Raw genomic sequence first — 224,294 nt, forward strand, 5'->3', positions numbered from 1 at the left:
GGATCGCGCGCCTCGGCGATGGCAGTGTTCATCAGCACGCCGTCGCAGCCCAGTTCCATCGCCACGGCGGCTTCGGAGGCCGTGCCGACGCCCGCGTCAACCAGCACGGGAACCTTGGCCCCTTCCACGATCAGGCGGACCGTGACCTTGTTCTGGATGCCGAGGCCCGAGCCGATCGGCGCGCCAAGCGGCATGACCGCCACGGCACCGGCTTCCTCAAGCTGCTTCGCGGCGATCGGATCGTCCACGCAGTAGACCATCGGCAGGAAGCCCTCGTTCGCGAGGATTTCCGTGGCCTTCAGCGTCTCGCGCATGTCGGGATAGAGCGTGCGCGCCTCGCCCAGCACTTCCAGCTTCACGAGATCCCAGCCGCCCGCCTCGCGCGCCAGACGCAAGGTGCGGATCGCGTCGTCGGCGGTGAAGCAGCCTGCGGTGTTGGGCAGGTAGGTGATCTTCTTCGGATCGATGTAGTCGGTCAGCATCGGCGCCTTGGGGTCCGAGACATTGACCCGGCGTACCGCGACAGTGACGATTTCCGCGCCCGAAGCCGCGACCGCAGCCGCGTTCTGCTCGAAATCCTTGTACTTGCCGGTGCCCACGATCAGGCGCGAGCGGAAGGTTCGGCCAGCAACGGTCCAGGTATCAGCGGTATCGGTCAAGGTTCGCATCCTTTCGGGGAACGGGCATTTCAGGAAAGTGGGCGCGCGCGAACAGCGCAGAAAAACTTAGCCGCCGCCGACGAAGTGAACGATCTCCAGCACATCGCCATCGGACAGCGGGACATCGGCCAGGGTCGAGCGCGGGGCGATCTCGCCGTTGTGCTCGACGGCGACCTTCTTGGGATCGAGGCCGATCCCGGCAACGAGGTCGGCGATCGACGAGCCGGGTGCCACGCGGCGCGGTTCGCCGTTCACGGTGAGGGAGAGTTCAGCAGCCATGGGCCGCAGATAGCGCAGAGAATCGATTTGGAAAGCGCCAAAACGGCACTTTTCAATGCGCGCGGTGCAGGTTCCGGATATGCGCGAAGGCGACGAGCGCAACGCCGATAATCGTCAGGATCGATTCCGCCAGCCCGTGACCGACCGCGATTGCCGTCGCCATCAGAGCCAGACCGAGGCCGCCGATCACCAGCGGCGCGACGCGGCCATGGCGCATGACGCCGAAGCCCAGCGAGACCACGCCGACCACCAGCGCCAGCACCAGACCAACGCGGTGAACTTCCGGCGAAAGCAAGACTTCACCGCCAAGGCCCAGGAAGCCGACGAAGAACACACCAAGCACGCAATGGATCGCGCAAAGACCGCTGAGCAGGATACCTGCCCGGTCCAGCCGGTTTCGAATCGCGATGATGGCGGTACGCATGGATGTCCATGTATGTGACGTTGTAACATTCATCAAGCCCTGACCGTATGACGAAACATTCGATCGACGCGCCTCTTGCGCATTTCGTCGCAAGCTCGCAGGGATTTGCGCCATGAGAGTTTCTGACGGTCGTCCCATCCTCGGCACAGCCGACGATATCGCCCCCATGGTTCGCTGGCTGCTGTTCGTGGCTGCGCTGGTCGTCCTCATCGTCGCGGTCGGGGGGATTACCCGGCTGACCGAGTCCGGGCTATCGATCACCCAGTGGAAGCCGCTGACCGGCGCGATCCCGCCGCTGACCGATGCCCAGTGGCAGGCCGAGTTCGCCCGCTACAAGCAGATTCCCCAGTACATCGACGTCAACGGCCCGGCAGGCATGACCCTGGCGCAATACAAGTTCATCTACTTCTGGGAATGGGTCCACCGCCTGCTGGCCCGTGTGATCGGTCTGGCTTTCGCGCTGCCGCTGGCGTGGTTCTGGTACAAGCGCACGATCCCGCTGGGCTACAAGCCGCGCCTGATCGCGCTGCTGGCGCTGGGCGGGCTTCAGGGCGTGGTGGGCTGGTGGATGGTTTCATCGGGCCTGACCCCGGAGGCCGCCGACCGGGTGAATCACTTCCGCCTCGCCGCGCACTTGCTGGTGGCGCTGACGACGCTGGGTGGTCTTGTCTGGACGGCGCTCGACCTTCGCGAGTTGCGACGCGGTCAGGCCCCGGCCCGTCTGACCCGATTCAGCGCCATCGCGCTGGGCATGCTGTTCTTCCAGCTCTTCATGGGCGCCATGGTCGCGGGCCTGCGCGCGGGCTATGTCGCAGGCATGGGCTGGTTCAGCATGGACGCCTGGCCGTTGATGCAGGGCACGTTCTTCCCCGAAGGCGTGGAATGGGCGGGCGGTGCGCTCCATGCGCTCGTCAACGATCCCTTCCTGACGCACTTCGTCCATCGCTGGTGGGCCTGGGCCGTGGTCGCAGTGCTGGTGGTCATGGGCCGCCGCCTCAAGGCCCGCCATGCCCGCCTTGCCTCGATCGCGGTGCATTCGGCTTTCGGCACTCAGGTGTTGCTCGGCATCTTCGCCGTGTGGTCGGGCGTGGCGCTCTGGCTGGCCGTGGCGCACCAGCTCTGCGGCGCGCTGCTGGTCGCCGCGACGGTCTGGGGCGCGCATTGCCTCGGCCGCCGCGATCAGGTCGGTCTCGGCATGTGAGCGGGATTGAGGTATTATTTTACCTCTCTGGAAACCCGCAGTCTGCTTGACTTGAAGGCCGGTTTCGACGATTTGGCCGCCTTCCCGCGGTGCCGGAGATTCGTGAAAGCGATCGATTCGGCCTCGCGACCTGAACATTAGGGATAGACCAGCCATGAAGGCGCTTACGAAGGTCACCCGGTCGATCAAGCCGGCCGAGGTGGAAAAGAAGTGGCATCTGATCGATGCCGAAGGTCTGGTGGTTGGCCGTCTCGCGGTCGTCATCGCAGACCTCCTGCGCGGCAAGCACAAGCCGAGCTTCACCCCGCACGTCGATTGCGGCGACCACGTCGTCGTGATCAACGCCGAGAAGGTGAAGTTCACCGGCAAGAAGCTTGGCGACAAGACCTACTACAAGCACACCGGCTATGCCGGCGGCATCAAGGAAGTCACCGCGGACAAGGTCCTCGGTGGTCGCTTCCCCGAGCGCGTGCTTGAAAAGGCTGTCGAGCGCATGATCCCCCGTGGCCCGCTCGGCCGCGACCAGATGCGCGCCCTGCACCTCTATGCAGGCACCGAGCACCCGCACGGTGGCACCCAGCCCGAAGCACTCGACGTCGCTTCCATGAACCGCAAGAACAAGGTTGGCGCGTAATGTCCGATACCGAAACCGTACAGAGCCTGTCCGACCTGAAGGACCTGGGCGAAGTCGCCGCCGTTGAAACCTCGGAAGAGGCTTTCACGCCCGTCGTTTCGAACGCGCCCCTGCGCGAGCAGCAGCTCGACGCCTACGGCCGCGCTTACGCCACCGGCCGCCGCAAGGACGCCGTGGCCCGCGTTTGGGTTAAGCCCGGCACCGGCAAGTTCATCATCAACGGCCGTGACCAGGAAGTGTACTTCGCACGTCCGACCCTGCGTCTCGTCATCAACCAGCCCTTCCAGGTTGCTGGCCGCGACGGCGCCTACGACGTGATCGCCACCGTCAAGGGCGGCGGTCTCTCGGGCCAGGCCGGTGCCGTGAAGCACGGTATCGCCCAGGCGCTCTCGAAGTACGAGCCTGCCCTGCGCGCGTCGGTCAAGGCCGCCGGCTTCCTTACCCGCGACCCGCGCGTCGTCGAGCGTAAGAAGTACGGCCGTGCCAAGGCACGTCGTAGCTTCCAGTTCTCGAAGCGCTAATCCGCTTACCGAGAGCTTCGGCTTTACGAAAAGGGGTCGCGGGAAACCGCGGCCCTTTTTTGTTGCAGCTTGGGAAGCGACTTCAGCGACGGCGGCGGAAGGGTTCGCAGGCCACGCCGTCTCCATCGCCATCCATTTCCCGGCGGTAGCCCGGTTGGCCGACATGAAGCGGCGCCCGTCCGGCCGCCCATGCCTCGCGGCAATTGCGGAAGTAGACTCCGCTGCTCGGTGTGGCCGCACGCGGACCTGGCGCCGGGCGGCGGACCGATTGTACATTATCGCGAGGCTGGGCCGCATACGCATGGTCGAGGGGGTGCGCCGCCCGATAGTCGCCGGGCTTGTCGAACGTCCATCCCCAGATACCGGCCTTTTGGGCCCGTGCACCGGCTTCTGTGTTCACATAGGCCTGCGTGAAATGCGGCAGAGCGATGGCATAGCCCATGCGCACCATCGTCTCGCCCAGATCGACATCGCCGACCCGGCAAACCGCCACGACCCGGCCATAGTCGTCGGTGTCCTGCTGGGTGCAGAGCACGGCCCGGTCCGCTACCAGCCGGGAAAGCGCCTGTCCGGCATCCACGCCGCAAGCCCAATTGATGCCGCCGCGAGCGCAAGTCTGCGCCTTTTCCACCGCATCGATGCCGAACAGACGAATTCGCGCGCCGGTCATATCCAGCGTGTCGCCGTCGACGGCGACGACGTTCCCTGAATAGACCTGCGCCTGAGAGGGCAGGGCCACCAGGCCGGATGCAAACAGTGTTGCCGCTATGAGAGCACTTCGCATTCGGAGGGTCCGCTTTGTCGCCCGCTTGCGGGCCATACAGGGCCATCCATAACCACGATTTCTTGCCAATTGCTTCCGGCGCCGACAGCCGTCGATGCGATGCCCTCTCATGCCAGATACCTCGCTATAGCAGGTATCTTTCCATGCCCTGTATCAATTTTCACAAGGTATCTTGCGTTACACAGTAGCTGTCTATATACACTCCTCATCCGCAGGAGATGATTCGATGTCCGAAATCGAAGTACAGCTGAAGAAGGGGGTGCTCGGTCTTTGCGTGCTCGCCCTGCTGTCGCGGGGGGACAGTTACGCCTACGAGATCGCCAGCCGCATGGCCGCGGCGGTCGATATGGGCGAAGGGACGATCTACCCGCTCATGCGCCGCATGCAGTCGGACGGCCTCGTCGCGACTTACCTGGAGGAATCGCCCTCCGGCCCGCCGCGCAAGTACTACCGCATTACCGAGACCGGCCGCAGCCGCCTTGCCGAACAGGTCGAGGAATGGCGCGGGTTCACCGCCGCCGTTGACGGTCTGCTCGACGATGCCGCTGCCGTACCCACAGACGCCGCACCCAAGACAGAGGAGCCGAGCCATGACGCGTAACGAGTTCATCCGTCGCCTGAAGGCCGGCCTCAAAGGCATGCCGCAGGACATCGTCGCCGAAATCGTCGCCGACTACGAAGAGCACTTCGAAGCCGGTAGCGCCGAAGGCCGCAGCGAACAGGAAGTGGCCGCCGCGCTCGGCGATCCCGGCCGCCTCGCCCGCGAACTGCGCTTCGAGGCAGGCTTCCGTAACTGGGAAAGCGGCCGCTCGCCGTCTTCGGCCTGGAGCGCGATCCTGGCCTTCATGGGCCTGGCCACCATCGACATCCTGATCCTGCTGCCCATCGTGCTGCCGGTTCTGGGCGTGATGTTCGGCCTCTACGTCGCCACCCTGATCGCCTTCCTGGCAGGCGGCTTCATCCTGATCGCCGGGCCGTTCAGCGGCTTTCCGGGCGGGGTGCTAGTCGCCATCCTCGGCGGGCTGGGCACGATGAGCGCCGCCGTGGCGATCGCCGCGCTGCTGACTCTGGTCAGCATCTGGATCATCAACGCCATCATGTGGTTCGGCCGCCTGCACTACCGCGTGCTCGAACCCGCCATGCATTCGCAAGACTGAAAAGCACGAGAGAAAGGAACCAAGTGATGTTCAGGAAACTGCTCATCGTATTCGCCAGCGGCGTGATCCTGACGATCGTCGCCTTCAGCGCAGCCTGGGTCGTCGGCGGGGACAAGTTCCGCCGCAACGTGAACGAAGGCGACATCAACTGGACCTTCGGCAGCGATGACGATGCCGCCGACAGCCCCCAGATCACCCGCAACTTCGCGATCCAGCCCGGCGCCCGCCTGGCCATGGACGTCCCGGTGCAGCTCGTCTTCACCAAGGGCGACAAGGCCGAGATGGTCGTCAGCGGCCCGCAGAAGCTGGTCGACCGCCTGACCTGGGAAGACGGCCGTCTGGCCGTTAAGGGCAGCTGGCACGGCCGCAAGGGCCTGAAGGTCCGGATCACGGCGCCCGAGATCGAAGGCCTGGATTTCGACGCCCCCGGTGACGTCACCCTGACCGGCCTCGATCAGGACAGCCTGACGGTGAACGGCAACGGCGCACTCAGCCTGGCCGCCACCGGCAAGGTCCGCAAGCTGGCCGTCACCACCGACGGCGCAGGCAGCCTCGATTTCGGCAAGGTCGATGTTCAGGACGCCACGGTCGAAGTGAACGGCGCCGGAGACCTGACGCTGGGCGCGAGCGGCAATGTCCGTGTCGAGATCAACGGCATTGGCAATGTCACGCTGGTCCGCAAGCCCGCCAGCCTCAAGACCGAGATCAACGGTATCGGCAACGTCAGCCACGACTACAAGTAAACCGAAGGAAACCGAGGCGCCGCCGCGATCCTTTCGCAGGCGGCCAAAATGACAGCCCAAACAAAAAAGGGCCGCACCGTCGAAACGGTGCGGCCCTTTTTTGTTGTTCCGAGTGGATTTCGGTCAATGCACCGGCGGATCGACCGGCGGTACCGCGCCAACGGGCGCGACCGGCTCACCAAGTTCGCGCGGGGGCAGGGCGTTTTCGGGGACCTGGTCGATCTGCATCGCCGCAGTCGGCACATGTTCGAGATTGCGGGCGACCACCCGGATCTCGTCACCGTCGATGGTGATCTCGTTGAAGCTGGGCGGCGTCGAGCGGATCCGCTTCGACAGCGTACCCGCACCGATCATCCGCAGCGGCCCGGTCAGCGTCTGGGCGGTGAGATCGAAAGCGTCGTGAATGTGCCCCGAGAGCACGGCCATGACCTTGCGCCCGGCCAGGACTTCCATCGCATGCGTGCCGTTGATCGTCAGCAGCTTGCCATCCTTGGCGCGCCGCTCGATCAACGGATGGTGCGCGGCGACCAGTACGCGGGTACCGGCGGGCAAGGCATCGATGGCGGCAAGCGTTTCGGCCAGCGCCTTTTCCGTCACCCAGCCGTTCGACCAGGGAAAGCGCTGCCACTGTGCGCGGGTCGTGGTCTTGAGCGGGACAATCGCCACGCCCGGCAGGTGGAGTTCGGCCTCCACCAGATTCTCGATCGCGTGGAAGCGCTTGTAAGGCGCGAAAAACCGCTCGTAGAGATTGAAATAGGGAATGTCGTGATTGCCGACTTCGACGGTGACCGGGATGTCCAGCCCCTTGATCCAGCGCGCCGCCGCATCGAATTCGGGATGGCGCGCGCGCATCGTCAGGTCGCCGGTGATCGCCACGGCATGGGGCTTCTCCCGCTCGATGCAGGATTTCGCCCAGTCCAGCGCGCGCTGATCCTCCAGTCCGAAATGGATGTCGCTCAAATGGAACAGGCGGATCGGGCCGCCCGCAGGGAAGGAATTTTCAGGAACCATCACGCGTCGTTACCAGATCGACTTCGCAAGTCGCGAGGTAAAACACCTCTTCGGCCGCTCCGTCGAACGGTTCGCCGTCGATCAGCAGGCCCATCGGCTCGCCGGACGGGCAGACCAGCCTGATTTGGCGATGATTCCCGAGCGAATCGTGCGGTCCATCGCGAAAATCGCGGTTGAGCAGGGCGATGCCCTGTCCGGCATAGTCGGCCAGCGATTCCGCGTAATAGCCGTTGGCCTCCAGCCCGTCGTCGCCCGGCGTCACGGTGATCGCGGCATAGCCTTCCTCACGGCCGCAATCCGCTTCGGCGCAGACGACCTTGGGACCGTTCGCCGACCAGGAGATCGCCTGGGCCGCGGTATTGACGAATTCGATCACGTTCAGCGCCCGCATCGCCTCGCGCACTTCGTTCCAGACCGTACCGGGACCGGCGAGAATGCCGGTCAGGCCCACGCCGTGCCGACTGGAAATCACTGTGGGCCGGATCGTTTCCAGCACGCCCGCGCCGAGCCTGGCGATGATCTCCGTAGCCGGGACATCGCCGTGCAGCCGCTTGGGCAGCATGTTCATCGTACCGCCCGGCAATACCAGCACCGATCCGCTCCAGCCCGCAGCCTCGGCCACCACCGAATGCGTGGTACCGTCACCGCCGAACGTCACCAGCATGTCCACTTGCGCGGCATCGAGCACGGCGGGGGTAGGGGCCTCCTCGTCCGGAAACCGCAGAGTCCGCGCGACCGGGAATCCGGCCTCGGCCAGGGCCTGCTCGACAGCGGCGACGGAAGCATCGTCGTTGCTGCCGCTGGCTGCATTGCACACGAGCCAGACTTGCGGGCTCGGAACGGGAGGGGTTTCCGTTTGCGTCATCCCGCCAGAAACCGACCCCGCCTGATCCGGTTCCCGATCACAGCCTTCCGCTCGAAATCAGCCAGGCGGAAAGGCCGTTGAGCGCGGAGTAGAGAACGTAGACCCAGGCCCAGCCCGCCGATCCCCCGGCAACGGCGATCATCGCGCCCAGCAGCATCGCGAATTCCACGACAAGACTGAAGCGTCCGCCCAGCGGCTTGAAGAACCAGGGGACCTGCGAAAGCATCCGATGGCCGCTCTCCAGCACCGCCTTGTGAGCGGCAAAGTTGAAGATCCCAAGGAAGAAGACGATCGCAAGTCCCATAAGTCCAGACAAATGGTACTGCGAAACCGGATGCGGCGCCAGTCTTCGTAATGGTTGTGAATTGACCGATCCCGATTCGCGACGGTTTCTTGGAAAGCCATGAAACGCGGTGACGTCGTTCGTCGATGCCGGATGTCGTTCGTCTCCCCGCCCCGGTCTTCGTCGAACTTGGACGGGCCATGGTCGAGCCTCGCGTGAAGCATCCGCGATTCGGAGGCAAACAGGATTCACCGAGCCGGACGCGACACATTCTCGACCAACGGCTCACCCCGAGGAGGAAGAGACGATGTTCAAGACCAACCTGTTCGCCGCTGTTGCCGCTGCCGGATTTACCTTCGGCGCCATTGCCGCCGCAACTGCCCCCGCTCCCGCTTTCGCCAAGGACATCCAGGTGCGCTATGCAGACCTGAACCTGGCCACCGCGGAAGGCCAGCAGAAGCTGGACCGCCGCATCGAGACCGCCGCCCGCGAAATCTGCGACTACAACCGCACCGTGGCCCGCTGGAGCATCCACCGCGCCGAAGGCACCGAATGCTACGCCAAGACCCGCGAAAACGTGCGTGGTCAGGTAGCCCTCGTCGTCGACAAGGCCAATCACCAGCGCCTCGCAACCAGCCAGTAAGGCTGCCGGTCAGGACCGGCGCGAGGCGCTCATCCGAGGTCCCATAAAAATAACCGGATACGAGACTGGCGGGCCCTAGCGGCCCGCCATTTTCTTTACCGTCGGCAGATAAGTCCGGCCGATCCGCAGGGCATCGCCGCTGGCGGTCTCGACCGACCAGACTCCCAATCCCTCGTGCCGCAGGCCCGTCACATGATCGCGGCGCAGGATACAGCTGCGATGGATGCGGATGAAGCGCTCGGGGTCGAGGCGCTCTTCCAGGCTGGTGATGGTCTGGAGCAGGAGGTAGCTCTGCCCGCGCACATGCAGGCGCACATAGTCGCGCTCGGCATCGATGCGCTCGACGTCGGCGGCAGGCACGCGCACCAGTTCGGAGCGGTGCGGCACCCAGAATTCCTCCAGCCACTCGCTGGTCGGTGCTGCGCGCTGATCCCCGCGGCGGGACATGACGCGGCCCACGGCCCGCTCCAGCCGGTCCGGCGCCACGGGCTTCAGCACATAGTCGATGGCGTCGAGGTCGAAGGCCTCCACCGCGAATTCGTCATGCGCGGTCACGAAGATCACTGCCGGAGCATCGGGCTTGCCCGAAAGCCGCCGGGCGACGGTAAGGCCGTCCGTCTCGGGCATCGTCAAGTCGAGCAGGACGAGGTCGGGGGTGAGGGCATCGATCAGGCGCAGCGCGGCCTGTCCGTCGCTGGCGGTGCCGATCACGGAAACGCCGTCGATCCGCGAGCAGATCACCTGCATGCGCTCTACCGCCAGCGGCTCGTCGTCGACGATCAGCGCGCGCAGCGGTGCGGCCCCGCTCAATTCAGGGGTTATTTCAGGCAAGTCCGGACTCCAGGGGCATTCTCAGAACCGTGGCGAAACCGCCTTCGGGGCGCTTGCCGAATTCGATCCTGGCCGCCTCCCCGTAACGCGCCCGCAGCCGGTCCCGCACATTGCTGAGACCGATCCCGAAACCGCCGCTGTTCTCCGGGCAGCCCGGTCCATCGTCGGTGACGCTCACTTCCAGCATGTCACCATCGCGACGAGCATGCACGGCGATCGTCACCGGCTTCTGGGTAGCCGCGACGGCATACTTCACCGAGTTCTCGACGAGCGGTTGCAGGATCATGCCCGGTACCATTGCACCAAGAACGGAATCGTCAACATCAATCGTCGTCAACAAGCGGTTTGGAAAGCGCACCGCTTCTATGGCGAAATAGAGTTTCTGCAGTTCGATCTCGTCGACCAGCGCAAGATCGCTGGTGGGATCACCGGAAAGTGTTCGGCGATAGAACGTCGAAAGGTTCTGGATCATCTTCTCCGCATCGTCCTGCTTGCCGATCATGACCAGCGCCGACAGCGAATTGAGCGTGTTGAACAGGAAGTGGGGATTGACCTGATAGCGCAGCGAACGCAGTTCCGCCGCCGCTGCCGCCCGGCGATATTCGCCTTCGCGCCATTCCGCCGCACGGGCTTCCTCCGCCTTCACCAGCGCGAAGTAGAGCGCTGCCCAGGCAAGAACCAGGAAATAGCGGCCGAATGCGGTATCGGCCTTGCTCGCCCAGTCGCCGTAGCTCTTGCCGAACAGTTTCTCGGTGCTGATCGTGATCGCAGAATCGGACTCTTCGGTCGAGGCGACTGCCGTTGTCGGCTGCTCGGCCGGTTCCTCCGACGGTGCTGCCTCGCTGGGATCGGCCCGCCGGGTCACCGACTGCGGCAGGTCGACCAGAATGTTGCCCGCCTCGTCCCGGCTGATCCGCACCTTGCCGGCCTTTACCGCCTCCGCCTCGTCCTCGTTACCGTAAGCCTTGGTAGTGCTCATGTCGGCGAAGATCGCGTCGTTGATGAGCATCAACGCGACCGACAGCGGCAGGGCGCCGACCAGAACCACTGCGAAGCGTACGCCCGCCGACCTGCGGTCCAGCAATTGCAGCAGCGGCCAGACGGCCGCCATCAGCAGCATCGAGAGAATGCAGATCGTCAGCCGACGCGAGACCATCGGCCAGAACATGTCGTAGCCCAGCACCGCACCGCGCAGCGTCGCAACGATGAAGTAGCAGGCCCAGAGCGCGGCAAGAGACAGCAGGACAAGCCGCGCGGGCACGCGCGGCCGATGGGAACCGATCGTGGTGGAGGTCGTCATCCTCAGGGGATAGCGCGAAAAAACCCCGCAGCGCCAGTTCCCTGATCGGGCCGGGACCGACATTCGTCGAACCGGCCCGCAGGAAAGCGCCGATCCGGCGGAAGCGCCCGCCGGATCGGCCCGATATTACGCCGGAAGCAGATGCTCCCTGGCGATCTTTTCCTTCCACACGAGCGGGGCGAGCTGGTGGACGTTCTTGCCTTCGGAATCGACCGCCACGGTCACCGGCATATCCTTGACGGTGAATTCATAGATCGCCTCCATGCCGAGGTCCGCAAAGCCGACGACCTTGGCTTCCTTGATCGCGCGGGCGACGAGGTAGGCGGCGCCGCCGACGGCCATCAGATAGGCCGACTTGTGCTTGGCGATGGACTCGGTTGCGGCGGGGCCGCGCTCCGACTTGCCGATGCTGGCCAGCAGGCCGAGATCGAGCATGGTGTCGGAGAACTTGTCCATGCGGGTCGCGGTGGTCGGGCCAGCGGGGCCGACGACTTCCTCGCGCACCGGATCGACCGGGCCGACATAGTAGATCACGCGGCCCTTGAAATCGACCGGCAGTTCCTCGCCCTTGGCGAGCATGTCGGCAATGCGCTTGTGCGCGGCATCGCGGCCGGTCAGCATCTTGCCGTTCAGCAGCAGGCGGTCACCCTGCTTCCAGCTCTGGACGATTTCGGGGGTGAGGGTGTCGAGATCGACGCGGATGGCACCGGCATCGGGCGCCCATTCCACCTGCGGCCACTCGTCGAGGTTCGGCGTTTCAAGGAAGCTCGGGCCGGAACCGTCCAGCGTGAAGTGCGCGTGGCGGGTGGCGGCGCAGTTCGGGATCATGGCGACGGGCTTGCCAGCGGCGTGGCACGGCCAGTCCATGATCTTTACGTCGAGGATGGTGGCCAGGCCGCCAAGACCCTGCGCGCCGATGCCGAGGGCGTTCACCTTGTCGAAGATCTCGATGCGCAGCGCCTCGATATCGTTCTGGGGGCCGCGCTGCTTGAGCTGGGCCATGTCGATCGGCTCCATCAGGCTCTGCTTGGCGAGCTTGACGCAGTGTTCGGCGGTGCCGCCGATGCCGATGCCCAGCATGCCCGGCGGGCACCAGCCGGCACCCATCTGGGGCAGCATCTCGATCACCCAGTCGACGATGGAATCGCTGGGATTCATCATCTTGAACTTCGACTTGTTTTCGGAGCCGCCGCCCTTGGCCGCAACGTCCACCGAAACCTTCGAGCCCGGGACCATGTTGACCGAGAGCACCGAAGGCGTGTTGTCCTTGGTGTTGCGGCGGGTGAAAGCGGGGTCCGCCAGCACCGAGGCGCGCAGCTTGTTCTCGGCATTGTTGTAGGCGCGGCGCACGCCTTCATCGACCACTTCCTGCAGCGACTTCTCGGATTCGAGACGGCAGTTCTGGCCCCATTCGATGAAGACGTTGACGATGCCGGTGTCCTGGCAGATCGGGCGATGCCCTTCCGCGCACATGCGGCTGTTGGTCAGAATCTGGGCGATGGCATCCTTGGCCGCCGGGCCTTGCTCCGCCTCGTAAGCATCGCCGAGAGCACGGATATAGTCCATCGGGTGGAAGTAGCTGATATACTGGAGGGCGTCGGCGACACTCTCGATGAGGTCGTCTTCGCGGATCGTAACCATCTGCGTCATGGAATTGTGCTCCCGTTTTTCGGATCGCCTAGTTTGTGGCGCTCCTTAGACGCGCTTTGGCATTTGCGCAAAAGCGCATTTTCCGCCGCGATTCTTGTGTTCGACGCGCCGCCGGTTGCAAGTTCGGGAACGCTATCGTCAAAGCGTAACGATTGATCGACCAAGGACTTTCAAACCGCTTGGCCTCCATCGTCGCATCGCCTAGAAGGCCCCCATAAAGTCCGTATTTTGCGGGGGTACAGGCGTTCAGCCGTCCTTTCCCGCGCCAGCATGAGGAATAGGCCGCAATGACTCTGACCGAGGATCGGTCCGCCACCGAAGCACGTACCGCGATGATCGTCAGCCAGCTGCGCACCAGCGGCGTCAACGAGCATTGGGTGCTCAATGCCATGGCCGCCGTCGCCCGCGAGGATTTCGTTCCCGCCGCGATGCGCGATGCCGCCTATATCGACCGTGCGATTCCGCTCGAAAACGGCCGCTTCCTGGCCGCACCGCTGTTCCACGGCAAGCTGCTGGCCGAAGCCGCCCCGACCCAGGACGACAAGGTCCTGCTGGTGGGCGAGGCCAATGGCTATCTCGCCGCGCTGCTGCGTCCGCTGGCCGGTTCGCTGACCGTGGTCGATCCCGCCGAGCTGGCAGATCTGGCCGGTGAGGGCGGTTATTCGCTCGTCGTGATCGACGGCGCCGTCGAGGAACTGCCTGCCGCCGTTGCCGCCCAGCTGGCCGATGGCGGCCGCGTGGTAACCGGTGTCGTCGTGCGCGGCGTCACCCGTCTGGCTTCGGGCCTGAAGGCTGCCGGCGCGGTTTCGCTGCTGCCGCTGATCGAAATGGGAATTCCGGCTCTGCCCGAATTCGCCGCTCCCAAAAACTGGAGCTTCTGAGCATGGCCCGGTTCGCATTGCGTGCCGGGCTGCTCGCGGGGGGATGTCTGACACTGGCACTGGCCGGCGCTTCGGCGCGGGCCGATACCCTGCGCGATGCGCTCATAGCCGCCTACCAGACCAACCCCACCCTTGAATCGGCGCGCGCCCAGCAGCGCGCGACCGATGAGGGCGTACCGATCGCACGGGCAGCGGGCCTGCCCAGCGTCAGCACGACGGAAACCTACGTCCGGAACCTGAAGCAGAGCGAAAACTCGCTGACTGCACCGTCGAAGATATTCACCGCCGATGGGCAACTGGGCGTGCCGATCTATTCGGGCGGCGCAGTCAAGAACCGCATCAAGGCCGCGAAGATCCGCGTCGAAGCCGGACAGGCGGACTTGCGCGCGACCGAAGCCTCGGTGTTCTCGCAGGTCGTCGCCGCCTATATGGACGTGATCCGGACCGAGGCGATCGTCGGCCTCAACCGCAAGAACGTCAGTGTGCTGGAGACAAACCTCCAGGCCACCAGCGACCGTTTCCAGATCGGCGATCTTACCCGCACTGACGTTGCCCAGTCGCAATCGCGTCTGGCCGTCGCCCAGAGCGACTTGCGCACCGCCGAAGCGAACCTCGCCTCCGCGCGGGAGACCTACATCCGCTTCGTCGGCCGGGCACCCGAAGCGCTGGACGCCCCGCCACCGCTGCCCAACCTGCCCGCCACGGCCGACGATGCCGCCGCGATCGCGCTCGATTCCAACCCCGACCTGATCGGCGCCCGCCAGCGCACCAAAGCGGCGGACAAGGACATCGACGTGGCCGGGGCAGGGCGCCTGCCCACCCTGCGCCTCTTCGGGCAGGGCACCTACAACAACTACTTCAACACGCTGGCCCGCGGCGCTGTAGCCGCGAACGTTTCGCAGAGCGATTCATCCGCACAGGCCGGTGCGCAGCTGTCGATCCCGATCTTCCAGGGCGGCCTTCCCGCCGCGCAGCGCCGCCAGGCCCAGGCCACCGCCTCGGCCACGCTGGAGCAGGAGATCGCCACCGAGCGCGACGTGATCGCCCAGGTGCGTTCGGCCTATACCTCGTGGAACGCCTCGAACGACCTGATCCGCTCCTCGCAAGTGGCAGTGGATGCCGCAGCTCTCAGTCTTGAAGGCGTCCGGGCCGAGAACTCGGTGGGCAACCGCACGATCCTCGACATCCTCAATGCCGAGCAGGAGCTGCTCAACGCGCAGGTCACGCTGGTGACCGCACGGCGCAATGCCTATGTCGCAGGCTTCACGCTGCTGGCGGCGATGGGCAAGGCCGAGGCGCGCGATCTCAATCTGGACGGCGGCACCCTTTACGATCCGCAGCTCAACTACGACCGCGTGAAGGGCAAGTTCATGGACTGGGGCAATGATCCCGCGCCGGTGGCCAAGTCCACCCGCACCGTTGACACGCCGGTGCAGGACGGGAACATTCCGCAGCAGTGATCGACTGCTCTGATTCGGAGCGGATTTTTCGTTGTGTCAGGCCCGGTACAGCATCGGCGCCGGACAGCGAGCAGGGGCAAAGTGGCATGCGTCAAAGCGGTGAACCTTCGGTCGAGGAGATTCTCCAGTCGATCAAGCAGGTGATCGCGCGCGACAGCCGCGTCGATTCCCGTGGCCCGCGCCGTCCAGCCGACGCAATCTTCGACGAGGAAGACGACGTGCTCGACCTCGCGGAGACGACCCAGCTCGCGCCCGAGGGTACGGCCAGCGAGGAACCTGCCCTGCTGCACGACGAAGCCCGCAATTCCATGCGGGAATCGCTGGCAGCCCTGGCGATGCTGTCCGAACCCGGCGCGCCGCCGCAGATCGTCCGCTCGGGCGAGACCTCGCTGGAAGGCCTGACCCGCGAACTGCTGCGCCCGGCGCTGGCCGAGTGGCTCGACAAGAACCTGCCGCCGATGGTCGAACGCCTCGTCGCCGCCGAAATCGCCAGGATCGTCGGCAAGAAGGGCTGAGAGTCTGTTTGAATAATGCCCGTGAGGCATTTTCTTGCGGCACCGGCCCCAAAGGTTTTTCGGCGCCCCCACCCGACCTCCCATCAGGATACACTCGTGGGAGGTCGGGTAGGGGCGTGGGCCGGTGCCGCAAAATTCGCCTTCAGCGAATTTTCAAACGAAACTGGACCTGAACGTCTCAGGTTCCTAACTCAGGCGCATGGCAAGACCCGACCCTGCGCTGCTCGATCCCGCGCGCTACCCGTTTTCCTGTGCAATCGAACCGCGCTTCAGCGACCTCGATCTCAATCGCCACATCAACAACGTCGCCATGGCGGGGATGCTCGAAGACGGGCGCGTACGGTTCTACCGCGCCGCTGCCGGAGAAGGCGAGTTCGAAGGGCTGGCGACGATGGTGGCCAGCATTTCCATCGAATACCTCGACGAGACCCACTATCCGGAAACGCTGACCGTCCACGGCGCCATCGAACGGCTTGGCCGTACCAGCCAGCAGGTGGTGCAGATCGTGACTCAGGGCGGCAGGCCGGTGGTCTTCGCCCGCACGGTGATCGTCATGGTCGGACCGCAAGGCCCCGCAGCCTTGCCCGACGATTACCGCGCCCGCGCCGCCGAATGGTCGCTGCGCGCATGACTGCCTCGCACCACGAAATCGAGAAGGCCGAGGAAGCCCTCGCCAAAGCAGGCGGGGATGCGATCCAGCGCCACATCTTCATCTGCGCGGAGCCGCAGAAGGGCGAGTGCTGCTCGCCGGAGAAAGGTGCCGCCGCGTGGAAATACCTGAAGAAGCGCCTCAAGCAGCTCGGTCTCGACGGAAACGGCGGGGTCGCCCGCACCAAGGCCGATTGCCTGCGCATCTGCTTCGCCGGGCCGGTCGCGGTCGTCTGGCCGGACGGGGTCTGGTATCACTCCTGCACCGACGAGGTGCTGGAGAAGATCATCCAGCAGCACCTGATCGGCGGCGAGCCGGTCGAGGAATTCCGCCTGCGTCCTGCGGAAAATTGAAGACTCAGAACTCGTGATCGTCGTCGAGCGGATCGACAACCGACTCGTCGTGCCCGGTTCCGCTGGAGAGGAACACCAGCCCCATCAGCGCCGAAGCCAGCAGCATCGTGAAACCGATGCCCAGCGCGGCAGCGATATAGAAGTGCACCGAGACCATCCCGTTCGACCGATAGAGCAGGATCACCGAAGCGATCACCAGCGCCACCGTCACCGTCATCATGTAGCGCATGATCCGGCGATAGCGCGCCCAGGCATGGGCAGCCTTTTCGGGATCTTCCAGGGGCGAACGGGGTATCATCGCGCCCATTTGCGCCTTCGCGCGGGCGCCCGCAAGGGACTCGTGCAGTCCCCCCGCAGCTATGATACTCTCCCTGAAACAAGCTCCGGAAGAGAGCGAGCGAGGAGCGGGTCGGAGACCCGATAAGGGAGACTGCAAAGATGACAATCGAACGGATCATCGCCGGCCGGGAGGCCGTGATCACCTGCCAGGCAGACTGCACCGTCAGCGAAGCCGCATCGCTTCTGGCCGAGCGCCGGATCGGTGCCCTGCCGATCTTCGAGGGCGACAACCTCGTCGGGATATTCTCCGAACGCGACCTGATCTACCGGTTGCGCGAATTCGGCCCCAGCGTGCTGGGCATGCAGGTCAGCGAGGTCATGACCACGCCGCCATTGACCGTGGACCCTTCGGCCACGGCGCTTGCCGCGCTGGCGCTGATGACTCGGCGCCGCGTCCGCCACCTGCCGGTCACCGTGGACGGCCGCATGGTCGCCTTCGTTTCCATCGGCGACATCGTGAAATACCGGCTGGAAAAGGTGGAATCGGAAGCCGCGGCGATGCGCGACTATATCCAGATGGCCTGACCGCACCGCGAGACCTTGCCGCCCTCCTTGCGCCCCACCTTGCCGGACCGGGCGGGGAGGCCTACATCGCGGGCATGGACCAGCAAACCGTCACACTCAGCCCCTCGGCTGCCTCGCGCGTGGCCGCGATTGCCGAAAAGCAAGGAAAGCCGGCGATTCTTCGCCTCTCGGTCGAAGGCGGCGGCTGTTCGGGCTTCCAGTACAAGTTCGGCCTCGCCGAAGCCCCGGAATCCGACGATACCGTGACGGAGACCGATGGTGTGCGCCTGGTGGTGGACTCGGTCAGCCTCGACCTCGTGAGCGGCTGCGTGGTGGACTACGTGGAATCGCTCGGCGGCGCCGCCTTCCGGGTCGAGAATCCCCAGGCTGCGGCCGGATGCGGATGCGGATCGAGCTTCTCCATATGAAGAAGATCGCCACGTTCAACATCAACGGCATCAAGGCCCGTCTGCCCCGCCTGCTCGAATGGCTGGAGGAAACCCGCCCCGCGGTCGCCTGCCTGCAGGAGATCAAGACCCAAGACGAAGGCTTCCCGATCGCCGAATTCGAGAAGATCGGCTACAAGGGCATCTGGCACGGCCAGAAGGGCTTCAACGGTGTGGCCATCCTGGCGGACGGCGAAATACCGGTGGAAGTCCAGCGCGGCCTTGAAGGCGAGCCTGAGGACGAGCATTCGCGCTATCTGGAAGCGGACGTCTTCGGCATGCGCGTGGTCTGCATCTACCTGCCCAACGGCAATCCGCTGCCCGGCCCCAAATTCGACTACAAGCTACGCTGGATGGAGCGCCTGCGCCGGCGCATGGACGCGATCAAGGCCGAGGAAGTTCCGGCCATCGTCACCGGCGACTTCAACGTGATCCCCACGGACCGCGACGTCTGGTCGCCGCCCGCCATGGCTGCCGACGCCCTGATGCAGCCGGAATCGCGGGATTCCTATTTCCGTCTCCTGGGCGATGGCTGGACCGACGCAATCGCCACCCACAACCCGCGCGGCGGCATCTGGACGTTCTGGGACTATCAGGCCGGTGCCTGGCAGCGCGATCACGGCTTCCGCATCGACCATGCATTGCTCTCGCCGGAACTGGCCGACCGCCTCGTTTCCTGCGGCGTCGACAAGAGCTATCGTGGGCGCGAGAAGTCCAGCGATCATACCCCGGTCTGGGTGCAGCTCAGGGATTGATCCGTACAGAGGCACGAAAAAGGGGCGCGAAACGGTGTGTTTCGCGCCCCTTTTTCGTGCCTGTCGTTGAGACTGTAATCTCAGCGATAGAAGATATGGTTGTCCACCTGGGCAAGGCGGGTCAGACGCCAGTTGGGTGCCACGCGCGCGGCGTGGAAGAAGAGGGCGCCCTTCACCGGGCTCTTCCAGCTCTTCTCGACAGCGATCTTGGCGATCGCCTTGGCTTCGCGCCAACCGCTCGACTGCTCGCGAATCTTGGGCATCTTCTTGCCCTGGATGAACGAGAACTGCGAAGGCTGGTACACCACGCCGCAATAGCTCGCCGGGAAGCGACCGGATTCTGCGCGGTTGATGATGACGCGGCCGACGGCCAGCTGGCCTTCCAGAGTCTCGCCGCGCGCTTCAAAGTAGATCGCACTGGCCAGGCAGCGCATTTCGCTGCTCAGGCGACCGGGCACGGCCTGCTGCGCAACAAGCTGCGCAAGCGTGTCGGCGTCGACCTGGTTGTCCTGAGTGCCCTCTTCGTCGGTGGTACCGGTGTCGGCACCCGCGTCCGTCGCATCTGCCCCGTCTTCCGAGGGGAGGGACTGGACGACCGGCTGCGATACGAAGATCGGGTCGAGGGTCGATTTAGCCTGCACCAGAACCGGTGCCAAAGCCGCGGCGCCCGAACCCTGTGCGCCGAATAGGGTGGTCAAAACCGTAGCGGCCAGCGCCACCGCGCTAGCCCACTGAAACTTGGTTCGCATTAAATCATGGTCAAAGGCGGTGAACCAGTCCGACGCAGGTGGGAACGGAATGCCTTCCTGAGGCGTTCACCTTCCAAACGATCCTGCCGACGATTCCCCGTCTGCGTGCTAGCCGGGCTGGCCGAAGTGCTGCCCGAGCCGCTTCCGCGTCTGTGCAGTGGCCTTTAACTTGCATCGCCTGCAAGTCAACCTTGTTGTTAACCAACCCCGATGAAGCGTTCGGGCTTCGCGATGTCCAGTTCGACGATCCACAAGTCCAGGTCCTGTTGCCCGCGCCGCTCCAGATAGTCGGCAAAGGCGAGTCGCTGCTCCGGATCGCCGCCGGATTCGTAGCGTTTTGTGCAAGTCCAGGCGCGGGTACCGTCGAGTTGCGGCATGCGCTCATAGAGACGCGGATTATCTCCATTCTCGATCAGAACGAGCATGATCGTCCCGGCGTCGCGTTCACCTTTGCTGAGAACCGCGCCAAAGCCGCCTTCCGCCTGTACCGCGCGGAGGAGTCCGGAAACTTCGAGATGGGCGGGTAGACGAGCGTCCAAGATTAGGAACCGGCGTAGCCCGGCAGGCCGGAGAGGGCGATGCGCGAGCGCATGAAAGTGCCGGTGCCGCGCCCGACTTCCTCGCCGTCCTCGTCCACCAGCCGCGATTCCGCCACCAGCACGCGGCGGCGGCCGCTGACCCAGCGCCCTTCCGCCACGATCGTACCGCCCTTGATCGGCTTGCTCAGCAGGAGGTTGAACGAGGTGGTGAGCAGGAACCGGTCGGTGACGAGGGTGTTCGCGGCGTAGAAAGCCGCGTCGTCCAGCATCTTGAAATAGATCGTGCCATGCGCGGCACCGGCGGCATGGAAGCAGTCCGGCTCGACATCGAAGGTGATGCGCGAGACGCCCTCGCCGGGTATCTCCAGGCGGGAGCGGAACATCTGGTTGATCGGCGCCGAGGCATAGAGGCCTTCCAGCGCCCGCCAGTGCAGACCGGCGCCGGACACGTCCGGAGCGCCGGCTTCCAATGATTCAGGCGGCATCGCGATCGATGACGTTGCTGAGCAGGCTGTAAAGCGCTTCCGGGCCGGGTGCTTCGATCAGCGCCTCGTGCATGCGCTCATCGCGCATCATCCGCGAGATTGCCGCCAGCGCGTGAAGGTGCGTGGCCCCCGCATTTTCGGGCGAGAGCAGGCCAAAGACGAGATCGATCGGCACGCCATCGGCGGAATCGAAATCGACCGGGCTATCGAGCCGCATGACGATCGCTACCGGGCGACCGAGGCCTGCCATGCGGGCATGGGGAATCGCGATGCGGCGACCGAAACCGGTGCTGCCCATTTCTTCACGTTCGACGATGCGCGCCAGAACCTGTTCGCGATCGAGGTGGTAAACCTCGGCGAAAAGGTCGGCGAGTCGGCCGAGAATCACATGCTTGCTGTCTGCGCTGGTAGTCACGACGGCGTCAGGCAACAGGGTAAAAAGACTGCTCATCTGCGTTTCTGGTTCTGGCCCAAACGGAATGTCCGGGGTTTAAACGTCCATAACCCCCGGGAAACCGGGGGTTATGTTTTCTTCTTCGAGAAGAAATGCAGGCGCCTGATCGGCGCCAGGGTCTGCGTCAGTGCGGCTCGACCCAGCCAATCGAACCGTCGCCACGGCGGTAAACCATATTATGGCGTCCCGTTCCAGCGTTTTTGAACAGCAGCGCCGTGGTGTTGCGCAGGTCCAGCATCATCACCGCGTCGGAAACCGTGGCCTCGGGAACGTCCACGCGGGTTTCCGCGATCACCACCGGCGCATCGACCTCCAGCTCTTCCTCATGCTCGGTCTCCGGCTCTTCGAAGATCGTGTAGGCGGCTTCTTCCACGGCGACGGCATAGGCGGTCTGTTCGTGGCGGTCCTTGATCCGGCGCTTGTAGCGGCGCAGCTGCTTGTCGATCTTCTCGGCGGCCTGGTCACAGGCGATATGCGCGTCCTGCGCCATGCCGGTGCCCTTGAGCACAAGGTTCTGCATCACGTGCACCACGATATCGCAGCGGAAAGCCGCTGCCGGGGCGCGGCCGAAAGTGACCTGGGACGACAGCGCGCGGCTGAAGTACTTGTCTACGATCGCCGTCAACCGCTCGTTGGCGTGGGTCTGGAGGGCTTCACCGGTGTCGACCTGATGGCCGGAAACGCGGATGTCCATGAGCGATTACTCCTCTGCTGTGATTCAGGCGCCCCAGAGCGGGGCATCGACCGACTTGAGAAACTCCGCATGAATGAGGAGTTCCTCCTCGGTTGCCGCGTGGGGACGCGGCTGACGGAAAGGACGGTCCTTACGAATGAGGACCTTCGATTCCGCGGTGATCTCGGCGGTTTCGGCGAGAAGTTCGAGACCGATCTGGCGACCGCCCCGAAGCTCCACGTAGACCTGCGCGAGCAGTTCGGCGTCTAGCAAGGCGCCGTGCTTGGTACGATGACTTCGATCAATTCCGTAGCGCGAGCAGAGCGCGTCGAGCGTCAGCTTGGCGCCGGGATGGCGCACTTTGGCCAGCTCCATCGTATCGACCATGCGGCCGAGATCGACGGCGGCGTGGCCGCAGCGCTCCAGCTCGAAATTGATGAAGTTGAAGTCGAACTTGGCATTGTGGGCGATCATCGGCGCGTCACCGATGAAGTCCAGAAAGTCCTGCGCACTCTGGGCGAACAGTGGCTTGTCGGCCAGGAAGGCATCGGACAGGCCGTGCACCGCTTCCGCTTCGGCGGGCATCGTGCGCTCTGGGTTGAAATAGGCGTGGTAGGCCTTCCCGGTCAGCACCCGGTTGACCATTTCGATGCAGCCGATCTCCACCATCCGGTCCCCGTTCCTGGGGTCGAAACCTGTGGTTTCGGTATCGAAGATGATCTCTCTCATCCCTCTCCATATCTGCCTGCCAGACCCACTTCGCAAGGGCCTGACCGCGATTATTCTGACTCGGTCAACGCAGCCACGATACGATTCACCTGCGCGCGGGTTTCCGCCAGCGACGTACCGGTATCGATGACGAAATCGGCCCGCGCGCGCTTTTCCGCGTCGGGGACCTGCAAGCCCAGAATCTGCTCGAATTTCTCGGACGTCATGTCCGGTCGGGCCAGCACGCGGGCGCGCTGCGCTTCTGCCGGAGCGGACACCACCGCCACTCCGTCCAGCCCCCGGTCGCCGACTTTCTCGTAGAGCAGGGGGATATCGAAGACGACCAACGACGCGCCATTGTGCTCGGCGAGGAATCGGGTCCGCGACTCTGCGACGGCAGGGTGAACGATTCCCTCGAGTCGGGCGAGCGCTTCCCGATTCCCGAAAACCGCCGCGCCCAGTTTGGCGCGGATGACGCCCTCCGGCCCGGTAGTGCCGGGGAAGGCTGCCTCGATTTCGGCAACCAGTTCGCCGCCCGGTCCCTGAAGTTCGTGAACCACGGCATCGGCATCGAAGACCGGCACGCCCAGTTCGCGAAACATCCCGGCCACCGTAGACTTGCCCATGCCGATGGAGCCGGTGAGGCCGAGAATGCGAGTCATGCCAGCAGGCGCTCGCGCAGTTCCGCATCGAAATCGCGCGGCGGCTTCACGCCGAAGAAGTGCGCGAAAGCGACATCGGCCTGGCCGATCAGCATCGACAGCCCGTCCACCGTCTCGAATCCGGCCCGGCGCGCTTCCTGGAGGAACGGCGTTTCGAGCGGGCTGGTGACGATATCGTAGACCACGCTGCGCGGCGGGGCATGGGTGAAATCGAAGGCGAGGGGGGGCTGGCCGGTCATGCCGAGCGGACTCGCATTGACGATCACGTCGAGGCACTGCTCGCGGTCGTCGAAGGCGAAGTCGGTCGGCTCGGCAAAATGGGCGAGGTCGATGGCGTGATGATCGTCCTGCGTGGTCACGTCATCCAGCATCGCCTGCGCCTTGGCGGGATTGCGCCCGGCCAGGACGACGACGAATCCGCGCTCCGCCAGCGCGGCAACGATCGCGCGCGAAGCTCCGCCGGTGCCCAGCACGCGGGCCATGCGGAACAAGTGAGTCTGTTCAAGCAGCGGTTGCAGGGGTTCGAGGAAGCCCGGGGCATCGGTGTTGTAGCCCGTCAGCGTGCCGTCCGCCTCGCGCACCACCGTGTTGACCGCGCCGATCTTCGCGGCGAGCGGATCGAGGCGATCGAGCAAGGGAACGATGGCCTGCTTGTGCGGCATCGTGACGTTGCAGCCGCGCCAGTCCGGATCGGCGCGGCGCTCGGCCAGATAGTAGGCGAGTCCTTCGGCCGGAACCCGGTGACGGTCATAGCGGCCGGGAAGGCCCAGCTTCTCCAGCCAGAATCCGTGAATCACCGGGGACTTGGACTGTTCGATCGGATCGCCGATGACTTCGGCATAGGGCTGATTCATGACGCGATCGCTCCCAGACGGCGCAGCGCCGCCTGCACCTTGAGCAGCGGCATGCCGAGAATGGTGAAATAGTCGCCCTCGATCTTCTCGAAAAGCTGCACGCCGCGCGCCTCGATGCGAAACACGCCGACGCAGCCCGCCACTTCCGGCCATTCCGCATCCAGATATTCGGCGATGAAGGCGTCCGAAAGCGCGGTGACATGGAGCGCCGCCACCGCGTCCTCGGCCCAGAGCACTTCGCCGTCCCGCACGAGGGCAGCGGCGCTGTGGAGGTGCATCACCTTCCCGGAGAAGAAGCGCAGATGCTCGGTCGCAGCCTCGCGGCTCGCGGGCTTGTCGAAGCGGCGGCCACCGCATTCGACGAGGGAATCGCTGCCGAGGACGAGTTCGCCCGACTCTTCGGCGGAAACCGCCAGCGCCTTGGCCCGCGCCAGTTCCAGTGCGATTTCGGCGGGCGGCTTGCCGGAGAGTCCGGCCTCGATGGCGCGCTCATCGACATGGGCAGGGCGGGCGCGAAACGGAATCGCGGCGGCTTCGAGCATGGCGCGCCGCGAGGCGCTTTGCGAGGCGAGGACGATCATGGTGCTTGGTTCCGGAAGAATCAGATCGGCTTCGGACCGACCGGACCCTGAGTCCCCTCGGCCTTGCGCTCGTTGTAGAGATTGATGATCGCCGCCGCGGTTTCCTCGATCGAGCGGCGCGTCACGTCGATCACCGGCCAGGAATTGTCCGCGAACATGCGGCGGGCATATTTCAGCTCGTCCTCGACCCGGTCGCTTTTCACATAGTCGGTGTCGGGCGACTGACTCAGCGAGAGCAGGCGGTTGCGCCGGATCTGGATCAGGCGCTCGGGCGCGGTGGTCAGGCCGACGACCAGCGGGCGCTTCAGCCCATAGAGCAGGGTCGGCGGCGGACTCTCCACCACGATCGGAATGTTCGCGACCTTGTAGCCGCGATTGGCGAGATAGATCGAGGTCGGCGTCTTGCTGGTGCGCGAGACTCCCGCCAGCACGATATCCGCTTCCTCCCAGTCCTCCCAGGCGATGCCGTCATCGTGGGCGATGGTGAACTGAATCGCATCGACGCGGGCGAAATAGGCATCGTCCAGGCGATGCTGGCGACCGGGACGGCCCTTGGCTTCCTGCCCGAGCAGCGCTTCCAGCGCATCGGTGACGCCGTCGAGCACCGCGATCGCCGGCAGGCCGAGTTGCTGGCAGCGCTCTTCCAGACGGCCGCGGGTTTCCTCGTTCACCAGGGTGAAGAAGACGAGTCCGGGATTGGCGGCGATCTCGCCCATGATCCGGTCGAGGTGCTGCTGCGAGCGGACCATCGGCCAGAAATGCCGCAAAACGTCGGAATCATCGAACTGGGCGAGGGCCGCCTTGGCGATCATTTCCAGCGTTTCGCCGGTGGAATCCGAGAGCAGGTGAAGGTGAAAACGCGCCATTCGAGGCTTTTCCGAGAGTCTTTCGCGTGAAGAACCCCCGAGACAACCCGGCGGCCTGTGGATATGTGGCGGCATAAACCACGGGACAGTGCTGGTGACAACTCGCTTCCCGGTTTTGCTCCACATTGAACCGATTTCGTCGCGAGAGTCGTAAACATGATTCAAATCCGCCCCACACCCTGTGGGTAACAGGGATAAAGAGTCTTTGACTCAGAGTCTCCGGAGAGTCGCTGCGCGAATTTGAACCTGTTCGCCGTGGAATGAATCGGGCAAGATTCAAAAGTCCCCGATATCCACAGGACCAACAGACTCCATCATCCTTCTAAGAATCTTTTATTTTTTGATCGGACCTGAATCTCGATGCCTGGCCTTCTTCTCGAAAACCTGCTCGGAACGAACACGAGCAAGCGTCCAGTCTGGCTGATGCGCCAGGCCGGAAGATACCTTCCCGAATATCGTGCCCTGCGCGCCGAAAAGGGCGGATTCCTGGCGCTCGTCTACGACACCGACGCCGCTGCGGAGATCACCCTGCAGCCGATCCGCCGGTTCGGATTCGACGGCGCGATCCTGTTTTCCGACATTCTGATCGTACCTTATGCGATGGGTCAGAATCTCGAATTCCTCGCCGGTGAGGGTCCGAAACTGACTCCGCGTCTGGTCGATTCCGCGCTGGAGAATCTGAGCGCGGTTCCCGAACGGCTGACTCCGATCTACGAAACCGTGCGCAAGGTTTGCGCCGGACTCGATTCCGAAAAGACGATGCTCGGCTTCGCCGGAAGTCCCTGGACGGTCGCTACGTACATGTGTGCAGGCGAGGGCAGCCGGGACCAGCATGAGACTCGGGCAATGGCCTATCGCGACCCTTCGGCGTTTGCGGAAATCATCCAGGCTATCGTGGGGGTGACAGTCGAATATCTCAGTGGCCAGATTCAGGCCGGAGCTGAGGCCGTACAGTTGTTCGATTCATGGGCGGGGTCGCTCTCTCCGGCACAGTTCGAGAAATGGGTCATCACGCCCAATGCAGCCATCGTATCGGCGGTGAAGGCGCGCCATCCCGAGACTCCGATCATCGGCTTCCCCAAGGGGTCCGGCGAGAAACTTCCCGCTTACGCCCGCGAGACCGGGGTGGACGCGGTCGGAATCGATGAGACGATCGATCCCCTATGGGCCGCGCGCGAATTGCCCGAAGGACTCCCGGTGCAGGGGAATCTCGATCCGCTGCTGCTGCTGTCGGGCGGCGAGGATCTGGAGAGTCAGGCCCTGCGCGTGCTCGATGCCTTTGCCGACCGTCCGCATGTCTTCAATCTCGGCCACGGAATCGGCCAGTTCACCCCGATCGAGAACGTGGAGAGGCTGCTCGGAATCGTCCGCAACTGGTCGCGCTGATCGTTTCCGAAACGGGGAGGGGGACCATCGGCAGGGTGGTGGAGGCAGACAGGCGAATCACGCAGGCCCGTCTGCCAAACACTACCACCCCGCTGATTCAGCGCCGGAATCGTCTTGCCCCGCGTCTGCCAAGGGTGCAGGAGGACGGCCCCTGAACCGTCAGCCTAACCATCGAGACTCGTGGGACCCATGCAGGAAGTGCTTTCCATGCTCTATCTCTGGCTCAAGGCCGGACATGTCATCTTCGTGATCTTCTGGATGGCCGGGTTGTTCATGCTCCCGCGCTATTTCGTCTATCACCAGGAAGCGGAAGCCGGTTCGGCAGAGGAAGCGCGCTGGATCGACCGCGAGGCGAAGCTGCGCAAGATCATCCTGACGCCCTCACTGATCCTCACCTGGGTCCTCGGCATTGCCACGGCCACCGCGATGGGCGCCTGGAGCGAAGGCTGGCTGCACACCAAGCTGCTCTTCGTGCTGGCGCTCTCGGGCTACCATGGCTGGCTGATCGGCTACGGCAAGAAGCTGGCGCGCGGCGAGCGTCCGCTGACCGGCAAGAAACTGCGCCTGCTGAACGAGATTCCGGGCCTTGCCGCCGTGGTGATCGTGATCCTGGTGGTCGTGAAGCCCTTCTGATTCCTGCCCGATTCATCGCCTCGGTCCGATCCGGAGCGATGAATCCCGTTTCCGTTCAACCCGCAGGCATGCCGCCTTGCGGATTGACTCGTTGACCGAAAGTCGCGGAACGCTTATCTGGGCCTTGTTCCGGCACAGGGCGGCGAGCCCATTCTCCTGCCCGGATCCGCTTTCCCCAAGCCCTTAGATCCCGCCGGTCGACACGCAATTTCCATCCGGAATCCAGACAAATGCATCTCAAAGAACTCAAGAAGAAAACGTCGGCCGAACTGGTCGAAATGGCAGAGGAACTGGGCGTAGAAGGCGCATCGACGCTCCGCCGACAGGACCTGATGTTCGCCATTCTCAAGGAAGTGGCCGAAGACGGCGAGGAAATCATCGGGCAGGGCACCATCGAAGTGCTCACCGACGGTTTCGGCTTCCTGCGCAGCCCCGAGGCGAACTACCTCGCCGGTCCCGACGACATCTACGTCTCGCCCAACCAGGTCCGCAAATGGGGCCTGCGCACCGGCGATACCGTCGAAGGCGAAATCCGCGCCCCGCGCGACGGCGAGCGCTACTTCGCCATCACCAAGCTCATCAGCGTCAACTTCGACGATCCCGACGTGGTGCGCCACCGCGTCAACTTCGACAACCTGACGCCGCTCTATCCCGATCAGCGCCTGAAGCTCGATTGCCTCGACCCCACGGTCAAGGACAAGTCGGCCCGCGTGATCGATCTCATCTCGCCCCAGGGCAAGGGCCAGCGCGCCCTGATCGTGGCACCGCCGCGCACCGGTAAGACCGTGCTGCTGCAGAACATGGCCAAGGCCATCACCGACAACCATCCGGAAGTCTTCCTCCTCGTGCTGCTCGTCGACGAGCGCCCGGAAGAAGTCACCGACATGCAGCGCTCGGTGAAGGGCGAGGTCATCTCCTCCACCTTCGACGAACCCGCCCAGCGCCACGTCCAGGTCGCCGAAATGGTGATCGAGAAGGCCAAGCGCCTCGTCGAGCACAAGCGCGATGTCGTGATCCTGCTGGACTCGATCACCCGCCTCGGCCGCGCCTACAACACCGTCGTCCCCTCGTCGGGCAAGGTGCTGACCGGCGGTGTCGACGCCAACGCCCTGCAGCGCCCCAAGCGCTTCTTCGGCGCCGCGCGCAACATCGAGGAGGGCGGTTCGCTCTCGATCATCGCCACCGCGCTGATCGATACCGGCAGCCGCATGGACGAAGTCATCTTCGAAGAGTTCAAGGGCACCGGTAACTCGGAAATCGTCCTCGACCGCAAGGTGGCCGACAAGCGCATCTTCCCGGCGCTGGACGTCGGCAAGTCCGGCACCCGCAAGGAAGAGCTGCTCGTCCCGAAGGACCAGCTCACCAAGATGTGGGTCCTGCGCCGTATCCTCATGCAGATGGGCACCGTCGATGCGATGGAGTTCCTGCTCGACAAGATGAAGGACTCGAAGACCAACGAGGACTTCTTCTCGACCATGAATCAGTAAGCGGAGATCGGGGGCTTGAGCATTCTTCAGACTCTGGTGGCCACCTCCTCACTGGGTGGCCCCGCCGAGATCTGGCAGCACATCGTCAACGATTTTTCGAACCTTGGGACGCCGGCAGCAATGTCGGCGTTCTTGCAGGTGCTGATGATCGACGTGGTGCTGGCAGGCGACAACGCCATCGTCGTCGGTGCTCTCGCCGCCGGACTCCCGGCCGACCAGCGCAAGAAGGTCATCGCCATCGGCGTGATCGCGGCGCTCGTGCTGCGCATCGGCTTCGCGCTGATGGTGACCTGGCTGCTCGGTATCGTCGGCCTGATCTTCGCGGGCGGACTCCTGCTGCTGTGGGTCGCCTGGAAGATGTACCGCGAGATTCGCGGCGGCGAACACTCCCCCGGCTCGCCCGAGATCGAAGGCGACGAACATTCCGGCGTGAAACCCGCCAAGAGCTTTGCCGGAGCGGCGATCTCGGTGGCGGTGGCGGATATCTCGATGTCGATCGACAACGTGCTCGGCGTGGCGGGCGCGGCGCGCGAGCATCCGGGAATCCTGATCGTCGGGTTGGTCTTTGCCGTGGCGCTCATGGGCGTGGCGGCGAACTTCATCGCCCGGTACATCGAACGCTATCGCTGGATTGCCTGGGTCGGCCTCGCGGTGATCCTCTACGTGGCGGTGAAGATGATCTACGAAGGGTGGATCGATCCGCAACTGGGGATCGTCACACTGATCTGATGGAAGAGGGCTCGGGTTTCCGGGCCCTTTTCTTTTAGGACTGGTTGGCCTTACCTACTCCACTCGTCGTCCCCGCGAAGGCGGGGACCCCGCTTGTTCTTTGGAGGTAGGGTGAAGGTATCGTGACAGGAGTAGAGTGAAGTCCTGGGGGATGATCCCCCAGACCCTCGGAATGTCTACGTTGCGCGCCACCTATCTGTAATGCGCTCCCTGCGGCGCAGCCATTCAGTCTCCCGACGCAGCCATGGGCGCTGAACGGATAGGTGGCGCGCGACGCTGACAGTATCGGGGTGCAGGGGTAATAACCCCTGCTCTTCCCCTTCAATTCATCAGGGAATCAGCACCGTAGACCCGGTGGTAGCCCGAGCCTCCAACGCCCGATGCGCCTCGGCGGCCTGCTCCAGCTTGAAAGTCTGCCCGATGCGCGGCGTGAGAATCCCGGAGGCGATCCGGTCGAACAGCTTCTTCGCACTGATCGCGAGCTGGTCCGGTGTGGCGACATAATCCGCGAGCGTCGGGCGGGTGAGGTAGAGCGACCCGGCCTTCATCAGATCGAGCGGCGGCAGTGGGGGCACGGGGCCGGAGGCATTGCCGTAAGTCACCATGAATCCGCGCCTGCGCAGCGAGGCGAGCGAGGCCGACCACGAGGCTGCGCCGACTCCGTCGTAGACGACGTGGCACATTTCGCCGCCGGTGATCTCTCGCACGGCTTCGGGAAGGTCGCTGAAGTCGCAGTGGAGCGAATGCTCGCCGGGGACTTGTGCAGCCTTCTCCGCGCTGCCGGAGTGGGCGATGACGGTCACGCCCTTGTCGAGCAGCCAGGGCACCAGCAGCGAGCCTACGCCGCCCGCTGCCGAGTGCACGAGTGCGACGTGGCCCTGCGCGGCAGGGAAGGTGTCTTCGGCGAGATAGCAGGCGGTCAGGCCCTTGAGCATGACGGCGGCGGCGATTTCCGGCGCGATTGCTTCGGGAATTCGCATGACCTTGGCAGCGGCAATCAGGCGGTGGGTGGCATAGGCGCCTCCGGCGTGAGTCGTGCCGACCCGTTCACCGATTGCAAATCCACTCACGCCTTCGCCGAGCGCGACGATCCGGCCGACGCTTTCGGAGCCGAGGCTGATCGGCAGGGGATCGGCGTAGAGTCCCTTGCGGTAGTAGGTATCGATGAAGTTGAGTCCGACCGCTTCGGTTTCGATCAGCACTTCGCCGGGACCGGGAGAGGGGACTGCGAAGTCCTCGCGCTCGATCACTTCGGGGCCGCCGTGGGTCCGGGCGATCATTCGGTATCCGGTGGTCATTGTCGGAACGTCCTTGATTTTGCGGTCATGCCAATAGGCCCGGCCGCGCCGGGAAAGCGCGGACCGGGCTATCGTTATTCAGCCGATATGTTCGGCGAAGAAATCGTCGGTGCGTTTGTCGGCGAGTTCGGCACCGGCTTCATCGCGGCGGGCGCCGATCTCGGCGGCGAAGCCGTGGTCGAGGCCTTCGTAGTCCCAGAGGGTGACGCGCGGGTGGTCGTCGAGGCCTTCGTGGATAGCCTTCTGCGCGGCGGCGTCGACGAAGTGGTCGGCGGTGGGAATGTGCAGCATGAGCGGGCGGGCGATCGCGTGCTTTTCGTTCAGCATCTGGTCGATCATCACGCCGTAGTAGCCGACCGAGGCATCGATGTCGGTGCGCGCGGCGACCATGTAGGCGATCTTGCCGCCCATGCAGAAGCCGACGAGGCCGACCTTGGCGACGCCCTGTTCGCGGCGAATCCAGTGAATCACGGCTTCGAGATCGCGCATGCCGAGATCGAAATCATGGGCCATCATGTGATCGAGGGCCTGCTGCATTTCCGCTTCGACATAGGGGCTGAGTTCGATGCCGGGTTTCTGGCGCCAGAAGCTGTCCGGTGCGACGGCGAGGTAGCCCTGGGCGGCCCAGCTGTCCGCCTTGCGGCGAATGCCGGGATCGACGCCGAAGATTTCCTGCTGGACGATGATCGCGCCGCGCGGAGTGCCTTCGGGGCGGGCGACGTAGGCGGGGATCAGGCCGTCGCCGTCGAGCGTCGGGATTTCGGTGTTGGTCATGGAAGTCTCCTGCGGGATCGACCTGGAGCCTTCCGGCCCTGTCAGGCGTTGATGAAGGGTAGGCACGGGCGATGGACTTTGCCACCGCCATGTGCCACCCAAGACACAGAAATTCCAAACCGGGAGGCCGCCATGAAGGTCAATGTCGAGGTCGAATGCTCGCCTGAAGAAGCACGACGGTTCCTCGGTCTGCCCGACGTCACCAAGGCCAACGACGTCTATGTCGATGCATTGGCCAAGGCGATGCAGGGCGTGGGCAGTTTCGACCAGCTTCAGGAACTGAGCAAGCAGGTCGCACCGATGGGTCAGTTCGGACTCAAGCTGTTCCAGCAGTTCCTCGAAAGCGGCGCCGCGATGGCGATGAGCGGGGCGATGAGTCCCAAGAAGGACTCCTGAGACCCCCGCTATAGGGGTTCACGCGAGGGCGGCTCTGGAGTAGCGGCCGATCATGCCTGACACGATCTTCGCGCTTTCCAGCGGTTCTCCTCCTGCGGCCATCGGTGTCGTCCGCGTCAGCGGGCCTGCTGCCGGTGCTGCGCTCACCGCGCTTTCGGGAACGCTGCCGCAGCCGCGCCGGGCTAGCTATCGTGCCTTGCGGGATGCGGACGGCGCGGTTCTCGATCGGGCGCTGGTACTGTGGTTTCCGGGACCCAATACGGCCACTGGGGAAGATCTCGCCGAACTGCACTTGCACGGGGGTAGGGCGGTCGTAACGGCGGTTGAGACCGCGTTGCTAGGTATCGCGGGTTTGCGTCGGGCCGAGCCGGGCGAGTTCACCCGCCGGTCCTTCGCCAATGGCCGGATCGACCTAGCCGAGGCAGAAGGCCTTGCCGACCTGCTTTCCGCCGAAACCGAACTCCAGCGCCGCAGCGCGCTCGCCATGGCGGGCGGTGCCTTTTCGCGGCAGGTCGAGCAGTGGCGGGACCGGGTGCTTGTCGCATCGGCAGCGGTGGAGGCTGTGCTCGATTTCGGGGACGAGGATGACGTGTCCGACCTGCCGCCGGATTTCCTCACGCGGCTGACCGACCTTCGCGGCGAGCTTCAGGCATGGCTGTCACGTCCGCGTGCCGAAGCATTGCGCGAGGGCTTCCGCGTGGTCCTTGCCGGGCCGCCGAATGCGGGCAAGAGCACCTTGTTCAATGCCCTTGTCGAGGACGAGGCGGCGATCACTTCTCCGCTCGCCGGGACCACGCGGGACGTTCTCACGCGGGCGGTGTCGATCGGCGGCGTGCCGTTCCTGTTCGGTGACACCGCAGGCCTGCGCGACGAGACGGGCGACGAGATCGAAGCCATCGGCATCTCGCGCGCACTGGCCGAACTGGGCAAGGCCGATCTCGTGCTCTGGCTTGGGCCGGAAGGCGAGGGGCCGGACGGCGCTTGGGAAGTGTCTCCGCAGGCGGACGTGTTTCACGTGGAACACAAGACGTCGCCCCGGCACCGGATTTCCGCCGTCACCGGAACGGGCCTCGACGCCTTGAGGAAGGACCTGATCGAGACGGCTGCGGCCTCCATGCCCAAGCCGGGCGAGGCGGCGCTCAATCGCAGGCAATATGCATTGGTGGCGGAAGCCGAACGCGCACTCGGCAGTGCCGCGCAGGAACGGGACCCTCTGCTGGTTGCCGAAGCCCTGCGTCTGGCGCGTGTCGCCTTCGATGCGCTGATCGGACGGGCGACGACGGAGGATATGCTCGATGCCCTGTTCGGCCGGTTCTGCATCGGCAAATAAGCACTGTTCCACGTGAAACATTTCGGACGACTTTGACGCGAGTCGCCGCTTCGGGTAAGCGCGTCGTCCATGCATTACTTTGATGTGATCGTGATCGGCGGCGGTCATGCCGGCTGCGAGGCGGCGGCGGTTGCCGCCCGCATGGGCGCGCGCGTCGCGCTGGTCAGCTTCGATCTCGACGCCGTCGGCGCGATGAGCTGCAATCCGGCCATCGGCGGCCTCGGCAAGGGCCACCTCGTACGCGAGGTCGACGCCTTCGACGGCCTTATTGCCCGCGCGGCGGACGCGGCGGCGATTCACTATCGCATGCTAAATCGCTCGAAGGGCAGCGCCGTGCAGGGGCCGCGCGTTCAGGCGGACCGCAAGCTGTTCAAGGCGGCAATTCATCGCCTGCTCCAGCAGCAGGGCGACCTGACTCTGGTCGGCGGCGAAGCGGCGGCTCTGGTGATCGAGCAGGGCAGAATGGTCGGCATCGATCTGGCCGATGGCACCCGCCTCAATGCCCGCGCCGTCGTCCTGTGCACCGGCACGTTCCTGGGCGGGACTCTGTTCCGGGGCGAGGAGCGCCTGACCGGCGGCCGCATCGGCGAGGCTTCGGCGCAGCGGCTCGCGAGTCAGATGCGCGAGGCGGCCTTGCCGATGGCGCGACTCAAGACGGGCACGCCGCCGCGTCTCGACGGTCGCACCATCGATTGGGCGCGGCTCGACGAGCAGCCCTCCGATGGCGAGGACTGGACGATGTCGGCGATGGTGGAGGGGCATTACGGTCGCCGCCGCGTAGTGCCGCAGGTCTTCTGCGCGATCACCCGCACCAATCCGCGCACCCATGATGTCATCCGCGAGAACCTCCATCGCTCGCCGCTGTTCACCGGCGCGATCGGGGCTTCCGGCCCGCGCTATTGCCCCTCGATCGAGGACAAGATTCATCGCTTCGCCGATCGCGATGGGCACCAGATCTTCCTGGAACCGGAAGGCCTCGACAACCCGCTGGTCTATCCGAACGGGGTAAGCACCTCGCTTCCTGCCGATGTGCAGCTGGCGATGCTGCGCACGATGGAAGGGCTGGAGCAGGTGGAGATGTTCGTGCCCGGCTATGCCGTCGAGTACGACCATATCGACCCCCGCGCGCTGCGTACGAGTCTGGAACTGCGCGACATGCCCGGCCTCTATTGCGCCGGCCAGATCAACGGCACCACCGGCTACGAGGAAGCTGCTGCACAGGGACTCGTCGCGGGCATGCATGCGGCGGCTGAGGTCCTTGGCCGCGCGGCACCGGCGCTCGACCGGGCCAACAGCTACATGGCGGTGATGATCGACGATCTCACCTTGCACGGTGTGAGCGAACCCTATCGCATGCTGACCGCGCGAGCGGAGTATCGCCTGCGTTTGCGCGCGAACAATGCCTCGACCCGGCTCACCCCGCTCGCCATCGAGATCGGCGCGGCGGGAGCCGAGCGTCGCGCCTGGTTCGAACGGCGGCTTGCCGCGCGGGTCGAAATCGATTCCGCCTTCGATATCTCGCTTTCAGGTCATGAACTGGCGCAGGCCGGTCTGCCGGTTCGCGCCGATGTCGGGCGCTTGCCTGTCCGCGAGTGGCTGCGCTTCGGCGGAGTCGATATCGCCGGGCTGTCGCCCTGGATCGATGCCGCCTTGCTGACCGATGCCGCGCTGGTCGAGGAGATGGTCGAGGACGCGGCCTATGCGCCCTATCTGGAGCGGCAGGAGCGCGAGCTGCGCGACTTGCGCGCCAGCGAGGCGCTGCCGCTACCGGATGATTTTCCTTATGCCGAGATTCCCGGCCTCTCGCGCGAGATGGTCGAGCGGCTGAGCAAGGCGCGCCCCGCGAACCTCGCGGCGGCGGGACGAATTCCCGGAATTACCCCGGCAGCGCTAGCGGCGCTGCTGGTCCATGCCCGCAGGGAGGCGGCGTGATCACTACCGAAGACCAAGCACGCGAATGGCTGCGAGCGCTGCCCGAATGCGATGAAGCCGCCTGGGTTCGGCTCGAGACGCTGATCGCCATGCTGGTGGAAGAGAACCGGCAGCAGAATCTGGTTTCGGCGGCCAGCCTCGATCAGGTCTGGCTGCGGCATATCGTCGATAGTGCGCAGCTTCTGCCCTATGTTCCACGTGAAACATCGACGCCGTGGCTCGACCTCGGGACGGGGGCGGGCTTCCCCGGTCTCGTCATCGCAGCGCTGCGGCCCGAGTGCGAAGTGGTCATGGTGGAGTCTCGGACCCGGCGGATCGAGTGGCTCGATCGTGCCCGTATCGCCATGGGCCTCGACAACGCCCGCGTCGCCGGTCAGCGCCTCGAACTGGTCGAGAGCTTCCCGGTCAGCGTGATTTCCGCGCGCGCTTTTGCGCCGCTTGAAAAACTTCTGACAATTTCTTCGCGTTTTTCCACAAGCGACACGGTCTGGCTGTTGCCCAAAGGGCGTTCGGCAAAGCAAGAACTGGAAGACCTTCGCAAGTGGCGGCACATGTTCCACGTGGAACAGTCCCTGACGGACCCGCAGGCAGGCATCATTGTCGGCAAGCTGGCCGACAGGAAGGGTATGACCAAGTGATCCGTATCGCTATCGCCAACCAGAAGGGCGGAGTAGGGAAGACCACGAGCGCGATCAACATCGCGACGGCCCTTGCCGCCACGGGTTGGAACACCCTGCTGATCGATATCGACCCCCAGGGCAATGCCTCGACGGGTATCGGCATTTCGGCGTCCGAGCGTGACCGCACGTCCTACGACGTGCTGGTGGACCGGGCGCCTATCGCCGATTGCGTGATGCCGACCCGGATTCCCAACCTCGACCTGCTGGCGGCGACCGTCGACCTGTCCGGTGCGGAAGTGGAGCTGGTCAATGCCGACGACCGCGCCAATCGTCTGCGCACTGCGCTGCGCGGCGATCTCGGCTACGATGTCTGCCTGATCGACTGCCCGCCCTCTCTGGGCCTGCTGACGCTCAATGCGCTTGTTGCTGCGGATACCCTGCTGGTGCCGCTGCAATGCGAGTTCTTCGCGCTGGAGGGGCTGAGTCAGCTGCTCCAGACGGTCGAGCGGGTGCAGCAGCGCTTCAATCCCGATCTCGGGATCATCGGCATCGCGCTCACCATGTTCGATCGCCGCAACCGCCTGACCGATCAGGTCTCCGAAGACGTGCGCTCGGTCCTTGGCCAGCTCGTGTTCGAAACCACCATTCCGCGCAATGTGCGCCTGTCCGAAGCGCCCAGCCACGGCGTGCCCGCGCTGATTTACGATCATGCCTGCGCCGGCAGCCGGGCCTACATGGCTCTGGCGCGCGAACTTATCACCCGACTGCCCGAGAAGAGGAAAGCGGCATGAACGACGAATCGATCGTCCGCATCAGCGTACCCCCCGCCCTGAATGTGACCGGCGCTGCGACTGCGGTGTCCAAACAGAAGTCGAAGGGCCTCGGTCGCGGGCTAGGGGCTTTGCTGGGCGAGACTCGCCGCGAGGAACCGCTCGGCACGCCGGGAAGCTCCGAGGGCCGTGGTCCGGCGACGCGGGCAGGGGGGCTTGCTGTCCTCGCCATCGCGGACATCACCCCGCACCCGGATCAGCCGCGCCGTATCTTCGACGAGGAAGCGCTGGAAGAACTGGCCGCCTCGATCGCCCATCGCGGCGTCATTCAGCCGATCATCGTGCGGCCGATGGACGGTGGTCGCTATCAGCTGGTTGCCGGTGAACGTCGCTGGCGCGCCGCGCAGAAGGCGCAGCTTCACGAGATTCCGGCGCTCGTTCGCGAACTCACCGAGCGCGAAGTCATGGCGCTGGCGCTGATCGAGAACCTTCAGCGCGAGGATCTCAATCCCATCGAGGAAGCACGGGCCTACAACCGTCTTTCCGAATTCGAGGGCATGACTCAGGCCGAGATCGCCCGCATGGTCGACAAGAGCCGCAGCCATGTCGCCAACTTCCAGCGCCTGCTCGCGCTGCCGGACGAGGTGATCTCGATGGTCGAGAAGGGCAGCCTGTCGATGGGCCATGCCCGCGCCCTGATCGGCTGCGACGGTGCCGAGGAGATCGCCGAAGCCGCGATCGCCAAGCAGATGTCGGTTCGCGAAATCGAGAAGCTGGTGCGCAAGAAAGCGCGCGGCGATGTCGCGCCGCGTCGTGCCCGCACTGCCCGCAGCGCCCATGAGGATGCCGATATCGTTGCCGTGCAGAGCCACCTGGAGGAGTTCCTCGGGCTGCCGGTGAAGATCAATGCCGATGCCGATCCGAAGTCGGGCACGGTGACGATTCGCTATGCCACGCTCGATCAGCTTGATCTGATCTGCCAGCGCCTGACCGGCGGGGCGATCTGAATCGTTTCGAATTTCAGGAATTCATGCGGCGCTCGGACTTCGGTTCGGGCGCCGTTTTTGTTGCTGCTATTGCGCGCTCTCGGTTTCGGTCGAGATATCGGCAGCTGCGGTCTGACGGCGGGGGATCGAACGGCGGGCAGGGCGGACGCCTGAATCTTCTGCATAGGCGATAGGCTCGCCCGCGCTGTCGATGGCCTGGACGACCGGAATCGAAACCATGCGCTGTGACTGGGCCGGATAGACATAGGCATAGCCGGGTGCGGCATAGCCATGGATCGGCACTACGACCTGACCCTGCCGGTAGCGCGCTAGGTAGTCGTCGAGATAAGTCTCACACTCGCCGTGGTTGCCCTGGCCCTCGCGGACGGTTCCCGACTTCGGCCTGCTGGCGGCGACCTTCTGGTGGCAATCCGCAAGCCAGGCGTCTCGTTGTGCCGGATCGAATTCGTAGCGGATCGGCGCGGCAGCGACGGGAGTCGGGGCGTTGCTGCCCTGCAAGTAGTCTGCACCAGCCTCGCTTTCGGTGGCGGAAACGATGGAAGCGCCGGAAAGAAGGGCTAGGGCGAGACTCGCGGTGCAGAGGGTCGAACGCATTCGCAGGGCCTTTTCACGGATTCATGGGCATTAGCCGCGTCTGTTAACAAGACGTTTAGCATCATAACCCGCGAAAGGCCAAGCATCCGGGACCGATTGTCGGTCCCGGAGAGAGACGGTCAGATCGATGCTGCGACGATGGCCGCGAGAGCCTCGATACCGGCAGCGTCTTCGGCATCGAAACGGTCGGCGATGGGGCTGTCTAGATCGATCACTGCCACGACCTTGCCGTCACGCAGCACCGGCACCACCAGCTCGGAGCGGCTGTCGGCATCGCAGGCGATATGGCCGGGGAAGGCGTGGACGTCCGGCACGACCTGAGTCTCGCCGCTGGCAGCCGCCGTGCCGCAGACGCCGCGGCCCAAGGAAATGCGGATGCAGGCAGGCTTGCCGACGAACGGACCGAGCACCAGTTCGTCCGCGACGTTGCGGTAGAATCCCGCCCAGTTGAGGTTCGGCAGGAACTGCCAGATCAGCGCGGCCACGTTGGCCATGTTGGCCACGCCATCGGGTTCGCCCTCGACGAGCGCCTTGGCGGCTGAGGCGAGGTCCGAGTAGAGTTCGGGCTTGGGCTGGTCGCCCTTGGGAGCAAAGTCGTACATAGCGGCTGCGATACTCCAACTCCTTGTTGCCGCATAGGCGGTAGCGTCTTATCTCAGGCGCATGCGCTCCATTCTCATCAAATCCGGCCTGGCTCTCGGTGCCGTCGTTCTCATCGGTGCCGGTACGATCGCCTGGTCCCAGTATTCCAACACCTCCGACCTGCCGTTCGACGATACGGTGGGCAAGGACCCCAAGCTGGTCGATCCGGACCCGCAGTGGATTCCCAGCGTCAAGCTGGTGGAGACCGTGGGCTGGGCTGCCAATGAAGCGCCCAAAGCCGGGGAAGGGCTGGCCGTCGCCCGCTTCGCCGAAGGCCTCGATCATCCCCGCACCATGCTGTCTCTACCCAACGGCGACGTGCTGGTGGCGGAAACCAATGCGCCCGCCGGGAACAAGCCCAAGGGCCTGACCGGCATGGTGATGGGCTGGATGTTCAACAGAGTCGGCGCAGGCGAGGCCTCGCCTGACAAGATCGTCCTGCTGCGCGATGCCGACGGCGACGGCAAGGCGGAGCAGCGCTTCGATTTCCGCACCGCCGACATGCATTCGCCCTCGGGCATGGCTTACCGCGACGGCAAGCTCTACATCGCCAACCACGACAAGGTTCTCGAATTCGCTTTCCAGCCCGGCGCGACCAAGCTGGACGGCAAGCCGCTGCGCACGATGATGGACCTGCCGCCCGCCGGTAACCACTGGATGCGCAACCTGCTGCTGAGCGAGGACGGCAAGCAGCTCTACGTCGCGGTCGGCTCTGCCACCAATATCGCCGACGAGGGCATGGAAGCCGAGACCGGCCGCGCCGCGATCTGGGAGATTGACGTCGACACCGCCCGTCGCCGCCAGTTCGCTGCGGGCATGCGCAATCCCAACGGTCTTGGCTGGAATCCCTCGACCGGCGAGATGTGGGCGACGGTGCAGGAGCGCGACATGCTCGGCCCCGATCTCGTGCCCGACTACCTGACCAACGTGCCGGTCGGCGCGCAGTACGGTTGGCCCTGGATCTACTGGAAGACGACGTTCGATGAACGCGTGCAGTGGCCGATGCAAACTTACATGCTCGAATATACCCGCAAGCCCGAATACGCGATGGGCGCCCACGCCAGCACGCTCGGCATGGTCTTCGCGAACGGTGGCAACCGCATGGGCGCGAAGTTCGCCAACGGAGCGTTCGTGGCCCGCCACGGCTCCTGGAACCGCCGCCCGGCGGTGGGCTACGACGTGGTCTTCGTACCCTTCGACGCCAACGGCAATCCGCAGAAGGGCAAGCCGGTTCCGGTGCTCTCGGGCTTCCTGAAAGACGGCTCGCATACCCATGGCCGCCCGACCTGGCTGGCCTGGGACAAGAGCGGCAGCCTGCTCGTCAGCGACGATACCGCAGGCGTGGTCTGGCGCGTGCAGGCGCCCGGCGCTGCGCCTTCCGCCGCGATCAAGCCGGTGGAGACGGAGCACATGAAGCCGCTGAAGGAGATCAAGGACCCGACGATTCCGGGGGCTACCGGCAATCTGGAGGCCGGGTTCACCAAGGGGCCGGACAAGTTGCTGCCTACCGGGCATTGAGCGGGAGAGGGGACCTTCGGGTCCCCTTTTTTGTAGAACAAGGGAATGATTCTGGGGCCATCGCCCCAGACCCCGTTACTGTCGATGTTTTGCGCGCAGAGGCGTGGTGCGCTCCTTGCGGCGCAGCGATTATGTCTCCCGACGCTGCCATGAGCGCACAACGGCGTTGGCCCGCGTGACTTATACGGTAATGGGGGTGCAGGGGGGCTTTGCTCCCCTGCGTTTCCTTTTCTTAGATTATCTTTCCGGCCCGTCCCGCAACTTCGGTAACGTATTGCCACGCCACACGGCCCGAGCGCGCCCCGCGACGGCGAGACCATTCCAGCGCGTCGTGCTCGTCGAAGGTCAGGCCGAACTGCTGCGTATAGCCCTCGATGATCGCGAGGTAGGAGGGCTGGTCGCAGTTGTGGAAGCCGATCGAAAGGCCGAAGCGGTCGGCCAGCGCTAGTCGGTCGTCCACCACGTCGCGGGCGTTGATCGGATCGTCCTGTTCCGACATCGAGCGGGAGACGATAGCACGGCGGTTGGCGGTGACGGCGAGGCGGACGTTGTTCGGGCGGGCCTCGACGCCGCCTTCCAGCCAGGAGCGCAGCAGGCGCGGCCCGGCACCGTCGTTTTCCTCGAAGCCGAGATCGTCGATAAAGACCAGGAACTGGCGATCTACCTTGCCGAGCAGGGCGAAGAGCGCGGTCACGCCGTGGAGGGCTTCCTGGGCCACCTGAACGAGGGCAATGCGGCCGGGGTGGGCGGTCTGGGCGGCGCGGATCGAGGCGCGCATCAGGGCGGACTTGCCCATGCCGCGCGAACCCCAGAGCAGCATGTCGTGCGCGGCATAGCCGGCGGCGAGGCGCTCGACATTGGCGACCACGCGCTCCTTCTGGGATTCGATGCCGCGCAGCAGGTCGAGCGGCGGGGCGAGGAGTTCGGGCACGCCGCGCGCTTCGCTGCCGGTCCAGACATAGGCGGGGTGAGCCAGCCAATCGACTTGCGGCGCGGGCGCGGGCGCAAGGCGTTCGAGGGCTTCGGCAATGCGGCTGAGGACTTTGGTCTGGTCGGTCATGCTCTGGGTTCTTCGCCTGTCGGTTCGTGGGTGGCCATGGCTTCGCGCACCAAATGCGCGATTAAGCGCCGCGCGGCCATCTTTTTTCGCCGGTGGTCAGGCATTGTTCCACGTGGAACGTTTGGGAGTGGCGGAGGCTGTCTCCGTAAGCCCGCGCGCGGTTTCTCTTGGCTTTCGGGTCCTTGGGCTATAGCGGCGGAGTATGGAGCGCAACCTTGGACCTGAACTGCTGGCACCCGATCCGGACGGCGTGGCACGCGCCGCTGCACTGCTGGGCGAGGCCAGGCTGGTGGCGGTGCCGACGGAGACTGTCTACGGCCTCATGGCGCGCGCGGACCGCGATGAATCGGTCGCGGCGATCTACCGGGCCAAGGGGAGGCCCAGCTTCAATCCATTGATAGTCCATGTCGCCGATCTGGCCGCCGCGCAGGAACTGGCGGTGCTGGATGAGCGTGCGCTGAGTCTGGCGGCTGCATTCTGGCCCGGCGCTCTGACCATGGTGCTGCCCTTGCGCGAAGGCGCGGCAGTGGCTCCGGCGGTGACGGCAGGGCTGCCCACGGTGGCGCTGCGCTGCCCGGCTCATCCGCTGATGCGTGCGGTGATCGCGAAGTCCGGACTGGCCTTGGCGGGGCCTTCCGCCAACCGGAGCGGGGGCGTGAGTCCGACGCGGGCCGAGCACGTCGTTGCCTCGCTCGGGGCGAATGTCGATGCGGTCGTGGACGGCGGTGCTTGCGAGGCGGGTCTCGAGTCTACCATCGTCGCCTTGCGCGAGGACGGGCGCTGGCAGGTCCTGCGGCCGGGGCCGATTCCGCGTGAGGCGATCCGCGAAGTGCTCGGCAGGGATAACGACGCCGTGACGTCGCAGGCTATCGAGGCACCGGGGCAGCTCGCCAGCCACTATGCGCCGGGCAAGCCGGTCAGGCTGAATGCGGGGAGCGCGGAGGCGGACGAATTCCACATCGGCTTCGGTGCAATTGCCGGGGACGCGAATCTTTCCGAGAGGGGTGATCTCGTCGAGGCGGCCTCGCGGCTATACGCGCTGCTGCATGAAGGCGCGGCGGCGAGTCAGCCGCGCATTGCCGTTGCACCGATTCCGGGTGAGGGCGTGGGTGCGGCGATCAATGACAGGTTGAGTCGGGCGGCGGCCTGAGTTCTGCCTCAGCGCCGCTGCTGAACCGCTCCCGGCATCAGATACTGCATCTGGGCATAATCGTCGCGGGCCTTGTTGCAGGCCTCACGATCGCCCCGATCGCATTCGCGCAAGTGCTTCTGATACTGGCGCTGCATCTTGCCCAGCTTCTCTTCCTGCTTGCGCATCTGGCGGCCGCGCTTTTCGTCGGCTTCGGACTGGCTGGTGGTCACGGCATCTACGGCCGATCCGGCGACGCGCACCGGGGCGGTCACGATCTTGCCGGCAGTGCTGAGGCAGCCGGAGAGCAGCAAGGCTGCAGCAGGGGCGAGAAAGGGCAGGGTGCGCTGAATCATCGCGCGGACCCTCTCACGAAGCGACTGTCACCACAATGAATATCCCGGGAACATCCCGCAAAACGAAAGGGGCCGCTTCCGGTGTGGAAGCGGCCCCCTTGCGTGCGAGATCACGCTGCGTCTTATCAGACTGCTTCAGCGCTCTCGTAGTACTTCGGCGCGTACTCGTTGAGGATCGAGAGGATCTTCTTCAGAGCCGCCGGTTCGTCGGTCTTTTCCATGGCCGCGAGTTCGCGGGCCAGACGCGAGGAAGCCGCTTCGAAGATCTGGCGTTCGGAGTAGCTCTGCTCCGGCTGATCGTCGGCGCGGAACAGGTCGCGGGTCACTTCGGCGATCGACACGAGGTCGCCCGAGTTGATTTTCGCTTCGTATTCCTGGGCGCGGCGCGACCACATGGTGCGCTTCACCTTCGGCTTGCCCTTGAGCGTATCGAGCGCTTCGCGCAGGGTCTTGTCCGACGACAGCTTGCGCATGCCGATCGATTCGACCTTGTTCACGGGAACGCGAAGAGTCATGCGCTCTTTTTCGAAGCGCAGCACGTAGAGGTCGAGCTGCATCCCGGCAATTTCCTGCTTCTGGAGCTCGATCACACGGCCTACGCCGTGCTTGGGATAAACGACGTAATCTCCAACATCGAAGGCATCGGCCCTGGTTGCCATGTATCGTCCTTTCACCTGCAGGATTCGCTGCCATACCTACGGTGAGAGACAACCGGGTGGTGCGACTTGAAAACGCAAAAGCGCTTTCGCCGCCCGGTCAGATACCTCTCCCAGCCGTTTGCTTTCGAACCCTGCCTCGCAATGCAAATGCTGCCGAACGGGCAGAAGGCCCGGGCAGTTGCTGGATTATATAGCATCGATGTGACAAAATTACCAGAGGCGAGCGGACGGTTAACCGTCGCTCGCCTCAAGGTCTGTCGGAGCAGGGCGAAAAGGCCCGCCAAGTCCCTCATTCACTGGGGAAAGCAGGTTCCCCAGGTGAGGTTGCAGTGCAGCAATCAGTCGCCTTCGCCGGGCTCGGGCGAGAAATATTTTTCTAGCTTGCCTTCTTCGCCGCGCATCGCGTCCGCGTCTTCCGGCGCGTCCTTCTTGGTGGTGAGGTTGGGCCATTCCGCCGAATACTTGGCGTTCAGCTCCAGCCACTGCTCCAGGCCGCTCTCGGTGTCGGGCAGGATCGCCTCGGCCGGGCATTCCGGTTCGCAGACGCCGCAATCGATGCACTCGCTGGGGTTGATGACGAGCATGTTCTCGCCCTCGTAGAAGCAGTCCACCGGACAGACTTCGACGCAATCCATGTACTTGCACCGGATGCAATTGTCGGTGACGACATAGGTCATGGCTGCGTATTCCTCTTAGAAGGCCTCGTTTCGGTTGGCCGCTGCTATGGGAACATCTGCCCCCGCGTCAAGCACTCTATAGCAGGACTGGGCTTCGGGGGCCGGTCCGCGGCGCTCGGGAAGGGATAGGATTTCTATCACCCGGACGCCTCCAGCTGTTGGCACGGTCAGGATATCGCCGATGACGACCTTCTGATGCGCCCGTTCCACCCGGCGGCCATTGAGCCGCATATGGCCTTCTTCGGCCATGGTCTGGGAGAGGGGCCGCGTTTTGACGAGGCGCAGGAACCAGAGAAGCTTGTCGATCCTCATGCCTGTCCTGCTCCTCCCATGCTATCTGCCGAGCAATTCGCCGAGTGCGGCGAAAGCGCCGTCGCTGTGCTTCGGCGCGGGGCGTGCCACTTCTGCTTCGCGTTCGCGCTGCGGCGGGCGCCAGCGCCAGCGCACCGGGGCCGGGGCGCCATGCGCGCCTTCGGGGAGCGAGCGCGGCATCATGGCCTGGAAGCCGCCGAAGCGCAGCAGGCGGGCGTAGCTGGCGGTGGTCAGGCCCATCGACACGGCGCGGGCCGGATCGAGCGAGAACGAGCGCGAGGGGCCCCTGTTACCGTTGGCATGGCCGCTGGCGGCGGAGCGCGCCTCGTGCGCCTCGCGCAGCAGCTTCTCGGCCATGTCGAGACGGAGGAGCTGCTTGCCGAGATTGCGGTAGCCGGGGGCCTTGTGGCGCTTCGTGGCGCCCATTGTCGGCGGCATGGCGGCATCGGGGGCGCCGCCGGGAATCTCCTTGCCCGCGATCTTCGCAAGCTGGCGCCAGAGGGCGATCGGGCCGGGGCGCAGCATGGTGGGCAGGAACAGGTCGAGCGCGCCCACGCGCACGCCCAGCTTCGCCAGCATCGTGCGGCGGGCCTTGTCGATCCGGTCCACGCCGGAGCCGTCGCGGGCGATCATGCCGCCGCGCTCGACCAGGGTGATGAGCAGGGCGCGCAAGTCCGGCCCGGCGTCCTCGGCGCGGCTTGCCTCATCCAGCTTCGCCAGCGGGGCGAGCGGTTCCAGCGCCGTGACCAGCCAGGCTTCGAGCGCGGCGACCAGAGCCTTGCGGGCAGGGGCGGGAATCGCATCGAGCACGCGGTCGGGAACCAGCACCGGCGCCAGCAGCGAGCGGCCGGGGGAGAGCGCGGCGATCTTGCCGCCGTCCCAGCTGAGCTTGCCGTTCTCCAGCGTGAGCGGTGCAGCGCCTTCGTGCACGGCGGCGGTCAGGGCTTCGGCGCGCGACTGGAGCAGACCGGGCAAGTGGCGCTCGGCGGCGGACAGCAGCAGCTTGCGGTCGGAAAGGCGGGCGGCAGGATCGACCTGGAAGGCGAAGCCGTGCAGCGAGCCGATGTGCTCGCCTTCCACCAAGACTTCCGCGTCTTCGAGGCGGACCGAAAGCAGTCCAGCATCGGGGCCGAGTTTTTTCATGAGCACGGCGGTCCTGCGGTTGATGAATCGTTCGGTGAGTTTGCCATGAAGGGCATCGGAAAGGCGAGCCTCCACGGCCCGGGCGCGGGCGGCCATTTCCTCGCGGGCCAGCACCCAGTCCGGGCGCTGGGCGATATAGGCCCAGGAGCGGATCGCGGCGATGCGGCCCTGCAGGGTGTCGATGTCGCCGCCGGTCAGGTCGAGCCGGGCGATCTGCTGCGCCATGTAGTCGGCGCCGAGTTCGCCGTGGCGAAGGTCCTGCCAGAGCCGGGCGACGAAGCGCGAATGAGTCTCCACGCCCTGCTGGCGGAAATCGGGCAGGCGGCAGACTTCCCAGAAGCGGCGCACCATGGCGTGGCCGCGCAGGCTGTCCATCACCGTGCCGTCTTCGGAAAGGCGCTTGAGTACCGCAAGGTCGATTGCCTCCGGGCCGAGGACGAGGCCGTCGCGGTCCGGCGGCGTTTCGAGGTCGGAGATCAGCGTGGCCACGCTGTCGAAGCGCGGTTCGGGATCGCGCCAGAACAGTTTGGTCAGCGGCGGGAAGCGGTGTTCCTCGATCGCGTAGACTTCGTCGGGCTCGAATTCGGAATCGTGCCCGCCGGAGCCGGTGAGGGTGCCGAAAGTGCCGTCCTTCTGGTGGCGCCCGGCGCGTCCGGCGATCTGGGCCATTTCCGAGGTGGTGAGTCGGCGGTGGCGCTGGCCGTCGAACTTGGAGAGTCCGGCGAAGGCGACATGCTCGACATCGAGGTTGAGGCCCATGCCGATGGCGTCGGTGGCGACGAGGTAATCCACTTCGCCCGACTGATAGAGCGCGACCTGGGCATTGCGCGTCTGCGGGCTGAGCGCGCCCATGACCACGGCAGCGCCGCCCCGGAAGCGGCGCAGCATTTCGGCGATGGCGTAGACCTGCTCGGCCGAGAAGGCGACGATCGCGCTGCGGGGCGGTATGCGCGAGAGCTTCTTCGCCCCGGCATGGCTGAGGGTGGAGAAGCGCGGCCGCGTGACCACTTCGACATTGGGAACGAGGGACTTCACCATCGGCTCCAGCGTCGCCGAGCCGAGAATCATTGTCTCCTCGCGCCCGCGGGCGTGCAGCAGGCGGTCGGTGAAGACATGGCCGCGCTCGCGGTCGGCGCCGAGCTGGGCTTCGTCGATGGCGACGAAGGCGAGGCTGCGCTCGGTGACGGGCATCGCTTCCACTGTGCAGAGCAGGTAGAGCGCTTCCTTCGGCTCGATGCGTTCCTCGCCGGTGATCAGGGCGACGCTTTTCTCGCCCTTGATCTTGCAGACGCGGTCGTAGACCTCGCGCGCGAGCAGGCGGAGCGGGAAGCCGATGGCCCCGCTGGAATGGGCGCAAAGACGCTCTATGGCGAGGTGAGTCTTGCCGGTATTCGTGGGACCGAGCACCGCCTTCACCCCGCTGGGGGCGTCCTTTCGCGACGAGGCATGCCGGTCGTGAACCATTATGGAGCCGAATGTGGCACCGCCTCCAGCCCCCCGCAAGTCTCGGCTCGTCGAAAGGAGGGTGAAAATCCCCGGAATTAGCGGGAGGTTAACCTTGAAGGGGCAGAAGCGGCCTCTCGAAGTCGGGCTTTTCCGCGGGATCGGATGAGCCTGCGCCGCGTGGGGCGGCAGCTTTCGTACGGTGGGAAACGGGCATCTTGTTCAAGGCGCTGGAGCAGAGTGGGGAAGGGACCGCGCATGTCGCGGCGCTTTCGCACGACCAGGTGCTGGAGGATGTCCGCTCGCCTACCGAGAAGCTTTCGCGACTGGCCCGCTGGAAGCGCGGTATCGAGCGCTGGTGTCACGAGGTGGAGATCGCGCCGGACCTCGCCTGCGATATTGGCAGCCGCCGCTGGTTCCGCGGCCTTGCGACGATGCTCGGGCTGGGGGTTGCCGCTTTCGCGATGGGGCCGGACTTCTCGGCGGTCGAGGCCGCGACGCCGCTCGCAAGCCGCAGCCGCGACGAATTTCGCAGCCAGACCATCTCGCCGCTTGCGCTCGGGGCCGACAGTGGCCGTCACATGGGCGCGAGTCCGCTGGTGCGTCCGCTTGCCAATGTGCCGGATCGGCCTTCGATCCAGCTGGTCTCGAATCTGGGGCAGGGCGACAGTTTCGCGCGCATGTTGGAGCGCGTCGGCGTGGGCGGGGCGGATCTGGCGCAGATCACCCAGTTGGTGAGTCAGGCGGTGCCGGTGGACGATCTCGCCTCGGGAACGCGCTTCGATATCACCATGGGCCGGCGTTCTGCGCCGGGAGCGCCGCGTGCGCTCGATTCGATGGATTTCCGCGCGCGTTTCGATCTCGATCTTTCGGTGGAGCGCGGCCCCGGCGGACTCGCGCTCGTGCGCCACCCGATCCGCGTGGACGAGACGCCGCTGCGCATTCGCGGCACGGTCGGCTCCAGTCTCTATCGTTCGGCGCGCAATGCCGGGGCGCCGGTGGGCGCGATCCAGTCCTATCTGCGCGCGATCGACAAGTATCTCAGCCTGGAAAGCGACATTGCCGCGCAGGACCAGTTCGATATCGTCGTGGCCTACAAGCGCTCGGCCAAGGGCGAGCGCGAGGTGGGCGACCTGCTCTATGCCGGGCTCGATCACGGCGGCAAGCCGAGGGTCCAGCTGCTGCGCTGGGGCAAGCAGGGCGAGATGATCGCGTCCTCGGCGCTGACTCAGGCGCAGGGCGCGCCGGGCGGCATGCCGGTGGCGGGGCACATGACCTCGCCCTACGGCAAGCGCCGCCATCCGATCCTCGGTTTCGTGCGCATGCATGCGGGGATCGACTATGGCGCGCGTTACGGTTCGCCGATCTACGCGGTGGCGGACGGCGTGGTGAATTTCGCCGGGCGGCATGGCGGGCACGGCAACTATGTGCGCCTCAGCCATGGCGGCGGACTCGATACCGGCTATGGCCATATGAGCCGCATTGCCGTTTCACGTGGAACACGGGTCAGGGCGGGGCAGGTGATCGGCTATGTCGGCTCGACCGGGCTTTCCACCGGGCCGCACCTTCACTTCGAGGCCTATCGCGGCGGGCAGACGATTAACCCGGCGGGGCTGCGCTTCATTGCGCGTCCGCAAATCGACGGCAAGGAGAAGGACGCCTTCCGTGCCAGACTGAACGCAATGCTCGGGGTGCAGCCGGGTGAGGCACTCGGCACGATCGCCGCGCCTGTCGAGGCTACGGTGGATGCCGGGCGCGAGATCGACCGACTGGCGCCGGGGGCCGAGCGGGGCCCGCAAGCCAACTGATCTGAATCGACGCCCCGATCAACAAGCGCCGTCGCCCCCGCGAAGGTGGGGCCCCGCTTTCTTTCTCGACCCCTCGTAATACGCAAGGAAGCGGGATTCCCGCCTTCGCGGGGATGACGGGAGTGGGGAGGCGAACCAAGAGCTGACGGGGGCTTCGACAGGCTCAGCCTGAGCGGTTCTTAAAGAGACCCCTTGGACAGTCCGTCACATTGAACCCGCCGGATTTTTCCGGCAATCACACCGGCCATGACCGGAGCATATCCCCACACCCGCCTGCGCCGCGCGCGCGCCACGGCCTGGAGCCGCGCCATGCACCGCGAAACGGTGCTCACCCCCGCCGACCTCATCTGGCCGGTCTTCGTGACCGAGGGCGAGTGCGTCGAGCAGCCGATCGCCTCGCTGCCCGGCGTCTCGCGCTGGTCGGTGGACCTGCTGGTGGAGCGCGCGAAGGAAGCCGCCGATCTCGGCATTCCCTGCCTCGCCCTGTTCCCGGACACCCAGCCCGAGCGCCGCAGCGATGACGGCGCCGAAGCGCTCAATCCCGACAACCTGATGTGCCGCGCCCTGCGTGCCATCCGCGCGGAACTCGGCGACCGGATCGGCCTGCTCACCGACGTGGCGCTCGACCCCTATACCAATCATGGCCAGGACGGGCTGCTAGGGCCGGACGGCTACGTTCTCAATGACGAGACGATCGAAGTGCTGGTCGGCCAGTCGCTGAATCAGGCGCGCGCCGGGGCAGACATTATCGCTCCGTCGGACATGATGGACGGCCGTATCGGCGCGATCCGCGATGCGCTGGAGGACGAGGGCTTCGTCAACGTCCAGATCATGAGCTATGCCGCCAAGTATGCCTCGGCGTTCTATGGCCCGTTCCGCGACGCAGTGAACACGCGCGGGCTGCTCAAGGGCGACAAGAAGACCTACCAGATGGACCCGGCCAATACCGAGGAAGCGCTGCGCGAGGTCGAACTGGACCTCGGCGAAGGCGCCGACAGCGTGATGGTGAAGCCGGGCTTGCCCTATCTCGACATCGTGCGCCGGGTGAAGGAGACCTTCGAGGTTCCCGTCTTCGCTTATCAGGTCTCCGGCGAATACGCGATGATCGAGGCGGCGGTGGCGGCAGGGGCGGCGGACCGCGATGCGATGGTGCTGGAGACCCTGCTGGCCTTCAAGCGCGCGGGTTGCTCGGGTGTGTTGACCTATCACGCAGTCCACGCCGCGCGCCTGCTCCGACAGTGACGCCGTGAGCGACTTCAGGCTGGAGACCGATCGCCTCGTGCTGCGCAACTGGCGGCCGGGCGACATCGTGCGCTTCGCGGAAGTTACCAATACGCCCGAGGTCATGCGCTGGCTGGGCGGCGTGATGGACGCGGAGCGGCTCGCGGCTTCGGAAGCGCGCATGCTGGGCTTTCATGAAAGCTACGGCCACACCTTCTGGATCGCCGAGCGCAAGGCCGATGGCGGCGATCTTTCCGGCGAGATGCTGGGCTTCTGCGGTCTCAAGACAATCGACGCGCCGGGGGCTTCGTTCCTCGGCGCGGTCGAGATCGGCTGGCGCCTGCGCAGCGATTCGCATGGCAAGGGCTATGCACGGGAAGCGGCCACGGCGTCGCTCGATGCCGGATTCGACCGGTTCGGTGCGGAGGAAATTTTCGCCATCACCGTGATCGAAAACGCGCCGAGCTGGGGCCTGATGTGCCGTCTCGGCATGCGGCGGCGCGAGGAACTCGATTACGACGACTTGCGTTTCGAGCCGCCACTGCGCCACACCATCGTCTATTCGATCACGCGCGAGGAATGGGCCGTGCAGCCGCGTTGAACCGGCGCGCGACCGGGAGAGAGATAATGAGTCAGCACCGAACCGACATCACCGTGGCGGCGATTCACGGCAAGGCGCCGCGGATTCACTCCAGCGCTTTCATCGCGCCCGGCTGCCGGATCACCGGCGATGTCGAGATCGGGCCGGACGTCAGCATCTGGTACAACTGCGTGATCCGCGCCGATGTGAACCGCGTGGTTATCGGCGCGCGGACCAATGTGCAGGACGGCACCGTGATTCATTGCGACAGCCCCAAGCCCGTGCGGCCTGAAGGCTACCCGACCCTGATCGGTGAGGACGTACTGATCGGGCACATGGCCATGGTGCATGGCTGTACTCTGGAAGACCGGGCCTTCGTCGGCCTCGGGGCGATCGTTATGGACGGTAGTCACATCGAGTCCGACGGCATGTTGGCGGCGGGCGCGCAACTGACCGGCAAGCGCATCGGCGCGCGGCAGCTCTGGATGGGGCGCCCGGCGAAGTACTTGCGCGATCTCGACGAGGCGACGCTGGCTGGAAACCGGGCCGGAATCGAGGCCTATGTTGAACGCGGACGTCACCATGCCGAGGCGCTGGGCCTGACCGACTGATGGCCAAGCCGAAAATCGCATTGCCGCCGGTGGAGGCGATGTATGCCTTGATTGATGGTGAAGGGAGGCTGACGGTTCGCGTGACGCCCGGTGCGAAAGTAGAAGCGCTGGAGATCGTTGACGACCGTCTGGCCGTGAAGGTCAGGGCCAAGCCGGAGGACGGCAAGGCGAACGAGGCGGTCCGGAACCTGCTGGCAGTAGCCCTCGACGTGGCGCCTTCGCGCGTCGAATTGCTGCGCGGGGCCACTTCGCGAGAGAAACAGTTCCACGTGGAACTTCCTCGCCCGTAATCAGCGGGCCATGCCTCGGGCCATGCGGGTCAGCACGTCGATCATGGCCTGGGCGATATGCGCCGGTTCGGGCGCGACATCCGCGATGGCGCGGGCCATGGCTTCGGCCCATTGCGCGGCGGTCGTGCGGTCGATGGCGAAATCCTTGTGCAGGCTCATCATGCATTTGCCCGGATTGGCCTCGAACCAGTCACGCGGGCCGCCCGCCCAACCCGCCAGAAAGCGCGGCAGCGAGCGGCGCATGGGTTCGAGATTCGCGGCATGCATCGCGCGCAGCTCTGCATAAGCCGGGTCCTGTTCCATCAGATCGTAGAAGCGATTGGCGATCGCCGCGAACGTGGGCGCACCGCCGAGTTGGTCGTGCGGGGTAGCGGGGGCTGCGGTCTGTGTGGTCACGTTCGGGGTTCTTTCAGGCACGGGAAGGGGAGCCTGTTCTTCCTAGCCGCTCTGTTCCACGTGGAACTTGATCGCGGTCAATCCCGAACCATGGCTTTGAGTGTTTCGATCCGGTCGGCCTCGTGCGCGGGCTTGTCCATGCGGATACGGTGGATGCGCGGAAAGCGCATGGCGAGGCCGGACTTGTGCCGTTTGCTCAGGTGGACCGAATCGAAGGCGACTTCCAGCACCAGCGACTTATCCGTCTCGCGCACCGGGCCGAAGCGGTTGACCGTGTGATTGCGGACATAGCGGTCGAGCCATTTCAGCTCCTCGTCGGTGAAGCCGAAATAGGCCTTGCCGACCGGGAGAAGTTCGGCGCCGGAATCGGGATCGCCGTCCCAGCAGCCGAAAGTGTAGTCGGAATAGAACGAGGAGCGCTTGCCGCTGCCGCGCTGGGCATACATCAGCACGCAGTCGATCAGCAGCGGATCACGCTTCCACTTGTACCAGAGGCCGGTCTTGCGCCCAGCGACATAGGGGCTGTCGCGGCGCTTTAGCATCACGCCTTCGATGGCATTGTCCCGCGCACCCTCGCGGATCGCGGCGAGCTGCGCGAAATCGCTGGCCGCGATCACTGTGCTCAGGTCGAAATGCTCGGGATCGAGGCGGGCGACGAGCGCCTCCAGCCTCGCCCGTCGCTCGCGCCAGGGGAGGGGGCGCAAGTCCTCGCCCTCGACGATCAGCGCATCGTAAAGGCGGACGAAGGCAGGGTATTCGGCCAGCATCTTCTTCGATACCAGCTTGCGGCCGAGCCTCTGCTGAAGCGCATTGAAGCTGGCCGCGCCGCCTTCCTCGCCGCCCTGGTGAACACCGCGCACCAAGAGTTCGCCATCGAGCACCGCATTCACCTGAAGCGCGGCGGCGATCTCGGGGAAAGTGCCGGAAATGTCGTCGCCCGAGCGCGAATAGACCCGCGTGTTCCCGGCGACGCGGACCACCTGTACGCGAATGCCGTCCCACTTCCACTCGGCGGCATAGTCGGCAAGGTCGAGCTGCGCGTCCTCCAGCGGATGGGCGAGCATGAAGGGGCGGAACAGCGGCAGGTCTTCGGAAGAGGGCGCCGCCGCGCCGTGTGCGGCCCAGTCGAACAGCGCGAGGTAGGGCGGCTGCTGGCCGTGCCAGTGCTCCTCCACGTCCTCTACCGGGACCTCGAAGGCCTGCGCGAAGGCGGTCTTGGCGAGGCGGGCGGAAATGCCAATCCGCATGGCGCCCGTCGCCAGCTTGAGCAGGGCATAGCGGCCCTCCGCATCGAGACGGTCGAGCAGGTGCGGCAGTTCGGTCATGACATTGGCGCGAGTCATGCGGGCAAGGGCGTCCACCGCTTCGCTGACGGTGGGTGATTCGGGTGGAGAATCCGGGCCGGGCCAGAGCAGGCTGGCGGTCTCCGCCGAATCGCCCACATAGTCGCGGCTCAGTGTCCAGAGGATCGGGTCGATCCGCTCGCCCATCAGGTTGCGGATCGTCGAACTCTTCACGGCGGGGAAGTCGAGGCCGTCGGTCAGCGCGGCCAAGGCCCATCCGCGATCCGGATCGGGAGTCTCGCGCAAGTAGTCGGCCAGGAGCTTGAGCTTGGCATTGCGGCTGCGGGTGTAGACCAGCGCGTCGATGAGGGCGGCGAAGCGTTCCATTAGAGCAAAAGGAAAGTCCTGGAGGATGATCCCCCAGACCCTCGGAATGTCGACCTTGCGCTTGCCGATCCGTGGTGCGCGCATTTCGGGGGAGGGGGGCTAGTCATCTTCGTCTTCGTATCCCACCAGCGCCAGCGCCCGTGCTTTGCGCTGATTCAATTCGCACCAGCGCAGCATCGCTTCCTCGCGGCCGTGGGTGATCCAGGTCTCGGCCGGATTCACATCGATCACCGTTTGAGTCAGCTCGTCCCAATCCGCATGGTCGGAGATCACCAGCGGCAGTTCGACCATGCGCTGCCGCGCGCGCTGGCGCACGCGCATCCAGCCCGAGGCCATGGCCGTGACCGGATCGGGCAGGCGGCGGCTCCAGCGGTCGTTGAGGGTCGAGGGCGGCGCGATGACCACCCTTCCTGCAAGGTCCGCCTTCGGAGTGTCGCTTACGAGGCGCAGATCGCCAAGATCGACGCCGAGGTCCTCGTAGAGCCGGCACATGCGCTCCATCGCACCGTGGAGGTAGATCGGGTCATGATGACCCGCGCGGCGCAGTTCCGCGATCAGGCGCTGGGCCTTGCCGAGCGCATAGGCGCCCACCAGCACGCAGCGCTCCGGATTGGGGGCAAGAGCGGCGAGCAGCTTGGCGATCTCGTGCTCGACCGGCGGGTGTCGGAAAACCGGGAGTCCGAAGGTCGCCTCGGTGATGAGGACATCGCAGGGCGTCACTTCGAAGGGCGGGCAGGTGGGATCTGCGCGGCGCTTGAAGTCGCCGGTGACGACGATCCGCTCGCCCGCATGTTCCAGCAGGATTTGCGCGGAGCCGAGGACGTGCCCGGCAGGAACGAAAGTGGCAGAGACGCCGCCGCGCAGAGTCAGGGTCTCGTTATAGGCGACCGGCACCGCGCCTTCGGAGGTGGCATAGCGCAGCTTCATGATCGCCAGCGTTTCCGGCGTCGCTACGGTCTCGCCATGGCCGCCGCGGGCGTGGTCGGCATGGCCGTGAGTCACCAATGCGCGGCCTACGGGGCGGGAAGGATCGATCCAGCAGTCGGCGGGGACGACATGAATTCCCCAGGGTTCGGGTCTGATCCAGGAGAAATCGCGGGCCATGGATGAAAAATGGGGCAGGAACCGCGTGGTTCCCACCCCATTTTCGTACTTTGCGCCTGGGCTTCGACAAGCTCAGCCTGAGCGGACTGAAGGTCCAATTCTCTGTCATCTCCTCCCGCTCAGGCTGAGCCTGTCGAAGCCCCCTGAGGCAGGAAGATTATGGCCTCAGTCGTCGGCGTTGGCCTCGGACTGCGGACCCGGCTTTTTAGCCGACTTCTTGGCAGCCGGAGCCTTCTTGCCCTTGACCACCTTCGGCGCGGCGGGAGTCAGTTCGAAGTTCAGACCGTCGTCCTTCACCGAGACATGGACTTCGCCGCCATGGTTCAACTTGCCGAACAGCAGTTCCTCGGCCAGCGGCTGCTTGACCTTCTCCTGGATCACGCGGCCCATCGGGCGCGCACCGTAGAGCTTGTCGTAGCCGCGATCGCCCAGCCAGGTGCGCGCGTCGGAGTCGAACTGGATGTGGACGTTCTGGTCGGCCAGCTGGAGTTCCAGCTGGAGGATGAACTTGTCCACCACCCGGCTGATCGTGTCCTTGGCGAGGTAGGCGAAGGGCACGATGGCATCGAGACGGTTGCGAAATTCCGGCGTGAACATCTGCTTCACCGCTTCGTCCCCGGCATCCGCCTTGGACGTGTCGCCGAAGCCGATGCCCTGGCGGGCCATGTCGGACGCGCCCGCATTGGTGGTCATGATCAGGACCACGTTGCGGAAGTCCACGGTCTTGCCGTGGTGGTCGGTCAGGCGGCCGTTGTCCATCACCTGGAGCAGGATGTTGAACAGGTCGGGGTGGGCCTTCTCGATTTCGTCCAGCAGCAGCACGCAGTGCGGATTCTGGTCGATCGCGTCGGTCAGCAGACCGCCCTGGTCGAAGCCGACATAGCCCGGAGGCGCGCCGATCAGGCGGCTGACCGAGTGACGCTCCATGTATTCCGACATGTCGAAGCGCTTCAGCTCGATGCCCATGATCGAGGCGAGCTGGCGGGCGACTTCGGTCTTGCCGACGCCGGTGGGGCCGGAGAACAGGAACGAGCCAATCGGTTTGTCCGGATCGCGCAGGCCCGCGCGGCTGAGCTTCATCGCGGTGGAGAGGACGCCGATGGCCTTGTCCTGACCGAAGACCACGCGCTTCAGATCGCGTTCGAGGTTTTCGAGCGCCTTCTTGTCGTCCGAGCTGACCGACTTGGGCGGGATGCGCGCCATCGTCGCGATCACCTGCTCGATCTCGCGCGCGGTGATCGTCTTCTTGCGGCGGCTGGGGGGCACCAGCATCTGCATCGCGCCCACTTCGTCGATCACGTCGATCGCCTTGTCGGGTAGCTTGCGGTCATTGATATAGCGGGCCGAAAGCTCGACCGCGGTCTTGATCGCGTCCGGCGTGTACTTGACCTTGTGGTGTTCCTCGAAGGCCGAGCGCAGGCCCCTCAGGATCTTGATGGTGTCTTCCACCGTGGGTTCGTTCACGTCGATCTTCTGGAACCGGCGCAGCAGGGCGCGGTCCTTCTCGAAGTGGTTGCGGAACTCCTTGTAGGTGGTCGAGCCGATGCAGCGGATCGTGCCGCCCGACAGCGCGGGCTTCAGCAGGTTCGAGGCATCCATCGCGCCGCCGCTGGTGGCGCCGGCGCCGATTACAGTGTGAATCTCGTCGATGAAGAGGATTGCGTGCGGCATCTTCTCCAGTTCGGAGACGACCTGCTTCAACCGTTCCTCGAAGTCGCCGCGATAGCGGGTGCCGGCCAGCAGGCTGCCCATGTCGAGCGAGTAGATCACCGCTTCGGCCAGCACTTCGGGCACTTCGCCCTCGACGATCTTGCGGGCGAGACCTTCGGCGATGGCGGTCTTGCCGACGCCGGGATCGCCCACGTAGAGCGGGTTGTTCTTCGAACGGCGGCAGAGAATCTGGATCGTGCGGTCCACTTCGGGGCCGCGACCGATCAGCGGGTCGACCTTGCCGTTCAGCGCCTTCTCGTTGAGATTGACGGTGAACTGGTCGAGCGCCGAATCCTTCTTGCTGGCATTCTTGGCCTCCGCCTTTTCCTCGGGCGTGGGGGCGTGTTCCTCGGCACCCTTGGCGCTCTTGTCCTCCACGCGCTTGCCGCCCTTGCCGATGCCGTGGCTGATGTAGCTGACGGCGTCGAGGCGGCTCATGTCCTGCTGCTGCAGGAAGTAGACGGCGTAGGAATCCCGCTCGGAGAACAGCGCGACCAGCACGTTGGCGCCGGTGACGGTGTCCTTGCCCGAGGACTGGACGTGGAGAATGGCGCGCTGGATCACGCGCTGGAAGCCGGCGGTGGGGGCGGGATCGCCCTTTTCCTCGGTCTTGAGCGACTGGTATTCCTGGTCGAGATACTGACGGACCACGTCACCGAGGTCGCCAAGCTCCACGCCGCATGCCTGCATGACCTGTGCCGCATCCGGATCGTCGATCAGGGCGAGCAGCAGGTGCTCCAGCGTGGCATACTCGTGGCTGCGCTCGGAAGCGTGCGACAGGGCCGAGTGCAGTGTCTTTTCCAGGCTTTGCGCGAAACTTGGCATCTAGAAAACTTTCATCTGGAAGGGGGACTCTCCTTGCCCGAAGCTGGCCTAGCCAGAGTCTGGGCGGATGAGTGTTGGGAGGGCTGGGGTTCATTTCATATATAGGGACGCTCCGGAGGGTTGCGAGGGTGGTGTGAAAGGGTTGGGTTCAGAATGGCGCCGATCATGATTGATCCGGCCTTAATGGGGGCCTGAACAGCGCCTCAGCCGCAAGCATATGCGCCGAGGCCTTCTGGCGGTGCGCCTTGATCCGTTCGATTTCAGATTCGAGAAGCGCGACGCGTGCATCGAGTTCGTCCAGCGAAAAGCGATCCAGGCTTTCGCTGGCGAGAAGGCTGGCAGCTCCGAAGTCTCCTTCGGCTGACCGCCGCCGCGGTCGATCGTCCTCGTCCATTGCAATGCAGCATCGGACTGTACTTTGGCCCTGTCAATGGCCAGAAAATATGTTCCACTTCAAAGTGGGACTGTGGCAACAGGATAGGTATGTTAGCTAACTCACCCAAGGTCATGACTGCGATCGGCTTCGATGCGCCCGGCGGTCCCGAGGTTCTCCAGCCCGTCATCGTGCCGGTTCCCGCGCCGGGGCCGGGTGAGGTGCTGGTGAAAGTGGCCTTCGCCGGGGTCAACCGGCCTGACGTGGTGCAAAGGCAGGGAAAATACCCGCCGCCGCCTGGTGCCTCGCCGCTGCCGGGATTGGAGATTTCCGGGCAGGTCGTGGCGTTGGGTGAAGGCGTTACCGAACTGGAGCCGGGGCAGAACGTCTGTGCGCTGGTGGCCGGTGGCGGTTATGCGGAATATTGCCTCGCCAAAGTTGGCGCCTGCCTGCCGGTGCCCGAATCGCTACCCTTGGACGAGGCGGCGGCGCTGCCGGAAACGCTCTTCACCGTCTGGCACAACGTGTTCGAACGGGGCTGGGCGCGGGAAGGGGAGACCATTCTGATTCATGGCGGCACCAGCGGCATCGGCACGATGGCGACGATGCTCTGCCGCCAGTTTGGCCTGACCGTGATCGTTACCTGCGGCTCGCCCGAAAAGTGCGCTCGCGCGCTGGAGATCGGCGCCGATCATGCGATCGACTACCGGGCGAGCGACTTCGTGGCGGAAGTGGCGCGGATCACCGAAGGCCGGGGCGTCGATCTCGTGCTGGACATGATCGCGGGCGACTATGTCATGCGCAATCTCAAGTGCCTGGCGCCGGACGGCCGCCATGTCACCATCGCCGTGCAGGGCGGGGTGAAGGCGGAAGTGAACATGGCGGTGGTCATGACCCGGCGCTACACCCTGACCGGATCGACTCTCCGGCCGCGCACGGATTCGTTCAAGGCGCTCTTGGCCCAGGAGATTCGCGCCAACGCCTGGCCGCTGTTCGAGGACGGCGTGCTGCGCCCGGTCATGGACGCGCGATTCCCGCTGGCAGAGGCCGCCGCCGCCCATGCCCGGATGGAAGCGGGCGACCATGTCGGCAAGATCGTTCTGGAAGTCTGAGCCGCGTTCAGGTCGAATCGTGGCGGCGCTGCGTAGAACAGAGTTGCCGAAAGCAAGGCTTTTGCTTGCCGAATGGACAAAGTTTCCCTAAATCGGCTCTGTACGGCCGCTCCGCGAAGGGGCGGCCCTTATTGTTTCCGCCGGAGATAGAGACATGAGCCAGCCCACTCCGCTGATGCCGCACGCGACCGCCTCGTGGCTGGTCGACAGCACCGCGTTGACCTTCGAGCAGATCGCAGAGTTCTGCGGCCTGCACATGCTCGAAGTGCAGGCGATGGCCGACGATCTGGCATCCAGCAAGTATACCGGACGCGATCCCGTGCGTTCGGGCGAACTGACCATGGAAGAGATCGAGAAGGGCCAGGCAAACCCGGAGTACAAGCTCCGCATGCACAAGGTTCCGGTCACTTCCAACCGCACCAAGGGCCCGCGCTACACGCCGGTCTCGAAGCGTCAGGACAAGCCCGACGGCATCGCCTGGATACTGCGCAACCACCCCGAGGTGTCGGACGCGCAGATCGGCAAGCTGATCGGCACGACCCGCAACACGATCGCCGCGATCCGCGACCGTTCGCACTGGAACATCGCCAACATCACGCCGAAGGACCCGGTCACGCTGGGCCTGTGCTCGCAGCGTGAGCTGGACTTCATCGTCTTCAAGGCCGCCAAGAAGGCCGGTATCCAGGACGAAGGCCAGAACGACGAACGTCTGACCGACGACCGTCAGGCGCTGATCGACGAACTGCGCGCCGAGCGTGAGGCCGCCTCGCGCGCGGCCAGCGAAGCTGCGCAGGAAGCCGAAGTCGCCGCCTGGCTCGAAGCCAAGCGCGCCGCAGAGGCCGCCGAAGCCGCCGGGGAAAAGGGCGAGTAATCGCTCTTCCGGCAGCCTCTCCGGGGCAGCTTGACCGAACACAAAAAGGCCCGCGACAGGTGACTGTCGCGGGCCTTTTTGCTGGAAGCCGGGGCTGGCTTACTCGGCGGCGATGACGACTTCCGCCTCGCTGGCCGAACCCGCGTGGGGCAGGCGGGCGAGGGCCGGGGGCATCTGGCCGCCGTTGGGGCTGAGGCGGCCTTCGAGGCGCGCGCCCTGCTCGATGGTCAGCGCGTCGTAGGCGACGTCGCCGATGATCTGCGCGCTCTTGAGGATCACCACTTCGCGGGCGGCGATCGTGCCGCGCACGATTCCGGCGATTCGAACCGATTCGGCGGAGATTCCCCCGGCGATCTCGCTGTCCTCGCCCTGAACCAGGGCCTTGCAGGTGATGTCGCCGATGACGCGGCCGTCGATGTGGAGATCGGCCGAGGCTTCGACATTGCCGGTGAGCGTGATGTCGTTGCCGAGCATCGAGAAGCCCGAGGTCGGGCCGGTGCGGTGGCTGGAGAAGTTCTTGACCATGGTGTTATCGGGCTTCTTGCTGAACATTGCGGGCGGCCTCGAGGAAGGGGCGCGGATTCATCGGGCGATTGTTGACGCGCACTTCGAAGTGGAGGTGCGGGCCGGTGGAGCGGCCGGTGCTGCCCATCGCGGCGATGCGGGTGCCCCCGTCCACGTCCTGACCGACGCGAACGCCGAATCCGGACAGGTGGCCGTAGCGGGTCATCAGGCCATTGCCATGGCTGATCTCGATGCAATTGCCATAGCCCTGGCGCTGGCCCACGAACGTGACCTTGCCCTTGGCGGCTGCGTAGATCGGCGAGCCCATCGGGCCGGGGAAGTCGAGACCGGCATGGAACGCGGCGCCCCCGGTGAAGGGGTCGGAGCGATAGCCGTAGCTCGATGAAACATAGGCGACGTGCGCGGGCTGGACCTGCGGGATCGAGGCGAGGCCGCTTTCCAGCGCGTCCATGCGGGCAAGGCTGAGGCCGAGGCGCTTGAAGCTGGGGTCCAGCGAACCGTCGGCAGCGGTGGCGAGGCTTTCGAGCGGACCACCTTCGGCGACCTTGGAGCGGGCGCGGGCCAGCATCGGGCCGGGGTTCAGGCCAAGCTTGCGAATGGCGTCGGAGGCCTGGGCGGCGCGGTGGTCGGCGTAGCGGGTCAGGCGTTCGACGAAGGCGCTCTGGTCGGCTTCGATCCGCGCGAGCTTGTCCGCTTCGGGCAGGAGGGCGCTGATCTTCTTGGATTCGGGTGCGGCGGTCTGGGCGTCGGCAGCGGCGGGGGCGCCGTTCTGGGCCTCCTCGGGCAGTTCGCCGATATGGGCGTCGAAGACTTTCTCTATGAACTGCTGGCGACGGGCGAGATTGGCGACGGTATCGTCGAGATTCTCGCGGTAGCGGCGGACCTGCCCGGCGGCGTCGGCCACGCGGGCCTCGCGGCTGGCGAGTGCGGCCTGTTCGCTGGTCGCGGAAAACTGCGAGACGGCCATCGCGCCCATCGATACGCACCAGGCGCCGAGCAGCGACACGGCGACGCCTGCAGCGGCCTTCTGCATGCGCGACGAAATGCGGATAAAGCGGACCTGCCCGTGAGATCGCATGATGAACTCGCGATCCGGGAACGCCGCCTTGAGACGCTTGCTGAGCGTCCCGGCAGATGTGAGTTTCAAAACGACCCCGCGTAAATTTCCATAGGCCCGCAAATAATGCGTTGGCCTGACCCGGACTGGCGAGCTAGCAGGAGGCTTGCGTCAAGGCGAATCGACTGGCCGTGCCTCCCTGCGGAATCCGGCTGAGTCGAACCTTGTATACGATGAACCGAGGAACTTGTGCCGATTGTCGGCTGAGCCGTTCATCTCCCGTTTCGGGTAATTCGCCGAAAAAACACGGTTTTCAAGTGGCTTGGCGACTGCGTTCAAAACCGCGCACTACGCCCGGCGGTGATCGGTGACAGTGCCGTGCAAGGGTGCTAGGCCGAATCCATGACCGTGCAGACCACCCCTGTCGCAGAGGCTTCCGCAGAGACTCTCACCGAGACTCCCGAAGCGCTCGTCGCCCGTCTGGCCGCCGATGGCCGCGCTGCCCAGCGCGTATTGGCCCGCCTGAGCGATGCGCAGAAGGCGGAGGCGCTGCGCGCCGCCGCCGCCGCGCTGCGGGTGGCGGAACCAGCGATCCTCGCCGCCAATGCGCAGGATGTCACGGCGGGCGAGGCCAAGGGGCTGACTGGGGCGATGCTCGACCGTCTCCGGCTCGATTCCGCGCGTCTGGCCGGGATCGCCGATGCGGTGGAGCAGGTCGCGGGCCTGCCCGACCCGGTCGGCGAAGTGATTTCCGAAAGCGAGCGGCCCAACGGCCTCAAGCTCTCGCGCGTGCGCATTCCGATCGGGCTGATCGGCATCATCTACGAGAGCCGTCCGAACGTCACCGCCGATGCGGCGGCGCTCTGCCTGCGCTCGGGCAATGCGGTGCTGCTGCGCGGCGGCAGCGAGGCGCTCCATTCCAACCGGGCGATCCTGGCGGCTATGGTGTCCGGCCTCGAACAGGCAGGCGTTCCCGGCGCGGCGGTCCAGCTGGTGCCGACGCAGGACCGCGCGGTGGTCGGCGCGATGCTGACGGCGGCGGGCCTGATCGACATGATCGTGCCGCGCGGCGGCAAGAGCCTCGTCGCCCGCGTTCAGGCCGATGCCCGCGTGCCGGTGCTCGCCCACCTCGACGGCATCTGCCACACTTACGTCCACGCCTCGGCGGACCCGGAGATGGCGCGCGGCATCGCGCTCAACGCCAAGCTGCGTCGCACCGGCATCTGCGGGTCGATGGAGACCTTGCTGCTCGACACCCAGTTCCCGGCCTCGGCGGAGGTGGTGAAGGCGCTGGCCGATGCGGGCTGCGAACTGCGCGGCGATGCGCGAGCGCGTGCGCTCGACCCGCGCGTCCTGCCTGCCGGGGATGAGGACTGGGATACCGAATATCTCGACGCGGTGCTCTCGGTAGCGGTTGTCGATGGTCTGGATGCGGCGATGGACCATGTCGCGGCGCATTCCTCGCACCACACCGACGCCATCGTCGCTGCCGATCCGGCTGCGGCGGAGCGCTTCCTGGCCGAAGTGGACAGCGCGATCGTCATGGTCAATGCCTCCAGCCAGTTCGCCGACGGCGGCGAATTCGGCCTCGGGGCGGAGATCGGCATTGCCACTGGCCGCCTCCACGCGCGCGGCCCGGTCGCGCTCGAAGGGCTGACGACCTACAAGTGGCTGGTGCGCGGCACCGGGCAGGAACGACCCTGAGCGCGATTCTTCCGAGCAAGAATCCCCCTGGCAAGATCGGCGCGAATCGCCCCGATCCGATTACCGGGCCGATCGTCGGCCTGCTCGGCGGTAGCTTCAATCCGGCCCATGGCGGGCACCGGCGCATCAGTCTCTTCGCGGCCGAGGCGCTGGGACTCGACGAGGTCTGGTGGCTGGTCTCGCCGGGCAATCCGCTGAAGCCGAAAACCGGAATGGCGCCGCTTGCCGCGCGGGTGCTTTCGGCGCGGCGGCAGGCCCGCCGGGCGCCGATCCGCGTCACCGCGATCGAGCGCGAACTGGGCACGCGCTATACCGTGGACACGCTCAAGAAGCTGGTCCGGCGCTATCCGAAACGGCGCTTCGTCTGGCTCATGGGGGCGGACAATCTGGCCCAGTTCCACCAGTGGAAAGCGTGGCGCGACATCGCCCGACTCATGCCGATTGCGGTAATCGCCCGTCCGGGGTATGATGGTGCTGCCCTCGCGAGCCCCGCGATGGTCTGGTTGGGGAGGTTCCGGAGGCCCCGTCCCAGTCTTCGTGGTCCGGAAAGGTGGAGCGCACCCGCGCTGGTGACATTGCGATTCGACCCCGATACGCGGTCGGCCACGGCGATACGCCAGGCCGATCCGGAGTGGGCCCGGAAGCTGATGAACAGGCTTTCGCAGGCTGGCTCGGAACGTGTCGAATACCGGGATTCCGGATCGCTGAGAGATAACGTCACCCACCGCCCGATACCCGGAGATTGTGCGTGAGCAGGCTGCCAGCCTCTCGTTCGCATGCCCGGAAATCCAACGATCAGATCGCGCGCGGCAAGGCTTTTCAAGCCTGGCTGTGTCGGTCGCTGAAAGGAGCAGACCCTACTTAAGATGCCACAGGCACAGATACAGCCGGCCGAAACCGGCGCAACGCCCCTCGCCACGGTGGAGTCCGACGACCCGCAATTGGCGCTCGTCCTGCAGTCCCTGGATGATGACCAGGCGCAGGACATCGTGACCATCGACCTCGCCGGCAAATCGACGATCGCCGAATTCATGGTGATCGCTTCCGGCCGCTCGACCCGCCAGGTGGCGGCGATGGCCCAGAAACTCGGCGAACGCCTCAAGCACGGCGGCTTCGGCCATGCCCGTATCGAAGGGCTTCCCGCAGCCGACTGGGTGCTGGTGGATGCAGGCGGCGTGATCGTCCACCTCTTCCGTCCGGAAGTGCGCAGCTTCTACAACCTCGAGAGGATGTGGGGCTTCGACGGACCGTCCGGCGCGGCCTGAGCCGCGCCCGGAAGGCGGAAAAGAGAGGACTACCCGGCTGCCTGCGCAGCCGGGCTCCGAACGGATATCGCGGCGCGGCGTTGAAGCTGCGCCCGAAATTCCCGTGCTTTTCGCGCCGTGAACCCGCGCTTTTCCCATGCTTCTTCACATCATCGCCCGCGGCAAGATCGCGCGCTCGCCCGAGGGGGAGCTGCTCGATCGCTATGCCAAGCGCCTGACCTGGCCGTTCCGGCATAGCGAACTGCCGGACGTGGGCGGCAAAGTGCCGCCGCCGGTGCAGACTCCGTTTCGCGAAGTGCTGCTCGACGAGCGCGGCAAGGCGATGAGTTCCGAGGAATTCGCTGCCCTGCTCGGTCGCTGGCGCGACGAGGGCGTGCGCGAGTGCCGTTTCCTGATCGGCGCCGCCGACGGCCACGGCGACGAGGCCCGTGCGCGGGCCGACCACTTGCTCTGCTTCGGCAAGATGACCTGGCCGCACCTGATGGCGCGCGCGATGCTGGCCGAACAGCTCTGGCGCGCGACGGCGATTCTGGCAGGGCATCCGTATCATCGTTCGGGGTGAGTGAGGGGCGGGATGGATTGGGGCACGACCTTTGTGGTCTCTCACCCGTCATCCTGAACTTGTTTCAGGATCCATCTTGCCGAACAAGCCGCCGCTGATGGTCAGAAATGGATCCTGAAACGAGTTCAGGATGACGTGGTTTTGCTGTGCGGTGTCGGATGGTCCTCTTGACCCAGCTATGTTTCCGAACAGTGCGCTTTCCTCTTCCCGCCGGACTCACGCTGTCCTAATCATCCCGGCGTGAAGCCTGCATCCCGCAATGCCCTGATAGCCGCCACCGCCGCGCTCGCGGTGGGCTTCGTCGCGTTGGCGGGGCAGGGGCTGACTCAGGCCGGGGCGCTGGCGATCCTCGATCCGGCGGTAGATGCCACTGAGGCGCAGCGCGACATGATCGCCTCCCGGCGCGAGAGCGACGCGGCCCGCCGCCGCGCCGAGAAGCTGGAAGCCAAGGCGCGCAACGTCACCGAACAGGCCGAAAGGACCGCGCGCGAAACCGCTGCCGTCGCCGCGCGCATCCAGGAGACCGAGGCCGCGATCGCCGCACAGCGTGCGCAAGTCCGGCTCATCGGCCTGGAGCGCGTGGAACTGCGCGAACGGCTGGCGGAGAAGCAGGCGCCCCTGGCCCGCCTCACCGGCTCTCTTCAACGTCTGTCGCGCCGCCCGCCCTTGCTGGCTGTGCTGCGGCCGGGTTCGGTGCGCGATGCGGTCTATTTGCGGGCCTTGCTCGATACGATGATGCCGCAGGTCGAACGCCGCACCCGCGGTCTGCGTGCCGAGATCGAGCGGGGCCGCGCGCTGGAGCAGCAGGCCGTGGCCTCCGGGCACCAGCTGACCGAGATGGAAGGCGAGATGCGCGAGCGGCGCAAGGCGCTGGCGATCCTCGAATCGCGCCAGCGCCTTGCCGGGCGCGAGGCCAGCGGCATTGCCGCGCGCGAGGGCGAACGCGCGCTGGCGCTGGCGGAAAAGGCGCGCGACCTCGGCGATCTGGTCGACCGGATGGGCGAGCAGGGCGCCCTGCGCGAACGGCTGGCAGCGCTGCCGGGGCCGACGATGCGCCCGCCGCGCCCGGAAGAGACGCGGGTGATCGAGGCCTCGCAATTCGTGCCGGTTCCCGAAGGGCTGGCCAGCTACATGCTGCCCGTCACCGGCCGTCTGGTCACGGGCTTCGGCGAAGTCCTGCCCGGACAGGCGCCGTCGCGCGGGCTGTCGCTGGCGACGCGGGCGAGCGCGCAAGTGGTGGCCCCGGCGGCAGGCCGGATCGCCTTCGCCGGTCCCTACCGGGGCTATGGCCGGATCGTCATCATCGAGCACAAGGGCGGCTGGACCTCGCTAGTGACGGGGCTGACCCGGCTCGACGTCGAGGTCGGCAGGCAGGTCGTGGCCGGAGCGCCGATCGGCACGACCGGGCCGGGCGATCCCCGCATCATGGTGGAACTGCGGCGGCAGGGCGAGGCGGTGAATCCTCTACAATATATCCGTTCGCTGTAGGGATCGCCGCCGCTTCATTCCCGCCCCGTTCATCACCGATCCTATAACCGCGACGGAATCTCTGCGTTCTTGGCAATTGTGCAGGCCGTCCTGTAGGATTACAGTCAGGAATTCTCCCGGTCTCCGGCCGGAGCGACTTACGAAAAAGGCCCTTAAGCCCGATGAAATTCGCCCCCCTGATGCGCGCTGCCCTGCTGGTGTCGGCCGTTGCCGTCCTTCCCGCGGCGACGTCCGGTCTTGCCGCGGTGGACAGCCGCGTGAATCCCGAATTCAGCAAGCTTTTCACGATCTACGAACTGGTCAAGGCCAACTACGTCGACCAGGTCGACGACGACAAGCTCATCAAGGGCGCGATCGACGGCATGCTGGCCAGTCTCGATCCCCACTCCAACTATCTGGACGGCCCTTCGCTCCAGCGGCTGGAGACGATGATCGACGGCAACTACACCGGCCTCGGCCTCTCGGTGGTCGAGGATGACGGGGCGGTGAAGATCGTCTCGCCGTTCAAGGGCAGTCCGGCGGAAAAGGCCGGACTCAAGGCGGGCGACTACATCACCCACCTTGACGGCGTGCTCTATTACGAGCGCGACCTCGATGAGGCGGTGTCGAAGATGCGTGGGCAAGCGGGCACCTCGATCCGCCTGACGATCTATCGCCCCGGCCGCGACAAGCCCTTCGACGTCACCGTGACGCGCGGCGTGATCGAGCTGGAGCCGGTGACCTGGGAACTGAAGGACGACGTGGGCGTGATCTCGGTGAACGAGTTCTCTCGTGATGTCGGCAACTTCGTGAACAAGGGCATTGCCGACCTCAAGAAGCAGGCCGCGACCAAGGGCACCAAGCTCGACGGTCTGGTGCTGGACTTGCGCTCCAACCCCGGCGGTTCGCTGGACGAGGCGGTGGCGCTTTCGGACCTGTTCCTCGACAAGGGCGTGATCGTGTCGCAGCGCGGCCGGATCGCCAGCGAGAACCAGTATTACCGCGCCGAATCGATGTTCAAGGGCGATGTCGTGAAGGGCATGCCGATCGTCGTGCTGGTCGATGCCGGTTCGGCCTCGGCCTCGGAGATCGTCGCCGGGGCGCTACAGGACCAGCACCGCGCGGTCGTCATGGGCGAGCGGACGTTCGGCAAGGGTTCGGTGCAGTCGTTCATCCAGCTCGACAAGAACAGCGCCGTGAAGCTGACCACCGCGCGCTACTTCACGCCCTCCGGCCACTCGGTGCAGGAAGGCGGCATCCTGCCGGACATCAAGGTTCCGCAGCTTTCCGACCCGGATGCCCGTGCGCGGGCCGAGCGCGCCGTGCGCGAATCCGATCTTCGCGGCCACCTCATCAACGAGGCCTCGCTGGACGACAAGGAACTGGAGACCGACAAGGCGGACGATCCGCGTTTCAAGGCCTCGGCGGAGGACCTCAAGAAGCAGGGCATCACCGACTTCCAGCTGACTTACGCGGTCGATACGCTGCGCCGCACCGTCGGCAAGCCGGCGCTGGCCCGCTACACCGCGCCGCCCGCGACGGTGCCCGCAGCCCCCAAGACCGCGCAGAAGGACTGAGGCCGCCCGCGATGACCGTTGCCGTAGCCGCTTCCGTGCGCGCCGCCCGAGTGCTGGCGCTCGCCGTTCCCGTGGTCCTGCTTGGCGGGGCCTATGTCAGCCAGTATGTCTTCGGGCTGCACCCTTGCGAGATGTGCTGGTGGCAGCGCTATCCGCACATGTTCGCGATCGTCTTTGCGGCGCTGGCCTTCTTCTGGCGGCCGGTGCGCCCGCTGGTTGCGGTGGCCGCGCTCGCTATCCTCACCTCGGGCCTGATCGGCGGCTATCACGCCGGGGTCGAGTACGGCTGGTGGCAGGGCATGACCGCCTGCACCTCCACGCCCTTCGCGGCGGGCGTCGATCCGATGGACGCGATCCTGAACGCGCCGGTGATCCGCTGCGACGTCGCCCCCTGGACGCTCGGCGGCATTTCGCTGGCGGGCTTCAACTTCCTGATCTCCACTCTGGGTGGCCTTGCCGTGTTCGGTCTGGTCGCCCGCAGCCGCAAGGTTCCGTCATGACGTCATCGAAGGCCGCGCGGATGATTCGGGTCGATCAGGCCGGGGAATTCGGCGCCACGCGAATCTACGCAGGCCAGTTGGCGGTGATGGGCGCGCGCGCGCCGCATTCGACCGAGATCGCCGGGATGGCCGAGCAGGAGGCCGAGCACCAGGCCCGCTTCGACGCCATGATCGCCGAGCGCGGGGTGCGGCCGACGCTGCTCCAGCCGGTATGGTCGGCAGCGGGCTATGCGCTGGGCGCGGCGACGGCGCTGATCGGGCCGGAAGCGGCCATGGCCTGCACTGCTGCGATCGAGACCGAGATCGACCGCCACTACACCGAGCAGATCGAGGACCTCGGCGACGAGGACCCGGAACTCGGCGCGGTGATCCGCAAGTTCCGCGACGAGGAGCGCGAGCACCGCGATGCGGCGCTGGCGGCGGGCGCGGAAAAGGCGCCGGCCTATCCGCTGCTGTTCAACGCGATCCGGCTCGGCTGCCGGGTGGCGATCAAGCTCTCGGAAAGAATCTGAAATCCGGACGTTATATTGTCGCCCAAGAAGGGCGGCATGATACCTTGAGATACTGTTCGGAGCGGCGAGACCCTATATCGGTCCTGCCAAGACCACGACCAAGCTGGAGCAATCCCATGACGCGCCCCCTGACCATTGCCGCCGTTCTCGCTTTCGGGATGGGGCTGACCATGGGCGCGCTGCCCGCTTCTGCCCAAGCTCCCCAGGCGTCTTCTGTCGCGGACGATCTCGGAGACGGGGACAAGGTGAACCAGCTCATCGTCTATGGCGACGATCCCTGCCCGGCATCCAGCGGCGGCGAGATCACAGTCTGCGCGCGCAAGGCGGAATCGGAGCGGTTCCGCATTCCCGAACCGCTGCGCGGCATCGACCGTCCGCAGTCGGAAGCCTGGACCAACAAGGTGCAGGCCTATGAGACCGTGGGAGCCTTCGGCAACATGAGCTGCTCGCCGGTCGGTGCGGGCGGGGCTTCGGGCTGCACCCAGAAGCTGATCCAGCGCGCCGCGGCCGAGCGCAAGAACGGCTCCGAGGTCCGCTTCAGCGAACTGATCCAGGCCGAGCGCGAGAAGCGCCTCTCCACCATCGATGCCGATGCCGCCGAGCAGCAGAAGCGCGTCGAGGAAGCCGAGAAGGCCTATTTCGAGCAGCAGAAGCGCCAGCAGGCAGAGGCCGACGCCAAGGCCGATGCCACCGACGCGGCCCTTCCGCAGCCCCAGGCCCAGACCAAGTCGAAGAAGTAAGCTCAGTCGGCGGCAGGCATCTCGCCCAGCAGGGCGAGAACCTCTGCGACCGTCTTCACGTCCGCGAAGTTCAGCCGAAGGTTGAGCAGCGCGGCGTCCTGTTCGGCGTCGGTCACCGCGGCGCAGGCATCGGCGACCACGATCACCTTCCAGCCGCGCATGTTGGCCTCGCGCGCGGTCGATTCGACGCAGACATTGGTGAGCGTGCCGACCAGTACGAGCCATTCCGTGCCTTCCGCCCGCAGCAGCCTTTCCAGCGCACCGGCGGGGCAGGACATGGCACCGTAGCGATACTTGTCGAGAACCGGATCGCCATGCTCGCAGGCCATCTGCGGATGGAGCGCGTGCGAGGCCGTGCCTGCACGCATGCTTGCGACCGCGCGGGCGACGGCAGGGTTCGACATGTCGTATTGCCAGGGAGGCATGGCCAGATGCGGTTCGTCGCTCACCGTCTGGCGTGTCCAGATCACCCGGCCGCCCGCAGCGCGCATGGCTGCGGCGAGGCGGTTGATCGGCGCAATCGCGGCGCGGGCGTTCTCGTTGCCGAAGATCTCGTCCTCGGCCACGAAAACGGTTTGCATGTCGATCACGACGAGGGCGCTGCGTGCCGGATCGATCCTATCGAAGCCGTTGTAGCCGCGCCCCCTGGCAACGGCCCAATCGGGGAGGCGCAGCGGATGCATCAGGCCGGTTCGAACGCGGTGGAAAGCGACAGCGCCTCCCATTCGTCCATCTGCTTGCCTACGAAGGCGATCTGGTCGCGGGCATAGTGCAGCGCGTCCTCGCCGAGGAACAGGTGCAGCGGCGGCTCGGCGGAATCGAGCGCGGCGAGGATTGCTTCGGCGCCGCGCGCCGGATCGCCCTTTTCGGCACCGGCGCCCTCGGTCAGGCTGCGGCGGGCGAAATGGGCGCCGTCCTCGTAGTCCGCGATATCCCTTGCGGCGACCTTGAGGCCCGAGGCGGCAAAGCCGGTGCGGAAGCCGCCGGGGGCCACATTGGTCACGCGGATGCCCATCGGGGCGACTTCCTGCGCCAGGGTCTGCCCCACGCATTCGAGCGCATACTTGGTCGCGCCGTAGATGCCGGTGCCCGACCATGGTGCGTGGCCCGAAACCGAAGTCACGTTGACGATATGCCCGCTGCGCCTTGCGCGCATGGCGGGGAGCACGGCCTGAATCATCCTGACCGCGCCGAACAGGTTGATATCGAACAGCGCCTTCGCTTCGTCGATGGAGACTTCCTCGACGGCGCCGACCAGCCCGTAACCGGCATTGTTGAGCAGGCGGTCGATCCCGCCGGTCAGGTCCTCGGCTGCGGCGACGGCGGCCTGAACCGATGCCTCGTCGGTAAGGTCCACGGTCAGGACATGGGCGCGGCCCGGTGCGAGCGCCGTAAAGGCGGCGTCTCCGGCGCTGCGGGTGGTGCCTACCACGGTGTCTCCGCGCGCCAGCGCCGCCTGTGCCACGGCGCGGCCCAGGCCGCCGCCGATGCCGGTGATGAGCCAATTCGTCATGCTTCTTATCCCTTCGGATTGGGCGTATGATTTCCGGGGCCGGTGCGGTTCCGGTCAAGCTCCAGACTAGGGGGAGGGCCGAGGGGCGCTCTTTGCGCTGGCAACCGCAATTGTTGCGGCAGCGCGCACGCGGGCGGGTCGTGCTTGACCTGTCCGGGAGTGCCATGCAGCCCCTGAAAAACAGAAGGGCGCGAAACCAGTTGGCGCCAGATTAGGGTGACGGCTTTGGCAGTTCACATCGTTGGCTCGATAAATCTCGATATCATCACTTCGCTGGAGCATCTCCCCCGGCCGGGCGAAACGGTACTGGCTTCGGCCACGGCCCGGCTGCCCGGCGGCAAGGGCGCGAATCAGGCGGTCGCGGCGGCGCGCATGGGGGCCGAGACCCATATGGTCGGTGCGGTGGGAGAAGGCGATGCGGGAAGCTGGATGCTCTCGCGGCTCAAGGCCGACGGGATCGATGTCGGCGGTGTCGCCACGCTGCCCGGCGTCGATACGGGCACCGCCTATATCGCGGTGGATTCGCAGGGCGAGAACCAGATCATCGTCGTGCCCGGCGCCAATGCCCGCCTGCGCGATGCCCGGCCGGTCGGCGAGGGGGTGCTGCTGGCCCAGCTCGAAGTGCCGGTTGCGGCGCTGCTGCCGGTCTTCGCGAAGTCGAAGGCGATCCGCATCCTCAACGGCGCTCCGGCGGTGATCGAGGGCAAGGCGCTGTTCGAGCATGTCGACCTGCTGATCGTGAACCAGCACGAGATGGCGGCCTTCCTCGGCCTCGATGCGGTGCAGGGGAACGACGACATGGCCGCCATTGCCGCAGCCGCGCGGGGCCTCCTGTGCCGCGAGGGGCAGGCGGCCATCGTCACGCTCGGCGCGGCGGGCGCGCTGGCGGTATGGGCCGACCGGCACCTTCATGTGCCCTCGCTGCCGGTGATCCCGGTCGATACCATCGGTGCCGGAGACTGCTTCTGCGGCGCGCTGGCGGCCTTGCTCGACGAAGGGCGCTGCCTGGAGGAAGCCTTGCCCTATGCCACCGCCGCCGCCGCGCTCTGCACGCTGGGGCAGGGGGCCGCGCCCGCCATGCCGACGCGCGAGGCGGTGGAGGACCTCGTCGGCCGCCCCTCGGCGGAAAGGCCCTCTTCAGAAAGGCTGGCAACAGAACATGCGCTGCCGATCAAGAAGCCCTCGGCCGCTTCCCTAAGCTGATTTCCAAGCAATGCCGCAAAAGTCCGGCCACAAGAGGATACGATGAACCAGTTTCCCATGACGCCCTTCGGACTGCCCTCGGACAATGGCGGCAAGGATCTCGGCCTGTTCCTGCCGGTGGCCAACGGCGGCTGGATTCTGTCGCGCAACAAGCCCGAGCTGGACGGTTCCTATGCCTACAACCGCCAGTGCGCGGTGCTGGCGGAAGCGGCGGGGCTGGACTTCATCATGTCGATGTCGAAGTTCCGCGGCTACGGCGGCGATACCAAGCACTGGGATTCCTCGCTCGATCCGATCGTGCTGATGGCGGCGCTCAGCGAAGTGACGCAGAAGACCCGCATCGTCACCACCTTGCACACCCTGCTCCAAAATCCGGCGGTGGCGGCCAAGATGATGGCGACGCTCCAGCAGGTGAGCGGAGGCCGCGCCGGTCTCAACGTCGTCACCGGCTCCTACAAGGGCGAGTTCGCGCAGATGGGCGCCTGGCCCGAGGACGTGAATCACGACCAGCGCTACGACCTCGCCTACGAATGGGTCCGCGCGGTGAAGGCGCTGTGGAGCGAGGATTCTGTCACCCTGAAGGGGGACTACTTCACCCTCGAAGACTGCGAATCCTGGCCCAAGCCGGAGCAGCGCCCGTTCCTCGTCTGCGCCGGGTCTTCCGAGATCGGCATGCGGCTGACGTCGGAAGAGATGGACGCGATCTTCCTCTCCGGCGGCACGGGCGCGGAACTTGCGAAGAACAGCGACCGCGCCAAGTCCATCGCCGCCGAATATGGCCGCAATATCCGCACTTACTCGATGATGACGCTGGTGATCGACGAGAGCGACGCGGCGGCGAAAAGCCGCGCGGAGCTCTACGCGGCGGGTCTCGACGAAGGGGCGCTGGCAGGCATGATGCGCGCCTACGGCTTCCTTGATGCCGAGATCGGCAAGGAGAACGACTTTACCCGCAAGGCGCGCAGCTCGTTCATGTCGGCGCAGATCGTCGGCAGCGCGACGAGCGTGACCGAGCAGCTCGGCGAACTGCTGGAGGCTTCGGGCACCGACGGGCTGATGCTGATCTTCGACGACTACCTGAAGGGCCTGCCGGTGTTCGGCGCGGAAATCCTGCCGGTCCTGCGCGAGCGGTTCCCCGGCAGGATCGCGGCGTCGGTGGCGCACTGATGCCGCTGCGCACCGAGGACCTTCCCCACGTCGATCCGGCAGGGCTGGCGGCGATGATCGATCCGGCGACGACGGCACTGGTCGTCGTCGATATCCAGGTCGATTTCGCCGCACCGCACGGGTTGCTGGGCCTCTACGGCGTCGATCTCTCGCCTGCCGAGGTGGCGATCGACAACTGCGAGAAGCTGGTGGCGGCGGCGCGCGGCGCCGGGGCCACGGTTGCGCTGATGCGCGTCGTCACCAGCCCCGAAACGGATTCGCGCGCGCTGAAAACGCTGATGGCGCGGCGCGGCCAGCCGGGCGGCGAGGCGATCTGCCGCATCGAGGGCGGCGGGGCGGATTACTACCGCATTTTGCCGGAGGACGGCGATATCGAGATCGCCAAGCTGCTCTACGACAGCTTCCACGGCACCGATTTCGATGCCCGGCTGCGGGAGCGGGGAATCGAGACGCTGGTGATCTGCGGCCTCTCGACCGATTGCTGCGTGGACCAGACCGCGCGCTCGGCCTTCCATCACGATTACGACGTGTTCCTCGTCTCCGATGCCAGCGCCGCCTACGAACCCGGGCTTCACGAAAGCTCGCTCTCGGCGATGGAAAAGAACTGCGTGCTGCTGACCACCACCCAGGCTGTCGAACAGGCCTGGGGCGAGAGCGCAGACGCCTGAACTGAACGACCTGAATCCAGTAAGGAGTTGCCGTCGATGTCCGTGAACCTGTCTCCGCGCGGATCGAAGGGCGGCGTGCTGTTCGCCTGCACGCTCGGCAATTCGGTGAGCGTGACGCCCGCCGTCCATGCCGTCTTCGGGCTGTTCCTGGTGCCGCTGACCGAGGCCTTCGGCTGGAGCCGGGCGAGCGTGTCGGGCGTGCTGGGCATTCTCGCGCTGGTCGGCGCGGTGACTTATCCGCTGATCGGGCGCCATATCGACAAGGCGGGCGCGCGCACGACGCTGCTGGTCGGCACTTTCGGCCTCGCGCTCTCGATCGCCGCGCTGGCGCTGACGAGCGGCAGCCTCGTGCAGTTCTATGCGACTTTCACCGTGCTCGCGGTGTTCGGGGCGATGGCGGGAACGCCGATCTTCCAGAAAGTGATCGCCGACTGGTTCGATGAGAATCGCGGGACCGCACTTGGCATCAGCGCGGGCGGTGGCTGCGGAATCGGCTCGGTGGTATTGCCGGTGCTCGCCGCCGTGCTGGTGCAGACCTGGGGCTGGCGCGCGGGCTATCTCGGCATTGCCGGTTTCATGCTGGTGGTCGCGCTGCCGCTGCTCTTCGTGCTGCTGCGCGACCGCGCCAGCGCGGGCGGCACCGATGCCGGGACCGCGCGCGAAGGCATGACTCTGGGCGAGGCGGCGCAAACGCCGATGTTCTGGCTGATCCTGATCGCGCTGGCGGCAGGGGCAGGCGGCACCACGGCGGTGTTCAGCCATGTCGTGCCGATTCTCTCCGACCGGGGCTTCTCGGTGGCGACGGGCACGGCGGTGGTCAGCGTCTTCGCGCTCGTCACGTCGGGCTGGCAGATCGCCACCGGGCGCATCATGGACAAGATTCCAACCCCGCGCGTGGCAGTGCCGATGTACCTCATGGCGGTTCTGGGGCTGGTCCTGCTGGAAACCGCGCAGGGGATGCCACTGCTGATCCTCGGCGGCGCCTTGCTGGGCGTGGGGCTGGGCGGCCAGTTCGGGGCGCTGCCCTATTTCATCGCCCGCTATTTCGGCACGAAGCATTTCGGCTCGGTGATCGGCGCGATGTATTCCGCCGTGATCGCCGCGCAGGGGACGACGCCGATCCTGCTCGACCTCGTGTTCGATGCGCGCCATTCCTATCGCCCGGCGCTGGTCGGCGTCGGCGCGGCGCTGGTGGCAGGCGCGCTGCTGCTCACGCTGCTGCCGCGTTACGGCCGCGAGACCGAGAGCGAAGCGCTCTTCGCGGTCGGCCACTGATTCCAACGGAGCCTGAGACTTTGGCCGACATGCCCGATCCTGTCCCTGCTTTCGCCGATCCCGCGAAGGCGCCCTATGCCGTCAGCGAGGAAGAGCGCGAGGCCATCGCCGCGGCCATCGACACCGACGAACTGGTCGAACTGGCGCTGACTCTGGGCAACATTCCCAGCCGCTCTCGTGAGGAACTGGCGGCGGCGGAGTTCGTCCATGACTGGATGGCGAAGGAGGGCTTCAAGCCGCGCAAGGTCGGCGCCACACCCGAACGGCCCAATGTGATCGGCGAATATGGCGGAGGTGGGCGCGGCGCGAACCTGCTGTTCACCGCGCACCTCGACACCGAATCTCCGAGCGGAATGCCGGAGCACGACAAGTTCCGCTACCGCGATTCCACCCTGGCCGATCCCGAATGGACCCGGTGCTGGCTGGACGAGGAGGGGCGCCTGCGCGGCTATCCGGTCAGCAACGATCGCGGGCCGATGTCCTGTTTCCTGATTGCCGCCAAGGCGCTGCGCAAGGCAGGCATCGGCCTTGCCGGCAAGACCTGGCTCACCGCCTGTCCCGGTGAGATCGGCCCCGAACCGATCGAGGAATTTGCCGGCATCGGCTGGAACGGCAAGGATATCGGCGCGCATTACCTGTTCCACCACGGCGGCGTCGCGCCCGACTATGCGATCGCCGCCGAGGGCACTGACTTCGGCCTGACCTGGCAGGGCTGCGGCTATGCGCTCTACCGGGTGCGGATCTTCGGGCAGGGGGTGTTCTCGCCGATCCTCGACGCGCCCACCGATCCGCGCCGTCATCCCAATCCGATCTACCGGCTCGGGCCGGTGATCGACGCACTCCACGCCTGGGGCCTGAAGTTCGAGCGCGAGTCCATCATGGAGACTGCCAGCGGAGCGATCCATCCCAAGGTCCAGATCGCATCGGTGCGCGGCGGCATGCCGATAGATTTCGGCGCGGGCACCGAGGTCTGCGCGCTCTACATCGACGTCTCGCTGAACCCGCGCCAGAAGGCCGCCGATGCCTATCACGGCATCATGGAGGCCATGCGCGGCGTCGACGTGGAGGCCTTCGACGTGGAGCCGATGGTCGTGCGCCACGGCTTCGAGGCGCGGCCTTCCGAAGTGGCGCCGCTGGTCGGCGCCGTCGATGCCGCCACCCGGCTGGCGCGCGGCGCGGCGGTGGAGCCTGCCCACCCGGTCTATTCCAGCATGTGGCGCGACCACAACGTGTTCAACATGCACCGCGTGCCCGCCGTGACCACCGGCATGCCGCGCTGGCGCCCGACGGGCGCGGACATGGCCTCCAGCGCGCTGGTCTATGCGCTCACCATGCTCGCCGTCTGCGGCCGGGGCGCGGCGCCCACGGTGGAGACCGGGACCAGCGTGTACGGTAACGAGACGCCTTTCGAATAGGTCTTTTGCGCACCCTTGCCCGGCGCCGGTCCGGCCGATAGACCTTCGCCATAAAGGTCGCCAAGGTCAGAACAATTGGTCGCCCGTCCGGGAAGGGTGCCGCCCGTCTCTAGGTGGTTCTCGCTTGCGTATAACGACGAACGTCTATCCCAAGGAACAGCGGCGCGACGCCTGGCGTTTTGCGCTCAAGCGGCTGTCGCTGACGCTCGACGAGGCGGACGACGCCGCGCTCTATGGCGAACTCATCCAGTTCCGCGCCAGCACCGGGATCGACTTCATCCGCGTCACCGGCACGCCGCAGTCCTGGACCATCGATTTCCGTGACCAGCCCGCCACTTACTGGCTGGCCATGGTGCTCGATGGCAGCGCCACGGTGCGCGATGCCGGGCAGGAGCTGCGCCTTGCCGATGGCGAGATGATCTGCGGGCGCGGCGATACCCCGGTCCACCTTGCCTTCACCGGCGACAACCGCAGCCTGATCGTCCAGGTGCCGCACAGCGAACTCAGCGCCCGCCTCAAGACTCCGATCAGCGGCCCGCCGCGCAAGATCGCCACCGACAGCGGTGCGGCGCGGGTATTCTCGGGCATGCTGCGCTCGCTGGCGGACACGATCTCGGACATCACCACCGACCAGGCGCGCCCGGTGGAACTGGCCTTTCCCGAATTTCTCGTCACCAGCCTGCTCGACAATGCCCCCGCCAAGGCCATGGGCGGCGCGGCGGGCATGCGCGCGGCGCTGCTGGAGCGCATTTTCCAGACCATCGAGATTCGCCTTTCTGACCCGGACCTCAGCTACCAGCAGGTCGCGGCCGAGCACGGCATCTCGCCGCGCTATCTCCAGAAGCTGTTCGAATCGATCAACGACAGCTTCGGGCACTATGTGAAAGTGCGCAGGCTCGAACGCTGCCGACTGGACCTCCGCAGTCCGCTCCATGTCCAGAAGTCGATCTCCGACATCCTGTTCGAATGGGGCTTCAACGACAGCGCCTCGTTCAGCCGGGCCTTCCGCGAGCAATACGGCATATCCCCCCGCGAATACCGCAAGGCGCCGCCGCAGGAGCAGGAAGCTGTCGAACTGCTGCGCCGGGGCCGCCCCGCGCGCAAGGACCGCGGGAAGCCCGAAACGGTTGAGGCGGAGAACAAGCCGGAACTGGCAGCCGATGCCGAAGAGGTGGCGGAACGGTCCGACCAGCCGATGGGACCGGCGGTGCTCGGCGATACCGGCATTTCGCGCCATCACCATCTTCCCGCCACCCCGGAGACGATCCACTGGGGCTATCTCAGCAAGGACCTGAAGCCCGCGCTCCATGTCCGTTCGGGCGACTTCGTGACGATCGAGGCGCTGACTCACCATGCCAACGACGACCACGAGCGCATGGTCGAGGGCGATCCCGGCGTGGAGAGCGTCTATCGCTGGGACGAGACCGGCAAGGCGGTGGACCGGCGCGGGGCGGGGCCGATGGATGCCAGCGCGCTGGGGCGGGGTCCGGGCGAGGGCTTCGGCGTCCACATCTGCACTGGCCCGATCCACATCGAAGGTGCGATGCCGGGCGACCTCGTGGAGGTCCGAATTCTCGATCTCAAGCCCCGGCCCAGCGGCAATCCGCGCTTTGCGGGCAAGTGCTTCGGCTCGAATGCGGCGACTTACTGGGGCTTCCACTATAACGACCTCCTCACCGAGCCGAAGCAGCGCGAGGTGGTGACGATCTACGAGGTGGAGGCGGCGGGCGGGCGCCTGCCCACGGCGCATGCGGTCTATTCCTATCGCTGGACGCCGCAGGTCGATCCCTCGGGCGTGACCCATGCGCGCTACGACTATCCCGGCGTGCCGGTCGATCCCGAGACCATCGAGCGCAATTACGATATCCTGCGCAATGTCGAGATTCCGATCCGGCCGCACTTCGGGGTGATCGCGGTCGCGCCGGCTTACAACGGCCTCGTCGATTCGGTGCCGCCCGCCAGCTTCGGCGGCAATCTCGACAACTGGCGGACCGGGCCGGGCGCGCGGGTGTTCCTGCCGGTGCAGGTTCCCGGCGCGCTGCTCTCGCTGGGCGATCCCCATGCCTCGCAGGGCGACAGCGAGCTGTGCGGCACCGCCATCGAATGCTCGATGACCGGGCTGGTCCAGGTGGTCCACCACAAGGCGGCGGGGCTGATGGAGCAGCTTCGCGATGTCGACTATCCGCTGATCGAGACCGAGACCGAATGGGTCGTCATGGGCTTCAGCCACCCGGATTATCTCAAGGAACTGGGCGAGGATGCGCAGAGCGAGGTCTACAAGCAGTCCTCGATCGATGCCGCCATGCGCGATGCCTTCCGCAAGGCTCGCCGCTTCCTGATGACCGCCAAGCAACTCACCGAGGACGAGGCGATCTCGTTGCTTTCGGTAGGCGTGGACTTCGGCGTCTCGCAGATCGTCAACGGCAATTACGGCGTTCACGCGGTCATCAGGAAGGCGCTGTTCACGAGCTAATCTGAAAATCCGCTGCAGGCGGATTTTGCGGCACCGGCCCATGCCCCCACCCGACCTCCCATCCAGGATACACTGTTGTGGGAGGTCGGGTGGGGGCGTGGGCTGGTGCCGCACAAAAACGGGCGTACGCCCGTTTTTGCCCGACCGTCAGGTCGGACAAGGACTCCACACGCAATTATCTTGCGTTTTTCCGCAGTGCACACTAAATGCCTCCTGACAACCGGCGCGTAGGGTTCTTCCCTGCCGCAATCCGTGAGCAGCGTGAGGTCCCGATGCGGACCGGCCCGGATGAGCGGTTGTCCTTTTGAACCAGCTTCCTTCTTCACGCAGGGTCGCCCGTAACGACACCTTGCTGTGTGCGCGGGCCAAGAACCTTCCGCGTGCCCCGCACCTTGTGAAAGTGACACATGTCCTATTTCTCCGAACTTGGTCTGGCCGAGCCGATTCTCCGTGCGCTCGCGGCCAAGGGCTACACCGATCCCTCGCCGATTCAGCGTCAGTCGATTCCGGCGCTGCTTGAGGGCCGTGACATTCTCGGCATCGCGCAGACCGGCACCGGCAAGACCGCCGCGTTCTCGCTGCCTTCGCTGCACCGCCTTGCCAGCGATCCCAAGCCGCGCCAGAACGCCGGTTGCCGCATGCTCGTGCTCTCGCCGACCCGCGAACTCGCGGCCCAGATCGCTGAGAACATGCGCGGCTATGCCAAGTTCCTGAACCTCTCGGTCCAGTGCATCTTCGGCGGCGTGCCCGCCGGCAAGCAGGCCCGCGCGCTGGAGCGCGGCACCGACATCCTCGTGGCCACCCCCGGCCGCCTGCTCGACTTGATCGACAGCCGCGCGCTGACTCTGCGCCACGTCGAGATCTTCGTGCTCGACGAAGCCGACCAGATGATGGACCTCGGCTTCATCGTCCCGCTGAAGCGCGTCGCCGCGCTCCTGCCCAAGCAGCGCCAGAGCCTGTTCTTCTCGGCGACCATGCCGCAGGCGATCGCCGAACTGGGCAAGCAGTTCATCAACAACCCGGTGAAGGTCGAAGTCGCTCCGCAGTCGACCACTGCCGAGCGCGTCGAACAGTACGCCACCTTCATCAACCAGGCCGAGAAGCAGGCGCTGCTCACGCTGAGCCTGCGTGACGGTCTGGCCGAAGACGCTGCCGAGAAGGCCGAGCACGGCGCCATCGACCGCGCGCTCGTCTTCACTCGCACCAAGCACGGTGCCGACCGCGTGGTTCGCCACCTCGTCGCCGCCGGTATCCCGGCTGCCGCGATTCACGGCAACAAGAGTCAGGCCCAGCGCACCGCCGCGCTCGGCGGCTTCCGCCAGGGCACGATCCGCATTCTCGTCGCCACCGACATCGCCGCGCGCGGCATCGACGTTTCGGGCGTCAGCCACGTCTACAACTTCGAAATCCCGAACGTGGCTGAACAGTACGTCCACCGCATCGGCCGCACCGCGCGTGCGGGCGCTGACGGCGTGGCGATCAGCTACGTCGCGCCGGACGAGAAGCCCTACATCCGCGACATCGAGAAGCTGACCCGCGTGAAGCTGGCCACGCTCGGTCTGCCGGAAGACTTCCAGAAGCAGGCCGCGCGCCTGCCTGCGCCTTCGCGTCAGGCTCCGGCTGCACCGCAGGGCAACGGTCGTTCGCGCGACGGCCAGCGTCAGGGCGAAGGCCGCCGCGACGGTCGTGGCGGCGGCAACCGCAGCCAGCAGCCGCGCGGCGATCGTCGTGATCGTCCTCAGGGCGAGCGTTCGGGCGAAGGTCGTGGTGACGAGCGTCGCCGGGACGACCGTCCGCGCAGCGATGCGCCGCGTGGCGATCGCCGCGAGCACGGCGGTGAAGAGGGCGAGCGCAAGCGTCGCTTCCGCCCGCGCGGCGGCAAGACCGTCGGCACCCACAAGGGCGCCGTCCGCCGCGCAGGCTGATTGAAACAGGAAGGCCGGTTTTAGAACCGGCCTTTACAGCGCAACGATCAGAACGGCCCCCATGCCACTGGCATGGGGGCCGTTCCTTTATGCCTCTCCGGCAACTCCATCATCTCCGGTATCTTCATTAATGCGGGAGACGAGAATCTTGTCGATCTTGAGGCCATCCATGTCGACGACCTCGAAACGCCAGCCACGGTCGGTGAAGTACTCGCCCTCGCGCGGGACTTTCCGGAGCGCGGCGAGAATGTAGCCTGCGACGGTCGCATATTCGCGGTCGTCGGGTAGAGTCATGCCGAGGCGGTCGGCCAGCGCGTCTGCGGGCATCGCGCCCGAGACCAGCAGCGAGCCATCCTCGCGCTCCACCACCATCGGTTCGTCGCCCTCGTCCTGATGGCCGACGAACGTACCGGCCAGCGCCGCCAGCATGTCCGAAGTGGTGACGAGGCCTTCGAGGTGGCCGTATTCGTCATGGACCATCGCCATCGTCACTTCCGCCTGCTGAAGCTTGCGCAGGGCGTCCATGGCATCGAGCTGGTCGGGAATGACTTCGGCCTTCTTCATCATCGCGGCGATCTCCACCGGACGCCCGGCGACGAGCGCGGCGAGAACCTCGCGGACCTTGAGAATGCCGACGATATTGTCGGGCGAACCTTCCTCGGCGACAGGCAGCATCGAATGCGGCGAGGACTCGATCTTGGCGCGCAGGGCTTCCTCGTCGGCGCTGACGTCGATCCAGTCGATCTGGTTGCGCGGCGTCATCAGTTCGCGCACCGGCCGTTCGGCCAGACGCATGACGCCGGTCATCATCGCGCGCTCTTCTTCCTCGATCACGCCGGAGCGGGTCGCTTCGGCGAAGATCATCTGCAGTTCCTCGGAGGTCAGCTGTTCCTGCCCGCCGCCGCGAATCGAGAAGAGGCGTAGGATCAGCGCCGAGGACTTGTCGAGCAGCCAGACGAAAGGCGCCATGATCCGCGCCAGCCAGGCCATCGGCCGGGCCATGACGATCGCCACCGGCTCGGCCATGCGCAGGGCAAGCTGCTTGGGGACGAGTTCGCCGACGACGAGGCTGGCGAAAGTGGTGGCGATGATGACCAGCGTGAAGCCTGCCTCTCCGGCAAAGCGTGCAGGCACGCCCAGCGCCGCCAGCCGGTCACCCACCGGCTGGCCGAGGCTGGCGCCCGAATAGGCACCGGCTATGATGCCGATCAGGGTGATGCCGATCTGCACGGTGCTGAGGAACTTGCCGGGATCGGCCGCCAGCTCCAGCGCGGTGCGGGCACCGCCGCTGCCTTTTTCGGCGGAGACCCGGAGCCGGGCCGCGCGCGCGGACACGATGGCCAGCTCGGACATGGAGAACAGGCCGTTGATCAGGATCAGGCCGGCGATGATGAAGAGGTCGATCCAGGGGAATGGTGTCACAGTAACCTGGCGGTAGCAGAATTTCCCGCAAGTGCGAAGGGAACCTGCGAACACGGTTTGGACAGAAACGACGTAAGAGTCTGTTTGAAAATTCGCTGAAGGCGAATTTTGCGGCACCGGCCCGCGCCCCCACCCTACCACCCAACGGTAGTATCCTGCGGGTGGTAGGGTGGGGGCGCGGGCCGGTGCCGCTCTGAAAATGCCCCTGAGGGCATTTTCCAAACACTCCACTAACCGACCGCTCCGGGAACAGATGGGGGCAGCAATCGTTTCGCCGGGATCAGCCATCTGCTATTCATGTCCACTACCACACAGACACCGTGGAAGTATTTCTGAACAGGAGGGAAGACCATGAAGAAATCACGCCTGATGACCTCCGCCCTTGCCGCGCTCTCGCTTGTCGCGGTCTCTGCCTGCGTCACCGATCCGAACACCGGTGAGCGCAAGGTTTCGCGCACCGCCATCGGCGGCGGCGCCGGTGCGGGTCTCGGCTACCTTCTGGGCAGCGTGATCGGCGGCAAGACCGCCCGTATCGTCGGCGCCGGTATCGGCGGCGTGGCGGGCGGCGTCGTCGGCTACCAGATGGACAAGCAGATCAAGGAACTGAAGGAAGACACCGCCGGTTCGGGCATCGACGTCACCCAGGAAGGCGACGGCATCCTGCTGAACCTGCCGGACGTGACGTTTGCCGTCGATTCGACCGAGATCAGCCCCTCGTTCCAAGCCGCGCTCGACAATGTCGCGCAGAGCATGACCAAGTATCCGGACAGCCTGATCGACGTCTACGGCCACACCGATTCGACCGGATCGGATGCCTACAACCTCGACTTGTCCAAGCGTCGCGCCGATTCGGTGGCCCGCTACCTCATCATGCGCGGCGTTTCCTCGGCGCGCATCCAGACGCAGGGCATGGGCAAGAACTATCCGGTGGCGGACAACACCACCGCCGAAGGCCGCGCCAAGAATCGCCGTGTCGAAATCAAGATCACGCCGGTCACAAAGGACGAGGCTGCCGCCGCGCACTGATTGTAAAAAAGTGTTTCCGCTGGGAAGCGGGATCGGGAAAGGGGTCGGCCTTCGGGTCCGGCCCCTTTTTTTTATATCACGCCGAATAGCGCTCTGCCCGATCCGCCAGACGCGCGACCGCCGCATCGTGGATCGCAGGCGAACTTACCAGCACGCCGAAAGCGCGCGGGTCGTGCTTGTTGTAGTTGAGCGGCATGCCGAAAGCGTCGGTCACGGCAGCCCCGGCCTCGCGGGCGATCAGCCCGGCGGCGGCGATGTCCCATTCGTAGCCCCAGCGCAGGGTCGCCAGGAGGTCCGCCTCGTCCGTCGCGACCATCGCCATGCGCAGCGCTATCGAATTCGGCTGCTCCACCAGCACAAGATCGGCATCTTCCGGGGCCAGTTTCTTCGCCGGAACCCGCGCACCTGCCAGATTCTCGCGGAGACTCGCCCGCAGCGGTTGACCGTTGCGCCAGCTTCCCTTGCCCGCCTCGCCGTACCAGAACTCGCCCCCGGCCTCGCGTGCCCGCGCCGGAGCGTGGAGCAGGCCGATCAGCGGCCGCCGCGTATTGACCAGCGCGACCGAGACGGCCCAGCCGGTGCGTCCGGCGATGAAATCGCGCGTGCCGTCGATCGGATCGACCAGCCAGACCAGTTCGTGATCCTGACGCGCCGGGGAATCCGCAGTTTCTTCCGAAAGCCATCCGGCCGAGGGCAGAAGGCTGGAGAGTTCCTGCTTGAGGAAGGAGTCGACCGCGATATCGGCGGCGCTCACCGGGCTGCCGGGGATTTTTTCCCAGTGTTCACAGGGGTTCCCATCCCCCGGCCAGTCGGCCATGGCGATCCGTCCGGCCTCGCGGACGATATGTTCCAGTCTGTCGCGATCGATCATGCGCGAGTCGTTCTCATTATTCCGGCGATCCGATGGACCGCGCGATCCCATTGCGCAGGGAACGGGACTTTTCAAGCGGGCAGGGATGTGCTTATGCGGCCGGGATCAAGTTCGGGGCTACCCACGCCTTTCCACGGACACTCCAGCAGAAAGCGATTTCAGCGATGAACATTCACGAATACCAGGCGAAGGAACTGCTTGCGAAGTTCGGCGTCGGCATCCCTGCCGGCATTGCAGCCCTCACCGTCGAGGAAGCGGTTGCCGCCGCCAAGCAGCTCCCCGGACCGCTCTATGTCGTGAAGGCCCAGATCCACGCCGGCGGGCGCGGCAAGGGCAAGTTCAAGGAACTCCCCGCTGACGCCAAGGGCGGCGTGCGCCTCGCCAAGTCGGTTGAGGAAGTCGAAGCTTTCGCCAAGGAAATGCTCGGCAACACCCTCGTCACCGTGCAGACCGGTGAAGCCGGCAAGCAGGTGAACCGCCTCTACGTGACCGACGGCGTCGACATCGCTGAGGAATACTACCTGTCGATGGTCGTCGATCGCGCTTCGAGCCGCGTCGCCATGATCGTGTCGACCGAAGGCGGCATGGACATCGAGGATGTTGCCCACAACACCCCCGAGAAGATCACCACCGTCACCATCGACACCGCCGCAGGCTTCCAGGCCCACCACGGCCGCGCCGTTGCTTTCGCCCTCAAGCTGACCGGCGAACTCAACAAGCAGGCGCAGAAGATCGCCAAGCAGCTCTACGAAGCCTTCGTGGCGCTTGACTGCGACATGCTCGAAATCAACCCGCTCGTCGAAACCAAGGACGGCAACCTGCTCGTCCTCGACACCAAGATGAGCTTCGATTCGAACGCTCTGTATCGTCACCCCGACGTGCAGGCCCTGCGCGACGAAACCGAAGAAGATCCGGCGGAAGTCGAAGCGTCGAAGTACGACCTGGCCTACATCAAGCTCGATGGCGACATCGGCTGCATGGTCAACGGTGCCGGTCTTGCCATGGCGACGATGGACATCATCAAGCTGAACGGTTCGTTCCCGGCCAACTTCCTTGACGTTGGCGGCGGCGCCACCAAGGAAAAGGTGACCGCGGCGTTTAAGATCATCCTGCGCGATCCCAACGTGAAGGGCATCCTCGTCAACATCTTCGGCGGTATCATGAAGTGCGACGTCATCGCTGACGGCATCGTTGCCGCCGCGAAGGAAGTGAACCTCTCGGTTCCGCTCGTCGTTCGCCTCGAAGGCACCAACGTCCAGCAGGGCAAGGACATCCTGGCCAATTCCGGCCTGCCGATCGTCCCCGCCAACGACCTGGGCGATGCCGCCAAGAAGATCGTGGCAGAGGTCAAGAGCGTCGCCGCCTGATAGGCGCCGTTTCTTGGGTCTCACGCGATCCCGTATCGGATAATGCAACGGCGGGGGTCTTCCGGACCCCCGCCGTTCGCATTTGGAGAACGGGTGAAGTGGGCCTTTGCGGCGTCATAGTAATTCTCGGCCCCAGCTGCTGCCGGAGCGATGCGCATGTCCGCGAATTCGCGATATGGCACGCGCTGTGATCCCACTCCGGGCTCATCTCGCCGCCGGCAGGTCTTGACGTATACGTCAATTGCCTATTAGGCGGGCCTTGAGTGGATTTAATCGAGCGGCTAAACAGGCCGCGCCTGAAACTGAAGAGGACCCGATCCAATGAAGATCCTCGTGCCCGTGAAGCGGGTGATCGACTACAACGTAAAGCCGCGCGTGAAGGCGGATGGCACGGGTGTTGACCTGGCCAACGTCAAGATGAGCATGAACCCGTTCGACGAGATCGCAGTCGAAGAAGCCATCCGCATCAAGGAAGCGGGCAAGGCTGAAGAGATCGTCGCCGTCTCGGTCGGCCCGGCCAAGGCGCAGGACACGCTGCGCACCGCACTCGCCATGGGCGCCGACCGCGCGATCCTGATCGAGACCGACGCCGAGGTTGAACCGCTGGCCGTCGCCAAGATCCTCAAGGCGATCGTCGCCGAAGAGAATCCCGGCCTCGTGATCCTTGGCAAGCAGGCCATCGACGACGACTCGAACCAGACCGGCCAGATGCTCGCCGCGCTGCTCGGCCGCCCGCAGGGCACGTTCGCCAGCAAGGTCGAGATCGACGGTGATCACGTTGCCGTGACCCGTGAAGTCGATGGCGGTCTGGAGACCGTGAAGCTGGCACTGCCCGCGATCGTCACCACCGACCTGCGCCTCAACGAACCGCGCTACGCTTCGCTGCCGAACATCATGAAGGCGAAGAAGAAGCAGCTCGATGTGAAGACCGCCGCCGATTACGGCGTCGACATCGCCCCGCGCCTCAAGACCCTCAAGGTCTCGGAGCCGCCGGTGCGTGTCGCAGGCGTCAAGGTTGCCGACGTCGATGCGCTGGTAGCCAAGCTCAAGGAACTGGGAGTCGCCTGATGAAGACGCTTGTTTGGGTCGAACACGACAACGCGTCGGTCAAGGACGCGACGCTCCACACGGTTACCGCTGCCGCCAAGCTGGGTGAAGTTCACCTGCTTGTCGCAGGGTCTGGCTGCCGCGCCGCTGCCGAAGCCGCTGCGAAGATCGCCGGCGTCGCCAAGGTCCACCTGGCCGACAACGCCGCCTACGAACACGCGCTGGCCGAAAACGTCGCGCCGCTGATCGTGGAGCTGATGGGCCACCACGACGCGTTCCTGGCGCCTGCCACGACCACCGGCAAGAACGTCGCCCCGCGCGTCGCCGCGCTGCTCGACGTGATGCAGCTGTCGGACATCCTCTCGGTCGAGGGCGAGAAGACCTTCACGCGTCCGATCTACGCCGGCAACGCCATCGCCACCGTCGAATCGAGCGATGCCAAGCTGGTCATCACCGTGCGCGGCACCGCCTTCGAGAAGGCCGCTGCCGAGGGCGGTTCGGCGGCGATCGAAGACGTCGCCGGAGCCGGTGACGCGGGCCTCTCCAGCTTCGTGGGCGCCGAAATCGCCAAGTCGGAACGCCCGGAACTGACGAGCGCCAAGGTGATCGTCTCGGGTGGCCGCGCGCTGAAGGATGCCGAAACGTTCGAAGCCACCATCCTCCCGCTCGCCGACAAGCTCGGCGCCGCCGTCGGCGCCTCGCGCGCGGCTGTGGACGCAGGTTATGTGCCGAACGACTATCAGGTCGGCCAGACCGGCAAGATCGTCGCTCCGGAAGTCTACATCGCGGTCGGTATCTCGGGCGCGATCCAGCACCTTGCGGGCATGAAGGATTCGAAGACCATCATCGCCATCAACAAGGACGAGGACGCCCCGATCTTCCAGGTGGCGGACGTCGGCCTGGTCGCGGACCTGTTCACGGCTGTGCCGGAGCTTACCGGCAAGCTCTGAGCGGTTAAGAAGTTGAAAATCATGGGAACCCCGGTCAGAGATGGCCGGGGTTTCTTGTAATTGCTTCGCGCATTTCGGGGGTACAGAGAATGATCGTTCGGTGTGTCGTGGGAGCAGCGGCGGGCGTGGTTGCCATCTTGCAACCGATCGAGGCTGCCGCGATTCAACAGATGACGCTCAAGCCGATGTCGCCATGGAGCATCGAACAATCCGAGAATACCTGCCGTCTGGTCCGGACATTCGGAACCGCCGAAGATCCTTACCTGCTTCGTATGCGGGCTGATGCTCCTGGATATCAATTCGACATCACTTTGGCCGGTTCGCAGGTTTCGGCATTCCAGAATGCCAGGGAGAGGTCGATCAGCTACGGAGCGGGGGCCGCGCTCCCTTTCGCTCCCATGATAAGGGGGACGTTCAAGACATATGGAGCCGTCATCGTCTTTTCGAACGAGATGGCTGAAAAGCGGCGCGCGTTCGACGATGAAACCGAGCAGCCTTATCCGAACACGCCGCTGGAAGCGGGCATAGATCGTATCAATCTCACGGCGTCCAACAAGAATCTGGTGCTGGAAACCGGCTCTATCGCTCCTGCCATGGAAGCGATGCGCAAGTGTATGGACGGAGTCGTGCAAGGCTGGGGCCTGGACCCGGCAATTCAGTCAACGCTGTCCCGCCGTGTGCAGCCCCTGAATAGGGATGCCGTTTACTCTCTGATCGCCGCCGATGATCCGCCACCCGCAGTCCGCGCCTTGGGGGGAATAGCGCGTGTCCATATGCGGGTGATGGTGGATGCGGCAGGCAATCCTGTCGACTGCAGGACTTGGCCGACCGATCAGGTGCCCGATTTCAAGGTAGGCGCTTGCGAGATCATGCTCAAGAACGCTCGTTACGCACCGGCTCTCGATGCAAACGGTGTTGCTGTGCCCTCCTATTTCGTCACTACGGTCGTCTACAGGGTGTTCTGACCCAATTCCAAACCCGGCTGGAAATGGGGGCTATCGATATTTGGCAGGCGTCAGGTCGCGCCGCGTTCGAACAGGTTTACGATTGCCGGATTGTCGACTTCGCCAAGGTCGTGGCTGCCATAGCGGACGAAGCCCAGCGCCAATGCTACCCGTTCCGAGGCTAGGTTGCCGCTGTCGATCATGCAGGCGATGCGGCGTTGGCCGTGGACATGATCGAACCATTCCAGCGCAGCCCGCATGACTTCCTTGGCAAGGCCCTGGCCCCAGTGGTCCTGACGGACGATCCAGCCCGCTTCGGCCACGTCGTCCATGCCTTTGCCGAAGCCGCGCCAGGAGTGGAACACGCCGCAGTTGGCGACGATCTCGCTCCCGCCGCGCAGGCGCACCGGGAAGGTGCCGTAGCCGCGCAAGGCCCAGCACCCGGCATTGCGTTCGAGGCGTTCGTAGACGGGTTTCGCTTCCGAGCTGGCGTTCCCGAGGAAGCGGCGGGTCTCCTCGTCGGCGAGCAGGCGGATCATGCCGTCCAGGTCGCTCGCCCGCGGCTTCCACAGTTCGAAGCGCTCGGTGACGAGGACCGGGCCTTCCAGCGTCGCTACGCTCACAGGAACCGGTCCACGACGTGGATGCAGACGCCGAACAGGCCGCCGACCAGGGTGCCGTTGATGCGGATGAACTGGAGGTCGCGGCCGACCGCGCCCTCGATGCGATCCGTCACGGTGCGCGCGTCCCAGCGCTTCACGGTTTCCGACACCAGCCTCACGATTTCCCCCCCATAGCGCGAGACGACGCCGACCAGCGTGCGCCGCGCGAAGCGATTGACCATGTACTGTAGGCGGGGGTCTTCACCGAGCGCCAGCCCCAATTGCGCGAGGCTTTCGCCCAGCGCGCCGGAGAGCGCCTTGTCGGGATTGCGCACGGCCTTGAGCAGGGCGCTGCGGGTGCGCTCCCAGGTGCTGTCGAGCCAGGCGCCGACGGCGGGGTTTTCGAGCAGTTCGGTCTTGATCCGCTCGACCTTGGTCTGGGTCTCGGGACGGTTGCGCAGGTCGTCTGCGAGGCGGGTGAGGGCTTCGTCGATCCGGGCGCGCAAGGGGTGGTCCGGCTGGACGATCACTTCGGCGAGCAGGCGATAGGCGCCGTCGAGCACGCCATTGGCGAGTCGTTCGTCGAGGCCGGTCCAGCGCATGATCGAGTTGGCGCGCTGGTGGATCATGTCGCGGATCAGCGTCTCGTTGGCCTCGATCGCCTCGCCGATCTTGCGCAGCACGCTTTCCAGCAGCGGCAGGTGGCGGCGGTCGGCGATGGCGTTGGAGAGCATCTGGCCGAGCAGGGGAGCGGCCTCGACTTTCTCGATCTGGCGGCGCAGGCCGGTCTTGACCATGCCGCCCATCTGTTCGGGATCGAGCGATTCCAGCACGTCGCCCAGCAGGTTCGCAGCGCCCGCGCGGATGCGCGACTGTTCCTCGCGCGCGGGGTTGGCCAGGAAGCCCCCGGCGGCGGCGGCGAGGTTGAATCCCCGCAAGCGGCGGGCGACGACCTGGGGGGTGAGGAAATTGTCCCGCAGGAAGGTCGCCATCGAATCGGCGATGCGGTCCTTGTTGTCGGGGATGATCGCGGTGTGCGGGATCGGCAGGCCGAGCGGGTGGCGGAACAGCGCGGTCACCGCGAACCAGTCGGCAAGGCCGCCGACCATGGCCGCTTCGGTGAAGGCGATGGCGTAGCCCAGCGGGCCGCTCCATTCGGGATGGAGCACCGAGACCCGGCGGAGGACGACGAAGGCTGCCGCCATGAACAGCAGCAGCCCGGTCGCGAAGATCCGCATGCGTCTGGCCCGATCGCTCACGACCGGGCCGGACCGGAAAAAGTCTTGCCGTACCACGGGGATGCTACGCTTGAAGGCCGGCAATGTTCCTCCCGAGGATTATTCGGCTGCGATCGGCTGCGGCACGGCAGCCGGGCCATGCTCGCTGTGACCATGGGCGTGATGCGGTTCATAGGTCAACAGCTTGCGGCGCAGCCACGGGCCGAGGCGCTTCTCGAAACCATCCGCGAGGCTGAAGGCAGCCGGGACAATCACCAGGGTCAGCGCGGTCGAGAGCAGCAGGCCGCCGATCACGGTGATGCCCATCGGCGCGCGCCAGGCGGCGTCGCCCGAGAGCGAGATCGCGGTCGGCACCATGCCCGCCGTCATCGCGACCGTGGTCATGATGATCGGCTGCGCGCGCTTGTGCCCGGCGTCCATGATTGCGGTGAGCTTGTCGACGCCCTTTTCCATCTCCTCGATGGCGAAGTCTATCAGCAGGATCGAGTTCTTGGCGACGATGCCCAGCAGCATCAGGATGCCGATATAGACCGGCATCGAGATCGGCTGGCCGACGATCACCAGCGCCAGCAGTCCGCCCAGCGGCGCCAGCAGCAGCGAGGCCATGTTGACCAGCGGCGAGACGAAGCGGCGGTAGAGCAGCACCAGCACCGCGAAGACCAGGAAAATGCCGCTGATCACCGCGACGACGAAGCTGTTGACCATCTCCGCCTGCCACTTGTCCTCGCCGACGGGGGCGTTGGACACGCCGGTCGGCAGGCTCTTCATGATCGGCAGGTTCTGGATCTGCTCCATGATCGGGCCCTTGATCTGCCCGGTGCCGAGGTCGGCGCCGACGAAGATGCGGCGCGACTGGTTGTAGCGCTGGATCTGGGTCGGTCCCGCTCCGAAGCGGATTTCGGCGACGCGCTTGAGCGGCACCGAGCCGCCGCTGGCAGTCGTCACCGGCAGGTTCTCGATCGTCGAGTAGTCCCGGCGCGAGGCACGGGCGAGGATCACGCGGATCGGCACCTGGCGGTCGCTGAGCGAGAACTTGGCGGCGTTCTGGTCGATCTCGCCCAGGGTGGCGATGCGGATCGTCTGGCTGAGCGCGGCGGTCGTCACGCCGAGCTGGGCGGCGAGGTCGAGGCGCGGCACCACGACCAGTTCGGGGCGCTGGAGGTCGGCGGCGATGCGCGGGGCGACGACGCCCGGAATCGTGCGCATCTGGTCGGCCAGCGTCTGGGCAGTCTTCTTGAGCAGTTCGGAATCGCTGCCTGAGAGCATGACCGAAATGTCGCGGCCGCTGCCGAAGCCGCCCGACTGGGTGGCGAAAGTCACGCGGGCATCGGAGATGTCCTGAAGCTGCGGGGCCAGGCGCCGCTCGAACTCGATGCTCGTCGCCTTGCGCTCGTCGGCGGGCTTGAGGGCGATGTAGAGCGATCCCTTGCCCTCGCGCGAGGCGGCCAGGATATGGCGCACTTCGGGCTGGGCTTCCAGCAGGCGCGTCACCTTGTCGGCCACGGCGGCGGTCTGCTCGATCGTGGTGCCGGGCACCATTTCGATATTGACGGTGCTGGTATCGTTGTTGGTGTTCGGCTGGAACTGCGAGGGCAGGCCGGCGAGCAGGGCGAACGTCAGCACCAGGGCATAGATGCCCGCGCAGAACGCATAGAAGCGGTGGTCGCGCATCCGCGCCGCGACGCGGTCGGAGAAGTAGCGATACCAGTCGCCGAAGTGGCCCATGGCGCCCAGCAGCAGCTTCAGCACCTTGCCCAGCGCGAAGACGACTGCGGGGATCGCAAGCGGGGCGACGACCGCCGCCAGCACCAGCGCCGCCCGGTCTAGACCGATCTTGGCCAGCAGGGCCTTGGAGCCCATGAACAGGAACGAGGCGGCGGTGAGACCTGCGCCGAGGATGCCGAGGACCGCCACGATCGCGACGAGGTAATACCACCAGCGTGCAGGCGCCTTGACGAGGCGGGCCTTGAGCCGGTGCGCCTCGCTGGAATCGAGCGTCCAGGCCAGGATCTTCATGTAGAAGTCCATGGCCTTGCCGCCGCCATGCTCGGCATGGCCGTGGGCTTTCAGGAAGTAGGCGGCGACCATCGGCGTGATCAGGCGCGCAACGGCAAGGCTCATCAGCACGGCCGCGACGACGGTCAGGCCGAAGGCCTTGAAGAACTGACCCGGAATGCCCGGCATCATGCCCACCGGCAGGAACACCGCGACGATCGAGAAGGTCGTGGCGACGACCGCGAGGCCGATCTCGTCCGCCGCGTCGATCGAGGCCTGATAGGCCGATTTGCCCATGCGCATGTGGCGCACGATGTTCTCGATCTCGACGATGGCGTCATCGACCAGCACACCCGCCACCAGGCTGAGCGCCAGCAGCGAGAGGAAGTTCAGCGTGAAGCCGAGCAGGTCCATGAACCAGAAGGTCGGGATCGCCGAAAGCGGGATGGCGAGGGCGGAGATCATCGTCGCGCGCCAGTCGCGCAGGAACAGGTAGACGATGACGATGGCCAGCACCGCACCTTCGACCAGCGCTTCCATCGAACTGGTATACTGCCCCTTGGTGTAGTCCACGTCGGAGAACAGGCGGGTGATGTGGATGTTCGGGTTATCCTTGCGGATCTTCTCCAGCGCCTTTTCGGCGCCGTCGTAGACCGCGACGTCGGAAGCCCCGAGCGCGCGGGTGAAGCCGAAGGTCACGACCTCGCGGCCGCGCAGCTTGGCGATGCGGGTCTGTTCGGAATAGCCGTCGTAGACTTTGGCGATGTCCGAGAGCTTGACCTGCCGTCCGCCGCCGACGTTGATGCGCGTCTGCGAGAGATGGTAGGCGTCCTGGGCATTGCCGAGCACGCGCACGGACTGGCGCGATCCGGCGATTTCCGCCTGGCCACCGGCCGCGTCGGTGTTCACCTGGCGCAGCACGGCGTTGATGTCGTTGGCGGTGAGGCCGAGCGCGATCAGGCGCTCGGGATCGACGACGACGCGAATCTCGCGGTCGACGCCGCCGTTGCGCTCCACCGAGGCGAGGCCCTGGATCGAGAGCAGGGTCTTGGAAATCGTGTCGTCGACGAACCAGCTGAGCTGCTCCATCGTCATGTCGTCGGCGCTGACCGCGTAATAGGCCAGATTGTCGCCGTTGGCCTCGATCTTGGTGACCATCGGTTCCAGGATGCCGTCGGGCAGCTGGCCGCGAATCTGGTCGACTGCGTTCTTGACCTGGTTGGTGGCGACATCGGGATTGGTGCCGACCGAGAAGAACACCAGCGTGGTCGAGGTGCCTTCGGAGGCTGTCGACTGGATTTCCTCGATGCCGGGCACCGAGCGCACGGCACCTTCGACGATCTGGGTGATCTGCGTCTCGATCTCGGTCGGGGCGGCGCCCGGCTGCGAGATCATGACGTGAACGCCGGGGAATTCGACGTCCGGCATGTTGTTCACGTCCATGCGCATGAACGAGACCACGCCGGCGATCATCACGCCGATGAAGAAGACGATCGGGATGATCGGATTGCGGATCGACCAGGCCGAGATGTTGCGGAGGCTCATCGGGTTCTATCCGCTCAGTCGGCCGCTTTGGTCAGCCGGGGCTTGACCTTGTCGCCGTCGTTGAGGAACCCGCCTGCGCGCAGGACGACCTTTTCGCTGCCGTCGAGGCCCGACTTCACGGTGATGCCGCGTGCCGTGACCAGCCCGGTCTGCACCGCGCGGCGATGGACGACGTCCTTGGCGTCGACGACATAGACGAACGAACCCTTGTCGTCGTTCTGGATCGCCGATTCCGGCAGGACCGGGGCCACCGTCTGGCCGCTGTTGATCACCGCGCTGGCGAAGCCGCCGGGACGCAGCGCGTCGTTGTAGGCAAGCGCGATGCGGGCAATGCCCTGGCGGTTGGTGGCGTCGATCACCGGGGCGACCTGCCAGACCTGGCCGGTGAAGCTCTCGTTGCCGCCGGTGGGCGTCACTTTCGCTTCCACGCCGACGTGCAGGCGGGCGAGGTCGTCCTCGCTGAGCTGGGCGAGCAGTTCCATCTCGCCGCCCTTGGCGAGGCGGAACAGCACGGAACTGCCGCCACCGACCACCTGGCCAAGCTCGACATTGCGTTCGAGCACGAGGCCGGCGGCCGGGGCGACGATGTTGAGGCGGGCGGTCTGGGCCTGAAGCTGGCCCAGCGTGGCGCGCGCGACCTTGACCTGGGCAACGGCGGAATCGCGCGTGGCGGTCAGGCGGTCGACATCGGCGGCGGAGATGAAGCCGCGATCGACCAGCTTGAGCGCGCGGTCGAGATTGGCCTGGGCAAGGCGGGCGTCGGCCTGGGCCACGGCGATCTGCGCCGACTGGCCGGCCTGCTGCTGCGACTGGACCGAACGGTCGATCACCGCGAGGACCTGGCCCTGCGAGACCCAGTCGCCCGGCTCGACGAGCACGGCGCGCACCTGGCCGCCTTCGCCGACCGAGCCGACCGGCATCGGGCGACGCGCCGCCAGCGAGCCGGTGGCGGTGATCGCACCCTCGACCGAGGCACGGCCGGGCACGACGACGGTGACGGCGGGCATCTGGATGTCGGTGGCACCGGCCGGCTTGGCTTCTCCGCCGCCGCGCACGGCGAACCAGATGCCGGTGGCCAGCACGATCGCGGCGACGATGGCTATCAGCCACCAGCGACGTGATCCGCCGCCCTGCTCATCGGCGTCATCGAGCGGATTGCCGCCCTGATCCGCGCCCAAGGACGAACTTCCCATGGTTGCATTGCCCAAGGTTGCACCGCTGGCCGCCAAACCCTCGTTCTCCGTCACGTCGATCCTGCTGTCGTAATTCATCGTGTCACCGCAAAAATGCGATTGCCCCCAATCCCCGATGCCTGGCCCGGGAACCGGATTTCGCGATCCTCTCGGTCGCTCCGGGTGGCGGGAAGGCACGATCTGCCGCTGGAGCGCGGACGCATCGATCCGCACCGCTGCAACGGCCAATTTCCTGCGAAAGGACATATACCTGCGACGGACGGGTGGCAATCAGCAGTCGTTCTGGCGCCGACCGTGATCGACCAGCGTCGAGGACAGTATCCGTCGCTCGGCTCAAGGCTATCTTGCGAGAATAGCGGGAGGATATACGAAAAGCGGCGACGAACCCGAGGTTCGCCGCCGCTTGTCAGTCCTTGCGGACGGAATAGGCAGTGTGCTCAATACTTCTGCTGGCGCTCGTAGAGGTCGCGGTAATGCTGGATGCGCGTGACGCGCAGGCCCTGCATGCCCGAACGGTCCACGGCGCGCTGCCAGGATGCGAATTCCTCCAGCGTCAGCTGGTAGCGATCGCAGACTTCGTCGATCGACAGCAGCCCACCGTTTACGGCCGCCACGACTTCTGCCTTGCGGCGCACGACCCAGCGCGTGGTGTTCGCCGGGGGCAGCGAATCAAGCGTCAACGGTTCGCCGAGCGGCCCGATTACCTGGGCAGGACGGATTTTCTGGTTTTCGATCATCATCACCCTCGTACGCCGGTGCTGGGATTGCCGGCGACGGACAGGACATTGGCCTGCGCTGGCTTGCGATTGCCTGAAGCATTTGGGTTAACAGGTATTGAGACTGGGGCATACGTATGAATCACATATGCCGCCGAACCTGCAAAACTGCCGAAGCGGTGAAGTCTTGCCGAAGCGGAAGTATCGTCGAAAGCCGCGCGCAGATCGTGCGCGGCAAAGAGCCGGGAACGCAAGGAAAACCAGTCCATCGCGGAGAGGGCCGGTATGAACTCCTCGCCGGTGCGACCCGACGCATGTCCCGCTTTGCAGGTTTCATGATCATGAGCGATGTTCATGCGGACCGTTTGTAACGGCGCTTGGTCAAGGGAGAGTAAAGGCCGAATTTACCTTTTGTTAACATTTGTTAACGGCATCCCGGCTATCCCCCTTAACGCGTCGAGACGCTGGTCCTGTTGCCGCGATGTGGTGAAAGGTAGGAATCCGGAGCATTCGCCTGTATGGGGCGCGCATGACCGCCCTTTCCGATCTTGAAGGACTGGTGGCCGGCCTCGACCCCGCCACGCTGTTCCAACTGCCTGCGCCGCTATCGGCGCGCCGTATCGTCGTTGCCATGTCCGGCGGCGTCGACAGCTCGGTCGTCGCCGCGCTGGCCGCCGCGACCGGCGCCGAGACGATCGGCGTCACGCTCCAGCTCTACGACTATGGCGCCGCGACAGGCCGCAAGGGCGCCTGCTGCGCGGGCGACGACATCCGCGATGCCCGTGCCGTGGCAGACCGCCTGGGTATCGCCCACTACGTCTTCGATCACGAGAGCGCCTTCCGCGAGGAAGTCGTCGAGCGCTTCGCTGACGACTACATGGCGGGCCGCACGCCGATCCCCTGCATTCGCTGCAACATGGGGCCGAAGTTCACCGACCTGCTGACGATGGCGCGCGATCTCGGCGCGGACTGCCTCGCCACCGGTCACTATGTGCGCCGCGTCGAGGGGCCTGCCGGTTCCGAACTCCACCGCGCCTTCGATCCCGCGCGCGACCAGAGCTACTTCCTCTACGGCACCACCGAGGCGCAGCTCGACTTCCTGCGCTTCCCGCTCGGCGGCCTGCCGAAGAGCGAGACCCGCCGCCTTGCCGAAGCCGCTGGACTGCGCGTCGCCGACAAGCCCGACAGCCAGGACATCTGCTTCGTGCCCGATGGCGACTATGCCAAGATCGTGCGCGCGGTTCGCCCCGAGGGCGAGGCGCCGGGCGAGATCGTCCATGCCCTGACCGGCGAAGTGCTGGGCACCCACCGCGGCATCATCCACTATACCGTGGGCCAGCGGCGAGGCCTCGAAATCGGCGGGCAGCCTGAGCCGCTCTACGTCGTGCGCATCGATGCGCCGGGGCGCCGCGTGATGGTCGGCCCGCGCAGTCTGCTGGGCGTGGCTGCCGCCATCGTCACCGAGACCAACCGGATCGGTCCGCTTCCCGATGCGCCGCTCACCGCCAAGGTCCGCTCGCTGGCGAAGCCGGTGCCGATCACGCTCGAAGGCGATTTCGGCAACGGCGCGGAAGTGACGATCCGTTTCGCGAATCCCGAATATGGCGTCGCGCCCGGACAGGCGGCGGTGATCTACGCGGGCGACCGGGTGGTCGGCGGCGGCTGGATCGAGGGCACCGAACCCGCGATTCCGCTGGACTGAGTTTCCCGCTCAGTTCGTCCAGGGTTCGAGCTGGCAGCCGCGATCCGGCGCGAACGTGGCGGTCTGGCTGGCGAGCAGGGGCACGCTGGCCTTGACTGTGCGGGCCTCCGCATCCTCGGAGAGCCAGATCAGCGATCCGGTGCGGCCGAGACCGGCAACCGCGATCTGGCCCTTGCAACTGCCAAGGTCCTGCTGTGAGATGAAGCGGCAGGCGCAGGCGGCCCGCGCGCCGTAGGAGGTGCTGACCAGCGCCTCCTCGCGCAGGCCTTTCCAGGAAAAGCCGAGCAGTAGCGCCAGTGCCAGCAGGGCGAGCAGAATCGCATTGCGCAGCCAGCGCGAGGGCTGGCGGCTGTTCAGGTCGTGCCCGTTTCCATCAGGACTCCCATCCATCTCGGGGCCGCTGTCCCCGGTCCTGTATGTCGTGGCTGTTGCCATATTCACGCGCCTCGCACATCACACCGCGCGTCATGCCGGTGCGCCGTCCTCCCCTTATCCTCGCCCTTTCTGTCCTGCCAGCCCTGGCGCTGACGGCGCTCGCAGGCTGTGGACAGGACGCGCAGCAGGGACCGCCGCCGCCCAGCGCGGAGTCGCAGGCGGCGATCAAGGACGACGGCGGCGCCTCGCGCGCGGCGCTGGGCCGCGCTATCGACGGGCTTTTCGCCGAGGATCTGGGCCGCACCCAGGCCCTTGTCATCATGAAGCGCGGGTCGGTGATCGCCGAGCGCTACGGCGCGGGAATCAAGCCGGAGACCCGGCTTGAGGGCTGGGGCATGGGCGAATGCGTCACCGCGCTGATGGTCGGCCAGCTCATCAGCGACGGGCGGTTGCGGCTGAACGAATCGGCACCGATTCCCGACTGGCAGCGCCCCGGCGACCCGCGCGGCGAGATTACGCTCAAGCAACTGCTCCAGATGCGCTCGGGCCTGCGCCATTCCGAATCGGGCGCATCCGCAACTGGCGGGCCTGCCGGGCAGTCCGACCGCATGCGGATGCTCTATCTCGATGGGCGCGACGACATGGCCGCTTATGCCGAGGCGCAGCCGCTGGAGGCCCCGGCAGGCGCTCGCTTCGTCGAGAGCGCGGCTACTTCGGTGATTCTCTCCGATCTGGCGGCGCGGGTGCTGTCGCCCGACCGCAACCCGGATCGCCGCCGCAAGGCCGTAGGCGATTACCTGCGCACCCGCGTTTTCGCGCCGATCGGCATGGATTCGGCCACGGCGGGCTATGACCGCGCGGGCACGATGATCGGTTCGGCGGCAGTCCATGCCTCGGCGCGCGACTGGGCGAAGCTGGGCGAGTTCCTGCGCCACACCGGCTCGATCCAGGGCGCGCAGATCCTGCCGCGTCGCTGGGTGCAGTTCATGCTCGAATCCTCGCCGCGCAATCCGGGTTACGGGGCCGGGGTCTGGCTCAACCGGAGCAAGGCGAAAAGCGGGGCAGGGGGCGAGGAAGTGCTGTTCCCCGGCATGGCGCCCGCCAATGTTTTCGCCTGCGTGGGTGAGTATGGCCAGTACGTGATCGGTTCGCCCGACCAGCTGCTGACGGTGGTGCGCCTTGGCGAAAGCGATCCGCAGCAGGAACGGCTGGTCCACGACCGGCTCGGCAAGCTGCTGGCGATGTTCCCCGGCGGAATCTGAAAGAGATACGAAAAAGGGCCGGAGCGGCATTCGCTGCTCCGGCCCTTTTTTCACGTCGATCGAAGTGAGAATCAGCCCTCGATCGTGGTCTGCGCGTCGCGGCCGTCGCCTTCGGGGGCGGCGAGGATCGCGCGGGTCACCTGACCCTTGGCGACCGTGTAAGTGCCGGGATCGCCGACGGTCGAGCGGATCGCTGGATCGGCGGGGCCGGCCATGCTGAGGGTCGACTTCTCGATGTCGCTGCGGGCCTGCGGGCCGCCGAACAGGGCATCGAGGGCCTGCTGCTGCACCGAATCGTCGGCAGGGCGAGGCTGGCCCTGCTTCGGCGGGGCGAGCGTGAAATCGGGCGGTACCACCAGCGGCGACTGGCGCTGCACGGCGAACTCGTCGGGGCCGGCGTGGTTCAGCAGGCCGGTGCTTCCGCAGCCGGACACCAGCGCCGCGCCCGCGGCCACGAGAATCAGGGCTCCGGTCTTCTTCATGGGCATCAACTCAAATCTCCGGGGCGGCGTCAGGCGCCGTGTCATGTCCGCCATTGGTTTCGGGCTTGTCGCGCGAAAGCAGGGAGCGGGCAAGGATAATCAGGACGCCGACCGTGATGGCGACGTCGGCGATGTTGAAAATGAGGAACGGACGCCATTCGCCGAAATGAAGATCGGCATAGTCGATCACGAAACCCATGGTGAAACGGTCGCGGATGTTGCCGAGCGCGCCGCCTAGCACCATGGCGAGGGCAGCAATCTCGCCCAGCTTGCGCTCGCGCAGCATCCAGATGAGGACGAAGAGCGCGATCAGGCCGGTCATTGCCACCAGCGCCCAGCGGCCCTCCGGCGAATCCGCCGTGAACAGGCCGAGCGAGACGCCGAGGTTCTTGGTCCAGCGCAAGTTGAAGAACGGGGCGATCTCGATCACGCCGACGTCGCGCAGCTTGAGGCCGGTGACGACCCAGGCCTTGAAGCCCTGGTCGATCATGAAGACGACCGCGGCGATCAGGAACCCGATCAGGCGTTTCCGCCAGACACTCACGCCTGTTCCTCCAGCGCGCCGACCACATCGTCACAGCGGTCGCAGAGGTCGCCGTCTTCCGAGACTTCCGGAAGGTGGCGCCAGCAGCGGCCGCACTTGTGGTCGGTGGAGGGGGTGACAGTCACGTCGTCTCCCTGCCCACGCGTCACTGTCGCGGTGATGAACAGTTCGGCCAGATCTACTTCGGAGAAATCTCCCGTAGGGAGCAGGTCCGCACCGAGGGACACCGCTGCCTGAAGTCCAGAGCCGACGATCTTCTCACGCCGCATCGGCTCGATCCGTTCCATGACGGCGGCGCGAACATTGCGAAGGCGATCCCACTTTCGTTCCAGACCAAATTTACCGTCCAGATCGGGATTTTCGCCAGCTTCGCGAACGATTTGTACTTCCGGCCATTCGAGCAGGTGCACGCTCTCGCTGCCGGGGAAGCGGCTCTGCCAGACTTCCTCGGCGGTGAAGACGGTGACCGGCGCGGCATAGCGGACCAGCGCGTGGAACAGCGTGTCCAGCACGGTGCGATAGGCGCGGCGCTTCGGATCCATGGCTGCGTCGCAGTAGAGGCAGTCCTTGCGGATATCGAAGAAGAAGGCCGAGAGGTCTTCGTTGCAGAAATCCAGCAGGGTACGGACGTAAGTGTTGAAGTCGAAGTCCGCGACGGCCTTGCGCAGCGTGGCATCGACGCCTGCGAGCAGCGAGAGCACGTAGCGCTCCAACTCGGGCATCTCCGAAACCGGCAGCTTCTCGTCGTCCGAGAACCCGTCCAGCGCGCCCAGCAGGTAGCGCATGGTGTTGCGCAGCTTGCGGTACTGGTCGGCCACGCCCTTCAGGATCTCGTCGCCGATGCGGTGGTCTTCAGTATAGTCCACCGAAAGCGCCCAGAGGCGGATGATATCGGCGCCGTTGGTCTCCATCACCTTGATCGGGCTGATGGTGTTGCCGAGCGACTTCGACATCTTGAAGCCCTTGGCATCCATGGTGAAGCCGTGGGTCAGCACCGCCTTGTACGGCGCATGGCCGCGCGTGGCGCAGCTCTCGAGCAGCGAGGACTGGAACCAGCCGCGATGCTGGTCGCTGCCTTCGAGGTAGAGGTCGGCGGTGGGGCCGATGTGATCCTCGGCGGGCACCAGTTCGGGCCAGCGCCCGGATTCGAGCACGAAAGCGTGGGTCGAGCCGGAATCGAACCAGACGTCGAGAATGTCGACGACGCGCTCGTAGTCATCGGAGCTGTACTTGGTGCCGAGGTATTCCTGCGCGCGGGCATCCGACCAGGCATCGACGCCGATCTCGCGGATGGCGGCGATGATGCGGGCGTTTACTTCGGCATCGACGAGGTATTCGCCGCTCTTGCGATCGACGAACAGCGTGATCGGCACGCCCCAGGCGCGCTGGCGCGAAAGCACCCAGTCCGGGCGGCCTTCGACCATGGCGCCGATGCGGTTGCGGCCCTTTTCGGGGACGAAGCGCGTCTCGGCGATGGCGTCGAGCGCGGCTTCGCGCAGCGTCGGCGAGGCTTCGGCGGTCTCGTCCTGCGGATCGATGGCGCCGCCTTCGCCTTCCCAGCGGCGCTCGGCGCGGGTCTTGGAGGGCAGGTGGCCGAGCACCTTGTCCATCGGCACGAACCACTGCGGGGTGCAGCGGAAGATCACCTTGGCCTTGGAACGCCACGAATGCGGGTAGGAGTGCTTGTAGTCGGCCGAAGCCGCCAGCAGCGCGCCCGCTTCACGCAGGTCCGAACAGATCGGGCCGTCCGGCGCGTTGAACTTGGGATTGATGACCGAACCCTGGCCGCCGAGCCAGCCCCAGTCCTCACGATACTTGCCATCGGCTTCGACCACGAACTTGGGGCCGATGCCGTTGGCCTTGCAAAGCAGGAAGTCGTCCTCGCCATGGTCGGGCGCCATATGGACGAGGCCGGTGCCGCTCTCAGTGGTGACGAAATCGCCCGCGAGCAGCGGACGCGGCTCGGCGAAGAAGCCGCCCAGCGCGTGCATCGGGTGGCGGGCGAGGGCTCCAGCGAGTTCGGAGCCTTTATATACAGTCGTCTTGCGATCGCTGCCAAACTCGCGCGGAAGGAAATCGCCGTTGACGGTACGTTCGTCGATGACATCGATACCGTACACGGAATCAGCCGCGTTCATTTTCGAGAGTTCGACGGCTGCCACGAAGCCGTTCGATTCCGGCATCCGGCTTACTTCGGCCTGAAGGCGGGCACGGAACTGGGGCAGCAATTCGCGAGCAACGATGAAGGATTTACCAGCCCAAGCGGGCATCTCGAATTCTGTCGAGCCAGTGCCTTCGTTGTAGACGTCGGCAACGACCAGCCAGTACTCAACCTCCGGGCCATAAGCGAGCGCCTGGTTGGTCGGGATCGTCCACGGCGTCGTTGTCCAGATCACCGCATAAGCGCCGACCAGTTCCGGGATTGCAGATTCGGTGATCTCGAAAGCCACGTCGATCTGGGTCGAGACGATATCCTCGTACTCGACCTCAGCCTCGGCCAGCGCCGTCTTTTCGACCGGGCTCCACATGACCGGCTTGGCGCCGCGATAGAGCATGTCGTGCTCGGCGAACTTCAGCAGTTCGGTGACGATGGTGGCTTCGGCCTGGAAGTCCATGGTGAGGTAGGGCTTGTCCCAATCACCGTTTACGCCAAGGCGCTTGAGCTGCTCGCGCTGCACGTTCACCCAGTTCTGGGCATAGGCGCGGCATTCGGCGCGGAATTCCTCGGCGGGAACCTCGTCCTTGTTCTTCTTCTTCTTGCGGTACTCTTCCTCGACCTTCCACTCTATGGGCAAGCCGTGGCAGTCCCAGCCGGGGACGTAGGGTGCGTTCTTGCCCAGCAGGGTCTGGGTGCGCACGACCATGTCCTTGAGGATATGGTTCAGCGCATGGCCGATGTGCATGTCGCCGTTCGCGTAAGGCGGGCCGTCATGCAGCACGAACTTCTCGCGGCCCGCGCGGGCTTCGCGGGTCTTGGCGTAAATGTCCTGTTCCTGCCAGCGCGCAAGAATACCCGGCTCCTTCTGGGGGAGTCCGGCCTTCATGGGGAAATCGGTCTTCGGCAGGAAGACGGTCGATCGATAATCGCGCTGTTCGGTCATATGCGCTGCGCACTAGAGCAAATGCGCGGCTGTTGGAAGGGTTCGCAGGCATTGCGGCGCGCGGGTTTCGATGGCGAAGAACCTCTCCGCACCTCACTCGTCACCCTGAACTTGTTTCAGGGTCCATTTCCCAGCACGCACAGTCCGGTCGGTGTTGCGCGATGGATCCTGAGCCGGAGGCCAGCGCAGCTAAACGAGTTCAGGATGACGTTGTGTGTTGGGCTAGCGGGTTTGTGGCGAGCGGGCGTTCAGCCGATGTGCGAAAGCAGTTCGCGCGCGCGGTCGCAGTCACGCGCCATTTGCGCGACGAGGGCGTCGAGCGAATCGAACTTCGCCTCGGGGCGCAGGAAATGGTGGAACGCCACCTCGATCTCCTGATCGTAGAGATCGCCGGAGAAGTCGAAGAAATAAGGTTCCAGCAGCTCGATCGGCGGCTCGAAGGTCGGGCGCACGCCCATGTTGGCGGCGCCGGGCAGGATGCGCCCGTCCGGCATGCGGCCGGTCACGGCGTAGATGCCGTAGCGCGGGCGCAAGTAGTTGTTCATGTTGATATTGGCGGTGGGGAAGCCGATGGTGCGGCCCAGTTTGCCGCCGTGCTGCACCACCCCGCGCGCCGCGAAAGGGCGGGTGAGCAGGCGGGCGGCGGTCTCGCACTCGCCCAGCTTCAGCGCGTCGCGGATGCGGCTGGAGGAGATCACGCCCTTGTCGTCGTGCACCGGGCCGACGGTGCGACCGATCAGCCCGAAGCGCGCGCCGACCTCGCGCAGGACTTGCGGATTGCCGCCGCGTCCCTTGCCGAACGTGAAGTCCTCGCCGGTGACGACCCCCGCGCAGCCGAGCTGACGGCCCAGCACTTGCTCGATCCAGTCGGCCGCTTCCATCGAGGCCATGGCGCGGTCGAAGTGGAGCACCAGCATGGCATCGGCCCCGGCGGCCTCGAACAGGTCCTGCCGCTGGTCCAGCGTGGTCAGGCGGAAGGCGGGCGCGTCGGGCTTGAACAGGCGGACGGGGTGCGGATCGAAAGTCGCGACGATCGCCGGGCGGCCCAGTTCGCGCGCCCAGCGAATCGCTTCGCCGACCACGGCCTGGTGGCCCTGATGGAACCCGTCGAAATTGCCGAGCGCCAGCACGGCGCCGCGCATGGATTCGGGAAGGGCTTCGCGGTTGTCGAGACGAATCATGTCGATTGAGGCCTATAGGTCCCGGATCAGCGTGACGAAAGCGTGTGCGGGATAGTCACCGTTTGCCGGATGTTCCTCGCGCGCGGTTTCGCGCCATTCGGGGCCGGTTGCGGGCATCTCGGTGTCGCCGGGGTAGTCGGCGTGAATCTCGGTCAGTTCGATGCGATGGGCGATGCTGCGGAACAGTGCGTAGATCTCCGCGCCGCCGATCACCGCCACTTCGCCGTCGCCTGCCAACGCGAGCGCCTCGTCCACCGAATGGGCCACTTCCGCGCCTTCGGCCTGCCATGCCGTGTCGCGGGTGAGCACAATGTGGCGGCGGCCGGGCAGCGGGGAGGGGAAGCTGTCGAACGTCTTGCGGCCCATGATCATCGGCTTGCCGAGGGTCATGGCCTTGAAGCGCCGGAGGTCGGCGGGCAGGCGCCAGGGCAGGGCGCCGTCGCGGCCGATCACGCCGTTGGCGGCGCGGGCATAGATAAGGAAGAGGTCCTGCGCCAAGTCCGGATCAGTCCCGCTGGAAGGTCAGGCGGGTGACATGGCCCATCTTGCGGCCCGGACGCGCGGCGCCCTTGCCGTAGAGGTGCAGGTGGTTGGCCGGATCGCCGAGGATCGCCGCCCAGTCGTCCGCCTCGTCGCCGATCAGGTTGCGCATCTCGACGGCATCGGCGGCAAGGCCGGTATCGCCGAGCGGCAGCCCGCAGATCGCGCGGACGTGGTTCTCGAACTGGCTGGTGACGGCACCCTCGATGGTCCAGTGCCCGGAATTGTGCACGCGCGGCGCCATCTCGTTGAAGACGGGGCCGTTCTCGGTGGCGAAGAATTCCAGCGTCAGCACGCCGACATAGTCGAGCGCCTCGGCCACCTTGGCGGCGAGTTCGCGCGCGGCGGGGACCTGTTCGAGCAGGCGCTGCGGCGCGGGCACGGTGCTGAGTGCGAGAATGCCGCTCTCGTGCACGTTGTGGGCCGAATCGAAGTAGCGGATGTCGCCGTCCGCGCCGCGGCACAGGATCACCGAGAACTCAGCGAAGAAAGTGACGAAGCCCTCGTAGATCAGCGGCTGGGCGGGAAGGTCGAGGCCTTCCGCGTCGGCGGGCGTCATGATCCGCCACTGGCCCTTGCCGTCGTAGCCGTCGCGGCGGGTCTTGAGGATGCCGGGGGCGCCGATCCCGGCGATGGCTCTGGCAAGGTCTTCGGCGGAATCGACCGGCGCGAAGGGGGCAGGGGTGCCGCCGAGGTCGGTGACGAAGCGCTTCTCGTTCAGCCGGTCCTGCGCGGTTTCGAGCGCGCGGGCGTGGGCGAGCAGCGGCACGTCACCGAGCGCGGCGAGCGGGCCGACCGGCACGTTCTCGAACTCGTACGTGACGACCGCGCAGCCTGCCGCGAAGCGGGCCATGGCTTCGGCATTGTCCCATGAAGCGCACGTGAACTCGGCGCTGACTTCCGCGGCGATCGAATCGGCCTCGGGGGCGTAGATGTGGCTGCGGTAGCCGAGCTGGGCCGCAGCCATCGCGATCATCCGGCCGAGCTGGCCGCCGCCGAGAATGCCGATGGTTTCGCCGGGAGGGATCATCTTTGGAACTCGTTGCGTGCAGGCCCTTCGACAAGCTCAGGGCGAGCGGACTTCAATTCGATGCGGATAACACCGTTACCCGCTCATGCTGAGCCTGTCGAAGCATCATGCCCGATCTGGCAAAGCAGCCGGGCCGAAACGATCAGACTGGCTTTTCCGCCACGCTGGCCGTCTGGTCCGCGCGGAAGGTCTTGAGCCGTTCGGCCAGCGCCGGATCTGAGGTAGCGAGGATCGCGGCGGCGAGCAGGCCCGCATTGGCCGCGCCTGCCTCGCCGATCGCCAGGGTGCCGACCGGAATTCCGGCGGGCATCTGCACGATCGAGAGCAGGCTGTCCTGCCCCGACAGCGCCTTCGATTGCACCGGCACGCCGAGCACGGGAAGATGCGTCATCGAAGCGATCATGCCGGGCAGGTGGGCGGCGCCCCCGGCTCCGGCGATCACCACCTTGAAGCCTTCGCCGTCCGCGCCCTTGGCGAAATCGACCAGACGTTCCGGCGTGCGGTGCGCCGAGACGATGCGGGCGTCATAGGCGACGCCCAGCTTGTCCAGCATGTCCGCTGCGCGCTGCATGGTCGGCCAGTCGGACTGGCTGCCCATGACGATGGCTACAGGAGTCCCCACCCCGCTCATCTCAACGCTCCGAGAGATAGTAGCGGTCGAGCACCGCGAGATCGTCTGCCAGTTCGTAGACGATCGGTTGGCCGGTCGGGATTTCGAGGCCGGTGATCTCGTCGTCGGAAATGCCGGAGAGGTGCTTCACCAGCGCGCGCAGGCTGTTGCCGTGGGCGGAGATCAGCACGTCGGCACCGGCCTTGAGGTGCGGCACGATCGAGCCTTCGTAGTAAGGCAGGACGCGGGCGATGGTGTCCTTGAGGCTTTCGGTCTGCGGCACGGCGATCCCGGCATAGCGCGGGTCGGTGGAGAGATCGAACTCGCTGCCGATTTCGAGGACCGGCGGCGGGGTGTCGAAGCTGCGGCGCCAGATCTTGACCTGCTCGTCGCCGTGCTTCGCGGCGGTCTCGGCCTTGTTGAGGCCGGTGAGGCCGCCGTAGTGACGCTCGTTCAGGCGCCAGTCCTTGGTCTCGGGGATCCACGCGAGATCGGCGGCTTCCAGCGCGAGGTGCAGGGTGCGGATCGCGCGGGTCTGGAGCGAGGTGAAGGCGACGGTGGGCGCGATGCCCTTTTCCTTCAGGAGAGTACCCGCGGCGCGGGCTTCTTCCTCACCCTTTTCGGTGAGGTTTACATCCCACCAGCCGGTGAAGCGGTTTTCGAGATTCCATTGGCTCTGGCCGTGGCGGACGAGGATCAGGCGAGGCAAGGCGTACTCCCAGGTCTCAGCGGCGATCCCCTCGGGAAACGCCCGTTGGCAGACTGACTCTATGTCTGGCGCAGCCCCTAGCTTTCCGATGGCGGTTTGGAAAGACCGCCTGATTCGTTTTCGCTTTCGTTTTCGTGCCCTGATTCGAGGGGCAGAGTAGTGCCATCGCCTTCCGCCTCGAAGGCGCGGGCCTGGGCCTTGCGGCGGCGAAGATTTTCGCGGAGCTTCGCAGCGAGCCTTTCCTCGCGGGATTGCTGGGGTTGCGTCATGGTTCGGGCGTCTTTCGCGGGGCCTTTGAAGGCCCTCGGAATGGCTTTCTGAAAAAGAATGCGCAAGAGGCGCTTGACAATCTTCGCGGTCACGGACATTAGCGCGCCCCTGCCCCGGGTCGCCGGGACAAGCGCTTTCCGGACACGGAAACTCAGGCGCTGCTGTAGCTCAGTGGTAGAGCGCGTCATTGGTAATGACGAGGTCGGGAGTTCAATCCTCCCCAGCAGCACCATTCTCCTTACATCGAGATTTGGTGATCCCGCAGGCAAGCTGCGGATGTTCCACGTGAAATCGCCCGGACCAACATGGGCAACTGTGACTTTTTTGCTGCACCGCAGCGCTGTCACGAAAGTGCCATTCCATTGGCACGTAACTGTCATGAACCCTGCCTAGACGCGCCGCAATTCGTCGCAAAACAGGGCTTCCACCAAATGAAAACCTCGCTCCGGATCGCAGCCGGTCTGCTCGCCTCGGCATCGTTCGCCACGATCGCCCATGCAGGCGAAGTCGCGGGCAGCGTCCATGACGCATCGGGCGTGCGTCCGCTCCAGGCGGCCTCGGTCCGCATCGTCGAGCTGAACCGCGCCGCCGAAACCGATCGCGGCGGCAACTATGTGTTCGGCGATGTGCCCGCCGGAACCTACACCCTGGAAGCGCGCTATGTCGGCGCCGAAGTGACAACGCAGAACCTCACCGTTCCGGCGACCGGCCGTACCGCGGGCAACTTCGACCTTCCGGCGATCGGCGGCGGCGACATCCTCGTCACCGGCCAGACCGCCAACCTCACCAGTGCCCTTTCGCGCCAGAAGGCCGCCGACGGCGTCGTCTCGGTGCTGACGCGCGACGCCGTGGGCCAGTTCCCCGACCAGAACGTCGCCGAATCGCTGCGCCGCCTGCCGGGCGTGAATATCCTCAACGACCAGGGCGAGGGGCGCTACGTTTCGGTTCGCGGCCTCGATCCCGATCTTAACGGCACTTCGCTCAACGGTGTGCGCATGCCCGCGCCGGAATCGGATGCCCGCTCGGTCGCGCTCGACGTGGTTTCCTCCGACACCATCGAATCGGTCGAAGTGAAGAAGTCCTTCACCCCCGACATGGACGGCGACTTCATCGGCGCCTCGGTCGAGATCAAGACCACCAGCGCCTTCGATTCGAAGAAGAACCGCTATTCGCTCAGCGCCGAGGGCAGCTGGAACGACTATTCGGGCAAAGTCACGCCGAAGGGCGCCTTCGACTTCACCCAGAAGCTGGGTGACGATTTCGGCATCGCCGGTTCGGTCAGCTACTACAAGCGCAAGTTCGAGACCGACAACGTCGAGACCGGCGGCTGGAACGTCGATGACGACGGCAATGCCTGGGCTGAATCGGTCGAATACCGCGACTATGACGTCGAGCGCACCCGCATCAACGCGGCGCTTTCGGCCGACTGGCGCGCTTCGGACACGACCAAGGCCTATGTCCGTGGCAACTGGGCGCAGTTCGACGATCACGAGTATCGCCGCCGCACCACGCTCGACTTCGGCGACTTCGACGCGCCATCCTCGGTCTCGGGCAATCAGGTGACGTTCGACGGCGCCGATGAGCGCATCACCGTCGAGCGCGATCTCAAGGATCGCTTCGAACGCCAGCGTATCCGCTCGGTCGCCATCGGCAGCGAGACCGATACCGGCACGCTCAAGTTCAACTGGCAGGGCAGCTACGCCAAGTCGTCCGAACGGGAGAACTTCTCGATCGACCCGACCCGCTTCCGCGCGCGTTTCCGTGCCGGGACGGTCGTCGCGGTGGACAACAGCAAGACCTACTATCCGACTTACTCGGTTACCGAAGGCGTGGACTCGTTCAACGATCCGGGCGAATATGAATTCAACAAGACCGAACTGACCACCCTGTCCGACAGCCAGGACGAGGAATGGGCGATCAAGGCCGATCTCGCCCGCACCTTTGCGAGCGACAACGGCGACTTCACGGTCCAGGCAGGCGCCAAGGCGCGCTGGCGCAAGAAGTCCTACGACTTCAACATGACCTATTACGAACTCGCCGACGACGCGCCGGACTACACGCTGGCCGACGTGCTGGGCAAGCAGACCTACCGTCTGCTCGATATGGGACCGGTCGCCAGCAAGGGCGGCCCGGCCGACTACCTGCTGTCCAACCCCGACTCCTTCGTCGTCAACGATTACGAGAGCGCCCTGAACTCGGCGGTCAGCGACTATTCGGTGCGTGAGGACATCCTGGCCGGTTATGCGATGGCCCGCTGGGACAGCTCGACCCTGCGCGTGATCGGCGGCGTTCGCGTGGAACGCACCCACAACGAACTCAACGGCAGCCTTGTCACCGACAACGGCGACGACACGATCGCCATCGATCCGCTGAACTACAAGCGCAACTACACCAACTGGCTGCCTAGCCTGACCCTGCGCTATAGCCCGCAGCAGAATCTGGTCGCCCGTCTGGCCGGCTACAAGACGATCGTGCGTCCCAAGCTCTCGCTGCTCGCCCCGCGCAACACGATCAACGACGATCTCGAACTGGAAGTCGGCAACCCCGAACTGAAGCCCTACCAGGCCTGGAACTTCGATGCCGGGTTCGACTACTACTTCTCGAACAACGGCGCGTTCTCGGTCGGCGGCTTCTACAAGTCGATCAAGGACTATACCTACAGCTACAACTCGAAGGAAAGCGGCGTCTACAACGGCATCGCCTACGAAGAGATCACCATCCCGGTGAACGGCGACACCGCCGAGATTGCCGGTCTGGAAGCCAGCTTCAGCCAGGTCTTCACGATGCTGCCTTCGCCGTTCGACGGGCTGCTGACGCAGATCAACTATACGTACACTTACGCTCGCGGAACCGTGGCCGGCGACCGTCGCATTTCGCTGCCGAACGCCTCGAAGAACACCTTCAACGTCGTGCTCGGCTATGAAAAGGGCCCGATCAGCCTGCGTGCCGCCGGTACGTTCCGCGACAAGTATCTCGACGAAGTGGGCGACGATTTCGAGACCGACCGTACCGTCAACCAGCACTTCCAGCTGGACCTTTCGGCGAAGTACAAGCTGACCGACAACATCCGCCTCTTCGCGGATTGGGTGAACGTCAACAATGCCAAGTACTTCGCCTACCAGAACCTCGGCGGCGTCAAGCGTGCGCTCCAGTACGAGGAATACGGCTCGACCGTGAAGTTCGGCGCGCGGGTTTCCTTCTGATGAAGGGCACTTTCACGAAACGCCAGGACAATGGTCTGGCGGGCATCGTGAAGCAGGGGTCGGGAGCATTGCTCCCGGCCCTTCTGCTTGCGGGCCTCTCGCTTGAAGGTTGCGCGACGACCGGCGGCGCGCCTGCGGCGGTACGCCTGCCTGCCACCGATGTTCCTGCCCAGGCGGAGACCGATCCGGTCGGCACCGCCAATGTCGATGCTGCCGACGACCCGGCGATCTGGCGCAATGCCGCAAATCCGGCCGCCAGTCTGATTCTGGGCACCGACAAGAAGGCGGGACTCTACGTCTACGGCCTCGACGGCAAGGTGCGCGATTTCGCTCCGGCAGGCGCGCTCAACAATGTGGACTTGCGCGAAGTGCGCATGGCCGACGGTTCGGCGCGCATCCTCGTCGGCGCCAGCGACCGCACCGACCGGGCCGAGCCGCGCATCGCGCTCTTCGCGCTGGATGGTGCGAGCGGCAAGCTCGCCGCACTCGGCGCCGAGACGTTCCTCCCCGCAGGCCATGCCCCGGCAGAGGCTTATGGCTTCTGCATGGGCAATGCCCTGGCGCGCGGCGAACTGGCGCGGGCCTATGTCGTGCTCAAGGACGGCTCGGTGGCGGAAAGCCGTCTGGTCGAAAAGGACGGGCGGATCGCGGCGGACTATGTCCGGCTGGTGAAGTTCGCCACCCAGTCCGAAGGCTGCGTGGTCGACGATGCGGGCAAGGTCCTGTTCGTGGCCGAGGAAGACGTGGGCATCTGGAAAGTCCCGCTCGCAGGCGCGGCTCTGGTGGCCGAGCCTTTCGCTCGCGTCGGCGCCGAGGATGGTCTCGTGGCGGATGTCGAGGGACTGGCCGTGGCACGCGAGAGCGGCGGACGCGCCTGGCTGGTCGCGTCCAGCCAGGGCGACAATGCCTATGCGCTGTTCGATCTGTCCTCCGGCAAGCCTGCGGGCCGTTTCCGTATCGACGGCGGCCCGATCGGCGGCACCAGCGATACCGACGGCATCGAGGTGATGCTCGGCGATTTCGGCCCGCAGTTTCCCGAGGGCCTGATGGTCGCGCAGGACGGTAACAATGCCCCCAAGGCGCAGAACTTCAAGATGCTGTCCTGGCGGGCGATCCGCAGCGCGCTCGGAATCGAGTGAGCGACCTATGGCCCGGCTTGAGAAACCTTGCTCCGCTGGAGTATCAGGGCGGGCCATGACGCGCTTTTCGAATCGCCTGAAACTCTCTGTCGGTGCGGCCGTTCTGGCCGCGTTCGGCCTGCCCGGCGCGGCTTCGGCCGATGTGCTGGAAATCGGGACGAACGGCTACCAGTGGGTGGCCGGAGGTCCGGCGGGGCAGGGCCGTGACGCCGTGGGCGCGGACGTGGCAGCAATGGAGACGGTCCCGGCGGCGCTCGAAGCCTCGCAGCTTCATCCGCAGTCGATCACCGATGCGCTCGATGCCGCCGGGCCGACCCGCTGGCGCGCGCGCGTGGCGGAACTGGCCGCCAAGTATGACATCAGCCCGGCGCTGTTCGAGGCCGTCGTCTGGCAGGAGAGCCGCTGGAACGAGGCGGCCCGCTCGCCGGTCGGGGCGCGGGGGTTGGCCCAGCTCATGCCGGGCACGGCGGCGCAGATGGGGGTGAACCCTGGCGACCCCACGGCCAATCTCGAAGGCGGCGCACGGTACTTGCGCATGCAGCTCGATGCTTTCGGCGGCGATATCGAAAAGGCGCTGGCCGCCTACAATGCCGGTCCCGGCCGGGTGCAGAAGGCAGGCGGCATTCCCCGCATCCGCGAGACCCAGGCCTATGTCGCCGCGATCATGGCCCGGCTCACGGACCCGGTGCGGCGCTGAGTCTTCCGGCTTCCGTCTTGGCTGAGGGGCCTTCGACAAGCTCAGGCTGATCCTTCGACAAGCTCAGGATGAGCGGGGGGAAGGCTTTTGGGCGGCATGGGCATGCTCGCCACTACACCAACACCCGCTTACCCTGAGCTTGTCGAAGGGTCTCCGCCACCTCTCATCAAGAAAAAAGCGCGCCCCCAAAGGAACGCGCTTTCGTCAGACCCAATTTCCGAAACGTCTCAGCCCAGCAGCTTCTTCGCGATGGTGCGCACTTCCTCGCCCATATCCGGACGGTCGAGCGCGATGGCGAGGGTGGCTTCGACGAAACCGACCTTCGAACCGCAGTCGAAGCGCTGGCCGGCGAAGGTCACCGCATGGAACGGCTGCTCGCCGATCAGCTTGGCCATCGAATCGGTCAGCTGGATCTCGCCGCCCGCGCCCTTGCCCTGGTTGGCGAGCAGGCCCATGATTTCCGGCTGGAGGATGTAGCGGCCCGAGACGATCTTGTTCGAGGGCGCTTCCGCCACCTTGGGCTTCTCGACCAGGCCCTTCACTTCGGTAAGGGCACCGTTCACCGCGCCCGGCGCGATGACGCCGTAGCTGGAGACTTCCTCCATCGGCACTTCCAGCACCGAGACGAGGTTGCCGCCCACTTCGTTATAGGCATCGACCATCTGCTTCATGCAGCCGGGTGAGCCGTACATCAGTTCGTCGGGCAGGAAGATCGCGAAAGGTTCGTCGCCGATGACGGCGCGGGCGCACCATACGGCATGGCCGAGGCCGAGCGGCACCTGCTGGCGCACGGTGACGAGATTGCCCGGCTGGATGCGCGTGGGTTCCAGCGGATCGAGCGACTTGCCGCGCGCGGACATCGTCGCTTCCAGTTCGTAGGCCGTATCGAAATGTTCGACGATCGCGGTCTTGCCGCGGCCGGTGACGAAGACGAATTCCTCGATCCCCGCCTCGCGCGCCTCATCGACCGCGTATTGAATCAGCGGCCGGTCGACGACGGGAAGAAGTTCCTTCGGAATCGCCTTGGTGGCGGGAAGAAAGCGGGTTCCAAGTCCTGCGACCGGAAACACGGCTTTTCGGACGGGCTTTTTGAACTGGGGTGCAGACATGGTTAACGGTCTGGCTCCATTTGGTTACGGTGCGGTTAAAGCGGGATTTATTTCGTATAAAACCTACTTCGCAGATGCAGCGCAACAGTCCATCCGTGTTTCTCCGAGGTGTGCTTGCTGCGCGGCCAAATCCCGTTAAAGAGCGGGACATGGACAAGATCATCATCGAGGGCGGCAAGCGCCTTTCCGGCACCATTCCCGTTTCCGGCGCGAAGAACGCGGCCCTTACGCTGCTGCCTTGTGCCTTGCTGACCGAAGAACCGCTGACGCTGCGCAATCTGCCGCGCCTGGCGGACATCGACGGTTTCCAGCACCTCATGAACCAGTTCGGCATCTCGACGATGATCGCGGGCAGCCGTCCGGAAGACTTCGGCCGGGTGATGACGCTTCAGGCGACTCGCATCACCAGCTCGGTCGCGCCCTATGATCTGGTCCGCAAGATGCGCGCCTCGATCCTGGTGCTCGGCCCGATGCTGGCGCGCATGGGTGAGGCGACCGTGTCGCTGCCCGGCGGCTGCGCGATCGGCAACCGCCCGATCGACCTGCACCTGAAGGCGCTCGAAGCGCTAGGCGCCCAGATCGAGATGGCGGCGGGCTACGTCCGCGCGATCGCGCCCGACGGCGGCCTGCCGGGCGGTCGTTATTCCTTCCCGGTGGTCTCGGTCGGCGCGACGGAGAACGCGCTGATGGCCGCGGTGCTCTGCACGGGCAAGTCCACCCTGCACAATGCCGCACGCGAGCCGGAGATCGTCGATCTCTGCAACCTGCTGGTCGCCATGGGCGCGCAGATCGAGGGTATCGGCACGTCCGACCTCACCATCCACGGCGTCAACCGCCTGCACGGCGCGACCTACATGGTCATGCCGGACCGCATCGAGGCAGGCTCCTACGCCTGCGCCGCCGCCATCACCGGCGGTGAGGTCCTGCTGAAGGGCGCCAAGATCGAGGACATGGAAGCCACCGTGCAGGCCCTGCGCGACGCCGGCGTCCATGTCGAGCCGACCGCCGACGGCCTCCACGTCGCCGCCGACGGCCCGCTGAAGCCGGTCACGCTTTCGACCGCGCCCTATCCGGGCTTCGCGACCGACATGCAGGCCCAGCTCATGGCGCTGCTCTGCCGCGCCGAAGGTTCGAGCGTGCTGACCGAGACGATCTTCGAGAACCGCTACATGCACGTTCCCGAACTCAACCGCATGGGCGCGCATATCGAGACCAAGGGCCGCACTGCTGTCGTCCACGGCGTGCAGAAGCTGACCGGCGCCGAAGTCATGGCGACCGACCTGCGCGCCTCGATGAGCCTTGTCATCGCCGGTCTCGCGGCCGAGGGCGAAACGCAGGTTCACCGCCTCTACCACCTCGATCGCGGCTACGAGCGGCTTGAGGAAAAGCTGGCGCTGGTCGGCGCGCAGATCGAACGGGTCGGCGGCGAATAAGGCAACCGATCGGTCCCGCGGTGCGTTGCTCCCTCGAATATGCGACAGGAGCAACGACCATGGGCTTGATCAAGTTGGCGGCAGCCGGTGCCATCGGCTACGCACTCTACAAGTATGCCAACCGTGCGAATGAGAACCTGGCGACGGCAGGCGGTCCGGATCGCTATCCCGTTCGCGATGCCGGTCCGGAGAACATGATCGACAAGCCGCCGCGCTGGTCGAAGACCGACGAGGCGATCGACGAGAGCTTTCCGGCGAGCGACCCGCCGTCGCATTGATCGTTCGGCGGAATGCAGATCATAGGGGCGGGGCCGCAGGGCTACCGCCCCTTTCCTTTTCAGGGAGTTGACGGCGCGACCAGCCAGACCCGGATCGCGCTGGCCAGACCCGGCGGGGTGTCTGCCTCCAGCCGCTCGGCATCGATCCGGGCCACCAGTGCGTTGATCGGCACGCCTTCGCGCGCCGCGACCTGTCGCAGCAGGTCCCAGAACAGGGGTTCGAGGCTGATGGAAGTCTTGTGTCCTGCGATCTCGATCGAGCGCTTGACCGGCGGATGGTAGATCGAAGTCATTGCATGGGTTTAGCAGGAGGCCGCTCACGCGGGAATGGCGAGGTTGCGCAGCGTATCAAGCGGGATACCGGCCTTCGCGGGAATGACGAAGATACGCCGGATTCGAGAATCAAAATCTCGGTCGTTCCCGCGAAGGCGGGGACCCCGCTTCTGCTATCCGAGCGCAAATCCACCGACCGGCATGAATCGCGCGACAGGCCTGCCCCTGCTCGCTATCCAGCAGGAATGCAGAGCATTATCATCTACATCGGCGCGGCATTGGCCGAGATCGGCGGCTGCTTCGCGTTCTGGGCCTGGCTGCGGATGGGAAAATCGCCGCTCTGGCTCATTCCCGGATGCGCATCGCTGGTGCTGTTCGCCTGGCTGCTTACGCTGGTCGACAGCAGTCAGGCCGGGCGCACTTATGCGGCCTACGGCGGCATCTACATCCTGTCGGCGCTGCTGTGGCTGTGGATCGCCGAGGGCGTAAGCCCCGATCGCTGGGACATTGGCGGCGCGACGATCTGCCTGGTCGGCGCGGCGGTGATTCTGTTCGGCCCGCATCGGGCCTAGCAAGGCGGAAGGACCGGCTTGCGCGCCGGTCCTTCCGATCCGATCAATACATGTGCTGGCCGCCGTTGATGCTCAGTGTCGAGCCGGTCACGAAAGCGGCGTTCTCCGAGCAAAGGAAAGCGCAGCCGCGCGCGATCTCGTAAGCGCTGCCGAGGCGGCCGACCGGAATCTTGGCGACGATCTTCTCCAGAACCGGCGGGGGGACTGCCGCGACCATGTCGGTATCGATATAGCCCGGCGCGATGGCATTGACGGTGACGCCGTACTTGGCGCCTTCCTGGGCCAGTGCCTTGGTGAAGCCGTGGATGCCGGACTTGGCGGCGGCATAGTTCACCTGGCCGTACTGCCCGGCCTGGCCGTTGATCGAGCCGATGTTGACGATGCGTCCCCAGCCGCGCTCGCGCATGCCGGAGAAGGTCGCCTTGGCCATGTTGAAGCAACCGCCGAGGTTGATGCGCATGACCTCGTTCCAGTCGTCGAAGGTCATCTTGTGGAGCACGCCGTCGCGGGTGATGCCGGCATTGTTGATGACGATATCCACCGGGCCGACTTCCTCGGTCACCCGCGCCACGCCGGCAAGCGTGGCTTCATGGTCGCCGACGTCCCATTTGTAGGCGGGAATGCCGGTCCTCTCCGTAAATGCCTTGGCCTTTTCTTCATTGCCTGCGTAATTTGCAACTACAGTGTGGCCCCGTTCCTGGAGGGCCAATGAAACCGCCTCTCCGATACCCCTGGTTCCACCGGTAACGATAGCAACGCGCGCCATTATAATGCCTTTCGCTTAGTGAGCATCCACCAGGCACAGGCTAGGAAATACAATGGTTCGGGGCAAGCGAAGCCTGCTGACGATGACGTTTATTTAAGTCAAAAATTGATGCGAGAAATGCACCTGCAGTTGCAAAAATCAGAACTTGAACTGCGTCCCCACGTAGACCGCCTGGCTGTCCTGTCGTCCGTCTGTCAGCGGCATCAGGCGTTCGCGTTCCTGCGAGTAGCGCAGGCCGGCGGTGAGATCGAGGTTGTTGGTGACGCGGTAGGAGCCTCCCAGGTCGACTTCACCCGCTTCGCCCGCGAAAGTATGGGGGGCGCGGCCCGGTGCGCGCTTCTCGTCGATGGAAAGGCGGGTCGTGAAGCGCGGCTCTTTCTGTTCGGCGCTGCCGGCCTGGAGGCTGAACTTCTTGAGTTCCGGCGCGTCGGAAATGCCGCGCGCGGCGGCAGGGGCGGTGGCCGCGGCAATGTCCGGTGCGAAGTTCTGGTAGCCGCGCGCCACACCGAGGTTGAAGGCGGTGGGCGCGATCTTCAGGCCGCCGACGCTGGCCATGTCGTTACGGGCGACCTGGACGCGATTGCGCACGATGATCGCCTGTGCCGCCTCTCGGTCGATGCGGACGGCCACGGTGACCGCGCGGTCCCGCCGGGCGGTGGGACCGGCGGGGGTGAAGGGAAAGTTCTCGCCATCGCCCAGCGATCGCATCGCGATCGCCCGCGACAGGCTTTCCGGCGAAGTCTCTGGATCGAGCGCGCCGATCGAGCGGGCGGAAGGATCGGCCTTGAACGTTGTGGTGAAGGCCAGGACGGCGCTGGGCAGGGCGAGCACGACGACGCAGGAGGTCAGCAGGAGGCTGGTCCTCATGCCGCCTTTCGAAATACCCAGGTTCATCTGGGCCTGCTTCGAGAGAGCGCCATCCATCGGGCGTGCGCTTTCGCTATTCATCACCTGTTCTCGCCATTACCCGTTCTCAGGGTCCTTCCCATCGCCTTGCCAAATCGGTCCGCCATCCTCGTCCGGTGAGCTTAACACAGGATGATCGCCAGCGGGAAGGGGCGTGTGGAGGCTTCGTTCCGGGGCGCTCTGCCTGTTCAGCAAGCGTTTACCCATGTCCCGCTTATGGCTGCAAGCTGATGAAGCCGCACTTGCCGCCCCGGCAGTGGCGGCTATAGAGGCGTTTCACGGCAGGCGCGCGGAAAGTCCGGCACCTTCGCCAAGACAGGAACTGGGAATTACGATGACAGGCAGCACCCATACCGGCCTTCTCTCTGCTCGATCGCTGGCAACCGCGGGCTTCTGCGCCGTGGCGGCGCTTGCGCTGGCCGGTTGTGGCGGTGGCCGCAAGCAGGTGAATTCCTCGATCGCGCCTTCGGCAGTGACCACGATCGGCGTGAACAGCTACCTCTGGCGCGCCAGCCTCGATTCGCTGTCGTTCATGCCGCTGCTCCAGTCGGACAGCGCCGGCGGCGTCATCGTTACCGACTGGTACGTCAATCCCAAGCAGCCGGGCGAGCGCGTCAAGGTCACCGTGATGATCCTCGACAAGGACCTGCGCGCCGACGCCCTGCGCGTGACCGCACAGCGCGAAGTCTCGGCGAACGGCGCCTGGGCACCGGCGCCGGTGCAGGCTGCGACCGTGCAGAAGCTGGAGGACATCATCCTCACCCGCGCCCGCGACCTTCGCCGCGATTCGATCGGCGGCTGATTTTTCCCCTGCGGGCCGATCCGGCCCGCAGCTTTAATTGCGCGGGTGACATGTGCCCGCAGGAGACCTGATAGAAATGACCGAGCGGTTCGACCCGGCTCAGGCGGACACGCGCTGGCAGGCTGCGTGGGACGAAGCCCAGTGCTTCAAGGCTGACGATACTTCGTCCAAGCCCCGCAGTTTCGTGCTTGAGATGTTCCCCTATCCCTCGGGACGCATCCATATCGGCCACGTGCGCAACTACACGATGGGCGACGTGCTGGCGCGCTACAAGCGCATGACCGGCCACGAAGTGCTCCACCCGATGGGCTGGGACGCGTTCGGCATGCCCGCCGAGAACGCGGCCATGGAAAAGGGCGTCCACCCCGGCGGCTGGACGCGCGAGAACATCGCCAACATGAAGGCGCAGCTGAAGCGCCTGGGCTTTGCGCTCGACTGGAGCCGCGAGATCGCCACCTGCGAGCCGGAATACTACGGCCACGAGCAGGCGCTGTTCCTCGATCTCTACGCAAACGATCTGGTTTATCGCAAGGAATCGGCGGTGAACTGGGATCCGGTCGACATGACCGTGCTTGCCAACGAGCAGGTGATTGACGGGCGCGGCTGGCGCTCGGGCGCGCTGGTGGAGAAGCGCAAGCTCTCCCAGTGGTTCCTCAAGATCACCGACTTCGCCGACGAACTGCTGGAAGGCCTCTCCACGCTCGACAAGTGGCCTGAGAAGGTCCGCACGATGCAGGAGAACTGGATCGGCAAGAGCCAGGGCCTGCAGTTCAAGTTCGACCTGACCGCCGAAGTGGGCGGCATCGGTTCGGTGGAAGTCTACTCGACCCGTCCGGACACGATCTTCGGCGCCAGCTTCGTGGCCGTCGCTGCAGATCACCCGATCGCGCAGGCGGTTGCTGTCGGGCGCCCCGAGGTCGAGGAATTCATCGCGCTGTGCAAGCAGGGCGGCACCACTGCGGCCGAACTCGAAACCGCTGAAAAGCTGGGCTTCGATACCGGCGTGAGGGCGAAGCATCCGTTCACGGGCGCCGACCTGCCGGTCTACATCGCCAACTTCGTGCTGATGGACTACGGCACCGGCGCGGTCATGGCCGTTCCGGGTCACGACCAGCGCGACTTCGAATTCGCCACCAAGTACGGTTTGCCGATCCTGCGCGTCGTCGCGGCGAGCGAGGCCGATGCCGACAAGCCGTTCGACGGTGAGTCCGAGGCCGGCGACGGCGTCTGCGTCCATTCCGACTTCCTCAACGGCATGGCCGTGAAGGATGCCAAGGCCGCCGTCATCGCGCGCGCCGAGGCCGAAGGCTGGGGTGAGGGCAAGACCGTGTGGCGCCTGCGCGACTGGGGCGTTTCGCGCCAGCGCTATTGGGGCACGCCGATCCCGTTCATCCACTGCGAGGTTTGCGGCGTTGTGCCGGTGCCCAAGAAGCATCTGCCGGTCACGCTGCCCGAGGACGTCGATTTCTCGACCCCCGGCAACCCGCTGGTCCGCCACCCAACCTGGAAGCATGTCGATTGCCCGCAATGCGGCCACGCCGCGCGCCGCGAAACCGACACGCTCGACACCTTCGTCGATTCCTCGTGGTACTTCCTGCGCTTCGCCAGCCAGCCCGAAGATCGTCCGTTCGATCCGGCCAAGATCGCCGAATGGCTGCCGGTGGAACAGTACATCGGCGGCATCGAGCATGCGATCCTGCACTTGCTCTACGCCCGCTTCTGGACGCGCGCACTGGCCCGCATCGGCAAGGTCGAGGTGAAGGAGCCTTTCGCCAGCCTGTTCACGCAGGGCATGGTCACGCACGAGACTTACTTCCGCATCAACGATGCCAACGGCCAGCCGGTCTACTTCTCGCCCGGCGAGATCGACCGGACTTCGGACGGGGCGACGCTGAAGGCTGACGGTGCCGCCGTCGAGGTTGGCCGGGTCATCAAGATGTCGAAGTCGAAGAAGAACGTCGTCGATCCTGACGAAATCGTCGCGACTTACGGCGCCGACGCGATCCGCTGGTTCATGCTGTCCGACAGCCCGCCGGAACGCGACCTGCCGTGGTCGGAAGCGGGCATCGAGGGCTGCGGCCGCTTCGTCCAGCGTCTGTGGCGTCTGTTTGCCCAGTACGACGCTGCGGCAGAGGGCGAAGACAAGGCGATCGACCGCAAGGTCCACCAGACGGTGGCGGCGGTGGCTTCGGACATCGAATCGCTGGGCTTCAACAAGGCCGTGGCGCGCATCTACGAACTGACCGGCGCGGTCGAGAAGGCGGCGCCTTCGGCCAGCCGCTCGAACGCGATCCGCACGGTTCTGCTGCTCGTCTCGCCGATGATGCCACACCTCGCCGAAGAGGCCTTCGCGACCTTCGGGGAAGGTCTCGTCGCTGAGGCGGCATGGCCCGAAGTCGATCCGGCGCTGCTGATCGAGGACGAAGTGACCGTGGCGGTCCAGGTGAAAGGCAAGCTGCGCGACACCCTGACCGTGGCCAAGGGCACTTCCAAGGAAGAGCTTGAAGCGCTTGCCCTTGCCAGCGAGAAAGTGCAGCGTGCACTGGATGGAGCCGAGGTGAGGAAAGTGATCGTCGTGCCCGACCGTCTGGTCAATCTCGTCGCGTGAAGCGTTTCCTGCGTCTTGTCGGCCCGGTGCTGCTCGGAACCGCGCTGCTGTCTGGTTGCGGCCTCAAGCCGATGTATGCGGGCGGCGGCAGCGGTGCCGTGGCACGGGGCCTTCAGGGCGTGCAGGTCGCGGCGATCGAGGGGCGTGCGGGCTGGCTGGTTCGCAACGCCATCGTCGACCAGCTCGGTTCGGAAAAGGCCGGGACGGCACCGCGCTACCGCCTCGACATTCGACTGGACGACAAGCTCGAAGGCTTCGCGCTGCTCTCGGACGATACCATCGGTCGCGAGCGCCGGACCCTGCGTGCGCGCTACCAGCTGGTGGACCTGTCGAACAACGAGACCGTGCTCGACGCCACCGCCGGTTCGGATGCGGGAATCGACGTCGTATCTTCCGACTATGCGACGATCGCGGCCGAGCAGACCGCGCTCGAAAACATGTCGAAGGACGTGGCCACCCGCATCGTCAATGCGGTGGCGCTGCGCCTGCGCGGCGACACCAAGCAGTGATTCCGGTGCGAGACGCAGTCCGGATCGCGGCAACGTGAAAGCCACCCAGAAGGATTTCGGCGGCCTCGCAGCCCGCGCCGCACAGCAGGCGCGGGTTTTCTTCTTTTGCGGCCCCGACGAAGCCGGCGCCAGCGATGCAGCGGGCAAGATCGTCTCGTTTCTCGCCGACCCCGGTGAGCGGGTCGAGATCGCCGGATCGGAGCTGCGCCGCGACCCGGTGAAGCTGGGCGACGAGGCACGCTCCAACTCGCTGTTCGGCGGCACTTCGCGCCACATCTGGATTCGCGCCCAGGGCGACGAGGTTCACGATGCGGTGCAGATCCTGCTCGAAAGCGATGTCGACGCCTGCCCGGTCCTGATCGTGGCGACCGGCGCGACCGACAAGTCGCGCACAGCCAAGCTGCTGGCCGCCCGGCCGGACGGGTTGGTGGCGATGTTCTACCCGCCCGACCTCGGGGCAGTGACCGGCGCCGTGCGGACGATGGCCAATGGCGCCGGACTCAAGATGGGCAGCGACCTCGCCCAGCGAATCGCGCGGGCCTCGGGCCTCGATACGCGGCTGGCGCGCTCGGAAGTGACCAAGCTGGCGCTCTATCTCGATGCCAGCGCGGAAACCCCGCGCGCGGTGTCGAGCGCCGATCTCGATGCCGTTGGTGCGGCGACCGAGGATGACGATTTCGGCCCGCTGGTCGATGCGGTGCTGGGGGGCAAGCGCGAGGCGATCGGCCCCGAACTCAAGCGCCTGCGCGATCAGGGCATCAATGCCGTGGGCCTGCTGCTGGCCTTCGAGCGCCGCGCCGCGCAGCTTGCGGGCCTCAATTCCCGGCTGGGCAGGGGCGGCGATCCCGCAGCCCTGATCGAATCGGAAGCGGCGGCACGCCGAATTTTCTGGAAGGACAAACCAGCCCTTGGCGTGCAATTGCGCATCTGGCGTGGTAATCGTCTCGAACGTCTGGTGGCCCGTCTTATTGCGATGCACCAATCGCTGCTGGCCAATAGCCAAGACGCTGACCTTTTGCTGGCCGAAGGGTTAGTCGAAATAGCCAGAATTTCTACACTTGATGGCAAACAACGGATAAAAAGAACAGCTTAACTGAATCGGCTTTCCCGCTTCGAAAGAATGACCATAAGTGCATTCACCTACCGCAGTGCAGCACGGACATCGAATCCGTGGATGTGGCGATAGGCGGAAGAGGGGATCCGGGGGGCATGAGTTCGACAATTCGGGAGTGTTGAACGCATGAATGCGCCATTTGCAGTTACGACCCAAGCCGTTCAGCGCTCCGAGGCAGACGAACTTCTCGTCGCACCTTCGCTCGAACGCCGACGGCTTCAATGTTATCTTGCCTTGCTCGTGGGGGACCTTGTCGCCCTGCTGGCAGGCTTCGCGCTTGCGGGCTGGCTTTACGACAGCAGGCAGGGGATGGAGATGGCGCTCGTCTACGGACAAGTGCTGCTGCCGATCTTCCTGACGCTGGCGTTGTACAACGCGGCCTACTCCACCGACGCGCTTCGCGACGGCTGGCGGGGTATCTTCCGTGCGGAAGTCTCGATGGTGGTGGCGGTCGTCGTCGTCGTCTTCGTGCAATTCCTCATGAAGTCCTCGGCGGACCTGTCTCGCGGTGCCTTCAGCGGCGGCGTTATCTGCGCCATGGCGCTGATCGGCTGGTCGCGGCTCCAGCTTCGCAGCTTCGTGCACTGGCGCTGCGGCGCCAATGTCATCAACGAGCTTGTCATCGATGACGGCGGCCCCCAGCTTCGCATGCCCGGCGCGATCCGCGTCTCGGCGGCGGCCATGGGGCTGCGGCCCAATCTCAAGGACCCCGATTCGCTCGATCGCGTCGGTCTGGTCCTGCGCAACATCGACCGGGTGGTGGTGAGCTGCCCTGCCGATCGCCGTGCGGAATGGGCGATGGTGCTCAAGGGCGCCAATGTCGACGGCGAAGTGCTGGACGACGAAGTGGCCCGTCTCGGCGCCCAGGGCGCGCGGGTGACTGGCCAGCACGGGCTGCTGCTCGTTTCGGCCGGACCGCTGGGCATCCGCGAACGCGCGATCAAGCGCATCTTCGACGTCGCCTTCTCCGGCGGCGCGATCCTTGCGCTCTCGCCGCTGCTGCTGGTGGTGGCCCTTGCGGTGAAGCTGCAGGACGGCGGGCCGGTGTTCTTCATCCAGCGCCGCATGGGCCGGGGCAACACCTTCTTCAACATGTACAAGTTCCGCAGCATGACGCAGGCCCTCTGCGACACCAACGGCAATGTCTCGGCCTCGAAGGGCGACCAGCGCATCACCCGCGTCGGCCGCTTCATCCGCGGCACCAGCATCGACGAACTGCCGCAGCTGTTCAACGTGCTGCTGGGCGACATGAGCCTCGTCGGCCCGCGTCCCCATGCCACCGGCTCGCTGGCGGGCGACAAGCTGTTCTGGGAAGTCGACCGCCGCTACTGGCAGCGGCACAGCCTCAAGCCGGGCCTCAGCGGCCTTGCCCAGGTGCGCGGCTATCGCGGGGCAACCGACCAGGAATCGGACCTCATCAACCGCCTCCAGTCCGATCTGGAGTATCTCGAAGGCTGGACCATCATGCGAGATCTGCACATCATGTTCCTGACCGCGCGGGTGCTGGTCCACGACAAGGCGTTCTGATCGGGGCGCCCCCTCCCGAGGGTCGCCCAAAACGAAAAGGCCGGTTGCGACAGGGTGTCGCAACCGGCCTTTTCGTTTCCTCCGGAAGAGGTTCCGGGATCAGTTCTTCTTCTTGGGAACGTTGAACGTGCCCTTCACCCGGCCGCCCGAGGCCGAGGAGACGCCGCTCTTGAGATCCATCACGAAACGGCCGCCGCGCAGGGTATCGCCGGTGCCGCGCTTGAGCGTGGCATTGCCGACCATCGTCACGATGCGCTGGTTGAGATCGTAGATCGCGGTATCGCCGGTCGCGACCTGGTCCTGGCGGGTGACCACGACATTGCCGCTGGCGGTGATCCGCTGGACCTGGGTCTGGTCGCCCTTGATGAAGTCGATCACGGTGCGGGCACCACGCAGGCGCAGGTCGGCCTGGGTGATATCGACATTGCCGGTCAGCACGACGCGGTTCTGCTTGTCCTGAAGTTCGATGCGGTCGGCACCGAAATCGACGGGGGCGTCCGAGTTATGGCCCGAGATCGCCTGGGCGCTGAGCTGCTGCCCGGCGACGATCAGGGCGAGCCCGGCTACCGGCACGCCGAGAGCGATGCGGAACTTGCGGGATTGGAACAAGCGGGGGGTCATTGCGGCATCCTCAGCTTGCCGGGCGTGATGCGCATCCGGGCATGGCCTTCGAGTGTAATGGTGCGGGTATCGAGATCGGCGTGCATTGCATCGGCCTTGAACGTGCCCGAGGGCACGGTGCCCTGAACGCCGCCCGATGCGACCGCCGTCTTCTGCTTGATGTCGACGTCGACCTTGCTGGTGGTCATCGTATAGCCGTCGGACGACTTGAAGTTGACCGGGCCGTCGACCGCCATCGTGTCGTTATCGAAATTGTAGGCGCCGCGCGGCGCCGCGATATCGGCGGGGCCGTCCTGCAGGGCCATCTGGGCGACGAGCTTCTGCATTTCGACGATGGGAATCTCGGGCGAGCGCTGGACGGCGGTGCCCGCCGTCACCACGAAGTCGCGGCCCTGGTTGTCCTGTCCGCGATAGGCGGCGTCTGCCACGGCGATACGCTCGCCGGTGGTCGCCACCTTGTTGCGGTCCAGCAGGAAGCTGATCTCTCCGCGCGGGGAGAGCGGGACCAGGATCATGACGGCCGCGATCAGGCCGATGCCCGCGGGCAGGGCCTTGGCAAGGAAGGCCACCATGCGATCGTGCGAGCCGCCGGGCGCGGCGAAGTGCCGGCGGCGATTGCGGATCTGGTTGGCTTCGACCGACATGCGTGGCTAGGCTCCGATCAGGCGGCTTCGTGGCTGAAGATGTCGTGGTCCGGCCAGCCAGCCAGGTCGAGCCGGGCGCGGGCAGGCAGGAAGTCGAAGCAGGCCTGGGCGATCTCGGTGCGGTTCTCGCGAGCAAGGCGCACGACCAGAATATCGTGCATCGCGTGGAGGTAGCGCACGTCCGAGGCGGCATATTCCTTCTGCGGTTCGGTCAGTTCGGCCGCGCCCCAGTCGCTCGACTGCTGCTGCTTCGACACTTCCTTGCCGAGCAGTTCGCGCACGAGGTCCTTGAGGCCGTGGCGGTCGGTATAAGTGCGAGTCAGCTTGCTGGCGATCTTGGTGCAGAACACCGGCGCGGCGGTGACGCCGAGGTAGTGCTCGATCGCGGCAAGGTCGAACCGGGCGAAGTGGTAGAGCTTCAGCCGGGCCGGATCAGCCAGCACCGCCTTCAGGTTCGGCGCGGCGAAGTCGCTGCCGGGGGCAAAGCGAACGAGATGCTCGTCGCCCTGTCCGTCGGAAATCTGGACTACGCAAAGGCGGTCGCGCGGGGTGATCAAGCCCATCGTCTCGGTGTCGACGGCAACGGGGCCCGGCGCAAGTACGCCTTCGGGGAGATCTTCTTCGTGGAGATAGACAGCCATAGTCCGAAAATGCTTAGGGACTGGGCCTGAGTTTCGCAAATGGTTTAGGCGGGAGTACGGCGCGAATGGAGGTCTCGGGATCGCTTCAGGGCGTGCCGCCATCCTGGCAAGCAGCGCTGGGGGCCGTGCTCGATTCGCCGCAATCGCGCCAGCTCGGCGGCTGGCTCAAGGCCGAGGAAGCCGCGGGCAAGCGTATCTATCCGCCGCGCGGCACGCGGTTGCGGGCGCTGGAGCTGACGCCGCTCGATTCGGTGCGCGTCGTCATTCTCGGGCAGGACCCCTATCATGGAGCGGGGCAGGCGCACGGCCTGTCGTTTTCGGTGCCGGAAGGCGTGAAAGTGCCGCCCTCGCTGGTCAATATCTACAAGGAACTGGCCACCGACTGCGGCGTGACCGCGCCGGGGCATGGCAATCTCGAACACTGGGCGCGGCAGGGGGTGCTCCTGCTCAACAATGCGCTGACGGTCGAGGAAGCGCAGGCCGGGTCGCACCAGAACAAGGGCTGGGAAGCAATCACCGATGCCGCCGTCGCGGCGGTCGCGGCCAAGGCGGAGCCTTGCGTGTTCCTGCTCTGGGGCAGTCACGCTCAGAAAAAGGCGATGCGGGTGCCGGGGCTGACTTCGAGCCACCATCTGGTGCTGACCGCGCCTCATCCCAGCCCGCTGTCGGCCCATCGCGGCTTCCTGGGGTGCCGTCATTTCAGCACGGCCAATGCGTTTCTCGCGGAGCATGGGCGCGGGACGATCGACTGGTAAGGTCGTCGCCCCGGATCAGGTCCGGGACGACGTCAGGCCGAAACGCCCATCAAGATTGTGGGGAAAGCGATCGCGCGGACGGGCTTCGACAAGCTCAGCCAGAGCGGGTTGGGGGTGTCTCTCTTCCTGATCAGGAAATATACCCTCCTTAAACCGCTCAGGCTGAGCTTGTCGAAGCCTGTCCGCGCCCAATCGAAAAAGGGGCGCACCTTGCGGTACGCCCCTTCCTCAATCGGTAATGCGAAAGATCAGCGCGGCAGTTCGGAACTGCCCATGAGCGCTTCGTCCACCGCGCGGGCGCACTGGCGGCCTTCGCGGATGGCCCAGACCACCAGCGACTGGCCGCGGCGCATGTCGCCGCACGAATAGATCGCCGGATCGCTGGTGCGGTAGTCGGCCATGGTGGCCTTGACGTTGCCGCGCGCGTCCAGCGCGACGCCGGACTGGTCGAGCATGCCGGCCTTGCGCGGGCCGACGAAGCCCATGGCGAGCAGGATGAGGTCGGCCTGGAGCGTGAACTCGCTGCCCGCCACTTCCTGCATCTTGCCGTCCTTCCACTCGACGCGGACGCATTCGAGGGCGCGCACGTCGTTGTCGCCGATGACGCGCTTGGTCAGTACCGCCCAGTCGCGCTCGACGCCTTCCTCGTGGCTCGACGAGGTGCGCAGCTTGAGCGGCCAGTTCGGCCAGGACATCGCCTTGTTTTCATGCAGCGGCGGCTTGGGCATGATTTCGAGCTGGGTCACCGAAGCGGCGCCCTGGCGGTTCGAGGTGCCGACGCAGTCGGAACCGGTGTCGCCGCCGCCGATGACGATGACGTGCTTGCCGGTGGCCGAAAGCGTGCCGCGCGGGGCGGCGCGAAGCTCGTCGTCACCTGCGTTGCGCTTGTTCTGCTGGGTGAGGAACTCCATCGCGAAGCGCACGCCGGGCAGTTCGAAGCCCGGAATGTTCAGCGGACGGGGGTCCTCGGCGCCGCCTGCGAAGACGACGGTGTCGAAGTTTTCCTTCAGCGAGGCGACCGAGACGGTCACGCCGACTTCGGTGGAAGTGCGGAACTCGATGCCCTCGGCCATCATCTGCACGAGACGACGGTTGATGAGGTGCTTTTCCATCTTGAAGTCGGGGATGCCGTAGCGGAGCAGGCCGCCGACGCGGTCGCTCTTCTCGAACACCGTCACCGAGTGGCCGGCGCGGGCGAGTTGCTGGGCGCAGGCCATGCCCGCCGGGCCGGAGCCGACCACGGCCACCGACTTGCCGGTCTTCTTCGCGGCAGGCTTGGGCGTGATCCAGCCTTCCTGCCAGCCCTTGTCGACGATCGCGCATTCGATCGACTTGATGGTGACCGGCTGGTCCACGATGTTCAGGGTGCAGGCCGCCTCGCACGGGGCGGGGCAGATGCGGCCGGTGAACTCGGGGAAGTTGTTGGTCGAATGGAGGACTTCCAGCGCGTTGCGGAAGTCGTCCTCGTAGACCAGGTGGTTCCAGTCCGGGATGATGTTGTTGACCGGACAGCCGGTGTGGCAGTGCGGCACGCCGCAGTTCATGCAGCGCGAGGCCTGGTCCTTGAGCGCCTGCGGCGCCAGCGGGACGACGAACTCGTTGTAGTTCTTGAGGCGCGCCTTGGCGTCGCCATAGGTACGATCCTGGCGGTCCAGTTCGAGGAAGCCGGTTTCCTTGCCCATCTTACTAATTCCCGATCTTATTCTGCAGCGACCGAAGCGGCTTCGAGGCGCTCGGCCTCCTGCTGGCGCAGAGCCTTCGCGTAGTCGCGCGGCATCACCTTGACGAACTTGCCCAGCGCGTTCGACCAATCGTCGAGCAGTGCGCGGGCCCGCTTCGAGCCGGTGTGCAGGTGGTGGCGTTCGAGCAGGATGCGCAGGCGCTCCGCATCGTGGCGCAGCATGTCGCCCATGCCCAGGTCGCGAACCGAGACGGTGCGCTGCTGGGGACGGCCGGTGCCTTCCTCCTCGTCGGCTTCCGGCGAGATGCGGATGAGATCGACCATCGCCGGGTTGACCAGCTTGTCGAACTCGCCGTCCTCGTCATAGACGTAGGCGATGCCGCCGGACATGCCTGCCGCGAAGTTGCGGCCGGTCTTGCCGAGCACCGTCACGACGCCGCCGGTCATGTATTCGCAGCCGTGGTCGCCGCAGCCTTCGACGACCGCGATCGCGCCCGAGTTGCGGACCGCGAAGCGCTCGCCGCCGACGCCGTTGAAGAACGCCTCGCCGGAAATCGCGCCGTAGAGCACGGTATTGCCGACGATGATGTTCTTGAGCGGATCGCGGTTCACATGGCCGGGCTGGCGCACGATCACGCGGCCACCCGAAAGCCCCTTGCCGACATAGTCGTTGGCATCGCCGGTCAGGTCGAGCGTGACGCCGTGGGCGAGCCAGGCGGCGAAGCTCTGGCCGGCGACGCCGGTGAGCTTCACGTTGATGGTGTTGTCGGGCAAGCCGTCATGGCCGTAGCGACGGGCCACTTCGCCCGAAAGCATCGCGCCGACTGTGCGGTTGACGTTGATGACGCTCTTTTCGATGCGCACCGGCTGGCGGTTGTCCAGCGCATCGGCAGCACCTGCGATCAGCGCGTTGTCGAGCGCGTTCTCGAGGCCGTGGTCCTGCAGTTCGCTCCAGCCCAGCGAGGGGCTGTCGCCCAGCGGAGCCTGGTAGAGAACCTTGGAGAGGTCCACGCCCTTGGCCTTCCAGTGCGAGATCGCCTTCTTCATGTCGAGCTTGTCCACGCGGCCGACCATTTCGGCGATCGTGCGGAAGCCCAGCTGCGCCATGATCGCGCGCAGTTCCTCGGCGACGAAGAAGAAGTAGTTGACCACATGCTCGGGCTGGCCGGTGAAGCGGGCGCGCAGGACGGGGTCCTGGGTGGCGACGCCGACCGGGCAGGTGTTGAGGTGGCACTTGCGCATCATGATGCAGCCCGCCGCGATGAGCGGGGCAGTGGCGAAGCCGAACTCTTCCGCGCCGAGCAGCGCGGCCACGGCGACGTCACGGCCGGTGCGCAGGCCGCCATCGGCCTGGACCACCACGCGGCTGCGCAAGTTGTTGAGCAGCAGGGTCTGCTGGGTTTCGGCAAGGCCGATTTCCCAAGGCGAACCCGCGTGAGTCAGCGAGGTCAGCGGCGAAGCGCCGGTGCCGCCTTCGTAGCCCGAGATCGTGATGTGGTCCGCGCGCGCCTTGGAAACGCCCGCCGCGACCGTACCCACGCCCACTTCGGACACCAGCTTCACCGAGACGCGGCTGGTCGGGTTCACGTTCTTGAGATCGTGAATGAGCTGCGCGATGTCTTCGATCGAGTAGATGTCGTGGTGCGGCGGCGGCGAGATCAGGCCGACGCCCGGCGTCGAGTGACGGGTGGCGCCGATGGTCTTGTCCACCTTGTCACCCGGCAGCTGGCCGCCTTCGCCGGGCTTGGCGCCCTGGGCCATCTTGATCTGGATGTCGTCGGCATTGACCAGATATTCGGTGGTCACGCCGAAACGGCCCGAGGCGACCTGCTTGATCGACGAACGCATGGTGTCGCCGTTCGGCAGGGGCTTGAAGCGCGAGGGGTCCTCGCCGCCTTCGCCGGTGTTCGACTTGCCGCCGATGCGGTTCATCGCCAGTGCCAGCGTGGTATGCGCCTCCCACGAGATCGAGCCGTAGCTCATCGCGCCGGTGGCGAAGCGCTTCACGATCTCGCTGGCGGGTTCCACCTCGGAGATGTGGATCGCCTGGCTGGGGGCGAATTCCATCAGCCCGCGGATGGTGAGCATCCGGGTCGACTGGTCGTTGATGGTGCGGGCGAATTCCTCGTACTTGGCGGGGATATTGCCGCGAACCGCGTGCTGGAGCGCGCCGATGTTCTCGGAGGTCCAGGCATGTTCCTCGCCGCGCACGCGCGCGCCGTAGATGCCGCCGACGTCGAGCATGTTGGCGTAGATCGGGTTGTCGCCGTAGGCCGCGTTGTGGCGCTGCACGGTTTCCGCCGCGATTTCGGCCAGACCCGCACCCTCGATCGAGGTGGCGGTCCCGGTGAAGTACTTGTCCACGAAGGCGGTCGAGAGGCCGACGGCGTCGAAGATCTGGGCGCCGCAGTACGACTGGTAGGTCGAGATGCCCATCTTGGACATGACCTTACGGATGCCCTTGCCGATGGCGTAGACGTAGTTCTTGGCCGCCTGCTCCGCCGTTACCGGCAGGTTCTTGCGAACGCGCACGGCTTCGATGGTTTCGAGCGCGAGGTAGGGGTTGATCGCTTCCGCGCCGTAGCCTGCCAGAGCGCAGAAGTGATGCACTTCGCGCGCTTCGCCGGTTTCCACGACGAGGCCGGTCTGCATGCGCAGGCCCTGGCGGACGAGGTGGTGGTGGACGGCAGCCGTCGCCAGCAGCGCCGGCATCGGGATGCGGTCCGGCCCCTGGGCGCGGTCGGACAGGACGAGGATGTTCTTGTCCGCCAGCACCGCTTCGGTCGCGGCCCAGCACATTTCCTTGATCGCCATCTCCAGCCCCTCGACGCCCGAAGCGGCATCCCAGGTCATGTCGATGGTCTCGGTGCGGAAGGCGCCGTCGAGCGCGGCTTCCACCGAGCGAATCTTGGCAAGGCCGAGATCGGTCAGGATCGGCTGGCTGACTTCCAGGCGCTTGTGGCTGCCGGCGTCATGGCCGAGCAGGTTCGGGCGCGGGCCGATCATGGTGACCAGGCTCATCACCAGTTCCTCGCGGATCGGGTCGATCGGCGGGTTGGTGACCTGTGCGAAGTTCTGCTTGAAGTAGTCGTAGAGCAGGCGGGCCTTGTTCGACAGCACCGGAATCGGTGTGTCGGTGCCCATCGAGCCGAGCGGGTCGTCGGCATTGACGGCCATCGGTTCGAGGAAGCGGCTGACGTCTTCCTGGGTGTAGCCGAAGGCCTGCTGGCGATCGAGCAGGGTGCCGGTCGGCTGGGGCAGCTCGGCCAGTTCCGGTTCGATCACGTCGAGATCGGCCAGCTTGTACTGCGCCTGCTCAAGCCACTTTTCGTAAGGCTCTTCGTTGGCGAGCTGGGTCTTGATCTCTTCGTCTTCGATGATGCGGCCCTGTTCGAAGTCGATCAGGAGCATCTTGCCGGGCTGGAGGCGCCACTTGCGGACGATGTTGTCTTCCTTGATCGGGAGCACGCCCGATTCGGAAGCCATGACGCAGATGTCGTCATCGGTGACGAGGAAGCGCGCGGGGCGCAGGCCATTGCGGTCCAGCGTGGCGCCGATCTGGCGGCCGTCGGTGAAGGCCACGGCGGCCGGACCGTCCCAGGGTTCCATCAGGGCTGCGTGATATTCGTAGAACGCGCGGCGTTCCGGCGTCATCAGCGCGTTGCCGGCCCAGGCTTCCGGGATGAGCATCATCATCGCGTGGACGAGCGGATAGCCGCCGGCCAGCAGCAGTTCGAGCGCATTGTCGAGGCAGGCGGTGTCCGACTGGCCGTGCGGGATCAGCGGCCACATCTTGTCGAGATCGGCGCCGAGCAGCTCCGATTCCATGGTGCGGCGGCGCGCGTTCATCCAGTTCACGTTGCCGCGAACGGTGTTGATCTCGCCGTTGTGGGCCATGAAGCGGAACGGGTGCGCCAGCTTCCAGCTCGGGAACGTGTTGGTCGAGAAGCGCTGGTGGACAAGGCCGAGTGCCGAGACGAACTCGGGATTGCGCAAGTCGTCGTAGAACGAGCCGACCTGGGTCGCCAGCAGCAGGCCCTTGTAGACGATCGTGCGGCTGGAGAAGCTCGGCATGTAGAGCTCGGCCAGGCCGGGCAGGTTGTGCTTTTCGGCCATGGCCGCGAGCGGGTTCTGCGTCTGCTTGCGGATCGCCAGGATCTTGCGCTCGAACGCATCCTGATCGGCGCAGTTGTCACCGCGGCCGACGAAGCACTGGCGGATCACCGGCATCGATTCGATCACGGTCTTGCCGAGGCCGTCGAGCGTGACGGGCACGTCGCGCCAGCCGATCAGGTGCTGGCCTTCCTTGGCGATGAACTTCTCGAACGTCTGCGTGATGAGGTCGCGGCTGGCCTCGTCCTGCGGCAGGAAGCACATTGCGACGGCATAGTCGCCAGCCTTGGGCAGTTCGACGCCGGCGGCGGCGGCCCAGCTGTGGAACAGAGTGTCGGGAAGCTGCGTCAGGATTCCTGCGCCGTCGCCCAGCAGAGGGTCGGCGCCCACCGCACCGCGGTGGTCAATATTTTTCAGGATTTCCAGCGCCTGAGTAATGATTGCATGCGTTTTCTGGCCTTTGATATGGGCTACGAAGCCTACACCACAAGCATCGTGTTCGTTACGCGCATCATAAAGGCCCTGGGGCTTAGGAAATCCCATCGATAAAAACCCATCCTGTCATTTTTTGCCGGGGACCTTTCGTCGCGCCCGGAGCGCACGAATCGTGCTGCGCCAAGGTGCGTCATGGGGGTCCCAAGCGCCCCCATGACGATTACGGGACGCTTTTGCAATGGCGAAGGCATGGGTTCGCGCAAAATTTGGTGCGTTTGCGCGGTAAAAAAAGGAATTTTGTTATGCGAAGAAGCGCCTCAGTTGCGTGAAATGCGTTTCTGCACGAAAATGGACCCGTTTCAGGCAGCCCCGCTCATGCGCTGGAGCGTGGCCAGGGCGGCGCGCAAAGCCTTCTCCGTTTCGACGGGATCGGGACGGGCCGGAGGATCGAAGGGACGGGGGCCGTTTCCTTCCGAAGCGACATCATCAGTGTCTTCGGCCGGGACTTCGTCGCCGAGCCGCACAAAGTTCTGGCGGGGCGACTGGCGCGACAGGTTCAGCAGCGAGGAGTAGCCCTTGGCCAGGACCGCCTCTTCCTCGTCGTCCTCGGGGGCCTCGTCATAGTCGAAGCGCTCCGAAAGCGTGTCGAACGCTGCATACCGGCCCCGATCCTCGGCTTCGCTTTCCGCTTCGACAGTATCCTCGGCCGTAGCCTGCGGCAGGGCCGACACCGGATTGGTCAGCGCCAGGCTGATGTGGCGGGGCGGGACATAGCCGGGCAAGGCATCGTCGGCTTCGTCATGCCCGAAGGCATCGAAGCCGATGGGGCGCAGGGCGGCCGGGATCGGGGTCGGGATATCCAGTACTGCGACAGGCGCGCCATCATCCCGATCGAGGTCCTGCGTGTCCGGAACCGATCGCAGTGGCGGGTTGAAGGGCGACGCCGACGCGAGGCGGGGCAGAATCGAGTCTGCTGCGCGCTCGGCGGGAAAAGCGATGGTTTCGGCACTCGGCGGCGCGGAATCGACGGTAACGGCCATCTCGTCCGCAATCGACTCATCTTCTGTTTCGGTTGTGGCGGCGCGCAGGCGGCGCTGCCGCTCCATCGCCAGCGCAAGACGTTCCAGCAGTTCGACTTGTGAGAGGTCTTCGAGGTGCGCCCCGGCAATTCGTTCGGCGGCCTGAGCCTGTTCTGCGGAAGTCGCGGCTTCCTCGACGTGGGCCTCGCCCGTGTCCGCAGCAGGGGCGGTGAGCGGCTGGGCGTCCGGGGTTTCGGCCGGTTCGTTCAACTTGCGCGAATAGGCTTCGAACAGACGGTTGCTGAGATTTTCGGGCGCGAGGGTCTCGGGCTTGGCGGCGTCTTCATGCGCAGCGCCCCAGCGGGCCGGGGAGAAGCTGTGCACGTCCTGACGCGGTTCCAGCCACTCGGGGATGCGACCGAAGGGACCTTGCTCGTCTTCGTCGACGGAATCGGCGGTCTGCGCGGCAGGCGCTTCGTCATGCTCAGGCGACCACTCGGCGGAAACGGTTTCGGGCGTTTCGAGGGTGCCCGCGCTGTTTTCTTCGAGATCAGGCTGGCGATAGGCTGCTTCTGCAGCAGGCAGCGGTTCGGCGAGACCGGCGGCCTCAATGCCTTCGAGATCGAGTTCGGAGAGATTGAGAATCGGCGGCTGCATGGCTTCGGGGGCGGCGATTTCCGGCTCTTCCAGCGACGGGGCGTCCTCGGCAAGGAGGGCGCGGCGGCGGCGCGGCAGGGGGGAGGAGGCGCGTTCTTCGACCGGCGCAGCTTCCTGTTCACTGATCGCTTCAGGCACGGCATCGCCGGTTTCGAGACCGGCGAACGGCATGCGGGCCGGGGCTTCCTCGGCAGTCTGGGCGACACGGCGCCCGGCAATGAGGCCGACCAGTCCACCCAGCCCGGTGAGCGCGAGAGCAAAGAGGATGCGGGCCGTGGCGCCGAGCGGCGGCGCGGCCATCGGCAGGACTTTGGCAAGGCCGGTGGCGGAGACGATCCGCTCGATCAGCGCCGGGCTGACCATCAGCGATCCAAGCCCGAACAGCGCCGCGAACCACAAGGCGACGATCGCCGGGAACAGCGGGTGGCGGCTGATCGGTTGGGCCTTTTTGCCCTCTTGCCTGCTCTCTGGTTTCGCCACGTTCATTAACCCCGTTCTGAGTTCCGCAGGATGGTAATTCGCCAGGTCAGGCAGCGGTTTCCAGCCTTTTTCGTGCCGCCAGAGGTGACACCATTTGGTAAACGTCTCGATAATGCCGGGCATTGACCGCCCAGTCGTGCCGTTCCCGTACATGGCGGCGGCCTGCTTCGCGGTAGGCTTCCCACGATGCGCGGGCTTCCAGCAAGTCTGCAAGGGCAGCCGCGCAGGCAGCGGGATCGTCGGGCGCGAAGAGCGTGCCGGTCTGGCCGTGAGTCACGAGTTCGCGGTGGCCGCCGACATCGCTGGCGGCTACGAGCTTGCCCTGTGCCATGGCCTCCAGCGGCTTCAGCGGCGTCACGAGGTCGGTTAACCGGCTCTTCTTGCGCGGATAGGCCATCACGTCGGCCAAGGCATAGTAGCGCTCCACCTCGTGGTGCGGCACGCGGCCGATGAAGCGGATCGCTGCGGCAGCCGGAGAGGCCTGGGCCTGGGCGCGCAGCGCTTCCTCGCGCGGGCCGCCGCCGACCATGAGCAGCCGTGCCTCGGGCTGGCGCTCCAGCAGCAGGGGCATGGCGGCGATCAGGTCGTCGAGGCCTTCGTAATCGTAGAAGCTGCCGATGAAGCCGATGACCGGGTGAGCGATCCCGTCCGTCTCGAAGCCGAGTTCGCGGGCCAGCGCCGGATCGCGCGCGGGCGGCGTGCCGAACAGGTCAAGATCGACGCCGTTGGGCATTTTCGAGAGCTTGCCCGGCGGAACCCCGCGCGCGACGAGGTCTTCGCGCAGTCCGTCGCAGATCGTCACCACGGCATCGGCGCGGGCGACGACGCGGTTTTCCAGCGCGCGCGTCAGCCGGTACTTGAACGAGCCTTCGCTGCCGGTGCCGTTGCCCACTGCCGCGTCTTCCCAGAAGGCACGGATTTCGTAGACGAGCGGAATGCCGTGGCGGCGGGCGACGCGCGCCGCCGCCGCGCCGCAGAGCGAGGGCGAGTGGGCATGGAGCACGTCCGGTCGCCATTCGCGCACCAGCCGGTCGATCGATTCGGCGAAAAGCCCCATCTCGCGCCATTCGCGCAGGCCCACCGGGCCACCGGCGGTTCCCTCGGTGCGATGGAACGTCAGCCCGTCGGCTTCCTCCACCGCGGGGCCTTCCTCCGTGTGGCGTATGCCGGTAATGCCGCGGACTTCGAAGCCCATGGCTTCCTGCGCCTTCAGGATCGCGCGGGTCCGGAAGGTATAGCCGCTGTGTATCGGCAGCGAATGGTCGAGGACGTGGAGAACACGGGTCATGGGGCGGAAGCCTATGTCTGCAAGGCTTAACGCCGCGTCAACCCGGCGCTGGTAGGCCCGGCGCGATGGTCGACATCCTTGCCCTTGCCGTGAGCCACGGACTGCTGGCGCTGGCCGCCTGCCGCCTGCTGCTGCGGTCGGACCTCGATGTCGAGGTGCCGGGCGAAGGCGCTGCGCCCGAACAGAGGCCCCTGAAGCGGAGCGGGCCGGTGCGGCGCGAGATGCGCTGGCCAAGCAAGGACAGCGGCGATGCTTGACCTTGCGCTGACTGGCTTCGTGGCCTGCTTCCTGCTGATCGGCTTTCGGCGCCCGTTCCTCTGGGTGCTGTGCTATCTCTATGTCGATATCGTCAGTCCGCAGATCATTTCCTGGGGCATCCTGTCCCATCTGCCGATCTCGCTCATGGCCTTTGCCGCCGCGTTCCTCGGCTGGCTGGCGCTCGACGACAAACGCGATTCGCGCTTCACCATGCGGCAGGGCATCCTCGCGGCGCTGCTGCTCTATTGCGGCTATACGACCTGGGCGGCGGTCTATCCGGAGGCGGCGGCGGAGAAATGGGCCTGGGTGTGGAAGGCGCTGGTTTTCGCGATCTTCCTGCCCTTCACCCTGCGCACGCGGCTGCGGATCGAGGCGGTGGCGCTGGTCATGGTGCTGGCGGCGAGCGCGCTCATCATCGACGGGGGCCTCAAGACAGCGGGCGGCGGCGGCGGCTACGGGACTTTGCGGATATTCGTGGAGAACAACACCGGCCTCTACGAAGGCTCGATCCTCTCGGCGGTGGCGATCTCGATCATCCCGATCGTGCTCTGGCTGGTGAAGTACGGGACGGTGTTTCCGGCGGACTGGCGGGTCTACCTGTTCGCCGCCGCGCTGATCTTCGCCTGTTCGCTGATCCCGGTGGGGACGCAGGCGCGCACCGGACTCGTATGCCTCGGCGTGCTTTGCCTGTTCTATCTGCGCACCGCGAAGCACAAGGTACTGATTGCCGGGGGCATGGCGCTGGCGGTCGTAGTCGCGGTGCCGTTCCTGCCGCAGGCCTTCCTGGCGCGGATGGGCACGATCGAGAATCACGAGGCCGACCAGTCCGCCAGCACGCGCCTTGGCGTCTGGAAATGGACCTGGGGCTATGTGAAGGAGCACCCGATGGGCGGCGGCTTCGTGGTCAACCAGTCGAGCCGGGTCGAGTACGATACCGTCGTCAAGGTCACCGTGGACGGCAGCACCGAAATCCGGCGTACCCATGTCGTGGAGGAAGGCCGGGCCTTCCATTCCAGTTACTTCGAGATGCTGGGCGAGCAGGGCTTCCCCGGCTTCGGTCTCTGGATACTGCTCCAGTTGACCGGACTGATTCAGATGGAGCAGATTCGCCGCCGCTGGAAGAAGCGCACGGGGCCGGATGAGGCCTGGGTGGCGCCGTTGGCAGTGGCGCTGCAACTGGCGCAAGTGGTCTATCTGATCGGATCGCTGTTCGTGGGCATCGCCTTCCAGCCGTTCATCCTGATGCTGATCGGCCTGCAATGCGGTCTCTGGAGCTATCTCAAGCGAATCGACGTGGCGCAGGTTCGTGCCCCGATTCGGGCAACCCGGCCGGTGGTCGGCTTGGCCTGAGAGGTGGTTAAGGCCAAACTTTTTTAAGGTCTGGAAGCACCGTCCGAGGCGAAATATTCCTAACAGGCGCGGATTCCCTATGGTTTTGAAAAATCACGGGCAATCGTGTTTACGGCAAATTAACCTTTAACCTTCATCCGTCCTATGGTTAATACAAGGAAATATCCGTTTCGGCTGGGGATTTGAGCCGAGACGGGGGGCGAAAGGTAATTTCCGATGCGTGTCCTGCTGATCGAGGATGAACCCACCACTGCGCGGGCCATCGAACTCATGCTGACGGCCGAAGGGTTCAACGTCTACTCCACGGATCTGGGCGAAGAAGGCCTCGATCTCGGCAAACTCTACGATTACGACATCATTCTGCTCGATCTGAACCTGCCCGACATGCACGGGTACGACGTGCTGAAGAAGCTGCGCGTCGCCAAGGTGCAGACGCCGGTGCTGATCCTCTCGGGCATCTCCGAAATGGATTCGAAGGTCCGTTCGTTCGGCTTCGGCGCCGACGACTACGTGACCAAGCCGTTCCACCGCGAAGAGCTGATCGCGCGCATTCATGCCGTCGTCCGCCGCTCGAAGGGCCATTCGCAGTCGGTCATCCGCACCGGCAAGCTGGTGGTGAACCTCGACGCCAAGACCGTTGAGGTCGACAGCGCCCGCGTGCATCTGACCGGCAAGGAATATGCGATGCTGGAGCTGCTCTCGCTGCGCAAGGGCACCACGCTGACCAAGGAAATGTTCCTCAACCACCTTTACGGCGGCATGGACGAACCGGAACTGAAGATCATCGACGTCTTCATCTGCAAGCTGCGCAAGAAGCTGGCCCACGCCTGCGGCGGCGCCAACTACATCGAGACGGTCTGGGGCCGCGGCTATGTGCTGCGTGATCCGGACGAACTGCAGGAAGTCGCGTAACTCTACCCCTTGCGCGTATAAGCAACGTGCATGGAACGGCCTGTCCTTCGGGGCGGGCCGTTTCGTTTTGAGAGCCGGTTTCGTTTGGGCGACGTTGACCTTGCCGGGCAACGGTGTCAGTGCCCCGCGCCATGACGGCTCACAAATCCGGCGATCCGACCACGCTCAACCGCCTCTATGGCCGCGCCAAGGGCAAGCCCTTGCGCACGGGCCAGCAGGCTCTGGTCGACACCCTGCTGCCGCGTATCGCGGTTCCCCTCGAAGGCCCGGTCACGTCCGACCTGCTGTTCGGCGACGATCGTCCGATGCATTTCGAGATCGGCTTCGGCGGCGGCGAACACATGGCCGGGCGGGCCGACATGCTGCCGAACCACGGTTTCATCGGTGCCGAGCCGTTCATCAACGGTGTCGCCCAGGCGCTGACCCATGTGGCGGGCGACAACGGTGCCAGCACCCCGCTCGGCAATGTGCGCATTCATCACGGCGACGCGCTGGAAGTGCTCTCGCGCATTCCCGACGGTTCGCTCTCGTTCCTCTACCTGCTGCACCCGGACCCCTGGCCCAAGGCGCGTCATGCCAAGCGGCGCATGATGAACGACGGCCCGGTCGACATGTTTGCGGCCAAGCTCAAGCCCGGCGGCGAGTTCCGCTTCGGCACCGACCATGCGGTCTATGTCCGCCATGCGCTGATGGTGATGCAGCGCCACACCGACCAGTTCGAGTGGCTTTGCGAGAAGCCGCAGGATTTCCAGGTCCGTCCGGGCGGCTGGCCGGAAACGCGCTACGAGAACAAGGCGCGCACCGTCTACGGGCATGAGGTCTGGTATTTCCGCTATCGGCGGAAGTGACATTGGGGCGGGGCGATTTTCGTCCCGTTTTTTCCGATAGCCCGTCGTCATCCTGAAACAAGTTCAGGATGACGCGGTGAGTGGGGAGAGGCCGGCGCGCGCTCTCGCCGGGAGACATCTCGAACGTCGAAATGCGCGCACCACGAAGCTGCGCGCACGACGAAAAGGGTTTGGGGTGCAGGGGTATTAACCCCTGCATTTCTCCCCTTGTTCTTACCCGGCAATCCCCGCCGCCGCGAGCACGGCCAGGGTCAGCACGTCCGGTGCCAGCGCCGTCATCGGCACGATCTGCACCGGCTTCTCCGCGCCCAGCAGCATCGGCCCGATCGAGGTCGTGCCGCCGATTTCCTTGAGCAGCTTGGCCGAGATATTGGCCGACTGCAGCCCCGGCATGATCAGCACGTTCGCCGGAGCCGACAGGCGGCTGAACGGGTAGAGCTTCATGATCTGCGGGTTCAGCGCCGCGTCGGGAGCCATTTCGCCTTCGTATTCGAAGTCCGGCTGTTCCTCGTCGAGGATGCGGATCGCCTCGCGGGTGGCGTCCAGCCACTTGCCCGAGGGGTTGCCGAAGGTCGAGTAGCTGAGGAAGGCGACGCGCGGTTCGTGGCCCAGGCGGCGGGCGACGGCGGCGGTTTCCTTGGCGATCACCGCGAGCTGCTCGGCACTCGGGCGCTCGTTGATGGTGGTGTCCGCCATGAACACCGTGTGGTTCTTGCCGACCAGCAGGTGGATGCCGAAGGGCAGCTTGCCCTCGGCCGGGTCGAGCACGCGGCGCACTTCCTTGATCGACTGCGCGAAGGGCCGGGTCATGCCGGTGACCATCGCATCGCCGACGCCCAGCTTGAGCAGGCCGGAGGCGAAGATGTTGCGATCGGTATTGACCATGCGCTGCACGTCGCGCTGGAGGAAGCCGCGGCGCTTAAGGCGCTCGTAGAGCATCTCCACCATCGGCGCGACGTGATCGGAAACCATCGAGTTCTCGATATGGTAGCTCTCGGGATCGGCGACGCCGAGTTCGGCCATCTTGTCGAGGATGACCTGGGTGCGGCCGACCAGGATCGGTTCGCCGTAGCCGAAGTCGCGGTACTGGATCGCGGCGCGCAGGACGACTTCGTTGTCCGCCTCGGCGAAGATCATGCGCTTGGGATTGGCGCGGACCTGTTCGTAGACGCGGGTGAGCACCGAAGTGGTCGGGTTGAGGCGGGCCTTGAGCTGGTCGCGGTAGGCTGCGAAGTCCTCGATCGGGCGGGTGGCGACGCCGGAATCCATCGCTGCCTTGGCGACGGCCATCGACACCACTTCCATCAGGCGCGGATCGAACGGCGCCGGAATGATGTAGTCGCGGCCGAACTGCTGCGCTTCGCCATAAGCGGCGGCGACGTCTTCATGGACCTGTTCGCGCGCCAGTTCGGCGATGGCCGTGGCGGCGGCGATCTTCATCTCTTCGTTGATCGCGGTGGCCGAAACGTCCAGCGCGCCGCGGAAGATGAAGGGGAAGCCGAGCACGTTGTTGACCTGGTTCGGATAGTCCGACCGGCCGGTGGCGACGATGGCGTCGGGGCGCACGGCCTTGGCTTCGGGCGGGGTGATTTCCGGGTCCGGGTTGGCCATCGCGAAGATGATCGGCTCGGGCGCCATGGACTTGACCATCTCGGGCGTGATCGCGCCCTTGGCCGAGAGGCCGAGAACGACATCCGCGCCTTCGAGGGCTTCGGCCAGCGTGCGCCTGTCGGTCTTGACCGCGTGGGCCGACTTGAACTGGTCGACGCGCTCGCGGCCCGGATAGATCACGCCGCGCGTGTCGCAGACCAGCACGTTATCGTGGCGCACGCCCATCGACTTGATCAGCGCGGTGCAGGCCAGCGCCGAGGCGCCGGCGCCGTTCACCACGACCTTGATCTCGTCCAGCTTGCGCCCGGTGATGAGGCAGGCGTTGATGAGACCGGCGGCGGCGATGATCGCGGTGCCGTGCTGGTCGTCATGCATGACCGGGATGTTCATCCGCTCGCGCAGGGCCTGCTCGATGATGAAGCACTCGGGTGCCTTGATGTCTTCTAGGTTGATGCCGCCGAAGCTCGGCTCCATCATGGCGATGGCCTCGATCAGTGCGTCGGTGTCTTCGCTGGCGAGTTCGATGTCGATGGAATCGACGTCGGCGAAGCGCTTGAAGAGGACGGCCTTGCCTTCCATCACCGGCTTCGAGGCGAGGGCGCCGAGGTTGCCCATGCCGAGGATCGCGGTGCCGTTCGAGATCACCGCGACGAGGTTGCCCTTGGCGGTATAGTCGTAGGCGGTGGTGGGGTCGTCGGCGATCGCCTGGACCGGAACGGCGACGCCCGGCGAATAGGCAAGCGAGAGGTCGCGTTGCGTCGCCATCGGCTTCGACGCAATAATCTCGATCTTACCGGGGCGCATGGTGCTGTGATAGAACAGAGCTTCACGCTCCGTGAACTGGACTTTGGATTTTTCGGACAAGCGGTTTTCCTCCCGATTTGGGAGAGGACCTAACGAATGTTCTCGCCACGCGATAGGGGAAAGGCGCCTTGCCCGCGCTTCCCAAGAAGGGGCGCGCGGCGCTAACGCTTCGGGCCATGAGCGGACAATCTGACAAGGCGGGCGTGACCCCGATGATGGCCCAGTACCTTGCCTTGCGCGAGGTCGCCGGAGATTGCCTGCTGTTCTACCGGATGGGCGATTTCTTCGAACTGTTCTTCGAGGATGCGAAAACCGCAAGCCAGGTTCTCGATATTGCACTTACCACGCGGGGCGAGCACGGCGGGCAGCCGATCCCGATGTGCGGGGTGCCGGTCCATGCGGCGGAGGGCTATCTCGCCCGCCTGATCAAGGCCGGTTGCCGCGTGGCCATCGCCGAGCAGACCGAAACGCCCGCCGAAGCCAAGAAACGCGGCGGTTCCAAGGCGCTGGTGACGCGCGACATCGTCCGCTTCGTCACCGCCGGAACGCTGACCGAGGAATCGCTGCTGGAGCCGCGCCGCGCCAATGTGCTGGCGGCGGCCTGCGATCTGCGGGGTGTGGTCGGCATTGCCGCCTGCGATATCTCCACCGGGCGCATGGAGCTGGAAGAGTGCCCGCCGGAGCGGCTGGGTGCGGCACTGGCGCGGCTCGGCGCGAGCGAACTGGTCGTGCCGGAAGGCTGGGAACTGGCACCCGACGGCGCGATCCCGCGCTCGGGCCACGAGTTCTCCTCCGATGGCGGGGACGAGCGGCTGAAATTCGTCCACGGTGTGGCGACGCTTGACGGTTTCGGGACTTTCACCCGCGCCATGCTGGCGGCGGCGGGCGGGCTGATCGCCTATCTCGATCATGTCGGACGCGGCAAGTTGCCGCTCCTGCTGCCGCCGGTGGCGCGCGCAGGCGATGCTGCGCTGGCGATGGACGAGGCGACGCGGGCCAGTCTCGAAATCCTCGAATCGTCGCAGGGCGGGCGCAAGGGCAGTCTGGTTGAGGCGATCGACCGCTGCGTCACCGGCGCCGGTGCGCGTCAGCTCGCGGAAGATCTCTCGGCCCCGCTGACCGACCGCCATGCGATTGCCGAGCGGCTGGAACTGGTCGAGTGGCTGCACGACGATCACCTGCTGCGCGAGGACATGCGCGCGGCGCTGCGGGCGCTGCCTGACGTGGGGCGCGCGCTGGGCCGCGTGGTGGCAGGGCGTGGCAGCCCGCGCGATCTCGGCCAGCTTCGCGACGGTCTTTCGGGGGCGCGCCGCATCGGGGACCGGCTGGCGCAGATGGACAGCCTGCCGGTGCTGCTCGACCGGCTGATGCCCGAACTGGGCGGACATTCCGGGCTGGTCGATCATTTCGCGCAGGCGCTGGTGGAAACGCCGCCGACCGAACGCGGGCAGGGCGGCTATATTGCCAGCGGCTACGACGCCGGGCTGGACGAGCTGCGCGTCACGTCGGGCAATGCCCGCCGCGCGATTGCCGCGCTGGAAGCGAAGTACCGTGAGGAAACCGGCGTTGCCGCGCTGAAGATCAAGCACAACAACGTGCTCGGCTACTTCATCGAAGTGCCGCAGCGCCATGCCGACAAGCTGATGGAGCCGGACAGCGGCTTCTCGCATCGCCAGACGATGGCCGGGGCGATGCGCTTCAACGCGCTCGCCCTGCATGAAGAAGCAAGCCGCATCACCGAGGCAGGCGCCCATGCGCTCGCCGCCGAGGAAGCGCATTTCGAGGAACTGGTGACCGAGGCTGTCGCCGCCCGCCATGCTATCGCCCGCACCGCGGCCGCGCTCGCCCGTTTCGACGTGGCCGCCGGGCAGGCCGAGCGCGCGGCCGAAGGCGGCTGGACCCGGCCCGAAGTGGTGGACGGCCTCTCGCTCGATATCGAAGGAGGTCGTCACCCGGTGGTCGAGGCCGCGCTGAAGGTTCAGGGCGAGCGTTTCGTCGCCAACGACTGCCGCCTCGCCAGTCATGACCGGCTCTGGCTGATCGGCGGCCCCAACATGGGCGGTAAGTCGACGTTCCTGCGCCAGAACGCGCTGATCGTGCTGCTGGCGCAGGCGGGCGGTTTTGTCCCCGCCAAGTCGGCGCGGATCGGTATGGTGGACCGCCTGTTCAGCCGCGTCGGCGCCTCGGACAACCTTGCGCGCGGGCGCTCGACCTTCATGGTCGAGATGGTGGAAACCGCCGCTATCCTCGCGCAGGCGACCGAGCGCAGCTTCGTCATCCTCGACGAAGTGGGGCGCGGCACTTCGACTTATGACGGCCTGGCGCTGGCCTGGGCGGTGGCGGAAGCCGTCCACGAGACCAACCGCTGCCGCTGCCTCTTCGCCACGCACTATCACGAGATGGCGCGGCTGGGCGAAACCTGCGAGGCGCTCTCGCTCCACCATGTCCGAGCGCGGGAGTGGAAGGGCGATCTGGTGCTGCTGCACGAACTGGCCGAAGGGCCTGCGGATCGCAGCTACGGACTTGCCGTGGCGCGCCTTGCCGGGGTCCCGCCCAAGGTCATCAGCCGCGCCAAGTCGGTGCTGGAAAAGCTGGAGAAGGGCCGCGCGGAGACGGGCGGTCTCGCCGCGGGGCTGGGCGATCTGCCGCTCTTCGCGGCGGCGCAGGAAGCGCAGGAGGAACAGTGCGATGTCCTGCGCGACAAGCTGCGCGGGATGGACGTCGATGCGCTCAGTCCGCGCGATGCGCTGGAAATCCTCTATGACCTCAAGCGCGAGGCGGGCACGGAGTCTTAACGGGTCCGAGTTAGCCTTGCCGCATGTTCGGGCCGAAAATCAGGAATGTCTTCAGGAGCCGGTGGCATGCGCTGCTCTGGTCGGCTGGCGTGCTGCTGACCGCCTATTGTTCGGTGCCTTCGCCGGATGATGCGGGACGTGACGATGCGGCTCAGGTTGCCGCTAAACCGGCGCACAAGAACCCATGGGCTAAGGATTCGGCGGCGAACTGAAGCCAGTCCGCCAGATTGCGCAAACCTTTCCGTCGCCCCCGCGAAGGCGGGGGCCCCGATGCCTTCGCGCTTCGTCTCAAGAACAAGCGGGGTCCCCGCCTGCGCGGGGACGACGGCGTGTTGGATTGCGGACTCGAATCTGAATCTGAACCGAAATTCGGCCTCTGCCGTCAGCTATCGTCATCCGCGAAATCCGCATCCGCGGCGTTTTCCCGGCCGTAACGGTCTTCGAGATCGTCCATCGTCTCTTCGCCGCGATAGGCCGACATATCGATCACGCCGCTCGAATCCATTTGGTTCATGTGGTCGACGAGATCCTCGATGTCGTCCTCGTCCTCGATGCCGCCCTTGACCTTCTCGCTCTCTTCCAGAGCGAAGCTGCTGGCGGAACGGCCCTGGGCTTCTTCGGCGAAAGTCTGGGCCTGGGTGTCTTCGTCGTCCTGTTCGGAATTGAACGTTTCGGGGGCGCTGTCTTCGCTGCGTTCGCTCATCAGGAATCTCCTTTGCCGGATTAACGGTCCGGAAGAGTGCCCGGTTCCGGACCGGGAAGGAATGATCCGAAGGTAGGGGGTGCGCGCCCCCTATCCCCAACCGTTCAGCGCGTAGGCACAGGCACTTCGCCCGAGTAATCGTAGAAGCCCCGACCCGACTTGCGCCCGTACCAGCCCGCCTCGACGTATTTCTGCAGCAGCGGCGCCGGGCGGTACTTGGGATCGCCGGTGGTCGCCTGGAATACCTTCATGATCTCGTAGAGCGTATCGAGACCCACGAAGTCCGCCAGCGTCAGCGGCCCCATCGGATGGTTGGCGCCGAGCCGCATCCCCGCGTCGATATCCTCCACCGAGGCCAGCCCTTCGCCGAGCACGAAGATCGCCTCGTTGAGCATCGGGCAGAGGATGCGGTTGACCACGAAGCCCGGCGCATCGCCGGCAAGCACCACGGTCTTGCCCAGCGCCTCGCCGAAAGCCTTCATGCGGGCGGTCGTTTCTTCGGAAGTCGCGAGGCCGGGGATCACTTCGACAAGGCCCATTACCGGCACCGGGTTGAAGAAATGCAGCCCGCAGAAGCGCGCCGGGTCGGGCGATGCGGCAGCCATGCGGGTGATCGGGATCGAGCTGGTGTTCGAGGCGAGAATGGCATTGGCGCCCAGCACTTCGCCCACGGCGGAGAAGATCTTGAGCTTGATATCCTCGCGCTCGGTGGCGGCCTCGATGATGAGGTCGCAGTCGCCCATGCCGGAATAGTCGCCCGCGGTGGAGATGCGGGGCAGCAGGGCGTCGACCTCGGCTTGGGCGATCTTTTCCTTGGCCACCAGCCGGGCGAGGCCCTTGGCGATGCCCGCTTTGCCCCTCTCGGCATTTTCGATCGAGATATCGGACAGGATCACCTCCATGCCCTTGCTCGCCACGGTCTGGGCGATGCCCGAACCCATGATTCCCGCGCCGATGATTCCGACTTTGCGCACTGCCAAACTCCCTCTGATGATCCCGTTGTGCCGGAGCGATTATCACTGGCCTTCGGGGAAGGAACCTAGCGATAAATCTAACGATTCTGGCCGGGCACCCAAAGCACGTCGTCGGCGCCGTTCGCATTCACCGCCCGGGCGAGGACGAAGAGGTAGTCGCTGAGCCGGTTGAGATAGCCCAGCGCGGCCGGATTGGCAGGCACCTCGGCGGCCATGGCAACGGCGGCGCGTTCTGCCTTGCGGGCAGAGGCGCGGGCCACGTGGACACGGGCGGCGGCTTCGCTGCCGCCGGGCAGGATGAAGCTCCTGAGCGGCTGGAGATGGGCATTGATCGCGTCGATCTCGCCTTCCAGCCACGTCACTTGCGAGGGGACGATGCGCAGGGTCATCTCGCCGGGCGTGAAATCGTCTCCGGGGGTGGCAAGGTCCGCGCCGAGGTCGAACAGGTCGTTCTGGATGCGGGTGAGCACGGCGGCGTGCGGCGTTTCGGTGAGCGCGCAGACGGCGAGGCCGATGGCGCAGCTGGTCTCGTCCACCGCGCCGATCGCTTCCATGCGCGCGGCGTATTTGGGCAGGCGGGAGCCATCGACGAGGCCCGTGGTGCCGTCGTCACCCGTGCGAGTGTAGATCTTGTTGAGCTTTACCAAGGTTTCAGCGCGCCCCAGTTTTTATCGTGCCATCGCCAGCAGGATGGCGCAGACGATCACCGCCGCCGCCTGATACTTGATGCGGTTGAACATCATCTTGTTCTGGAGAAGCTGGTTGGCGGTCGGCTCGGTCGAGGCCGGATCGCGGTTCAGGTCTTCCTTCGCGCCCTGCATGAAGGCCACGATGCCGCGCACGAGGCTGACGACGACCAGGATCATCAGGATTATGATGATCGGAATGAGAAGCGTGCTCATGCCAAGAGGTCTACGCCCGACGAAAGCGAAATGCCAGCGGGGAAGCGGGCCTGCCGGAGCGCCTCGACGATGGCCTTGCCGTCCTCGCCCGCCCGTCGCCGGTCGCCGAGCGAAGGCGATCCGCGCCGCTTGGCCAGCTTGCGCCCGTCAGGCTCGACCAGCAGCGGGTGATGGTGCCAGACCGGCACCGGCAGGCCGAGCAGGGCTTGCAGCAGGCGGTGGACATGGCTGGCGGGAAACAGGTCCATGCCGCGGGTGACGAGGGTGATCCCGTCCGCCGCGTCGTCGAGCGTCGCGGCGAGGTGGTAGCTGGCGGGCAGGTCCTTTCTGAGCAGCACCACGTCGCCGAAAATCTCCGGGGCGGCGCGCTGCGGCCCGGCGCGTTCGTCGGTCCATGCGAGCGGGCCGGTCAGATCGAGTGCTCGGGTTACGTCGAGCCGCCATGCGGCGCCTTCCGGATCGACTTCTCGGTGGCGGCAGGTGCCGGGATAAACCGGGCCGTCTGGTCCCATCTGCGTGGCGGCGGCAGCGATTTCGGCGCGGGTGCAGCGGCAGGGGTAGAGGAGGCCCACGGCCTTCAGGCGTTCGCCCGCTTCGGCGTAGCTTGCGAGGCGTCGCGATTGGAACCGGGTTTCGCCGTCCCAAGAGAGGCCCAGCCATGCGAGGTCTAGGAAGAACTCCTCGACGAATTCGGCGCGGCTGCGCTCGCCGTCGATATCCTCGATCCGCAGCAGGAATTCGCCGCCCCGCGCGCGGGCCAGATCGTGCGCGACCACGGCCGCATAGGCATGGCCGAGGTGGAGCGGGCCGTTGGGGCTGGGGGCGAAACGGGTGCGGATCATCGGCTTATGCTCCTAGCCCCAGGGAGGCTGGCGGCAAGTGGCATAAGGCTGTGGATAAGGCTTGCGTAAAATTGGGAGAAGCTGTCGAGGAATTGTGGGCTGGCTGTGGAATCGTTGTGGTCAACCTGTGGATTGTTGTATGGCGCCAGCCCGATCCCGGCTTGACGCCGACTCGCGTAGATGCTGCAAAGAACACATGCACTGCCATGAAACCGCAATCAGGGCCTGCGACAGGAGGCCATGCTCAAGTCGGAGCTGATCGAGCGCGCGGCCCGGTTCCGCAGCGCGGAGGATGACCCCTCCCGAAGTCTTTCCGACTGTCCTGCTCTAGTGCTCAATGCGGATTACACGCCGCTTTCCTACTACCCCCTCAGCCTCTGGCCCTGGCAGACCGCGGTAAAGGCGATCTGCCTCGAAAGGGTGGACATCATTTCCAGCTACGACCGGGTGGTCCATTCGCCCAGCTGGTCGATGCAGATCCCCTCGGTGATTGCGCTCAGGCAATATGTCCGGCCTTCCGAATTCCCCGCCTTCACCCGCTTCAACCTCTTCCTGCGCGACCGGTTCAGCTGCCAGTACTGCGGCTCTCCCCATCAGCTGACGTTCGACCACGTCGTTCCGCGCCGCCTCGGCGGCAGGACCAGTTGGGAAAACATCCTCACCGCCTGCGCCCCCTGCAACCTCAAGAAGGGCGGTCGCACCCCCAAGCAGGCGAACATGCCGCCGCTGGTGGCGCCGATCCGTCCGACCAGCTGGCAACTCCAGGAACGCGGCCGCGCCTTCCCGCCGAACTACCTCCACGAAACCTGGCGCGACTGGCTCTACTGGGACATCGAACTGGAAGCCTGATCGGGCGCGCGCTTCCTTGACGTATAGAGACCACGTCATCCTGAACTCGTTTCAGGATCCATCCCTCAATTGGCGCCGGAAGCGTGGTATGGCGAACCGCACTGTCGGTTTGCCGATCGGACGACCGAGCGTTCGGCCAGATGGACCCTGAAACGAGTTCAGGGTGACGGTGGAGGTGAGGTTAGGACAAACCCGGAGCCCATCCGGTTCCGTCCGCGATGGCAATTTGCCGCCCGCGAGGTTAGAGAACGCGCGAGGGCGCCGCGTAAGCGGCCTTGCGGACGTCATCCGGCATTAACGAGACAGTCTCCAAGGGGAGGTCATGAGCAGACAATTCTTCGGTACCGACGGCATTCGCGGCCGCACCAACCAGGGCGCGATGACCGCCGCCATCGCCATGAAAGTCGGCCAGGCGGCCGGCACCCGCTTCCTGCGCGGCACCCACCGCCACCGCGTGGTGATCGGCAAGGACACCCGCCTGTCGGGCTACATGCTGGAAAACGCCATGGTCGCGGGTTTCACCAGCGTCGGCATGGACGTGGTGCTGCTCGGCCCGATGCCGACCCCGGCGGTCGCGCTGCTGACCCGCGAACTGCGCGCCGACGTCGGTGTGATGATCTCGGCCAGCCACAACCCCTATGAGGACAACGGCATCAAGCTGTTCGGCCCCGACGGCTTCAAGCTCTCCGACGAGGACGAGATGGCGATCGAGGCCATGCTGGCGCAGGACATCCCGCTCGCCGCCTCCGAAGACATCGGCCGCGCCCGCCGCATCGACGACGCGGGCGGACGCTACATCCACGCCGTCAAGCGCTCGCTGCCCGAGGCCGTGCGCCTCGACGGCCTCAAGATCGCGCTCGATTGCGCCAACGGCGCCGCCTATCAGGTCGCACCTTCCGCCTTGTGGGAACTCGGCGCCGAGATCGTCGCCGTGGGCGTTTCGCCCAATGGCCGCAACATCAACGCCAAGTGCGGCTCCACCCATGTCGAGCTGCTACAGGAAACCGTGGTCTCCTCCGGCGCCGATATCGGCATTGCCCTCGACGGTGATGCCGACCGCCTGATCGTCGTGGACGAGAAGGGCAAGACCGTGGACGGCGACCAGATCATGGCGCTGATCGGCACCCAGCTTGCCGCGCGCGGCGCCCTGCGCGGCGGCGGCGTGGTGGCCACGGTCATGTCGAACCTCGGCCTCGAACGCTATCTGCAAGGGCAGGGTCTGACTCTCGAACGGACCAAAGTGGGCGACCGCCACGTCCTCGAACGCATGCGCGCGGGCGGCTTCAACGTCGGCGGCGAGCAGTCGGGCCACATGATCCTGCTCGACCACGCGACGACCGGAGACGGCACCGTGGCTGCGCTGCAGGTGCTGGCCGCGCTCGTCCAGTCGGGCAAGCGGGCGAGCGAACTGCTCCACCTCTTCGATCCAGTGCCGCAACTGCTGCGCAACGTGCGCTTCTCGGGCGGAAAGCCGCTGGAGGCGGCAGGCGTCAAGGCCGCCATCGCCGATGCCGAAGCCGCGCTCAACGGCAGCGGACGCCTCGTCATCCGCGCCTCGGGCACCGAGCCGCTGATCCGCGTGATGGCGGAAGGCGACGATGCCGGGCAGGTGGAGGCCGCCGTGGCCTCGATCTGCGCCGCCGTGGAACAGGCTGCTGTCTAATGGCCCTCGAAATGCGCCCCGACTGCGAACGCTGCGGCACCGACCTTCCCGCCGATGCCCCCGGTGCGTTCATCTGCAGTTTCGAATGCACCTACTGCGCGGAATGCGCGGACGATCTCGATGAGCTTTGCCCCAATTGCGGCGGCGAACTGCTCGACCGGCCGACGCGGGCGAAGCGGCACTTCGATTCCGCGCCGCCTTCGAAGGAGCGCAGGTTCAAGGGGTAGAAAAGGAAAAGCAGGGGAGCATAGCCCCCCTGCACCCCCATTACCGTCTAGGTTACGCGGGCCAACGCCGTTGCGCGCTCATGGTTGCGTCGGGAGACTAATGGCTGCGCCGCAGGGAGTGCACTGCGGACAGGTAGTGCGCGAGGTCGACATTCCGAGGGTCTGGGGGATCATCCCCCAGGACTTCCCCTTTTCTCTTCTCTCGACACCGCCCCCACCAACCGGCAAGGGAGCGCCATGATCACACCGCCCCGCATCCTCTCCATCGCCGGTTCCGACAGCTCGGGCGGCGCCGGTATTCAGGCCGATATCAAGACCATCGTGATGCTGGGCGGCTATGCCATGACCGCGATCACCGCGATCACCGCGCAGAACACTTGCGGCGTGACGGACGTGGTGGCGCTCTCGCCGGAGATGGTGGCGGCGCAGATCGACGCCTGCGTCGGCGATATCGGCGTGGACGCGGTGAAGATCGGCATGCTCGGCAGTCCGGAGATCGCCCATGTCGTGGCGGACCGGCTGAGCGGGCTGGACGTGCCGGTGGTATTCGATCCGGTGATGATCTCCACCAGCGGCTCGGTTCTCGCCGATGCGGCGACGGTCGAGGCGTTCGAGCGGTTGATGGCCGTCGCTACATTGACGACGCCGAACGTGCCGGAACTGGCGGCGCTGGGCGGGGACGCGGCGATGGCGGCGCGGGGCGTGGCCTATATCGCCAAGGGCGGCGATGCCGAGGGGCCGATCGTAGAGGACAGGTTGCTGCGTCCGGGCGAACTGCCGCTGTCGTGGACGGCCCCGCGCATCGAGACGCGTCACACGCATGGCACCGGGTGCACGTTCTCCAGCGCCATTGCGACCTTCATGGGGCAGGGCGCCGGGCTGGAAGCGGCGATCGTCGGTGCGCGCGACTATGTGCGGGCGGCCCTACTCAATGCGCCGGGCTTTGGCGCGGGGCATGGCCCGTTGGGGCACCACGTCCGGGGGTAGAGGGGTCAAACCTCACCCAAAACACACGTCATCCTGAACTCGTTTCAGGATCCATCGTGCCGCCGAGACCATCGGCCTGATCGGCGGAATGGATCCTGAAACAAGTTCAGGATGACGGTGGAGGAAGCAGGCGGTCTTGCGCCCGCTCCCCAAAACCCTCAGCAGCAGTCCAGATCGTAGAACTTCTGCACCACGTTCCAGCCTTCCTCGGCGGTTTCGCACCAGTGGAACAGCTTGAGGTCGGCGGCGTTGATCACGCCTTCCTCGGCCAGTGCCTCGAAGTTCACGACGCGTTCCCAGAATTCCTTGCCGTAGAGCAGGATCGGCAGGGGCTTCATCTTGCCGGTCTGGATCAGCGTGAGCAGTTCGAAGAACTCGTCGAAGGTGCCGAAGCCGCCGGGGAACACCGCCACGGCGCGGGCGCGCAGCAGGAAGTGCATCTTGCGCAGCGCGAAATAGTGGAACTGGAACGAGAGGCGCGGCGTCACGTAGGGGTTGGGCGCCTGCTCGTGGGGGAGGACGATGTTGAGGCCCAGCGATTCCGCGCCCACTTCGCGCGCGCCTCGGTTGGCCGCTTCCATGATCGAGGGACCGCCGCCCGAGCAGACCACGAACTGGCGCATGCCCTTTTCCACCACCGAGCACTGGCTGGCGAGGCGGGCGAGCTTGCGGGCTTCCTCGTAGTACTTAGCCTTGGCGACAAGGCGTTCGGCGACCTTCTTTTCCTGATCCGTCTTGGCGCGGGCGAGCACTTCGTCGCACTGGTCGGGCGAGGGGATGCGGGCGGAGCCGTACATCACCATGGTCGAGCCGATATTGGCTTCTTCCAGCAGCATCTCGGTCTTGAGCAGTTCGAGCTGGAAGCGGACCGGGCGCAGTTCGTCGCGCAGCAGGAATTCGGTGTCCTGGAAGGCGAGGCGGTAGGCCGGGTTCTGGGTCTGGATGGTGCCTTCCTGCGCATCGGCGAAGGTGGCTTCCTGCTCCGCCTTGTAGAAGCGGCGGTTGGTGACTTTCTTGTCTTCTTGTTCGGTCATCTGCATTCCATGGCCGCTGAAAGGCGCGGCGTCGAGAGCTAAGGATTTAAGACTCCGTTTGAAAATCCGCCAGAGGCGGATTTTGGCGGCACCGGCCCTTTCCCCCACCCGACCTCCCATCAGGATACACTTGTGGGAGGTCGGGTGGGGGAGAGGGCCGGTGCCGCCACGAAAATGCCCAAGTGGGCATTTTCCAAGCAAACTCTAAGTGCCTTACGGTTGCATGCAAGTACGGCCTTCGCCTAGCCTTTCTTTCATGTCGAAACAGATACTGACGCGGCGTTCCGTTCTGGCGGGTGTCGGCACCGCCATGGCGGTGAGCCTGCTGCCCGCGATTCCGGCTCTTTCCGCCCCTGTGCCGAAGCTGGTGAAACCGCCGCGCCTGCGCGAAGGCGATGTGCTGGGCCTTGTTGCTCCGGCGCGCTTCGTGGGGGACCGGTTCGGGCTGGACTCTATCATGGCGACGGTCCGGGCCATGGGGCTGGAGCCGAAACCGGCGGCGCACCTGCTCGACCGCGAGGGCTACATGGCCGGTTCGGATAAGGTGCGGGCGGGCGATCTCATGGCGATGTTTGGCGATTCGAACGTGCGCGGAATCATGTCAGTGGCGGGCGGCTGGGGCTGTGCGCGGCTGCTGCCGCTGCTCGATTTCGATCGGATCGCGGCGAATCCCAAGCTCTTCGTGGGGTTCAGCGACAATACCGCGCTCCACCTAGCTTTCGCGGCGCGAACCGGAGTGGCGAGCATCCACGGCCCGAACGCCTCGGCTTCGTGGCCGCCTGCGGCCTGGGATTCGTTTCACGCGCTGGCCTTCGAGGGCGCGACGCCAACCTGGCGGGTGCCCGAAGGGGCGGGCGCAAATCTCGCCGGGCGCGGCAAGGACTTGCGCACTTTCCGGGGCGGGAAGGCGCGGGGGAGGCTCTTGGGCGGCAATCTCAGCGTGCTCTCGGGGCTGGTCGGGACCCCCTATCTGCCGGACTTCACCGGGGCCGTGCTGTTCATCGAGGACACCAACGAATCCGAGTACCGGATCGACCGCATGCTCACCCAGCTGGCGCTGGCGGGCGTGTTCGACAAAGTGGCGGGGGTCGTCTTCGGCCAGTGCACCGGCTGCCGCAATCCCGATGGCGGCTATTCGAACTTCACGATCTATGAAGTGCTCGACCGCCAGTTCTCCACGCTCAAGGTGCCTGCCTTCCAGGGCCTGCAGATCGGCCATATCGCCGCGCAGCTGAGCGTGCCCGTAGGCCTGCCGGTGGAGATCGACGCTGATGCCGGCACCATGCGCCTGCTGGAACCGGCGGTAAGCTGACCTTGAGCCACGGGGAAGCGGCTGTTATCGCGGGAGGACTATGGCGAACTGTGACCTGTGCGTCGTTCGGAACCGGGCGATCTGTTCATCCCTCGATGCGAAAGAGCTGGAGGCGCTCAACGCGATCGGGCGCACCCGCACGATCCAGCCCGGCGAATCGCTGATCTGGGAGGGTGAGGATTCGGTCCTCGTCGCCAATGTGATCGACGGCGTGCTCAAGCTATCGACCAATACCGAGGACGGGCGCGAGCAGATCGTCGGCGTGGTCTATCCGTCGGACTTTATCGGGCGGCCCTTCGGCGGCACCACCGGCCACGGTGCCACCGCGCTGACCGAGGCCACGGTCTGCGTCTTCTCCCGCCGCGATTTCGACGCCTTTGCGCGCGAACATCCGGCGCTGGAGCACAAGCTGCTGGAGCGCACGCTGGCCGAACTCGACCGCACGCGCCGCTGGATGCTGCTGCTGGGCCGCAAGTCGGCTTCGGAGAAGCTGGCCAGCTTCCTGCTCGAAATGGAGGAGCGGCTCCAGCCGCCGGGCTGTGCATGGAATTTCGAGGATGCTGGCCCGCGCCGCATCACCCTGCCGTTTTCGCGCCAGCAGATCGCCGATGTGCTGGGCCTGACCATCGAGACGGTCAGCCGCCAGTTCACCCGGCTCAAGAACGACCGCGTGATCGACCTGCCCTCGCGGCGGGACGTGACGATCCTCGATCACCCGGCGCTGGTCGCTGAGGCGGGCTGAGAGGGATTACCTCAAACACCCGTTCCAAAAACACTTCGTCGCCCCCGCGCAGGCGGGGGCCCCGCTTGTTCTTGCGGCCTGGCGCGAGGATGCAGAAGAAAGCGGGGTCCCCGCCTACGCGGGGACGACGGGTTTTGGTGTGTCAGGGATGCTGTCTCAGGTGCCCGTCAGAAGCGGTAGGACACACCCGCGCTCAGCACCCAGGGATCGAGATCGTGGCGGGTCTTCAGCGCCAGATCGCCATCCTCGTAGAACGAGGCAGTCGGTTTCACCCAGTACTTCTTGGCATCGAGCGAGAGGCCGAGGCCCTTGTCGTTGATGGCGATGTCCACACCGCCCTGAAGCGCGAAGCCCAGCTTGTTCGACATTTTCACTTTGTCCACGCCGAGCGCGCGGGCGGTCTCGCCGGGCTTCTCGTCGAACACGAAGAACCAGGCAGGACCGGCGCCGACATAGGGCTTGAACGGCGTGCCAATATCGAGATGCGCCTTGGCCGTCACCGTGGCGGGCAGGATCAGCACGTGATCGACAAGGCCCGCACCCGCGATGTCGCCGGTCCCGTTCACATGGTGCTGGGTAAAGCAGCAGATCGTCTCGACCGAGAAAGCCTTGGTGAAGAAGTATTCCACCGCCAGCGTCGGCACCACGTTATCGTTCGCCTTGGTGCCCACCGTGTCGAGCGTCGCCAGGGTACCGCCCAGCGTGGTGTCGGTGTCGATCGACTTGATCTTGTCGATCTTGCCGTCGGGCAGCACCGCGGTGCCGAGGACCTTGACCTGCCACTTGCCATCCGAGCTTCCGGCCATGGCCGGGGCGGCGAGAGCGGTGGCGGCACTGGCAACCAGAGCGGTGGCCGCGAGCATGGTCATCTTGCGCATGTTCGGTCTTTCCTGCGCCGCCGGGGCCGCACCGTGCGGGTCCCCCCTCTTGAGCGGCAGCAGCGCCGCTTTGGTCCCAAGGCGGCGCCAAGGAATTGATCGCGCGCAAAAATCGGCGAATCTCTGCGGTTTTTCGTCAGTTGATCGCCATTTGATCCGGCGCAATGACGCCGCGTGGACAATGCGTGATTCCTGCCAGCCATGTGGACCTATCATCCCGATCTGCTCGCGGTGCCCGTGCCCCGCTACACCAGCTTTCCCACGGCGGTGGAGTTCGACGAGACCGTCGGCGCCCCGGCTTTCATCGAGGCGCTGGAGCAGGCGAGCGGTGATGTCTCTCTCTATGTGCACATCCCGTTCTGCGAGAAGATCTGCTGGTACTGCGGCTGCAACACCGGCGTCGCCAACCGCACGAGCCGGGTTTCCGGCTATCTCGACGCGCTCCACCGCGAGATCGGCCTCGTCGCCGAGCGCCTGCCGCGCGGGAGCAGGGTCACGCGGATCGCATTCGGCGGCGGCAGTCCGAACGGCATTCCGGCGGTCGACTTCGTGCGGCTGGTCGATGCGCTGGCGCTGCAGTTTCCCGCCTCCAGCCCGGTGCTCTCGATCGAACTCGACCCGCGCACGATGGGCAGCGATTGGGCGGCGGTGATCGGCGCGGTGGGGATCACCCGCGCCAGCCTCGGCGTCCAGACTTTCGCGCCCTCGCTCCAGCAGGCGATCGGCCGCGTCCAGCCCGCCCGGATGATCGAGGAAACGACGGCGATGCTGCGCGGGGCAGGCGTCGATTCGCTGAACTTCGACCTGATGTACGGCCTGCCCGGACAGACGATGGCCGATCTCGACGATTCGCTGGCGCGCACGGTCGCGCTGGGGGCGGACCGCATCGCGCTGTTCGGCTATGCCCACGTCCCCCATCTGATCCCGCGCCAGCGCAAGATCGATGCCCATGCCCTGCCCGATGCCGCCGAGCGATTCGCGATGGCGGCGCATGGTCATGCCCTGTTGGTCGATGCGGGCTATGTGCCGATCGGCTTCGATCACTTCGCCCGGCCCGGCGATGCCCTGGCGCAGGCCACGCTGTCGGGCCGCCTGCGCCGCAATTTCCAGGGCTTCACCGAGGATGCGGCGCCGGTGCTGCTGGGGCTGGGTGCCTCCTCGATCAGCGGCTTTCCCGATCTGCTCGTCCAGAACGAGAAGAACACCGGCCGCTACCGCATGATGCTTTCGCAGGACTGGCTGACGGCCAATCGCGGCATCCGGCGCCAGCCCGAGGACCGGCGGCGCGGCGCGGTGATCGAGGCGCTGCTGTGCCGGGGCAGGGCGCGAATCGCGCCCGACCTGCAATACGAGGCCTGGCCGCTGCTGCTGCCCTATTTCGATGCGGGCCTGTGCTACAGTGACGGCGAGGATCTGGTGATCCTCCCCGGTGGCCTGCCTTACGCGCGCTCGATCGCGGCGCGCTTCGATCCCTATCGCAAGGATTCGCTGCGGCGCTTCAGTTCGGCAGTGTGAGGGGTGCGATTTTCAAGCCATTCCCTTGATCGCGATCAATGCCGGGTCTCGCTCCGGCTGCGATGAGGGGGGCGTCGGTTCTGCACCGCCAAGGCGAACCTTGCGGGCGGTGTAGCCGCTTCTCCCAAACTTCGGGCGGCCCTGACGGGTCGCCCATTTTTCTTTGCGCCCTGCTTTCGGGCTGTCGATTCGCGCAAGGCGATGACGGGAATCCCTGCACAGCCGATTCGCGGCGTGATTCGCCTGTAAGGGGTGATTCGCGAAAAGCCGGACAAACCGCGCACGAGCGCAAGGCAGACCGGAGCGAACCAGCCGCTTCGCCGGAAAGGCGCAATTTTCAGCGATTTAGGGAGAATTGGATGCCCCGCGAGGATTCGAACCTCGATAGACGGAATCAGAATCCGTAGTCTTACCATTAGACGACGGGGCATTGGGAGGCGCCCCTCTAGTAGGGCTTCTGATTCGCGTCAAGCACCCTTTTTGCAGTCAGGGTTGCTCCATGGCGCGGGGAGCGGTAGCATCGCCTCAGGTATCCGCCAGGAATGGCGGTAGACATATTTTTTGAACGAGATTTACTACCATGGCGGAGCATGATCCGCCGGCAGCAAGAGTCGAAGTGTCGGGCCGTCCAGGAAGACGGCGCAAGGCGAGGAGGGGCAAGTCACGCTCGTCCGGACCCGACACGGCCAAGGCGAAGGCGCGTCCATCGGGCAGCGCCGCCGAGGCAGGCGGAGCGCCGCGCGAAGAGAAGAATTCCGACGCGCCGTCGTCACCCCGTCAGTCGCCATCGCGACCGGGCAGACCGCGTCAGAAAAAGCCCCGCAAGGCACCGCCCCGGCAGGCCAAGCGAAGCCGTGCGGCAACTTCCGGTAAAGTTGCTGCGTCGCCGCAGGCCGAGGTGCTTGCCGATAAGGTTTCCGTATCGCGTCTCGTTCCTCTCGCAGGGGGCGAAGCGGCTGGCGGTCTGTTGTCGCGGCCACCGTACCGGCAGTCCTATGCTGCGATCGATCTCGGCACCAACAACTGCCGCCTGCTGATCGCGCGGCCTTCGGGCGAGAACTTCACGGTGATCGACGCCTTCAGCCGCGTCGTGCGGCTGGGTGAGGGGTTGGCCCAGTCCGGCCGCCTGTCCGATGCGGCGATGGAGCGCACCCTGGCCGCGCTGCGGGTCTGTGCCGACAAGCTGATGCGCCGGAACGTCTACCTCGCCCGCTCGGTGGCGACCGAGGCCTGCCGCCGCGCCGAGAACGGGCCGGAATTCATCGAGCGCGTGCGCGAGGAAACCGGCATCGCGCTCGACATCATCAGCGCCCGCGAGGAAGCGCGGCTGGCCGTGCTCGGCTGCCACGTCCTGTTGGAGGAAGGTGGCGGTCCGGCGATGATCTTCGACATCGGCGGTGGTTCCACCGAACTCGTCCTGATCGAGAGCACCGATACCGTGCCGCGCATCCTCGACTGGCAATCGGTGCCCTGGGGCGTCGTCTCGCTCACCGAGAGCTGCGGTCCCGAGGGCAATACGCTGGAGGAGCGTCTCGAACGCTACCGGATCATGCACGGCCTCGTGTCCGACAGTTTCGCCGACTTCGCCAAGCGCGTCGCTCCGGCGCGGGAGAGCGGGGGGCAGAGCGGAGGGCAGACTGGCCCGCTGCGCCTGCTCGGCACCAGCGGCACGGTGACGACGCTGGCCAGCCTTCACCTGGAACTGCCGCAGTACGACCGGCGCATGGTGGATGGTTTGATCGTTCCCGCCGAATCGATGCGCGGCATCAGTTCGCGGCTGTCCTCTATGTCGATCGAGGAGCGGCGCGAGGTGAACTGCATCGGGCGCGAGCGGGCCGACCTGGTCGTGGCGGGCTGTGCGATTCTCGAATCGATTCTCGACCTCTGGCCCGCCGCGCGTCTCGGGGTGGCGGATCGCGGCATTCGCGAAGGCATCCTACGCAGCCTCATCGCTTCGCATTCCAGCACCAGGCCCTTTACCGGCGGCCGAAATCCGGCTTTGGCCGGACAACACCATCAATTGGAGAACCGGCCATGAGCCGTTCCGGACGCGACCCCAACGAGCGGCTTCGCACTGGCAAGAAGCGCACGACCAGTTCGGCGCGCTGGCTGACCCGCCAGATCAACGACCCTTACGTCAAGCAAGCCAAGGCCGACGGCTATCGCAGCCGCGCGGCCTACAAGCTGATCGAGCTGGACGAGAAGTTCGACCTGTTCAAGGGCGTGACCCGCGCCGTCGACCTCGGCATCGCGCCGGGCGGCTGGAGCCAGGTGCTGCGCCTCAAGGCGCCCAAGGCCAAAGTCGTGGGCATCGACCTGCTGCCCACTGACCCGATCGAGGGCGTGACCATCTTCGAGATGGACTTCATGGCCGACGAAGCCCCCGCCGCGCTGGAAGGTGCGCTGGACGGCGCGCCGGACCTCGTGCTGTCGGACATGGCCGCCAATACCGTGGGCCACAAGCAGACGGACCACTTGCGCACGATGGGCCTGGTGGAGACGGCGGCCGACTTCGCGATCCAGTATCTCGCGCCGGGCGGCACTTTCGTGGCCAAGGTCTTCGCGGGCGGCACCGATACCGAACTGCTCGGCATCCTCAAGAAGCGCTTCACCAGCGTCAAGCATGCCAAGCCCCCGGCGAGCCGCAAGGGTTCGTCGGAATGGTATGTGATTGCCAAGGGCTTCAAGGGGCCGGTGGGCGAAGCCGAATAAACCGACCGACCAAGGAAAAACGGTCCGCAGGGCATCTGCCTTGCGGACCGTTTTTCTTTCGGGCCTGGCTTTCTGCAGGGTCAGGCCGGATTCTCTTACTGCGCTGCGGGAGCTTCGCTCGCATCTGCGGTCGGAGCGGCAGCAGCTTCGGCAGCCGGAGCCGAACCGGCCGCGGGAGCGGCGGGCAGCGGCAGGTTCGAACCCTGCTGGTTCAGGTAGGCGATCACATTGGCGCGATCCTCGCCCTTGGAGAGGCCGGCGAAGGTCATCTTGGTGCCGGGGGCGAAGGCTTTGGGGTTCTTCAGCCAGTCGTTCAGCTTGTCGAAGTCCCACTTGCCGCCGACTTTCTTGAGCGCGTCGGAGAAGGCGAAGCCGCCCACGCCCTGACCGATGCTCTCGCCGACGACGCCGTGAAGGTTGGGGCCGATGCCGTTGGCGCCGCCCTGGTTGACCGTGTGGCACGAGGCACACTTGGCGAAAGTGGCCTGACCCTTCGCCGGATCGGCGCTGGCAAGCAGGGTGGCGATCGGCACGTCTCCGCCCGCTTCGCTTTCCTGCTCCACGCCTTCGATGGCGTAACCCATCTTCTCGGGGCGGTGCGGCTTGTCGGCCTTGAAGTAATGAGAGCTTACGGTGGTCAGACCAAGACCGACGATACCAGCGAACAGCGCCCAGCCGGCAATGGTGTTGAAACGATCATCCATTCCTGTTTGCCCTTGCCCCTTAGCCCTACGGGCGGAGTTTTTTATCATCCTCTTTGGGGTCAGGGTCTAGAGTTGCCAGCAAGTTAGTGCAAGAGCCATTGCGGACATCGCCTTTGCGGCCTAACGCGCGGGCGCTATGCATTCCTATCCCGAACCCGCTCTCGACCTGGTGGCCCGCATGACGGAGGCCGCCGCTGCCGATCCCTCGCGCGCTGCTGCCTTTCAGGGCGCTCCCGGATGCAACTCGCACCGCGCGGCGCTGGAACACGATCCCGACTGCCTGCCGCTGCCGTGCTTTTCGTTCGAGGACGCGCTGGATGCGGTGAAGGACGGGCGCGCCGACCGGGCGATCATCCCGATCGAGAACTCCCAGCACGGCCGCGTGGCGGACATCCACTTCCTGCTGCCGGAAAGCGGGCTGTCGATCGTCGGCGAGCACTTCATGGGCATCGAGCATGCGCTGATGGCGCTTGGTGAGGGACCGTTCTCGGCTGCCTACAGCCATCCGCAGGCGCTCGGCCAGTCGCGTCATTACCTGCGCGCGCGGGGCATCGTGCCGATGGCCTATGCCGATACCGCCGGTGCCGCCGCCTTCGTGCGCGAGCAGAACGATCCCGAAGCCTGCGCGATCGCGCCGAAGCTCGCCGCCGAACTCTATGGGCTCAAGATCATCGAGGAAAACGTCGAGGACGCGGCGGACAATACCACCCGTTTCGTGGTGCTCTCGCGCGAGCCGCTCGATCCTTTCGCGCTCCAGGGCGAGAAGGCGGTGACGACTTTCATCTTCGAGGTGAAGAACATCCCCGCCGCGCTCTACAAGGCGCTCGGCGGCTTCGCGACCAACGGCGTCAACATGACCAAGCTGGAGAGCTACCAGATTGGCGCCAGCTTCGCGGCGACGACGTTCTATGCCGATATCGAGGGCGCCCCGGGTGAAGCGCGGATCGATATGGCGCTTCAGGAATTGGCCTTCCATTGCAAGTACGTGCGCCCGCTCGGCACGTACCGGCAGGCCCGTTCGCGCGGATAAGTCATCCCTGTTCCACAACGGGTTGCGCTGCTGACTCCCCCATGCCAATCATCCCCCCGATATGGCTGAAGGGGGTGACATGGCGGGTGCGGCCGCAACCCGAAGTGCTGCGAGCGACTGGGAAGCCGTGCGCGATTGGCAAGCAGTGCGGGGGGCGACGGATATCCAGTACGCGCCGCTCGCGCCGGTAAAGCCGGTTCACACCGAGGCGCCCGAATGGCTCCAGGCGCTGGGCCGCCTGCTGGAGGCGATCTTCGCGCCGATCGGGCGGCTGCTCGGCATGTCCTGGCCGATTTTCTCGAATGTGCTGATCGCGCTGGCGATCCTTCTCGTGCTTTTCGTGCTGTGGCGAATCTTTGGCCCGATGATCGCGGCCCTGCGCAATCGCGCGGAGACGGAAGAAGCGGAACACTGGGTCCCCGCCGAGGCGGAGGCGCTGGCCCTCTTGGAGGATGCCGACCGCCTCGCCCGCGAAGGCCGCTTCGCCGAGGCGACCCATCTCCTGCTGCGCCGCAGTGTCGGGCAGATTCGCGATGCCCGTCCGGACTGGCTCCACCCCGCGAGCACCGCGCGCGAGATTTCCGTTCTGCCGATGCTGCCGGACAGCGGGCGTGAGGCTTTCGCGACGATCGCCACCCGCGTCGAACGCAGCCGCTTCGCCCTGCGCGATCTCGACTCCGGAGACTGGGCCGTCGCGCGCGAGGCCTATGCACGCTTCGCCCGCATCGAGCTGCGCGCATGAGCGGCGCGAATCCGACAGGTATGAATCCGGGAGGCGTCGCCGTGGGCGCCAATCCCTTCTCGCGCTGGGCGGTACTGGCGCTGGTGCTGATAGGTTCGGCGCTGTTCGTGGCGCTGCTGTGGATGATCGGCACCGGGACCGGCTTCGGTTCGACCAATGATGGGCAGGCCCATGCCGAGGGGCGCGGGCTCAACGGCTATGCCGCCATGGCCGCCTATCTCGAAAAGCGCGGCCACCCGGTCGTCCGCGCACGCAATGCCGGGTTGCTCGACAAGCCCGGCCTGTTGGTGCTGACCCCGCCTGCCGGGGCCGACGGCAAGGATATCGAGAAGATCGTCTCGGCGCGGCGCTATATCGGGCCGACCTTGGTGATTTCGCCCAAGTGGCTGGCGATTCCGACGAACAGCGAACAGAAGGGCGCGAAGTCCGGCTGGGTCAATGTCGAGGGGACTTACCCGTTCCAGTGGAAGGGCTTTCTCGACGATGTGACGCTGGTTCAGGGCGATGTCGATGCCAATGGCCAGCCCGCGCACTGGCAGGGCTTCGACCTCGGCGGGACTTTGCCCAGCCGCAAGTTCCTGCAATCGGCCAAGGGTGACACTCTCGATCCCGTCGTAACGGAACAGGATGGGCGGATTCTGGCGGCTCTCATCGATGACGGCGGCTTCTACCCCGTCTTCGGACATATAAGGCGCGATCCGGAGTACGAGGGGCTCTATCCGCTGGTGGTGGTCTTCGAACCCGACCTGTTCGACAATTGGGGCATGGCGGACCGCCGCTCCGCTCAGTTGCTCGATGCGCTGGTCGTCGCGCTCGAGGATAAACCCGGCGAATCGATCACTTTCGACCTCACGATGAACGGCTTCGGCCGCGCGCAGAACCTGCTGACCCTGGCCTTTACGCCGCCGTTCCTCGCCGCCACGCTCTGCCTGCTGCTGGCCGCGCTGGTCTTGGGATGGCGCGCGTTCCTGCGCTTCGGGCCGCCGCTGGCCGCCGAGCGGGCCATCGCTTTCGGCAAGCGCGCGCTGGTCGCCAATGCCGCCGGGCTGGTGCGCCGCTCGCGCCGCCTCCACCTGATCGGCGGGCCTTATGCCGACCATGCCCGCGACCGGCTGGTCCATGCCCTCGCCCTGCCGCGCACGCTGCCGCCCGAAGAAGCCGATGCCGCGATCGACCGCGCGCTCGCCTCGCGTAAGGCCGATGCCGAACCTTTTTCCGCGATTGCCGCGCGCCTCCGGCGGGCGCGGCGACCGCATGACCTCGTCAAGGCTGCGCGCGATCTTCACGCGCTCGAAAGGATGCTGACCCGATGAACGATGTTCCAACCCCCGACTTTGCTGTCGATCTGGCATCGGTCGCCACTTTTGCCGAAAGCATCCGCGCTGAGATCGCCAAGGCGGTGGTCGGCCAGAACGAGACCGTGGAGCACCTGCTGATCGCCCTGCTGGCGCGCGGGCATGTGCTGCTCGAAGGGCCTCCGGGCACCGCCAAGACGTTCCTTGCGCAGTGCTTCGCGGCGACGCTGGGGCTGGACTTCGGCCGTATCCAGTTCACGCCTGACCTGATGCCGGGCGATATTCTCGGGTCGAACCTGTTCAACTTCCAGACCAGCCAGTTCACCCTCACTCACGGTCCGATATTCTGCGACCTGCTGCTGGCCGACGAAATCAACCGCACCCCGCCCAAGACCCAGGCCGCCTTGCTCGAAGCCATGCAGGAGCGCCGCGTCACGCTGGACGGCACCGCCCATCCGCTGCCGCCGCAGTTCATGGTGGTGGCGACGCAGAACCCGATCGAGAGCCAGGGCGTCTATCCGCTGCCGGAAGCGCAGCTCGACCGCTTCCTGTTCAAGGTGGACGTGCATTACCCCAGCTTCGAGGAGGAACTGCGCATCGTTGCCCGCTTCGGCGAGAATCGCGGCGCACCCAGCCCGGCGGACTGCGGCGTGGAAGCCGTGGCGAGCCATGCCGTGATCGAGGCCGCCGCCCGCAGCGTCGCGCAAGTGACGCTGGCGGAAAGCGTGACCGACTACGTGGTGCGCCTCGTGCGCGCCACCCGCGAGAGTCCGGACCTTGCCAGCGGCGCCAGCCCGCGCGCGGCGGTACTGCTGGCCGGTGCCGCCCGCGCCCGCGCCGCGCTGGAAGGCCGCGACTATGTGGTGCCGGACGATGTGAAGGCGCTGGCCGGATCGGTGCTGCGCCACCGCCTGCTGCTCAGCCCCGCCGCCGAGATCGAGGGCAAGCAGGTAGAGGCGCTGGTGGCCCAGCTCGTCGAGCAGACCGAGGCGCCCAGATAAACGTCATGAGCCTGCGCTCCGCCCCTCTGGTTCCCACCGCGCGCGCGGCCGGGCTGCTGGCGCTGGCCGCGCCGGTCGCGCTGGTGATCGGCGCGACCCGGCCCGAGGCCTGGATCGCGGCGCCGGTCTTCGGGCTGCTGGTGCTGGCGCTGATCGTCGTCGATGCGCTGCTGGCGGGGCGGCTGGGCGATCTCAATGTCGCGGTGCCGGGCGATGTCGAAGTGGGGGCGCCGTTCGAAGTGACCGCTGCGCTCGATCTCTCGGGCACGCGCGCCTCGCGCGTCGAACTGGCGCTGGAATGCGATCCGCGCCTGGCGCCGGGCGGCCGCGCGAGTCTGCCGCTGGCGCTACGCGACAAGGGCTGGCGCGGATCGCTGACTCTGCGGGCCTCGCGGCGCGGCACCGGGCGGATCGCGGGCACCTGGCTGCGCTGGACCGGGCCGCTGGGCCTTGGCGCGCGGCAGTTCCGCGGCGATCTCGGCAAGGAGGTGCGGGTCTGGCCGAATATCGCCGCGGTGCGCTCGCCCGCCTTGCAGACGTTCCTCAAGGATGCGCAGTTCGGCCTGATCGCCCGCCGCATCCGGGGTGAGGGCACCCAGTTCGAATCGCTGGCCGAGTACCAGCCGGGCATGGACCGCCGCCGCATCGACTGGAAAAGCTCGGCCCGCCACGTCCATCTCTATGCCAAGGAATACGAGACCGAGCGCAACAACCAGATCGTCTTCGCCTTCGATTGCGGCCAGACCATGTGCGAGCCGATTCAGGGCATGCCCCGGCTCGACCGCGCGGTTTCCGCGGCGCTGGCGACCAGCTATGTCGCGCTGAAGGGCGGGGACCGGGTCTCGCTGTTCGGCTTCGCGGCAAGGCCTGAAGTGACGACGCCCTTCGTTACCGCCTCGCGCGATTTCTTCCGCCTGCAACGCGCGGCGGCGGGGCTGGAATACCGCTCGGAGGAGCCGAACTTCACGCTCGCACTGGCGACTCTGGCGGCGCGACTCCAGCGCCGCTCGCTGATCGTGGTGTTCTCAGACTTCACCGATCCCACCAGCGCGCAACTGATGATCGAATCGATCGGCCGACTGGTCTCCCGCCATGTCGTGCTGTTCGTGACGATGGCCGACGACGAGCTGGAGGCGATCTCCGGCGCCGCGCCGGACGATCTCGAAACCCTGTCGATGGCGGTCTCCGCCGACACCCTGCTGCGCCAGCGCGCGCTGGTGACGAAGAAGCTGCAACAGCTCGGCGTCGACGTGGTGGAGGCACCCTATCACACGATTGGCACCCGCCTGATCGACGCCTACCTCGAAATCAAGCGATCGGGAGCGATCGGATGAACGTCGCCGGCCTGTTTTCCAAATCCGGATTGCCCGATGCCGTCGCCGCCATCGAGAGCGCCGCGCTGCGCTCAGACCGCTTCCGCCTAGAGCGCGAGGCCGATTGGCAGCGGCTGGAGGCGATCGTTACCCGCATGGAGAAAGGCCGGTTGCGCCGCCTGTCCGACGAGGACCTGCTGGCGCTGCCCGGCCTCTACCGCACGGTGGCTTCCAGCCTGTCGATCGCCCGCGAGACCTCGCTCGATGCGGCGACGCTGGCCTATCTCGAAGTGCTGGTGCAGCGGGCCTGGTTCGTCGTCTATGGCCCGCGCACGTCGCTGTGGGACTGGCTGCGGGGCTTCCTCGGCGGCGGCTGGAGCGCGGCGGTCCGGGCGATCTGGATCGATCTGACGGTGGCACTGGCGGTCATGGTCGCGGGCGTAGCGGTGGGCTGGCTGCTCGTGGCGCACGACGTGAACTGGTATCACGCGCTGGTCGGCGGGGACATGGCGGGCAGTCGGGTTCCCGGCGCGACACCGCAGGCCTTGCGGGGCACGCTGTTCGGGGATTCGAACCAGCCCGGCATGAGCGTCTTCGCGGCCCAGCTGTTCAGCAACAACGCGCAAGTCTCGATCCTCGCCTTCGCGCTCGGTTTCGCGTTCGGACTGCCTTCGCTGATGCTGCTGGTCCAGAACATGGCTTCGCTGGGGGCGATGCTCTGGCTCTACAGCGGCGCCGGGCTGCTCGTCGATTTGGCGGGCTGGCTGGCGGTCCACGGCACGACCGAGCTTTTCGCGATCCTGCTCGCCGGGGGTGCGGGACTGCATATCGGCAGGGCTTTGGCCTTTCCGGGCAATCGGCCGATCCTTCAGGCCGCGTCGGAAGCGGGCCGCCGTTCGGCGCTGGTGATGACCGGCGTAGTGCTGATGCTGATCGTCGCCGCGCTGCTCGAAGGCTTCGCGCGCCAGATGGTGGACCAGACGTTCGGGCGCTTCGTCATCGGCGGCTTCATGCTCTCGCTGTGGTGCGTCTATTTCTTCGCCTTTCGCGGGAATCTCGGCAAAGTGAGGGCGGCATGAGACGGCGCCATCGCTCGCGCGACCGCGTGCTGACGACGCCAGAGGGTATTTCGGTGCCCGTCACCGTCGGCAGCCGGGGCTCGCGCCTCGGCGCGCTGCTGCTCGACCTCACGTTCATATCGCTGTTGATCGGGCTGACCACGATGGCGCTGATCCTGATGGCGGGGGGCGTGGCGGCCTTCGAGCACCAGATCGGCCAGAAGAACGCGCTCGGCCATGCCCTGCAATTCCTGGTGATCGTCTGGATCGTCATCATGTTCCTGTTCCGGAACGCCTATTTCCTGTTCTTCGAACTCGGCCCGCGCGGCGCGACGCCGGGCAAGCGGATATCCGGCATCCGCATCGCCGCGCGCGACGGCGGCCGCCTCACCGCCGAGATGGTGATCGCGCGCAACCTGCTGCGCGATGTCGAGCTGTTCCTGCCGCTGATCTTCATCATGCAGGCGGGCGTCGAAAGCGGCATGGGCTGGCTGGCGGCGGCGGGCTGGTTCGCGATCTTCCTGCTGTTCCCGCTGTTCAACCGCGACGCTCTGCGCGCGGGCGACGTGATCGCCGGGACCTGGGTGGTGGAGCGCCCGCGCCGCAAGCTGGAAGCCGCGCTATCGGTCAGCCGCGAGCGGACGCCGGAACCCGGCGCCGGGCACCACGCCGAAGCGCCCGCGCGGCGCGGCTACCGCTTCGAGGAAGCCGAACTGGCGGTCTACGGCGAATACGAATTGCAGGCGCTCGAACGGGTGCTGCGCGACGACCGCGCGCAGTCGCTGGAGAGCGTCTACCAGACCATCGCCCACAAGATCGGCCGCACTGACGGCTGGAACGACGAGCGCGCCTTCCTCGAAGACTACTACACCCAATTGCGCGCGCGGCTGGAAGCGGGCATGCGCATGGGCCGCCGCAAGGCCGACAAGTTTTCCGGGACCCCGTGATGACCCTCAGCTTTACGATCGTCGAGGACGATCTGACCGATCGCCGGGTGCTCGACCTGCTTCAGTTCCATCTCGACGAGATGCACCAGTGGTCGCCGCCCGAGAGCGTCCACGCGATGCCCGCCGAGCGCTTGCGACAGCCGGACGTGACGTTCTTCTCGGCCTGGGACGGTGAGCGCGTCGTCGGTTGCGGGGCGATCAAGCACCTGGATGACGCACACGGCGAGCTCAAGTCGATGCGCGCCGCGCCCGACTATCGCGGCAGGGGCGTGGGCAAGGCGATCCTGCTGCGCCTGATCGAGGAAGCCCGCGCGCGCGGCTATGCCCGCGTCAGCCTCGAAACCGGGCGGCCTGAGCCGTTTCACGCCGCCCACGGCCTCTACCGCGCGCAGGGCTTCGTGGAATGCCCGCCTTTCGGCAGCTACGCGCACGATCCCTTCTCGATGTGCATGACCAAGGACCTGTGATGAACCTGCGTTTCGCCGCCCCCGCCGATGCCGCCGCGCTGGCCGATCTCGGCACCCGCAGTTTCGTCGCCAAGTTCGGCTACATGTATACGCCGGAGGACCTGAGCAATTTCCTCGCGGAATCGCATGGCGAGGCGAAGGCGGCCAAGGAGATCGCCGATCCCTCCATGCGGGTGCTGCTCGCGGAGGACGAGGAGGGCAGGCTGCTGGGCTTTTGCAAGCTCGTGCTGGCCTGCGGCTGGCCGGAGCATGCGCGGGGGCAGGCAGTGATCGAACTCAAGCAGCTCTATACCGATCCGGAAACCACCGGGCGCGGGATCGGCTCGGCGCTGATGGACCGGGCGATGGAGATCGCCCGCGAACAGGCTGCCGACGAGATGCAGCTTTCCGTGTGGAGCGGCAACGATGGCGCGCAGAAGTTCTATGCGCGCTATGGTTTCGGCAAAGTCGCGGATATCTATTTCATGGTCGGCGACCAGCGGGATGACGAGTTTCTCTACGCCCGCATGATGTGACGGGTGCCCTCTAGCGCCGCTCACGGCGCTCCATCGGCAGTGTGGGCTTGTGCGTGTCCGATAGTGCCTTGGCTTCGGCGGCAGGCAGGCTGAGGTCGGTCAGCGCCCATTCCAGCGCCTGCTCTTTGGGCACGGCCACATCCGGCGCCACGCCGTCGCCCTCCCAGTCCTTGCCGGTGGCCGGATCGTACGTGCGCCCGACCGGCAGGAACACCGCCAGCCCGCCAGGCAGGTCGACCTGACCGCCGAAGTGATTGGCTCCGGCGGTAGGCTCTCCCACCAGCGTCGCGCGGTGGGTGGCCTTCATCGCAAGGGCGAAATGCTCGGCGGCCGACGCGGTGCGGGGGCCGGTGAGCAGGTAGACTTTGGCCTCGCGCAGGCGGGTGTCGCCGCCGGGCGTGACCCAGTGCTCGCGGCGCGCCATGAGCGGGTCGGGCACTTCGCGCAGCGAGGCGAGTTCGGGCGGCGGACCGCCTTCCTCTTCCTCAGCGGCGCGGGTGGTTTCCATGGTGACGAGGCGGGTCGGCGCCGCGAAGAGCCAGGGCAGGATCACGTCTATCTGCTCCAGTCCGCCGCCGTGATGGGTGCGCAAGTCGAAGATCAGCGCACGGGCGGAGGCATGGTCGCGCATGAAGGCGGCGATCGCCTCGGTCACTTGTGGGTCGTGCGGGAATTCGTTGATGCGGATATAGGCCACGCCCGGTGCGATCCAGCCGGGTTGCTCGAACATCGGAATCGGCGCGCGAACAGGCGCTGGCGTGGCCGCCCCCGAAACCGGGGTGGCCGGTTCGGCGGCCCAGACATGCAGATGGCCGTCCGGCGCAGTGGCCTGAAGGTCGAACGTCATCGCCTTGGCGGCGTCGTCCTTCGATAGCCGGGTGTAGCGCCCGGCGCCGACCGCCGCGCGCAGGCTTTTGGCATAGCGGGCGCCTTGTTCGGGCGTGATGAACATGCGTTCCAGCAGGTCCGCGAGCTTGCAGGCGGCGGCATCGTTGCCGTCCGGCGTCGCGGCGGGGCAGGGCGGCGGGGCGGCTGGCGGTGCGGCCAGAGCGGTTCCGGCAGGGATGGCGGAGGCGAGGGACAGGCTCAGCAGGATGCTCTTCATGGCGGACTTTCGGATGTCTTCTCTGCGCGCCAGAATGACTGAATTGCCTGCAAAACCGCAAATGCGCCCGCCGGGGTGTTTCGTGCCTTCGTCGAAAGCCGAAAGGCTGATGCGCTTCACGCGCAATCGTGCTTCAAACCGTCACCGCAAAGGCCTATAGGGGCGGCATGTCATCCGTACGTCCCTGGCGCGATATCGAGCGCCGCAAGAGCCGCCAGATCATGGTCGGCAATGTGCCCGTCGGCGGCGATGCCCCGATCACGGTGCAGACCATGACCAACACCCTCACGTCCGACGCCAAGGCGACGATCGACCAGATCCGCCGCTGCGAGGATGCCGGGGCCGACCTGATCCGCGTCTCCTGCCCCGATGTGGAGAGCACGGCGGCGATGAAGGAAATCGTGCGCGCCGCCCGCGTGCCGCTGATCGCTGACATCCATTTCCACTACAAGCGCGCGCTTGAGGCCGCCGATGCCGGTGCCGCCTGCCTGCGCATCAATCCCGGCAATATCGGCTCCGACGACCGCGTTGCCGAAGTCGTCCGCGCCGCCAAGGCCAATGGCTGCGCGATCCGTATCGGCGTCAATGCCGGCAGCCTCGAAAGGGACCTGCTGGAAAAGTACGGCGAGCCGTGCCCCGAAGCGCTGGTCGAATCGGCGATGGATCACATCAAGCTGCTCCAGGACCACGACTTCCACGAATACAAGGTGGCGGTGAAGGCCAGCGACGTGTTCCTCGCCGTCGCCGCCTATCAGGGGCTGGCAGAGGCGGTGGACTGCCCGCTGCACCTCGGCATCACCGAGGCGGGCGGTCTGATCGGCGGCACCGTGAAGTCCTCGATCGGCATGGGCATGCTGCTCTGGTCGGGCATCGGCGACACCCTGCGCGTCTCGCTCTCGGCCGAGCCGGAAGAGGAAGTGCGCGTCGGTTTCGAGATGCTCAAGGCCCTGGGCCTGCGCACCCGCGGCGTCCGCGTGGTCTCGTGCCCCTCCTGCGCCCGCCAGGGTTTCGACGTGATCCGCACGGTCGAGGCGCTGGAAGAGCGGCTCCAGCACATCAAGACCCCGCTTTCGCTCTCGGTGCTCGGCTGCGTCGTCAACGGCCCCGGCGAGGCGCGCGAAACCGACATCGGCCTGACCGGCGGCGGTAACGGCAAGCACATGGTCTACCTCTCGGGCGTGACCGACCATGTCGTCCAGTCCGAGGACATGCTCGACCACATCGTCAAGCTGGTAGAGGCCAAGGCCGCCGAGATCGAAGCGGCGAACGAGGCGCAGGCCCAAGCAGCCGAATGACTCCGGCCGAATGAATTTAAGCCAGCGAATTGGCGGGGAGGCACGGGCTTTCCTCGCTTCGCTGCGTGACGGCGTCATGCTGTGGAAGCTGGCGCCGATCGTTCCCGCGCTCGCGGTGCTGCCGGAGTTCGCGCAGCATGTCGTCGAGATCCGTCTCGGCATGTTCGCGAGTCACGATACCTTTGCCGCCTTCGGTTCAGCTCCGGCGCGGATGTCGCTGGGTTCGATCAAGGTGGCGGGGTTGGTGCTCTCGATCCTGCTCGCCGCGCGCTTCTGGGGCAACCGTGCGGAAGGCGCGCGGTTCTGGAGCCTTGCCGGGATCGGCTGGAAGCAGGTGCTGCTCGGCTTCCTCGTGCAGGTGCTGTGCTCGATCCCCGGTCTCTTCGACTTTCGCTTGCTGCCTGCCGGGCAGTTCGCGCTTTCGGCCTTGCTTTTCCTCGTCAGCCTGCCGGGTATGGTGCTGATGATCGGTGGTCTGCTGGGAGACCGAACCAGCGGCTTGAAGGATGCCTATCGGAACGGCTGGGGCCGGGCTCTGCGCATGGTGCTCTTTACCGGGCCGGTCTTTGCCGTGCTTCAGCAAGTCCATCACTGGAACCATGTCATCGCGCTGGGCAAGCCCTTGGCGGTGGTTTGGGGTTTGATGACTTGGGATGCGCTGTTGGTCGGCCTGATCGCGACGCTGGTGGGGACCGGGCTCTATTACGGCTATCGCGGCAGGCGCCTGCCAGGAGCCTGATCCCAATTCGTCACCCGCGAGCGTAGCGAAGCGGCGCAGCCATTCCATCGCCCTCTGCAAGGCGTGCACCGCGACATAGGGCAGGGCGCAAGGTAGACAGTGATGGGGGTGCAGGGGGGCTATGCTCCCCTGCTTTCACTTTCCGCTAAACCTTCAGACGAACCCGCCGAGCCCCGCAAGGCTGGACCAGACTGCGAACGCAGCCATGGCGATGACGGAGGCCATCGCGGCCGGTACGAACTTGGACTCGGGGTTGCCCATCTGAAAACCAGCCTTGCGGGAAGAACGGAAGGTGATGCTTCTATGCCCGTGGCAGCGCGGGCAGGCCATGTCGCCGGTCGAGCACCGTAAGTCGCCGATCGAAGCACAAAGCAAAAGGCCCCGCCGGATCGCTCCGGCGGGGCCTTTCGTGTGCCTGTCAGGCGGAGGGAGGAAGCTTACGCTTCGTCGCCCTCATCACCCTTGATCAGGTAATCGCCGGCATCGGCGTCCAGACCATGGGTTTCACCTTCGACCGAAGCGAGCGGATCGTTGCCGATCGCGGCTTCCGGGCCCTGGGCCAGTTCTGCTGCGTGCTCTTCTTCCGCCGTGTTGGCGGCGATCAGAGATTCCTGCAGGCGGCGGTAGGACGCGCGCAGGGCAGCGTCGCGGCTGGAGGCCGCCACGCGGACGCGGTTCATGCCGGCGCCGGTGCCCGCCGGGATCAGGCGGCCGACGATGACGTTTTCCTTGAGGCCGATGAGCGAGTCCTTCTTGCCCTCGACAGCCGCCTGCGTGAGCACGCGGGTGGTCTCCTGGAACGACGCCGCCGAGATGAACGAGCGGGTCTGGAGCGACGCCTTGGTGATGCCGAGAAGCACCGGCTTGCCTTCCGCGGGCTGCTTGCCCTCGGGAAGCTTGCTGTTGATCTCGAACATTTCCTCGTAGTCGACCTGTTCGCCCGGCAGCAGGGTGGTGTCGCCACCGGCCGTGATCTCGACCTTCTGCAGCATCTGACGAACGATCGTCTCGATGTGCTTGTCGTTGATCTTCACGCCCTGCAAGCGGTAGACTTCCTGGATTTCCGCGACGAGGTATTCTGCCAGAGCCTCGACGCCGAGGACTTCCAGAATGTCGTGCGGATCGGGCGAGCCCGAGATCAGGTTGTCGCCCTTCTTGACGAAGTCGCCTTCCTGCACGTCGATCACGCGGCTCTTCGGGATCAGGTACTCAACCGGATCACCCTCTTCCGGGATGATCGCGATCTTGCGCTTGGCCTTGTAGTCGCGAACGAACTCGATGCGGCCGGAGACCTTGGCGATGATCGAATTGTCCTTCGGCTTGCGGGCCTCGAACAGTTCGGCAACGCGCGGCAGACCGCCGGTGATGTCGCGGGTCTTGGCGGCTTCGCGCGAAGCACGGGCGATGATGTCGCCTGCTTCGACGGTCTGGCCGTCCTCGACCGAGAGCGTGGTGCCCGGCGCCATCATGTAGCGCGCGGTTTCGCCCGAGGCGTCATCGAGAAGGGTGATGCGCGGACGCAGGTCTTCCTTCTTCTTCGCAGAGCGCGACGAACGGTCTTCGGTCACGACGCGGCTGGTCATGCCGGTCGCATCGTCGACGTGCTCGGTCAGCGTGCGGGTATCGAGGAGGTCCTGATACTTCACGACGCCCGAGGTTTCGGTGATGATCGGCAGCGAGAACGGGTCCCACTCGGCCAGGCGTTCGCCTTCCTTCACCGAAGCGCCGTCCGTGTGGAGCAGCACCGTACCGTAAGGCACGCGGTGCATCGCGCGCTCGCGGCCTTCGGTATCGTAGACCACGATCTCGCCGTTGCGGGCGAGCGACAGGCGGCGACCACGCTTGTCGACGATCGTCGGGATGTCGCGATACTCGACGCGACCGTCAGCGATCGATTCCAGGTGGCTGGTTTCGTTGAGCTGCGCGGCGCCGCCGATGTGGAAGGTACGCATGGTGAGCTGCGTGCCCGGTTCACCGATCGACTGTGCGGCGATGACGCCGACGGCTTCACCGATGTTGACCGGGGTACCGCGAGCGAGGTCACGGCCGTAGCACTTGCCGCAGACGCCCTGCTGGGCTTCGCAGACCAGCGGCGAACGGATGCGGGCAGCCTGGAGACCGGTCGCCTCGATGGCAGCCACGGCGGCTTCGTCGAGGAGCTGGCCCTTGGCGGCAACGGTGTTGCCTTCCTTGTCGACGATGTCCTCGGCCAGGGTACGGCCCAGGATACGTTCGGCGAGCGAGGCGATGGTGGAACCGCCCTGCACGATCGAACGCATTTCCAGCGCGCGCTCGGTACCGCAATCCTCGATCACGACGACGCAGTCCTGCGACACGTCGACCAGACGGCGGGTCAGGTAACCCGAGTTTGCCGTCTTCAGTGCGGTGTCGGCCAGACCCTTACGGGCGCCGTGGGTCGAGTTGAAGTATTCAAGAACGGTCAGGCCTTCCTTGAAGTTCGAGATGATCGGGGTTTCGATGATCTCGCCCGACGGCTTGGCCATGAGGCCGCGCATACCGCCAAGCTGCTTCATCTGCGCCGGGGAACCACGCGCACCGGAGTGGCTCATCATGTAGATCGAGTTGATCTGGGCCATGCGGCCGGTCTCGGGATCGATCGGCTGTGCCTTCAGGTCTTCCATCATGGCGTTCGCCACCTGGTCGCCGCAACGGCTCCAGGCGTCGATCACCTTGTTGTACTTTTCCTGCTGGGTGATGAGACCGTCCTGGTACTGCTGCTCGTAGTCGGCAACCAGTTCCTTGGTCTCGGCAACCAGGGCTTCCTTCGATTCCGGGATGATCATGTCATCCTTGCCGAAGGAGATGCCTGCCTTGAACGCGTTGCGGAAGCCGAGCGACATGATCGCGTCGGCGAACAGCACCGTGTCCTTCTGGCCGGTGTGACGGTAGACCTGGTCGATCACGTCACCGATTTCCTTCTTGGTGAGAAGGCGGTTGACGACGTCGAAGGGCACGGTGTGCGACTTCGGCAGGCATTCGCCCAGCAGCATGCGGCCCGGCGTGGTCTCGAAGCGCTTCATGTACTGCTCGCCGTTCTCGTCGGTCTGCGGCACGCGGGCCTCGATCTTCGAGTGCAGCGTCACGGCGCCGACGTGAAGTGCCTGGTGCACTTCGGCCATGTCCGCGAACTTCATGCCTTCGCCCGGCTCGCCGGTACGGTCCATCGACAGATAGTACAGGCCGAGAACCATGTCCTGCGAAGGCACGATGATCGGCTTGCCGTTGGCGGGCGAGAGGATGTTGTTGGTCGACATCATCAGCACGCGCGCTTCCAGCTGGGCTTCCAGCGAGAGCGGCACGTGGACGGCCATCTGGTCACCGTCGAAGTCGGCGTTGAAGGCCGAGCAGACGAGCGGGTGCAGCTGGATCGCCTTGCCTTCGATCAGCACCGGCTCGAACGCCTGGATGCCCAGACGGTGGAGCGTCGGCGCGCGGTTCAGCATGACCGGGTGCTCGCGAATGACTTCGTCGAGGATGTCCCAGACTTCCTTGCGTTCCTTCTCGACCCACTTCTTGGCCTGCTTCAGGGTCATCGAGAGACCCTTGGCGTCCAGACGGGCGTAGATGAACGGCTTGAACAGCTCGAGCGCCATCTTCTTCGGCAGGCCGCACTGGTGCAGCTTGAGTTCCGGACCGGTCACGATGACCGAACGGCCCGAATAGTCGACGCGCTTACCCAGAAGGTTCTGACGGAAGCGGCCCTGCTTGCCCTTGAGCATGTCGGACAGCGACTTCAGCGGACGCTTGTTGGCGCCGGTGATGACGCGGCCGCGACGGCCGTTGTCGAACAGGGCGTCAACTGCTTCCTGCAGCATGCGCTTTTCGTTGCGGACGATGATGTCCGGCGCACGCAGCTCGATCAGCCTCTTAAGACGATTGTTACGGTTGATGACGCGGCGATAGAGGTCGTTGAGGTCCGAGGTCGCGAAGCGGCCGCCGTCCAGCGGCACCAGCGGACGCAGTTCCGGCGGAATGACCGGCACGACTTCAAGGATCATCCACTCGGGGCGGTTGCCCGAATCGATGAACGATTCCACGACCTTGAGGCGCTTGATGATCTTCTTGGGCTTGAGTTCCGACTTGGTCGTCTCAAGTTCCTGGAGAAGGTCCGCACGCTCCTGCTCGAGGTCGAGGTTGATGAGCATGTGCTTCACCGCCTCGGCGCCGATACCGGCCGAGAAGGCGTCTTCGCCGTACTCGTCCTGGGCGTCGAGCATCTCGTCTTCGGTGAGCAGCTGGTACTTTTCGAGCGGGGTCAGGCCCGGCTCGATGACGATGTAGCTCTCGAAGTAGAGGACGCGCTCAAGCTGCTTGAGCTGCATGTCGAGCAGCAGGCCGATGCGCGAAGGCAGCGACTTCAGGAACCAGATGTGCGCGACAGGCGCGGCCAGTTCGATGTGGCCCATGCGCTCGCGGCGCACCTTGGTCACGGTGACTTCGACGCCGCACTTTTCGCAGACGACGCCCTTGTACTTCATGCGCTTGTACTTGCCGCAAAGGCATTCGTAGTCCTTCACGGGACCGAAGATGCGGGCGCAGAAGAGGCCGTCACGCTCAGGCTTGAACGTACGGTAGTTGATGGTTTCCGGCTTCTTGATTTCGCCGAAGGACCAGGAGCGGATACGCTCAGGCGAGGCGAGACCGATCTGGATCTGATCGAAGGTCTCGGGCTTCGCCATCTGGTTGGTGAACTTGGACAGGTCGTTCATGGTTTTATCCCTCTAGAGGGTGAATTCTTCAGGCGGACAGGCCTTTAAGCGAAACTGGGTGGGCGAGGCGCGATACGCCCCGCCCGATCCCGTTATTCCGCCGCCAGCGCCGTATCGTCGCCGTCCTCGTTGTCGTCGTGGCTGGTAAGCTCGACGTTGAGGCCCAGCGAGCGCATTTCCTTGACGAGCACGTTGAAGCTCTCGGGAATGCCGGCCTCGAAGGTGTCGTCGCCCTTGACGATCGCTTCGTAGACCTTGGTGCGGCCGACCACGTCGTCCGACTTCACCGTCAGCATTTCCTGGAGCGTGTAAGCCGCGCCGTAGGCCTGGAGAGCCCAGACCTCCATTTCCCCGAAGCGCTGGCCGCCGAACTGCGCCTTACCGCCCAGCGGCTGCTGGGTGACGAGCGAGTAGGGGCCGATCGAACGGGCGTGGATCTTGTCATCGACAAGGTGGTGCAGCTTGAGCACGTACTTGCAGCCCACCGTGACCTTGCGGTCGAAGCGGTCGCCGGTGCGGCCGTCGTAGAGATCGCTCTGGCCCGACTCGTCGAGACCGGCGAGCTTGAGCATGTCGGTGACATCCTTCTCGATCGCACCGTCGAAGACCGGCGAACCCATCGGCACGCCCTTGCGGACGGACTGGGCGAACTCGACGATCTGCTCGTCGCTGCGCGCGTCGATCTCGGCGGTGTAGTTGTCGCCGTAGACTTCCTTGAGCAGCTCGCGCACCGCTTCCGGCGGCTGGCCGGCTTCGGGGTTCGGGTTGGCCGTGCGCCAGTCGTCCAGAGCCGCACCGATCCGCGCGCCGAGGCCGCGGGCGGCCCAGCCGAGGTGGGTTTCGAAGATCTGACCGACGTTCATGCGCGAAGGCACGCCCAGCGGGTTGAGCACGAAGTCGACGGGCGTACCGTCTTCGAGGAAGGGCATGTCTTCCAGCGGCAGGATGCGGCTGATGATACCCTTGTTACCGTGACGGCCGGCCATCTTGTCGCCCGGCTGAAGCTTGCGCTTCACGGCCACGAAGACCTTGACCATCTTGAGCACGCCGGGCGCGAGTTCGTCACCGCGTTCCAGCTTCTCCTTGCGGTCCTCGAACTTCTCCTGGATCGCCTTGACGGTGAGGTCGTACTGGGTCTTCACCGCTTCGAGCTGCGACTGCATGTGGTCGTCGGCAACCGCGAACTTCCACCACTCGTGACGCTCGACTTCGTCCAGCAGTTCCTCGGTGATGTCCACGCCCTTCTTGAGGCCCTTGGGCGCCGAAGCGGCGACCTGGCCGAGGAGCATGTCCTTCAGGCGGTTGTAGGTGGCGCGGTTGAGGATGGCGCGTTCGTCCTCGCGGTCCTTGGCGAGGCGTTCGATTTCCTCGTTCTGGATCGCGCGGGTACGGTCGTCGACCTCGATACCGTGACGGTTGAACACGCGCACGTCGACGATCGTGCCCGACACGCCCGGCGGCAGACGCAGCGAGGTGTCGCGGACGTCCGAAGCCTTTTCACCGAAGATGGCGCGGAGGAGCTTTTCTTCCGGCGTCATCGGGCTTTCGCCCTTCGGGGTGATCTTGCCGACCAGGATGTCGCCCGGGTGCACTTCGGCGCCGATGTAGACGATGCCCGCTTCGTCGAGGTTGCGCAGGGCTTCCTCGCCGACGTTCGGGATGTCGCGGGTGATGTCTTCCGGCCCCAGCTTGGTGTCGCGGGCCATGACTTCGAACTCGTCGATGTGGATCGACGTGAAGACGTCTTCCTTCACGATCCGCTCGGAGATCAGGATGGAGTCTTCGTAGTTGTAGCCGTTCCAGGGCATGAACGCGACGAGCACGTTGCGGCCCAGAGCCAGTTCGCCGAACTCGGTCGAGGGACCGTCGGCGATGGTGTCGCCAGCCTGGACCACTTCGCCCACCTTCACCAGCGGACGCTGGTTGATGCAGGTCGACTGGTTCGAGCGTTCGAACTTCTGCAGACGGTAGATGTCGACGCCCGACTTGCCGGGTTCGATATCGCCCGAGGCGCGGATGACGATACGGGTGGCGTCCACCTGGTCGACGATACCGGCGCGCAGCGCCGAGATCGCGGCGCCCGAGTCACGCGCAACCGTCTCTTCCATACCGGTGCCGACGAACGGAGCGTCCGCCTTCACGAGCGGCACGGCCTGACGCTGCATGTTCGAGCCCATGAGAGCGCGGTTGGCGTCGTCGTTTTCCAGGAACGGAATGAGCGAGGCGGCGACCGAGACGAGCTGCTTGGGCGAAACGTCCATCAGCGTGATCTGGTCGCGCGGGCTCATCACGAATTCGCCGTTCTGGCGAGCCGAGACGAGTTCCTCGACGAACGAACCATCGGTGTTGAGCGCAGCCGACGCCTGGGCGACGGTGTGCTTCTGCTCTTCCATGGCCGAGAGGTAGACCACGTCCTTCGACACCAGACCGTCCACCACGCGGCGGTAGGGCGTCTCGATGAAGCCGTACTTGTTGACGCGGGCAAAGGTCGAGAGCGAGTTGATCAGACCGATGTTCGGGCCTTCCGGCGTTTCAATCGGGCAGATACGGCCATAGTGGGTCGGGTGAACGTCGCGGACTTCGAAGCCGGCGCGCTCACGGGTGAGACCGCCCGGCCCAAGTGCCGAAACGCGGCGCTTGTGGGTGACTTCCGACAGCGGGTTGGTCTGGTCCATGAACTGCGAGAGCTGCGAGGAACCGAAGAACTCGCGCACGGCGGCCACGGCGGGCTTGGCGTTGATGAGGTCGTTCGGCATGACCGTCGACACGTCCACCGACGACATGCGCTCCTTCACGGCGCGCTCCATGCGGAGCAGGCCGACGCGGTACTGGTTTTCCAGCAGCTCGCCCACCGAACGCACGCGGCGGTTGCCGAGGTTGTCGATGTCGTCGATTTCGCCCTTGCCGTCCTTGAGGCCGACCAGTTCCTTCACGACCGCGAGAATGTCGTCGGTGCGCAGGGTGGTGACGGTGTCCTCGACGTCGAGGCCGAGACGCATGTTCAGCTTGACGCGGCCCACGGCCGAGAGGTCGTAGCGGTCGGCGTCGAAGAACAGGCCGGCGAAGAGGGCTTCGGCGGTTTCCTTCGTCGGCGGTTCGCCCGGACGCATGACCTTGTAGATCGCTTCCAGACCCATGTCGCGATTGTCGGCCTTGTCGGCCTTCATCGTGTTGCGGATCCAGGGGCCGGTGTTGATGTCGTCGATGTCGAGCAGGTCGATCTGGTCGATGCCCGCGCGGTCGAGCGCTTCGAGGTTCTCCGGCGAAACTTCGTCACCGGCCTCGATGTAGATGCGGCCCGTCGACTCGTCGATCAGGTCCTTCGACGAATAGCGGCCGAAGATTTCCTCGGTGGGGATCAGCAGTTCCTCAAGACCGTCCTTCTGCGCCTTGTTGGCGGCGCGCGGCGAGATCTTGGTGCCGGCCGGGAACACGACTTCGCCCGACTTGGCGTCGACGATGTCGAAGGCGGGCTTGGCACCGCGCCAGGCTTCGGCCTGGTAGGGCAGCTGCCAGCCACCCGAACCGCGCTTCCATGTCACGGTCTGGTAGAAGTAGTCGAGGATCTGCTCGGAATCGAGGCCGAGGCTGTAGAGCAGCGCGGTGACCGGCAGCTTGCGCTTGCGGTCGATACGCACGTTCACGATGTCCTTGGCGTCAAACTCGAAGTCGAGCCAGGAACCGCGGTAGGGGATCACGCGGGCGGCGAAGAGGAACTTGCCCGAAGAGTGGGTCTTGCCGCGGTCATGGTCGAACAGGACGCCCGGCGAACGGTGCATCTGCGAGACGATCACGCGCTCGGTGCCGTTGATGAAGAAGGTGCCGTTCTCGGTCATGAGCGGCATGTCGCCCATGTAGACGTCCTGCTCCTTGATATCGAGGACCGAGCGGGTCTCGGTTTCGGCGTCCACTTCGAACACGATCAGGCGCAGCGTGACTTTCATCGGGGCCGCGTAGGTGATGCCGCGCTGGCGGCACTCGGTCACGTCGTACTTCGGCTCTTCCAGCTCGTAGTGGACGAAGTCGAGTTCGCTGGTCCCCGCGAAGTCACGGATCGGGAAGACCGAGCGCAGGGTCTTCTCCAGGCCCGAGACGTAGCCGGTCGAGGGATCGGAACGCAGGAACTGTTCGTAGCTCTCGCGCTGAACCTCGATCAGGTTCGGCATCTGGACGACTTCGTGGATGTCGCCGAAGATCTTGCGGATGCGCTTCTTGACCGAGCGGCGATTGTCGCCGGTGGCATTTGCGGGCTTGGTGGCCATGACCTGGTCTTTGCCTCTTCGCTTCGGGGGCCGATTCGATAAGGACCGGCCCGAATAAATTTCGTCTTCGCGAGGACGTCTTGTCCGCCATCCGAAACACCAAAAGGCCGCACGGCGCGCGCGCAAAACCGGGGGTTTTGCCGATGCGGCCAGCAGCCTTCTGCGTCAGATGAAACCCGTTCCGCTTCCTTCCCGGACCGGTCCCCGCGCATGGATCGGCCTTGCTCGAAGCGGTCGAGCGAGGTCGCCATATAGGAGTGGGGCGCGCGTCTGTCAAACGAGGCGGCGCATTTCCGCGCGTTTCGGGTCGGGGAGGGGGGGGCGGCGGTCCGGTGGATGAATGGGTGTTCGCAAAGGGCGGGAATGGCTCGGGTTTTCGAGAAACGACAAGTTGCATATCGTTTTTCAATATTATTGTTTGACGATAAGGCGAATCGGGTTTATTGAATTTCGATATCGAACATATCGGAGAACGAACAATGATCTTCTCGAACCCGCAAAAGGCTTCCCGTCCCGTCGCTGCCGTTCTGGCCATGGCTTTCGTTGCTGCGTTCTGGCTGCCGACGATTTCCACCCCCGCCGAGGCGGCCGACACCGCCGTTCCGGATCAGGCCGTGCTCGTCATCGCCGCGCCGGTCGCTCCGGCGCTGATGTAATCGATAGAAAGGGGCACCGACCGATGACCAACACGATGAACGCGCTCACCCGCGACCCGCTTCTCGCCATCGCCAAGGGACTGCTGTGGTTCCTCATGGCGAGCATGGCCATCGGCGTGGCTGCATGCTTCGTCGCCATTCCGTTGCTGCTGTTCTTCCAGAACGACATCTCGGTCGAGATGGCCAAGGAAATGCCTCTGGTGCTGCCCCAGTTCTTCTGGGTGGTCAGCGGCATCCTGGTCTTCGCCGCGATCCTCTGCGGCGTGCTGTTCCGGATATTCCAGTTGCTGAAGCGGATCGTCGGCACCGTTGGCGACGGCGATCCCTTCGTGCCGGAAAACGCCCGTAGGCTGACCGAGATGGCCTGGCTGAGCCTGGTGGTGCAGCTGCTCGGCGCGCCGCTCTCGGGGCTGGGCGCCTGGATCAACCGGATCGGCGAGGGGCACACGCATGTCGAGACGATGGGCGGCATCTCGGGCAACGGCCTGCTGCTGATGCTGATCCTGTTCATCCTCGCCCGCGTCTTCCGCAAGGGCGCCGAGATGCGCGCCGAACTGGAAGGAACCGTGTGATGGGCGAAGATAGCAGCGAAGGAGGCAATATCGTGGTGAAGCTCGACGACCTGCTCTATGCCCGTCGCATGACGCTGACCGAACTGGCGGAGCGCATCGGCATCACGCTCGCCAACCTCTCGATCCTCAAGACCGGCAAGGCCAAGGCGATCCGCTTCTCGACTCTGGAGGCGATCTGCCGGGAACTGGACTGCCAGCCGGGCGACCTCCTGGGATACGAACCGGCGGTTTAAAGTGATTGTTTGAAAATCCGCCGCAGACGGATTTTGGCGGCACCGGCCCACGCCCCCACCCTACCACCCAACGGTAGTATCCTGCGGGTGGTAGGGTGGGGGCGTGAGCCGGTGCCGCTACGAAAATGCCCGCTTGGGCATTTTCCAAATATAGCCGAATCGCTTGACTTCGGGCGCGCTTTCCTTCAGAGGCGCGCCCGAACCGTTGGGTTTCGGCCCATCGTTCATCCGTCCGAGACAGTTGGTGCTCCCGATTTGCGGGGGCTTAATTTCCAGCCTAGACGGGGAACAGGAAATTTTCCGGCCCTCGCTCATGAGCGTGGTGTCCATTCGGGTTCCGACCCGAAAACTCCTTCCCCATCGCCAACGGACCCGCCCGAAGCGCATCAGCGCTTCGGACAAACGTAGCCGGCCGTGCGGAACGCAAGTTCCAAGCGGTCACATGTGAAGGAGTAAGGCATGGATCGTTTGCAGAAAGCCGATTCGGTCGCCCAGCTCAACGCGGTCTTCAACGAGGTCGGTGTGGTGGTCATCACCCGCAACCTCGGCATGACGGTGGCTCAGTCCACCGCCCTGCGCGGCAAGATCCGTGATGCCGGTGCTACCTATAAGGTTGCAAAGAACAGTCTTGCCAAGCTTGCCATCGCGGACACCGACTATGTCGGTATCGGCGACTTCCTGAGCGGCCCGACGGCCATCGCCACTTCGGTGGACCCCGTCGCAGCTGCCAAGGCCGTCGTCGATTTCGCCAAGACGACCGACAAGATCGAGATCGTCGGCGGCTCGATGGGTTCGCAGGTTCTGGATGCTGCCGGTGTCAAGGCTCTCGCCTCGATGCCGTCGCTCGACGAACTGCGTGCCAAGCTCATCGGCCTCGTTCAGGCTCCGGCGACCAAGATCGCCCAGCTGCAGACCGCTCCGGCGGCCAAGCTGGCGCGCGTCTTCGCTGCCTACGCCGACAAGGCTGCTTGAGCCCAAGCTTAAGCAACACTTTTCTTACGATTTATCCCGTTGCCGCATGAGGCGGCCTTCGGGACCACAGATCAGGAGTTATTATCATGGCCGATATCGCCAAGCTTGTTGAAGAACTGTCGCAGCTGACCGTCCTCGAGGCCGCTGACCTCGCCAAGGCTCTCGAAGAAGCATGGGGCGTGAGCGCCGCTGCTGCCGTTGCCGTGGCTGCTGCCCCGGCCGGCGAAGCTGCCGCTGTTGAAGAAAAGACCGAATTCGACGTGATCCTCACCGGCGACGGTGGCAAGAAGATCAACGTCATCAAGGAAGTCCGCGCCATCACCGGTCTGGGCCTGGCTGAAGCCAAGGCTCTCGTCGAAGGCGCTCCGAAGGCCGTCAAGGAAGGCGCTTCGAAGGCTGAAGCCGAAGAAATCAAGAAGAAGATCGAAGAAGCTGGCGGCACCGTCGAGCTCAAGTAATCTGCTGCGGGCTGCGGCCCGCGCCGATTATCGATCTTCTCGGTTTTTCCGAGCAGAAACAGGAAAGGGCGGCTCCTCGGGGCCGCCCTTTTCGTTTGCCCGCTTGACGTGCGGGGGAATCTCCATAACAAGATATATAACGCGATATGGAGATTCGCATGAACGACGTCGTGGCCCAGTGGGGCGGCATTCTTCTGGGCAGCCGCATGAAGCGTCTGGCCGAGCGCCTGCAGGGCGATGCGGCGCGGATCATCGAGGAAGCGGGGCTTGGCATCCAGCCCAGTCAGGTGCCGCTGCTGACCGCGCTCGACGGCAGCGACATGACCGTGGGGCAACTGGCCGAAGCGGTCGGTTCCAGCCAGCCCGGCGTGACGCGGGCGATCGGCCAGCTTGCCGAACTGGGGCTGGTCGAGGGCAAGCCCGGCGCGGACCTTCGCCAGCGCGTGCTTTCGCTGACACCTGCAGGCAGGGCCGCCATGGCCCGTGTGAAGATGCAGGTCTGGCCCGGCGTCGGCCGCGCGGTGGACGAGATGTGCGGTGGCCGCACGGATGAGCTACTGGCGCATATCGCTCGGATCGAGACGGCGCTGAGCGAATCCTCGATGGTCGAGCGCCATGCCCGGCTCGGCCAGCCCCGCCTCGCGATTCGCGAATTCTCCGACGCTCTCGCCCACGAATTCCACGACATCAACGCCGCATGGATCGAGGCGATGTTCCGCCTCGAACCCACCGATCGCGAGGTGCTGGAAAACCCGCGCGCGCGCATCGTCGAGCCGGGCGGCACGATCCTTTTCGTCGAGGCCGAGGGCCTCGGCATCGTCGGCACCTGCGCGCTCCAGAAGACCGGCGAACAGGCTTTCGAACTGACCAAGATGGGCGTGCGCGCGTCGGCGCGGGGTCTCAAGGCGGGCGAGTTCCTGCTCGATGCGATGATCGCCCGCGCCCGTGCGATGGGCGCCGAGCCGCTCTATCTGCTGACCAATGCGAAGTGCGAAGCGGCGATCCACCTCTACGAAAAGCTGGGCTTCCGCCACGATGCCGGGATCATGGAGCGCTACGGCGCGCGCTACGAGCGCTGCGACGTTGCCATGATCCATCCGCTTGAGGGGCGGTAATCCGAGGTTCAGCTTGCGAGGGGCAGCTTGCCGCCGTCACAGGACAAGTCACGAAGGAGGTTGCCCCTCATGCGAATGCCTTCGAGCAAATATCTGGCGAACAAGTATCTCTTGAGCGCCGCCGCGCTGGTCGTTCTCGGCGCGGGCGTGGCCGAAGCCGCGACGGCAAAGCTGCACACGATGAACGTAGATGCACCGGACGGATTGGTGGTGCAGGTTCGCTATTCCGGCGATGTCGCGCCGCAAGTGGAGGTCGTTCCGGCCGAGCAGGTGCAGGCCGCCGCAATGCCGGCGATGGCCGATCCCTTTGCCGAGATGGAGCGCATCTCCGCGGCCATGGACGCCCGCATGAGCGCGATGATGCAGCAGGCCGCCCTGGTGCAGGCGCATGCGGCCCGGATGCAGCAGCAGGCCGTCGCCACCGGAGGCGCATCGGCGGTTCCCGGTTTGGTGATGACAGGCGACATGCCGAAGGGCGCGCACGTTACCTATTATTCGTCGAGTACCGACGCCGATGGCTGTACCCGTTCGGTGTCCTACAGTTCTGACGGTTCGGGCGCTGCGCCGAGGATGACGCAGGCTGCCTCGGACGGCTGCGATGCCGCAAAGCCCGGCACCGCGGCCATTCCCGCCAAGATCGACAAGGCGGTGGAGCAACAGGTTCCGCCCAGCCGCAAGGTTTGATTTTCCCGGTCCTCGCTCAGCCCCATTCCCCCCGCACGAGGACCGAACTGACGAACGGCGTCGCGCCCCGCGCGGCGCCGTTTCCTGTATCGGCCCTTTGGGGGGAGCGGCTCACTTCAGCGATTCGAGGTAGTCGATAACTTCCTTGCGCTTTTCCGGATTGGGCACGCCGATCACCATCTTGGTGCCGGGAACCATCTTCATCGGTCCCTGGAGCCAGGTGTCGAGCGTCTGCCGGTCCCAGGTCACGCCCGAGGCCTTCAGCGCGGGGCTGAAGTTGTAGCCCGGAACGTCACCGGCTCTTGTCCCGACGATCCCGAACAGCGACGGGCCGACTCCGTTCTTGCCCGGCTCCACCGAATGGCACGAGCGGCAGGTGGCGAAAGCCGCAGGGGCGTTCGAGGTAGAGGTCTCGGGAGAAGCTGCCGTAGCGGGCGAGGCTTGGGCAGTTTCCGATGAGTCTTGATCCGAACCGCCGCAGGCGGCGAGGAAGAGCAGGGGGGCGGCAACAATCAGGCGAGCAGGTGTCATGGTTCCTCCGGCGCGGGCGGTCCCTATTCGACCGGGCGCGCGATGGGAAGTCCATGATTTGGCGCAAGTCCCGCTTTCGAGGGGCAGGAATTTCCTTTCGCTTGCGGGTCCCCTCCCCTATCGACCCTGCCGACAATGGCGACACAGCATCTTCCTTCGACTTTCCGGTCCGAACTCGGCGCCACCCTGCGTCTTGCGGGGCCGCTTGCGCTTGCCAATCTCCTGCAGATGGCGGTCTTCGCCACCGACGTGATCTTCGTCGCCCGCCTCGGTCAGCAGGCCTTGGCGGCATCGAGCCTCGCCATCGCGATCGTCGCGCTGATGATGATGGGGATCAACGGCGTGACCGGCGCGGTCGCCCCGCTGATCGCTGCCGAGATCGGCCGTCGCCACAACTCGGTGCGCGAAGTGCGCCGTTCCGCGCGCATGGCGCTCTGGGTCGCGGTGCTGTTCAGCCTCGGCGCCATCGCGATCTCGCAGTTTGGCGACTGGCTGATGGAAGTCACCGGACAGGAACCGGAAGTCGCCGGCCTCGCTGCGCACTTCCTCAAGATCGTCTCGATCGCGGTACTGCCGATGACGATCGCCAATGTGCTGCGGACGTTCGTTTCTGCGCTCGGCAGGCCGATCTTCGCGACCGTCATCACCGCGCTGGCGATCGGCGTGAACGCGCTCGGCAACTATGTGCTGGTCTTCGGCCACTTCGGCTTTCCGGCGCTTGGCCTGATGGGGTCGGCGCTGGCCAGCATCACCACCGCGACCGTCATGGTGATCGCCTATGCCATCTCCATCCGCTGCGACCGCAGGCTGCGGCGCTACCATGTATTCGGGCGCATCTGGCGGACCGAATGGCAGCGCCTGCGGCAGATTCTGGCGCTCGGCCTGCCGATCGCGGCGACGCTGATCGCCGAGGGCGGCCTCTTCAGCGGCGCCGCTTTCCTGATGGGTCGTCTCGGCGAGGCGCAACTGGCCGCGCACACAGTGGCCTTGCAGATCGCCGCCTTCGCCTTCCAGGTGCCGTTCGGCGTGGGGCAGGCGGCGACGATCCGGGTCGGCTATCACTTCGGCGCGGGCAACCGGGTCGGCGTCGGGCTGGCGGGCTGGGCGGCGATCACCGTGGCGATGATCTTCATGGTCGTCTCGGCCTCGACGATGCTGCTGGCCCCGCGCTTCATTCTCTCGGCCTATGTCGATGTCGCGGCGCCGGAGAACGCGGTCCTCGTCGGTTTCGCACTGCATTTCCTGTTCGTCGCGGCGATATTCCAGCTGACCGACGGGCTTCAGGCCGTGGCAGCAGGCGCGCTGCGCGGTATCCAGGATACCCGCGTGCCGATGGCCATTGCCCTGTTCGGATACTGGGCGGCGGGCTTCGCCACTTCGGCGGTGCTGGGCCTGTTCACGCCGCTGGAAGGCGTGGGCGTCTGGATCGGTCTCGCGGTCGGGCTGACCGTGGCGGCGGTGATGCTGGTCGCCCGCTGGCACTGGCGCGAAGAGTTCCACCTCGACCGGGTGTAACGCTCTCGTCTCATCTTGCGTCCATACCGGATGAGAAATTTTTGCCGGGTCTGCGCTTGACGGCGCTACAGGGGCGAACCATATCCACGGCCGTTGGCACTCTCTCGGTGTGAGTGCCAATTCCAGTTTCTTGCCCTTTAGTTCGTAGGATTAGGGAGATCCCCATGACTTTCCGCCCGCTGCACGACCGTGTTCTCGTGCGCCGCGTCGAGGCCGAAGAAAAGACGGCCGGTGGCATCATCATCCCCGACAGCGCCAAGGAAAAGCCGGCTGAAGGCGAAATCGTCGCCGTCGGCACCGGCGCCCGCGCTGAAAACGGCACCATCACCCCCCTCGACGTCAAGGTTGGCGACCGCGTGCTGTTCGGCAAGTGGTCGGGCACCGAAGTCAAGGTCGGCGGTGAAGACCTGCTGATCATGAAGGAATCGGATATCCTCGGCGTTATCGGCTGAGCTTCCTGATTTCCGATTTTTCCAGTTTTCTAAAAGGAATTCAAAATGGCAGCCAAGGACGTAAAGTTCGGCCGCGACGCGCGTGAACGCATTCTCGCCGGCGTCGACACCCTCGCCAACGCCGTCAAGGTGACCCTGGGCCCCAAGGGCCGCAACGTCGTGATCGAGAAGAGCTTCGGCGCTCCCCGCATCACCAAGGACGGTGTTTCGGTCGCCAAGGAAATCGAACTCAAGGACAAGTTCGAGAACATGGGCGCCCAGATGCTGCGCGAAGTGGCTTCGAAGGCCAACGACGCAGCCGGTGACGGCACCACCACCGCGACCGTTCTCGCCCAGGCGATCGTGCGCGAAGGCATGAAGTCGGTTGCCGCCGGCATGAACCCGATGGACCTGAAGCGCGGCATCGACCTCGCCGTCGGCAAGGTCATCGAGAACATCAAGGGCCGTTCGAAGGCCGTTGCCGGTTCTTCGGAAATCGCCCAGGTCGGCGTGATCTCCGCCAACGGTGACGTGGAAGTCGGCGAAAAGATCGCCGAAGCCATGGAAAAGGTCGGCAAGGAAGGCGTCATCACTGTCGAAGAGGCCAAGGGTCTCGAATTCGAACTCGACGTCGTCGAAGGCATGCAGTTCGATCGCGGCTACCTGTCGCCCTACTTCGTCACCAACCCCGAGAAGATGACGGTCGAACTCGAAAACCCGTACATCCTCATCCACGAGAAGAAGCTGTCGTCGCTCCAGGCGCTGCTGCCGATCCTCGAAGCCGTGGTGCAGTCGGGCCGTCCGCTCCTCATCATCGCCGAGGACATCGAGGGTGAAGCCCTTGCCACGCTCGTCGTCAACAAGCTGCGTGGCGGCCTGAAGATCGCTGCCGTCAAGGCTCCGGGCTTCGGCGATCGCCGCAAGGCCATGCTGGGCGACATCTCGACGCTGACCGCTGGCGAGATGATCTCGGAAGACCTCGGCATCAAGCTTGAGAGCGTCACCCTCGGCATGCTCGGCCAGGCCAAGAAGGTCACCATCGACAAGGACAACACTGTCATCGTCGACGGCGCCGGTGCGGCTGACGACATCAAGGGCCGCGTCGAGCAGATCCGTGCCCAGATCGAAGTAACCACCAGCGACTACGACCGCGAGAAGCTGCAGGAGCGTCTGGCCAAGCTTGCTGGCGGCGTGGCCGTCATCAAGGTCGGCGGCGCGACCGAAGTCGAAGTGAAGGAACGCAAGGACCGCGTCGACGACGCTCTCCACGCGACCCGCGCTGCCGTTGAAGAAGGCATCGTCCCCGGTGGCGGCACCGCGCTGCTCTATGCAACGCGCGCTCTCGAAGGCCTGACCGGCATCAACGACGACCAGACCCGCGGTGTGGACATCGTTCGCAAGGCGATCACCGCTCCGCTGAAGCAGATCGCCGAGAACGCAGGCCACGACGGCGCTGTCGTCGCCGGCAAGCTGCTCGACGGTTCGGACGAATCGCTCGGCTTCAACGCCGCGACCGACGTCTATGAAAACCTCGTCGCAGCCGGCGTCATCGACCCGACCAAGGTCGTGCGCACCGCGCTGCAGGATGCGGCTTCGGTCGCCGGTCTGCTGATCACCACCGAAGCGGCGATCAGCGAAAAGGCCGACGACAAGCCTGCCATGCCCGCAATGCCCGACATGGGCGGCATGGGCGGCATGGGCGGCTTCTAAGCCACTCACGTCACCGACGCGAATTGGGGCTGGAGAGAGCGATCTCTCCGGCCCTTTTTCGTATCCGTGATTCAAATTGGACGGATTCGTTCATCTGGGCGACAGGATTGTTCGATTTTAAGCAATTGCCCGCATGGGGCATACATTTCATCGCGCAAGACTGGCGCTTTGCCTTATTGTCGTTAACCGTTCGGGAACATGGACAAGATTAGGGTGGGATCTGCATGATCGGGGCAGACGAACTCATCGCGCGGTGCCGCAAGGGCACTCGGCGCTTCCTTCAGGTCGCGGCCGTGGCGGTCGCCGTGGCTGCCGGGAGCATGTCGCTCGGCGCCTTATCGGTGGTGCCCGCGCAGGCCCGTGATCAGGCCCGCGACCAAGCTGGCATCAGCGATGTGCAGGATTCGTTCGATTCGGTCTTCGGCACCGAGGACCGCGCGCCCCGCACTTATTCCAGCGATTTCGGCAAGCAGCTCGCCTCGGTCGCGAATGCCTCGCAGGGCCGCATCGGCGTTGCCGCGATGGACTTGTCCAGCGGCCGCATGGTCGATGTGCTCGGCAGCCAGCGTTTCCCGATGGCCAGCACCAGCAAGATCGCCATTGCCGCGACCTTCCTGGAAGGCGTGGACAAGGGCAAGTGGACGCTCTCCAGCGAATTCCCGCTGATGGTGCCGGTGCCCTCGGCGCCGTTCTCCAGCACGGTCGCCCCGGTGCGTCCCGGCACCTACATGAGCGCGCGCCAGCTGATCGAGCTGATGATCACCCGCTCGAACAACTACGCGACCGATGCCTTGCTCAAGGTCGTCGGCGGGCCTTCGGCGGTCAATGCCTGGGTGCGCCGCACCGGCATCGACGATTGGCATATCGACCGCGACATCGCCACGCTCGTCCGCGATGACGGCGCCATCGACCCGGCCAAGGTCGTCGACAAGCGCGACAGCGCCACACCGATTGCGGTGGTCGAGCTGCTCGCCGGAATCTACAACGGCAAGTGGATGAGCAAGCAGGGCCGCGACGTCCTGCTTGGCGCCATGAGCCGCACCGTCACCGGCAAGCGCCGCATCCGCGCGGGGCTTCCGGCGGAAGTCACGGTCTCGCACAAGACCGGATCGCTCAACAACACCTCCAGCGACATCGGCATCATCGAGACGCCGGATGGCCGCGCCTATGCCGTGGCGATCTACGTGACCGGGCAGGGCACCCGCCCCAACCGCGAGGCACGGATCGCCAGCATCGCCCGCACGATCTACAACGGCTATCTCGCCGAAGGGTCCTCTTACCGCACCGCTGCTCGCTAGGACCAGGCGGCACGAGGCACTAAAAAAGCGCTCCGGATCGACTCCGGAGCGCTTTTTTCATGTCCCGAGGGCCGGAACTGCGAAGCCCGGCGCCCTTCGAAGGATCAGTGCTGTTCGGTGCCGTCGTGCGGCGTGCCTTCGGCGTCGGTGACGTCGGCGGCGGCCTTCTCGGCGTCGGCGGCGATGTCGTCGGTGGTCTTTTCCGCCTTCTTCAGCGCGTCCTTGGCGGCATCCTTGGTGTTGTCGGCGGCTTCCGAAGCCTGGGCGCCGATGTCGCCGACCTTGTCACCCACGTCTTCGGCGGCTTCCGAGAAGTCGTTGGCAGCCGAGGTCGCGGTGTCCGAGGCGGCGTCCTGCGTCTTTTCCGAGCAGGCGGCGAGCGACAGGGCCGCGACGGCGGCAGTGGCAGCGATGACAATCTTGCGCATGTTTTCGGTATTCCCTCGTTTGCTAAAAAGCGTTTGCTGAAAAGACAAACCCCGTGAACCCATCCGCGCAGATGCGGGCGGCTTCGCCCCTTGGGGAGGGAAACTAGGCCTGTCGCAAATGCGTTTCAAGCAGTCGCGGGCAAACGGTGGTGGAGGGATTTGGTTCCCGTCCTTTCCCAGGCGGCGATTTCACCAATCGCGTGGCACTGCCCTGCTGACGGCCAGCCCCGGCGCTGCTAGGGGTCTTGCCATGGATTCCAAGCAGCATCTCTATCTCGTCGACGGCTCGGCCTATATCTTCCGCGCCTATCACCGCCTGCCGCCGCTCACCAACCCGGAAGGCACCCCGGTCGGCGCGGTCTACGGCTATACGACGATGCTGTGGAAGCTGGCGGACGACCTCAACAAGGCCGACGGCCCGACCCACCTCGCGGTGATCCTCGACGCCGGCAGCAACTCGTTCCGCAACGACATCTACGAGGACTACAAGGCCAACCGCCCGCCGCCGCCCGAAGACCTCGTGCCCCAGTTCCCGCTGATCCGCGACGCCACCCGCGCCTTCTCGCTCCCCTGCATCGAGGAACCGGGCTTCGAGGCGGACGACCTGATCGCCTCCTACGCCCGCGCCGCCACCGCGCAGGGCTGGGACGTGACGATCGTGTCCTCGGACAAGGACCTGATGCAGCTGGTGGGCAAATGCGGGATCGGCGGCGGCTGCGTCGACATGCTGGACACGATGAAGAACCAGCGCATCGACATTCCCGAAGTGGTCGAGAAGTTCGGCGTACTCCCCGAAAAGGTCGGCGACGTGCTGGCGCTGATGGGCGACGCGGTGGACAACGTGCCGGGCGTCTACGGCGTCGGTCCCAAGACCGCGACCAAGCTGATCCAGGACTACGGCGATCTCGAATCCGCGCTCGCGGCGGCGCCGTCGATGAAGAAGTCCAAGCTCCAGGAGCGCCTGATCGAGCAGGCCGAACAGGCGCGCCTGTCCAAGGTGCTGGTCACGCTCAAGGAAGACTGCACGCTGCCGATGGCGCTGGAGCAGTTCAAGCTCGACGCGATCCCGCCCGCGCCGCTGGCCGAATTCCTTGGCAAGCATGGCTTCACCAGCCTGCTCAAGCGACTCGATGGTGGCCATGGCAGCCCCGACCGTCCGACCCAGCTCAATCCGGCCAAGCCCGTGACGGTGGCCAGCGGCCCCGGCGAAGGCGCTGCCCGCCAGCCGCTGCCGGAATGGCCCGCGATCGACTATGCCGCCTACGAATGCGTGCAGACCGTCGAGGCGCTGGATCGCTGGGTCGCCAAGGCTGCGGCCGCGCATGTCCTGGCGGTCGATACCGAAACCTCGAAGCTCGATTCGATGCAGGCGGACCTCACCGGCGTCAGTCTGGCGATCGGCCCCAACGAGGCCTGCTACATCCCGCTCGGCCACGGCGGTAGCGACATGTTCGCCGAGAAGCCCGAACAGGTGCCGCTGGAAACCGCGCTGGCCCTGCTCAAGCCGCTGCTGGAAAGCGATGCGGTGCTCAAGGTCGGGCAGAACATCAAGTACGATCTCAACGTGCTCGCACGTTACGGCATCGCCGTCGCGCCGGTCGACGATACGATGATCGTCAGCTTCTGCCTCGATGCCGGTCGCCAGGTCGACGGGATCGGCGGCGGCCACGGCATGGACGAATTGTCCGAGCGTCACCTTGGGCACAAGCCGATGGCGTTCAAGGACGTCTGCGGTACCGGCAAGAAGGCGATCCCCTTCGGCGAAGTGCCGCTCGACAAGGCGACGCACTATGCCGCCGAGGATGCTGACGTGACCTGGCGCCTGCATGCCCTGCTCAAGCCGCGCCTTTCCGACGAGGGCGGCACGCGCATCTACGAGCGCGTGGATCGCCCGCTGATCCCGGTCGTCGCCCAGATGGAGCGCCACGGCGTGAAGGTCGACCGCGAGAAGCTGGCCGGTCTCTCCAGCCAGTTCGCCGAGGCGATCGGCGCACTGGAGGCCGAGATCTACGGCAAGGTCGGGCAGGAATTCACCATCGGCAGCCCCAAGCAACTGGGCGAGATCCTGTTCGACAAGCTCGGCTACAAGGGCGGCAAGAAGGGCAAGAGCGGCCAGTATTCCACCGACCAGTCGGTGCTGGAAAAGCTCGCGGGCGAGGGCGCCGAAGTCGCGACAAAGGTGCTCGAATGGCGCCAGCTTTCCAAGCTGCGCTCGACTTATACCGAGGCCTTGCAGGCGGCGATCAATCCGCAGACCGGGCGCGTTCACACGAGCTACAGCCTTGTCGGCGCGCAGACCGGGCGCCTGTCCTCGACCGATCCGAACCTTCAGAACATCCCGATCCGCACCGAGATCGGCCGCCAGATTCGCGACTGCTTCGTGGCCGAGCCGGGCAATGTCCTGCTCGCCGCCGACTATTCGCAGATCGAACTGCGCCTCGCCGCGCACATGGCCGACGTGCCGAGCCTGAAGGAGGCTTTCGAGCAGGGTGAGGACATTCACTCGCGCACGGCGATGGAGATGTTCGGCACGGTGGACCGCGACACGCGCGGGCGGGCCAAGACGATCAACTTCGCGATCCTCTACGGCATCTCGCGCTGGGGGCTTGCAGGCCGTCTCGGCACCGAGGCGGACGAGGCGCAGGCGATGATCGACCGTTATTTCGAGCGCTTCCCCGGCATCCAGCGCTACATCGTCCACACCCTCGAACAAGTGCGCGAGCGCGGCTATTCGGAGACGCTGTTCGGCCGCAAGACCTGGTTCCCGCGCATCAGTTCCAAGAACGGCGCCGAGCGCCAGGGCAGCGAGCGCGCCGCGATCAACGCGCCGATCCAGGGCACCAGCGCCGACATCATCAAGCGGGCGATGGTCCGCATGACCCCGGCGCTCGAAGCAGCGGGCCTCGGCCATGTCCGCATGCTGTTGCAGGTGCACGACGAACTCGTGTTCGAGCTGCCCGAAGACGACGTGGCGGCGGCATCCGAAGTTATCCGTAGCGTGATGGCGGGGGCGGCGGAGCCCTCGGTCAAGCTCGACGTGCCGCTCGGCGTGGAGATCGGCCACGGCGCAAGCTGGGGCGCCGCGCACTGATGATAAGGTGGGGAGAGCGAGGGCGGTCTTGAAACGGGCCGTTCTCGTGCGCCTTCCTGCCCCATTCACTCCGTCATCCTGAACTTGTTTCAGGATCCATCTCTCCGATAGTGCTCCGGGCAACCGGATAATACGGTATTCCGCCAATCTGGCGGCGGGGCTAGATTGACGAATGGATCCTGAAACAAGTTCAGGATGACGAGGTGGAGAACGGAGACGATTTTCATCGCCGCACCACCTCCAACCGCCCCGGAATCCCGATAAAACGAGCCTCGTCCTGAAACTGCTGCGGTGCAGCATTGTTTCAGCACCATGATCCCGTTACTCGAAAGCCTGCTTGGCGCGCTGCCCGTCTGGGCCGAGCGCTCCCTTTCTGCACTGCTGGCGGCCTTGCTCGGCGTGGCGGTGGCGCTGCTCGCCCACGCCGTGCTGTTCCGCGTGCTCCATCGCATTACCCGTCGAAGTGAGAGCGAGGCGGACGATATCGTCGTCAATCGCCTCAACCGGCCGACCCGCTGGGCTTTCCTGGCCATGGGTGTGGTCCTCGCCGCGCGTGAGACCCCGGCGCTCGAAGCGGTCTGGCAGCGGTTCGCGCCGTTCGTGATGCCGCTGCTGACGGGCTGGGTTGCGGTGGCCGTACTGCGCGCCTTCGTCGAGGCGATGATGGTGCACACCGATATCTCGGTGGAGAACAACCGCAACGCCCGCCGCCGCCGTACCCGGCTGGCGATCTTCAGCCGCATCGGCACTTTCCTGATCGTGTTCCTGACCATTTCCGGCATGCTCGCCTCGGTGCCCGGCGTGCGCGAGATCGGCGTGACCCTGATGGCCTCCGCCGGACTTGCCGCGCTGGCGGTGGGCGCGGCGGCGCAGCCCGCGCTCAAGGCCCTGATCGCGGGCTTCCAGATGGCGATGACCGAGCCGATCTCGATCGACGACGTGATTATCCTCGACGGCGAATGGGGCCGGATCGAGGATATCCGCACGACTTACGTGGTGGTGCGGCTATGGGATGAGCGGCGTCTGGTGGTACCGTCCAACCGCTTTCTGGAGGACACCTTCCAGAACTGGACCAAGACCACTTCGCAGCTGCTCGGCACGGTGTTCCTCTACCTCGACCAGGGCACCGACATCGGCCCGATCCGCGAGGAATATACTCGCCAGATCGAGGCCCACCGCCTCTGGGACAGGCGCGCCCAAGTGCTTCAGGTCACCGACTGCAAGGACAGCGCCATCGAAGTCCGCCTGTTGATGAGCGCGAGGGACGGGCCGACCCTGTTCGACCTGCGCTGCGAAATCCGCGAGACCATGATGGACTGGATTCGTCGCAACCAGCCTGAGGCCCTGGTACGGCGCAGGACGCTGCCGGTGGCGCCGGTCGAGCTGGACGCGACGGCGGGGCTGGCCGAACTTGTCGCCGCATCCGGCAATAACGATGCACGCCATGTGGGTTGATGTGAAACTATCTTAGGCATTGACCACGAGGCGAATTTGCCCGAACCCCGCGGGCCATGAGCAAAACAGACGTCGTCATTGTGGGAGCGGGGCACGGGGGAGCGCAATGCGCGCTCGCCTTGCGCCAGAACGGGTTCGAGGGGACCATCACCGTCATCGGCCGCGAGCCGGAATATCCTTACGAGCGGCCGCCGCTCTCCAAGGAGTATTTCGCACGCGAAAAGACTTTCGACCGGCTCTACATCCGCCCGCCGACGTTCTGGGCCGAGAAGGAGATCACCTTCAAGCTCGGCACCGAAGTCGTGAAGGTCGATCCCGAAGCGCATGAACTGACGCTCTCGAACGGCGAGACCCATGGCTACGGCAAGCTGGTCTGGGCGACCGGCGGCGATCCGCGCCGGCTCTCGTGCTCGGGCGGGGACCTCGCAGGCGTCCATGCCGTGCGCACCCGCGAGGATTGCGACACGCTGATGGCCGAAGTCGATGCAGGCACCAAGAACGTGGTCGTGATCGGCGGCGGCTATATTGGCCTCGAAGCGGCGGCGGTGCTGTCCAAGCTCGGCCTCAAGGTCACGCTGCTGGAAGCGCTGCCGCGCGTGCTGGCGCGCGTGGCGGGTGAGGAGCTTTCGACCTTTTACCAGGGCGAGCACCGCGACCACGGCGTCGATCTGCGCACCGGCGTCGCGGTGGAGTGCCTCGAAGGCGATGGCCATAAGGTGACCGGCGTGAAGCTGGCGGATGGCGAAGTGCTCGCGGCCGAGGCGGTGATCGTCGGCATCGGTATCGTTCCGGCCGTCGGGCCGCTGATCCTCGCCGGTGCGGCAGGGGCCAACGGCGTCGATGTGGACGAATATTGCCGCACTTCGTTGCCCGACATCTACGCGATCGGCGACTGCGCCGCTTTCGCCTGCGACTTTGCGGGCGGCACGGTGATGCGGGTGGAATCGGTGCAGAACGCCAACGATATGGGCACTTGCGTGGCCAAGGCGATCTGCGGCGATGAAAAGCCTTACAAGGCCTTCCCGTGGTTCTGGTCCAACCAGTACGACCTGAAACTCCAGACTGCGGGTATCAACCTCGGTTTCGACCAGACGGTGATCCGCGGCAAGCCTGAGGATCGCAGCTTCTCGGTGATCTACTTGAAGGAAGGCAAAGTCCTCGCGCTCGACTGCGTGAACATGGTCAAGGACTACGTTCAGGGCCGCAAGCTGGTCGAGGCAGGGGCAAAACCTGACCTTGCCGCGCTGGCGGACAAGGACAAGCCGCTCAAGGAACTGTTGTAAATTCGGGAAAATCCTCCCCGCCGCCGGGCGGGGAGGTCTCCAGGCGCCGGGCTGCCCACTGCGCGGCTTCCGCGACGGCGGGGTCGGGGTCGGCCAGCAGCGGCGAGATTTGCGCCATCAGCGCGGCATCGCCGCTGTTTCCCGCCGCATAGAGGCAGTTGCGCACGAAGCGGTCGCGCCCGATCCGCTTGATCGGCGAGCCGGAGAACAGCTTGCGAAAGCCCGCATCGTCCAGAGTCAGCAGGTCAGCGAGATGCGGGGCGGTCAGTTCCGCGCGGGGCAGGAAGGCCTTCAAGCGGTGTGCGGTCTCGGCGAACTTGTTCCACGGGCATACGGCGAGACAATCGTCGCAGCCATAGATGCGGTTGCCCAGACCCTCGCGGAATTCCTCGGGAATCGGCCCCTTGTGTTCGATGGTGAGGTAGCTGACGCAGCGCTGCGCATCGAGGCGATAGGGCGCGGGAAAGGCCTGGGTCGGGCAGGCGTCCTGACAGGCCCGGCAGGACCCGCAGCGGTCGCGGCCCTCGCTGGAGAGCGGCAGGTCCAGCGTGGTGTAGATCTCGCCGAGGAACAGCCAGGAGCCGTGATCGCGGCTGACCATATTGGTATGCTTGCCCTGCCAGCCCAGCCCGGCGGCGGCGGCCAGCGGCTTTTCCATGACCGGCGCAGTATCGGTGAAGACCTTGACCCCGGCAGGACCCAGCCCGCGCTTGTCGGCTTCCGAGACCAGCCAGCGGGCGAGGTTCTTCAGCGCCTTCTTCACCCAGTCGTGATAGTCCGCGCCTTGCGCATAGACCGAGATGCGGCCCACGTCCGGCACTTCGGCAAGGACCAGCGGATCGCTTGCGGGCGCATAGCTCATGCCCAGCGCGATCACCCGCCGTGCCTCTGGCCAGAGTCCCTGCGGCGAGCGGCGATGATGGGCGCGGTCGGCCATCCATTCCATTGATCCGTGCATGCCCTCGGCCAGCCAGGAATCGAGCCGCGCCGCGCGCTCCGGGTCCTCTTCGGCCGAAGCGATGCCGAAGGCGCAGAACCCCAGTTCCCGGGCTTGGGCCTCGAGATCGCGGGTCAGGGCATTCAGCGCATCGTTAACCAAGCTTGCGGACTTTCCGGTTCATAGGCACGTCAAGGAATGCCGTCGCATTAGGAGATTGGTCCTTGGCCAGCAACTTGGAAGGGCCGCCCCTCGCGATCGAGGCGCAGGGTCTCGTCAAACGCTTCGACGGGTTCACGGCGGTGGACGGCGTGGACCTTCGCGTGCCGGTGGGCGCGGTCTACGGCATTCTCGGCCCCAACGGTGCGGGCAAGACCACGACCTTGCGGATGCTGCTGGGGATCATCGATCCCGATGCGGGAAGCCGCCGAATCCTCGGCGCCGAGCGGCCCCATGACGTCGCCCATGCCATCGGCTACCTGCCGGAAGAGCGCGGCCTCTACCCGGCGATGAAGGCCACCGAGGCGATCGCCTTCCTCGGCGCCCTTCGCGGGCTGCCGCTGAAGGAGGGCCGCCGCCGCGCGCGCGAACTGCTGGAGCGGCACGGCCTCGGCTATGCGGCAGACCGGCAGATTCGCCAGCTTTCCAAGGGCATGGCGCAGCAGGTGCAGATTCTCGGCACGCTCGTCCACCAGCCCCGACTGGTGATCTTCGACGAGCCGTTTTCCGGGCTCGATGCGCTGAATCAGGGCAAGCTGGAGCGGATGATTCGCGGGCTGGTCGAGGATGGAACGACGGTGATCTTCTCCACCCATGTCATCGCCCATGCCGAGCGCCTCTGCGACGACGTGGCGATCATCGCCGGGGGCAAGGTGCCCTTTGCCGGTCCCGTCGATGCCGCGCGGGATCGCATTCCCCAGCAGGTCCGCCTCGAAACGCGGGAGTGGGACGGGCAATGGCGCAAGGCTCTGCCCGAAGATGCCCGGCGCGAGGGGACGTTCTGGAGTTTCTCGCTGCCGGAGGGCGGTGTCGAGCCGCTGCTGCGCGCGCTTATCGAGGGCGATGCGGGCATTCTCTCGCTGTCGATCGAGCGGGCGGGGCTGCACGATGCCTTCGTCGCCATCGCCGGGGAGGCGGCAGCGCGGGCGCTGGAAACGGGCGGCGAGCAGGAGGCCATGCGATGAGCGGGCGTCTTTCCGTCCTCGCCGCCGCCTGGGTGGTCGCCCGGCGCGATTTCACGGCGATCCTGTTCAGCCGCAGCTTCTTCTTCTTTCTGCTGGGGCCACTGTTCCCGGTGGTGATCGCGGTCCTGGCGGGCAGTCTCGGCTCGCGTGTCGATGCCAGCCAGGAGCGGCCGGTGCTCGGCGTCGCGATGGCGGCTGCCGACGTGCAGGCGCTGGAACGCGCCCGCGCCCGTCTCGCGCCCGCGCTCGACGACGAACTGCCGAGGCTGGCGGTAGTACGCAGGCTGGCGGAGGGCGAAAGCTACGATCCCGCACAGGCTCTTGCACCGGGCAAGGCGAAAGTGGCGGCGATGCTGACCGGCTCGCTGGAGAGGCCGGTGCTGACCGGACCCGGCGGGTTGATCGAGGCATGGCGCGGGCCGGTGGCGATGCTGGCGGCGCAGGCCCGCTCGGGAACGGTGCCTGCCTATCCCGCCGTCGCACTGAAACCCGTGGCGCGCAGCGATGCCGCCGAGCGCAAGGGCCGCTTTGCTACCGCGCAGGGCGCGCAGACGCTGCTGTTCCTGCTGACGATGATGCTGGCGGGCATGGTCCTGTCCAATCTCGTCGAGGAAAAGGGCAACAAGATCATTGAGGTACTGGCCGCCGCCGTGCCGATGGACGCGGTGTTTCTGGGCAAGCTCTTCGCGATGCTCGGCGTCTCGCTGGTCGGCATCGCGACCTGGGCGGCGACGGCGGGGCTGCTCTGGCTTGGCGGCGGTATCACGCCCGAGCGCCTGCCCGATCCGGCGGTCGGCTGGCCGCTGCTGATCGGCCTCGGCGTGGTCTACTTCGCCATGGCCTATCTGCTGCTCGGCTCGGTGTTCCTGGCGATCGGTTCGATGGCGACGACTGTGCGCGAGGTGCAGACCCTGTCGATGCCGGTGACGATGGCGCAGCTCATGGTGTTCTTCTTCGCCAGCTTCGCGATGACCCAGAACGGCAGCGTGGTGGAAATCGCTGCCGTTCTGGTGCCTTTCAGTTCGCCTTTCGCGATGCTGGCGCGGGCGGCGCGGGAACCGGCGCTCTTGCCCCATGTGCTGGCGATCGGCTGGCAGGTGCTCTGGGTGGCGCTGCTGGTGCGCGGCGGGGCGCGCCTGTTCCGCTCGCGGGTGATGAAGTCTGGACCGGCGGGGAAGGCGAAGCGATCCGGGCGCTGGTCGTTGCGGCGCGGCTGAGAGCCGCGACCGCTGGTACGGACGGCGGGACTCGAACCCGCACGATCAAGGATCAAGGGATTTTAAGTCCCCTGCGTCTACCATTCCGCCACGTCCGCACAATGATGGTTCGCGCGATCTGGCAGATCGCGCGCGCCGGGGCAACCGGGATGAACGGGTTATGCCGAACCGATCCTCACATCACTCGACATTGAGGCGGGCGCGCATTTCCTTGCCGGGCTTGAAATAGGGGACGCGCTTCTCCGGAACGTCCACGCTTTCGCCGGTGCGCGGGTTGCGTCCGGTGCGGCCTTCGCGGTGCCGGGTGGAGAAAGCGCCGAATCCGCGCAGTTCCACGCGGCCGCCATCGGCCAGACGCTGGGTGATCTCGTCAAAGAAGGTATCCACCGCGCGCTCGACATCTTCGGCGCGAAGCTCGGGGTTCTCCTTGGCGAGCGCGAGCAGCAGTTCGGATCGGATCATCGCGTGCTTCCCTTTCAAAATGCCCTTCGGAAAAATCCCGAGATCGAAAACGCAGGCCACTGGCGAATCATAATATTTCACGTGACCCGGCTTCGTCTTCCCAAGAAAATGCCATTCCGGTGCCTTTTGCGCAATGGCTCTCCAGAGGTAGCGAAATCTCGAGGATCGTTCCTTTGTGGGACGCCCGTTAGCGTGTCTGCCGGGCATTTACACCACCGATTTGGCCGCTAACGTCCGCGCTTTCAAGCTCGCGAAACAGGCTTTCGGGAGAAGCCTGGCAGGCGACAGGCCTTCGGGGCGACAGGATTGAAGAAGGGCGCATGAAAGATATCGCAACCTGGAACGAGGGGGACTGGATCGCCGCGATCGGCGCCGTGCTCCTCTTTGCCGTGCTCGCCATCGGCGGCGTGATCGCCACCCGCAAGAGCGAGGAATTCGTCGGCCACCCGCGTGGCCTCTTCGTGCTGTTCTATGCCGAGATGTGGGAGCGCTTTTCCTACTACGGCATGCGCGCGCTGCTGATCCTCTATCTCACCAAATTCTGGCTGTTCAATGACGGCAGCGCCAATCTGGTCTACGGTGCCTATACCAGCCTGGTCTACATCACCCCGGTGCTGGGCGGCTATCTGGCCGACCGCTATCTCGGCCAGCGCAAGGCGGTGCTGTTCGGCGGCATCGTGCTCGCCGTGGGCCACTTGTTCATGGCCTACGAGGGCATCCAGGGCGCGACCGACCCGCTGGTCAAGCAGGCAGACCCCGCGATCAACGTGTTCTGGCTGGCACTGGCGCTGATCATCGTCGGCTCGGGCTTCCTCAAGGCGAACATCTCGGTGATCGTCGGCCAGCTCTACAAGATGACCGATTCCCGCCGCGATTCGGCCTACACGATCTTCTACATGGGCGTGAACACCGGCGCCGCGCTGGGCACGATCCTGGTCGGCTATCTGGGCGAGACCATCGGCTGGTCCTGGGGCTTCGGCCTTGCGGGCATCGGCATGGTGCTCGGCCTGCTGATCTTCGTGGCGGGCAAGCCTGCGCTCAAGGGCCGGGGCGAGCCGCCCAAGCCGCTGGCGAAGAAGGGCGAACTGACGCTCTACGCCATCGGCATCGGTTCGGTCGCGGTGATCTGGTTCCTGATCCAGTATGTCAGCGTGATCCAGTCGCTGCTGGTAGTCTCGGGCATCGCGATGCTCGGCTACACGCTCTACGAAGCCTTCAAGCTGCCCAAGGAACCGCGCGAGCGCATCTTCGCGATCCTGTTCCTGATCGCGCTGAACCCGATCTTCTGGGGCCTGTTCGAGCAGGCGGGCGGTTCGCTGAGCCTCTATACCGACAAGTTCGTTGACCGCGGCGGCGTGCCGACCAGCCTGTTCCAGTCGATCAACCCGATTTACATCGTGCTGTTCGGCCCGATCTTCGCCGCGCTCTGGCAGTACCTCGGCAGGAAGGGCATCGAGCCTTCGGCGCCTGCCAAGTTCGGCCTTGCGCTGATCCAGGTCGGCCTCGGCTTCCTGGTCTTCGTCTGGGGCGCGAGCACCGGTAATGCGGCGGCGATGACGCCCGTACTCTTCGTGTTCCTGATCTACGCCCTGCACACGACCGGCGAGCTTTGCCTGTCGCCCGTGGGCCTTTCGGCGATGACCCGCCTTTCGCCGCTGCACCTCGGCAGCTTCATCATGGGCGCCTGGTTCTACATGACCGCCGTGGGCAACTTCGTGGCGGGCAAGATCGGCGAGGCGACCGGCGGCGAAAGCGGCGTGATGGACAAGCAGGTGACGCTGGACATCTATTCCACGATCGGCTGGACCACGATTGGCGTCGCGGTCGTGGTGCTGGCGCTCTCGCCGCTGGTGAAGCGTTGGATGCACCTCGACACGCTGGAAGACCGCACGATCGACCGCGACCTCGCAGGCCAGAACGAACTGGGCCTTGAGGCGCAGGAAGCCGGTTTCCACCCGGAACCGAAACCGCACTGACATCAAACCGGCCCGGTGGACCAAGGTTCGCCGGGCCGGACTCTATTAGAGCGTTTTCTAATCAGGTGGGATCACCTGATGACTCGGAAAACGCGGAAACCAAAAATCCTAGAACAGGGGAATTACGACATGAGGGTATCGCCGAAATGGCGGCGCTGGTCGTCCACGCTCGTGCTGGGCGCGGCGCTGGCGCTGGGCGCGACGGGCGTCGATGCGAAGAAGCAGGACAAGAAGGCGGCACCGATCGTCGCCGATCCTTATCCGTCCACCTACAAGTCCTATCCGGGCACGCCGACCGCACTCGTCGGCGCTACCGTCTATGACGGGCGCGGCGGCCGGATCGACAACGGCGTCGTGCTGTTCAGGGACGGCAAGCTGGTCGGCATCGGCGGCGCCGACATGGCGATCCCCGAAGGCTTCACCAGGATCGACGCCGCCGGCAAGTTCGTGACCCCCGGCGTGATCGACATCCACTCGCACCTCGGTGTCTATCCCTCGCCCGGCGTCGACGCGCTGGCGGACGGCAACGAGATGACCAGCCCGACCACGCCCGATGTCTGGGCCGAGCACTCGGTCTGGCCGCAGGACCCCGGCTTCACCCGCGCTCTGGCCAATGGCGGCGTCACCAGCCTGCAGATCCTGCCCGGCTCGGGCAACCTGATCGGCGGCCGCGCGGTCACGCTCAAGAACGTGCCGAGCATCACCGTGCAGGGCATGAAGTTCCCCGGCGCGCCCTATTCGCTGAAGATGGCCTGCGGCGAGAACCCCAAGCGCGTCTACGGTTCGAAGGGCCAGAAGCCCTCGACCCGGATGGGCAACATGTCGGTCGACCGTCAGGCCTGGATCGACGCCCGCAAGTACATGGACGGCGACCATTCCGAGCGCGACCTCGGCAAGGACACGCTGGAAGGCGTTCTGAAGGGCGAAATCCTCGTCCAGAACCATTGCTACCGCGCCGACGAGATGGCTCAGGTGATCGATATGTCCAAGGAAATGGGCTACAAGGTCACCGCCTTCCACCACGCCGTGGAAGCCTACAAGATCGCCGATCTCCTGCGCGAGAACGACATCTGCACCGCCGTCTGGGCCGACTGGTACGGCTTCAAGATGGAAGCCTACGACGGCATTCCCGAGAACGCCGCGCTGCTCGCCAATGCGGGGACTTGCGTGGTGATCCACTCGGACGATGAGAACGGCATCCAGCGTCTCAACCAGGAAGCCGCCAAGGCCCAGGCCGACGGTCGCCGCATCGGCATCGACATTCCCGACGCCAAGGTCATCGGCTGGTTCACCTACAACGCCGCCAAGACCATGGGCATCGGTGAGAAGACCGGCAGCCTCGAAGCGGGCAAGATGGCCGACGTGGTGCTGTGGAACGGCAATCCGCTCTCGGTCTATTCGCGCCCCGACAAGGTGTGGATCGACGGCGCCCTGATGTTCGACGCGCAGGACGCCAAGCGCCGTCCGGTCAGCGATTTCGAACTCGGCCAGCCCGGCGAAGGAGACGTGAAATGAGCCGCCGCGCCCTCATCATCGCCGCTCTCGCAGCGGTAGCGCTTCCTGCCATGGCCTCGGCGCAGGACTTCGCGATCACCAATGCCACCGTCGCTACGGGTGACGGCAGTGCGCCGGTCGAGCACGGCACCGTGCTGGTGCGCGGCGGCAAGGTCGTCGCTGCCGGAGCCGGTGTCGCCGTGCCCGCCGGGGTGCAGAGCGTGGACGGAACCGGCAAGTGGGTCACGCCCGGCCTGTTCTCCGCGATCACCGACCTCGGCCTCTGGGATGTCGAGGCGGTTTCGGACAGCAACGACACCGAGGCCGGCAAGTCGCCGTTCAATGCCGCGCTCGACGTGGCCCCGGCGATCAACCCCTCCAGCGAGCATATCGCGATCAGCCGCGAAGGCGGCGTCACCCGCGCCAGCGTGGCGCCGGTGAACGGGGCTTCGATCTTCGCCGGGCAGGGGGCGCTGATCGATCTCGGCACGGGCGTCGATCTGGTGAACAGGCCGCGCGCCTTCCAGTTCGTGGAACTGGGCGAGGCCGGGGCCAAGCTCGCGGGCGGCAGCCGTGTCGCCGCCCATGTCGCGCTGCGTAACGCCTTGCGCGAAGCACGCGATCTGGCGACTGCGCCCACTGCCCCGCGCAGCAGCGATGCCATGCTGACCCGCGCCGATGCCCTGGCGCTGGCGCCGGTGCTGGATGGCCGCCAGCCGCTCTATGTCGGCGTCGAACGTGCTGCCGACATCCGCAGCGTGCTGGCACTCAAGAGCGAGTTCCCCAAGCTGAACCTCGTTCTCGTCGGCGCGACCGAGGGCTGGCTGGTGGCGAGCCAGATCGCGGCTGCCAAAGTGCCGGTCATCACGATGCCGCTGCGCGATCTGCCCTCCAGCTTCGAAAGCCTCGCGGCGACGCAGTCCAATGTCGGGCGGATGAAGAAGGCGGGCGTCAAGGTCGCCATCGGGCTGTTCTCGGGCGGCAACCAGCCGCGCTATGCGCCGCAGCAGGCGGGCAACCTCGTGGCGCTGAACAAGCTGCCGGGCGCGGCGGGCCTGACCTGGGGCGAGGCGCTGGCCGCGATCACTTCGGTTCCGGCCGAGATCAGCGGCATGGGCGGAAAAGAGGGCGTTCTGGCGCCGGGCGCCGTGGGCGATGTCGTCGTCTGGGACGGCGATCCGCTGGAACTCTCCTCGGCGCCGGTCGAGGTCTATATCGACGGCGTGAAGCAGCCGCTAGACAACCACCAGAGCCGTCTGAAGCAGCGCTACAAGAGCCTCGATCGGACCTATCTGCCCAAGGCTTACGACTGGTAAGCCGCTGGCAAAGTGCCCCCGTTTCGGCGGGGGCACCCTTTCCTTACGCGCCGCCCCCGAGTGCGCCCCCGAGCGCAATCGCCTCGTCCAGCCCGAGCGCTTCGCGGAAATCCGCATCGTGGCTGACGCAGACCACGGCGCCGTCGTAGCCGCGCAGGGCTTCTTCCAGCATCTCCACCGAGGCGAGGTCGAGGTGGTTGGTTGGTTCGTCGAGAATCAGCAGCCACGGCACGTCCCTGCGGGTGAACAGGCAGGCCAGCGCCAGCCGCATCCGCTCGCCGCCAGAGAGGCTCGCGATCCCGCGATCCGCCCAGGCATTGCGGAAGCCGAAGCGGGCCAGCGCGGTATGGGCGGCGTGGCGGTCCGTGCCGGGATTGAGCAGCAGATAGGCATCGAGCAGGGTGCCCGAATCCCCCAATAGCGAAACGTGCTGGTCCAGCAGGGCGGTCCGCGCGCGGTCGATATGAATCTCGCCGCTGTCGGGACGGTCCAGCCCGGCGAGCAGGCGGATCAGGCTGGTCTTGCCCGAGCCGTTGGGGCCGGTAAGGGCGAGGCGCTGCGGCCCCCGCAGCACCAGATCGAGCGGGCCGAACAGCTGCCGCCCACCGCGCGAACAGGTGATCCCCCGCGCCTCGATCAGGACATGGCCGGAAGGTAGCCCGCTATGCGGCAGTTCGATGTGGATCGGCGCGAGCACTTCGACCTCGCGGCGGGCGCTGTCGAACTGTTCCTGCGCCCGGCCGACGAGTTCGTCCCCCAGCTTCCGCTGGCGGCCGCTGCTCTCTTCCGCGCGCTGTCTGCGGGCGCCGAGCAGGATCTTCGGATCGCCGCCCTTGGCCGCGTCCTTGCGGCCCTTGCTGTCGCGCCGGGCCTGTTTCTCGGTCTCCTGCTGCTTTTCGCGGCGGGCGTGGCGCAGGGCGTCTTCGCTGCGTTCCAGTACGGCGGCGGCGCGGACACGCTCGGCGCTGCGCCGTTCGTCGAAGGCGTCCCAGCCGCCGCCGACCATGTGCACGCCCACGCCCGTCAGCTCGACGATCCGGTCGGCGCGGCGCAGCAGTTCGCGGTCATGGCTAGCGACGAGCGCGCCGCCGTCCCAGCCGTCCAGCAGGTCGGCGACGACCTTTCGCCCCGCATGATCGAGATTGTTGGTCGGTTCGTCGAGCAGCAGCACTTCCGGGGCGTCCAGCAGCAGCCCGGTCAGCATCAGGCGGGTGCGCTGGCCGCCGCTGAAGCTGGCGAGCGGGCGCTGCGGATCGAGGTCCGCGAAACCGGCCTGCGCCGCCGCCTTCTCGAAGCGTTCGGCCAGAGTCCAGTCGGCCAGATCGAAATCGTCGTCCGCGAACCGGCCTGCGGTGATGCGTTCGAGCCGGGCGAAGTGCTCCGCAAGCCCCAATGCCTCGGCCACGCTGGCGTTCTCGTCGGGGGGAAGCTGGTGCAGCAGGCCGAGCCGCCCGTGCCGCACGATCGCCCCTTCGGAGGTCGGCAGCTCGCCCGCGATCGCGCGCAGCAGGGTACTCTTGCCCGCGCCGTTGCGGCCGACGAGGCCGAGCGTCTCGCGCCCGAGCGAAAAAGTGAGGTCACGGAAGAGCGGGGAACCGTCGGGGGCCGAGCAGGCCACGCGGTCGAGAGTCAGGAATGTCATGCGAACACCGGCAGATAGCGTTTGGGAAAAACGGGCTATGTGCTCAGGCGTTCATCGATCCATTCCTCTGATTGCAGGCCATGTTCTAGCCGAAGCGGCCAGATTGGGCAAGTCAGCTGGCCGGCGTGCAGATCGGGGTGATCTGGAAGATCTGGTTCCAGTTCTTGCCGGTCACGAAAATCCGGCGCGCCGCGCTGTCCCAGGCGATGCCGTTGAGTACCGCGTCCACACCGACCCCGCCCGCCTGTTCGCGCAGGCCTGCAAGGTCGAGCCAGGACGTGACTTTGCCGGTTTTCGGATCGATCCGGGCGATGCGATCTGTCATCCAGACATTGGCCCAGATTTCGCCGTCGATCCATTCGAGTTCGTTGAGATTCTCCACCGGCTTGCCGTCCGCGGTGACGGCGAGCGTGCCGGTCTGGCGCATCGTCGCGGGATCGCGCAGGCGCAGGCTGGCGGAGCCGTCGCTCTGGTAGATCGTATTGCCGCTGCGGGTCATCGCCCAGCCTTCGCCTTCGTAGCGGAACGTGCCCAGCAGCTTCAGCGTCGCGCGGTCCCAGCGATAGCCGATGCCCTCGCGCCAGGTCAGGCTGATGAGCTGGTCCTTCCAGTCGACCAGTCCTTCGCCGAAGACGGAAGGATCGATCTGGGTCTCGCGCACCGGATCGAGCGTTTCCAGCTTGCGCACGACGATGCGGGAATCGCCCTTCTGGCCGGTGCTCTCGTAGAGCAGGCCGCGGTCGTAGAGCAGGCCTTCGGTGAAGGCGCCGGTATCGTGGGGGAAGGCGTTGTCGATGCGGTAGGTGCAGACCGGCAGGTCCTTCGCCTGCGCGGCGGGAACGGCGGCGAGGAGGCTGAACAGGGCGGCGAGCACGATACGAGAGGGAGAATGCATGGGCGCGAGGTGCCGCAAGGGGACGGTGTCCGCAAGGGGGGAGGTAGGGCCGTCGTCCCTGAAGTTCGGAACGACGGCCCCGCCATCAATCCCCGTGATTACGCTCGCGGGTCGATTCCACCATGCCGGGGGCGATGAAGCCGATCGGCGTCACTTCCATGGCCCGCTTCTTCAGCTCGCCCTTCATGCGCTCGTATTCGGCTTCCATGTCTTCGGTCACGGTGGCGCGGCTGTCTTCGAGGGCATCCTCGAAGTCCTCGCGGCGGACCTGCTCCACTTCGGCCCCGCGCTTGCGGATGGCGATGAGACCGGCGCGGCGCACCACGTCCTCCAGATCGGCTCCGGTGAAGCGCTCGGTCCGCGCGGCGACATCGCGCAGGGAAACATCGTCGGCCAGCGGCATCCGGCTCGTGTGGATGCCGAGGATATGCTCGCGCCCGGCCTCGTCGGGGGTGCCGACATAGACCAGTTCGTCGAAGCGGCCCGGACGCAGCAGCGCCGGATCGACGAGGGCAGGGCGGTTGGTCGCGCCGATCAGCACGACCGACTGCAGTTCCTCCATCCCGTCCATCTCGGCGAGGATCGTGTTGACCACCCGCCCCGTCACTTGCGGCTCGCCGCCACCGCCGCCCATGCCGCGGGCGGGCACGAGGCTGTCGATCTCGTCGATGAAGATCACGCAGGGCGCGACCTGGCGGGCGCGGGCGAAGAGGCGGGCGATCTGCTGCTCGCTCTCGCCGTACCACTTCGACAGGAGATCGGACGACTTGATCGAGATGAAGTTCGCCTCAGCCTCCTTGGCGACGGCCTTGGCGAGCAGGGTCTTGCCGGTGCCGGGCGGGCCGTAGAGCAGGAAGCCCTTGGCCGGGCGAATGCCCAGCTTGTGGAAGGCTTCCGGGTTCTTCAGCGGCAGTTCGACGCCTTCCTTCAGCTTGAGCTGCGCATTGTCGAGGCCGCCGATATCGGCCCAGCCGATGTTCGGCACCTGCACCATGACCTCGCGCATGGCCGAGGGCTGGACGCGCTTGAGCGCGGCTACGAAGTCCTCGCGGTAGACCTGAAGGTGGTCGAGCACTTCGGCGGGAATCGTGCGCGCTTCGAGGTCGAGCTTGGGCATGATGCGGCGCACCGCCTCGATCGCCGCCTCGCGGGTGAGGGCGGCCAAGTCGGCGCCGACGAAGCCGTGGGTGGTGCGCGCGAGTTCGTTGAGATCAACCCGCTCGCTCAGCGGCATGCCGCGTGTGTGGATGCCCAGGATCTCGCGGCGACCGGCCTCGTCGGGCACGCCGATCACGATCTCGCGGTCGAAACGGCCGGGACGGCGCAGCGCCTCGTCGATGGCGTCGGGCCGGTTGGTGGCGGCGATCACGACGACATGGGCGCGGCTGTCGATGCCATCCATGAGCGTGAGCAACTGCGCGACGAGGCGCTTTTCCGCTTCGCCGTGGACCTGGCTGCGCTTGGGGGCGATCGAATCGATCTCGTCGATGAAGACGATCGCGGGCGCGGCCTTGGTGGCCTCTTCGAAGACCTCGCGCAGGGCCTTCTCGCTCTCGCCATAGCCGGAACCCATGATCTCGGGTCCGTTGATGGTGAAGAAGTTGGCCTCGCTCTCGTTCGCTACGGCCTGGGCGAGGCGGGTCTTGCCGGTGCCCGGCGGGCCGTGCAGCAGCACGCCCTTGGGCGGGGCGACGCCGAGGCGGGTGAAGAGTTCGGGATAGCGCAGCGGCAGTTCCACCATCTCGCGCAGCTGGCGGATGGTGTCGGTCATGCCGCCGACGTCGTCGTAGTTGACGTCGCCGCGCGCATCATGAGCTTCCTCGAAGACCTCGCGCAGTTCCACTTCGGTGTTTTCGTCGATGTGGACGATGCCGCGCGGGGTGGTCGAAACGACGTTGAGGCGAATCTGCGTCAGGGCATAGGCTGGCGCATTGAACATGCGGCGCAGCTGCGGCGGAATGTCCGCGACCTGCTGCTGGCCGGTGGTGGCGACGAGATCGCCCTGCACCATCGGACGCTGGAAGAAGTTGCGCTTCAGCGCGGCCGAGGGGCCTTGCAGGCGCATGTCCTTCTGCGCAGGCGCGAAGACCACGCGCTGCGCCGGGCGCGATTCGGCCTTGCGCACGGTTACGTGGTCGCCGGAGCCGACTTCGGCATTGCCGCGCTGAAGGCCGTCGAGGCGGATGACCTGAAGGCCTTCGTCCTCGTCATAGGCGAGCACGGCGCGGGCGACGGTGGCCGCCTTGCCGGTGATTTCGAGTACGTCGCCTTCCATCGCGCCGATTTCCGAGAGCGAGGCGCGCGAGAGACGGGCAATTCCCTGGCCGCTTTCTTCCTGACGCGCGGCTGCGACCTGCAGCTTCACCGTCCGTTCGTCGGCTTGGGTTGGGGCGTCCGCCATGGGTGTCCTTTCCATCCTCCCGATTCCGAGCACCGCGCCGGTTCGCGCGGGCCGTCCGGGATGTGGACAGGAACTAGGTACGGCCATCCCGGATTTCAAACCAACCCGCGACCGCTCTGGATGTTTCCGATGGAACTGTTCGGGCAGGCCGGTCCCGGAGGCCGCTGGAAGATTCGCCGACGACGAAGATCGCAGTGTTGGCTGAAACGAAAATGCCTGGGAAAGGCCTCCCGGAACGCCTGTCAAAAAGACAAAAAAAGGCCCGGAAGTTTCCAACCGGGCCGTGAAAGTTTTGGGAGAGGATGCCTGAAAGGCACCGTCTTTATGACCCCGACTCGGTTTTTGTGCAAGTGCGAAATCGCCGGATCGTGATTGCGAAACGTGCAAGCAATGTTGCATGGGGTGTAACTACACGGCGTAATCAGAGTTTGATTGTTATAAAACAATCACTTGAAACTTGATTATCCATTCATGTTTGGCTTGACGCATAGGTCAGAAAACTCTCGAATGGGGCAGATTTGCAATCGTTGAGTGTTGCGACCGCGAAATTTGAGCCTCCTGACGGGGTTCCCGGTTCGATAGGGAGGTCTTCGCGAAGCCCGTTTACGGCAAAGGCGCCGGTGCGGGCACCGACGCCTTTGCTGTGATGCATTCTTTCGAACGGTGTCAGTGCGAAAACAGCACTGCCGGGGCGCTCGCTTCCGAGAGGAAGTAGGCGGTGACGCCGCCGAACAGGAATTCGCGCAGGCGGCTCTTGCCGTAGGCGCCCATGACCAGCAGCTCCGCGTGGTTCTGGTTCACTGCCAGCGCCAGGGTTTCCTCGGTGGAACCGCGCCTTTCGAATTCCTCGTATTCGGCATGGACGCCGTTGCGGGAAAGATAGCGCAGGGCGTCGGTCGCGGGGAAGCCGCCGGATTTCTCGATCACGGTGACGAGCTTCACCACCTGGCAGCTCTGCAGCAGCGGCACCGCGGCCTTGAGCGCGCTGGCGGCCTGCTCGCCGCCGTCCCAGGCGATGACGGCGCGGCGGATCGGCAGGGTGAAGGCGCGGCCTTCCGGCAGGGCGAGTACCGGAGCGCGGGCGACCATCGCCAGTTGCCCGGCGATTCCGCTGGCGCGCGAGACCACCACCAGGTCGGACAGCCGCGCCGCCCCTGCCAGGGCGGGCACCGGGTCCTGTTCGCTGCGGATGATGTCGAAGGCGACGTCGCCGCGGGTCAGGCGGGTCTCGATGGCCTCGGCGGCCGCATCGTCCTCGCCCCGCGCCTTGTCCAGCGCTTCGGAGATCACGTAACTGCCGCCCATCGGGTCCATGGCGATATAACGCGAGACCGGGGTATCGACGAGCACGGTGATGTGTCCGTTCAGGTGGCGAGCCAGTTCGAGCGCGGCATCGATGCGGGCTTCGCTGTCGGGCTTGCGGTCGGCGTTCACGAGTATCGAGCGCATGGTATTTCTCCCGTTGGTCCGGTTTAACCTACCGCAAGGTCATGGAATTGCCATGACGAAGATCAAATTGGGGAGGTGCCGTCAGGTTCCGAACGGCGGCCAAGAGCCCTGTTGCGGTTCACTCGCTTCTCGATGAAAACTAGCGCTATTCATCGGCGGAAGGCCTGTCTAGTCTCGCTGCAAACGGGAGAATTGCATGAACAAGATCTACCCCAGCGCCGCCGCCGCGCTGGACGGAGTGCTGAAGGACGGCCTGCTGATCGCCGCCGGTGGCTTCGGCCTTTGCGGCATCCCCGAGCGTCTGCTCGATGCGGTGCGCGATTCGGGCGTGAAGGACCTGACTTTCGCGTCCAACAACGCGGGCATCGATAACGAGGGCATCGGCAAGCTGCTGCGCACGAAGCAGGTCAGGAAGATGATTTCGTCCTACGTGGGCGAGAACAAGGAGTTCGAACGCCAGTTCCTCTCGGGCGAGCTGGAAGTCGAATTCTGCCCTCAGGGCACTCTGGCCGAGCGCATGCGGGCAGGCGGTGCGGGCATTCCCGGATTCTACACGAAGACCGGCGTCGGCACCCAGATCGCCGAGGGCAAGGAAGTGAAGGTCTTCCGGGGCGAGGAATATATCCTTGAGGAAGGCATTTTCGCCGATCTCAGCCTGGTGAAGGCGTGGAAGGCGGACGAGAGCGGCAATGTCGTGTTCCGCAAGACCGCGCGCAATTTCAACGTGCCAGCGGCCACGTGCGGCAAGGTCTGCGTGGTCGAAGTGGAGGAGATCGTCCCCACCGGCTCGCTCGATCCCGATGCCATCCACCTGCCGGGCGTCTTCGTCCAGCGACTGGTGCTGGGCGCGCCTTACGACAAGAAGATCGAATTCACGACGACCCGCGAGAGGGAGACCGCCTGATGCCCTGGAATCGTGACGAAATGGCCGCCCGCGCGGCGAAGGAGCTTCAGGACGGGTTCTACGTGAACCTCGGCATCGGCATCCCCACCCTGGTGGCAAACCATGTGCCCAGCGGCATGACGGTGACGCTCCAGTCGGAAAACGGCATGCTCGGGATCGGGCCGTTTCCCTACGCGGATGAAGTCGACGCCGACCTCATCAATGCCGGCAAGCAGACGGTCAGCGAACTGCCGCAGTCGGCCTATTTCGACAGCGCCACCAGCTTCGGCATGATCCGCGGCGGGCATATCGATCTCGCCGTATTGGGCGCGATGGAGATTGCCGAGAACGGCGATATCGCCAACTGGATGATCCCCGGCAAGATGATCAAGGGCATGGGCGGCGCGATGGACCTCGTGGCAGGCGTGAAGAAGATCATCGTCGTGATGGAGCACAATGCCAAGAACGGCGATCCCAAGTTCATCCCGGCCTGCACCCTGCCGCTGACCGGCAAGAACGTGGTCGACATGATCGTCACCGACCTCGCCGTGTTCCAGCGGCCCGATCACCAGAGCCCGTTCAAGTTGATCGAACTGGCGCCGGGCGTGACGGCGGAGGAAGTCGCCGCTAAGACCACGGCGCATTATATAAGCTGACGTCATATAAGCTGACGTCCGCAAAGGAGAGTTCCGGATGGCCTACACTTTGATCACTGCCAATCGGAATTACTCCAGCTGGTCGCTTAGGCCATGGGTGCTGATGAAGGCGCTCGGCATCGATTTCACCGATCGGATCGAGCCCTTCACCGCCCCTGCCAATTACGACGCGTTCCGCAGCTTCTCACCCACCGGACAAGTCCCCGCCCTGCTCGACGGCGAGCGGACAGTCTGGGATTCGCTGGGCATCACGCTCTATCTGGCCGATCGCCACCCCGGCATCTGGCCCGACGACGAAGCCGCGCGCGCCTTCGCGCAGTGTGCCGTGGTGGAAATGCACGGCGGCTTCTCTGCGCTGCGCAACGACTGCACGATGAACGTCGGCACGCGTGTGCGGCCGAGAGCGATGCGTCCGGAACTGGTGCGCGACGTTGCCCGCCTGCGCGAGATATTCGGCGAAGGCCTCTCCCGCTTCGGCGGTCCCTGGCTGGCGGGCGAAAAATTCACCGCGATCGACGCCTTCTTCGCGCCGGTAGCCTTCCGCATCCGCACTTATGGTCTCGACGTTGGCACTTGCCAAAGCTGGGTCGATACCGTGCTGGAGCACCCGGCGATGAAGCAGTGGGAAGCCGAAGCGCTGGCCGAATCCTGGCGCGAGGAAGGCCACGAGGCGGAACTAGCCGAATGCGGTGACGTGATCGCCGACTACCGCACACAGGCCTGATCCGGTGCGGGTGCTGCTGACCGGCTCATCGGGCTGGCTCGGTCGCCATCTGGCGCCGCTGCTGGCCTCGCGCGGGCATGAAGTCACCGGGCTGGATGTTGCGCCGGGGGCCTCTACCCGCGTGCTCGGCTCGGTGGCGGACCGCAGTCTCGTATTCCAGACGGTCGCCCATTACGGGATCGAGGCGATCATTCACGCGGGCGCGCTGCACAAGCCCGATATCGTCCGCAACCCGCGACAGGCCTTCATCGACACCAATGTCACCGGCACGCTCAACCTGCTGGAAGCGGCGGTCGAGGCGGGGCATCCTCGGTTCCTGTTCACCTCCACCACTTCGCTGATGGTGCGCGCCGAGGTGCGGGCCGGGGCAGGCGACGAGGGCGCCTGGTGGATGGACGAGGCCTTCGGCCCGCTGGAGCCGCGCAATGTCTATGGCGCCACCAAGCTCGCCGCCGAGAACCTCTGCCGCGTCGTCTCGCGCGACAGCGGCATGGCCGTGGCGATCCTGCGCACAGGCCGGTTCTTTCCCGAAGACGACGATGTGCATGCGGTTCCGTCCGGCCCCAACCTCAAGGCCAACGAACTGCTCCATCGCCGCCTGACCGTGGAAGACGCGGCGCTTGCCCACCTTGCCGCGCTGGAACGGATCGAGGGCTGCGAGGCCTTCGTGCTTTCCGCAACACCGCCCTTCGCGCGCGAAGAAGCGGCGGAACTGGCCCGCGATGCCCGCGCGGTGATCGCCCGCCATTTCCCGGAGGCCGCGCAGCTCTACGCCCGGCAGGGCTGGGTGCTGCCGGAACGGATCGAGCGCGTCTACGATCCCGCCAAGGCCGAGCGCCTGCTCGGCTGGCGCGCCCGCACCGACTTTGCGAGCGTGCTGGACGCGCTTCGCCGGGGCGATCCGCTGCCTTATGCCCATGATCCCGCATGGATTTCGCCCGTTCTCGGCCAGACCATCTGAACGCGGCGTCTTGTTTGCGTCATCCTGCTGGCGCAGTGTCCGCTCCAAATGCAACGGAGAGTCCTCAGATGACCGATATCGCCGCCATTCCCCTGATCCGCATCGACGGCAGCGCCGACACGCTGGCCAATCACGAGGGCAAGGTACTGCTCGTGGTCAATGTCGCCTCCAAGTGCGGCCTTACGCCGCAGTACGAGGGCCTCGAAAAGCTCTACGAGGACTACAAGGCCAAGGGCTTCGAAGTGCTGGGCTTCCCGGCCAACGACTTCGGCGCGCAGGAACCCGGCACCGACGAGGAAATCGTCGAGTTCTGCCAAATCAACTACGGCGTCTCGTTCCCGCTCTTCACCAAGGCGGACGTGACGGGCGAGGCCAAGCAGCCGCTCTATGCCGCGCTGACCCAGGCCATCCCCACCAAGCAGGGCGACGTGGACGGCATGAAGGAGCGTTTCAAGGGCTACGGCATGACGCCCAACGACGATCCCGAAGTGCTGTGGAACTTCGAGAAGTTCCTGATCGCCCGCGACGGCTCTGTCGTCGGCCGCTTCGCCCCCGGCACCGCGCCGCAGGACGGGTTGCTGGTCGATGCGATTGAGGCCGAACTGGCGAAGTAATCCTGACGGACCTGCGAGGAGGTCAGGCGTCCTCCTCGCATTTCAAAGTACCGTCGCCCCCGCGAAGGCGGGGGTCCCGCTGCCTTTTGCAGCCGTTCCGCGATGCGCCGTAGAAGCGGGACCCCCGCCTTCGCGGGGGCGACGAGAGCTGGGTGGCTTAGTTGCCACCAGCGCAAAAGGGGCTGTGACCTAGTTCCCTACCAGCACGAAGGGCGCCCATGTCGCCGGGTGAGCGCCGCCGGGTACCTGAGGATCGCGCAAGACCTCTACTTGCGCGCGGCGCAGGGCCTCGGCGCGGCTGGTCCGGCCATGCGCCGCTTCCACTGTGCGCAAGGTGAGGCGGCTGGCAACGTCGTCGCGCACCGGCCAGTGCGAGAGCAGCAAGGCCCGCGCTCCGGCCGAGACGAAGGCACGGGCGAGACCCGAGTAAGTCGGCGCATTCTCGCTCTCGCCGGCGCTGGTATCGCAGGCGGAGAGGATCACCCAGTCGGCGTCGAGCTTGAGCTGGGCCACTTCCGAGGCGGTGAGCAGCCCGTCCTCGCCTTCGGTTGCCTCCGCAGGCGGCGTCAGTACCAATGCGGGTTCGACCTGATTGCGATAGGCGCCGCCGACGAGGCCGTGGGTGGCGAAGGCGATGACCCGTGCCTTCGAGAGCGGCGCGGCCTTCACGGCGGCTTCGGTCGCCTGCGCGCCCATGTAGAGTTGCCGCTGGCCGTGGATGTGTTTGGCCATGGCCTGCAACTCGCGCTCGGCGCCGGGCAGCGGTGGAAGCTGGGCAAGCTGGGTGGGATCGCCCGCCAGCGCGTTCGCCCGATCGCTTTCCGGGCCTTCGGGTCCGGGCAGGAGCGGTGCGCCGATCCCGGCGAACCCTTGCGAGCGGCTGCCGCGCTTTCCTCCACCTGTCAGGGTGGCGGCGCTGACGAGCGTGCTCACGGCATGGCGGCGCACCAGCCAGGCGGTGCTGCGCAGAGCCTGCGGATCGGCGTCGTCGCCTTCGGGCGGCGCCGTCACCAGCGTGTCGAAGGGCAGCGAGGCGAGCATGCCGGAGGTCAGGACCGCGAGATCGCGGCTTCCACGCAAGGCCTGGGCGATCGGGGCCGGGAACAGCAGCTGATAGAGTCGCCAGGCGGTCTGCCGGTCGAATGCTGCCGTGCCGTCGGTCAGCACGCCGTCCTCGATCGAGGCGCGCAGCTTGCGCTGGAGGTCGGAGAGGCGGCGCGAGGCGATCGGCGTTTCCGAGGCCACGACTTTGTCATGGGTGACGGCCATGATCACGAGGCCGTCGGAATCCTGTCCATAGAGCACCAGCGCCTGCCCGCGCCCCAGCCTCGCCTGCGCGGCGGCGAGCGTCGCCGGTTCGAAGGCGGTCAGCGAGGCATAGCCGGGGACCAGCTTGCCGATCCTCTCGTCCAGCGCGCGCAATTGCCGTTCGGCGGCGGCGATGGCTTCTCCGGTGCCCGTTTCTGTTCCTGTTCCGGGGCCGGATCCGCTGTGGTCGAGGCCGACTTCACGGTCCTGCCGCTTGCGCAGTTCGCGCAGTTCGGCACCGGCCGAGAGATAGGCGCGGATCGCCTCGTCGGCTTCCGGGCCGTAGCGGTCGCGAATGGCTTCGACCGAGGTGAAGGCGGTCTGGAGATCGCCCATGCCCGCCATCTGCAAGGCGTCGAAAGCGGTTTCCCGATCTCCAGCCGCCATCGCGATCCGGGCTTCGAGAACGAAAGTGGAGGCGGCCTGGTCGCGCAGGCGGATGGTGCCGGTGGCGGCGGTGCTGCGGTCCAGCAGATGGGTGCGCAGCCGCGTCATCGCCGGTTTCAGCCCGGCCAGCGCGGCGGCGGGATCGCCCCGGCGCGCATCGATCGCGGCGCGCAGGGCCAGTCCGGCCACCCGGTCGAGATTTGTCGGCAGGGCGCGGCGGGCATAGGCCGTGTTCACATGGTTCAGCAGGGTCTGCGCCGTGTCGATGTCTCCGGTGGTGACGAGCATCTTGGCAAGGCTCAGTTCGGCCCGCAGCACTTCGGGATCGTCGGGCGATGCGGCGATGCGGCGGGCCATGTCGAGCGCCTTGCGGTAGAGCGCGAGCGCGCGCTCGGTCTGGCCGTCGTCGCGGACGATGCGGGCGATCTGGCCGAACACGTTGGCGCCGGACATCGGCTGGGCCGAGGGCGGCAGGGCCTCGAAGATTTTCGCGGACCTTTCGTAGAAGGCCAGTGCCTCTTCCGAGAAGCCGGCAAGGTCGAGCGCGTAGGCGACGGCATTGAGCGAATAGCCGAGGTCGCGCTCGTCGGGATTGCTGCGGGCCATGCGCAGGTCCAGCGCGCGGCGCAGGATCGGCGTGGCCTGGCCATAGAGACCGGCATCGTTGAGCGCCGCGCCAAGGGCATTGAGCGCCGCCAGGGTCAGGCGGTGATCCTGGCCGAGGTGGGCATCGGCCCAGGTCGCGGCGGCGCGGGCGGCTTCCACGGCAGAGGTTGAATCGCCCGCCTGAATCTGGAGCGTGCTGAGGGTGATGCTGTAGACGACCGGCGATTCGACGTTCCGGCCGGTGCGCGTCGCGGCGGCGCGGGCGATCTGGACGGCTTGACGGATGCGGGGGATCGCTTCCAGCGGCAATCCGCGCCGGTAGTCGATCAGCGCCAGGCCGTAGAGCGCGGCGGCATATTCGCTGCTGTCTTTCCCGGCGATGCTCTCGCTGAGATCGAGCGCGCGCAGCTTGTAGACGCGGGCTTCGTCCAGCTTGCCGAGGCTGGAAAGCGCGGAGCCGATGTTGTTGACGATATCGGCGCGGCGCGGTGTCATCGGCTCGCCCCTTGCGGTCATGTCCGCATCGAACTTGCGGAATACGGCGAGTGCTTCCTCGTAGCGGCCCAGCCAGAACAGGGCCTCGCCGCGCGTAGCTTCGGCCAGGAGCATGTCGCGTGGATCGACTTTGCCGGACTTGCGGGCACGTTCCAGTGCGGTATCGATCCGGCGCAGGGCGGCCTTGGGGTCGCCGGAGGTGTCGTAGTCCGCGAGGGTATGAATTTCCTGCTCGGGCGTGTCGGGTGCGGGAAGGCCTGCCGCCTGCGCAACCGTACCGATTCCCGCCACAAGGCCTGCCGCCAAGCAGGCCCAACGCCGCATCTTCATCTGTGCCCCCGACCGGGCATCGACTCATGGGCGAATCCCGCGTCGAGTCCGGCAACCGGATATTCAAGCGCAGGATTCGGCAGGCGGGGCAAGCGCCGAATTGTTCTTTCGGATCAAGCGCCTCTTTAATCTGCGGGAGAGCAAGTTTGGGAGAGGAACTGACCGAACGTTGAAAACCTGTCCAACACTTCCTCGTCGTCCCCGCGAAGGCGACGGTGGTGGGAGGGCGAGATGGCAGAGGGGAAGCGTGCAGTGGCGGCGTCCGGTTCCGATTCGTCGAATACGCCGGACGCTCAGCCCTCGCCGGTGGCGACCGGGCGAGCGGGGTCGGCGATCCATTCGCTCCACGATCCGGGATAGAGGCGTGGCTGGGGCAGGCCGGCGACCGCCATGGCCAGGGCATTGTGACAGGCCGTCACCCCCGAGCCGCAGGAGAGCACTGCCGGAGCCTCGCCGAGCAGCGCGGTGAAGGCGGCTGCGAGATCGGCGGCAGAAAGGAAGCGACCGTCCGGGCCGAGGTTGTCGCGAAAGAAGCGGTTGCGGGCGCCGGGGATATGGCCCGCGACAGGGTCGATCGGATTGGGATCGCCGCGGAAGCGCGAGGGATCGCGGGCATCCAGCACTTGGCCCTCGCGGCTGTCGATATTGGCGAGCACCTGCCGTGCGGTGAGCGGCGCGGGCACCAGCGTCTCACCCGCGGTAAAGTCTCCGGCGGCGGCGGGGGAGGGATCGCCGGTCTCCATCGGCAGCCCCGCCTGCTCCCAGGCCTGCTTGCCGCCGTCGAGTACCGCAACCTCTGCATGCCCGACCCAGCGCAGCAGCCACCAGGCGCGCGCCGCCCAGGCGCCGCCGCTCGAATCGCAGGCGACCACCTGCTGTCCGCGCTTCAGTCCCTGTGCGCGCAGCCAGGCGGCGAAGGCGACCTGGGCGGGAAGCGGATGGCGGCCGTTGGTCCCGTCCGGCGGTCCGGCGAGATCGTCGTCGAGATGGGCATAGCGCGCGCCCGGCAGGTGCCCGGCGCGATAGGCTTCGCGTCCCTTGTCCGGCGCGCCCAGTTCGAAGTCGCAGTCGAGGATCAGCACGTCCTCTCCGGCGGCGAGGAGGTCATGAAGCTGGGGCACGGAAATCAGGGTCTGGAATGCCATCGGTCTGCCTTGGAGAATTGCCGCGCGGCGTTAGGAGACGAGGCGGCCGCTGTCGACGCCGCCCGTCTCAATTGGCACCCGGACCGGCGCCTTGCAACAGGACGGCGGAAACGAAAACGGGCCGGGCTTCCGCTGGGGAAACCCGGCCCGCTTCAAGGCCTTCCGGCTGTCCTGAGGATCAGGCCAGTGCGGCCTTCAGCGCGTCGGCAAGGTCGGTGCGTTCCCAGGGGAACAGGTCGCCTTCCGGCTTGCGGCCGAAGTGGCCGTAAGCGGCGGTCTTGCCGTAGATCGGCTTGTTGAGGCCGAGGCCGGTGCGGATGCCGCGCGGGGTCAGGCCGCCGAGCGTGTCGGCCGCGACCTTGGTGATCGCTTCTTCGAGCGCGGCATCGCTGGCGGTGCCGGTGCCGTGGGTGTCGACGTAGAGCGAGAGCGGCTCCGACACGCCGATGGCATAGGCGATCTGGATCGTGCAGCGCTTGGCAAGGCCCGCGGCGACGACGTTCTTGGCGAGGTAGCGGGTGACATAGGCCGCCGAGCGGTCGACCTTGGTCGGGTCCTTGCCCGAGAAGGCGCCGCCGCCATGCGGTGCCGCGCCGCCGTAAGTGTCGACGATGATCTTGCGGCCGGTCAGGCCCGCGTCGCCGTCAGGGCCGCCGATCTCGAACTTGCCGGTCGGGTTGATGTGGAACTTGGTGTTCTCGGTGACGAAACCGGCGGGCAGGATCTCGCCCACGGCCTTCTTCACATAGGCCTTGAGTTCCGCGTCCTTGGCGCCTTCGTGGTAGCCGGCCTTGTGCTGGGTCGAGACGACCACGGCGGTCGCTTCCACCGGCACGCCGTCCTTGAAGCGCAGGGTCACCTGGCTCTTGGCGTCGGGTTCCAGGAACGGGGCTGCGCCCGAGTGGCGGTCGGCGGCGAGGCGTTCGAGGATCTTGTGGCTGTAGTCGAGCGTGGCGGGCATGAGGTCCGGCGTCTCGTCGCAGGCGAAGCCGAACATGATGCCCTGGTCGCCGGCGCCTTCGTCCTTGTTGCCGGCCGAGTCCACGCCCTGCGCGATGTCGGCGCTCTGCGGGTGGAGGTGGTTTTCGAACAGCAGGTCCTGCCAGTGGAAACCGGCCTGTTCGTAGCCGATGCGCTTCACGGTCTCACGGACGATGTGCTGGATTTCCTCCTGCGCGCCGTCTTCCCAGTGACCGTCCTTGTCGATCATGCCCTTGCCGCGCACTTCGCCGGCAAGAACGACGCGCTGGGTGGTGGTCAGGGTCTCGCAGGCGACGCGGGCTTCCGGGTCCTTCGAGAGGAAGAGATCGACGATAGCGTCGGAAATCTGGTCCGAAACCTTGTCGGGATGGCCTTCCGAGACGCTTTCGGAAGTGAAGACATAGTCATTTCGCATCGTGACACCACATATAAAGAAATCTTTATGTGGGTAAGGGTCTAGCGGCGACGGCGGCGGAGCGCAATAACGGAAAGCGCAACAATCCAGAAAGCCGCGGCAAGTGCCAGCGGCAGCCGGTTTCCGAAAATTGCGAAAGGCGTGGGTTCATGCGGCGGCGGAATGCGTCCGTCGAGCCGTCCGGCCCGGTGCCAGGGGACATGGGCACGCACCAGTCCGTCGGCGTCGATCACCGCGCTGATGCCGGTGGTGGTGGAACGCATGACCGGCAGGCCTTCCTCGATCGCGCGCAGCCGTGCCTGGGCGAGATGCTGCGGCGGCCCCCAGCGGCCGAACCAGCCGTCGTTGGAGGGATTGAAGATGTAGTCCGGGCGGACCCGCGGATCGACGACATGGCCGCTGAAGATGATCTCGTAGCAGATCTGCACGCCGACTTTGCCCCAGCGCCCCATGTCGAACGTCTGCGGGCCGGGACCCGGCCAGAAGTCCATCGCGCCGGGCACGAAGCGGGTGGCGCCCAGCGGTTCGAGCAGCCAGCGCAGCGCGAGATACTCGCCGTAGGGCACGAGGTGCGCCTTGGAGTAGCTCGCCAGCAGATTGCCGTTGCCGTCGATCATCGAGACCGAGTTGCGCGCGGCGACGGCCTCCTCGTCCTTGAGCACCAGATCGACCGCGCCGGTCATCAGCAAGCCATAGGGGCCGATCACCCGGCCGATGCGCTCGCGGGCGAGCACCGGATCGCCCGCATAAGTGTACATGCGGTAGAGAAACGGCGGATAGCCGTCGCGGATATAGTCGC

The 224,294-nt window shown here is 65.7% G+C and carries 211 protein-coding genes and 3 tRNA genes (2 of these 214 only partly in view); 119 read left to right on the forward strand and 95 right to left on the reverse strand.

The genetic code is table 11. The features are described from left to right. The 3 genes in view from ACZ1II_RS07935 to ACZ1II_RS07945 are tightly spaced (at most 57 nt apart) and all read right to left on the reverse strand, a layout consistent with a single transcriptional unit that may run on beyond the window. Window positions 1-668, reverse strand: the 5' portion of a protein-coding gene (locus ACZ1II_RS07935) for a thiazole synthase (RefSeq protein ID WP_465145936.1). Its footprint begins 121 nt before the window's first position; only the first 668 of its 789 coding nucleotides appear in the window; it begins with the start codon at window positions 666-668; its stop codon lies off the left edge, out of view. A gap of 57 nt (window positions 669-725) precedes the next feature. Beyond that, on the reverse strand, window positions 726-938 hold the full coding sequence (thiS, locus tag ACZ1II_RS07940) for a sulfur carrier protein ThiS (protein WP_465145937.1): 213 nt from the start codon (window positions 936-938) through the stop codon (window positions 726-728). A gap of 52 nt (window positions 939-990) precedes the next feature. Beyond that, complete coding sequence (locus tag ACZ1II_RS07945; RefSeq protein ID WP_465145938.1) at window positions 991-1,362, reverse strand: MerC domain-containing protein; 372 nt, start codon at window positions 1,360-1,362, stop codon at window positions 991-993. 112 nt (window positions 1,363-1,474) lie between these two features. On the opposite strand from ACZ1II_RS07945, the gene ACZ1II_RS07950 reads away from it, so the two are divergent. From ACZ1II_RS07950 to rpsI, 3 genes are all read left to right on the forward strand, one after another. Continuing rightward, window positions 1,475-2,563 (forward strand): COX15/CtaA family protein, encoded by a 1,089-nt coding sequence (locus tag ACZ1II_RS07950; RefSeq protein ID WP_465145939.1) that lies wholly within the window; start codon window positions 1,475-1,477, stop codon window positions 2,561-2,563. Between the two features lie 154 nt (window positions 2,564-2,717). Beyond that, on the forward strand, window positions 2,718-3,197 hold the full coding sequence (rplM, locus tag ACZ1II_RS07955) for a 50S ribosomal protein L13 (protein WP_021234910.1): 480 nt from the start codon (window positions 2,718-2,720) through the stop codon (window positions 3,195-3,197). Continuing rightward, window positions 3,197-3,718, forward strand: a complete 522-nt coding sequence (gene rpsI, locus ACZ1II_RS07960) for a 30S ribosomal protein S9 (protein ID WP_465145940.1) — start codon at window positions 3,197-3,199, stop codon at window positions 3,716-3,718. Before rplM ends, rpsI begins: the two co-directional genes overlap by 1 nt. Window positions 3,719-3,800: 82 nt before the next feature. On the opposite strand, the gene ACZ1II_RS07965 is transcribed toward rpsI, so the two are convergent. After that, window positions 3,801-4,457: a thermonuclease family protein gene (locus tag ACZ1II_RS07965; RefSeq protein ID WP_465145941.1), complete on the reverse strand. Its 657-nt coding sequence runs from the start codon at window positions 4,455-4,457 to the stop codon at window positions 3,801-3,803. A 271-nt stretch (window positions 4,458-4,728) separates the two neighbouring features. On the opposite strand from ACZ1II_RS07965, the gene ACZ1II_RS07970 reads away from it, so the two are divergent. Genes ACZ1II_RS07970 through ACZ1II_RS07980 form a run of 3 tightly spaced genes read left to right on the forward strand, consistent with a single transcriptional unit; the run spans window position 4,729 to window position 6,402 of the window. Beyond that, window positions 4,729-5,103 carry a PadR family transcriptional regulator gene (locus tag ACZ1II_RS07970; protein ID WP_465145942.1) on the forward strand — a complete coding sequence of 125 codons (375 nt, stop codon included), beginning with the start codon at window positions 4,729-4,731 and terminating at the stop codon, window positions 5,101-5,103. Continuing rightward, complete coding sequence (locus ACZ1II_RS07975) at window positions 5,093-5,659, forward strand: DUF1700 domain-containing protein (RefSeq protein WP_465145943.1); 567 nt, start codon at window positions 5,093-5,095, stop codon at window positions 5,657-5,659. Before ACZ1II_RS07970 ends, ACZ1II_RS07975 begins: the two co-directional genes overlap by 11 nt. Before the next feature lie 26 nt (window positions 5,660-5,685). After that, on the forward strand, window positions 5,686-6,402 hold the full coding sequence (locus tag ACZ1II_RS07980) for a GIN domain-containing protein (protein WP_465147258.1): 717 nt from the start codon (window positions 5,686-5,688) through the stop codon (window positions 6,400-6,402). Between the two features lie 123 nt (window positions 6,403-6,525). Here ACZ1II_RS07980 and ACZ1II_RS07985 read toward each other — a convergent pair whose 3' ends face one another. The 3 genes from ACZ1II_RS07985 to ACZ1II_RS07995 form a co-directional block, all read right to left on the reverse strand. Continuing rightward, the gene (locus tag ACZ1II_RS07985; RefSeq protein WP_465147259.1) at window positions 6,526-7,413 is read right to left on the reverse strand and encodes a metallophosphoesterase family protein; all 888 of its coding nucleotides are present in this window, start codon (window positions 7,411-7,413) and stop codon (window positions 6,526-6,528) included. Next, window positions 7,403-8,230, reverse strand: coding sequence for a diacylglycerol kinase family protein (locus ACZ1II_RS07990; RefSeq protein WP_465145944.1), 828 nt, complete (start codon window positions 8,228-8,230; stop codon window positions 7,403-7,405). The genes ACZ1II_RS07985 and ACZ1II_RS07990 overlap by 11 nt, the downstream gene beginning before the upstream one ends. A gap of 85 nt (window positions 8,231-8,315) precedes the next feature. Continuing rightward, window positions 8,316-8,582, reverse strand: coding sequence for a hypothetical protein (locus ACZ1II_RS07995; RefSeq protein ID WP_465145945.1), 267 nt, complete (start codon window positions 8,580-8,582; stop codon window positions 8,316-8,318). Between the two features lie 286 nt (window positions 8,583-8,868). Here ACZ1II_RS07995 and ACZ1II_RS08000 point away from each other — a divergent pair, with 286 nt between their 5' ends. Next, entirely contained in the window at window positions 8,869-9,204 is a 336-nt protein-coding gene (locus tag ACZ1II_RS08000) for a UrcA family protein (RefSeq protein WP_465145946.1), read from the forward strand. A gap of 75 nt (window positions 9,205-9,279) precedes the next feature. On the opposite strand, the gene ACZ1II_RS08005 is transcribed toward ACZ1II_RS08000, so the two are convergent. The 3 genes from ACZ1II_RS08005 to ACZ1II_RS08015 form a co-directional block, all read right to left on the reverse strand. Further along, window positions 9,280-10,014, reverse strand: coding sequence for a LytR/AlgR family response regulator transcription factor (locus ACZ1II_RS08005; protein WP_465145947.1), 735 nt, complete (start codon window positions 10,012-10,014; stop codon window positions 9,280-9,282). A 13-nt stretch (window positions 10,015-10,027) separates the two neighbouring features. Continuing rightward, a complete protein-coding gene (locus ACZ1II_RS08010) occupies window positions 10,028-11,335 on the reverse strand; it encodes a sensor histidine kinase (RefSeq protein ID WP_465145948.1) in 1,308 nt (435 codons plus the stop codon). 126 nt (window positions 11,336-11,461) lie between these two features. Further along, a complete protein-coding gene (locus ACZ1II_RS08015) occupies window positions 11,462-12,985 on the reverse strand; it encodes a fumarate hydratase (RefSeq protein ID WP_465145949.1) in 1,524 nt (507 codons plus the stop codon). Window positions 12,986-13,272: 287 nt separating this feature from the next. Here ACZ1II_RS08015 and ACZ1II_RS08020 point away from each other — a divergent pair, with 287 nt between their 5' ends. From ACZ1II_RS08020 to ACZ1II_RS08040, 5 genes are all read left to right on the forward strand, one after another. Next, window positions 13,273-13,866 (forward strand): protein-L-isoaspartate O-methyltransferase family protein, encoded by a 594-nt coding sequence (locus tag ACZ1II_RS08020; RefSeq protein WP_465145950.1) that lies wholly within the window; start codon window positions 13,273-13,275, stop codon window positions 13,864-13,866. Between the two features lie 2 nt (window positions 13,867-13,868). Then, window positions 13,869-15,326, forward strand: a complete 1,458-nt coding sequence (locus ACZ1II_RS08025; RefSeq protein WP_465145951.1) for a TolC family outer membrane protein — start codon at window positions 13,869-13,871, stop codon at window positions 15,324-15,326. Between the two features lie 86 nt (window positions 15,327-15,412). After that, window positions 15,413-15,841, forward strand: a complete 429-nt coding sequence (locus tag ACZ1II_RS08030) for a DUF2497 domain-containing protein (protein WP_465145952.1) — start codon at window positions 15,413-15,415, stop codon at window positions 15,839-15,841. A gap of 199 nt (window positions 15,842-16,040) precedes the next feature. After that, complete coding sequence (locus tag ACZ1II_RS08035) at window positions 16,041-16,472, forward strand: acyl-CoA thioesterase (protein ID WP_465145953.1); 432 nt, start codon at window positions 16,041-16,043, stop codon at window positions 16,470-16,472. Further along, window positions 16,469-16,843 carry a (2Fe-2S) ferredoxin domain-containing protein gene (locus ACZ1II_RS08040; protein WP_465145954.1) on the forward strand — a complete coding sequence of 125 codons (375 nt, stop codon included), beginning with the start codon at window positions 16,469-16,471 and terminating at the stop codon, window positions 16,841-16,843. The genes ACZ1II_RS08035 and ACZ1II_RS08040 overlap by 4 nt, the downstream gene beginning before the upstream one ends. Before the next feature lie 4 nt (window positions 16,844-16,847). Here the strand turns inward: ACZ1II_RS08040 and ACZ1II_RS08045 are convergent, their stop codons facing one another. Next, the gene (locus tag ACZ1II_RS08045) at window positions 16,848-17,141 is read right to left on the reverse strand and encodes a hypothetical protein (protein WP_147216085.1); all 294 of its coding nucleotides are present in this window, start codon (window positions 17,139-17,141) and stop codon (window positions 16,848-16,850) included. A gap of 140 nt (window positions 17,142-17,281) precedes the next feature. Here ACZ1II_RS08045 and ACZ1II_RS08050 point away from each other — a divergent pair, with 140 nt between their 5' ends. The 3 genes from ACZ1II_RS08050 to xth all read left to right on the forward strand — a co-directional run bounded on the left by ACZ1II_RS08050 (window position 17,282) and on the right by xth (window position 18,887). After that, window positions 17,282-17,707 carry a CBS domain-containing protein gene (locus ACZ1II_RS08050; protein ID WP_465145955.1) on the forward strand — a complete coding sequence of 142 codons (426 nt, stop codon included), beginning with the start codon at window positions 17,282-17,284 and terminating at the stop codon, window positions 17,705-17,707. Window positions 17,708-17,781: 74 nt separating this feature from the next. After that, the gene (gene erpA / locus ACZ1II_RS08055; RefSeq protein WP_465145956.1) at window positions 17,782-18,114 is read left to right on the forward strand and encodes an iron-sulfur cluster insertion protein ErpA; all 333 of its coding nucleotides are present in this window, start codon (window positions 17,782-17,784) and stop codon (window positions 18,112-18,114) included. After that, window positions 18,111-18,887, forward strand: coding sequence for an exodeoxyribonuclease III (gene xth / locus ACZ1II_RS08060; protein ID WP_465145957.1), 777 nt, complete (start codon window positions 18,111-18,113; stop codon window positions 18,885-18,887). The genes erpA and xth overlap by 4 nt, the downstream gene beginning before the upstream one ends. 80 nt (window positions 18,888-18,967) lie before the next feature. On the opposite strand, the gene ACZ1II_RS08065 is transcribed toward xth, so the two are convergent. The 10 genes from ACZ1II_RS08065 to ACZ1II_RS08110 form a co-directional block, all read right to left on the reverse strand. Beyond that, complete coding sequence (locus ACZ1II_RS08065) at window positions 18,968-19,636, reverse strand: cell wall hydrolase (protein WP_465145958.1); 669 nt, start codon at window positions 19,634-19,636, stop codon at window positions 18,968-18,970. A gap of 197 nt (window positions 19,637-19,833) precedes the next feature. Then, a complete protein-coding gene (locus ACZ1II_RS08070) occupies window positions 19,834-20,175 on the reverse strand; it encodes a DUF1491 family protein (protein ID WP_465145959.1) in 342 nt (113 codons plus the stop codon). A 2-nt stretch (window positions 20,176-20,177) separates the two neighbouring features. Next, complete coding sequence (locus ACZ1II_RS08075) at window positions 20,178-20,660, reverse strand: PaaI family thioesterase (RefSeq protein WP_465145960.1); 483 nt, start codon at window positions 20,658-20,660, stop codon at window positions 20,178-20,180. Further along, window positions 20,650-21,111 (reverse strand): PTS sugar transporter subunit IIA, encoded by a 462-nt coding sequence (locus tag ACZ1II_RS08080; protein ID WP_465145961.1) that lies wholly within the window; start codon window positions 21,109-21,111, stop codon window positions 20,650-20,652. The genes ACZ1II_RS08075 and ACZ1II_RS08080 overlap by 11 nt, the downstream gene beginning before the upstream one ends. A 127-nt stretch (window positions 21,112-21,238) precedes the next feature. After that, on the reverse strand, window positions 21,239-21,808 hold the full coding sequence (hpf, locus tag ACZ1II_RS08085) for a ribosome hibernation-promoting factor, HPF/YfiA family (protein WP_334183242.1): 570 nt from the start codon (window positions 21,806-21,808) through the stop codon (window positions 21,239-21,241). Window positions 21,809-21,832: 24 nt separating this feature from the next. Then, window positions 21,833-22,516, reverse strand: a complete 684-nt coding sequence (gene dnaQ, locus ACZ1II_RS08090) for a DNA polymerase III subunit epsilon (protein WP_465145962.1) — start codon at window positions 22,514-22,516, stop codon at window positions 21,833-21,835. A gap of 50 nt (window positions 22,517-22,566) precedes the next feature. After that, window positions 22,567-23,157 (reverse strand): dephospho-CoA kinase, encoded by a 591-nt coding sequence (gene coaE, locus ACZ1II_RS08095; RefSeq protein ID WP_465145963.1) that lies wholly within the window; start codon window positions 23,155-23,157, stop codon window positions 22,567-22,569. Then, window positions 23,154-24,011 (reverse strand): shikimate dehydrogenase family protein, encoded by an 858-nt coding sequence (locus ACZ1II_RS08100; RefSeq protein WP_465145964.1) that lies wholly within the window; start codon window positions 24,009-24,011, stop codon window positions 23,154-23,156. The genes coaE and ACZ1II_RS08100 overlap by 4 nt, the downstream gene beginning before the upstream one ends. Beyond that, window positions 24,008-24,592, reverse strand: a complete 585-nt coding sequence (locus ACZ1II_RS08105) for a Maf family protein (protein WP_465145965.1) — start codon at window positions 24,590-24,592, stop codon at window positions 24,008-24,010. Before ACZ1II_RS08105 ends, ACZ1II_RS08100 begins: the two co-directional genes overlap by 4 nt. A gap of 20 nt (window positions 24,593-24,612) precedes the next feature. Continuing rightward, window positions 24,613-25,458 carry a pyruvate, water dikinase regulatory protein gene (locus tag ACZ1II_RS08110; RefSeq protein ID WP_465145966.1) on the reverse strand — a complete coding sequence of 282 codons (846 nt, stop codon included), beginning with the start codon at window positions 25,456-25,458 and terminating at the stop codon, window positions 24,613-24,615. 360 nt (window positions 25,459-25,818) lie between these two features. Here ACZ1II_RS08110 and hemE point away from each other — a divergent pair, with 360 nt between their 5' ends. The 4 genes from hemE to ACZ1II_RS08130 all read left to right on the forward strand — a co-directional run bounded on the left by hemE (window position 25,819) and on the right by ACZ1II_RS08130 (window position 29,693). Beyond that, a complete protein-coding gene (gene hemE, locus ACZ1II_RS08115) occupies window positions 25,819-26,844 on the forward strand; it encodes a uroporphyrinogen decarboxylase (protein WP_465145967.1) in 1,026 nt (341 codons plus the stop codon). 207 nt (window positions 26,845-27,051) lie between these two features. Then, window positions 27,052-27,477: a CopD family protein gene (locus tag ACZ1II_RS08120; protein ID WP_465145968.1), complete on the forward strand. Its 426-nt coding sequence runs from the start codon at window positions 27,052-27,054 to the stop codon at window positions 27,475-27,477. Window positions 27,478-27,707: 230 nt separating this feature from the next. After that, entirely contained in the window at window positions 27,708-28,964 is a 1,257-nt protein-coding gene (gene rho, locus ACZ1II_RS08125) for a transcription termination factor Rho (protein WP_147216117.1), read from the forward strand. Between the two features lie 15 nt (window positions 28,965-28,979). Next, the gene (locus ACZ1II_RS08130) at window positions 28,980-29,693 is read left to right on the forward strand and encodes a TerC family protein (protein WP_465145969.1); all 714 of its coding nucleotides are present in this window, start codon (window positions 28,980-28,982) and stop codon (window positions 29,691-29,693) included. A 329-nt stretch (window positions 29,694-30,022) separates the two neighbouring features. On the opposite strand, the gene ACZ1II_RS08135 is transcribed toward ACZ1II_RS08130, so the two are convergent. Further along, on the reverse strand, window positions 30,023-30,991 hold the full coding sequence (locus ACZ1II_RS08135; RefSeq protein ID WP_465145970.1) for a quinone oxidoreductase family protein: 969 nt from the start codon (window positions 30,989-30,991) through the stop codon (window positions 30,023-30,025). Between the two features lie 78 nt (window positions 30,992-31,069). Further along, window positions 31,070-31,765 carry a dienelactone hydrolase family protein gene (locus tag ACZ1II_RS08140; protein ID WP_465145971.1) on the reverse strand — a complete coding sequence of 232 codons (696 nt, stop codon included), beginning with the start codon at window positions 31,763-31,765 and terminating at the stop codon, window positions 31,070-31,072. A gap of 132 nt (window positions 31,766-31,897) precedes the next feature. Between ACZ1II_RS08140 and ACZ1II_RS08145 the strand changes: the two genes are divergently transcribed. From ACZ1II_RS08145 to ACZ1II_RS08170, 6 genes are all read left to right on the forward strand, one after another. Then, the gene (locus ACZ1II_RS08145) at window positions 31,898-32,161 is read left to right on the forward strand and encodes a DUF6489 family protein (RefSeq protein WP_465145972.1); all 264 of its coding nucleotides are present in this window, start codon (window positions 31,898-31,900) and stop codon (window positions 32,159-32,161) included. A 52-nt stretch (window positions 32,162-32,213) separates the two neighbouring features. Further along, entirely contained in the window at window positions 32,214-33,491 is a 1,278-nt protein-coding gene (gene mnmE, locus ACZ1II_RS08150; RefSeq protein ID WP_465145973.1) for a tRNA uridine-5-carboxymethylaminomethyl(34) synthesis GTPase MnmE, read from the forward strand. 69 nt (window positions 33,492-33,560) lie between these two features. Continuing rightward, window positions 33,561-35,423 (forward strand): tRNA uridine-5-carboxymethylaminomethyl(34) synthesis enzyme MnmG, encoded by a 1,863-nt coding sequence (gene mnmG, locus ACZ1II_RS08155; RefSeq protein ID WP_465145974.1) that lies wholly within the window; start codon window positions 33,561-33,563, stop codon window positions 35,421-35,423. Next, window positions 35,420-36,061, forward strand: a complete 642-nt coding sequence (gene rsmG / locus ACZ1II_RS08160; RefSeq protein WP_147216126.1) for a 16S rRNA (guanine(527)-N(7))-methyltransferase RsmG — start codon at window positions 35,420-35,422, stop codon at window positions 36,059-36,061. Before mnmG ends, rsmG begins: the two co-directional genes overlap by 4 nt. After that, window positions 36,058-36,834, forward strand: a complete 777-nt coding sequence (locus tag ACZ1II_RS08165) for a ParA family protein (protein ID WP_465145975.1) — start codon at window positions 36,058-36,060, stop codon at window positions 36,832-36,834. The genes rsmG and ACZ1II_RS08165 overlap by 4 nt, the downstream gene beginning before the upstream one ends. After that, the gene (locus ACZ1II_RS08170) at window positions 36,831-37,820 is read left to right on the forward strand and encodes a ParB/RepB/Spo0J family partition protein (RefSeq protein ID WP_465145976.1); all 990 of its coding nucleotides are present in this window, start codon (window positions 36,831-36,833) and stop codon (window positions 37,818-37,820) included. The genes ACZ1II_RS08165 and ACZ1II_RS08170 overlap by 4 nt, the downstream gene beginning before the upstream one ends. A gap of 66 nt (window positions 37,821-37,886) precedes the next feature. Here ACZ1II_RS08170 and ACZ1II_RS08175 read toward each other — a convergent pair whose 3' ends face one another. Together ACZ1II_RS08175 and ACZ1II_RS08180 are read right to left on the reverse strand one after the other, a co-directional pair. Further along, window positions 37,887-38,414 carry a hypothetical protein gene (locus tag ACZ1II_RS08175; protein ID WP_465145977.1) on the reverse strand — a complete coding sequence of 176 codons (528 nt, stop codon included), beginning with the start codon at window positions 38,412-38,414 and terminating at the stop codon, window positions 37,887-37,889. A 119-nt stretch (window positions 38,415-38,533) separates the two neighbouring features. Next, window positions 38,534-39,016, reverse strand: a complete 483-nt coding sequence (locus tag ACZ1II_RS08180) for a GAF domain-containing protein (protein WP_465145978.1) — start codon at window positions 39,014-39,016, stop codon at window positions 38,534-38,536. A gap of 61 nt (window positions 39,017-39,077) precedes the next feature. On the opposite strand from ACZ1II_RS08180, the gene ACZ1II_RS08185 reads away from it, so the two are divergent. Next, window positions 39,078-40,574, forward strand: coding sequence for a PQQ-dependent sugar dehydrogenase (locus ACZ1II_RS08185; RefSeq protein WP_465145979.1), 1,497 nt, complete (start codon window positions 39,078-39,080; stop codon window positions 40,572-40,574). Between the two features lie 232 nt (window positions 40,575-40,806). Here the strand turns inward: ACZ1II_RS08185 and ACZ1II_RS08190 are convergent, their stop codons facing one another. Then, window positions 40,807-41,634 (reverse strand): DUF815 domain-containing protein, encoded by an 828-nt coding sequence (locus ACZ1II_RS08190; protein WP_465145980.1) that lies wholly within the window; start codon window positions 41,632-41,634, stop codon window positions 40,807-40,809. A gap of 202 nt (window positions 41,635-41,836) precedes the next feature. Between ACZ1II_RS08190 and ACZ1II_RS08195 the strand changes: the two genes are divergently transcribed. After that, window positions 41,837-42,784, forward strand: a complete 948-nt coding sequence (locus ACZ1II_RS08195; RefSeq protein WP_465145981.1) for an L-threonylcarbamoyladenylate synthase — start codon at window positions 41,837-41,839, stop codon at window positions 42,782-42,784. A gap of 8 nt (window positions 42,785-42,792) precedes the next feature. Here the strand turns inward: ACZ1II_RS08195 and ACZ1II_RS08200 are convergent, their stop codons facing one another. The 5 genes from ACZ1II_RS08200 to ACZ1II_RS08220 all read right to left on the reverse strand — a co-directional run bounded on the left by ACZ1II_RS08200 (window position 42,793) and on the right by ACZ1II_RS08220 (window position 47,374). Further along, entirely contained in the window at window positions 42,793-43,119 is a 327-nt protein-coding gene (locus tag ACZ1II_RS08200; RefSeq protein ID WP_465145982.1) for a DUF6726 family protein, read from the reverse strand. 125 nt (window positions 43,120-43,244) lie between these two features. Continuing rightward, window positions 43,245-43,778 (reverse strand): CarD family transcriptional regulator, encoded by a 534-nt coding sequence (locus ACZ1II_RS08205; RefSeq protein ID WP_021234861.1) that lies wholly within the window; start codon window positions 43,776-43,778, stop codon window positions 43,245-43,247. 338 nt (window positions 43,779-44,116) lie between these two features. After that, a complete protein-coding gene (gene fdxA / locus ACZ1II_RS08210; RefSeq protein WP_021234860.1) occupies window positions 44,117-44,455 on the reverse strand; it encodes a ferredoxin FdxA in 339 nt (112 codons plus the stop codon). Between the two features lie 15 nt (window positions 44,456-44,470). Beyond that, complete coding sequence (locus ACZ1II_RS08215) at window positions 44,471-44,767, reverse strand: RNA-binding S4 domain-containing protein (protein ID WP_465145983.1); 297 nt, start codon at window positions 44,765-44,767, stop codon at window positions 44,471-44,473. Window positions 44,768-44,788: 21 nt separating this feature from the next. Next, window positions 44,789-47,374: a helicase-related protein gene (locus ACZ1II_RS08220; protein ID WP_465145984.1), complete on the reverse strand. Its 2,586-nt coding sequence runs from the start codon at window positions 47,372-47,374 to the stop codon at window positions 44,789-44,791. Window positions 47,375-47,571: 197 nt separating this feature from the next. Between ACZ1II_RS08220 and ACZ1II_RS08225 the strand changes: the two genes are divergently transcribed. The 5 genes from ACZ1II_RS08225 (at window position 47,572) to ACZ1II_RS08245 (ending at window position 51,863) form a co-directional block, all read left to right on the forward strand. After that, window positions 47,572-49,161 carry a peptidoglycan DD-metalloendopeptidase family protein gene (locus ACZ1II_RS08225; RefSeq protein ID WP_465145985.1) on the forward strand — a complete coding sequence of 530 codons (1,590 nt, stop codon included), beginning with the start codon at window positions 47,572-47,574 and terminating at the stop codon, window positions 49,159-49,161. Between the two features lie 246 nt (window positions 49,162-49,407). Beyond that, on the forward strand, window positions 49,408-50,403 hold the full coding sequence (hemB, locus tag ACZ1II_RS08230; RefSeq protein ID WP_465145986.1) for a porphobilinogen synthase: 996 nt from the start codon (window positions 49,408-49,410) through the stop codon (window positions 50,401-50,403). 4 nt (window positions 50,404-50,407) lie between these two features. Further along, on the forward strand, window positions 50,408-50,983 hold the full coding sequence (locus ACZ1II_RS08235) for a GNAT family N-acetyltransferase (RefSeq protein WP_465145987.1): 576 nt from the start codon (window positions 50,408-50,410) through the stop codon (window positions 50,981-50,983). 26 nt (window positions 50,984-51,009) lie between these two features. Continuing rightward, window positions 51,010-51,573 carry a gamma carbonic anhydrase family protein gene (locus ACZ1II_RS08240; protein WP_465145988.1) on the forward strand — a complete coding sequence of 188 codons (564 nt, stop codon included), beginning with the start codon at window positions 51,010-51,012 and terminating at the stop codon, window positions 51,571-51,573. Then, entirely contained in the window at window positions 51,573-51,863 is a 291-nt protein-coding gene (locus ACZ1II_RS08245) for a DUF167 domain-containing protein (RefSeq protein ID WP_465145989.1), read from the forward strand. The genes ACZ1II_RS08240 and ACZ1II_RS08245 overlap by 1 nt, the downstream gene beginning before the upstream one ends. Here ACZ1II_RS08245 and ACZ1II_RS08250 read toward each other — a convergent pair whose 3' ends face one another. The 5 genes from ACZ1II_RS08250 to ACZ1II_RS08270 form a co-directional block, all read right to left on the reverse strand. Beyond that, on the reverse strand, window positions 51,864-52,259 hold the full coding sequence (locus ACZ1II_RS08250) for a group II truncated hemoglobin (protein WP_465145990.1): 396 nt from the start codon (window positions 52,257-52,259) through the stop codon (window positions 51,864-51,866). A 77-nt stretch (window positions 52,260-52,336) separates the two neighbouring features. Further along, on the reverse strand, window positions 52,337-53,929 hold the full coding sequence (locus ACZ1II_RS08255) for a cisplatin damage response ATP-dependent DNA ligase (RefSeq protein ID WP_465147260.1): 1,593 nt from the start codon (window positions 53,927-53,929) through the stop codon (window positions 52,337-52,339). Between the two features lie 99 nt (window positions 53,930-54,028). Beyond that, a complete protein-coding gene (locus ACZ1II_RS08260; protein ID WP_465145991.1) occupies window positions 54,029-55,033 on the reverse strand; it encodes a ligase-associated DNA damage response exonuclease in 1,005 nt (334 codons plus the stop codon). Between the two features lie 165 nt (window positions 55,034-55,198). Then, complete coding sequence (gene clpA / locus ACZ1II_RS08265; protein WP_465145992.1) at window positions 55,199-57,568, reverse strand: ATP-dependent Clp protease ATP-binding subunit ClpA; 2,370 nt, start codon at window positions 57,566-57,568, stop codon at window positions 55,199-55,201. Window positions 57,569-57,731: 163 nt separating this feature from the next. Further along, on the reverse strand, window positions 57,732-57,962 hold the full coding sequence (locus ACZ1II_RS08270) for a DUF1192 domain-containing protein (protein WP_465145993.1): 231 nt from the start codon (window positions 57,960-57,962) through the stop codon (window positions 57,732-57,734). Window positions 57,963-58,051: 89 nt separating this feature from the next. Between ACZ1II_RS08270 and ACZ1II_RS08275 the strand changes: the two genes are divergently transcribed. Next, window positions 58,052-59,053, forward strand: a complete 1,002-nt coding sequence (locus ACZ1II_RS08275) for an NAD(P)H-quinone oxidoreductase (RefSeq protein WP_465145994.1) — start codon at window positions 58,052-58,054, stop codon at window positions 59,051-59,053. 154 nt (window positions 59,054-59,207) lie between these two features. Then, a complete protein-coding gene (locus ACZ1II_RS08280; protein ID WP_465145995.1) occupies window positions 59,208-59,924 on the forward strand; it encodes a DUF1013 domain-containing protein in 717 nt (238 codons plus the stop codon). 99 nt (window positions 59,925-60,023) lie between these two features. Here the strand turns inward: ACZ1II_RS08280 and ACZ1II_RS08285 are convergent, their stop codons facing one another. Together ACZ1II_RS08285 and ACZ1II_RS08290 are read right to left on the reverse strand one after the other, a co-directional pair. Further along, window positions 60,024-60,449: a bactofilin family protein gene (locus ACZ1II_RS08285; protein ID WP_465147261.1), complete on the reverse strand. Its 426-nt coding sequence runs from the start codon at window positions 60,447-60,449 to the stop codon at window positions 60,024-60,026. Between the two features lie 4 nt (window positions 60,450-60,453). Next, window positions 60,454-61,596, reverse strand: coding sequence for a M23 family metallopeptidase (locus ACZ1II_RS08290; RefSeq protein WP_465145996.1), 1,143 nt, complete (start codon window positions 61,594-61,596; stop codon window positions 60,454-60,456). Window positions 61,597-61,908: 312 nt separating this feature from the next. Between ACZ1II_RS08290 and ACZ1II_RS08295 the strand changes: the two genes are divergently transcribed. The 9 genes from ACZ1II_RS08295 to ACZ1II_RS08335 all read left to right on the forward strand — a co-directional run bounded on the left by ACZ1II_RS08295 (window position 61,909) and on the right by ACZ1II_RS08335 (window position 69,833). Beyond that, the gene (locus ACZ1II_RS08295; RefSeq protein ID WP_465145997.1) at window positions 61,909-63,210 is read left to right on the forward strand and encodes a glutamate-5-semialdehyde dehydrogenase; all 1,302 of its coding nucleotides are present in this window, start codon (window positions 61,909-61,911) and stop codon (window positions 63,208-63,210) included. Between the two features lie 59 nt (window positions 63,211-63,269). After that, on the forward strand, window positions 63,270-63,962 hold the full coding sequence (locus ACZ1II_RS08300) for a nicotinate-nucleotide adenylyltransferase (protein WP_465147262.1): 693 nt from the start codon (window positions 63,270-63,272) through the stop codon (window positions 63,960-63,962). A 114-nt stretch (window positions 63,963-64,076) separates the two neighbouring features. Further along, complete coding sequence (gene rsfS, locus ACZ1II_RS08305; protein WP_465145998.1) at window positions 64,077-64,475, forward strand: ribosome silencing factor; 399 nt, start codon at window positions 64,077-64,079, stop codon at window positions 64,473-64,475. 136 nt (window positions 64,476-64,611) lie between these two features. Continuing rightward, a complete protein-coding gene (locus ACZ1II_RS08310) occupies window positions 64,612-65,037 on the forward strand; it encodes a 23S rRNA (pseudouridine(1915)-N(3))-methyltransferase RlmH (protein WP_465145999.1) in 426 nt (141 codons plus the stop codon). 240 nt (window positions 65,038-65,277) lie between these two features. Next, window positions 65,278-66,525: a murein hydrolase activator EnvC family protein gene (locus ACZ1II_RS08315; RefSeq protein ID WP_465146000.1), complete on the forward strand. Its 1,248-nt coding sequence runs from the start codon at window positions 65,278-65,280 to the stop codon at window positions 66,523-66,525. A 161-nt stretch (window positions 66,526-66,686) separates the two neighbouring features. Next, window positions 66,687-68,081 (forward strand): S41 family peptidase, encoded by a 1,395-nt coding sequence (locus ACZ1II_RS08320; RefSeq protein ID WP_465146001.1) that lies wholly within the window; start codon window positions 66,687-66,689, stop codon window positions 68,079-68,081. A gap of 11 nt (window positions 68,082-68,092) precedes the next feature. Further along, window positions 68,093-68,581: a disulfide bond formation protein B gene (locus ACZ1II_RS08325; protein ID WP_465146002.1), complete on the forward strand. Its 489-nt coding sequence runs from the start codon at window positions 68,093-68,095 to the stop codon at window positions 68,579-68,581. Further along, the gene (locus ACZ1II_RS08330) at window positions 68,578-69,093 is read left to right on the forward strand and encodes a demethoxyubiquinone hydroxylase family protein (protein WP_147216190.1); all 516 of its coding nucleotides are present in this window, start codon (window positions 68,578-68,580) and stop codon (window positions 69,091-69,093) included. The genes ACZ1II_RS08325 and ACZ1II_RS08330 overlap by 4 nt, the downstream gene beginning before the upstream one ends. A gap of 116 nt (window positions 69,094-69,209) precedes the next feature. Further along, window positions 69,210-69,833: a hypothetical protein gene (locus ACZ1II_RS08335; protein WP_465146003.1), complete on the forward strand. Its 624-nt coding sequence runs from the start codon at window positions 69,210-69,212 to the stop codon at window positions 69,831-69,833. Between the two features lie 2 nt (window positions 69,834-69,835). On the opposite strand, the gene ACZ1II_RS08340 is transcribed toward ACZ1II_RS08335, so the two are convergent. Both ACZ1II_RS08340 and ACZ1II_RS08345 read right to left on the reverse strand, forming a co-directional pair. After that, window positions 69,836-70,516: a cysteine hydrolase family protein gene (locus ACZ1II_RS08340; protein ID WP_465146004.1), complete on the reverse strand. Its 681-nt coding sequence runs from the start codon at window positions 70,514-70,516 to the stop codon at window positions 69,836-69,838. After that, the gene (locus ACZ1II_RS08345; protein WP_465146005.1) at window positions 70,516-71,346 is read right to left on the reverse strand and encodes an oxidoreductase; all 831 of its coding nucleotides are present in this window, start codon (window positions 71,344-71,346) and stop codon (window positions 70,516-70,518) included. Before ACZ1II_RS08345 ends, ACZ1II_RS08340 begins: the two co-directional genes overlap by 1 nt. Window positions 71,347-71,562: 216 nt before the next feature. On the opposite strand from ACZ1II_RS08345, the gene ACZ1II_RS08350 reads away from it, so the two are divergent. From ACZ1II_RS08350 to ACZ1II_RS08380, 7 genes are all read left to right on the forward strand, one after another. Then, window positions 71,563-72,549: a ribokinase gene (locus tag ACZ1II_RS08350; RefSeq protein WP_465146006.1), complete on the forward strand. Its 987-nt coding sequence runs from the start codon at window positions 71,563-71,565 to the stop codon at window positions 72,547-72,549. 42 nt (window positions 72,550-72,591) lie between these two features. Beyond that, window positions 72,592-73,716 carry an LLM class flavin-dependent oxidoreductase gene (locus ACZ1II_RS08355; protein WP_465146007.1) on the forward strand — a complete coding sequence of 375 codons (1,125 nt, stop codon included), beginning with the start codon at window positions 72,592-72,594 and terminating at the stop codon, window positions 73,714-73,716. After that, window positions 73,716-74,384, forward strand: coding sequence for a cysteine hydrolase family protein (locus tag ACZ1II_RS08360; RefSeq protein ID WP_465146008.1), 669 nt, complete (start codon window positions 73,716-73,718; stop codon window positions 74,382-74,384). Before ACZ1II_RS08355 ends, ACZ1II_RS08360 begins: the two co-directional genes overlap by 1 nt. Window positions 74,385-74,420: 36 nt before the next feature. Beyond that, window positions 74,421-75,659, forward strand: a complete 1,239-nt coding sequence (locus ACZ1II_RS08365) for an MFS transporter (RefSeq protein WP_465146009.1) — start codon at window positions 74,421-74,423, stop codon at window positions 75,657-75,659. A gap of 29 nt (window positions 75,660-75,688) precedes the next feature. Continuing rightward, window positions 75,689-77,074 (forward strand): zinc-binding metallopeptidase family protein, encoded by a 1,386-nt coding sequence (locus ACZ1II_RS08370; RefSeq protein WP_465146010.1) that lies wholly within the window; start codon window positions 75,689-75,691, stop codon window positions 77,072-77,074. 124 nt (window positions 77,075-77,198) lie between these two features. Beyond that, complete coding sequence (locus tag ACZ1II_RS08375; protein ID WP_465146011.1) at window positions 77,199-79,547, forward strand: acetamidase/formamidase family protein; 2,349 nt, start codon at window positions 77,199-77,201, stop codon at window positions 79,545-79,547. 407 nt (window positions 79,548-79,954) lie between these two features. Then, on the forward strand, window positions 79,955-81,472 hold the full coding sequence (locus ACZ1II_RS08380) for a DEAD/DEAH box helicase (protein ID WP_334184228.1): 1,518 nt from the start codon (window positions 79,955-79,957) through the stop codon (window positions 81,470-81,472). Window positions 81,473-81,559: 87 nt separating this feature from the next. On the opposite strand, the gene ACZ1II_RS08385 is transcribed toward ACZ1II_RS08380, so the two are convergent. Next, window positions 81,560-82,894, reverse strand: coding sequence for a hemolysin family protein (locus ACZ1II_RS08385; RefSeq protein ID WP_465147263.1), 1,335 nt, complete (start codon window positions 82,892-82,894; stop codon window positions 81,560-81,562). A gap of 351 nt (window positions 82,895-83,245) precedes the next feature. On the opposite strand from ACZ1II_RS08385, the gene ACZ1II_RS08390 reads away from it, so the two are divergent. Next, entirely contained in the window at window positions 83,246-83,920 is a 675-nt protein-coding gene (locus ACZ1II_RS08390; protein WP_465146012.1) for a YiaD family glycine zipper/OmpA-like lipoprotein, read from the forward strand. A gap of 76 nt (window positions 83,921-83,996) precedes the next feature. Here ACZ1II_RS08390 and ACZ1II_RS08395 read toward each other — a convergent pair whose 3' ends face one another. Further along, the gene (locus ACZ1II_RS08395; protein ID WP_465146013.1) at window positions 83,997-84,791 is read right to left on the reverse strand and encodes a 3'(2'),5'-bisphosphate nucleotidase CysQ; all 795 of its coding nucleotides are present in this window, start codon (window positions 84,789-84,791) and stop codon (window positions 83,997-83,999) included. A 164-nt stretch (window positions 84,792-84,955) separates the two neighbouring features. On the opposite strand from ACZ1II_RS08395, the gene sucC reads away from it, so the two are divergent. The 4 genes from sucC to ACZ1II_RS08415 all read left to right on the forward strand — a co-directional run bounded on the left by sucC (window position 84,956) and on the right by ACZ1II_RS08415 (window position 89,120). Beyond that, window positions 84,956-86,158 carry an ADP-forming succinate--CoA ligase subunit beta gene (gene sucC / locus ACZ1II_RS08400; protein WP_465146014.1) on the forward strand — a complete coding sequence of 401 codons (1,203 nt, stop codon included), beginning with the start codon at window positions 84,956-84,958 and terminating at the stop codon, window positions 86,156-86,158. A gap of 321 nt (window positions 86,159-86,479) precedes the next feature. Continuing rightward, entirely contained in the window at window positions 86,480-87,226 is a 747-nt protein-coding gene (locus tag ACZ1II_RS08405; RefSeq protein ID WP_465136703.1) for an electron transfer flavoprotein subunit beta/FixA family protein, read from the forward strand. Further along, window positions 87,226-88,155, forward strand: a complete 930-nt coding sequence (locus tag ACZ1II_RS08410) for an electron transfer flavoprotein subunit alpha/FixB family protein (RefSeq protein ID WP_465146015.1) — start codon at window positions 87,226-87,228, stop codon at window positions 88,153-88,155. Before ACZ1II_RS08405 ends, ACZ1II_RS08410 begins: the two co-directional genes overlap by 1 nt. A 125-nt stretch (window positions 88,156-88,280) precedes the next feature. Continuing rightward, window positions 88,281-89,120: a hypothetical protein gene (locus ACZ1II_RS08415; protein ID WP_465146016.1), complete on the forward strand. Its 840-nt coding sequence runs from the start codon at window positions 88,281-88,283 to the stop codon at window positions 89,118-89,120. A gap of 50 nt (window positions 89,121-89,170) precedes the next feature. On the opposite strand, the gene ACZ1II_RS08420 is transcribed toward ACZ1II_RS08415, so the two are convergent. From ACZ1II_RS08420 to ACZ1II_RS08445, 6 genes are all read right to left on the reverse strand, one after another. Then, window positions 89,171-89,722: a GNAT family N-acetyltransferase gene (locus ACZ1II_RS08420; RefSeq protein WP_465146017.1), complete on the reverse strand. Its 552-nt coding sequence runs from the start codon at window positions 89,720-89,722 to the stop codon at window positions 89,171-89,173. Continuing rightward, window positions 89,719-90,939 carry a DUF445 domain-containing protein gene (locus ACZ1II_RS08425; protein ID WP_465146018.1) on the reverse strand — a complete coding sequence of 407 codons (1,221 nt, stop codon included), beginning with the start codon at window positions 90,937-90,939 and terminating at the stop codon, window positions 89,719-89,721. Before ACZ1II_RS08425 ends, ACZ1II_RS08420 begins: the two co-directional genes overlap by 4 nt. A 99-nt stretch (window positions 90,940-91,038) precedes the next feature. Then, window positions 91,039-94,479 (reverse strand): efflux RND transporter permease subunit, encoded by a 3,441-nt coding sequence (locus ACZ1II_RS08430; protein WP_465146019.1) that lies wholly within the window; start codon window positions 94,477-94,479, stop codon window positions 91,039-91,041. Between the two features lie 14 nt (window positions 94,480-94,493). Next, the gene (locus ACZ1II_RS08435) at window positions 94,494-95,750 is read right to left on the reverse strand and encodes an efflux RND transporter periplasmic adaptor subunit (RefSeq protein ID WP_465146020.1); all 1,257 of its coding nucleotides are present in this window, start codon (window positions 95,748-95,750) and stop codon (window positions 94,494-94,496) included. A 359-nt stretch (window positions 95,751-96,109) separates the two neighbouring features. Further along, window positions 96,110-96,409, reverse strand: coding sequence for a CtrA inhibitor SciP (gene sciP, locus ACZ1II_RS08440; RefSeq protein WP_465147264.1), 300 nt, complete (start codon window positions 96,407-96,409; stop codon window positions 96,110-96,112). 2 nt (window positions 96,410-96,411) lie between these two features. After that, window positions 96,412-96,744: a hypothetical protein gene (locus ACZ1II_RS08445; protein WP_465146021.1), complete on the reverse strand. Its 333-nt coding sequence runs from the start codon at window positions 96,742-96,744 to the stop codon at window positions 96,412-96,414. Between the two features lie 173 nt (window positions 96,745-96,917). On the opposite strand from ACZ1II_RS08445, the gene mnmA reads away from it, so the two are divergent. Next, window positions 96,918-98,090 carry a tRNA 2-thiouridine(34) synthase MnmA gene (gene mnmA / locus ACZ1II_RS08450; RefSeq protein WP_465146022.1) on the forward strand — a complete coding sequence of 391 codons (1,173 nt, stop codon included), beginning with the start codon at window positions 96,918-96,920 and terminating at the stop codon, window positions 98,088-98,090. 9 nt (window positions 98,091-98,099) lie between these two features. Here mnmA and ACZ1II_RS08455 read toward each other — a convergent pair whose 3' ends face one another. Then, window positions 98,100-98,525 carry a hypothetical protein gene (locus ACZ1II_RS08455; RefSeq protein WP_465146023.1) on the reverse strand — a complete coding sequence of 142 codons (426 nt, stop codon included), beginning with the start codon at window positions 98,523-98,525 and terminating at the stop codon, window positions 98,100-98,102. A gap of 32 nt (window positions 98,526-98,557) precedes the next feature. On the opposite strand from ACZ1II_RS08455, the gene ACZ1II_RS08460 reads away from it, so the two are divergent. Beyond that, complete coding sequence (locus ACZ1II_RS08460; protein ID WP_465147265.1) at window positions 98,558-99,727, forward strand: serine hydrolase domain-containing protein; 1,170 nt, start codon at window positions 98,558-98,560, stop codon at window positions 99,725-99,727. 71 nt (window positions 99,728-99,798) lie between these two features. Here ACZ1II_RS08460 and ACZ1II_RS08465 read toward each other — a convergent pair whose 3' ends face one another. The 9 genes from ACZ1II_RS08465 to ACZ1II_RS08505 form a co-directional block, all read right to left on the reverse strand. After that, complete coding sequence (locus ACZ1II_RS08465) at window positions 99,799-100,215, reverse strand: DUF3035 domain-containing protein (protein ID WP_465146024.1); 417 nt, start codon at window positions 100,213-100,215, stop codon at window positions 99,799-99,801. Window positions 100,216-100,219: 4 nt separating this feature from the next. Beyond that, window positions 100,220-100,753, reverse strand: coding sequence for a signal peptidase II (gene lspA / locus ACZ1II_RS08470; protein ID WP_465146025.1), 534 nt, complete (start codon window positions 100,751-100,753; stop codon window positions 100,220-100,222). Continuing rightward, on the reverse strand, window positions 100,750-103,854 hold the full coding sequence (locus ACZ1II_RS08475) for an isoleucine--tRNA ligase (RefSeq protein WP_465146026.1): 3,105 nt from the start codon (window positions 103,852-103,854) through the stop codon (window positions 100,750-100,752). The genes lspA and ACZ1II_RS08475 overlap by 4 nt, the downstream gene beginning before the upstream one ends. A gap of 248 nt (window positions 103,855-104,102) precedes the next feature. Then, window positions 104,103-105,035, reverse strand: coding sequence for a bifunctional riboflavin kinase/FAD synthetase (locus ACZ1II_RS08480; protein ID WP_465146027.1), 933 nt, complete (start codon window positions 105,033-105,035; stop codon window positions 104,103-104,105). A 12-nt stretch (window positions 105,036-105,047) separates the two neighbouring features. Next, complete coding sequence (locus tag ACZ1II_RS08485) at window positions 105,048-105,533, reverse strand: dihydrofolate reductase (RefSeq protein WP_465146028.1); 486 nt, start codon at window positions 105,531-105,533, stop codon at window positions 105,048-105,050. Between the two features lie 7 nt (window positions 105,534-105,540). Further along, complete coding sequence (locus tag ACZ1II_RS08490) at window positions 105,541-106,605, reverse strand: 5-(carboxyamino)imidazole ribonucleotide synthase (RefSeq protein WP_465146029.1); 1,065 nt, start codon at window positions 106,603-106,605, stop codon at window positions 105,541-105,543. A 142-nt stretch (window positions 106,606-106,747) separates the two neighbouring features. After that, window positions 106,748-107,236, reverse strand: coding sequence for a 5-(carboxyamino)imidazole ribonucleotide mutase (gene purE / locus ACZ1II_RS08495; RefSeq protein ID WP_465146030.1), 489 nt, complete (start codon window positions 107,234-107,236; stop codon window positions 106,748-106,750). A gap of 1 nt (window position 107,237) precedes the next feature. After that, window positions 107,238-107,924, reverse strand: a complete 687-nt coding sequence (gene gpmA, locus ACZ1II_RS08500; protein ID WP_465146031.1) for a 2,3-diphosphoglycerate-dependent phosphoglycerate mutase — start codon at window positions 107,922-107,924, stop codon at window positions 107,238-107,240. Between the two features lie 77 nt (window positions 107,925-108,001). Beyond that, a complete protein-coding gene (locus ACZ1II_RS08505; protein WP_465146032.1) occupies window positions 108,002-108,292 on the reverse strand; it encodes a hypothetical protein in 291 nt (96 codons plus the stop codon). A gap of 59 nt (window positions 108,293-108,351) precedes the next feature. On the opposite strand from ACZ1II_RS08505, the gene ACZ1II_RS08510 reads away from it, so the two are divergent. The 4 genes from ACZ1II_RS08510 (at window position 108,352) to ACZ1II_RS08525 (ending at window position 113,233) form a co-directional block, all read left to right on the forward strand. Then, window positions 108,352-108,426: transfer RNA gene (locus ACZ1II_RS08510), tRNA-Thr, on the forward strand. A 199-nt stretch (window positions 108,427-108,625) separates the two neighbouring features. Next, a complete protein-coding gene (locus ACZ1II_RS08515) occupies window positions 108,626-111,397 on the forward strand; it encodes a TonB-dependent receptor (RefSeq protein WP_465146033.1) in 2,772 nt (923 codons plus the stop codon). After that, window positions 111,397-112,536: a phytase gene (locus ACZ1II_RS08520; RefSeq protein ID WP_465146034.1), complete on the forward strand. Its 1,140-nt coding sequence runs from the start codon at window positions 111,397-111,399 to the stop codon at window positions 112,534-112,536. The genes ACZ1II_RS08515 and ACZ1II_RS08520 overlap by 1 nt, the downstream gene beginning before the upstream one ends. Window positions 112,537-112,591: 55 nt before the next feature. Next, window positions 112,592-113,233 (forward strand): lytic transglycosylase domain-containing protein, encoded by a 642-nt coding sequence (locus ACZ1II_RS08525; RefSeq protein WP_465146035.1) that lies wholly within the window; start codon window positions 112,592-112,594, stop codon window positions 113,231-113,233. 227 nt (window positions 113,234-113,460) lie between these two features. Here the strand turns inward: ACZ1II_RS08525 and ACZ1II_RS08530 are convergent, their stop codons facing one another. Further along, entirely contained in the window at window positions 113,461-114,342 is an 882-nt protein-coding gene (locus ACZ1II_RS08530) for a UTP--glucose-1-phosphate uridylyltransferase (RefSeq protein WP_465146036.1), read from the reverse strand. 149 nt (window positions 114,343-114,491) lie between these two features. Between ACZ1II_RS08530 and murA the strand changes: the two genes are divergently transcribed. Beyond that, on the forward strand, window positions 114,492-115,775 hold the full coding sequence (gene murA, locus ACZ1II_RS08535; protein ID WP_465146037.1) for a UDP-N-acetylglucosamine 1-carboxyvinyltransferase: 1,284 nt from the start codon (window positions 114,492-114,494) through the stop codon (window positions 115,773-115,775). A 59-nt stretch (window positions 115,776-115,834) separates the two neighbouring features. Further along, window positions 115,835-116,053, forward strand: a complete 219-nt coding sequence (locus ACZ1II_RS08540) for a hypothetical protein (RefSeq protein WP_465146038.1) — start codon at window positions 115,835-115,837, stop codon at window positions 116,051-116,053. A gap of 59 nt (window positions 116,054-116,112) precedes the next feature. Here ACZ1II_RS08540 and ACZ1II_RS08545 read toward each other — a convergent pair whose 3' ends face one another. After that, on the reverse strand, window positions 116,113-116,346 hold the full coding sequence (locus ACZ1II_RS08545) for a ribbon-helix-helix domain-containing protein (RefSeq protein WP_465146039.1): 234 nt from the start codon (window positions 116,344-116,346) through the stop codon (window positions 116,113-116,115). Window positions 116,347-116,571: 225 nt separating this feature from the next. Here ACZ1II_RS08545 and ACZ1II_RS08550 point away from each other — a divergent pair, with 225 nt between their 5' ends. Continuing rightward, window positions 116,572-116,898: a YnfA family protein gene (locus ACZ1II_RS08550; RefSeq protein WP_465146040.1), complete on the forward strand. Its 327-nt coding sequence runs from the start codon at window positions 116,572-116,574 to the stop codon at window positions 116,896-116,898. A gap of 43 nt (window positions 116,899-116,941) precedes the next feature. Here ACZ1II_RS08550 and phbB read toward each other — a convergent pair whose 3' ends face one another. Together phbB and ACZ1II_RS08560 are read right to left on the reverse strand one after the other, a co-directional pair. Next, entirely contained in the window at window positions 116,942-117,664 is a 723-nt protein-coding gene (gene phbB, locus ACZ1II_RS08555) for an acetoacetyl-CoA reductase (protein WP_465146041.1), read from the reverse strand. A 138-nt stretch (window positions 117,665-117,802) separates the two neighbouring features. Continuing rightward, complete coding sequence (locus ACZ1II_RS08560) at window positions 117,803-118,531, reverse strand: hypothetical protein (protein WP_465146042.1); 729 nt, start codon at window positions 118,529-118,531, stop codon at window positions 117,803-117,805. A 373-nt stretch (window positions 118,532-118,904) separates the two neighbouring features. Here ACZ1II_RS08560 and ACZ1II_RS08565 point away from each other — a divergent pair, with 373 nt between their 5' ends. From ACZ1II_RS08565 to ACZ1II_RS08585, 5 genes are all read left to right on the forward strand, one after another. Beyond that, window positions 118,905-119,372, forward strand: coding sequence for a DUF3576 domain-containing protein (locus ACZ1II_RS08565; RefSeq protein WP_086492598.1), 468 nt, complete (start codon window positions 118,905-118,907; stop codon window positions 119,370-119,372). Window positions 119,373-119,448: 76 nt separating this feature from the next. After that, window positions 119,449-121,980: a leucine--tRNA ligase gene (gene leuS / locus ACZ1II_RS08570; RefSeq protein ID WP_465146043.1), complete on the forward strand. Its 2,532-nt coding sequence runs from the start codon at window positions 119,449-119,451 to the stop codon at window positions 121,978-121,980. Between the two features lie 71 nt (window positions 121,981-122,051). Continuing rightward, window positions 122,052-122,489 carry an LPS assembly lipoprotein LptE gene (gene lptE, locus ACZ1II_RS08575; protein WP_465147266.1) on the forward strand — a complete coding sequence of 146 codons (438 nt, stop codon included), beginning with the start codon at window positions 122,052-122,054 and terminating at the stop codon, window positions 122,487-122,489. 34 nt (window positions 122,490-122,523) lie between these two features. After that, window positions 122,524-123,582, forward strand: a complete 1,059-nt coding sequence (locus tag ACZ1II_RS08580) for a DNA polymerase III subunit delta (RefSeq protein WP_465146044.1) — start codon at window positions 122,524-122,526, stop codon at window positions 123,580-123,582. A 147-nt stretch (window positions 123,583-123,729) separates the two neighbouring features. Further along, window positions 123,730-125,130 carry a sugar transferase gene (locus tag ACZ1II_RS08585; protein ID WP_465146045.1) on the forward strand — a complete coding sequence of 467 codons (1,401 nt, stop codon included), beginning with the start codon at window positions 123,730-123,732 and terminating at the stop codon, window positions 125,128-125,130. Between the two features lie 99 nt (window positions 125,131-125,229). On the opposite strand, the gene ACZ1II_RS08590 is transcribed toward ACZ1II_RS08585, so the two are convergent. The 3 genes from ACZ1II_RS08590 to ACZ1II_RS08600 are packed head-to-tail and all read right to left on the reverse strand — an operon-like array spanning window position 125,230 to window position 127,036. After that, window positions 125,230-125,751: an LptA/OstA family protein gene (locus tag ACZ1II_RS08590; protein WP_465146046.1), complete on the reverse strand. Its 522-nt coding sequence runs from the start codon at window positions 125,749-125,751 to the stop codon at window positions 125,230-125,232. Continuing rightward, window positions 125,748-126,395 carry an LPS export ABC transporter periplasmic protein LptC gene (gene lptC, locus ACZ1II_RS08595; RefSeq protein ID WP_465146047.1) on the reverse strand — a complete coding sequence of 216 codons (648 nt, stop codon included), beginning with the start codon at window positions 126,393-126,395 and terminating at the stop codon, window positions 125,748-125,750. The genes ACZ1II_RS08590 and lptC overlap by 4 nt, the downstream gene beginning before the upstream one ends. Window positions 126,396-126,412: 17 nt before the next feature. Next, the gene (locus ACZ1II_RS08600; protein WP_465146048.1) at window positions 126,413-127,036 is read right to left on the reverse strand and encodes a ribonuclease D; all 624 of its coding nucleotides are present in this window, start codon (window positions 127,034-127,036) and stop codon (window positions 126,413-126,415) included. A 65-nt stretch (window positions 127,037-127,101) separates the two neighbouring features. Here ACZ1II_RS08600 and ACZ1II_RS08605 point away from each other — a divergent pair, with 65 nt between their 5' ends. Beyond that, window positions 127,102-127,791, forward strand: a complete 690-nt coding sequence (locus ACZ1II_RS08605) for a uracil-DNA glycosylase (RefSeq protein ID WP_465146049.1) — start codon at window positions 127,102-127,104, stop codon at window positions 127,789-127,791. A gap of 248 nt (window positions 127,792-128,039) precedes the next feature. On the opposite strand, the gene ACZ1II_RS08610 is transcribed toward ACZ1II_RS08605, so the two are convergent. From ACZ1II_RS08610 to ACZ1II_RS08625, 4 genes are all read right to left on the reverse strand, one after another. Next, on the reverse strand, window positions 128,040-129,473 hold the full coding sequence (locus ACZ1II_RS08610; RefSeq protein ID WP_465146050.1) for a glutamate synthase subunit beta: 1,434 nt from the start codon (window positions 129,471-129,473) through the stop codon (window positions 128,040-128,042). Between the two features lie 17 nt (window positions 129,474-129,490). Next, complete coding sequence (gene gltB, locus ACZ1II_RS08615; protein ID WP_465146051.1) at window positions 129,491-134,128, reverse strand: glutamate synthase large subunit; 4,638 nt, start codon at window positions 134,126-134,128, stop codon at window positions 129,491-129,493. A gap of 251 nt (window positions 134,129-134,379) precedes the next feature. Beyond that, window positions 134,380-136,176: a hypothetical protein gene (locus tag ACZ1II_RS08620; RefSeq protein WP_465146052.1), complete on the reverse strand. Its 1,797-nt coding sequence runs from the start codon at window positions 136,174-136,176 to the stop codon at window positions 134,380-134,382. A 46-nt stretch (window positions 136,177-136,222) separates the two neighbouring features. Continuing rightward, a complete protein-coding gene (locus tag ACZ1II_RS08625) occupies window positions 136,223-137,464 on the reverse strand; it encodes a TIGR04063 family PEP-CTERM/XrtA system glycosyltransferase (protein ID WP_465146053.1) in 1,242 nt (413 codons plus the stop codon). Between the two features lie 65 nt (window positions 137,465-137,529). Here ACZ1II_RS08625 and ACZ1II_RS08630 point away from each other — a divergent pair, with 65 nt between their 5' ends. The 4 genes from ACZ1II_RS08630 to trmB all read left to right on the forward strand — a co-directional run bounded on the left by ACZ1II_RS08630 (window position 137,530) and on the right by trmB (window position 140,832). After that, complete coding sequence (locus tag ACZ1II_RS08630; protein ID WP_465146054.1) at window positions 137,530-137,721, forward strand: hypothetical protein; 192 nt, start codon at window positions 137,530-137,532, stop codon at window positions 137,719-137,721. Further along, entirely contained in the window at window positions 137,714-139,072 is a 1,359-nt protein-coding gene (locus ACZ1II_RS08635; protein ID WP_465146055.1) for a putative O-glycosylation ligase, exosortase A system-associated, read from the forward strand. The genes ACZ1II_RS08630 and ACZ1II_RS08635 overlap by 8 nt, the downstream gene beginning before the upstream one ends. 216 nt (window positions 139,073-139,288) lie before the next feature. After that, window positions 139,289-139,984: a response regulator transcription factor CtrA gene (gene ctrA, locus ACZ1II_RS08640; RefSeq protein ID WP_021233000.1), complete on the forward strand. Its 696-nt coding sequence runs from the start codon at window positions 139,289-139,291 to the stop codon at window positions 139,982-139,984. Window positions 139,985-140,115: 131 nt separating this feature from the next. Next, window positions 140,116-140,832, forward strand: coding sequence for a tRNA (guanine(46)-N(7))-methyltransferase TrmB (trmB, locus tag ACZ1II_RS08645; RefSeq protein WP_465146056.1), 717 nt, complete (start codon window positions 140,116-140,118; stop codon window positions 140,830-140,832). A 213-nt stretch (window positions 140,833-141,045) separates the two neighbouring features. Here the strand turns inward: trmB and ACZ1II_RS08650 are convergent, their stop codons facing one another. After that, window positions 141,046-143,307 carry an NADP-dependent malic enzyme gene (locus tag ACZ1II_RS08650; RefSeq protein ID WP_465146057.1) on the reverse strand — a complete coding sequence of 754 codons (2,262 nt, stop codon included), beginning with the start codon at window positions 143,305-143,307 and terminating at the stop codon, window positions 141,046-141,048. 116 nt (window positions 143,308-143,423) lie between these two features. On the opposite strand from ACZ1II_RS08650, the gene mutS reads away from it, so the two are divergent. Further along, window positions 143,424-146,042, forward strand: a complete 2,619-nt coding sequence (mutS, locus tag ACZ1II_RS08655; RefSeq protein WP_465146058.1) for a DNA mismatch repair protein MutS — start codon at window positions 143,424-143,426, stop codon at window positions 146,040-146,042. 382 nt (window positions 146,043-146,424) lie between these two features. On the opposite strand, the gene ACZ1II_RS08660 is transcribed toward mutS, so the two are convergent. From ACZ1II_RS08660 to gluQRS, 5 genes are all read right to left on the reverse strand, one after another. Then, the gene (locus ACZ1II_RS08660; RefSeq protein WP_465146059.1) at window positions 146,425-146,745 is read right to left on the reverse strand and encodes a hypothetical protein; all 321 of its coding nucleotides are present in this window, start codon (window positions 146,743-146,745) and stop codon (window positions 146,425-146,427) included. 104 nt (window positions 146,746-146,849) lie between these two features. Further along, on the reverse strand, window positions 146,850-147,719 hold the full coding sequence (locus ACZ1II_RS08665; RefSeq protein WP_465146060.1) for a 3-hydroxyacyl-CoA dehydrogenase family protein: 870 nt from the start codon (window positions 147,717-147,719) through the stop codon (window positions 146,850-146,852). Between the two features lie 77 nt (window positions 147,720-147,796). Beyond that, entirely contained in the window at window positions 147,797-148,366 is a 570-nt protein-coding gene (locus ACZ1II_RS08670) for a cob(I)yrinic acid a,c-diamide adenosyltransferase (RefSeq protein WP_465146061.1), read from the reverse strand. A gap of 21 nt (window positions 148,367-148,387) precedes the next feature. Next, window positions 148,388-148,621 (reverse strand): HIG1 domain-containing protein, encoded by a 234-nt coding sequence (locus ACZ1II_RS08675; RefSeq protein ID WP_147216325.1) that lies wholly within the window; start codon window positions 148,619-148,621, stop codon window positions 148,388-148,390. Continuing rightward, complete coding sequence (gluQRS, locus tag ACZ1II_RS08680) at window positions 148,618-149,463, reverse strand: tRNA glutamyl-Q(34) synthetase GluQRS (protein ID WP_465146062.1); 846 nt, start codon at window positions 149,461-149,463, stop codon at window positions 148,618-148,620. The genes ACZ1II_RS08675 and gluQRS overlap by 4 nt, the downstream gene beginning before the upstream one ends. 240 nt (window positions 149,464-149,703) lie before the next feature. Between gluQRS and ACZ1II_RS08685 the strand changes: the two genes are divergently transcribed. The 4 genes from ACZ1II_RS08685 to thiD all read left to right on the forward strand — a co-directional run bounded on the left by ACZ1II_RS08685 (window position 149,704) and on the right by thiD (window position 153,189). Further along, window positions 149,704-150,312, forward strand: coding sequence for an HNH endonuclease (locus ACZ1II_RS08685; RefSeq protein ID WP_021232991.1), 609 nt, complete (start codon window positions 149,704-149,706; stop codon window positions 150,310-150,312). A 322-nt stretch (window positions 150,313-150,634) separates the two neighbouring features. Further along, on the forward strand, window positions 150,635-151,975 hold the full coding sequence (gene glmM / locus ACZ1II_RS08690) for a phosphoglucosamine mutase (protein ID WP_465146063.1): 1,341 nt from the start codon (window positions 150,635-150,637) through the stop codon (window positions 151,973-151,975). Further along, a complete protein-coding gene (locus tag ACZ1II_RS08695; protein WP_086492625.1) occupies window positions 151,975-152,202 on the forward strand; it encodes a DUF1272 domain-containing protein in 228 nt (75 codons plus the stop codon). The genes glmM and ACZ1II_RS08695 overlap by 1 nt, the downstream gene beginning before the upstream one ends. A 237-nt stretch (window positions 152,203-152,439) precedes the next feature. Beyond that, entirely contained in the window at window positions 152,440-153,189 is a 750-nt protein-coding gene (thiD, locus tag ACZ1II_RS08700) for a bifunctional hydroxymethylpyrimidine kinase/phosphomethylpyrimidine kinase (RefSeq protein WP_465146064.1), read from the forward strand. A 158-nt stretch (window positions 153,190-153,347) separates the two neighbouring features. On the opposite strand, the gene ACZ1II_RS08705 is transcribed toward thiD, so the two are convergent. Then, window positions 153,348-154,223, reverse strand: coding sequence for an LOG family protein (locus ACZ1II_RS08705; RefSeq protein WP_465146065.1), 876 nt, complete (start codon window positions 154,221-154,223; stop codon window positions 153,348-153,350). 256 nt (window positions 154,224-154,479) lie between these two features. Between ACZ1II_RS08705 and ACZ1II_RS08710 the strand changes: the two genes are divergently transcribed. Together ACZ1II_RS08710 and ACZ1II_RS08715 are read left to right on the forward strand one after the other, a co-directional pair. Beyond that, window positions 154,480-155,535, forward strand: a complete 1,056-nt coding sequence (locus ACZ1II_RS08710) for a S66 peptidase family protein (RefSeq protein ID WP_465146066.1) — start codon at window positions 154,480-154,482, stop codon at window positions 155,533-155,535. Between the two features lie 40 nt (window positions 155,536-155,575). Continuing rightward, window positions 155,576-156,277, forward strand: a complete 702-nt coding sequence (locus tag ACZ1II_RS08715; RefSeq protein ID WP_465146067.1) for a Crp/Fnr family transcriptional regulator — start codon at window positions 155,576-155,578, stop codon at window positions 156,275-156,277. A gap of 167 nt (window positions 156,278-156,444) precedes the next feature. On the opposite strand, the gene ACZ1II_RS08720 is transcribed toward ACZ1II_RS08715, so the two are convergent. Next, entirely contained in the window at window positions 156,445-157,155 is a 711-nt protein-coding gene (locus tag ACZ1II_RS08720) for an OmpW/AlkL family protein (RefSeq protein WP_465146068.1), read from the reverse strand. A gap of 201 nt (window positions 157,156-157,356) precedes the next feature. On the opposite strand from ACZ1II_RS08720, the gene hemN reads away from it, so the two are divergent. Beyond that, a complete protein-coding gene (gene hemN, locus ACZ1II_RS08725) occupies window positions 157,357-158,670 on the forward strand; it encodes an oxygen-independent coproporphyrinogen III oxidase (protein WP_465146069.1) in 1,314 nt (437 codons plus the stop codon). Window positions 158,671-159,026: 356 nt separating this feature from the next. Here the strand turns inward: hemN and ACZ1II_RS08730 are convergent. Next, window positions 159,027-159,100: transfer RNA gene (locus ACZ1II_RS08730), tRNA-Gln, on the reverse strand. Window positions 159,101-159,250: 150 nt separating this feature from the next. On the opposite strand from ACZ1II_RS08730, the gene ACZ1II_RS08735 reads away from it, so the two are divergent. After that, entirely contained in the window at window positions 159,251-160,708 is a 1,458-nt protein-coding gene (locus ACZ1II_RS08735; RefSeq protein ID WP_465146070.1) for a Ppx/GppA phosphatase family protein, read from the forward strand. Then, entirely contained in the window at window positions 160,705-161,382 is a 678-nt protein-coding gene (locus tag ACZ1II_RS08740) for an RlmE family RNA methyltransferase (protein WP_465146071.1), read from the forward strand. Before ACZ1II_RS08735 ends, ACZ1II_RS08740 begins: the two co-directional genes overlap by 4 nt. A 95-nt stretch (window positions 161,383-161,477) precedes the next feature. Here ACZ1II_RS08740 and ACZ1II_RS08745 read toward each other — a convergent pair whose 3' ends face one another. Next, window positions 161,478-162,086 carry a c-type cytochrome gene (locus ACZ1II_RS08745; RefSeq protein ID WP_465146072.1) on the reverse strand — a complete coding sequence of 203 codons (609 nt, stop codon included), beginning with the start codon at window positions 162,084-162,086 and terminating at the stop codon, window positions 161,478-161,480. 136 nt (window positions 162,087-162,222) lie between these two features. Here ACZ1II_RS08745 and ACZ1II_RS08750 point away from each other — a divergent pair, with 136 nt between their 5' ends. From ACZ1II_RS08750 to ACZ1II_RS08790, 9 genes are all read left to right on the forward strand, one after another. Beyond that, the gene (locus ACZ1II_RS08750; protein WP_465146073.1) at window positions 162,223-163,116 is read left to right on the forward strand and encodes a prephenate dehydratase; all 894 of its coding nucleotides are present in this window, start codon (window positions 162,223-162,225) and stop codon (window positions 163,114-163,116) included. Between the two features lie 79 nt (window positions 163,117-163,195). Beyond that, entirely contained in the window at window positions 163,196-163,858 is a 663-nt protein-coding gene (locus ACZ1II_RS08755; protein WP_465146074.1) for a hypothetical protein, read from the forward strand. 41 nt (window positions 163,859-163,899) lie between these two features. Next, window positions 163,900-165,171 (forward strand): DUF4350 domain-containing protein, encoded by a 1,272-nt coding sequence (locus ACZ1II_RS08760; RefSeq protein ID WP_465146075.1) that lies wholly within the window; start codon window positions 163,900-163,902, stop codon window positions 165,169-165,171. Beyond that, window positions 165,168-166,154, forward strand: coding sequence for an AAA family ATPase (locus ACZ1II_RS08765; RefSeq protein WP_465146076.1), 987 nt, complete (start codon window positions 165,168-165,170; stop codon window positions 166,152-166,154). The genes ACZ1II_RS08760 and ACZ1II_RS08765 overlap by 4 nt, the downstream gene beginning before the upstream one ends. Window positions 166,155-166,159: 5 nt before the next feature. Continuing rightward, window positions 166,160-167,488, forward strand: a complete 1,329-nt coding sequence (locus tag ACZ1II_RS08770) for a DUF58 domain-containing protein (protein WP_465146077.1) — start codon at window positions 166,160-166,162, stop codon at window positions 167,486-167,488. After that, on the forward strand, window positions 167,485-168,546 hold the full coding sequence (locus ACZ1II_RS08775) for a stage II sporulation protein M (protein WP_465146078.1): 1,062 nt from the start codon (window positions 167,485-167,487) through the stop codon (window positions 168,544-168,546). The genes ACZ1II_RS08770 and ACZ1II_RS08775 overlap by 4 nt, the downstream gene beginning before the upstream one ends. Continuing rightward, a complete protein-coding gene (locus ACZ1II_RS08780) occupies window positions 168,543-169,472 on the forward strand; it encodes an RDD family protein (RefSeq protein WP_465146079.1) in 930 nt (309 codons plus the stop codon). Before ACZ1II_RS08775 ends, ACZ1II_RS08780 begins: the two co-directional genes overlap by 4 nt. Then, the gene (locus tag ACZ1II_RS08785) at window positions 169,472-169,939 is read left to right on the forward strand and encodes a GNAT family N-acetyltransferase (protein ID WP_465146080.1); all 468 of its coding nucleotides are present in this window, start codon (window positions 169,472-169,474) and stop codon (window positions 169,937-169,939) included. Before ACZ1II_RS08780 ends, ACZ1II_RS08785 begins: the two co-directional genes overlap by 1 nt. Further along, entirely contained in the window at window positions 169,939-170,454 is a 516-nt protein-coding gene (locus ACZ1II_RS08790; RefSeq protein ID WP_465146081.1) for an N-acetyltransferase family protein, read from the forward strand. The genes ACZ1II_RS08785 and ACZ1II_RS08790 overlap by 1 nt, the downstream gene beginning before the upstream one ends. A 10-nt stretch (window positions 170,455-170,464) precedes the next feature. Here ACZ1II_RS08790 and ACZ1II_RS08795 read toward each other — a convergent pair whose 3' ends face one another. Next, entirely contained in the window at window positions 170,465-171,559 is a 1,095-nt protein-coding gene (locus ACZ1II_RS08795; RefSeq protein WP_465146082.1) for a S41 family peptidase, read from the reverse strand. A gap of 167 nt (window positions 171,560-171,726) precedes the next feature. Here ACZ1II_RS08795 and ispG point away from each other — a divergent pair, with 167 nt between their 5' ends. Beyond that, on the forward strand, window positions 171,727-172,854 hold the full coding sequence (gene ispG / locus ACZ1II_RS08800) for a flavodoxin-dependent (E)-4-hydroxy-3-methylbut-2-enyl-diphosphate synthase (RefSeq protein ID WP_465146083.1): 1,128 nt from the start codon (window positions 171,727-171,729) through the stop codon (window positions 172,852-172,854). A 10-nt stretch (window positions 172,855-172,864) separates the two neighbouring features. After that, a complete protein-coding gene (locus ACZ1II_RS08805) occupies window positions 172,865-173,593 on the forward strand; it encodes a hypothetical protein (protein WP_465146084.1) in 729 nt (242 codons plus the stop codon). 437 nt (window positions 173,594-174,030) lie between these two features. Here ACZ1II_RS08805 and rpoC read toward each other — a convergent pair whose 3' ends face one another. Together rpoC and rpoB are read right to left on the reverse strand one after the other, a co-directional pair. Then, on the reverse strand, window positions 174,031-178,323 hold the full coding sequence (gene rpoC, locus ACZ1II_RS08810; protein WP_465146085.1) for a DNA-directed RNA polymerase subunit beta': 4,293 nt from the start codon (window positions 178,321-178,323) through the stop codon (window positions 174,031-174,033). A gap of 92 nt (window positions 178,324-178,415) precedes the next feature. Further along, window positions 178,416-182,585: a DNA-directed RNA polymerase subunit beta gene (gene rpoB / locus ACZ1II_RS08815; RefSeq protein ID WP_465146086.1), complete on the reverse strand. Its 4,170-nt coding sequence runs from the start codon at window positions 182,583-182,585 to the stop codon at window positions 178,416-178,418. Between the two features lie 479 nt (window positions 182,586-183,064). On the opposite strand from rpoB, the gene ACZ1II_RS08820 reads away from it, so the two are divergent. The 7 genes from ACZ1II_RS08820 to ACZ1II_RS08850 all read left to right on the forward strand — a co-directional run bounded on the left by ACZ1II_RS08820 (window position 183,065) and on the right by ACZ1II_RS08850 (window position 187,275). Continuing rightward, a complete protein-coding gene (locus tag ACZ1II_RS08820; RefSeq protein ID WP_465146087.1) occupies window positions 183,065-183,241 on the forward strand; it encodes a hypothetical protein in 177 nt (58 codons plus the stop codon). 23 nt (window positions 183,242-183,264) lie between these two features. Next, window positions 183,265-183,813, forward strand: a complete 549-nt coding sequence (locus ACZ1II_RS08825; RefSeq protein ID WP_465146088.1) for a DUF2975 domain-containing protein — start codon at window positions 183,265-183,267, stop codon at window positions 183,811-183,813. Then, window positions 183,813-184,046, forward strand: coding sequence for a helix-turn-helix domain-containing protein (locus ACZ1II_RS08830; RefSeq protein ID WP_465146089.1), 234 nt, complete (start codon window positions 183,813-183,815; stop codon window positions 184,044-184,046). Before ACZ1II_RS08825 ends, ACZ1II_RS08830 begins: the two co-directional genes overlap by 1 nt. Window positions 184,047-184,505: 459 nt before the next feature. Continuing rightward, window positions 184,506-185,018: a 50S ribosomal protein L10 gene (gene rplJ, locus ACZ1II_RS08835; RefSeq protein WP_147216378.1), complete on the forward strand. Its 513-nt coding sequence runs from the start codon at window positions 184,506-184,508 to the stop codon at window positions 185,016-185,018. Between the two features lie 86 nt (window positions 185,019-185,104). Further along, complete coding sequence (rplL, locus tag ACZ1II_RS08840) at window positions 185,105-185,476, forward strand: 50S ribosomal protein L7/L12 (protein ID WP_021232876.1); 372 nt, start codon at window positions 185,105-185,107, stop codon at window positions 185,474-185,476. A gap of 158 nt (window positions 185,477-185,634) precedes the next feature. Beyond that, window positions 185,635-186,591, forward strand: a complete 957-nt coding sequence (locus ACZ1II_RS08845; RefSeq protein WP_465146090.1) for a bifunctional helix-turn-helix transcriptional regulator/GNAT family N-acetyltransferase — start codon at window positions 185,635-185,637, stop codon at window positions 186,589-186,591. A gap of 69 nt (window positions 186,592-186,660) precedes the next feature. Next, on the forward strand, window positions 186,661-187,275 hold the full coding sequence (locus ACZ1II_RS08850) for a hypothetical protein (RefSeq protein ID WP_465146091.1): 615 nt from the start codon (window positions 186,661-186,663) through the stop codon (window positions 187,273-187,275). 111 nt (window positions 187,276-187,386) lie between these two features. Here the strand turns inward: ACZ1II_RS08850 and ACZ1II_RS08855 are convergent, their stop codons facing one another. Beyond that, complete coding sequence (locus ACZ1II_RS08855; protein ID WP_465146092.1) at window positions 187,387-187,806, reverse strand: c-type cytochrome; 420 nt, start codon at window positions 187,804-187,806, stop codon at window positions 187,387-187,389. Between the two features lie 135 nt (window positions 187,807-187,941). On the opposite strand from ACZ1II_RS08855, the gene ACZ1II_RS08860 reads away from it, so the two are divergent. The 4 genes from ACZ1II_RS08860 to ACZ1II_RS08875 all read left to right on the forward strand — a co-directional run bounded on the left by ACZ1II_RS08860 (window position 187,942) and on the right by ACZ1II_RS08875 (window position 192,760). Continuing rightward, the gene (locus tag ACZ1II_RS08860; RefSeq protein ID WP_465146093.1) at window positions 187,942-189,321 is read left to right on the forward strand and encodes an MATE family efflux transporter; all 1,380 of its coding nucleotides are present in this window, start codon (window positions 187,942-187,944) and stop codon (window positions 189,319-189,321) included. Window positions 189,322-189,485: 164 nt separating this feature from the next. Further along, window positions 189,486-189,773, forward strand: coding sequence for a co-chaperone GroES (groES, locus tag ACZ1II_RS08865; RefSeq protein ID WP_086492655.1), 288 nt, complete (start codon window positions 189,486-189,488; stop codon window positions 189,771-189,773). Between the two features lie 45 nt (window positions 189,774-189,818). Further along, on the forward strand, window positions 189,819-191,462 hold the full coding sequence (gene groL / locus ACZ1II_RS08870) for a chaperonin GroEL (RefSeq protein ID WP_147216387.1): 1,644 nt from the start codon (window positions 189,819-189,821) through the stop codon (window positions 191,460-191,462). Window positions 191,463-191,782: 320 nt separating this feature from the next. Beyond that, window positions 191,783-192,760 (forward strand): serine hydrolase, encoded by a 978-nt coding sequence (locus ACZ1II_RS08875; protein WP_465147267.1) that lies wholly within the window; start codon window positions 191,783-191,785, stop codon window positions 192,758-192,760. 104 nt (window positions 192,761-192,864) lie between these two features. On the opposite strand, the gene ACZ1II_RS08880 is transcribed toward ACZ1II_RS08875, so the two are convergent. Next, the gene (locus ACZ1II_RS08880; protein WP_465146094.1) at window positions 192,865-193,188 is read right to left on the reverse strand and encodes a hypothetical protein; all 324 of its coding nucleotides are present in this window, start codon (window positions 193,186-193,188) and stop codon (window positions 192,865-192,867) included. Between the two features lie 250 nt (window positions 193,189-193,438). Here ACZ1II_RS08880 and polA point away from each other — a divergent pair, with 250 nt between their 5' ends. From polA to ACZ1II_RS08895, 3 genes are all read left to right on the forward strand, one after another. Beyond that, window positions 193,439-196,279, forward strand: coding sequence for a DNA polymerase I (gene polA / locus ACZ1II_RS08885; protein ID WP_465146095.1), 2,841 nt, complete (start codon window positions 193,439-193,441; stop codon window positions 196,277-196,279). Between the two features lie 312 nt (window positions 196,280-196,591). After that, window positions 196,592-197,734, forward strand: a complete 1,143-nt coding sequence (locus tag ACZ1II_RS08890) for a mechanosensitive ion channel family protein (RefSeq protein ID WP_465146096.1) — start codon at window positions 196,592-196,594, stop codon at window positions 197,732-197,734. 56 nt (window positions 197,735-197,790) lie between these two features. Next, complete coding sequence (locus ACZ1II_RS08895) at window positions 197,791-199,017, forward strand: NAD(P)/FAD-dependent oxidoreductase (protein ID WP_465146097.1); 1,227 nt, start codon at window positions 197,791-197,793, stop codon at window positions 199,015-199,017. On the opposite strand, the gene queG is transcribed toward ACZ1II_RS08895, so the two are convergent. Continuing rightward, window positions 199,001-200,116: a tRNA epoxyqueuosine(34) reductase QueG gene (gene queG / locus ACZ1II_RS08900; RefSeq protein WP_465146098.1), complete on the reverse strand. Its 1,116-nt coding sequence runs from the start codon at window positions 200,114-200,116 to the stop codon at window positions 199,001-199,003. The two genes, ACZ1II_RS08895 and queG, sit on opposite strands and share 17 nt — an antisense overlap. A 62-nt stretch (window positions 200,117-200,178) precedes the next feature. On the opposite strand from queG, the gene ACZ1II_RS08905 reads away from it, so the two are divergent. Together ACZ1II_RS08905 and ACZ1II_RS08910 are read left to right on the forward strand one after the other, a co-directional pair. Beyond that, window positions 200,179-201,138 carry an ABC transporter ATP-binding protein gene (locus ACZ1II_RS08905; protein WP_465146099.1) on the forward strand — a complete coding sequence of 320 codons (960 nt, stop codon included), beginning with the start codon at window positions 200,179-200,181 and terminating at the stop codon, window positions 201,136-201,138. Continuing rightward, window positions 201,135-202,355: an ABC transporter permease gene (locus ACZ1II_RS08910; protein ID WP_465146100.1), complete on the forward strand. Its 1,221-nt coding sequence runs from the start codon at window positions 201,135-201,137 to the stop codon at window positions 202,353-202,355. Before ACZ1II_RS08905 ends, ACZ1II_RS08910 begins: the two co-directional genes overlap by 4 nt. 13 nt (window positions 202,356-202,368) lie before the next feature. On the opposite strand, the gene ACZ1II_RS08915 is transcribed toward ACZ1II_RS08910, so the two are convergent. Then, window positions 202,369-202,453, reverse strand: a tRNA-Leu gene (locus ACZ1II_RS08915). A gap of 82 nt (window positions 202,454-202,535) precedes the next feature. Beyond that, complete coding sequence (locus ACZ1II_RS08920; protein ID WP_147216404.1) at window positions 202,536-202,817, reverse strand: integration host factor subunit beta; 282 nt, start codon at window positions 202,815-202,817, stop codon at window positions 202,536-202,538. Between the two features lie 320 nt (window positions 202,818-203,137). On the opposite strand from ACZ1II_RS08920, the gene ACZ1II_RS08925 reads away from it, so the two are divergent. From ACZ1II_RS08925 to ACZ1II_RS08935, 3 genes are all read left to right on the forward strand, one after another. Further along, complete coding sequence (locus ACZ1II_RS08925; protein WP_465146101.1) at window positions 203,138-204,793, forward strand: peptide MFS transporter; 1,656 nt, start codon at window positions 203,138-203,140, stop codon at window positions 204,791-204,793. 129 nt (window positions 204,794-204,922) lie between these two features. Next, window positions 204,923-206,308 (forward strand): amidohydrolase, encoded by a 1,386-nt coding sequence (locus ACZ1II_RS08930; protein WP_465146102.1) that lies wholly within the window; start codon window positions 204,923-204,925, stop codon window positions 206,306-206,308. Beyond that, window positions 206,305-207,603: an amidohydrolase family protein gene (locus tag ACZ1II_RS08935; protein ID WP_465146103.1), complete on the forward strand. Its 1,299-nt coding sequence runs from the start codon at window positions 206,305-206,307 to the stop codon at window positions 207,601-207,603. Before ACZ1II_RS08930 ends, ACZ1II_RS08935 begins: the two co-directional genes overlap by 4 nt. Before the next feature lie 43 nt (window positions 207,604-207,646). Here ACZ1II_RS08935 and ACZ1II_RS08940 read toward each other — a convergent pair whose 3' ends face one another. The 4 genes from ACZ1II_RS08940 to ACZ1II_RS08955 all read right to left on the reverse strand — a co-directional run bounded on the left by ACZ1II_RS08940 (window position 207,647) and on the right by ACZ1II_RS08955 (window position 213,990). Continuing rightward, on the reverse strand, window positions 207,647-209,245 hold the full coding sequence (locus ACZ1II_RS08940) for an ABC-F family ATP-binding cassette domain-containing protein (RefSeq protein ID WP_465146104.1): 1,599 nt from the start codon (window positions 209,243-209,245) through the stop codon (window positions 207,647-207,649). Window positions 209,246-209,357: 112 nt separating this feature from the next. Further along, window positions 209,358-210,140, reverse strand: a complete 783-nt coding sequence (locus ACZ1II_RS08945; protein ID WP_465146105.1) for a glutaminyl-peptide cyclotransferase — start codon at window positions 210,138-210,140, stop codon at window positions 209,358-209,360. A gap of 85 nt (window positions 210,141-210,225) precedes the next feature. Beyond that, window positions 210,226-212,541 carry a CDC48 family AAA ATPase gene (locus ACZ1II_RS08950; protein WP_465146106.1) on the reverse strand — a complete coding sequence of 772 codons (2,316 nt, stop codon included), beginning with the start codon at window positions 212,539-212,541 and terminating at the stop codon, window positions 210,226-210,228. A 666-nt stretch (window positions 212,542-213,207) separates the two neighbouring features. Further along, window positions 213,208-213,990: a universal stress protein gene (locus tag ACZ1II_RS08955; RefSeq protein WP_465146107.1), complete on the reverse strand. Its 783-nt coding sequence runs from the start codon at window positions 213,988-213,990 to the stop codon at window positions 213,208-213,210. A gap of 196 nt (window positions 213,991-214,186) precedes the next feature. Between ACZ1II_RS08955 and ACZ1II_RS08960 the strand changes: the two genes are divergently transcribed. The 5 genes from ACZ1II_RS08960 to ACZ1II_RS08980 all read left to right on the forward strand — a co-directional run bounded on the left by ACZ1II_RS08960 (window position 214,187) and on the right by ACZ1II_RS08980 (window position 217,828). After that, the gene (locus ACZ1II_RS08960) at window positions 214,187-214,894 is read left to right on the forward strand and encodes a CoA transferase subunit A (RefSeq protein ID WP_465146108.1); all 708 of its coding nucleotides are present in this window, start codon (window positions 214,187-214,189) and stop codon (window positions 214,892-214,894) included. Then, the gene (locus ACZ1II_RS08965) at window positions 214,894-215,529 is read left to right on the forward strand and encodes a CoA transferase subunit B (RefSeq protein ID WP_465146109.1); all 636 of its coding nucleotides are present in this window, start codon (window positions 214,894-214,896) and stop codon (window positions 215,527-215,529) included. The genes ACZ1II_RS08960 and ACZ1II_RS08965 overlap by 1 nt, the downstream gene beginning before the upstream one ends. Window positions 215,530-215,566: 37 nt before the next feature. Next, window positions 215,567-216,253 (forward strand): glutathione S-transferase family protein, encoded by a 687-nt coding sequence (locus ACZ1II_RS08970; protein ID WP_465146110.1) that lies wholly within the window; start codon window positions 215,567-215,569, stop codon window positions 216,251-216,253. A gap of 4 nt (window positions 216,254-216,257) precedes the next feature. Further along, the gene (locus ACZ1II_RS08975) at window positions 216,258-217,214 is read left to right on the forward strand and encodes an NAD-dependent epimerase/dehydratase family protein (RefSeq protein WP_465146111.1); all 957 of its coding nucleotides are present in this window, start codon (window positions 216,258-216,260) and stop codon (window positions 217,212-217,214) included. Between the two features lie 68 nt (window positions 217,215-217,282). After that, window positions 217,283-217,828: a glutathione peroxidase gene (locus ACZ1II_RS08980; protein ID WP_465146112.1), complete on the forward strand. Its 546-nt coding sequence runs from the start codon at window positions 217,283-217,285 to the stop codon at window positions 217,826-217,828. A gap of 189 nt (window positions 217,829-218,017) precedes the next feature. On the opposite strand, the gene ACZ1II_RS08985 is transcribed toward ACZ1II_RS08980, so the two are convergent. The 4 genes from ACZ1II_RS08985 to lnt all read right to left on the reverse strand — a co-directional run. Further along, window positions 218,018-220,954, reverse strand: a complete 2,937-nt coding sequence (locus tag ACZ1II_RS08985; protein ID WP_465146113.1) for a CHAT domain-containing protein — start codon at window positions 220,952-220,954, stop codon at window positions 218,018-218,020. 293 nt (window positions 220,955-221,247) lie between these two features. Beyond that, on the reverse strand, window positions 221,248-222,099 hold the full coding sequence (locus tag ACZ1II_RS08990) for a sulfurtransferase (protein ID WP_465146114.1): 852 nt from the start codon (window positions 222,097-222,099) through the stop codon (window positions 221,248-221,250). A gap of 178 nt (window positions 222,100-222,277) precedes the next feature. Further along, complete coding sequence (gene metK / locus ACZ1II_RS08995) at window positions 222,278-223,495, reverse strand: methionine adenosyltransferase (RefSeq protein ID WP_465146115.1); 1,218 nt, start codon at window positions 223,493-223,495, stop codon at window positions 222,278-222,280. 41 nt (window positions 223,496-223,536) lie between these two features. Then, window positions 223,537-224,294 carry the 3' end of an apolipoprotein N-acyltransferase gene (lnt, locus tag ACZ1II_RS09000; protein WP_465147268.1) on the reverse strand. The gene runs 877 nt beyond the window's last position, so only the last 758 of its 1,635 coding nucleotides appear in the window; the start codon falls outside the window, past its right edge; its stop codon occupies window positions 223,537-223,539.

It is taken from the genome of Novosphingobium sp. BL-S-20, from assembly GCF_055521635.1.

Bases quoted from the DNA above. Each gene is read 5' to 3' on its own strand.
- thiS (WP_465145937.1), bottom strand. From the start codon at position 938: ATGGCTGCTGAACTCTCCCTCACCGTGAACGGCGAACCGCGCCGCGTG.
- ACZ1II_RS07945 (WP_465145938.1), bottom strand. From the start codon at position 1,362: ATGCGTACCGCCATCATCGCGATTCGAAACCGGCTGGACCGGGCAGGT.
- ACZ1II_RS07950 (WP_465145939.1), top strand. From the start codon at position 1,475: ATGAGAGTTTCTGACGGTCGTCCCATCCTCGGCACAGCCGACGATATC.
- rplM (WP_021234910.1), top strand. From the start codon at position 2,718: ATGAAGGCGCTTACGAAGGTCACCCGGTCGATCAAGCCGGCCGAGGTG.
- rpsI (WP_465145940.1), top strand. From the start codon at position 3,197: ATGTCCGATACCGAAACCGTACAGAGCCTGTCCGACCTGAAGGACCTG.
- ACZ1II_RS07970 (WP_465145942.1), top strand. From the start codon at position 4,729: ATGTCCGAAATCGAAGTACAGCTGAAGAAGGGGGTGCTCGGTCTTTGC.
- ACZ1II_RS07975 (WP_465145943.1), top strand. From the start codon at position 5,093: ATGACGCGTAACGAGTTCATCCGTCGCCTGAAGGCCGGCCTCAAAGGC.
- ACZ1II_RS07980 (WP_465147258.1), top strand. From the start codon at position 5,686: ATGTTCAGGAAACTGCTCATCGTATTCGCCAGCGGCGTGATCCTGACG.
- ACZ1II_RS07985 (WP_465147259.1), bottom strand. From the start codon at position 7,413: ATGGTTCCTGAAAATTCCTTCCCTGCGGGCGGCCCGATCCGCCTGTTC.
- ACZ1II_RS07995 (WP_465145945.1), bottom strand. From the start codon at position 8,582: ATGGGACTTGCGATCGTCTTCTTCCTTGGGATCTTCAACTTTGCCGCT.
- ACZ1II_RS08000 (WP_465145946.1), top strand. From the start codon at position 8,869: ATGTTCAAGACCAACCTGTTCGCCGCTGTTGCCGCTGCCGGATTTACC.
- ACZ1II_RS08010 (WP_465145948.1), bottom strand. From the start codon at position 11,335: ATGACGACCTCCACCACGATCGGTTCCCATCGGCCGCGCGTGCCCGCG.
- ACZ1II_RS08015 (WP_465145949.1), bottom strand. From the start codon at position 12,985: ATGACGCAGATGGTTACGATCCGCGAAGACGACCTCATCGAGAGTGTC.
- ACZ1II_RS08020 (WP_465145950.1), top strand. From the start codon at position 13,273: ATGACTCTGACCGAGGATCGGTCCGCCACCGAAGCACGTACCGCGATG.
- ACZ1II_RS08025 (WP_465145951.1), top strand. From the start codon at position 13,869: ATGGCCCGGTTCGCATTGCGTGCCGGGCTGCTCGCGGGGGGATGTCTG.
- ACZ1II_RS08030 (WP_465145952.1), top strand. From the start codon at position 15,413: ATGCGTCAAAGCGGTGAACCTTCGGTCGAGGAGATTCTCCAGTCGATC.
- ACZ1II_RS08035 (WP_465145953.1), top strand. From the start codon at position 16,041: ATGGCAAGACCCGACCCTGCGCTGCTCGATCCCGCGCGCTACCCGTTT.
- ACZ1II_RS08040 (WP_465145954.1), top strand. From the start codon at position 16,469: ATGACTGCCTCGCACCACGAAATCGAGAAGGCCGAGGAAGCCCTCGCC.
- ACZ1II_RS08045 (WP_147216085.1), bottom strand. From the start codon at position 17,141: ATGATACCCCGTTCGCCCCTGGAAGATCCCGAAAAGGCTGCCCATGCC.
- ACZ1II_RS08050 (WP_465145955.1), top strand. From the start codon at position 17,282: ATGACAATCGAACGGATCATCGCCGGCCGGGAGGCCGTGATCACCTGC.
- erpA (WP_465145956.1), top strand. From the start codon at position 17,782: ATGGACCAGCAAACCGTCACACTCAGCCCCTCGGCTGCCTCGCGCGTG.
- xth (WP_465145957.1), top strand. From the start codon at position 18,111: ATGAAGAAGATCGCCACGTTCAACATCAACGGCATCAAGGCCCGTCTG.
- ACZ1II_RS08065 (WP_465145958.1), bottom strand. From the start codon at position 19,636: ATGCGAACCAAGTTTCAGTGGGCTAGCGCGGTGGCGCTGGCCGCTACG.
- ACZ1II_RS08075 (WP_465145960.1), bottom strand. From the start codon at position 20,660: ATGCCGCCTGAATCATTGGAAGCCGGCGCTCCGGACGTGTCCGGCGCC.
- ACZ1II_RS08080 (WP_465145961.1), bottom strand. From the start codon at position 21,111: ATGAGCAGTCTTTTTACCCTGTTGCCTGACGCCGTCGTGACTACCAGC.
- hpf (WP_334183242.1), bottom strand. From the start codon at position 21,808: ATGGACATCCGCGTTTCCGGCCATCAGGTCGACACCGGTGAAGCCCTC.
- dnaQ (WP_465145962.1), bottom strand. From the start codon at position 22,516: ATGAGAGAGATCATCTTCGATACCGAAACCACAGGTTTCGACCCCAGG.
- coaE (WP_465145963.1), bottom strand. From the start codon at position 23,157: ATGACTCGCATTCTCGGCCTCACCGGCTCCATCGGCATGGGCAAGTCT.
- ACZ1II_RS08100 (WP_465145964.1), bottom strand. From the start codon at position 24,011: ATGAATCAGCCCTATGCCGAAGTCATCGGCGATCCGATCGAACAGTCC.
- ACZ1II_RS08105 (WP_465145965.1), bottom strand. From the start codon at position 24,592: ATGATCGTCCTCGCCTCGCAAAGCGCCTCGCGGCGCGCCATGCTCGAA.
- ACZ1II_RS08110 (WP_465145966.1), bottom strand. From the start codon at position 25,458: ATGGCGCGTTTTCACCTTCACCTGCTCTCGGATTCCACCGGCGAAACG.
- hemE (WP_465145967.1), top strand. From the start codon at position 25,819: ATGCCTGGCCTTCTTCTCGAAAACCTGCTCGGAACGAACACGAGCAAG.
- ACZ1II_RS08120 (WP_465145968.1), top strand. From the start codon at position 27,052: ATGCTCTATCTCTGGCTCAAGGCCGGACATGTCATCTTCGTGATCTTC.
- rho (WP_147216117.1), top strand. From the start codon at position 27,708: ATGCATCTCAAAGAACTCAAGAAGAAAACGTCGGCCGAACTGGTCGAA.
- ACZ1II_RS08135 (WP_465145970.1), bottom strand. From the start codon at position 30,991: ATGACCACCGGATACCGAATGATCGCCCGGACCCACGGCGGCCCCGAA.
- ACZ1II_RS08140 (WP_465145971.1), bottom strand. From the start codon at position 31,765: ATGACCAACACCGAAATCCCGACGCTCGACGGCGACGGCCTGATCCCC.
- ACZ1II_RS08145 (WP_465145972.1), top strand. From the start codon at position 31,898: ATGAAGGTCAATGTCGAGGTCGAATGCTCGCCTGAAGAAGCACGACGG.
- mnmE (WP_465145973.1), top strand. From the start codon at position 32,214: ATGCCTGACACGATCTTCGCGCTTTCCAGCGGTTCTCCTCCTGCGGCC.
- mnmG (WP_465145974.1), top strand. From the start codon at position 33,561: ATGCATTACTTTGATGTGATCGTGATCGGCGGCGGTCATGCCGGCTGC.
- ACZ1II_RS08170 (WP_465145976.1), top strand. From the start codon at position 36,831: ATGAACGACGAATCGATCGTCCGCATCAGCGTACCCCCCGCCCTGAAT.
- ACZ1II_RS08175 (WP_465145977.1), bottom strand. From the start codon at position 38,414: ATGCGTTCGACCCTCTGCACCGCGAGTCTCGCCCTAGCCCTTCTTTCC.
- ACZ1II_RS08180 (WP_465145978.1), bottom strand. From the start codon at position 39,016: ATGTACGACTTTGCTCCCAAGGGCGACCAGCCCAAGCCCGAACTCTAC.
- ACZ1II_RS08185 (WP_465145979.1), top strand. From the start codon at position 39,078: ATGCGCTCCATTCTCATCAAATCCGGCCTGGCTCTCGGTGCCGTCGTT.
- ACZ1II_RS08190 (WP_465145980.1), bottom strand. From the start codon at position 41,634: ATGACCGACCAGACCAAAGTCCTCAGCCGCATTGCCGAAGCCCTCGAA.
- ACZ1II_RS08195 (WP_465145981.1), top strand. From the start codon at position 41,837: ATGGAGCGCAACCTTGGACCTGAACTGCTGGCACCCGATCCGGACGGC.
- ACZ1II_RS08200 (WP_465145982.1), bottom strand. From the start codon at position 43,119: ATGATTCAGCGCACCCTGCCCTTTCTCGCCCCTGCTGCAGCCTTGCTG.
- ACZ1II_RS08205 (WP_021234861.1), bottom strand. From the start codon at position 43,778: ATGGCAACCAGGGCCGATGCCTTCGATGTTGGAGATTACGTCGTTTAT.
- fdxA (WP_021234860.1), bottom strand. From the start codon at position 44,455: ATGACCTATGTCGTCACCGACAATTGCATCCGGTGCAAGTACATGGAT.
- ACZ1II_RS08215 (WP_465145983.1), bottom strand. From the start codon at position 44,767: ATGAGGATCGACAAGCTTCTCTGGTTCCTGCGCCTCGTCAAAACGCGG.
- ACZ1II_RS08220 (WP_465145984.1), bottom strand. From the start codon at position 47,374: ATGGTTCACGACCGGCATGCCTCGTCGCGAAAGGACGCCCCCAGCGGG.
- hemB (WP_465145986.1), top strand. From the start codon at position 49,408: ATGACCGGAGCATATCCCCACACCCGCCTGCGCCGCGCGCGCGCCACG.
- ACZ1II_RS08240 (WP_465145988.1), top strand. From the start codon at position 51,010: ATGAGTCAGCACCGAACCGACATCACCGTGGCGGCGATTCACGGCAAG.
- ACZ1II_RS08245 (WP_465145989.1), top strand. From the start codon at position 51,573: ATGGCCAAGCCGAAAATCGCATTGCCGCCGGTGGAGGCGATGTATGCC.
- ACZ1II_RS08255 (WP_465147260.1), bottom strand. From the start codon at position 53,929: ATGGAACGCTTCGCCGCCCTCATCGACGCGCTGGTCTACACCCGCAGC.
- ACZ1II_RS08260 (WP_465145991.1), bottom strand. From the start codon at position 55,033: ATGGCCCGCGATTTCTCCTGGATCAGACCCGAACCCTGGGGAATTCAT.
- clpA (WP_465145992.1), bottom strand. From the start codon at position 57,568: ATGCCAAGTTTCGCGCAAAGCCTGGAAAAGACACTGCACTCGGCCCTG.
- ACZ1II_RS08270 (WP_465145993.1), bottom strand. From the start codon at position 57,962: ATGGACGAGGACGATCGACCGCGGCGGCGGTCAGCCGAAGGAGACTTC.
- ACZ1II_RS08275 (WP_465145994.1), top strand. From the start codon at position 58,052: ATGTTAGCTAACTCACCCAAGGTCATGACTGCGATCGGCTTCGATGCG.
- ACZ1II_RS08280 (WP_465145995.1), top strand. From the start codon at position 59,208: ATGAGCCAGCCCACTCCGCTGATGCCGCACGCGACCGCCTCGTGGCTG.
- ACZ1II_RS08285 (WP_465147261.1), bottom strand. From the start codon at position 60,449: ATGGTCAAGAACTTCTCCAGCCACCGCACCGGCCCGACCTCGGGCTTC.
- ACZ1II_RS08295 (WP_465145997.1), top strand. From the start codon at position 61,909: ATGACCGTGCAGACCACCCCTGTCGCAGAGGCTTCCGCAGAGACTCTC.
- rsfS (WP_465145998.1), top strand. From the start codon at position 64,077: ATGCCACAGGCACAGATACAGCCGGCCGAAACCGGCGCAACGCCCCTC.
- ACZ1II_RS08310 (WP_465145999.1), top strand. From the start codon at position 64,612: ATGCTTCTTCACATCATCGCCCGCGGCAAGATCGCGCGCTCGCCCGAG.
- ACZ1II_RS08320 (WP_465146001.1), top strand. From the start codon at position 66,687: ATGAAATTCGCCCCCCTGATGCGCGCTGCCCTGCTGGTGTCGGCCGTT.
- ACZ1II_RS08325 (WP_465146002.1), top strand. From the start codon at position 68,093: ATGACCGTTGCCGTAGCCGCTTCCGTGCGCGCCGCCCGAGTGCTGGCG.
- ACZ1II_RS08330 (WP_147216190.1), top strand. From the start codon at position 68,578: ATGACGTCATCGAAGGCCGCGCGGATGATTCGGGTCGATCAGGCCGGG.
- ACZ1II_RS08335 (WP_465146003.1), top strand. From the start codon at position 69,210: ATGACGCGCCCCCTGACCATTGCCGCCGTTCTCGCTTTCGGGATGGGG.
- ACZ1II_RS08340 (WP_465146004.1), bottom strand. From the start codon at position 70,516: ATGCATCCGCTGCGCCTCCCCGATTGGGCCGTTGCCAGGGGGCGCGGC.
- ACZ1II_RS08345 (WP_465146005.1), bottom strand. From the start codon at position 71,346: ATGACGAATTGGCTCATCACCGGCATCGGCGGCGGCCTGGGCCGCGCC.
- ACZ1II_RS08355 (WP_465146007.1), top strand. From the start codon at position 72,592: ATGAACCAGTTTCCCATGACGCCCTTCGGACTGCCCTCGGACAATGGC.
- ACZ1II_RS08360 (WP_465146008.1), top strand. From the start codon at position 73,716: ATGCCGCTGCGCACCGAGGACCTTCCCCACGTCGATCCGGCAGGGCTG.
- ACZ1II_RS08365 (WP_465146009.1), top strand. From the start codon at position 74,421: ATGTCCGTGAACCTGTCTCCGCGCGGATCGAAGGGCGGCGTGCTGTTC.
- ACZ1II_RS08370 (WP_465146010.1), top strand. From the start codon at position 75,689: ATGCCCGATCCTGTCCCTGCTTTCGCCGATCCCGCGAAGGCGCCCTAT.
- ACZ1II_RS08380 (WP_334184228.1), top strand. From the start codon at position 79,955: ATGTCCTATTTCTCCGAACTTGGTCTGGCCGAGCCGATTCTCCGTGCG.
- ACZ1II_RS08390 (WP_465146012.1), top strand. From the start codon at position 83,246: ATGAAGAAATCACGCCTGATGACCTCCGCCCTTGCCGCGCTCTCGCTT.
- ACZ1II_RS08395 (WP_465146013.1), bottom strand. From the start codon at position 84,791: ATGATCGATCGCGACAGACTGGAACATATCGTCCGCGAGGCCGGACGG.
- sucC (WP_465146014.1), top strand. From the start codon at position 84,956: ATGAACATTCACGAATACCAGGCGAAGGAACTGCTTGCGAAGTTCGGC.
- ACZ1II_RS08405 (WP_465136703.1), top strand. From the start codon at position 86,480: ATGAAGATCCTCGTGCCCGTGAAGCGGGTGATCGACTACAACGTAAAG.
- ACZ1II_RS08410 (WP_465146015.1), top strand. From the start codon at position 87,226: ATGAAGACGCTTGTTTGGGTCGAACACGACAACGCGTCGGTCAAGGAC.
- ACZ1II_RS08425 (WP_465146018.1), bottom strand. From the start codon at position 90,939: ATGCGGATCTTCGCGACCGGGCTGCTGCTGTTCATGGCGGCAGCCTTC.
- ACZ1II_RS08430 (WP_465146019.1), bottom strand. From the start codon at position 94,479: ATGAGCCTCCGCAACATCTCGGCCTGGTCGATCCGCAATCCGATCATC.
- ACZ1II_RS08435 (WP_465146020.1), bottom strand. From the start codon at position 95,750: ATGAATTACGACAGCAGGATCGACGTGACGGAGAACGAGGGTTTGGCG.
- sciP (WP_465147264.1), bottom strand. From the start codon at position 96,409: ATGATCGAAAACCAGAAAATCCGTCCTGCCCAGGTAATCGGGCCGCTC.
- ACZ1II_RS08445 (WP_465146021.1), bottom strand. From the start codon at position 96,744: ATGAACATCGCTCATGATCATGAAACCTGCAAAGCGGGACATGCGTCG.
- mnmA (WP_465146022.1), top strand. From the start codon at position 96,918: ATGACCGCCCTTTCCGATCTTGAAGGACTGGTGGCCGGCCTCGACCCC.
- ACZ1II_RS08455 (WP_465146023.1), bottom strand. From the start codon at position 98,525: ATGGCAACAGCCACGACATACAGGACCGGGGACAGCGGCCCCGAGATG.
- ACZ1II_RS08460 (WP_465147265.1), top strand. From the start codon at position 98,558: ATGCCGGTGCGCCGTCCTCCCCTTATCCTCGCCCTTTCTGTCCTGCCA.
- ACZ1II_RS08465 (WP_465146024.1), bottom strand. From the start codon at position 100,215: ATGCCCATGAAGAAGACCGGAGCCCTGATTCTCGTGGCCGCGGGCGCG.
- ACZ1II_RS08475 (WP_465146026.1), bottom strand. From the start codon at position 103,854: ATGACCGAACAGCGCGATTATCGATCGACCGTCTTCCTGCCGAAGACC.
- ACZ1II_RS08480 (WP_465146027.1), bottom strand. From the start codon at position 105,035: ATGATTCGTCTCGACAACCGCGAAGCCCTTCCCGAATCCATGCGCGGC.
- ACZ1II_RS08490 (WP_465146029.1), bottom strand. From the start codon at position 106,605: ATGATCCCTCCCGGCGAAACCATCGGCATTCTCGGCGGCGGCCAGCTC.
- purE (WP_465146030.1), bottom strand. From the start codon at position 107,236: ATGAGCGGGGTGGGGACTCCTGTAGCCATCGTCATGGGCAGCCAGTCC.
- ACZ1II_RS08505 (WP_465146032.1), bottom strand. From the start codon at position 108,292: ATGTCCGTGACCGCGAAGATTGTCAAGCGCCTCTTGCGCATTCTTTTT.
- ACZ1II_RS08515 (WP_465146033.1), top strand. From the start codon at position 108,626: ATGAAAACCTCGCTCCGGATCGCAGCCGGTCTGCTCGCCTCGGCATCG.
- ACZ1II_RS08520 (WP_465146034.1), top strand. From the start codon at position 111,397: ATGAAGGGCACTTTCACGAAACGCCAGGACAATGGTCTGGCGGGCATC.
- ACZ1II_RS08525 (WP_465146035.1), top strand. From the start codon at position 112,592: ATGACGCGCTTTTCGAATCGCCTGAAACTCTCTGTCGGTGCGGCCGTT.
- ACZ1II_RS08530 (WP_465146036.1), bottom strand. From the start codon at position 114,342: ATGTCTGCACCCCAGTTCAAAAAGCCCGTCCGAAAAGCCGTGTTTCCG.
- murA (WP_465146037.1), top strand. From the start codon at position 114,492: ATGGACAAGATCATCATCGAGGGCGGCAAGCGCCTTTCCGGCACCATT.
- ACZ1II_RS08540 (WP_465146038.1), top strand. From the start codon at position 115,835: ATGGGCTTGATCAAGTTGGCGGCAGCCGGTGCCATCGGCTACGCACTC.
- ACZ1II_RS08545 (WP_465146039.1), bottom strand. From the start codon at position 116,346: ATGACTTCGATCTACCATCCGCCGGTCAAGCGCTCGATCGAGATCGCA.
- ACZ1II_RS08550 (WP_465146040.1), top strand. From the start codon at position 116,572: ATGCAGAGCATTATCATCTACATCGGCGCGGCATTGGCCGAGATCGGC.
- phbB (WP_465146041.1), bottom strand. From the start codon at position 117,664: ATGGCGCGCGTTGCTATCGTTACCGGTGGAACCAGGGGTATCGGAGAG.
- ACZ1II_RS08560 (WP_465146042.1), bottom strand. From the start codon at position 118,531: ATGAGGACCAGCCTCCTGCTGACCTCCTGCGTCGTCGTGCTCGCCCTG.
- ACZ1II_RS08565 (WP_086492598.1), top strand. From the start codon at position 118,905: ATGACAGGCAGCACCCATACCGGCCTTCTCTCTGCTCGATCGCTGGCA.
- leuS (WP_465146043.1), top strand. From the start codon at position 119,449: ATGACCGAGCGGTTCGACCCGGCTCAGGCGGACACGCGCTGGCAGGCT.
- lptE (WP_465147266.1), top strand. From the start codon at position 122,052: ATGTATGCGGGCGGCGGCAGCGGTGCCGTGGCACGGGGCCTTCAGGGC.
- ACZ1II_RS08585 (WP_465146045.1), top strand. From the start codon at position 123,730: ATGAATGCGCCATTTGCAGTTACGACCCAAGCCGTTCAGCGCTCCGAG.
- ACZ1II_RS08590 (WP_465146046.1), bottom strand. From the start codon at position 125,751: ATGACCCCCCGCTTGTTCCAATCCCGCAAGTTCCGCATCGCTCTCGGC.
- lptC (WP_465146047.1), bottom strand. From the start codon at position 126,395: ATGTCGGTCGAAGCCAACCAGATCCGCAATCGCCGCCGGCACTTCGCC.
- ACZ1II_RS08600 (WP_465146048.1), bottom strand. From the start codon at position 127,036: ATGGCTGTCTATCTCCACGAAGAAGATCTCCCCGAAGGCGTACTTGCG.
- ACZ1II_RS08605 (WP_465146049.1), top strand. From the start codon at position 127,102: ATGGAGGTCTCGGGATCGCTTCAGGGCGTGCCGCCATCCTGGCAAGCA.
- ACZ1II_RS08610 (WP_465146050.1), bottom strand. From the start codon at position 129,473: ATGGGCAAGGAAACCGGCTTCCTCGAACTGGACCGCCAGGATCGTACC.
- gltB (WP_465146051.1), bottom strand. From the start codon at position 134,128: ATGGGATTTCCTAAGCCCCAGGGCCTTTATGATGCGCGTAACGAACAC.
- ACZ1II_RS08625 (WP_465146053.1), bottom strand. From the start codon at position 137,464: ATGACCCGTGTTCTCCACGTCCTCGACCATTCGCTGCCGATACACAGC.
- ACZ1II_RS08630 (WP_465146054.1), top strand. From the start codon at position 137,530: ATGGTCGACATCCTTGCCCTTGCCGTGAGCCACGGACTGCTGGCGCTG.
- ACZ1II_RS08635 (WP_465146055.1), top strand. From the start codon at position 137,714: ATGCTTGACCTTGCGCTGACTGGCTTCGTGGCCTGCTTCCTGCTGATC.
- ctrA (WP_021233000.1), top strand. From the start codon at position 139,289: ATGCGTGTCCTGCTGATCGAGGATGAACCCACCACTGCGCGGGCCATC.
- trmB (WP_465146056.1), top strand. From the start codon at position 140,116: ATGACGGCTCACAAATCCGGCGATCCGACCACGCTCAACCGCCTCTAT.
- mutS (WP_465146058.1), top strand. From the start codon at position 143,424: ATGAGCGGACAATCTGACAAGGCGGGCGTGACCCCGATGATGGCCCAG.
- ACZ1II_RS08660 (WP_465146059.1), bottom strand. From the start codon at position 146,745: ATGAGCGAACGCAGCGAAGACAGCGCCCCCGAAACGTTCAATTCCGAA.
- ACZ1II_RS08675 (WP_147216325.1), bottom strand. From the start codon at position 148,621: ATGAGCACGCTTCTCATTCCGATCATCATAATCCTGATGATCCTGGTC.
- gluQRS (WP_465146062.1), bottom strand. From the start codon at position 149,463: ATGATCCGCACCCGTTTCGCCCCCAGCCCCAACGGCCCGCTCCACCTC.
- ACZ1II_RS08685 (WP_021232991.1), top strand. From the start codon at position 149,704: ATGCTCAAGTCGGAGCTGATCGAGCGCGCGGCCCGGTTCCGCAGCGCG.
- glmM (WP_465146063.1), top strand. From the start codon at position 150,635: ATGAGCAGACAATTCTTCGGTACCGACGGCATTCGCGGCCGCACCAAC.
- ACZ1II_RS08695 (WP_086492625.1), top strand. From the start codon at position 151,975: ATGGCCCTCGAAATGCGCCCCGACTGCGAACGCTGCGGCACCGACCTT.
- thiD (WP_465146064.1), top strand. From the start codon at position 152,440: ATGATCACACCGCCCCGCATCCTCTCCATCGCCGGTTCCGACAGCTCG.
- ACZ1II_RS08705 (WP_465146065.1), bottom strand. From the start codon at position 154,223: ATGACCGAACAAGAAGACAAGAAAGTCACCAACCGCCGCTTCTACAAG.
- ACZ1II_RS08710 (WP_465146066.1), top strand. From the start codon at position 154,480: ATGTCGAAACAGATACTGACGCGGCGTTCCGTTCTGGCGGGTGTCGGC.
- ACZ1II_RS08715 (WP_465146067.1), top strand. From the start codon at position 155,576: ATGGCGAACTGTGACCTGTGCGTCGTTCGGAACCGGGCGATCTGTTCA.
- ACZ1II_RS08720 (WP_465146068.1), bottom strand. From the start codon at position 157,155: ATGCGCAAGATGACCATGCTCGCGGCCACCGCTCTGGTTGCCAGTGCC.
- hemN (WP_465146069.1), top strand. From the start codon at position 157,357: ATGTGGACCTATCATCCCGATCTGCTCGCGGTGCCCGTGCCCCGCTAC.
- ACZ1II_RS08735 (WP_465146070.1), top strand. From the start codon at position 159,251: ATGGCGGAGCATGATCCGCCGGCAGCAAGAGTCGAAGTGTCGGGCCGT.
- ACZ1II_RS08740 (WP_465146071.1), top strand. From the start codon at position 160,705: ATGAGCCGTTCCGGACGCGACCCCAACGAGCGGCTTCGCACTGGCAAG.
- ACZ1II_RS08745 (WP_465146072.1), bottom strand. From the start codon at position 162,086: ATGGATGATCGTTTCAACACCATTGCCGGCTGGGCGCTGTTCGCTGGT.
- ACZ1II_RS08750 (WP_465146073.1), top strand. From the start codon at position 162,223: ATGCATTCCTATCCCGAACCCGCTCTCGACCTGGTGGCCCGCATGACG.
- ACZ1II_RS08755 (WP_465146074.1), top strand. From the start codon at position 163,196: ATGGCGGGTGCGGCCGCAACCCGAAGTGCTGCGAGCGACTGGGAAGCC.
- ACZ1II_RS08765 (WP_465146076.1), top strand. From the start codon at position 165,168: ATGAACGATGTTCCAACCCCCGACTTTGCTGTCGATCTGGCATCGGTC.
- ACZ1II_RS08770 (WP_465146077.1), top strand. From the start codon at position 166,160: ATGAGCCTGCGCTCCGCCCCTCTGGTTCCCACCGCGCGCGCGGCCGGG.
- ACZ1II_RS08775 (WP_465146078.1), top strand. From the start codon at position 167,485: ATGAACGTCGCCGGCCTGTTTTCCAAATCCGGATTGCCCGATGCCGTC.
- ACZ1II_RS08780 (WP_465146079.1), top strand. From the start codon at position 168,543: ATGAGACGGCGCCATCGCTCGCGCGACCGCGTGCTGACGACGCCAGAG.
- ACZ1II_RS08785 (WP_465146080.1), top strand. From the start codon at position 169,472: ATGACCCTCAGCTTTACGATCGTCGAGGACGATCTGACCGATCGCCGG.
- ACZ1II_RS08790 (WP_465146081.1), top strand. From the start codon at position 169,939: ATGAACCTGCGTTTCGCCGCCCCCGCCGATGCCGCCGCGCTGGCCGAT.
- ACZ1II_RS08795 (WP_465146082.1), bottom strand. From the start codon at position 171,559: ATGAAGAGCATCCTGCTGAGCCTGTCCCTCGCCTCCGCCATCCCTGCC.
- ispG (WP_465146083.1), top strand. From the start codon at position 171,727: ATGTCATCCGTACGTCCCTGGCGCGATATCGAGCGCCGCAAGAGCCGC.
- ACZ1II_RS08805 (WP_465146084.1), top strand. From the start codon at position 172,865: ATGAATTTAAGCCAGCGAATTGGCGGGGAGGCACGGGCTTTCCTCGCT.
- rpoC (WP_465146085.1), bottom strand. From the start codon at position 178,323: ATGAACGACCTGTCCAAGTTCACCAACCAGATGGCGAAGCCCGAGACC.
- rpoB (WP_465146086.1), bottom strand. From the start codon at position 182,585: ATGGCCACCAAGCCCGCAAATGCCACCGGCGACAATCGCCGCTCGGTC.
- ACZ1II_RS08820 (WP_465146087.1), top strand. From the start codon at position 183,065: ATGATCTTCTCGAACCCGCAAAAGGCTTCCCGTCCCGTCGCTGCCGTT.
- ACZ1II_RS08825 (WP_465146088.1), top strand. From the start codon at position 183,265: ATGACCAACACGATGAACGCGCTCACCCGCGACCCGCTTCTCGCCATC.
- ACZ1II_RS08830 (WP_465146089.1), top strand. From the start codon at position 183,813: ATGGGCGAAGATAGCAGCGAAGGAGGCAATATCGTGGTGAAGCTCGAC.
- rplJ (WP_147216378.1), top strand. From the start codon at position 184,506: ATGGATCGTTTGCAGAAAGCCGATTCGGTCGCCCAGCTCAACGCGGTC.
- rplL (WP_021232876.1), top strand. From the start codon at position 185,105: ATGGCCGATATCGCCAAGCTTGTTGAAGAACTGTCGCAGCTGACCGTC.
- ACZ1II_RS08845 (WP_465146090.1), top strand. From the start codon at position 185,635: ATGAACGACGTCGTGGCCCAGTGGGGCGGCATTCTTCTGGGCAGCCGC.
- ACZ1II_RS08850 (WP_465146091.1), top strand. From the start codon at position 186,661: ATGCGAATGCCTTCGAGCAAATATCTGGCGAACAAGTATCTCTTGAGC.
- ACZ1II_RS08855 (WP_465146092.1), bottom strand. From the start codon at position 187,806: ATGACACCTGCTCGCCTGATTGTTGCCGCCCCCCTGCTCTTCCTCGCC.
- ACZ1II_RS08860 (WP_465146093.1), top strand. From the start codon at position 187,942: ATGGCGACACAGCATCTTCCTTCGACTTTCCGGTCCGAACTCGGCGCC.
- groES (WP_086492655.1), top strand. From the start codon at position 189,486: ATGACTTTCCGCCCGCTGCACGACCGTGTTCTCGTGCGCCGCGTCGAG.
- groL (WP_147216387.1), top strand. From the start codon at position 189,819: ATGGCAGCCAAGGACGTAAAGTTCGGCCGCGACGCGCGTGAACGCATT.
- ACZ1II_RS08875 (WP_465147267.1), top strand. From the start codon at position 191,783: ATGTCGCTCGGCGCCTTATCGGTGGTGCCCGCGCAGGCCCGTGATCAG.
- ACZ1II_RS08880 (WP_465146094.1), bottom strand. From the start codon at position 193,188: ATGCGCAAGATTGTCATCGCTGCCACTGCCGCCGTCGCGGCCCTGTCG.
- polA (WP_465146095.1), top strand. From the start codon at position 193,439: ATGGATTCCAAGCAGCATCTCTATCTCGTCGACGGCTCGGCCTATATC.
- ACZ1II_RS08890 (WP_465146096.1), top strand. From the start codon at position 196,592: ATGATCCCGTTACTCGAAAGCCTGCTTGGCGCGCTGCCCGTCTGGGCC.
- ACZ1II_RS08895 (WP_465146097.1), top strand. From the start codon at position 197,791: ATGAGCAAAACAGACGTCGTCATTGTGGGAGCGGGGCACGGGGGAGCG.
- ACZ1II_RS08910 (WP_465146100.1), top strand. From the start codon at position 201,135: ATGAGCGGGCGTCTTTCCGTCCTCGCCGCCGCCTGGGTGGTCGCCCGG.
- ACZ1II_RS08920 (WP_147216404.1), bottom strand. From the start codon at position 202,817: ATGATCCGATCCGAACTGCTGCTCGCGCTCGCCAAGGAGAACCCCGAG.
- ACZ1II_RS08925 (WP_465146101.1), top strand. From the start codon at position 203,138: ATGAAAGATATCGCAACCTGGAACGAGGGGGACTGGATCGCCGCGATC.
- ACZ1II_RS08930 (WP_465146102.1), top strand. From the start codon at position 204,923: ATGAGGGTATCGCCGAAATGGCGGCGCTGGTCGTCCACGCTCGTGCTG.
- ACZ1II_RS08935 (WP_465146103.1), top strand. From the start codon at position 206,305: ATGAGCCGCCGCGCCCTCATCATCGCCGCTCTCGCAGCGGTAGCGCTT.
- ACZ1II_RS08940 (WP_465146104.1), bottom strand. From the start codon at position 209,245: ATGACATTCCTGACTCTCGACCGCGTGGCCTGCTCGGCCCCCGACGGT.
- ACZ1II_RS08945 (WP_465146105.1), bottom strand. From the start codon at position 210,140: ATGCATTCTCCCTCTCGTATCGTGCTCGCCGCCCTGTTCAGCCTCCTC.
- ACZ1II_RS08950 (WP_465146106.1), bottom strand. From the start codon at position 212,541: ATGGCGGACGCCCCAACCCAAGCCGACGAACGGACGGTGAAGCTGCAG.
- ACZ1II_RS08955 (WP_465146107.1), bottom strand. From the start codon at position 213,990: ATGCGCTCGATACTCGTGAACGCCGACCGCAAGCCCGACAGCGAAGCC.
- ACZ1II_RS08960 (WP_465146108.1), top strand. From the start codon at position 214,187: ATGAACAAGATCTACCCCAGCGCCGCCGCCGCGCTGGACGGAGTGCTG.
- ACZ1II_RS08965 (WP_465146109.1), top strand. From the start codon at position 214,894: ATGCCCTGGAATCGTGACGAAATGGCCGCCCGCGCGGCGAAGGAGCTT.
- ACZ1II_RS08970 (WP_465146110.1), top strand. From the start codon at position 215,567: ATGGCCTACACTTTGATCACTGCCAATCGGAATTACTCCAGCTGGTCG.
- ACZ1II_RS08980 (WP_465146112.1), top strand. From the start codon at position 217,283: ATGACCGATATCGCCGCCATTCCCCTGATCCGCATCGACGGCAGCGCC.
- ACZ1II_RS08985 (WP_465146113.1), bottom strand. From the start codon at position 220,954: ATGAAGATGCGGCGTTGGGCCTGCTTGGCGGCAGGCCTTGTGGCGGGA.
- ACZ1II_RS08990 (WP_465146114.1), bottom strand. From the start codon at position 222,099: ATGGCATTCCAGACCCTGATTTCCGTGCCCCAGCTTCATGACCTCCTC.
- metK (WP_465146115.1), bottom strand. From the start codon at position 223,495: ATGCGAAATGACTATGTCTTCACTTCCGAAAGCGTCTCGGAAGGCCAT.